Source organism: Cellulomonas sp. P1_C4 (assembly GCF_056406355.1).
Genome location: NZ_JBFUAI010000005.1, coordinates 1 through 213,168 on the forward strand (window position 1 = coordinate 1; position 213,168 = coordinate 213,168).

A 213,168-nucleotide genomic window follows, 5' to 3' on the forward strand; every position below is an offset into this window, starting at 1 on the left:
TTCACCACTTCATTCATTGCTTTGCTACGCGTCCACTGTGCGGTTCCCGAGAGACGAACGGGAACCCGTTTGACAACTCGACAACGTTACGGCGGTCATAGCGAAGGGGAAACGCCCGGTCCCATTCCGAACCCGGAAGCTAAGCCCTTCAGCGCCGATGGTACTGCACTCGCCAGGGTGTGGGAGAGTAGGACGCCGCCGGACATCATTCAGGAGAAGCCACCCCTACGGGGGTGGCTTCTTCTGTTTCTGCCGCAAGAACGCGTGCGTATTCTGTTTCTCTAAAAGGAACAGGTGTGGACTATCGGGCCATTCCTTCGGGATGGCCCGTTTGCGTTTCCAGGCGGCGGATGGGCCGCTCCTGCCGGCGCAGGGCGGGAGTCAAGGACGCTGCGCCCGGGACATGCGTCGATGAGCCCGACATGCCGTCAACGAGGAGTGACGAAAAGGGGAGCCCGAGGGCTTCCCTTGTCGTCGTGCGATCCGGTTGGCCAGCCGGCCCCTAAGCGGCGCTCAGCGGACGGCCTCGAAGACGACCACGCCCAGCGGGGGGACGCGGATCGAGGCGGAGTACGGGCGGCCGTAGTGGGGCTCGGGCAGGGCCTCGATCTCGCCGAGGTTGCCGACGCCGGATCCGCCGTAGGACTCGGAGTCCGAGTTGTAGATCTCGCGCCAGCGTCCGCCGCGGGGGAGCGCCAGGCGGTAACCCTCGTGTGGGACGCCGGCGAAGTTGATGACGACGGCGACCGGCGGGGAGTCGGAGCCCTTGCGCAGGTACGCGAGCGTGTTGCGGAACGCGTCGTCGGAGTCGATCCACTCGAAGCCGTCCGGCGTGTGGTCGAGCTGCCAGAGGGCCGGCGTCTCCTTGTAGACCCGGTTGAGGTCGGCGACAGAGCGTAGGACGCCCTGGTGGGCGGGGTCGTCGAGCGCGTGCCAGTCCAGGGAGTGGGCCTCGGTCCACTCGGTCTGCTGCGCGAACTCGCTGCCCATGAAGATCAGCTGCTTGCCGGGGTGCGTCCATTGGTAGCCGAGCAGGAGTCGCACGCCGGCGAGCTTCTGCCAGTGGTCCCCGGGCATGCGCTCATACAGGGAGCCCTTCCCGTGCACGACCTCGTCGTGACTGATGGGGAGCACGAACCGCTCGGAGTAGGCGTAGACCATCGAGAAGGTGATCTCGTTGTGGTGGTAGCGCCGGTGGATGGGTTGCTCGGCCATGTAGCGGAGGGTGTCGTTCATCCAGCCCATGTTCCACTTCAGGCCGAACCCGAGGCCGTTGCCGTCGGTGGGGGCGGTGACGCCGGGCCAGGCCGTCGACTCCTCGGCGATCATCATGATGCCGGGGGTTCGCCGGTAGGCCGTGGCGTTGGCCTCCTGCAGGAACGAGATGGCGTCCAGGTTCTCGCGGCCGCCGTACTGGTTGGGCCGCCACTGACCGGGCTTGCGGCTGTAGTCGAGGTACAGCATCGAGGCGACGGCGTCGACGCGCAGGCCGTCGACGTGGAACTCCTCGAGCCAGTAGGTGGCGTTGGCGACGAGGAAGTTGCGGACCTCGGAGCGGCCGAAGTTGAAGATGTACGTGCCCCAGTCGGGGTGCTCGCCGAGCAGCGGGTCCGGGTGCTCGTACAGCGGGGTGCCGTCGAACTGCGCCAGCGACCACTCGTCCTTGGGGAAGTGAGCGGGCACCCAGTCGACGATGACGCCGATGCCCGCACGGTGGAGGGTGTCGACGAGGTAGCGGAAGTCGTCCGGGTGGCCGAACCGGGAGGTCGGCGCGAAGTAGGACGACACCTGGTAGCCCCACGAGCCGCCGAACGGGTGCTCCGCCACCGGCATCATCTCGACGTGCGTGAAGCCGAGCGACGCGACGTGCTCGGTCAGCTGGTGCGCCAGGTCCCGGTAGGACAGGCCGACGCGCCAGGAGCCCAGGTGGACCTCGTAGACGCTCATCGGGGCCGTGTGCGGGTCGTGCGTGCCGCGGGCGGTGAGCCATGCGTCGTCGGACCACTGGTACGTCGACTCGACGACGACCGACGCCGTCGCGGKCGGCACCTCGGTGCCCTGCGCGAGGGGGTCCGCCTTCTGCCTCCACGAGCCGTCGTGGCCGAGGATCTCGAACTTGTACCGTGCGCCGGCCCTGACGTCGGGGGCGAAGACTTCCCAGACGCCGCTGTCGCCCAGCGAGCGCATGCTGTGCGAGGCGCCCTGCCAGTAGTTGAAGTCGCCGACCACGCGGACGGCGCGGGCATTGGGGGCCCAGACAGCGAACGACGTGCCGATGACCTCGCCGAGCTCGCCGGGGTAGCGGCGCACGTTGGCGCCGAGGACGGTCCACAGCTGCTCGTGGCGACCCTCGCGGACGAGGTGGCGATCGAGCTCCTGCACGGTGGGCAGGAACCGGTACGGGTCGTCGACCACGGAGGCGTGGCCGTCGTACGTCACCTCGAGCCGGTAGTCGGGCACGTCGGTGCCGGGCAGGACCGCGACCCAGATGCCGTCCTGCTCGTGCCGGGCGGCCACGCGCGAGGTCGATGTCACGACCACGACGGATTCGGCCAGCGGCCGGAGCGTGCGGACGGTGACCCCGCCGCCCCCGACGTGCGGGCCGAGGACGTCGTGCGGTGCGTAGGACGCCCCGTGGGCGACGGTGCGAAGGGTGTCGACGTCGACGGGGACCGGGGACGGTGCGGCCGGGCTCATCCCCCTACCCAACCACCCGCAGGGGGCGAGCGCAGGATGGTCGGCCGGGTGACCTGCGTCTCAGGGCATATCCGGGCATTCTTCACGCGTCGTCGGCGGGTGCTGTGGTCGTGGTGCCGCGGGTGACGAGGCGGGGCAGGGGGGCCGTGTACGAACGGACCGTGCCCGAGGCGAGCAGGTTGAGCACGCAGTCGGCGACCTGCACCCCCATGGCGTGGACGTCGAGGCTCATGGCCGATAGCGCCGGGTGGGAGAGACGGCAGAGGGCCGAGTCGTCCCAGGCGAGCAGGGAGAGGCGCTCGGGGACCGCGACGTCCATCTCGTGCGCGACGCCGAGGCCGGCGACGGCCATGACGTCGTTGTCGTAGATGATCGCGGACGGCGGTGAGCCGCGGCCGAGCAGCGCGCGGGTGGCGCGGGTGCCGGACTCCTCGCCGTAGTCGCCCTCGACGACCGTGCCATGGGCGCCCAGCCGGTCGCACTCGCCCGTGAACGCCTCGGTGCGGGCCTGGGTGTGCGCGAGCCCGCGCGGGCCGCTGACCCGCGCCAGCCGGCGGTGGCCCAGGCCGACCAGGTGCTGGACGGCGGTGCGCATGGCCTCGGCGTTGTCGATCCAGACGTTGGCGAACGGCAGGTCGGGACGCGGTCCGCCCACGACGACCGTGGGGATGCCGAGCTCGCTCAGCACGTCGAGGCGGGAGTCCTCGAGCGCCACGTTGACGACGACGACGGCGTCGACGAGGTTGCCCTCGCCCCATCGGCGGTAGGTGCGGATCTCGGCGTCGTGGTCCGGGACGACGTGCAGGAGCAGCGAGCGGCTCTCGCCTGCCAGGGACTCCTCGATGCCGCCGACGAGCTCCATGAAGAAGGGCTCGAAGCCGAGCATCCGTGCAGGTCGGGCGAGAACCAGGCCGACCGCGTCGAGACCTTGCGTCATGCTCGCGAGCGTACCTGCGCCACGCAGGGCATCGCGGCGGCGGTGGGGTGACGTCACGCGCGCGGCCTCCTCGGCGGCGAGGGACTCAGGCGCGTGACTGGATAAGCTCGCGCGCGCCGACCCCTCGGCGGCGACGGAATCAGGCGGGCGACCGGGCGAGGTCACGCGGACCGACCCCTCGCCTGCGAGGGAGTCAGGCGGGCGACTGGGTGAGGCCACGCGCCTCCACCTCTGAGGCGCGACGGACGACGACGTCGTTGGCGGACCGGAGCACGGGTGCGCGCGTGAGCTCGGCGGGGTCGAACGTGCCGCGGGTCCGCACGTGGAAGGACGCCGTGGCGCCCGCGGGGATGTCGACAAGAGCGGTGTCGACGCGGGCCTCGGGGTCCAGCCGGTCGACCAGCAGGGTCACGTCGCGGGCGAGGGACGACGCCGTGACGTCCACGCGGTAGCCGTCCTGGACGGGCGTCACCGAGGCGCGCAGGGGCGCGGGGTCGAGGGCGAGGTCGATGTCCTCCGCCCATGGGTGCACCGTCTGGAGAGCGCCCAGGCGCACCACGAGGACCTCCTGCGCGGGGTCGACGGGCGTCGCCACCGTGGTCGGCAGGGCGAACTGGCCGACGGACCAGGCGCCCACCGCGAGGGCGAGGTCCTCCTCGGCGAGCACCGTGCCGTCGAGCCGCTGGCGTGACAGCCGCACGATGCCCTGCCAGATGGCGGCGGTGTCGTTGACGACCGCGAGCACCTCGCGACCGTCACGCGGCTGCACGGTGAGCAGGCGGGCGGCGTAGGCGGCCTTGAGGGCGTACCAGAGGGGCTTCGGGCGCTCGTCGCCGTCGATGGCGGCCCACGACGTGACCGGCCAGCAGTCGTTGAGCTGCCAGACGATCGCGCCGGCGGTCCGCGGCCACCACGAGCGGTAGTGCTCGATCGCGAACCGCACCGCGCGCGCCTGGTTGAGCTGGGTCGCCCAGTGCCAGTCGGCGAAGTCGTCGGGGACGCCCAGGTGGGGAGCGAGGCCGCGGTCGAGCTTGCCGTTGCCGTCGTCGGCCTTCTGGTGGAGCAGGAACGCCGGATCGTCCTTGGTCAGCGGCCCGCCGTCGACGGCGTGCACCGCCCGGGTGAGCGTCGCCCACGTCGGCGGGCCCTGGAACCCGAACTCGGAGCAGAAGCGGGGGACCTCGTCGCCGTAGACGGTGTAGTCGACGCGGTTCCAGACCTCCCACTGGTGGTGGGTGCCGTGGTCGGGGTCGTTCGGGTGGATCGCGGTGAGGGCGGCGCCGGGGGAGTACGGGCTGCCGTCGGAGTAGGGGCGGGTGGGGTCGAGCTCGGCGACGATGCCCGCGAGCAGCTCCGTGGCGTACCGGTAGCCCCAGGTCCGGCCCTGGAGCTCCTCCTGCCAGCCCCAGTCGAGGAAGCCCCAGAGGTTCTCGTTGCCGCCGTTCCACAGCACGAGCGACGGGTGGGGGGTCAGGCGCGCGACGTGCTCGCGGGCCTCGGCCTCCAGCTCGTCCCAGAGCGGCTGCTCCTCGGGGTAGGCCGCGCAGGCGAGGAGGAAGTCCTGCCAGACGAGCAGGCCGCGTTCGTCGCAGAGCTCGTAGAAGTCCTCGGACTCGTAGATGCCCCCGCCCCAGATGCGCACGAGGTTGAGGTTGGCGTCGACGGCTTGGTCCAGTCGGTGCGCGAGGCGCTCCCGGGTGATCCGGGTGAGCAGGTGGTCGTCGGGGATCCAGTTGGCGCCCTTGACGAAGATCGGTCGCCCGTTGATGCGGAACGTGAACGCGGTGCCGTCCTCGTCCGTGCTGGTGTCGAGCTCGACCGTGCGGAAGCCGATGCGCCGGGTCCACGTGTCCAGCGGCTGCTCGGTATCCGGGCCGACGAGCGCGACGACCAGCTCGCTGAGCGGCTGCGCGCCGTGGCCGACCGGCCACCACAGGGGAGCGTGCGGGACCTCGAGGTCGACTACGGCCGAGTTCGCGCCGCCCGGCACGGTGACGGAGACGTCGGCGCCGGCCACGCGGGCACGCACCTCGACGGCCACGTCACCGCCCGGCAGCCCCGAGCGCTCGATCTCGACGTGCACCGCGACGTGCCCGGTGCCCGTCGCGTCGACGGTGACCAGCGGGCGGACCGCGGCGAGGCGCGCGACCGACCAGCGCTCGACGCGGACCGGTCGCCACAGGCCCGCGGTCTGCAGGTCCGGTCCCCAGTCCCAGCCGAACGAGCAGGCCATCTTGCGGACCATGTTGAACGGCTGGTCGTAGGCGAGCGGGCGCGGACCGAGCCGGGCGGCCTCAGCCTCGGCGTGCACGAGGGCGGACGTGAGCAGGACGCGCAATTGCTGGGTGGTGGGCCGCAGCAGGTCGCGGACGTCGAAGCGGTAGGAGCGGTGCTGGTTGGCGGTGCGGCCGATCTCGTGACCGTCGAACGTGAGCGTGGCCACCGTGTCGATGCCGTCGAACACCAGGTCGACGCGCTCGTCGGTGGCTGCGGGGGCGAGGTCGAGGTCGCGCTCGTACGCCCAGTCGGTGCGGCGCATCCACGCGAGGTCCTCCTCGTGGCGGTCGAGGTAGGGGTCGGGGATCAGGCCGGCCTCGAGCAGCGCCGTGTGGCTGGTGCCGGGCACGCGGGCGCGGACACGGCGGCCGACGATATCGGCCGGGACGGGGCCGGCGACAGCGGTCAGGGACCAGCCGTCGTACAGGTCCTGGGTGTTCATCCTCGAGCTCCTGGGTCCGGGGGTCCGGCGTGTGCCCGCCGCATCCTTGCGACGGGCAGCGTCGGCACCTCGGGGAGGGGCCGAACTTCTGGCAAGTACCCGATGACCATTCTTAGACAACTGAATAAAGTAAGTCAATGACGCCGAGACCAAGCCTCGGCCCGTAGCGTTCAGGGGCGCGTCCAGCGCATCCGACCCGCCAGCCCGTTCCGGACCAGGAGACACCCGCCGTGACCGACAGCGCCACCCTCGACACCCTCGTCCACCTGCGCGCCGCGGGAGTCAGCGTCGTCGTCGACCTGACCGGCGGCGCGCTGCCGCGAGTCCTGCACTGGGGGCGCGACGTCGGTGACGTCGACCTGTCCGTGGCTCGGCGCGCATGGCGGCCCGTGCCACACGGCTTCCCGGTGGACGGGGAGGTCGAGATCGCCGTGCTGCCCCAGGAGTCGGCCGGTTTCCTGGGGACGCCGGGCCTCGTCGGCAGCCGCGCCGGGCAGGACTTCTCGACGCGGTTCGTCGTGCGCGCGCACTCCGTCGTCACGGCCGACGACGGGACGCAGCGGCTCACCGTCGACGCGGGCGACGACGCGGCGCGTCTGGGGCTCACGCTCGTGCTCGAGCTCACCGCGCAGGGGCTCGTCCGTCAGCAGGCGGTGCTGACCAACGAGGCCGACGAGGTCTACGGGCTGGACGGGCTGCTGCTCACCCTGCCGGTGCCGTCCGCGGCCACTGAGCTGCTCGACTTCACGGGCCGGTGGGCGCGCGAGCGCAGCCCGCAGCGGACGGCGTTCAACCACGGCACGCGGCTGCGCGAGAACCGGCGGGGGCGGACCGGCTACGACTCGGCGTTCGTGCTCGTCGCCGGCACCGCGGGCTTCGCGAACCGCACCGGCGAGGTGTGGGGCCTGCACACGGCGTGGTCGGGCAACCACCGTTCGCTGGCCGAGCGCAGCCACTACCACCACGGCCTGCTGGGTGGCGGCGAGCTGCTCGGGTCCGGCGAGGTGCGGCTGGCCCGTGGCGAGTCGTACACGAGCCCGTGGGTGTACGGGTCCTGGGGCGTCGGGCTGGACGCGCTCGCGGACCGGTTCCACGCGTGGATGCGTGCGCGCCCGCAGCACCCGCGCTCGCCGCGGCCCGTCACGCTCAACACGTGGGAGGCCGTCTACTTCCAGCACGACCTCGGGCGGCTCACCGCCCTGGCCGACGCCGCGGCCGGCGTCGGCGCCGAGCGCTTCGTGCTCGACGACGGCTGGTTCGGCGACCGCCGTGACGACACCCGGGCGCTGGGCGACTGGTACGTGTCGGCGGACGTCTGGCCCGACGGGCTGCACCCGCTGGTCGAGCACGTGACGGGGCTCGGGCTGCAGTTCGGGCTCTGGGTGGAGCCGGAGATGGTGAACGCCGACTCCGACCTGGCCCGCGCGCACCCCGACTGGATCCTGCGCGTGCCGTCGCGGCTGCCCCGGGAGGCACGGCACCAGCAGGTGCTCGACCTCGCGGTGCCGGAGGCCTTCGCGTACATCCTCGAGCGGCTCGACGCGCTGCTCACCGAGTACGCCATCGGCTACCTCAAGTGGGACCACAACCGGGACCTGGTCGACGCGGGGCACGGGGGAGCGCCCGGGGTGCACGGGCAGACGCTCGCCGTGTACCGGCTGCTCGACGAGCTGCGCGCGCTGCACCCGGGCGTCGAGATCGAGTCGTGCTCGTCGGGCGGTGCGCGCGTGGACCTCGAGATCCTGCAGCGGACCGACCGGGTGTGGGCCAGCGACTGCATCGACGCCCTCGAGCGGCAGCAGATCCAGCGGTGGACCAACCTGCTGATCCCGCTCGAGCTGGTCGGCGCGCACATCGGCTCCGGCACCGCGCACAGCACCGGACGTCGGCACGAGCTGTCCTTCCGGGCGGCGACCGCATTGTTCGGGCACCTCGGGATCGAGTGGGACCTGCAGGAGGCCGACGAGCAGCAGCGCGCCGAGCTGGCCGCGTGGATCGCGCTCTACAAGGAGGTGCGCCCGCTGCTGCACACAGGCGCCTCCGTGCACGAAGACGTCGTCGACCCGACCGCCGCCGTCCACGGCGTGGTTGCGCAGGATCGCGGGGACGCGCTGTTCGCGATCGCGACGACGGGTCGGTCGATCGAGACCCCGCTGCCGCGCGTCGCGCTGCCGGGGCTCGACCCCGACGCGCTCTACGACGTGCGCCCGCAGGCGCCGGGCGACGCGGTCGCGCTCGCGCCGGCGTGGTGGACGCCCGAGGGCGTCCGGCTCCCCGGTCGACTGCTTTCCGAGGTGGGCCTCGAGGCCCCGCTGCAGGCGCCCGAGCGCGTCGCGCTGATCCGGGCGACGCGGGTCTGACACGACGACGGGGCGGCCGGTCGGCCGCCCCGTCGTCGTCATCGGGCTACTTCGTCGCGCCCGACGTGAACCCGTTGTAGATGTACCGCTGCAGGAACAGGAAGAGCACCAGGATCGGCACGATCGTGATGACCACGCACGCGCAGATGGCTTCCCACTGCGAGCCGTACGGCCCCTTGAACGCGAAGAGCGCCGTGGAGATCGGGAGCTTGTCGGGATCGTTGAGGTAGAGGTACGGCAGGTAGAACTCGTTGTAGATGCCGATGCCCTTGATGATGACGACCGTCGCGATCGCGGGCTTGAGGTTGGGCAGGATGATCTGGAAGAAGATCCGCAGGTGCCCGGCACCCTCGATCATCGCGGCCTCATCCAGTGAGCGCGGGATGCTCCGCATGAACTGCACGAAGATGTAGATCGAGACGATGTCCGTGCCCATGAAGAGCAGGATCAGCGCCCAGCGCGAGCCGTAGAGCCCCAGGCCGTTGATGATCTGGAACGTCGCGACCTGCGTGGTGACACCCGGCACGAGCGTCGCCAGCAGGAACATGAGGAGCACGAGGCTGCGTCCCCGGAACCGGAAGCGGTCCAGCGCGTACGCGGTGCCGGCGCCGATGAGGATGGTGCCCGCGATGGCTGCGCCGAAGATGAGCGCGGTGTTGAAGAACGCCAGCGCCATGCCGCCCTTGGTGAACGCCAGCACGTAATTGTCGAAGTTGAACCAGCTGTCGGGCGGCTGGAACGGGTTCGTCGACAGGAACTCCTGGTTGGTCTTGAAGGACCCGAACAGGATGAGCCCGAGCGGCAGCAGCGTGACGATCGAGGCGACGACGAGGGAGACGTACTTGGCGGTGCTGGTGGCTGCGACCTTCACGTGAGGTCCACCTCCTCCTCCGGGACGAGCCGGCGCTGGAGCCAGGTGACCAGCAGAACGAACACCAGGAGCACGACGGCCATCGAGGACGCGAGCCCGACCATGTTGCGCTGGAAGGCCATCCACAGGGTCCGTAGGACGAACGTCTCCGTGCCGTTGGCGCCATTGGTCATGACGAACGGGATCTCGAAGACGGACAGCGAGCCGGAGATGCCGAGGATGAAGGCCAGGCCCACGATGGGTCGGATCGACGGCAGGATGATCGACCAGAACTCGTGCCAGCGGTTGGCGCCGTCGAGCGCGGCCGCCTCGTAGATCTCCGAGTTGATGGACTGGATCGCGCCCAGGAACATCACGAAGGTCAGGCCGGTGTACCGCCAGACGGAGACGGCCGCGAGCGAGAAGTTGGCGATGTCCGGGTCGCCGGTCCACTGGTGGATGAGGCTCTCGAGCCCGGTCTTCATGAGAACCGTGTCGAGGCCGCCGCCCGGCTTGAGGAAGTTGAGGAAGATCAGCCCGATCGCGACGCCGTTGATGAGGTACGGGAAGAACAGGATGCCCTTCCACATGTTCTTGAAGCGCACCTTGAACGACAGGATCGTCGCGAAGTAGAGCGCGAGCGCCATCTGCACGAGCGAGCCCACGATGTAGAACAGCGAGACGTAGAACACCCGCAGGTTGTCGGGGTCMGTGAACACGTTGATGTAGTTCTCGAGCCCGATGAAGTTCTTGGTCTTGTCCAGGCCGTCCCAGTCGGTCACCGAGTACCAGAACATGTTGACGACGGGCGTGTACGTCAGAAGCAGCAGCAGCCCGACGGGGACGAGCAGGAACAGGTAGGGCGTGAGTCGGCGGTACCACGCGGAGCGGCGGCCCGCCCCACCCGGAACGTTCCGGGTGGGGCGGGCCAGCTCGGGCTCGGTCGCTACGGCCGTGGCCCGGCTGGCGTAGCTGGAGGATGAGGTCGTCATGGTGCGTTGAACTCAGGCGCCGGCGTCGGCGCGACCCTTGGCCCACTTGGAGTTCAGGTCGTCGAAGATCTGCTCCTTGGTGCGGTCACCGGAGCGGGCGTCGTCGATGATCTGCAGGCGGTACTTGGGGTCCGTGGTCACGATGCCCGACGCGGTGTCGATGTCCGCGAACAGCGACTCCTTGCCCTCGGGGGCCGGGTTCATGGTGATGAGCTCGACGCTGTCCATGAAGCTCTTGAGGGCATCGGGGACCGGGCCGTCGGCGAGGGGCGAGAGGCCGACCTGGGACTCCGAGTAGCCCGAGTCGTGGTTGAACCAGTCGATCCACGCGCGAGCGGTCGCCTTGTTCTTCGAGTGCACGTTGATGCCGAGGTTGTAGTCGCCGCCGGCCACCGTGTGGAACTTGCCGTCCACCTGCACCGGGGTCGGCATGTAGGCGATGTCCGCGGGATCGGCACCTGCGGCCTCCGCAGCCGCGGCCATCTGCGGGATCGCCCACGAGCCGAGGACCATCGTGGCGATGTCGCCGACGCCGATCTGGCGCTTGGAGCCCTCCCAGTCCGTCGTGGTCGGGTCCGCCTCGGTGAGGCCCTCGGCGACGGCGTCGAAGATGGTGCCGTCGATGACTCCGTAGTCGGAGTCGTCGGTCCACGGGGTGTCCGTCTGCGCCATCTTGTTCAGGGCGTCCGGGTCCGCGGTCACCGCCCCGCGCCAGCCGTCCCACTGCGAGAGCGTCCAGCCGTCCTTGTAGTTGGTGTAGAGCGGGGCGACCTTGGCGACGCCCTTGTCCTTGATGGCCTGCAGGTCGTCGAGGAACTCCTGCGGGGTGGTCGGGAACTCGGTGATCCCCGCCTCCTCCCACACACGCTTGTTGTAGAGGATGCCCTGCACGTTGCCGACGACGGGGATGCCGTACGACTTGCCCTCGAAGGACTTGTCGTTGAGCCAGTTGTACTCCTTCTGCATCTCGGCGAGGTCGCCGAGCGGCTCGAAGAAGTCGCCGAACTGGTCGGGAGTCACGGAACCCGGGATGGCGAGGACGTCGCCGTAATCGTCGGTGTTCATCCGCGTCTTGACGGTGCCCTCGTAGTCCTTGACCCCCTCGACCTTGACGTCGGTGACGTCGGGGTACTTCTTCTTGAACTCCTCGACGTACTTGTCGAACGTGCCGTCCTCCACGAGGTCGGTGCGCCAGGTCAGGACGTTGAGCTCCCCCGAGGGGGTGCCGTCGTCGTTGCCCCCGCCGCTGTCGCCGCCGCCAGAGCAGGCGGCCGTGAGGGCCAGGATCGAGCTGGCAGCCGCGACCGCGATGAGGCGGGTGCGTCGCTTCTGAGGGAACATCGTTGATCCTCTCGTCGTGCCGGCACCTCCGCGTGCCGACCGGGGTCTGATGAGGCAGGGCCACTCGGGACCGAGGGGTCTTGCTCCCGTGTGGCATTCTTAGGCAAGTGAACAAAGTAAGTCAACGGGCGTGTCTTGGGAGTCTGCTCCCGTTCCCGGATCGTTATGGTGTGCGACGAGGGGGACACCCCACGGAGGAGGATCAGTGAGCGGCTCGCAGCCGGGCCTCGGCGCCGCGCACGCCAGCAGCAGGTCGGCGATCCTCGACCTCATCCGGGCGGCGGGCACGATCAGCCGCGTCGAGCTCACCCGGGCGACCGGTCTGACCGCCGCCACGATCTCCACGGTCGTGCGCCGGCTCATCGACGACGGCCTCGTGCTCGAGGTCGGACGGGCCGAGTCCACGGGCGGCAAGCCCCGCATGCTCCTGCAGCTCGACCCGTCGGCCCGCTACGCCGTCGGCGTGCACCTGGACCACGCCGGCATCACCTACGTCATCGCCAACCTGGGCGGTGCGATCGTCGCCCGGTGGCGGCGGCCCGGCGCGGGGTCCGACGACCCGCGCGAGGTGGTCGCCCGCATCGCCGCGGAGATCCGCACCACCGTCACGCGCGTCGGCGTCGACCCCACCCGCATCCTCGGGCTCGGCGTGGTCTCGCCCGGGCCGATCTCGTCGTCGACCGGCATGACCCTGACCCCGCCCGTGATGCAGGCATGGGCAGAGTTCCCGCTCGCCGACGCCCTCGAGGACGCCGTCGGGCTGCCCGTGCTGCTGGACAACGACGCGACCGCCGCCGCCATCGGGGAGTACTGGTCCGGCGGGATCGCCACGGGGTCCGCGTTCGCGGCGCTCTACATGGGTACCGGCATCGGCTCCGGGATCATCGTCGACGGCACGGTCTACCGAGGATCCAGCTCCAACGCCGGCGAGGTCGGGCACATCTGCGTCGACCTCGACGGGCCGCAGTGCTGGTGCGGCAGCATCGGGTGCGTCGAGGCGCTGGCCGGCCCCGCGGCCGTCGTCGACGCGGCCCGCGACGCGGGCGTCGAGCTGGCCGGACGCAACGTCGCCGAGAACTTCGGGTCTCTCGCCCGCGCAGCCAGCCGCGGCGAGGCGCTGCCGATGGAGCTGTTGCAGCGGTCGGCCCGGTACCTCGCGGTCGCCGCGCAGACGCTGGCCAACGTGCTCGACCTCGAGCTGGTGATCCTCACCGGTCCGGCGTTCGCGCTCGCGGGCTCGCTGTACCTGCCGGAGATCGAGCGCCGGCTCGGGCAGTCCTTCTTCGCGCGCGGCAGCCATCCCGTGCGCGTCACCATCTCCTCCAACGCGCCCGAGGCCGCCGCCGTCGGCGCCGCCGCGCTGGTGCTGCAGAGCGAGCTCGCGCCGCGACAGGCGGGCGTGCGGATGCCGCTGGAGCTGCCGCTCGAGGTCACCGCCGGCGCCTGATCAGCCGGCCAGGCGCTCCAGCCCGGCGATCGGGATAGGCAGCCACGACGGGCGGTTGCGCGACTCGTAGACCGCCTCGTAGAGCGTCTTGTCCAGCTCGAGGGCGCGCAGCAGGGTCTGGTCCCCGCCGCCGTACCCGCGGAGCAGGCCCGCGCGGGCGGCGGCCGCCCAGGCGGCGGCGTCGGCCCCTGTCAGCCCCCCGACGGCCGCGGCGTAGTCGATCGAGCGCAGCAGCCCCGCCACGTCGCGCAGCGCCAGGTCGGGCCGGGTCCGCTGCGCGAGGGGTGCCAGGGGCTCGCCCTCGAAGTCCATGATGAACCAGGTGTCGTGCGAGCGGAGCACCTGGCCGAGGTGCAGGTCGCCGTGCACGCGCTGGCGCGGGGGCGCCGACGACAGGGCGCGCACCTCGGCGACGACCCGGGCGACGCCGTCGGCGAAGCGCGTGAGCGACGGCACCGCCGAGAGTGCCCACGAGAAGCGAGCCGCGACCGCGCGGGCGACCTCCTCGGGGCCCTGGTCGCCGACCTCGACGCCGTACGCCCGGACGAGCGCCTCGTGCATGGTCGCCGTGACGGCCCCGAGGGCGGCGGCGGGGTCCTCGAAAGGCTCCCCCCGACCCGCGTACGCGCACGCGAGCTCGAACCCGTCCTCGGCGGCGTCGACGAATGCGGCGAGCACGCCGAGGTAGCCCGTCACCGGCTCTCCGTCGTGGCCGGGCCACTCGCCCTGCAGCCATGCCAGCGGCGCCGGGACGTTCTGCCAGCCGACGTCCACGAGGTGGCGCGGGACGTCGACGTCGGGGTTCTCGCCCGCGGCGACGGCGCGCAGCACCTTGAGGATGCCGGGCCGCGCACCCGGCAGGATCACGGAAGTGTTGGACTGCTCGCCGGAGACCGCGCGGGCCCGGGAGACGTCGACGTCCGCGCCGGGCCCGTCGGCGGCGGCGAGCCAGGCGGTCAGGAACGCCGGATGGTCGGCGCCGTCGAGGACGCTGCGGCCGTCGAGGACGCCGAGCCCGCCGTCCGCCGCGCCGTCGGCCAGGACCAGCGGCACCTGCAGGACGGCGTCGATGGATCCCGCCCGCGCCCGGACGAGCAGGACGGTCACGTCGGGGGCGAGCGCGAACGACGCGACCGCCGACAGCTCCGCCGACTGGCCCTTGGCGGGGAACCAGCGCTTCGTCGGCAGCCACTCGCGCACGACGTCGAGCAGGCGGGCGTCGTCGGGGGTCTTGCGGGCGACCAGGCTCACGGGGCGGTCAGCTCCAGCCAGTAGAAGTCGCGCGACCCCAGCGTGAAGGACGCGGACCCGTCGGCGGCGATGGGGGTGAACGGCGCCCCGCCGAACACGTCGCGCGTCGTCCAGCGCGCCCGGTCCGGGAGCTTCACCGTCGCGGCGCGCGCGGTCGACGCCATGTTGGCGACGACCAGGATCGTCTCGTCGGCCGTATGCCGGCAGAACGCGAGGACCGACTCGTTGTCGCACTCCAGGACCTCGAACTCGCCCGCTCCCAGCGCGGGGTGCTGCCGCCGGACGGCAAGCATGCCGTGGACCCAGTGCAGCAGCGACGTCGGCTGCGCGAGCTGGGTCTCGACGTTGGTGTGGCTGTAGTGGTGCACCAGGGACTGGACCAGCGGGAGGTACAGCTTGCCGGGGTCCGCCGTGGAGAATCCCGAGTTGCGGTCCGGGGTCCACTGCATCGGCGTGCGCACGGCGTCGCGGTCGGGAAGCCAGATGTTGTCGCCCATGCCGATCTCGTCGCCGTAGTACAGGCACGGGCTGCCGGGCAGGGACAGCAGGAGCGCGTGCGCGAGCTCGATCTCCTTGCGGGAGTTGTCCAGCAGCGGGGCCAGGCGGCGTCGGATGCCGACGTTCGCGCGCATGCGGGAGTCGGGCGCGTACCACCCGTACATGGACGCGCGCTCCTCGGTGGAGACCATCTCGAGCGTGAGCTCGTCGTGGTTGCGCAGGAAGGTGCTCCACTGGGCGCCGTTGTTGGGGATCGGCGGCGTGTCGGCCAGGATGTCGATGATCTGCGTCGCCCGCTGGTCGCGGATCGAGTAGTAGATGCGCGGCATCACCGGGAAGTGGAAGCACATGTGGCACTCCGGCTCCTCCTCGGTGCCGAAGTAGTGCACGACGTCCTCGGGCCACTGGTTGGCCTCGGCCAGCATGATGCGGCCGGGGAACTCGTCGTCGATCATCTTGCGGACCTTGCGCAGGAACGCGTGCGTCTCCGGCAGGTTCTCGCAGTTGGTGCCCTCGGCCTCGAACAGGTACGGCACGGCGTCGAGCCGGAAGCCGTCCACGCCGATGCCCAGCCAGTAGCGGCCCACGTCGAGCATGGCCTCGACCACGCGCGGGTTCTCGAAGTTGAGGTCGGGCTGGTGCCCGAAGAAGCGGTGCCAGAAGAACTGGCGCCGGACGGGGTCGAAGGTCCAGTTGGACGTCTCCGTGTCGACGAAGATGATGCGCGCGTCCTGGTACTTCGTGTTGTCGTCGCTCCACACGTAGAAGTCCCCGTACGGGCCCTCGGGGTCGGAGCGGGACGCCTGGAACCACGGGTGCTGGTCGCTGGTGTGGTTCATCACCAGGTCGACGACGATCCGCATGCCGCGGGCGTGCACCTGCTCGATGAGCTCGGTGAAGTCGGCCATGGTGCCGTACTGGCCCGCGATCGCGGTGTAGTCGGCGACGTCGTAGCCACCGTCGCGCAGGGGGCTGGGATAGAACGGCGGCAACCACAGGCAGTCGATGCCGAGCCACTGCAGGTAGTCGAGCCGGTCGATCAGGCCGCGCAGGTCACCGCTGCCCTGGCCCGAGCTGTCGGAGAACGTGCGGAGCATGACCTCGTAGAACACCGCGGTGCGGTACCACTCCGGGTCGTCGGACAGCCCGGTCGTGTCGGGGGCGGGGTGCGGGAGCACCGGGGTGCGCCGTCCCGGCAGCACGATCTGGGAGGTCGTCGGCGCGGGCTCCCGGGCGTGACGCCCGATGGGCGGCGTCAGCGGTGTCTCGGTCACGGCGCCACCAGGTGGACCACGTGCGCGGCGCGGATCATCGGGTTGAGCTTGACGTAGACCGAGGACCCCCACTCGTACGTCTCCTCCGACAGGACGTCGTGCGCGACGACCGGGCGGCCGGTGTCCAGCCCGTACGCGTGCAGGTCCAGCTGGACCGAGCCCTCGCGGGTGTTCCACGGGTCGAGGTTGACGATGACGACGATCGTGTCGGCCCGCCCCGTGGGCGAGTGCTCGGCGTCCAGGTGCTTGGAGAACGCGACGAGCGCGTCGTCCGACGTCGGGAGCACGCGCAGGTTGCGCAGCTGCTGCAGGGCCGGGTGCGCGTGCCGGAGCTCGTTGAGCCGGCCGAGGAGCAGGTTGATGCCGATGGCGTCGGCCTTGGCCCAGTCGCGGGGCTTGAACTCGTACTTCTCGTTGTCGATCTGCTCGTCGACGCCCGGCCGCGGCACGTCCTCGACCAGCTCGTAGCCCGAGTAGATGCCCCACGTCGGGGCGCCCAGCGCGGCGAGGACGGCCCGGACCGCGAAGCCCCGCACGCCCGTGGCCTGCAGGTACGGCGGCAGGATGTCGTGCGTCGTCGGCCAGAAGGCCGGCCGCATCCAGGCTCCCTGGTCACCGGAGACCTCGGCCAGGTACTCGGTGATCTCGTCCTTGGTGTTCCGCCAGGTGAAGTACGTGTACGACTGGTGGAACCCGATCTTGGCGAGCGTCTGCATCATCGCCGGCCGCGTGAACGCCTCGGACAGGAAGATCACGTCGGGGTGGTCGGCGCGCACCGACTGCAGGATGCGCGCCCAGAAGTCCAGCGGCTTGGTGTGCGGGTTGTCCACCCGGAACAGCGTCACCCCGTGGTCGATCCACACCTGCAGGACCCGGCGGATCTCGGTGTAGATCCCCTCGGGGTCGTTGTCGAAGTTCAGCGGGTAGATGTCCTGGTACTTCTTCGGCGGGTTCTCGGCGTACGCGATGGTGCCGTCCGCGCGCGTGGTGAACCACTCCGGGTGCGCCGTGACCCAGGGGTGGTCGGGCGAGCACTGCAGCGCGATGTCGATCGCGACCTCCATGCCGAGTGCGCGGGAGGCCGCGACGAAGCGGTCGAAGTCGTCGAACGTGCCGAGCGTCGGCTCGATCGCGTCGTGGCCGCCGGCGGGCGAGCCGATCGCGTACGGGGAGCCGGGGTCGCCCTGGTCGGAGTAGAGCGAGTTGTTGCGGCCCTTGCGGTGCGTCGCGCCGATCGGGTGCACCGGGGTCAGGTACACGACGTCGAACCCCATGCCGGCGATGCGCGGCAGGTCCTCGGCGGCGGTGCGCAGCGTCCCGGAGACCCACGCGCCGATCTCGGGGTCGTACCGGGCGCCCTGCGAGCGCGGGAAGATCTCGTACCAGGCGCCGGCCAGGGCGAGCGGCCGCTCGACGACCAGCGGGTACGACGGGGACCGGGTCACGGAGTCGCGCAGCGGGGTCTGGGCGAGAGCGGCGTGCACCGCGGCGGACAGGCCGGCCGAGAGCCGCTGGTGGGGCGTGTCGCGGACGTCGCGCAGCGCGTCGACCGCGTCGCGGAGCACCCGCACGGCCTCGTCGGGCATCGCCTGCTCGCCCGTGCGCCCGGCGGCCCGCTCGAGCAGGAGCGCGCCCTCGGTGAGCATGAGCTCGACGTCGACGCCCGCCTCGACCTTGATCTCGGCATCGTGCGCCCACGTGCCGTACGGGTCCGACCAGCCCTCGACCCGGAACGTCCAGTCGCCCTCGCTGGTCGGCACCAGCCGGGCCTCGAAGCGGTCGAGACCGGGCGCGATGTCGACCATCCGGGCGCTCGCCACGTCGACGCCCGAGGGGTCCGTGAGCACCGCGGTGGCCCCGACGGCGTCGTGCCCCTCGCGGAACACGGTCGCCCTGACGGGCACCGCCTCGCCGACCACCGCCTTCGCCGGGAACCGCCCGGCCTCCGCGACGGGAGAGACGTCCACGATCGGGATGCGGCCGACGGACGTGCCGAGGGGCGCAGGGGGAATCGTCACGGTCCCGAACCTATCCGTAGGTCCAGGTCGGGGCATCCGAAGCGCGCCGACTCACGCTCCCAGTGCGCGCCCGACGGTCCGACCCGTGAACAGGCAGCCGCCGAGGAACGTGCCCTCGAGCGCGCGGTGCCCGTGCACCCCGCCGCCGCCGAACCCGGACGCCTCACCGACCGCCCACAGGCCGGGCAGCACCTGGCCGTCGGGGCGCAGGACGCGCCCCTCGAGGTCGGTGTGCAGGCCACCGAGGGTCTTGCGCGTGAGAACCGAGAGGCGGACCGCCAGCAGCGGGCCGTGCTCGGGGTCGAGCAGGCGGTGCGGCTTGGCCACGCGGATGAGCTTGTCGACGATGTACCGCCTGGCCATCGCGGTCGCGATCACCTGCAGGTCCTTGCCCAGGCCGGTCTCCACCTGCCGGTCGCGGGCGACGATCGTGCGCTCGAGCGCCTCGGCGTCGATGCGGTTCGTGCCGGACAACGCGTTCATCTTCGCGGCCAGCTCGGCCGGGGTGTCGGCCCAGAGGAACTCGTCCGACTTCTGCGCGAACGTCTCGACTGGCCCCACCGCGCCGGGCTTGACCCGCTCGAGCAGCAGCTTCATGTCCTTGCCCGTCAGGTCCGGGTTCTGCTCGGAGCCGGACAGCGCGAACTCCGACCCGAGGATCGTCTTGTCCAGCACGAACCACGAGTGGTCGTCGCCACGGGACGTGATGTGCGTCAGCGCGCCGAGGGAGTCGAAGCCCGGGAACAGCGGGACCGGCAGGCGGTGGCCGTCGGCATCGAGCCACAGACTGCTGGGGCCGGGCAGGATGCGGATGCCGTGCTGGGACCACACCGGCGAGTGGTTGGTGATGCCCTCGGGGTAGTGCCACATGCGGTCCTCGTGCACCACGGCGGCGCCGGACGCCTTCGCCGCGGCGATGCCGGAGCCGTCGACGTGGTCCGGCACGCCGGAGAGCATGCGCGCGGGGAGCCGGCCCGCCGACGCCGGCCACGTGGCGCGGACCAGCTCGTGGTTGGCGCCGATGCCGCCGGTGGCGACGACGACCGCGCTCGCGGAGATCTCGAAGGGCTGGGCGACCTCGCGCGAGCTGGGCACGGCGCGCTCCACCGGGTCGGCGACGAGCACGTCGCCCCGGACGCCCGTGACGCGGCCGTCCGTCGTCACCAGGTCGGTCACGCGGTGCCGGAACCGCACGTCGACCAAGCCGTCGCGGCGCGCGTCGAGGAGCGCGCGGACGAACGGCTCGAGGATGCCGGGACCGGTGCCCCAGGTGACGTGGAACCGCGGGACCGAGTTGCCGTGGCCCTCGGCGAGGTACCCGCCGCGCTCGGGCCACTGCACGAGCGGGAACCAGCGCACGCCCTTGTCGTGGAGCCAGGGCCGCATGTCGCCGGCGGCGAAGTCGACGAACCCCTCGGCCCAGGCGCGGCCCCAGCGGTCGGAGCCGTCGGTCGAGAAGTCGGCGGAGCCGAGCCAGTCCGCGAGCGCGAGCTCGGCGGAGTCCTTGACGCCGAGGCGGCGCTGCTCGGGGGAGTCGACGAGGAACAGGCCGCCGAACGACCAGAAGGCCTGGCCGCCCAGGCTCGCGGCGGGCTCGGCGTCGAGCAGCGTGACCCGGCGGCCGGCAGCGACCAGCTCGGCGGTGGCGACGAGACCGGCGAGGCCTGCGCCGACGACCACGACATCGGAGTGCGTCATGGCTCGTACGGTACGCGGTTGGACGCGCGTCCAGAACTCTACGATCCGTGTCGTGACCTATGTGCTGAGCGACGAGCCCGGCCGCCTCGACCGCGACGCGGTCTGGCGCTTCCTGTCGACCGAGGCCTACTGGGCCCGCTGGCGCAGCCGCGCGGACGTCGACCAGCAGATCGACGCCGCGTGGCGCGTCGTGGGCGCCTACGTCGAGGAGACGGGCGAGCAGGTCGGGTTTGCCCGGGCAGTCTCGGACGGCGTCGCCTTCGCCTACCTCGCCGATGTCTACGTCGACGCCGCGCACCGCGGGTCGGGGCTCGGTCGCCGCCTGGTGGCCGCCATGATCGACGACGGCCCCGGCGCGGACTTCCGCTGGACCCTGTTCACGGGTGACGCGCACGGGCTCTACCGCGAGTTCGGGTTCGAGGAGCCCGACGCGACCGCGATGGTCCGCCCGAGCCGGCAGGGCTAGACCAGGACGTACACCCGCATGCTCAGGGCCTCGACCACGGTCGCCTCGCCCGGCTCCGCGTGCAGGCCGCCCTCGATCGCGGCGGCGCGCTCCTCCGCGGGGTTCTCCCAGACCGAGTCCCACGCCAGGCGCCAGCGACCGCCGTGGTCGTCGGCCAGGATCAGGTGCACGGCGTCGAGCGAGCCGTTGATCACCAGCAGCACGGTGTCCTGCTCGGGCGGCGGCGCGGTGCGGACCATCTGCAGGGTGCGGATCGACGGGTCGTGCCAGCGGTCGTGGTCGAACGGCAGGCCCAGCGCGTCGAACCAGGCGAGGTCCGGGCGCCGGCCGGGCACGTACGGCCGGCCCGAGTAGAAGCGCTCGGTGCGCAGGGCGGGGTGCTCGCGGCGCAGCAGCAGCAGCCAGCGGGCGGTCGACAGCATGTCCTTGCGCCACGCCGACAGGTCCCAGCGCAGCCAGGAGATCTCGTTGTCCTGGCAGTAGGCGTTGTTGTTGCCCCGCTGGGTCCGACCCATCTCGTCGCCCGCCGTGATCATCGGCGTGCCGGCCGCGAGCACGAGCGTGGCGAACAGGTTGCGGATCGAGCGGCGGCGCAGGGGCACCAGGTCGACGGCCGGGGAGTCCTGCTCCACCGGACCCTCGACGCCGTGGTTCCACGAGCGGTTGTCGTCGCTGCCGTCGCGGTTCTGCTCACCGTTGGCCGCGTTGTGCTTGTGGTCGTACGCGACCAGGTCGGCCAGCGTGAACCCGTCGTGCGCGGTGATGTAGTTGACGGACGTGGCCGGCCCGCGGACCAGCGGGGGATCGCTGTGCCCGAACAGGTCGACGGACCCGGACAGCCGCGTCGCCAGGTCGCGCACCCGGTGACCGGGCAGGCCGTGGGCCGCGCGGCCCGGGTCGGCCAGCCAGAACGACCGGGCGGCGTTGCGGAACCGGTCGTTCCACTCGGCGAACGGGATGGGGAACTGGCCGGTGCGCCAGCCGCCGGGACCGACGTCCCAGGGCTCGGCGACGAGCTTGAGGCCGTGCAGCGCGGGCTCCGTGGCCATCGCGACGAGCGCGGGGTGGTCGGGCGAGAAGCCGCCCGGGTCCCGCCCGAGCGTGACCGCGAGGTCGAACCGGAAGCCGTCGACGCCGACCACGTCCGCCCAGTAGCGCAGCGAGTCGAGCGTCATGCGGACCACCTCGGACCGGCGGAAGTCCAGCGTGTTGCCGGTGCCGGTGACGTCCGCGAGCGCGGCCGGGGCGCCGCCGTCGTGCGCGTAGTAGACCGAGCTGTCGAGCCCCCGCCACGACAGGTGCTGCCCCGGCAGTCCGCCCTCGCACGTGTGGTTGTAGACGACGTCGAGCAGCACCTCGAGGCCCGCCTCGTGCAGCGCGTGCACCGCCGTGCGGAGCTCCTCCAGCACCGCGGCCGGACCCTGCGCCCGCGCGGAGGCGGTGGCGTACGCCGCGTGCGGGGCGAAGAAGCCGAGCGTGCTGTAGCCCCAGTAGTTGGTCAGGCCCTTCTCGACGAGGTGCGGCTCGTCGGCGAACGCGTGCACGGGCAGCAGCTCGACCGCGGTCACGCCCAGCCCGAGCAGGTGGTCGATCACGACGGGGTGCGCCAGGCCGGCGTACGTGCCGCGCAGCTCCTCGGGCAGCCCGTCGGCCAGCAGCGTGAGCCCGCGGACGTGCGCCTCGTAGACCACCGTCTGGGACCAGGGGGTCCACGGGCGGTTGGTCGTGGGGTCGGGACCCGGCAGCTCGCGAGTGTCCACGACGACGGAGAACGGGACGTGACCCGCCGAGTCCCGCGGGTCCGCGGGGCCGTACGGGTCGCCGACCAGGTCGGGCCCGACGCGGTGGCCGTAGGTCTGCGGGGTGTGCGCGACCTCGCCGTCGAGCCCGCGGGCGTACGGGTCCACGAGCAGCTTGGCGGGGTTGTAGCGGTGGCCCGCCGCCGGGTCCCAGGGGCCGTGCGCGCGGAAGCCGTACCGCTGGCCCGCGGCCACGTCGGGGACGGACGCGCTGAACACGCCGTGCACCGGGCCGTCGAGCGGGACCCGGCGCTCCTGGCGTCCGTCGGCACCGTCGAACAGGCACAGGTCGACACCCGTGGCGTGCGCCGCGAAGACGGCGACGTCGATGCCCTCATCGGTCACGTGCACACCGAGGCGGGGCGCGCGTCGGTGAGGGGAGGGCTGGGTCACCGGGACATTGTGCGGGACGGAAGYCCACACATGTCGGGCGGAAGTGCCCTGGGGAGATGTTGAAGTTCTCACACAGCGTCGTCGGACCGTCCGTGGGACGGCGGTCCGCCGCGTCCGGGCCGGGCGGTAACGTTCCGCGGGTGAGGATCGTCGTCTGCGTGAAGCATGTCCCTGACATCCAGTCCGAGCGGGCCCTGGGCCCCGACGGTCGCGTGGTCCGCGACGGCGGGGACGGCACCATCAACGAGCTGGACGAGAACGCCGTCGAGGCCGCGCTTGCGCTGGTCGAGGCGCACGAGGGGTCCGTGGTCGCCCTGACCGTGGGTCCCGACGACGCCGCTGACGCCGTCCGCCGCGGCCTGCAGCTCGGAGCGGACGAAGCCGTGCACGTGGTCGACGACGCGATCGCCGGCTCGGACGTGATCGGCACGGCTCGGGTGCTCGCCGCGGCGATCCGTCACCTCGACGCGCAGGAGCCGGTCGACCTGGTCATCACCGGCATGGCCGGCCTGGACGGGCTCACGTCCCTGCTGCCGACTGCGCTCGCGGAGCTGCTCGACCTGCCCGCGCTGCCGCTCGCCGCCAGCCTCACCGTCGACGGGGGCACCGTGCGGGTGGAGCGCAACCTCGACCACGCCGCCGAGGTGCTCGAGGCGTCGCTGCCCGCGCTCGTGTCCGTCACGGACCAGGCCAACGAGCCGCGCTACCCCAACTTCAAGGGCATCATGGCGGCCCGCAAGAAGCCGATCACCACCCTGACGCTGGCCGACCTCGAGATCGACGGTGCGCACGTCGGCGCCGCAGGCGCCCGCACCGAGGTGCTCGAGGCCGCCGCCCGCCCGCCCCGCGACAACCGCGTGCTGGTGCAGGACACGGGGGACGCCGGCATCCGGCTCGCCGCGTACCTCGTCGACAACCAGCTCGTCTGACCTCCTGACCGAAGGATTCGCTGCCGTGACTGCTCCCGTGCTCGTGCTCGTCGATCACACCGAGGCCGGTGCCGTCCGCGCGCCGGTGCGCGAGCTGCTCACGCTCGCGCGCGACCTGGCCGGGTCGGCCGGCGTGCACGCCGCGTGGGCCGTCGACGGCGTCGAGCCGTCCGCCGAGGTCGTCGCCGAGCTCGCCGCCCTGGGCGCCACGCACGTGCACCGCGTGGTCGCCGACGCCGACCTGCACCTGTCGGCCGTGCTCGCGGAGGCGCTCGCGTCGCTGCTCGACGCCACGGGCGCCGATCTGGTGCTGGCCGTCTCGTCGTTCGAGAACAAGGAGGCCGCCGCGCGCCTCGCCGTGAGCACCGGCGCGGGGGTCGTCACGGACGCGGACGGGCTCGCGCTCGTCGACGGCCGGTACGTCGCGTCGAAGACGGTCTTCGCGGGCACCTGGACCACCGCGTGCGCCGTCACCACCCCGCTCGCGATCGTCACGGTCAAGCCGAACTCGGTGCAGCCGTCGACCGTGGACGGCGTCACCCCACAGGTCGGCGAGCACGTGGTCGCCGTCAGCGACAAGGCCCGGAGGGTCACGCTGGTCGAGCGCACGGAGCGGCCCGCGAGCGGGCGGCCCGACCTCGGCAGCGCGAGCGTCGTCGTCGCCGGCGGCCGCGGCACCGAGGGCGACTTCTCCGTAGTCGAGGAGCTTGCCGACGTGCTCGGCGGCGCGGTGGGTGCCACGCGCGTGGCCACCGACGAGGGCTGGATCGGCCACGACGCGCAGATCGGCCAGACCGGCGTCACCATCGCCCCGCGGCTCTACGTCGGCGTCGGCGTCTCCGGCGCGGTCCACCACCGCGGCGGCATGCAGGCGTCCGGCACGATCGTCGCCGTGAACTCCGACCCCGACGCCCCGATCTTCGAGATCGCGGACTTCGGCGTCGTCGGCGACCTGTTCACCGTCCTGCCGCAGGCCGTCGCGGAGATCCGCCGCCTCAAGGGCTGACGGCGAGTGGCGGGCGGCGCGCGCTGGTTCGGCCGATCGGGCCTGATGACTCGGCGCGGCCGCGTGCCCGGATAGTCTCCGGCCATGTCTCGGCGCGAGGTCATGCAGGCGGTCGAGCTCGTCGAGCACGACGTCGCGGCCGACGAGCCTCCCGCCGACGAGGGCCCGTCCCGCCGCCGGCCGTCCCGCCGTTGGCTGCTGGTACCTGCGGCCGTCGTGGTCGCGCTCGTCGGGTCGCAGCTCGTCGTCGCGGCGCGCGAGCGCGCGGCCGTCGCGGCCCTGGCCGAGGTTCCCGGCGTCGTCCGGCCCGTCGACGCCGATCTCCGGGTGCTGTGGACGCCGGAGCTGGGCAGCCAGCGGTCGGTGCTCGGGTCGGGCATCGCCGTCGACGGGACGCTCCTCGGCCTGGACACCGCGGCCGACGGCGCGCAGTCCCTCGTCGCCGTCGATGAGCAGACGGGCGCGCGCACGTGGGCGACACCGCTGAGCGACGCCCACACGATCGACCGCGGGACCGACGGGTTCTCCCCGGTCGGCGGGTGCCTCGCCGAGCCGGGAACCGGCCGGGCAGCCTGTCTCGTCACCGACGGGTACCTGACCTACCGGGACACGGCGATCGTCTACGTCCCGGACACGTCGAGCCGCCTCGTCGTGGTCGACCTCGCCGACGGCTCGATCCTCGCCGACCGGCCGGCGCCGTCCGCGGTGGCGGTCGCTCTGCTGCCCGGAGCGGCGGTGACGGCCGTCCCGCAGAAGGACGGCGCGGTCGTGGTCACCGCCGCGGACCTGGTCAGCGGGAGCCCGGCCTGGCAGACCGTCGTCCCGCCGTCGCCCAGCGTGCCGGACGACAGCGGCTTCTCCGACGGGACCACCTCGATGTTCGCGACCGCCGACGGGGTCGGTGTGGTCATGGCGGGCCGCCGCCTGACCCTGCTGGACGCGCAGGGTCGCGTCGTGCGGTCGGACCTCGACGCGGACATGGGCTACTCGGCCGACCCGGACCGCGCGACCGTGGCCGTGTACTCGATCGACGAGGTGGGTCGGCAGCGCACCACGTTCGTGGGCGACGGGCCGGATCTCGAGCTCGCGGGCGGGATGGTCCAGCGGTCCGCGGACGACGGGAGCGTGCCCGACCTCGTGCTCGTCGCGGACACCACGGTCCGTGCCTACGACCGGTCGACAGGACGCCCGCGCTGGAGCATCCGGCACGTCATCGCCGGGGACGCCCTCGTGCTGCGCGGGCGCGTGTACGTGAGCACCGGCGGCGGGGTGGTCGCGGTCGACGGCCGCACGGGCGAGGAGCTCTGGCGCGCGCCGGTCGGTCCGGGGCTGACCCTGGGCGGGCTGGTCACGGACGGGCGTCACCTGCTCAGCTCGCAGCAGCGACCCGAGGAGCCGGGGGACGTGACGTCGTCGGACGACTGGCCGGGGGTCGGGGTGCTCGTCGCGTACCGGTTGGACGACGGCGGCGAGGACTGGCGGATCGACCTGCCCGACGGCCTGCTCGGGGTCAGGGCGGTCCGCCACACGCTCGTCGGGTGGGGATCCACGGCTGCCGTGCTCGGGTGAGTGCTCGGCCGCTCTATCAGGAACGCTGCTGGTGTCCTGTCTGAGATCGCGGACCTGGGCGTCGTCGCCGACCGGCCGTCGCCGAGGTCCGCCGCGTCAGGGGCCGACCCGCCGGGGCGAGCGCGGGCGGATAATCGCGCCATGCGGCGCGTGGGCATGGACGCGGTCGAGCTCGTCGAGCACGACGACGTCCCGGCGCGCTCTGACGAGGCGGCGCTGCCGCGCCGGTCGAGGCGTTGGCTGCTGGTCCCCGCTGTCGCTCTGGTCGCGCTCCTCGCCGTGCAGGTCGTCGTGCAGGTGCGCGAGCGTTCCGCCGTCTCCGAGCTGGCGCGCGTGCCAGGGGTCGTCCGGCCGGTCGACCAGCATCTGCAGCTGCAGTGGCGGCCGGAGGCGGGTGCCGAGTCGGTGCTCTGGTCCGGCATCAACCACAAGGGCGCGCTGGTGGGACTGCGCCGGGCGAGCGACGAGTCGCAGGCAGTGGTCGCCGTCGACGAGCGGACGGGCGAGCAGATCTGGAGCACGCCGCTCGCCGACGCGCACGAGGTGGCACGCGACGACGAGGCTTTCGGCTCGATCGGTGGGTGCGTGAGCGACCCCGGGGACGCCGCCCACGCGGTCTGCCTGGTCACCGACGCCGTCATGGCCTACCGCGAGGCCGAGAACGTACTGGTCCCGTCGGAGCTGAGCCGGCTGGTGGTCGTGGACCTCGCCGACGGCTCGGTCGTCGCCGACCGGCAGGCGCCGGGAGCGGCGGCGTTCGCGGCCCTCCCGGGTGGCGTGGTCGTCGTCGGGACGCCGGGTGCAGACGGTGCGCTCGTCGTCAGTGCCATGGACCCGCTGACCGGGCGCGAGCGGTGGCAGACCGTCGTGCCGTCCCCCACGGCCGAGCCGGACGAGGGCGGCTTCGTCGACCGGTCGACGGTCGTCCTGCCCACAGCCGACGGGCTCGCCGTGGTGACGGCGGGCCGCCGGATCACGCTTCTCGACGGCGAAGGCCATCCGTCGGGCGCGGGCGTCGACGCGAGCAACGGCTTCGAGCCCGACCCGCTGCGGGGGACCGTGACGGCGTTCACGCAGGATGACCGGGGCCGCGAGACGACGACGATCATGGGTGACGGGCCGGACGTCGTCCTGGACGGCCGGCTGGCGGGGGTCTCGGCGGACGACGGCAGCCTTCCCGGGCTGGTGCTCGCGGCGGACTCGAGGATCCGCGCGTACGACCGGTCGACGGGACGCGAGCGGTGGAGCGTGGGGCATGGCCTGTCGGGCTCCGCGGTCGTGGTGCGCGGGCACGTGTACCTCAGCACCCCGGACGGGGTCGTGGCCGTGGACGGCCGCACAGGCGAGGAGCTCTGGCGGGCACCGGTCATGAAGGGCCGGACGATGGGCGACCTGGTCACCGACGGTCGCCACCTGCTCAGCGGCCAGGTGCGGCCGGACGAGCCGGGCGACGTGGCCGCGCTGAACGACTGGCCGGGGGTCGGCGAGCTCGTCGCGTACCGGTTCGCCGACGGCGGCGAGCTGTGGCGCGTCGACCTGCCCGGGACCTTGCTCGGCATCGGCTCGGTGGGGCACAACCTGCTCGGCTGGGGCTCCACGTCCGCCGTGCTCGGGTGAGTGCTCCGTCCGGGTGATCGGTTCTGCCGGGCGACGGATCGCCGGACAGCGGTGACCCCGGTTCGCTAGCGTGCGCGTCGGTCCCGGCTGCCCGTGCGCCGGGCGGGCGCCCGAGGAGTGACCGTGATCCGCTACCTGCCGTTCCTGATCGAGCTGGCGCTGCTGGTGTACTGCCTCATCGACTGCATCCAGACCGACGTCCCACGGAACCTCTCGAAGACCACCTGGGTGTTCGTCATCATCATCCTTCCGCTGGTCGGCGGGATCGCGTGGCTGGTCGCGGGCCGGCCCGAGCACCGCCCCGCGCGGAACGTGGCCTGGCCGTCGACGCAGACCGCGGGCTTCCCGGAGTACGAGCGGCCTCGCCGGTCGAGCCCGGACGACGACGCCGAGTTCCTGGCGGGCATGCGCACGTCCGACCAGACGCACGAGCAGATGCTCAAGGACTGGGAGGCGCAGCTGCGCGAGCGGGAGCAGAAGCTCGAGCGCGACGACACGTCGTCCTGAGGGTCAGGACAGCTCGCGCAGCCAGCGCACCGTCGCGAGGCCCTGCGCCGCCTGGAACCGGCGCAGGTTGGGGATGCCGAGCGGCGCCGGCTGCCGCGAGCTCCACGCGAAGTAGCCGGCCAGGCCGGCCAGCCCCGCCCGCAGGTGGTCGTCGTGCACGCCGTCCGACACCGCGTGCGTGCGGAAGTTCGTCGCCGGGTCGCCGCCGCCCTGCAGCGTGACGCTGGGCAGCATGAAGGCCAGGTCGAGCCAGGGGGCGCCGACGCTCGCGTGCGGCCAGTCGATGAGCCAGACGCGGTGCTGGTGGTCGGGGTCGATCATGACGTTGTCGGCGCGCAGGTCGCCGTGCACGAGCGCGTCGCCGGCGCACACGCGCAGCGCCTCCTGCTCCCAGCGGACCAGCTGCTCGATGTTGTCCAGCGCCCACCGCCCGGCGTCGCCGGCCATCTCGGCGTAGCGGACCTGCGTCTCCTCGTCGAGCGCGCGCAGCTTGCGCCAACCGGTGAAGTCGTCGGCCAGCTGGTCGTCGGTGCGCGGCAGCTCGTGGCCGGGCAGCGGCTCGGCGTCTGCGAGCGCTCCCAGCGCGTCGGCGACGGCCCGCAGGTCGGCCGGCTTCCACGGCAGCTCGGGGGAGCGCCCGTGGACCACCTCGAAGCCGAGGATGACCCAGTCGTCGTCGTCGGAGAACCACAGCAGCCGCGGCGCGGGGACCTGCGGCGGCAGGGCCCGCGAGACGCGGATCTCGGCGCGCGCGAGGTCCGGCGAGACGGGGTTCTGCTCGGCGGAGACGGCCTTGACGAAGACGCCGCGCCCGTCGGCGAGCTCGAGGACGGCGGCGAAGCCAGGGCTGAAGCCGCTGGTCGCGCTGATCTCGGCGGTGACCTGGGAGCCGGCGAGCTCGGCGATCCGGGCGCGGACGGGGCGCGGGAGGTCGCGCCAGTCCAGCCGCTGGCCGCTGAAGGCGAGCGGGAGGGCGATGACGTCGTCGGCACTCACGCCGGACATCCTGCCAGGAGATTCGCGGCGGTCGGAGGGTGATCCCACAGGGTGTGCGGTCGGGATGATCTCGCGCGGTTCGTAGGATGGACCCGATGAGCGTGTATCTCGATCATGCGGCGACCACGCCCATGATCCCGGAGGCCGCGCGGGTGCTCGCCGAGCAGCTCGCGCGCCCCGGCAACCCCTCCTCGCTGCACGCATCGGGCCGGGCCGCCCGGCGGGTGGTGGAGGAGTCCCGCGAGCGTCTCGCCGCGGCGCTGGGCGCGCGCCMGAGCGAGGTCGTCTGGACCTCGGGCGGCACGGAGGCCGACAACCTCGCCGTGAAGGGCCTGTTCTGGGCCCGCCGCACGCAGCACCCGGACCGCCGACGGCTGCTGGTGTCCGCCGTCGAGCACCACGCCGTGCTCGACCCCGCGTTCTGGATGGCCGAGCACGCGGGCGCCGAGCTGGTGCTGCTGCCGGTCGACTCCGACGGCGTGCTCGAGGTGGACGCCCTGCGCGAGGAGCTCGAGCGGAACGGCGAGCAGGCCGCGCTGATCTCGGTGATGTGGGCGAACAACGAGGTCGGGGCGCTGCAGCCCCTCGACGAGGTGGTCGCGCTGGGCCGCCGGTTCGGGGTGCCCGTGCACGCCGACGCCGTGCAGGCCGTGGGTCAGGTGCCCGTCGACTTCGGTGCGTCCGGGCTCGACGCGATGACCGTCACGGGCCACAAGGTGGGTGGGCCTGGCGGAGCCGGTGCGCTCCTGGCCCGCCGCGGCCTCGACCTCACGCCCGTGCTGCACGGCGGCGGACAGGAGCGCGGGGTGCGGTCCGGCACCCTCGACGCGGCGCTGCTCGCGTCGTTCGGGCTCGCGGTCGACGTGGCGGTCGCCGGCCGCGAGGCGTTCGCCGACCGGGTGGGAGCGCTCCGCGACGCGCTGGTCGCCGGCGTGGAGTCCCTGGTGCCCGACGCGGTGCTGCGGGGGCCGCGAGACGCGGAAAGGCGACTGCCCGCGAACGCGCACTTCACGTTCCCCGGCTGCGAGGGCGACTCGCTGCTCTACCTGCTCGACTCGGCCGGGATCGAGGCCTCGACGGGGTCGGCGTGCCAGGCGGGCGTCCCGCGCCCCAGCCATGTGCTCCTGGCGATGGGGGTCGACGAGGTCGCCGCGCGCGGCGCGCTGCGGTTCAGCCTCGGGCACACCTCGACCGCCGACGACGTCGAGGCGCTGCTGTCCGCGCTGCCCGGCGTCGTCGACCGCGCCCGGGCGGCCGGACTGGCGACCGTCGGGGCGGTGTCCTGATGCGCGTGCTGGCGGCCCTGTCCGGCGGCGTCGACTCCGCCGTCGCCGCGGCCCGTGCCGTGGACGCCGGGCACGACGTGGTCGGCGTGCACATGGCCCTGTCGCGCACCCGCGACCAGTTCCGCACCGGCTCGCGCGGCTGCTGCTCGATCGAGGACGCCGGCGACGCCCGCCGGGCCGCGGACGTGCTCGGCATCCCGTACTACGTCTGGGACCTCTCCGAGCGGTTCGAGGAGACGGTGGTCGCCGACTTCGTCGCCGAGTACGAGGCGGGCCGCACGCCCAACCCGTGCGTGCGCTGCAACGAGCACATCAAGTTCGCGACCCTGCTGGACAAGGCCGTGGCCCTCGGGTTCGACGCCGTCTGCACGGGCCACTACGCCCGCATCGAGACCCGCGCCGACGGCACCCGGGAGCTGCACCGCGCCCACGACCTGGCCAAGGACCAGTCTTACGTGCTCGCCGTGATGGGCCCGGAGCGGCTCGCGCGGTCGATGTTCCCGCTGGGGGACGTCGCGTCGAAGGAGCAGACGCGCGCCGAGGCAGCCGCGCGAGGGCTGTCGGTCTCGGCGAAGCCGGACTCGTTCGACATCTGCTTCGTCGCTGACGGTGACACCCAGGGGTTCCTGCGCTCGCGGCTCGGGTCGCAGCCGGGCGAGATCGTCGACGCGACCGGGGCGGTGCTGGGGGCGCACGACGGCGCCTACGCCTACACGGTGGGGCAGCGGCGTGGCCTGTCCATCGGGACGCCCGCAGCCGACGGGAAACCCCGGTACGTGCTGTCGATCGAGCCCGTGAACAACCGCGTGGTCGTCGGGTCCGCCGACGACCTCGTCGTGGGGACCGTGGAGGCCGACCGAGCGGTGTGGTTCGAGGACACGGCCGAGTCGTTCGCCTGCTCGCTGCAGGTCCGTGCGCACGGCGCCGCCGTGCCCGCCCGGGCCACCCTGCGCGACGGGCAGGTCGACGTCGCGCTCGAGGACGGCTCGCTGCGCGGCGTTGCGCCGGGCCAGTCGGCGGTCCTCTACGACGGCACGCGCGTGCTCGGGCAGGCCACGGTGACGGCCGCCCGTCGCGCCACCGCCGGCGCGGCCCGGTGAGCGGCCGACCGGGAGTCACCGGCACCGGACCGTGGCCCGGCCTCGACGTGCTCGAGGCGCAGACCGTCGTCGTCGGCGACCTCGTCGACACGCCGTCCGAGGTGGCCGGCCTGCCGTTCACCGTCCAGCTGGCCGAGCGCGGACCGTGGGGCGACCGGAGCGGGCGCGCGGCCTCGCTGCTGGCGGAGCTGCCCACCGAGCTGGGTCCGCACGGCTGGAAGCTGGCCGACCGGCCGGGCCGCGACCTTGCCCGCGCGCAGGCCTACGGGCGCGAGGACGTCGACGCGCTGGCCGTCGCCGGGCACGGGTTCACGGGTCGGCTCGTCGTGCCGATCCTCGGGCCGATGACGCTCGCCGCCTCGCTGTACCTGTCCCGTGGGGACCGGGTCCTGTCCGATGCGGGTGCGGTGCGCGAGCTCGCCGCGTCGTTGGCCGCAGGCCTCGCCGAGCACCTCGCGACCATCCGCCGGTCCGTGCCCGGCGGCGAGCCGATCGTGCTGCTGCACGAGCCGCTGCTGGCGCAGGTCATGGCGGGCGTGCTGCCGTCGTTCTCGGGCTACTCCGCGCTGCGCTCGGTACCGGGTCCCGTCGCGGCCGAGCGGATCAGGGAGGTGGCCAYGGGCGCGGGCGTCCCGGTCGTCGTGCACGGCGGCACCGCCTGGACGTCCCTCGGGGCGATCCGGGCGGCGGGCGTGGACGGCTTCGGGCTGGCCGTGGACGCGCTCGACGAGCGGAGCTGGGAGAAGGTCGCCGAGGTGGTCGAGGGCGGCCTGGCCTTCTGGCCCGAGCTGCCGCCGCAGGCCTCCTCGCAGTGCGCCGGTCCCGACGTGACGGGCCAGGCCGAGGCGCTCACCCGGCCGTGGCGATCGGTCGGGCTGCCCATGGCGCGCCTGCGGGACGTCGTCCTGCTCGCCGGCGACATCACCGGGAAGGGCAGCCCGGACGACGCCCGCGCCGTGCTGGCCGGGCTGGTGCGGGCCGCGCGGATCGTGGCCGAACGAGCGGAGGACTGAGAGTGGCTGCACAACCGAGCGTGGGGCGCGCCCTCGCGCTGCTGGTCGCCTCCGGCGCGGCGATCGTCGGGATGGTGCTGCTCGTCATCTGCTACACCGGCATCGGCGTGAGCACGCTGAGCTCCTCGAAGGACGACCCCCACCCGTGCGTGCAGGCCTATGCGGCCGGGACCGACGACGCGAGCGTGCGGTACACCGCCGTCCCGCCGAAGGCCATCTGCACCTGGGACGTCGCGGGGGAGTCGACGGAGGTCGTCGTGGCGTCCGCGTCGCCCGCCCTGTTCGCGGCCGGCGCCGTCCTGGCCGTCGGCGGGGTCGTCGTGTGCGCCGTGCTGCTGATCACGGGGCGCCGTCGCAGGTAGGTGTGGGTGCTCCGCGCCATGATGGGGGCGTGAGCAACGAGATCGACGACGACGCCGCCGCCCGCGAGATCCCCGCCGAGGCCCGCCACCGCTGGACCGAGCTCGCGGGCCTGATCGAGGCGGACCAGTTCGCGTACTACATCCGCGACGCCCCGGTGTCGTCGGACAAGCAGTACGACGAGCGCCTGCGCGAGCTCATGGCCCTCGAGGACGAGCACCCCGGCCTGCGCACGCCGGACTCGCCGACGCAGCGGGTGGGCGGCACGTTCTCCACGGAGTTCGCCTCGGTCGAGCACGTCGAGCGGATGCTGTCGCTGGACAACGCGTTCTCCGACGAGGACATCGCGACCTGGGCGGGCCGCCTGCACCGCGACCTCGAGTCCGATGCCGCCTTGCACTACCTGTGCGAGCTGAAGATCGACGGGCTGGCCATCGCCCTGCTGTACGAGAAGGGCCGGCTGGTGCGTGCCGCCACCCGGGGCGACGGGCGGACGGGCGAGGACGTCACGCTCAACGTGCGCACCATCTCGACCATCCCCGACGTCCTCGGCGGCGACCCGGCCACCCACCCGGAGCGGATCGAGATCCGCGGCGAGGTCTTCCTGCCGGTCGCGGCGTTCGCCGAGCTCAATGCGTCGCAGGTGGAGGCGGGCAAGAGCCCGTTCGCCAACCCGCGCAACGCGGCGGCGGGCTCGCTGCGGCAGAAGGACCCGCGGGTCACCGCGTCGCGCGACCTGCGGATGTACGCGCACGGGATCGGTGCGCTGGTCTGGGGAGCTGGCCGCGGAACCGGGATCGAGCGGCAGTCGCAGGTGTACGACCTGCTTGCATCGTGGGGCGTGCCCGTGTCCGGGCACACGCGGATCGTCGAGGGGCTGGACGGCGTGCGGGAGATGATCGCCTACTAYGGCGAGCACCGGCACGACGTCGAGCACGAGATCGACGGCATCGTGATGAAGGTCGACGAGATCGCGTTGCAGCGCCGGCTCGGCTCGACCAGCCGGGCGCCGCGGTGGGCGATCGCGTACAAGTACCCGCCCGAGGAGGTGAACACCAAGCTCCTCGACATCCGCGTGAACGTGGGGCGCACCGGGCGCGTGACGCCGTTCGGGGTGATGGAGCCGGTGTTCGTGTCCGGGTCGACGGTCGAGATGGCGACGCTGCACAACGCGAGCGAGGTGGCGCGCAAGGGCGTGCTCATCGGCGACACCGTGGTGCTGCGCAAGGCGGGCGACGTGATCCCCGAGATCGTCGGACCGGTGGTGGACCTGCGCGACGGCACCGAGCGCGCGTTCGTTATGCCGACGGAGTGCCCCTCGTGCGGCACGCCGCTGGCGCCCGCCAAGGAGGGCGACGTCGACATCCGCTGCCCCAACCAGCGGTCCTGCCCCTCGCAGCTGCGCGAGCGGCTGTTCCACGTCGCGTCGCGCGGGGCGTTCGACATCGAGGCGCTCGGCTGGGAGGCGGCGAACGCGCTACTCACCGCGGGGGTCGTGGCCGACGAGGGCGACCTGTTCGCGCTCGACGCCGACGCCCTGCGCCGGGTCCCGCTGTTCACGCTCTCGACCAGCTCGAAGGTGGGCGGCGTCGTTCGCGGGGCCGGCGACCTCAACGCCACGGGCACGGCGCTGCTGGGCAACCTCGAGAAGGCCAAGCAGGCGGCGCTGTGGCGGGTGATCGTCGCGCTCTCCATCCGGCACGTCGGCCCGACCGCCGCGCGGGCGCTCGCGCAGCACTTCGCGTCGGTGCCGGCGATCGCGACGGCGTCGGAGGAGGAGATCGGCGCGGCCGAAGGGGTCGGACCGACCATCGCGGCCGCCGTGGTGGCGTGGTTCGAGCAACCCGGTGAGGACGACAAGTGGCACGCGGCGATCGTCGAGAAGTGGGCGGCGGCCGGGGTGCGGATGACCGAGGAGCGCGACGAGTCCGCGCCGCGCACGCTGGAAGGGCTAACGGTCGTGGTCACCGGCGGCCTCGAGCGGTTCAGCCGCGACGGCGCGAAGGAGGCGATCCTGGCGCGCGGCGGCAAGTCGGCGGGCAGCGTGTCGAAGAAGACGGACTACGTCGTCGTGGGGGAGAACGCGGGCTCCAAGGAGGCCAAGGCGCGCGAGCTCGGGCTGCGGATCCTGGACGAGGCAGGGTTCGAGGCGCTGCTGGCGCAGGGGCCTGCGGGCGTCGGGGACAGCTCGTCCGACGACCACGCGGGCGCCCCTGCCGACGACGGGACCGACGGCTCGTCCGTCGCCGAGGAGGACTGACATGAGCAGCGTGGTCGTCCGGGTGGCCAGCGGGGGTCAGGTGGCCGACGCCGGTGCGCTGACCGCCGAGGCGTACCTGGCCGACCGGCTGGTCGACGCGACCGACTCGTACGCGGACGAGTTGCGCGACGCCGAGCGGCGGGCGCGCGAGGCGACGCTGCTGGTCGCGCTGCTGCCGCCCGGCGAGGGCGACGGCGGGGAGGCCGAGCGCGACGACCTGGTGGTCGTGGGGACCGTGACGCTCGCGCCCTACGGCACGTCGTACGCGGAGATCGCCGAGCCGGGGGAGCTGGAGATCCGCATGCTCGCGGTGGCGCCCGAGGCGCGGCGCCGCGGGATCGCCGAGCTTCTGGTGTCGGCTGCGCTGCGCGAGGCCGTCGCCAGCGGCGCGCGGCGCGTCGTCCTGTCGACACTGGACTCGATGCAGGCCGCGCAGCGGCTCTACAAGCGGCTCGGGTTCGTCGCCGTCCCCGAGCGGGACTGGGGCCACGTCGAGGTGCACCTGCGCGTCCACACGTGGACCCCGCCGGACGCGCCCGGCGCGCTGGTGGAGTCCGCGACCTGGCCGCCGGCCCGGGTGGTCGACGTGGACGGCTGGCGTGTCGGGCTCTCCGGCGGCCTGACCCGGCGGGCCAACAGCGTGCTGCCGCTGGGGTCGCCGAGGGACGTGGGCGCGGCGCTCGACCGGGTCGAGCAGCTGTACGCCGAGGCGGGGCAGCCGTCGATCGTGCGGGTGTCCCGGGCGGCGACGCCGGCGCTGGACGACCTGCTCGCGGAGCGCGGCTACCGGGCGGTCTCCCACACGGACGTGCTCGTGCGTGAGGTCGACGACGGCTCCGCCGAGGCGGTGCGGCCGCCCGCGGGTCCCGTCCGCGTGACGATCGCGGACCGACCGGACGACGCGTGGCTCGCGGCCTGGGCGGGCTCCAAGGCCCGGCTGCACGCCACCGGCGCGGCGCACGACGACGACGGCGCGAGCCTCCGGCTGGCGCGCGCGGTGCTCGGCGGTGCACCCGCGATCTACCTCACCGCGACCGACGCCTCGGGCCCCGTCGGCGTGATCCGGGCGGCGTTCGCGGAGGACTGGGTCGCGCTGTCGAGCCTGGTGGTCGTGCCGTCGGCCCGCCGTCGTGGGTTGGGCCGGTCGCTCACGCTCCGCGCCCTGCACGAGGCGGCCGACCGCGGCGCTCGCCGCGCGTTCCTGCAGGTCGAAGCCGCGAACACCGCGGCGGCCGCGCTCTACACCGGGCTGGGGTTCCAGCCCGCGGAGCGGTACGTGTACCGGGAGCGGTCCTCCTAGCGGCTCGCCCAGAGCAGGCCGCGCTCGATGATCGTGCGCACCGCGGGGACCTCCAGGTCGGCCAGCTGGTGGCCCGGCGCGCAGACGAACACGCGACCGGCGCCCCAGCGGCGCGTCCAGACGGCCGGCGACGTGACGGGTGCGTGCCAGGGGTCGTCGGGACCCGGGGCGATCGTGGTCGTCGCCAGCACGTCGTTCAGCGGGTCGGTGAGCAGCCAGTACTGCTCGGAGCGCAGCGTGAAGTCGTGGACGCCCTCGACGATCGGGTGGTCGCCGGTGACGTTGATGGTGTGCTCGACCAGGGTGCCGCCGGGGTGCGCCGCGAACTGGGCGCCGACCAGCTGGAGGTAGTCGGTGGCGATCCGGAAGGAGTCGACGATCCCGCCGTGCCAGCCGGCGAACCCGGTGCCGGCAGCGACGGCGGACCGTAGGCCGCGCAGCTCGTCGGCAAGGATGTCGCCCATGGTCCAGCACTGCACGACGAGGTCGGTGGCGGCCATGAGGTCGGCATCGGCGTAGGCCTCGAGCGACCCCTCGACGACGACGTCGAAGTCGTGCTCGCGCAGGAACGGCACGAAGAGCTCGGCGGCCTCCTCGGGGGCGTGCCCGTCCCACCCGCCGCGGACGACGAGGGCTCGGCGTTGCTCGGTCACGGCTGCGTCTCCTAGCTGATCAGGGCGTCGATGGCGGCGGCGGACAGGACGTGCTCGGAGGCCATGGCGGACGCGCCGAGCACACCGGCGCGGCCCTTGGTGCGGGACGCGACGATACGCAGGTGCTGCGTGGCCAGCGGGAGGGAACGCCGGTAGACCACCTCACGGATGCCGGCCAGCAGGTGCTCACCCGCCTCGGCCACCTCGCCGCCGATCACGATGACCGACGGGTTGAGCATGCTCACGCAGGCGGCGAGGACCTCACCGATGTGCCGACCCGCCTCGCGGACCTCGCGGCTCGCGTCGAGGTCGCCCGCGCGGACGAGCGCGACGACGTCCGCGCTGGTCGCGGCGTTGCTCAGCGCGCTCGCGATGGCCGGGCCGCTGGCGACGGCCTCGAGGCACCCGGTGTTGCCGCAGCGGCACGGCAGGTCCAGGCCGCCCGGGACGGCGATGTGCCCGAGGTCGCCGGCGGCTCCCTGGGCGCCGCGGCGGATGTGGCCGTCGGAGATGATGCCGGCGCCGATGCCGGTGGCGACCTTGACGAAGAGCAGGTGGTCGACCTCGGGCCACTGCGAGGTGTGCTCGCCGAGGGCCATGACGTTGACGTCGTTGTCCACGAGCACCGGGACGCGGAGCTTGCGGGACAGCAGCGCGGGCACGTCGGCGTCGTCCCAGCCCGGCATGATCGGCGGGTTGATGGGTCGGCCGGTGGAGTGCTCGACCGGTCCGGGCAGGCCGACGCCGACGCTCACCAGGTCGCTCATCGGACGGCCGGCGGTGCCGAGCAGGTCGAGCGCGACCTCGACCACGCGGTCGAGCACCGGGACAGGGCCCTCGGAGATCGCGACGGGCTCATGGTGCTCGGCGAGCACGGTGCCCACGAGGTCGGTGAGCGCCAGACGTGAGTGCGTGGCGCCGAGGTCGACCGCGAGGACGACGCGCGCGGCCGGGTTGAACGCGAAGGTGGCGGGCGGGCGGCCGCCCGTCGAGCTGGCCTCGCCGGCCGGCGTGACCAGCCCGGACGACAGCAGGAGATCGACCCGAGCGGCGATCGTGGAGCGGGCTTGCCCCGTGAGGGTGGCCAGGTCGGACCGGGTCCGGGGCTGCCGGTCCCGGAGGAGCTGGAACATCTCCCCGGCGCCCGTCGGCTTGGGGGCGAACTTGAGGAGCTCGTCCATGCGCACAGTGAACCATTCCGTCTTGTGTAGGTCACGTTCTCGTAACCATGACACATCAATAGCGACTTTTGCTTGACCAACGACAGAAGTGGGTTCTACGTTCCTGCCCATGGTCAACGAGGACCCACCACTTCTGCAGATGCGCGGCATCGTCAAGCAGTTCCCGGGAGCCCGGGCGCTGGACGGCGTCGACCTCGAGATCCGGGCCGGCGAGGTCCACTGCCTGCTGGGCCAGAACGGCGCGGGCAAGTCGACCCTGATCAAGGTGCTGGCCGGTGCCCACCAGCCCGACGAGGGCGAGATCCTCATCGACGGCCAGGCGGTCACGATCGCGCACCCCGTCGCGGGCCTGCGGCTCGGCGTCGCCACGATGTACCAGGAGCTCGACGTGGTGGACGGGCTGACCGTCGCGGAGAACATCTACCTGGGCCACGAGCTCGCCACGGCCGGCTTTTCGCAGCGGCGTGCGGCCACCGCCCGGACACGTGCGCTGCTCAAGCGCCTCGGCCACCCCGACATCTCCCCACGCCGCGAGGTCGGCCGGCTGTCCGCCGCCGGCAAGCAGATCGTGAGCATGGCCCGCGCGCTGTCCCACGACGCCCGCGTGATCGTGATGGATGAGCCGTCGGCGGTGCTCGACGCCGAGGAGGTCACCAACCTCTTCCGCGTGGTCCGCGAGCTCACGGCGTCGGGTGTCGCGGTCGTCTACATCTCGCACCGGCTGGACGAGATCCGCCAGATAGGCGACCGGATCACCGTACTCAAAGACGGCCGCACGGTCGCGGCCGGCCTCCCGGCCGCGCAGACGCCGACCGCGGAGCTCATCAAGCTGATGACGGGCCGCACCGTCGAGTACGCCATCGCGCCGCGCCCGCCGGTGGCCGAGGACGCCGCCACGGTGCTCCGCGTCGACGGGCTCGCACTGCGTGGCGCCTTCTCCGGCGTCTCGTTCGAGGTCCGCGCCGGCGAGGTCGTCGGCCTCGCAGGGCTCGTCGGCTCTGGTCGCACCGAGATCCTCGAGACCGTGTTCGGCGCGCGGAAGGCCACCTCCGGCACGGTCGAGGTCGGCGGGCGCCAGCTCCGCGCGGGCGCCGTCAGCGACGCGGTCAAGGCGGGCATCGGGCTGTGCCCCGAGGAGCGCAAGAGCCAGGGCCTCATCCTCGACGAGCCCGTGTACCGCAACATCACGCTCTCCACGTTCACGCGCAACGCGACGGCCTCGTTCCTCGACGAGGGCGCCGAGCGGCGCGTCGCGGACGAGCAGATCCACGCGCTCGACGTGCGGCCGTCCGACCCCGACCGCAGCGCGCGCACCCTCTCGGGCGGCAACCAGCAGAAGGTGCTGCTCGCCCGGTGGCTCGTGCACGGCTGCCGGGTGCTGCTGCTCGACGAGCCCACGCGCGGCGTCGACGTGGGCGCCCGCGCCGAGATCTACGCCCTGATCGCCGACCTGGCCGCCCAGGGGGCCGCGGTGGTCGTCGTCTCCAGCGAGATCCCGGAGGTGCTCGGCCTCGCCGACCGCGTCCTCGTGATCTCCGAAGGACGGGTGGTCCACGAGGGACCCGCGTCCGGCATCGACGAGCACCGCGTGCTCGACCTCGTCATGGAAGGAAGTGCCGCGTGAGCGAGCAAGACATCACGGCAGCCGTGCCGGCCGCCGACGAGAGCTCTCGGATCGAAAAGGCCTCCTCGAGCACGAAGCGTGCCGGCCTCCTCTCGGGCGCCGCGGGTCGCAACCTCGGTCTGGTGATCGCCTTGGTCGCCATCTGCGCGGTCGGGGTGATCACCGCGGGGGAGCGGTTCGCGAGCATCGACAACCTGCTGACGATCCTGCGGCTCGCGGCGGTGCTCGGCGTGATCAGCATCGGCATGACCTTCGTCATCACGGGCGGTGGCATCGACCTGTCCGTCGGGTCGGTGATCGGCCTCGCCTCGGTCTGGGCGTCCACCCTGGCCACGCAGACCATGGCGCAGAACTCGCACTGGATCGTCATGGTCGGGTGCGCGCTCCTGGTCGGCTTGGGCGCGGGGCTCGTCAACGGCGTGCTCATCGCCTACGGCAAGGTCGTCGCGTTCATCGCGACGCTCGCCATGCTCGTCGGCGCGCGGGGGTTGGCGGAGATCATCGCGAACCGCCAGACGCAGGTGGTCAAGGTCCAGGGATTCCTCGACTTCTTCCGCGACGACTTCCTCGGCATCCCGATGCTGGTCTGGATCTTCGTGGTCGTCGCGGTCGCCGGCTGGATCCTGCTCAACCGGACCACCTTCGGGCGCCGCACCATCGCCGTCGGCGGCAACCCCGAGGCTGCCCGGCTCGCGGGCATCAAGGTGAAGCGCCACACGATGTACCTGTACGCCCTGTGCGGTCTGACCGCGGGCATCGGCGGCCTGATGATGCTCGGCCGCACGACGGCCGGCAGCTCGACCAACGGCCAGTTCTACGAGCTCGACGCCATCGCCGCCGTGGTCGTCGGCGGCACCCTGCTCATCGGCGGCCGCGGCACCATCGTCGGCACCGTCCTGGGCGTGCTGATCTTCACCACGCTCACCAACGTGTTCACGCAGAACAACCTGTCCATCTCGGCGCAGAACATCGCCAAGGGCGTGATCATCGTCGTCGCCGTGCTGCTCCAGCAGCGCATCGCCGAGCGCAGCCGCGCCGGAACCTGACCTCACCACCCGCTGTGCCCGTCCCCGTCATGCCCGTTCGATCAAGGAGGATCGTCATGTCCGCAGCACCCCTGCGCCGGCAGCGTTCACGCTGGACCGCGCTCGCCGCCACCACTGCACTCCTGGCGCTCGTCGTCACCGGCTGCACGTCCAACACCCCGGAGGACACCACCACCGACGAGCCGGCAGCGCCCGCCGCCGCCGCCACCGGCAACGACGAGCCGGGCGACGAGGTCACGATCGGCTTCTCGGCCCCGGCGGCCGACCACGGCTGGATGGGCTCGATCACCAAGTCGGCCGTCGACGAGGCCGCCAAGTACTCGGACGTGAAGCTGGTCCAGGCCGAGGGCACCAACGACGTGAACGTGCAGATCAGCCAGATCGAGCAGTTCATCAACGACAAGGTCGACGCCATCGTGCTGCTGCCGTTCGACGGTGCCGCGCTCACCGAGGTCGCGACCAAGGCCATGGACGCCGGGATCGTCGTCATCAACGTGGACCGCGAGTTCGACAACCCCAACGCCGCGCGCACGACGGTGCTCGGCGACAACTACGGCATGGGCGTCAGCGCCGGCGCCTACATCTGCGGCGAGCTGGGCGGCAAGCCCGACGCGAAGGTCGCCGAGATCGCCGGCATCGACTCCCTGCCCCTGACGCAGGACCGCAGCCGCGGCTTCAAGGACGCCCTCGCGGCGTGTGGCCTCAAGGTGAGCAACCGCGTCGCGGCCGACTTCACGGTCCAGGGCGGTGAGGCTGCAGCGGCCAACCTGCTGCAGGCCGCGCCGCAGCTCGACGCCATCTGGAACCACGACGACGACCAGGGCGTCGGCGTCATGGCGGCCATCGAGAACGCCGGCCGCGACGAGTTCTTCATGGTCGGCGGCGCGGGCTCCAAGAACGTCATGGAGTCCATCAAGGCCGACAACACGGTGCTCAAGGCGACGGTCATCTACCCGTCGACCCAGGCCGCTGACGGCATCAAGCTCGCCCGCCTGCTGGTGCAGGGCAAGTCGATGAGCGACCTGGTCGAGGTCGAGGTGCCCCGCAAGGTGCAGCTGTACGCACCCGTGGTCACCAAGGACAACGTCGACCAGTACCTGCCCAGCGCCTTCGAGTCCTGAGCCAGCCTGACCGAGCCGGGCGGGTCCCCCTCCGCAGGGGACCCGCCCGGGGCCAGAAGGAGGAGCCGTGACAGCAGCACCCCCGCGCCTGGGCGTGGGCATGATCGGGTACGCGTTCATGGGGATCGCGCACTCTCAGGCCTGGCGAAACGCACCCCGGTTCTTCGACCTGCCGATGCACCCCGACATGGCCGTGGTGGCCGGTCGTTCTCCGGAGGCCGTCGAGGCGGCCGCCGCGAAGCTCGGGTGGGCGAGTACCGAGACCGACTGGAAGGCGCTCGTCGCCCGTGACGACGTCGACCTGGTCGACATCTGCACCCCGGGCGACACCCACGCCGAGATCGCGATCGCCGCGCTCGAGGCCGGCAAGCACGTGCTGTGCGAGAAGCCGCTGGCCAACTCCGTCGAGGAGGCCGAGGCGATGGTCCGTGCGGCCGAGGCCAGCGACGGCCTCGCGATGGTCGGCTTCACCTACCGCCGCGTGCCCGCGATCCAGCTGGCCCGCACGCTCGTCGCGGACGGCCGCATCGGCACCGTCCGGCACGTGCGCGCGCAGTACCTGCAGGACTGGATCGCGGACCCGCAGGCGCCGCTGTCGTGGCGGCTGGACAAGCAGAAGGCAGGCTCGGGGGCCCTCGGGGACATCGGCGCGCACATCGTCGACCTCGCCCAGTTCGTCACCGGGGAGTCGGTCACGGGCGTGTCCGCGGTGCTCGAGACGTTCGTCAAGGAGCGGCCCGTCGCCGACTCGTTCGGCGGCTTGCACGGGACCGCGTCGAGCACCCAGACCGGTCCGGTCACCGTGGACGACGCCGCGATCTTCCTCGGCCGGATGTCCGGCGGGGGCCTGGCGACGTTCGAGGCAACGAGGTTCGCGTGGGGCCGCAAGAACGCCATCCGGCTCGAGATCAACGGGTCGGCCGGCTCGCTCGCGTTCGACTTCGAGGACATGAACGTCCTGCACTACTTCGACGCGTCGCAGCCGGCCGCCGAGGCCGGCTTCCGGCGGATCGTCGTCACCGAGCCCGAGCACGCCTACGTAGCAGCCTGGTGGCCGGCGGGCCACGGCCTCGGGTACGAGCACGCGTTCACCCACCAGGCGGTGGACCTCATCACTGCGATCGCCGAGCACCGGCAGCCGGTGCCCAGCTTCGCCGACGGACTCGTCGTCCAACGCGTGCTCGACGCGGTGGAGCGGTCCGCCGCGAACGACAGCACCTGGACACCCGTGAACAAGGAGAGCTGACGATGACCCGACCGATCACCCTGTTCACCGGCCAGTGGGCCGACCTGCCCTTCGAGGAGGTCGCGCGCCTCGCGTCGGGGTGGGGCTACGACGGCCTCGAGATCGCGTGCTGGGGCGACCACCTGGACCCCTGGCGCTGGGACGACGAGGAGTACGTGGCCGGCAAGCTCGCGCTGCTGGAGAAGTACGGGCTGAAGGTCTACGCCATCTCGAACCACCTCAAGGGTCAGGCCGTCTGCGACGACCCGATCGACCAGCGGCACCGCGACATCCTCCCCGACGTCGTGTGGGGCGACGGCGACCCCGAGGGCGTCCGGCAGCGGGCGGCCGAGGAGATGAAGCACACCGCGCGGCTCGCCGCGAAGCTCGGCGTCAAGACGGTCGTGGGCTTCACCGGGTCGAGCATCTGGAAGTACGTGGCGATGTTCCCGCCGGTCTCGCAGGAGGCCGTCGACGCCGGGTACCAGGACTTCGCCGACCGCTGGAACCCGATCCTCGACGTCTTCGACGAGGTCGGCGTGCGGTTCGCGCACGAGGTGCACCCCAGCGAGATCGCCTACGACTACTGGACCTGCGTGCGCACGCTCGAGGCCATCGGCCACCGCGAGGCGTTCGGGCTCAACTGGGACCCGAGCCACTTCATCTGGCAGCAGCTGGACCCCGTCGACTTCATCCTCGAGTTCCGTGACCGGATCTACCACGTCGACTGCAAGGACGTGAAGCTTCGGCTGGGCAACGGCCGCAACGGCCGGCTCGGCTCGCACCTCGCGTGGGCGGACCTGCGTCGCGGATGGGACTTCGTCTCCACCGGGCGCGGTGACGTGCCGTGGGAGGCGTCGTTCCGGGCGCTCAACTCCATCGGCTACGACGGCCCGATCTCGGTCGAGTGGGAGGACGCGGGGATGGACCGGCTGCTCGGCGCGCCCGAGGCGCTCGAGTTCGTGCGGCGCAACGCGTTCGACCCGCCCGAGGCCGCGTTCGACGCGGCGTTCAGCGCGCGCTGACAGACCATCAGGACACGCGGGCGCAGGCGGCGGATACTGGTGGGATGATCTCGGGCGCGCTCGCGCAGCAGCTGCACGAGGCCGGGCTGCGCTGGCACCCGCGCCCCGGCGACAGGTTCGCCGTGCGCACGCTCGAGGACCAGGTGTTCACCATCTCCGACATGGTGGTCGAGCCGCACGACTACCCGACGGGCACGGTGCTGGGGTTCAACGGCACGACCGAGTGGGCGCTCGACTCGGTGGCGCAGGAGGACGCGCTGTGGCTGCCGCGCGAGGACCAGCTGCGTGACCTGCTGGGCGGCACGTTCCGCAGCCTCGCCCGCTCCACCTACGGCGGGTACCAGGTGCTGATCGAGGTCGCAGGGCGGCCGGAGCAGGTGTTCAGCGCCGACGAGGCGGCCGACGCGTACGCCCAGGCGCTGCTGGCCCTCGTCCTCGCGGCGGCCGACCGGGTCTAGCTGTCACCGGCACTCACGCGGGCGGCGAGACGAGGCGCGCATCCCGCGACAGCGTGCCGAGAGGCAACCGCGTGATCGACATGTACAACCTCACGGCAGCGATGCCGTCAGGCGTGAGGTCGTAGACCACGACGTACGGGAGCCGGTCTGCTGGTGTGGCCCCAGCGACGACCGGCAGGCAGTCGCCTTCGATCATCGCGGCGTTGTCGTCCACGATGTACGTGCGCGTCGTGAGCTCGCCCATCTGCACGTGCAGCGTGCGGACGAAGGCGGTGACCGCGGTCCGGCCCTGGAGTAGCTGGCCCGTCTCCTCGTTGGTCCAGGTGACGTCCTCGGTCAGGTCGCGACCGAGGTCACCGTCCTTCAGGTCCCCGAAGTAACGCGCCATGAGCGCCCGAGATGCTTCCGTGGTGTTCATCCCGTCCACCCGCTCACCGCAGCTCCGACGTGCACCGGTGTGACTGTGCTCCGCGTCGTCGAGGCGATGTTCCTCTGCGGTCGACGGGCAGCACAAGGTGGGCAGCTCGTGCGCAGGTCCAGATCTCAGCTCGCGCCGGGCCGGAGGCCCGGCCCGACTAGACTCCGAGCCATGTCCACCCTCTCTCGCGACGAGGTCGCGCGCGTGGCGGGCCTGGCACGGATCGACCTCACACCGGCGGAGCTCGACCGCCTCGCGGGCGAGCTCGACGTCATCGTCGAGTCGGTCGCCCGCGTGAGCGAGATCGCCACGCCCGACGTGCCGGCCACCAGCCACCCCCTGCCGCTGACCAACGTGTTCCGTCCTGACGTGCCGGTCACGCCGGTCGACCGGGACCTGGTGCTGGCGTCCGCGCCCGCCCAGATCGACGGCAAGTTCGCTGTGCCGCAGATCCTGGGGGAGGACTCATGAGTGCTGACCTCACCCGCCTCTCCGCCGCCGCGCTCGCGGACAAGCTGACCGCGAAGGAGGTGTCCAGCGTCGAGGCGACGCAGGCCCACCTCGACCGGATCGCCGACGTCGACGGCGCCATCCACGCGTTCCTGCAGGTCAGCAGCGAGGCGGCCCTCGCCACGGCCGCCGACGTCGACGCGCGCCGCGCCGCCGGGGAGTCGCTGCACGCGCTCGCCGGCGTGCCGATCGCCGTCAAGGACGTCGTCGTCACCAAGGGCCTGGAGACCACCGCGGGATCGAAGATCCTCGAGGGCTGGATCCCGCCGTACGACGCGACGCTCGTCGAGAAGATCAAGGCCGCGGGGCTGCCCATCCTGGGCAAGACCAACATGGACGAGTTCGCCATGGGGTCGTCCACCGAGCACTCCGCCTACGGCAACACCCACAACCCGTGGGACCTCGACCGGATCCCCGGCGGGTCCGGGGGCGGGTCCGCCGCGGCGGTCGCCGCGTACGAGGCCCCGCTGGCCATCGGCACGGACACGGGTGGCTCGATCCGTCAGCCCGCGGCCGTCACCGGCACGGTCGGCGTGAAGCCGACCTACGGCGGGGTCTCCCGGTACGGGCTCATCGCGCTGGCGTCCTCGCTGGACCAGGCCGGTCCCGTGACCCGCACGGTCCTCGACTCGGCGCTGCTGCACGAGCTCATCGGCGGGCACGACCCGCGCGACTCCACGTCGATCGACGAGCCCCTGCCGGCGTTGGTMGCGGCCGCTCAGCAGGGCGCGAAGGCCGACCTGTCGGGCGTGCGCGTCGGCGTCATCCGCGAGCTGCAGGGCGAGGGCTACCAGCCCGGCGTGCTCGCGCGGTTCGAGGAGTCGCTCGAGCTGCTGCGCGGCGCGGGCGCCGAGATCGTCGAGGTCTCCTGCCCGCACTTCACGTACGCGCTCGCGGCGTACTACCTGATCCTGCCGGCCGAGGCGTCCAGCAACCTCGCCAAGTTCGACGGCATGCGGTTCGGGCTGCGTGTCATCCCCGAGGACAACCCGACCGCCGAGCGCGTCATGGCCGCCACCCGCGGCCAGGGCTTCGGCGACGAGGTCAAGCGCCGGATCATCCTGGGCACCTATGCCCTGTCGGCCGGCTACTACGACGCGTACTACGGCTCGGCGCAGAAGGTCCGCACGCTCATCCAGCGTGACTTCACGGCCGCGTTCGAGACGGCCGACGTGCTGGTCTCCCCGACGGCGCCGACCACGGCGTTCAAGCTGGGCGAGAAGCTGGACGACCCGCTGGCCATGTACCTCAACGACGTCGCGACCATCCCGGCCAACCTCGCGGGCGTGCCGGGCCTGTCGCTGCCGAGCGGGCTGTCCGACGACGGCCTGCCGGTCGGGTTCCAGGTGCTGGCACCCGCCAAGGCCGACGACCGGCTGTACCGCGTCGGTGCCGCGCTCGAGGCGCTGCTGGAGAACGAGTGGGGCGGGCCCTTGCTGCTCAAGGCTCCTGAGCTGGAGGTCGCCCGATGAGCACGCTGGTGGACTACGACGACGCCGTCGCGCGCTACGACACGGTCATCGGCATCGAGGTGCACGTCGAGCTGGGCACGCGCACCAAGATGTTCGACGGCGCCGAGGTGACGTTCGGCGCCGAGCCGAACACGCAGGTCACGCCGGTGAGCCTCGGCCTGCCCGGCGCGCTGCCGGCCGTCAACGGCGTCGCCGTCGAGTACGCGATCCGCATCGGGCTCGCGCTGAACTGCTCGATCGCCGAGACCTGCCGGTTCGCGCGGAAGAACTACTTCTACCCGGACGTCCCGAAGAACTTCCAGACGTCCCAGTACGACGAGCCCATCGCCTACGAGGGCTGGGTCGACGTCGAGCTCGACGACGGCAGCATCTTCCGCGTCGAGATCGAGCGCGCGCACATGGAGGAGGACGCCGGCAAGAACACGCACATCGGCGGCTCCGACGGGCGCATCCACGGCGCCGAGTACTCGCTGGTCGACTACAACCGCGCGGGCATCCCGCTGGTGGAGATCGTCACCAAGCCGATCACCGGCGCGGGGGAGCGGGCGCCCGAGGTCGCGCGCGCCTACGTGCAGACGCTGCGCGACATCTTCCGGGCGCTCGACGTCTCCGAGGCGCGGATGGAGCGCGGCAACGTGCGCGCCGACGTCAACGTCTCGATCCGACCGACGCCGAACTCGCCGCTGGGCACCCGCACGGAGACCAAGAACGTCAACTCCTTCCGGTCGGTCGAGCGGGCCGTGCGCTACGAGGTCAGCCGCCAGGCGGGCGTGCTCGACGACGGCGTCGCGATCATCCAGGAGACGCGGCACTGGCACGAGGACACCGGCACCACGGCGTCGGGCCGCGTGAAGTCGGACGCGGAGGACTACCGGTACTTCCCCGAGCCGGACCTGGTCCCGATCGCCCCGGACCGCGCGTGGGTCGAGGAGATCCGCGCCGGCCTGCCCGAGCTGCCGGCCGCCCGACGCCGACGGCTGCAGGGCGAGTGGGAGTACGCCGACGCGGAGATGCGCGACGTCGTGAACGCAGGGGCCGTGGAGCTCATCGAGACCACGATCGCCGCGGGGGCCAGCCCGGCCGCCGCGCGCAAGTGGTGGATGGGCGAGCTGGCCCGCACGGCCAAGCAGCAGGAGGTCGAGCTGGCGGACCTGCCCGTGACGCCGACCCAGGTCGGGCAGCTGCAGAAGCTGGTCGACGACGGCCGGATCAACGACAAGCTGGCCCGCCAGGTGCTCGAGGGCGTGCTGGCCGGCGAGGGCGACCCGGAGACGGTGCTCGTCGCGCGCGGGCTCGAGGTCGTGTCCGACGACGGCCCGCTGCTCGAGGCCATCGACGCCGCCCTCGCCGCGCAGCCCGACATCGCCGAGAAGATCCGGTCGGGCAACCTCGGTCCGGTCGGCGCGATCATCGGCGCGGTCATGAAGGCGACCCGCGGGCAGGCCGACGCCGGCCGCGTCCGCGAGCTGCTGCTGGAGCGCATCAAGGCGTGACGGCACCGGTCAGCGCCCCGTCGACGGCGGGGCGCTGACCGCCGCTCGTGATCGGCCGGTAACGTCCCCGCCATACCCGGGCCGTAGCGTTCGCCACTGTTACGGAGGGACGAGGAGGCAGCGATGGAGAAGCCCACGCTCCAGGGCGAGATGATCGTGCTCCGACCCATCCGGGCGAGCGACGCGGACGGGATGTGGGAGTCGGTCAACGACGCCGACGGCAACCGGCTCACGGGCACGACGCGGGTGTTCACGCGCCAGGAGATCGACCACTGGTGCCGGACGATCTCGTCGGCCGACGGCCGGATCGACCTCGCCGTGACCGCGAACGCGTCCGACGAGTACCTCGGCGAGATCGTGCTCAACGAGATCGACGAGGTCGTGCGCTCCGCCAACCTGCGGCTCGCGATGCGCCCGGGCTACCGCGGTCGCGGGTACGGCACCGAGGCGATCCAGCTGATCCTCGGGCTGGCCTTCGACGGGCTCGCCCTGCACCGCGTGGAGCTCGACGTGCTGAGCATCAACGCGCGGGCCAAGTCGCTCTACGAGAACCTCGGGTTCCGGGTCGAGGGCCGCAAGCGCGACGCCTACCGCGACGGACCCGGGTACTGCGACGCCATCATCATGTCGCTGCTCGAGGACGAGTTCCGCGCGAGCCAGATCCCCTAGCCGCGGTCAGCGCGGCAGGTACTTCTCCACGCTGGCCAGGTACGCCTCCCCGTCGAAGTCGCGCACGATCGACGCCTGGACCACGTAGCCCTGCACGGCGGAGATGAGCAGCGGCACCTGCTCGTCGGCGAGCACCGCGGCCTCGTCGGCGGGTGTGCCGTGCGTCCGCTGGTGCCAGAGCGACACGTACGCGGTCAGCGTCGCGCGCAGCCGCACGATCACGTCGTACGCGAGCGCGTGAACGTCGGGGTCGGACATGCCCTCGCCCCACAGCTGCAGCATGATCCCCGGGCTGCCGAGTGAGCGGAGCATGCCGTCGATCAGGACCCGGGGGAGGGTCGGTGGCGGCGCCATGGGGTCCACCTGCGCGAGCCGCTCGACATCCTGGATCCGGGTGCCGACGACGCGGGAGGCGACGTCGACGACGATCGCGCTCTTGCTCGGGTAGTGGCCGTAGATGGCCCCGGCGGACAGCCCGGACTCCCCGATGATGTCGGCCATCGACGTGGCTTGGAAGCCCTTGCGACGGAACGCCCGCAGCGCAGCGTCGGCGATCTCGTCGCGGCGGGCGGTGCGGTACTCCTGGGTGACCTTAGGCACATCCCACTATAAAAACGAATGATCGTTCTTGACAAACGGCGGTCGGCGGGGCGACGGTTGTCCAGAAGAAGGAACGTTCGCTTTTAGTGGAAGGACCCCTCATGCACACGCAGCCGCACACCCCGTGGCGTCGACTGCTCGGCCTCGGTGCCGGGCTCGCCGCCGTCCTCACCGTCCTGGCACTCGCCTTCCTGTGGCCGGCCGTGACGTCCGAGCCGCGCGACCTGCCGGTCGCCGTCGCCGGCCCGGCCGCCGCGGTCGCGCCCGTCGCGCAGGGGCTCGACGAGCGCGCGCCCGGCGCCTTCGACGTCGTCTCCGCCACGGACCGCGCGGCGGCCGTCGACCTCATCGAGACCCGGGAGGTCTACGGCGCCGTCGTCCTCGGTGCGCAGCCGGAGATCCTCGTCGCGTCGGCAGGCAGCCCGATCGTCGCGCAGCAGCTCACCGCGCTGGCGCCGTCCCTGCAGGCACAGACCGGGACCGCCGTCCCGGTCACGGACGTCGTGCCGCTCACGGATGGCGACCCGCGCGGCGCGATCCTCGGTGCGCTCACGTTCCCCCTGGTCATCGGCGGGATGATCGGCGGCATCGCGATCTCGCTCCTGGTCGTCGGCGTGTGGCGCCGGGTCGCCGCGGTCGCTGCCTACTCGGCGCTCGGCGGCCTCGCGGTCGCGGGCGTCCTGCAGGGCTGGTTCGGTGCGCTGGCCGGCTCGTACCTGGTCAACGCCGGCATCATCGGGCTCGCGATCCTGGCCATCGGCGGGGTCATCGTCGGGTTCGTGTCGATCGTGGGCCGCCCCGGCATCGCGATCGGACCGGTGCTCTTCCTGCTCGTCGCCAACCCGATCGCGTCTGCGGCGCAGCCGTGGCAGATGCTCCCCGCGCCCTGGGGTGCCATCGGCCAGTGGATGCCCCCGGGTGCCGCCGCGGCGCTGCTGCGTGACGAGTCGTACTTCCCGGCCGCGGGCACGACGAACCTCTGGATCGCGCTGGCGTCCTGGGCCCTGCTCGGGCTGCTGCTCGCGACGCTCGGCCACTTCCGCAACACGGGCGCGGCGACGCATGCGGCGCTGGAGGAGGCGGTCACGCCGGAGCTGGTCGACGCCTGAGAGCGTCGAAGGCTGCCGCACCTGTGACCAGCGGTGCCGGTGGGGCGCCCGACGCGCCCCATCCGCACCACTGGCACCACGTCGGGCTGGTTCGCGCGGCGGCCGGTGGGGAGCGACCGGTGCGCCCTGCGGCAGGGCTCGTCGAGGGTCAGCCGCGGCCGCGGTGGAAGTCGTCGAGGGYGACCTTGCGCTCCTCCGCGTGGTCGACGATCGGGTCCGGGTAGTCGGCGGGCGCCTCGAGCCCCAGCCGCCACGGCTGGTGCACGGCGCGTCCGGGGATGCCGCGCAGCTCCGGCACCCACCGGCGGACGTAGGCGCCGTCGGGGTCGAACTTCTCGCCCTGCGTCACCGGGTTGAACACCCGGAAGTAGGGTGCGGCGTCGCGACCGGTGCCGGCCACCCACTGCCAGTTGAGCTGGTTCTGGGGCACGTCGCCGTCCACCAGCCACTGCATGAAGTGGGCGGCACCGCGCTGCCAGCGCACGTGCAGGTCCTTGACCAGGAACGACGCGACGACCATGCGCACCCGGTTGTGCATCCAGCCCAGCGCGCGCAGCTGGCGCATGCCGGCGTCGACGAACGGGTAGCCGGTCCGCCCGGCCGCCCAGGCCGTGAAGGATGCGTCGCCGTCGTCCCACGAGTCGTCGGGCACGACGGCCCGCAGCGACCGGTGCGCCGCGCCGGGGTGGTGCCAGAGCACGTCGGCGTGGAACTCGCGCCACGCGAGCTCGGACCGGAACGTCGCCACGTCGAACGGTGCGGCGGCGAGGTCGGCCAGGAGCGTGCGCGGGTGCAGCTCGCCGTACTTCAGCGGGATCGAGAGCATCGACGTGCCGTCGAGGTCGGGCCGGTCGCGCAGCGTCGCGTACTGCGCCAGGTCGCCGTGCAGGTAGGACGTCCAGCGGTCGCGCGAGGCAGCCTCGCCGGCGTGCGGTAGACGCACGTCGGTCGCGGGGGCGTCCGGGACGCCGTCGGATCGGACGTCGGCCCACCGCGCCTCCGGGGCCGGAGCCGGGGATGCCCAGCCGTGGTCGAGCCACGCGCCGCGGAACGGGGTGAACACCTGGAACGGCGTGCCGACCTGCGTGGTGAGGCGGCCCGGGGCGACGGCGTACGGGGAGCCGGTCCGGACCAGCGGCACCGTGAGCGCCCGCTCGACCGCGTCGTCGCGACGGCGGCCGTTCGGCTCGGTCGCCGCGGTCACGTGCACCGCGGGCGCCCCGACCTCCCGGACCACCTCGGCAACGATGTCGACCGGAGACCCGTGGCGGACGACCAGCCGCCCGCCGCTGGCCTCGTCCAGCGCCCGCAGGCTGTGCGCGAGGTACGCCAGGCGCGGCGCGCCGGACGAGCGCCACAGGGCGGGGTCGACGACGAACAACGGCACGACCTCGTCGTCGTCGGCCCGGGCCTGCGCCACCGCCGCGAGCAGCGCGGGGTTGTCCGCGAGCCTCAGGTCGCGGCGGAACCAGTGGATCGTGGGCACCCGGCGACGGTAGCCGCGGTGGGGTCGGACCGCCCGGGGTGGTGCCGTCTCGCGGCTGAGGCCACGAGGGCCATGAGCGACGCGCAAGCGGGGGGCTCGTCAGGGGGAGCGCCGTCCGGCCGCAAGGCCGACACGTTGCCGAGCGACCGGGCGTTCTTCGGTCAGCCGCTCGGCCTGTTCACGAACGCCGGACGCGACCCCTGCCGCGTACTTCGGCACGATCGGGCTCATCGCGCTGGCCCTTCGCCGGCGGGATGTTCGCCCTGGCTCCGTGGGTGACCCGGCACATCAGGGCGGGCGCCGACTCGGAGTCCGAGGCAGCTCTGCAGCGCTGAGCGACCGTGGGTGGGCGGTGGCAGGGTGGACGCCATGGCTGACACCACGCTCCTGCGCCACTCCGTCGTCACCGAGGCCGTCGACCCGCGGCACTGGCGGGTGCTCCTGCGGACCCTGCGGGCCACGTTCTCGGCACCCGACTTCACCACGGCGGCCGCGTTCGTCGCGCGGATCGCGTCCGCCGCCGACGAGGCGAACCACCACCCGGACGTCGTCCTGCGCTGGGGCCAGGTCACCGTCACGACGTCGAGCCACGACGCCGGCGGCCTCACGCAGCGCGACGTCGATCTCGCGGCCACGGTGAGCGCGGCGGCCGACGAGCTGGGCCTGACGGGCGACGTGGCCCGCAGCGAGATCCTCGAGCTGGCCATCGACGCCCTCGACATCCCCGCCGTGCTGCCGTTCTGGGCGGCCGTCATGGGATACGACGCGACGTCCGACGACGAGGTCACCGACCCCGCGGGGATCGGCCCGGCCATCTGGTTCCAGCAGATGGACGCGCCGCGGCCGCAGCGCAACCGGATCCACTTCGACATCACCGTCCCGCACGACCAGGCGCAGGAGCGCATCGCCGCGGCGATCGCCGCGGGAGGTCACCTGGTCAGCGACACGCGGGCGCCGGCGTTCACGGTCCTGGCCGACGCCGAGGGCAACGAGGTGTGCGTCTGCACGTGGCAGGACCGGGCGCAGGCCTAAGCAGGCCGAAGGCCCCGGGTCGGAGTGGAGGATGATCCGCGGCCCTCGGGTTCGTCGTGCCGCCTCGTCAGCGGCCGGTCACGTCCAGCTCGACCGTGCGCGAGGTTGCCGACCCCGCGGTGTTCGTCGCCACCGCCCGGTACCGCGCGCCGTCCGCCAGGGAGCTGACATCGTTATTGATAACGTTATCGAATCGTGAGGCGCGAGTCGGCGGTCGACCCGAGCCGGCGCGACGGTGCGGCCCGCCCATGAACCCCGGACTGCGATGCGAGCGTTAGTAAAACGTTATCGATAACGTTTGACGATGCGCCAGGGTGGGTGCCAGAGTGGCGACTGCGCCCACCGTCAGCGGAGACCGGGCGTGTGTGAATGAAGAGACTGCACCACTCGCAACGGTGGTGCCGCCCTTGCCAGGCGGGCGCAGAACCGGCGGCGATGCCGGCCTGTGGCGGTGACGAGCAGTGCGGGCAGCACGGCTGACCCGGGTCCGCCCGGGCGCAGCGGCGGTTCGCCCAGCAAGGGGCCAGCTTTCCACTCTGTGCAACTCGACGAAGAGGACAGATCTCATGATTGCTCGCAAGCTCCTGGCGGTCTCAGCCGCCATGGTGATGGGTGCCGCTGGGCTCACCGCCTGTAGCGGTGGCGACGACGGCGGCGACGGCGGGTCGTCCGGCAGCGGCGACACCCAGATGACCTTCTGGCACAACTCCACCACCGGTGAGGGCAAGGCCTACTGGGAGTCGACCGTCAAGGACTTCGAGGCCGCGAACCCCGGCGTCACCATCAAGATCCAGGCCATCCAGAACGAGGACATGGACGGCAAGCTCCAGACCGCCCTCAACTCCGGTGACGCCCCCGACATCTTCATGGCGCGCGGCGGCGGCAAGCTGGCCGACGTCGTGGAGGCCGGGCAGGCGCAGGAGGTCCAGGTCGACGACGCGACGAAGACCGCGGTCGGCGACGCGGCGTTCAAGGCCTTCACCATCGACGACAAGGTCTACGGCATGCCGATGTCGATCCTCCCGGGCGGCATCTACTACTCGAAGGACCTGTTCACCCAGGCGGGCATCACCGACACGCCGAAGTCGATCGAGGACCTCGAGGCGGCGGTCGACAAGCTCAAGGCCGCCGGCATCCAGCCGATCGCCCTCGGCGCCAAGGACGCGTGGCCCGCGGCCCACTGGTATTACTTCTTCGCGCTGCGCGCGTGCACCAAGGACACCCTGGACAAGGCCGCCGCGGACATGACGTTCGACGACCCGTGCTGGAAGAAGGCGGGCGACGACCTCGAGGCGTTCTCGAAGACCTCGCCGTTCAACGAGGGCTTCCTGACCACCTCCGCCCAGCAGGGTGCGGGCTCGTCGGCCGGCCTGGTGGCCAACCACCAGGCCGCGATGGAGCTCATGGGCGCCTGGGACCCGGGCGTGATCGCGTCCCTGACCCCGGACAAGAAGCCCCTGGGCGATCTGGCCTGGTTCCCGTTCCCGACGACGAGCGGCGGCAAGGGTGAGGCCGGCGCCATGATGGGTGGCCTCGACGGGTTCTCCTGCTCCAAGGACGCCCCGCCGGAGTGCTCGAAGTTCCTCAACTTCGCGATGCAGAAGAAGTACCAGGAGGGCTACGCCAACGCGTTCCACACGCTGCCCGCCAGCCAGGAGGCCCAGGGCGTCGTCACCGAGCCGGCCCTGAAGGACGTCCTCGCGGCGTACAACGAGGCGCCTTACGTCTCGCTGTGGCTGGACACGCTGTACGGCCAGAACGTGGGCAACGCGCTCAACACCGGCGTGGTGAACCTGCTCGCCGGCCAGGGTGACTCGGCCGCGATCGTCAAGGGCGTCGAGGACGCCGCAGCGAAGGAGTAACACCCACCATGAGCAACTCCTCGGGCGAGGGCAATCTCGCCGTGACATCCTCGCCCGAGGGTTCCTCGGCGATCGGGGACGGCGCCGACACGGCGTCGTCCCCGGTCTACCGGGTCGGGACCTCGCCGTGGCGGCAGCGCCTCGAGATCTCCCTGCTCGCGGGCCCCGCCGTGCTGATGTTCCTGACGTTCGTCATCTTCCCGGTGCTCCTGGGCGGGTACTACGGGTTCTTCAAGTGGAAGGGCTTCGGCCCGCCGACCAACTTCGTCGGGCTGCAGAACTACGTCGCGATCCTGCAGGACACGACGTTCCACGACGCCGTGCGGCACAACTTCGTCATCGTGATCCTGTCCCTGGTGCTCCAGGGCCCCGCCGCAGTGCTGCTCGCGCTCCTGCTCAACCAGAAGATGCGCGGTCGCTCGCTCGTGCGGGTGCTGATCTTCGTGCCCTACGTCATCTCCGAGGTGATCGTCGGCACCGGCTGGAGCCTCATGCTCCAGACCAACGGCGCGGTCAACGACCTGCTCACGAAGATCGGGTTCCCGAACTGGACGGTGGACTGGCTCTCCGACCCGAAGGTCGCGATGGCCTCGCTGATGGTCATCATCACGTGGAAGTACATCGGCTTCGCCGTCATCCTGTTCCTGGCCGGGCTCCAGAGCATCCCGGAGGAGCTGTTCGAGGCGGCGGCGATAGACGGGGCGAGCTACTGGCAGACCCAGCGGCGGATCACCCTGCCGCTGCTCGGCCCCACCATCCGGATCTGGGCGTTCCTCTCGATCATCGGAGCCCTGCAGCTCTTCGACCTCGTGTACATCATCTGGGGCCAGTACGTGGCCGCGACGGCCGGGACCTCGACCATGGCCACCTACATGGTGGTCAACGGCCGCAACGCCGCGAACTACGGCTACGGCAGCGCGGTCGCGGTGGTCCTCTTCATCATCTCGCTCATCGTCGCGCTGACCTACCAGCGGTTCGTGCTGCGGCGCGACACCGAGGGTGCCCTGACGGAAGGAAAGAAGTGATGACCGCGACGACGGCGCCCCCGCTGAGCCCGACGGCCCCGCGCCCGTTGGCCGGCCGCAAGCGGCCGAGCCTGTCCCGTGCCGGCTGGGCCACCTACGTCGTGGCGTGGGCGCTGGTCGGCCTGTGCATCGCTCCGGTGCTCTACATCATCATCGGCGGCTTCCGGACGAACGCCGAGATCACGGTCGACCCGTCGGGCTTCCCGTCGAAGTGGCAGCTCGTCAACTACACCGAGGTGCTGAGCAGCCCGATCTTCTGGCGCCAGCTGAGCAATTCGGTGATCTGCGCCGTCGGCACCACGATCGGCGTGGTCGTCCTCGGCGTGGCGGCCAGCTTCGTGCTCGCGCGCTACAACTTCTCGGGTCGGGCCGCCCTGTACGCGCTCTTCGCCGCCGGGCTGATGTTCCCGATCACCGTGGCCATCACACCGCTCTACATCATGATCCGTGGCCTGGGCCTGAGCGACAGCCTGGCGGGCATCATCCTCCCGCAGATCGCGTTCGCCCTGCCGGCGACCGTCATCATCCTCGTGCCGTTCCTCCGGGCGATCCCCAAGGAGCTCGAGGAGGCGGCGTCGATCGACGGCGCGAGCCGGCTCGGATTCTTCTTCCGCATGGTGATCCCGCTGTCCGTCCCGGGCGTGGTGACCGTCGGGATCCTCGCGTTCATCGCCAGCTGGAACAGCTACATCCTGCCGCTGTTCATCCTCAACAACGAGAACAGCTACACGCTCCCGCTGGGGGTCCAGGCCTTCGCGTCGCAGTACTCCGTGGACACTGCGAGGGTGCTCGCGTTCACGTCCCTGTCGATGATCCCGGCCCTGTTGTTCTTCACGCTCTTCGAGCGCCGCATCGTCGGCGGCCTCACCGGCGCGGTCAAGGGCTGACCGGGCAGGACCGGCGTCCGACGACGGACGCGGCCGGCGCCGCGTCCGTGGTCGCGCGGCTCGTGCCGTCCGCCGACCAACGCACCACCACGTCATGACGAAGGAGAAGGACCCCGTGGCCGACGCCGTACCCGCCATCCCTCACGTGTCCGAGCGCGTGCGCGCCCTGCACGCGCAGATGACTCTCGAGGAGAAGCTGGCCCAGCTCGTGGGCTACTGGCTCGACCAGAACGGCACCGTCGCGCCCATGCAGTCCGAGATGGCGGCGGGCCAGCAGGCCTCCAGCGCCCTCGGGGACGTGACGCGCGACGGCATCGGCCACTACACGAGGGTGTACGGCACCCGCCCCGTGGACCCGGCCGAGCGCGCAGCCTGGCTGTGGGCCGAGCAGCGCCGGCTCAAGCGCGAGACGCGTCTGGGCATCCCCGCGCTGGTCCACGAGGAGTGCCTCACGGGCCTGGCCGCGTGGCAGGCCGCGACGTATCCGACCCCGCTGGCCTGGGGTGCGTCGTTCGACCCGGAGCTCGTGCACGAGGCCGCGCGCGAGATCGGCGCCTCGATGCGGGAGCTGGGCATCCACCAGGGCCTCGCGCCGGTGCTCGACGTGGTGCGCGACCCGCGGTGGGGCCGCGTCGACGAGTGCATCGGCGAGGACCCGTACCTCGTCGGCACCATCGGCACCGCGTACGTGCAGGGCCTCCAGGAGGCCGGAGTGCACGCCACGCTCAAGCACTTCGTCGGCTACTCGGGTTCGCGGTCCGGCCGCAACCATGCGCCGGTCAGCGCGGGCCCGCGCGAGATCGCCGACACGTACCTGCCGCCGTTCGAGATGGCCGTCCTCGACGGCGGTGCCCGCTCGGTGATGAACGCCTACGTCGACGTCGACGGCGTGCCCCTGGCGTCGAGCACGCAGTACCTGACCGACGTCCTGCGGGAGCGGTGGGGCTTCGACGGCGTCGTGGTCGCCGACTACTTCGCGGTCGCGTTCCTGCAGGTCATGCACGCCATCGCCGCCGACCGGGGCGAGGCGGCCGCCCTCGCGCTCGAGGCCGGCATCGACATCGAGCTGCCCACCGGCGACGCCTACCTGCAGCCGCTGGCCGACCGGGTCCGCGCGGGTGCGCTCGACGAGGCGTTCGTCGACCGGGCCGTCCTGCGCGCCCTCGCTCAGAAGGAGGAGCTCGGCCTGCTCGACCCCGACGCCTTCGAGGACGAGCCGCCGACGGACGTCGACCTCAACTCGGCCCGGCACCAGGAGCTGGCCCGGCGCCTCGCCGAGGAGTCGGTCGTCCTGCTGTCGAACGACGACCACGTGCTCCCGCTCGACGGGTGGGCCTCCCCGCCGGCGCGCGTCGCCGTCGTCGGCCCGAACGCGCACCGCGCGGAAGCCCTCATGGGCTGCTACTCGTTCGCCAACCACGTGCTGGCGCACCACCCCGAGCTCCCGATGGGCTTCGAGATCCCGACGGTCCTGGAGGGGTTCGACACCGCGTTCGACCGCGCCGGCCTGGCGCGTCCCGAGCTCGTGTTCGCGGAGGGCTGCACCGTCGAGGGCGACGACACCTCCGGGTTCGCCGACGCCGTCGCCGCCGCTCAGGATGCTGAGGTCGCGGTCGTCGTCGTCGGCGACCAGGCCGGCCTGTTCGGCCGAGGGACCGTGGGCGAGGGCAACGACTCGGAGTCGCTCGACCTCCCGGGCGTCCAGCGGCAGCTGGTCGAGGCACTCGTCGCCACGGGAACGCCGATCGTCATGGTGCTGCTGACCGGCCGGCCCTACGCCGTCGGTTGGGCGCTCGACGGCGTCGGCGCGCGCCCGGCCGCCGTGCTCCAGGCGTTCTTCCCCGGCGAGGGCGGCGGGCTCGCCATCGCCGAGGTCGTCACGGGCGCGGTCAACCCGTCCGGTCGGCTCCCGGTGTCGATGCCGCGCTCGACCGGCGCGCAGCCGTACTCCTACCTGCAGCCGATCCTCGGGGGGCCGTCCGACGTCACCTCGACCGACTCCACGCCGCTGCGACCGTTCGGGTTCGGCCTGTCCTACACGGACTTCGCCTACTCCGACCTGGTCGTCGACGCGTCGGTCGCGTCGAGCGGCACGTTCACGGCTGCCGTGACCGTGACCAACACGGGCTCCGTCGCGGGCGCCGACGCGGTCCAGCTCTACGGCCACGACGTGCAGGGCACGATCACCCGGCCGGTCGCCGCGCTGCTGGGCTACTCCCGCGTGGAGCTCGAGCCCGGCGCGTCCAGCCGCGTGACGTTCTCCGTGCCCACCACCCGGTTCGCGTTCTCCGACCGGCGCATGGTCCGCGTGGTCGAGCCCGGCGACGTCGAGGTGTGGGTGGGCTCGCACGCGGCGTCGTCGCTCGCGGGGACGAACGTCAGGGAGTCCACCGGCGGGGTCATCTCCAACGGCAGGGCCACCGAGACGCGCGAGATCCCGGGAACGGCGACGGCCCGCGCCGTCGTGGCGATCACCGGTGACGTCCACGAGGTCTCGACCGCCGACTCGCGGACGGTGGAAGTCAAGATCGTCGCGGCATGACGCTCGTCGGCAACCCCCTGCTGCCGGGGTGCTACCCCGACCCGACGATCTGTCGGGTGGGGGAGGACTTCTACCTCGTCACGTCGACGTTCGAGTACTTCCCCGGGCTGCCGGTCTTCCGCAGCACCGACCTGGCGAGCTGGCAGCAGATCGGCCACGTGGTCGACAGGGCCGGCCAGCTCGACTACGACGGGATCGCCTCGTCGGGCGGCCTGTACGCGCCCACGCTCCGGCACCACGACGGCACGTTCTGGCTGGTCTGCACGCTGGTCGACCAACGGGACGCGACCAGGGGAGGCAACTTCCTGATGACCGCGACCGGCCCGGCCGGGCCGTGGTCCGACCCGGTGTGGCTCGACGCCGACGGCATCGACCCGTCGATCTTCTTCGACGACGACGGCCGGGTCTGGGTGCACGGGGCCCGGTTGGCCCGCGCGCCCGAGTGGCACGACCAGACCGAGATCTGGGTGCGGGAGCTCGACCCGCAGACCATGGCGCTCGTCGGGCCCGAGCACATCATCTGGAACGGGGCACTGCGGAACGTCGTCTGGGCGGAGGGGCCGCACCTGTACAAGGTCGACGGCACGTACTACCTCCTCGCCGCGGAGGGTGGCACCGAGTTCCACCACGCGGTCTCCGTCGCGCGAGCAGACACGGTGACCGGGCCGTACGTGGGCAGCAAGGGCAACCCGGTCCTCACCCACCGGCACCTCGGGATCGGGTCGGACGTCGTCGGCGTCGGGCACGCCGACCTCGTCCAGGCGGCGGACGGCAGCTGGTGGGCCGTCCTGCTGGGCATGCGGCCGTACGGCGGCTACCACTACAACCTCGGCCGTGAGACGTTCCTCGTGCCTGTCGTCTGGGAGGACGGGTGGCCGGTGTTCGCTCCCGGTGCCGGGCAGGTCACGCCCGAGGTCGAGGTGCCGTTCGCCGGGCACCCGGCTCCCGGTGTCGCACAGGGTCGCGCCTCCGGGACGGTGCGACCCGACGACCCGCGGTGGACGTCGGTGCGCGGGCCGGCGTCCGCGTTCGCGTCGGCGCGGGGCGACGGATGGGACCTCAGGGCGCTGCCGAGCACCCTGAGCGATCCGGTCACGCCAGCGTTCCTCGGAGTTCGACAGCAGCATGTCGACGTCGACGTTCGGGCGATCGTCCGTGCCTCGGTCGGGCCGGGGGAGGAGGTCGGCCTCGCGGTGCGGCAGTCGGAGAGCGACCACGTGCGGCTGTTCGTCACCGGGCCCGAGCGCCGGGTGGTTGCCGTGCACCGACAGGGTGACGTCGAGTCGACCCTCGGAGAGCTGTCGCTCGCGGCGGGCGACGGGCCCGTCACGCTGACCGTGCGCGCCAGAGGGCAGGACTACTCCCTGCTGGCTGAAGCGGAGGGTGCCGAGCCGGTGACCGTCGCCGTGGCCGACGGGCGAGCGCTCGACTCCGTCGCGACGGGCGGGTTCCTCGGGTTGTGGATCGGCGCGTATGCCACCAGCAACGGGCGCGCGACGGCGACGGTCGCGCACGTGGAGCGGTTCGAGTACGTGCCCGCGAGATGACGGCGCTGTACACGGTCGCGCGCCTGGTGGGCGCGCCCCGGGTGGGTCGCTAGCATCGATTCGTCCCCATGATCCGGATGACACGTAAACCGCAATACTAAACGTTATCGATAACGATTTAGTTGCAGTACGCTCCATTCATGGGTCAACGGGTGACGATCACGGATGTCGCACGGCGGGCGGGAGTCTCCACCGCGACGGTCTCGAAGGTGATCAACGAGCGCTACGGCGTCGCCAGCCGGACGACCTCGCACGTGCAGGCGGTGATCGAGGAGCTCGGGTACGAGTCGAGCCTCGTGGCGCGAAGCCTGCGGTCCCACAAGACGAACGTGATCGGCATCCTCGTCGCCGAGTTCGAACCGTTCAGCGCCGAGATCCTCAAGGGTGCCTCGATCGGGCTCGGTGACTCCGGCTACGCGCTCCTCGCCTACACCGGTGGCCAGCTGACCGGCGGGGTCGGCTGGGAGCGGCGCTACCTCTCCCGGCTCAGCGGCACCCTGATCGACGGTGCGGTCCTGGTCACCCCGACGGTCCTGGAGGCCGACGCCGGCATCCCCGTCGTCGCGATCGACCCGCACGCCGGGCCGTCGGGCCTGCCGACCGTGGACTCGGACAACTTCACCGGCGCCGTCCAGGCCGTCGAGCATCTCCTCAGCCTCGGCCACCGGCGGATCGGCTTCATCGGCGGTCGCTCCGACCTCGAGTCCTCACGGCTGCGCGAGGCCGGCTACTGCCAGGCCCTCGCCGACGCCGGGATCGCGGTCGACCCCGGTTTCATGCGGGCAGGCGACTACCGCAAGGACTCGACCCACGAGCCCGCCCGCGAGCTGCTGACGCTGCCGGAGCGACCGACCGCCGTCTTCGCCGCCAACGACCTGTCCGCGATCGGCACGCTCGAGATCGCGCAGGAGCTCGGGCTGGACGTCCCCGGCGAGCTCTCGATCATCGGGTTCGACGACATCCCCGAGTCCGCCCTGACCACCCCGGCGCTCAGCACCGTCCACCAGCCGATCCAGCAGATGGGTGCGGCGGCCATCGCGCTGCTCATCACGCTCATGGCCGGGGAGCCGGTCGACAAGACCCACATCCAGCTCGTGACGTCCCTCGTCGAGCGAGGATCGACGGCCCCGCCTCGCTGAGCCCGGCCGACGTCGTCCGCAGGGTGACCCTCCCGTGGCCGCGCGGGAGCGCAGTCATACACTCGCGAGCATGACCGTGACGTCGGACAACGCCCCCACCTCCGCTGCACCTTCCGTCGACATCAAGCCCCGCTCGCGCACCGTCACGGACGGTCTGGAGGCCACCGCCTCGCGCGGCATGCTCCGCGCGGTGGGCCTCGGTGACGACGACTTCGCGAAGCCCCAGATCGGCGTCGCCAGCTCCTGGAACGAGATCACGCCCTGCAACCTGTCGCTCCAGCGGCTGGCCCAGGCGGCCAAGGCGGGTGTGCACGCCGCGGGCGGGTACCCCCTGGAGTTCGGCACGATCTCGGTGTCCGACGGCATCTCCATGGGCCACGAGGGCATGCACTTCTCGCTGGTGAGCCGCGACATCATCGCGGACTCGGTGGAGACCGTCATGCAGGCCGAGCGCCTCGACGGGTCCGTCCTGCTGGCCGGCTGCGACAAGTCCCTGCCGGGAATGCTCATGGCGGCGGCCCGCCTCGACCTGGCGAGCGTCTTCCTCTACGCCGGGTCGATCGCGCCCGGCTGGGTCAAGCTCGAGGACGGCACCGAGAAGGACGTCACGATCATCGACGCGTTCGAGGCCGTCGGCGCCTGCGCGCGCGGGCTCATGAGCCGCGAGGACGTCGACCGCATCGAGCGCGCGATCTGTCCGGGCGAGGGCGCCTGCGGCGGCATGTACACCGCCAACACCATGGCGTCGGTGGCCGAGGCGATCGGCATGTCGATCCCCGGCTCCGCCGCCCCGCCGTCGGCCGACCGCCGCCGCGACGCGTTCGCCAAGAAGTCGGGCGAGGCCGTCGTCGAGCTGCTCCGCCAGGGGATCACCGCGCGCCAGATCATGACCAAGGAGGCGTTCGAGAACGCCATCGCCGTGGTCATGGCCTTCGGCGGCTCGACCAACGCGGTCCTGCACCTGCTGGCCATCGCGCACGAGGCCGAGGTCGACCTCACGCTCGCCGACTTCTCCCGCGTCGCCGCCAAGGTGCCGCACCTGGGCGACCTCAAGCCCTTCGGCCGCTACGTCATGAACGACATCGACCGCATCGGCGGCGTGCCCGTCGTGATGAAGGCGCTGCTCGACGCGGGCCTGCTGCACGGCGACTGCCTCACGGTCACCGGCAAGACCGTCGCGGAGAACCTGGCGGACGTGAACCCGCCGGACCCGGACGGCAAGATCCTGCGCGCGCTGGACAACCCGATCCACAAGACCGGCGGCATCACGATCCTGCACGGCTCGCTGGCGCCCGACGGTGCCGTGGTGAAGTCGGCCGGCTTCGACTCCGACGTGTTCGAGGGCACGGCCCGCGTGTTCGAGCGCGAGCGCCACGCGATGGACGCGCTCGAGGACGGCACGATCGTCGCCGGCGACGTCGTCGTCATCCGCTACGAGGGCCCCAAGGGCGGCCCGGGCATGCGCGAGATGCTCGCCATCACGGGTGCGATCAAGGGCGCCGGCCTGGGCAAGGACGTCCTCCTGCTCACCGACGGCCGCTTCTCGGGCGGCACCACCGGCCTGTGCGTGGGCCACGTCGCCCCGGAGGCCGTCGACGGCGGCCCGATCGCGTTCATCAAGGACGGCGACCGGATCCGGCTCGACGTGGCCAACGAGACGCTCGACGTGCTGGTCTCGGAGGAGGAGCTCGAGGCCCGCAAGGTCGGCTGGGCGCCGCTGCCCCCCACCTACACGCGCGGGGTGCTGGCCAAGTACGCGAAGCTCGTGCAGTCGGCGTCGAAGGGCGCCGTGCTGATCTGACCCGTACGAACGACGGGCCCGCTCCTTGAGGGAGCGGGCCCGTCGGTCGTCGCGGCTACTTGATCGACCCCCGCGTGACGCCGGAGATGACCCAGCGCTGGCTGAAGACGTAGACGACCAGCAGGGGCGCCATGGCCATGAGGTAGGACGCGAACGCCACCGTGTAGTCGGTGTTGAACTGGCCCTGGAAGACGTACTGGGCGAGGGGCAGGGTCCGCGCCCCGGGATCGGTGAGCACGACGAGCGGCATGATGAAGTCGTTCCACGCCCACACGCAGGTGAGGATGCCGACCGTCGCGTTCATCGGGGTCAGCAACGGGAAGATGATCTGCCGGAACACCCGCCACGTCGATGCGCCGTCGACCCGTGCCGCCTCCTCGAGCTCGATCGGGATCGAGCGGATGTAGGCGGTGTAGATGAAGATGTTCAGCGACAACCCGTAGATCGTGTAGAGCAGGATCATGCCGGCCTGGTTGTCCAGGCCCAGGAGTGCGGTCTGCTTCACCAGGGGCAGCATGATGATCGGGAACGGGATGAACAGGGCCGCGAGCAGGTAGAAGAACACGCCCTTGAAGAACGGCCGGTGGATGTTCCGCGCGATGGCGTAGGCGACGACCGAGCTGGTCAGCAGCGTGAGGATCACCGACCCGACCGTGATCATCGCCGTGTTCAGGAGCGCTTGTGGGAACTCGGTGCGCGTCCACGCCTCGGAGAAGTTCGCCCACCGGATCGGGCTCGGCAGCTCGAAGCCGGTGCCGGCGGCGAGCTGGTCAGGAGTCTTGAGCGCGACGACGACGGCGAGGTAGAGCGGGACGAGGACCGTCAGCGAGCACACCGCGATCAGTGCGGTCACCCACCAGTTGATCCTGCGGGAGTCGTCGTCGGCGACGGCCTTCGTGCGCCGACGCCGGGGCTCGGGAAGGACGGCCTCGGCCTGGCCGAGCGCGGTTCCTGCGGTGGTCATCAGAAGTCCGCCTCTCTGCGCTGAAGGACCTTGAACTGGAACAGCGAGACCACGGTGATGACGATGAAGAAGATCACCGCGTTCGCGGACTGGTAGGCGAACTCCCCGCCGGAGAACCCGCCGCGGAAGATGAGCAGGGTGACGGACTCGGTCGCCGTGCCCGGTCCGCCGTTGGTCAGAGCGACGATCTGGTCGAAGACCTGGAGGAAGCCCTTGAGGCTCAGCACGATGTTGATGGTGAAGAACGCGCTGATCAGCGGGAAGGTGATCGACTTGAACTGCCGCCACGCCTTCGCGCCGTCCAGGGACGCGGCCTCGTACAGCTCGCGCGGGATCGTCTGCAGCCCGGACAGGTAGATGATGATCGTGAAGGCGCAGGCCTGCCAGACGGCCAGGGCGACGATCGCGGTCCATGCCCAGGTCTCGTTGGTGAGGATGTTGTCGGCGAACAGCGGGATGCTCGCCAGGATCTTGGGCAGCGAGCTCGAGAAGAAGAACTGGAAGACATAGCCGATGACCAGGGCCGCCAGGACGTAGGGCACGAAGTACACGCCGCGCCAGAAGTTGCGCGCCATGATCTTGGTGTTGAGGCCCATCGCGATGGCCAGCGAGATCGCGTTGGTCAGCACGGTCGCGGCGATGGCGAACAGGAACGAGAACCCGTAGGCGGCCAGCACGCGGTCGTCCTTGAACAGGTTGACGTAGTTGGATAGGCCGACGAAGTTCCAGGCGCCGTAGCCGGCGTAGTTCGTCAGGCTGTAGAAGACGCCCACCAGCACGGGGATGGTGTGGAACAGGGCGAAGGCGATGACCGCGGGCCAGACCATCCAGTAGAAGGTGGACTGTGCCCGGCCGACCTTGACGCGCCGCATGGTGGGTGCGCTCGAGCGGTCGGCTCCGGGTTCCGCGGGCAGGACTTGCGTGGAGGACGTCATCGTCATTCTCCCGTCACGGGGATGGTGCGAGCGGCGACCTTGCTCCACTCGCTGTCGAGGGTGGCGAGCGCGGCGTCCGCGTCGCCGCTGAACAGGAACTGCTGGTCGATGGCCGCGAGCGGGATGCTCGGCGGGATCTGGTGGTCGATGAAGCCCGCGATGCGGCCGTCGTCGAAGTACGGCTTGACCGACTGGATTGCGGGTTCGTCGCTGAGCTCGGCGCCCTTGACCGATGGGATCATGTTCTGCGAGGCGGCGAACTGCTCGATGACGTCCTTCTGGAACAGGTAGTCGATGAACCGCAGCGCCTCCTTGGGGTGCTTCGAGTCCTTCGGCATGGTGACCGCGACGTCGACGCCGGAGACGAGCATGCGGTCGGCGGGGTCCTCGGCCGCCGGGTAGGGGAAGATGCCGGTCTGGATGTCGGGGTTGATCCCCTTGATCGGGCTCAGCGCCCAGATGCCCTGCAGGAGCATCGCGACGTCGCCGTTGGCGAACGCGGCGTTGCCGTCGTCGTAGGTCGCCCCTCGGTAGCCGTCCTGCATGTAGCCGAACAGCTGGGCCTGCTGGTCCATCGCCTCGGCGAAGTTCTTCTGGAACGAGACCTCGGAGTCGGGTCCGGTGTCCTCGCCCTGTGCGCGCATCGTGTCGAAGAAGCCGTCCTGCGCGGGGTACGCCCCGAGTCCGTTGAACGAGGGCAACCCGGTCCACGAGTCGGCGAGGGTGCCGTAGAACGGGGTGATGCCCGCGGCCTTGAGCTTTTCGCACACGGCGATGAGCTCGTCCCAGGTCTCGGGGACCTCGAGGCCCTGCTGGGCGAAGATCTCCTGGTTGTAGAGGATCCCGTTGGCGTTGTTGACGTAGCCGAGGCCGTTGACCTCGTCGCCGTACGTGCCGAGGTCCTTGAGGATCTCCTGCACCGCCGGGTTGATGGTGTCGAGCACGGGCTCGTCGGCGAAGTCGTAGAACACCCCCGCCTGCGCGAGGCGGCCGAAGTTGCCGCTGGCGTTCAGCGTGATGACGTCCGGTGCCTTGTTCTTGACCAGGAGTGTCCGGATGACCGTGTCGGCATCGGCGACCTGGTTCTGCACGACGCGGATGTCGGGGTTCTCCGCCTCGAAGTCGGCGATGATCTTGTCGAAGTCTTCGAGCGCCTCGCCCTTGAACTGGAAGAAGTTCAGGGTGGTCACGCCGTCGGACGGTTCGTTCGCGCAGCCGCCGACGGCGGCGAGCAGAGCGATCGCTGCGGCCGCTGCCGCCATGCGAACGCGTCGTGGGTCTCGGTGTCTCATCGTGCGCCTCCTTGCGCCGGGATCTGGCTGCTCAGTCCTGAGCGACCAGCTCGATGACGGTGGATCTCTGGGGGTACTGGACCGGGGGTCGCAGGCCGACGGCGTCGAGCTCACGACCCGTCAACGTGGTGTCGTAGGCCAGCCACTGGAGCTCCGACTGGGCGGCGGCGTTCGTCGCGCCCCCGACGAKCCGGAGCCGGTAGATCCGGCCGGGGTCGAGCCCGGGGATCCGGACCCGTCCCGGCGGGTAGGCGGCGGTCGTGTCGGTCTGCGTGATCGTGAACACGGCCGACGTGCCGTCCGGGGCGACGACGCCGCGGACATCGATCCCGGGCTCGCTGTCGTCGACGTTGACGGTCAGGCCCGTGGCGACCAGCGGGCGGATGCGCTTGGCGTACTTCACCCACGCCGCGATCCGGCCTCGGGTGTCGTCGTCGGTCGCGGTGAGGTCCCACTCGATCCCGAAGTGGCCGAACAGCGCGACCGCCGCACTGAAGTCGAGGTCCACGGTCCGGCCGGTGGAGTGCACGACGGGACTGGTCAGGTGCATGCCCATCATCTCGGGGGGCACCACGAGCGCCGTGTACCGCTGGTTGACCAGGCGCTCGAGCGGGTCGAGGGTGTCGCTGGTCCAGATCCGGTCGGTGCGCGCCAGGATCCCGAGGTCGACGCGGGCGCCACCGGAGGCGCAGCTCTCGATCTCCAGCGCGGGGTTGGCCGCCTTCAGCTCGTCGAGCAGCCGGTAGAGGGCCAGGGTGTGCTCGCGGACCCGGGCGGCCCCCTCGGGGCCATTGCCGGCGTCGAGCAGGTCGCGGTTGTGGTCCCACTTCAGGTACGCGATCGGGTACTCGTCGAGCAGCGCGTGCAGGCGGGCCGCGACGTGCGCGTAGGCGTCCTCGTGCGCGAGGTTGAGGACTTGCTGCTGGCGGGCGGCGGGCGGCAGCGTCGTCCGCGCCCGCAGGATCCAGTCGGGGTGCCGCCGGGCGACGTCGCTGTCCGGGTTCACCATCTCGGGCTCGACCCACAGCCCGAACTCCATGCCGCGGGCGAGGACGTGGTCCACGAGCGGGTGCAGCCCGTCCGGCCACACCGTCGCGTCGACGTACCAGTCGCCCAGGCCCGCCGTGTCGTCGCGGCGCCCGTCGAACCACCCGTCGTCGAGGACGAACCGCTCGACGCCGACCGTCGCGGCGGCGTCCGCGAGTGCGGTCAGCCTCTCGAGGGAGTGGTCGAAGTAGACCGCTTCCCACGTGTTGAGGGTGATCGGCCGCGGCCGGCGAGGGTGGGCCGGGCGGCGGCGCCACTCCTCGTGGAAGCGGTGCGCGAGCTCGCTCAGCCCGTCGCCCCACGACCCGACGACCTCCGGCGACGTGAGCGACTCGCCCGGCGCGAGGACGACCTCTCCGGGTGCGAAGAGCTCACCGCCGGCAAGGACCGCGTCGCCGGTCGCGGAGCGCTCCGCGAGAAGGCGGTGGTTCCCGCTCCACGCGACGTGGACGGCGTGGACCCGACCGCGTTCGAAGCCGAACCCCGGTCGGCCGGCGGCCAGCACGAGGGTGGCGTCCGCACCCGGCCGGCCGCGACGGCTCTCGCGCAGGTACGTCCCGTACGTGAACGGGTGCCGCTGCGGCGTGCGTTCGCGCAGGTGTCGACCGGTGGTGTCGAGGATCTCGGTGGMGTCCCACGGCACCGGGAACGCGAGGTGCACGGCCTGGACGACGTACGGGGAGTCCCCGTCGTTGCGCAGCGTGATCCGCTGGTGGAACAGCCCGGCGGTGCCGACCCGCAGCTCCAGCTCCGCGCTCAATCGGGCTTGGGTGTCCACGAGCGACAGCCGTGCCTGGTGGGCGTCGGCCTCGATGTCGACGAGCTCCATGCGGACGCTGAACGACACTCCGTCGCGGTGCCCCTCGAGGCCCGGGGTGCCGAGCCACCCGCCGGCCTGCGAGGCGACGAGCGTGGCGCGGGCCGGCTCGTCCAGACCGCCCGAGACGCGCTGGGGCCGCGCCGCGACCGCCAGGCTGTGCAGCGTCTGTTCGCTCGAGTCGGTGAGCTCCTCACCCCAGTGCACGATCGCCGGGTGCGGGACCGCGTCGACGTCGATCACCACGCTGGTGCCACCGCGCCGCAGGTGCAGAACCCGTCCCGGGAGGCCGGGCGGGTGGGCGGCCGGGCGGTCGGCGGCGGTCACCACGTCGTGGAAGAGCATGGGGTTAGTTCTAACACGGAAGAAACAAGATCCACAAGACGCACAGAATGCTGATTCGCACGGCAAGGACGCCTCGTTCATGCCATGATGGAACCAATGAACGGGTCGAGTGCATGTTGAGCGACAGCGAGGGCGCCCTCGCGCGCGCGGTGCTGATCCACGGGCCGATCTCGCGCAGCGAGCTGACCAGCCGGCTCGGGCTGTCACCGCCGAGCCTGACGCGCCTCGCCAAGCCGTTCCTGGACCGCGGTCTGCTGGTCGAGCTCGACGACCGGTCCGACGGCTCGGTCGGTCGTCCCGTCCGCCCGCTCGACGTCAGGCCGGGCCTGGCCCACTTCGCAGGCGTCAAGGTGACGGGGGAGTCCCTGCACGTCGTCGCGACCGATGTGCGCGCCGCGCTCCTCGGCTACGAGGAGCGCCCGCTCAGCACCCGCGACCCGGACGGCGTCGCGGCCGAGATCGCCCGTGCGGTCCGTGAGCTCGGCGTCGACCGCATCGCCGGGGTGGGGGTGTCACTTGGCGGTGCTGTGCGGGAGGGCCGGGTGGAGTTCGCGCCTTTCCTCGGCTGGACAGATGTGCCGTTCGCCACCCTCGTCGAGGCAGAGCTAGGGGTCCCGGCGTCGCTCGAGAACGACCTCGTCGCGCTCGCTGAGGCGGAGCTCTGGTTCGGGCTGGGTCGCGACATCCCAGGGTTCGTCGTCATCACGATCGGTGCCGGCGTCGGGTACGCGCTCGTGGTGAACGGACACGTCGTGCACTCGCGCGAGGCGGGAGTCGGCCTCGGAGGGCACATCCCGCTCAGCACGACCGGCCCGGTGTGCCACCTGGGCCACCGCGGGTGCGCGGAGGCGATGCTGGCATCCGGGTCTATCGCGGCTCAGGTGTCGGCGGCGCACCAGAGGCCCCTCGACTACGCCGAGGTCCTGCGGCTCGCGCGCGACGGCGACCCCGCGGCGACGACCGTGGTCGACGAGGCTGCGACGGCCCTGGGGCGTCTCGTCGCCCTGTCGGTCAACCTCACGCTGCAGCCCGCGGCCGTGCTCGCCGGCGAGGGCATCGGGCTCTTCGCCGTCGCAGAGGAGCGAGTGCGCGCGGCGATCGCCGCCGACCGTGACCCGCGCGCCGAACCCGTCCGGCTCTACGTCGATGAGTCCGGCTTCTCCGCGTGGGCCCGAGGGGCCGCGACGATCGCGATCCAGGACGCCGTCGAGCGCATCCGGCTCGACCAGCCCGAGCAGGACCTGCTGCCGGCGAGAGGAGGCATCGCATGACCTTCACCCCAGAGAATGCCCCGTGGTGGACCCGAGCCGTGGTGTACCAGGTGTACCCGCGCTCGTTCGCGGACTCCGACGGCGACGGCATCGGCGACCTCCCCGGCATCCTCGGGCGGCTGGACCACCTGTCCGCCCTCGGTGTCGACGTCGTGTGGCTGTCGCCCATCTACGCGTCCCCGCAGGACGACAACGGGTACGACATCAGCGACTACCAGGCGGTCGACCCCGTGTTCGGCACGCTCGAGGACCTCGACGCGCTGATCCACGAGCTGCACGCGCGCGACATGAAGCTGGTCATGGACCTCGTCGTCAACCACACCTCCGACGAGCACCCGTGGTTCGTCGAGTCGCGGGACCCGGCCAGCCCGAAGCGCGACTGGTACTGGTGGCGACCGCCCCGCGCGGGCATGGCCGCCGGGGCACCGGGCGCGGAGCCGACCAACTGGCGGTCCTTCTTCGAGGGCTCCGCCTGGCAGCTCGACCAGGCGAGCGGCGAGTACTTCCTGCACCTGTTCAGCCGCAAGCAGCCGGACCTGAACTGGGAGAACCCGCAGGTCAGGGATGCTGTCTACGCCATGATGCGCTGGTGGCTCGACCGCGGGGTGGACGGCTTCCGGATGGACGTCATCAACCTCATCTCCAAGGACACGACGCTGCCCGACGGGGTGGTCACCGACGGCCTGCTCGCCGACGGATCGGCGTCGTACGTGTGCGGCCCGCGCATCCACGAGTTCCTGGCCGAGATGCACAAGGCGGTCTTCGCCGACCGGCCCGAGAAGCTGCTCACCGTGGGGGAGATGCCCGGCGTCACGGTCGACCAGGCGCGCGACTTCACCGACCCGTCGCGGGAGGAGGTCGACATGGTCTTCCAGTTCGAGCACGTCGGCCTCGACCACGGCCCGGGCGGCAAGTTCGACGTCCGCCCGCTGCGGCTGCTCGACCTCAAGGCCTCGTTCGGGCGCTGGCAGGCGGGGCTGGCCGACGTCGGCTGGAACAGCCTCTACTGGGACAACCACGACCAGCCGCGGGTGGTCTCCCGCTTCGGGGACGACGGCGCTTTCCGACGAGAGTCCGCGACCATGCTCGCCACGGTCCTGCACCTGCACCGCGGGACGCCGTACGTCTACCAGGGCGAGGAGCTCGGGATGACGAACGCGCACTTCACCCGGTTCGACCAGTACCGGGACATCGAGACGCTCAACCACGTGGCCGTCGCGAAGACGGTCGGCACCGGCAGCGACGAGGACCTGCTCGCCGGCATCGCCGCGATGGGCCGAGACAACGCGCGCACCCCGATGCAGTGGGACGGCTCGGCGCACGCGGGGTTCACCACCGGCACGCCGTGGATCGAGGTCAACGAGAACTATCCGTCGCTGAACGCCGCCGCCGAGCGCGCCGACCCGGAGTCGGTCTTTCACTACTACCGCGCGCTCATCGCCCTGCGGCACGACGACCCGGTGGTGGCCCTGGGCGACTTCACCATGCTGCTGCCCGAGCACGAGCACGTGTACGCGTTCACCCGTCGGCTCGGCGACGTGACGCTCACGGTGCTGGGCAACTTCTCGGGCGACGTGCAGGACGTCGCGCTGGGCGACGACCTGGGCGAGCTCGTGCTCGGCAACTACGCCCATCCCGCAGGCCCGCAGCTGCGCCCGTGGGAGGCGCGGGTCCACCGGGTGGGGCCAACCCCCCGGTGAGCCGGTGGGCTGACGCGACAGACCGGGGCACCGCCGCTCCCTAGCGTCGAGTCATGACCCTCGCCCCGGCGCGACCCCGCCCCCGGACCCGCACCCGGCTCCGCGTTGGCTGGACGTGGATCGCGCTCTCGTCGCTGGCCGTCGCGGTCTACGCCGTGACCCCCTACCTCACCGCGCCGCTGCACGAGCTGGCCGGCGACGCCGTCGGGCTCGCGGGAGCGTACGAGGGCAAGCCGGCCTGGGTGCACGCCGCGTTCTACGCCCACATCGTCGGCGGCGGGGTCGCGCTCCTGATCGGGCCGCTGCAGTTCTGGCGGTCGCTGCGCGAACGCGTGCCCTCCGTGCACCGGGCCCTCGGCCGGACGTACCTCGTCGCCGTGCTGGTCGGCGCGGTCGCGGCGCTCGCGCTCGCGCCGGTGAACTCGGCGGGCATGGTCGGGTTCTTCGGCTTCGGCTCGCTCGGCGTTCTCTGGATCTGGACCGGGTGGCGGGGGTACCGGGCCATCCGCGCCGGCGACGTCCGCCGCCACCAGGCGTGGATGATCCGGAACTTCGCGCTGACGTATGCGGCCGTGACGCTCCGGCTCTGGATCGGCGTGCTCGTGGCCGTGCAGAMCCCGTGGATCGCGACGGGTGCCGACGCCGAGACCGCCTTCACCAACGCCTACGCCGCGGTCCCGTTCCTGGCCTGGATCCCCAACCTGGTCGTCGCCGAGCTGCTCGTCCGCCGCCGCGGGCTGCCCGCCCTGCGGATCGTGGACGACCGCCCGACGGCTCATGGCTACGCTCGGACGGAGGTCGGCGAGAGGTAGGAGCGGGCGTGGGCAAGGTTCACGAGCGGATCGACGGTCGGTTGCGCGCGTTCGTCGAGGCGCAGCCGATGTTCTTCGTCGCGACGGCCCCCAGCGGCCCCGACGGGCACGTCAACCTCTCGCCCAAGGGCATCGCCGGCTCGTTCGTGGTCCTCGACGAGCACACCGTCGCGTACATCGACCTCACGGCGAGCGGCTCGGAGACGATCGCCCACCTGCGGGACAACGGGCGGATCACGCTCATGTTCTGCGCGTTCGAGGGTCCGCCCAACATCGTCCGGCTGTACGGCCGGGGCCGCTTCGTCACGCTGTACGACGAGGGTTTCGACGAGCTCGCGGTGCTGTTCCCGGAGACGCGCGGCGCCCGCGCCGTGATCGTCGTCGACGTGGACCGTGTCTCGGACTCGTGCGGCTACGGCGTCCCGCGGATGGCGCTGGAGGGGGAGCGGGACCTGCTGCCGCAGCACATGGAGCGCAAGGGCGTCGAGGGGCAGGCGGACTACCGGCGCCTGAAGAACCGGGTGAGCATCGACGGGCTGCCCGGGTTCGACATGGACCCGGACACGGGATCGACGCCGTCCAACAGTTGATCCCGTGAACCACGATGTGAGACGAGGGGGAGGCGGCGTGACACATCGGAAACCTGGGCGTAGTGTCCAACGCGTGCAGACGACCCTTCTCGTAGTACTTCCTGAGCGCGCCGGCTAGAGGCCTCCCGCACAGGCCTCGTCAGCGCGCTCGCCCCTCGTCCAGCCCGTACGTGGCTCGAGGGGTTTTTTCATGCTCAGGCAGTACCCCGGCAGCACCCACGGCATCACCCAGGGAGACATCGATGGTCCAGGGCCCTCACCCGGCACCGCCGCGAACACCCGCGCCCACCGCCTCGCGCGTCACGGTCCCGGCCGCGACGACGAGCGCGATCGGCCCCGAGCAGGTCACCGGTGCGCAGTCGATCGTCCGCTCGCTCGAGGAGGCCGGTGTCGACGTCGTCTTCGGCATCCCCGGCGGCGCGATCCTCCCGACGTACGACCCGCTGATGGACTCCACCAAGGTCCGCCACATCCTGGTCCGGCACGAGCAGGGCGGCGGCCACGCGGCCGCCGGCTACGCCGCCGCGACGGGGAGGGTCGGCGTCTGCATGGCGACGTCGGGCCCGGGCGCCACGAACCTCGTGACCCCCATCGCCGACGCCCACATGGACTCCGTGCCGCTGGTCGCGATCACCGGGCAGGTGGGCGCGTCGCTCATCGGCACGGACGCGTTCCAGGAGGCCGACATCGTCGGCATCACCCTGCCGGTGACCAAGCACAACTACCTGGTGACCGACCCCGATGACATCCCGCGCGTCATCGCCGAGGCGTTCCACATCGCCTCGACGGGCCGCCCCGGTCCGGTCCTCGTGGACATCGCCAAGTCCGCGATGCAGTCCCGCACCACGTTCTCGTGGCCGCAGGAGCTGAACCTGCCCGGGTACCACCCGGTCACCAAGCCGCACGCCAAGCAGATCCGCGAGGCCGCCCGGCTCATCGCGACGTCGCGCCGACCGGTCTTCTACGTGGGCGGCGGCGTCATCCGCGCCCGCGCGGCGGCCGAGCTGCGCGCGCTGACCGAGGCGTCCGGCGCCCCCGTCGTGACCACCTTGATGGCCCGCGGCGCGCTGCCCGACTCCCACCCGCAGCACCTGGGCATGCCCGGCATGCACGGCACGGTCGCCGCCGTCGCCGCGCTGCAGAAGGCGGACCTCGTCGTCGCCCTCGGCGCCCGCTTCGACGACCGCGTCACCGGCCTGCTGTCCAGCTTCGCGCCGAACGCGACGATCGTGCACGCGGACATCGACCCGGCCGAGATCGGCAAGAACCGCCACGTCGACGTGCCGATCGTCGGCGACCTCAAGGAGGTCATGGCGGACCTGCTGCCCGAGCTCGCCCGCGAGCACACGCAGCACGGCAAGCCGGACCTCGAGGGGTGGTGGCGCCAGCTGGACGAGTGGCGCTCGACCTTCCCGCTGGGGTTCGACGAGCCCGCCGACGGGCACCTGGCGCCGCAGTACGTCATCCAGCGGATCGGCGAGCTGTCCGGGCCGGAGTCGATCTTCGCCGCGGGCGTGGGGCAGCACCAGATGTGGGCCGCGCAGTTCATCAAGTACCAGCGGCCCAACTCGTGGCTGAACTCGGGCGGCCTGGGCACCATGGGCTACGCCGTGCCGGCGGCGATGGGCGCGAAGGTCGGCGACCCGTCGCGGACCGTGTGGGCCATCGACGGCGACGGCTGCTTCCAGATGACCAACCAGGAGCTGGCCACCTGCACGATCAACGAGATCCCGATCAAGGTCGCGATCATCAACAACTCGTCGCTCGGCATGGTGCGGCAGTGGCAGACCCTGTTCTACGAGTCCCGCTACTCCAACACCGACCTCAACACCGGGCACGGCACCGTGCGCATCCCCGACTTCGTGAAGATGGCGGACGCGTACGGCTGCGCCGGGCTGCGCTGCGAGACGGTCGGTGACGTCGACGCGACCATCAAGCGGGCCCTCGAGATCAACGACCAGCCGGTGGTCATCGACTTCACCGTGTCGCGCGACGCGATGGTGTGGCCGATGGTCGCCGCGGGAGTCTCCAACGACGACATCCAGTACGCACGGGGCATCTCCCCGGCGTGGGACCGGGAGGACTGAGCCATGTCCCGTCATACCTTGTCGGTCCTCGTCGAGAACAAGCCCGGCGTGCTCACGCGCGTCGCCGGCCTGTTCGCGCGGCGGTCGTTCAACATCCACTCGCTCGCGGTCGGTCCCACTGAGCACGACGAGATCTCGCGCATCACGGTCGTCGTGGACGTCGACGCCCTGCCGCTCGAGCAGGTGACCAAGCAGCTCAACAAGCTGATCAACGTCATCAAGATCGTCGAGCTCGAGGACGCCGCGTCCGTCCAGCGCGAGCTGCTGCTGGTGAAGGTCAAGGCCGACACCACGCAGCGGACCAGCGTCCTCGAGGTCGTCCAGCTGTTCCGGGCGCACGTCGTCGACGTCGTGCCCGACACGGTCGTCATCGAGGCGACCGGCGGACCGGGCAAGCTCGACGCCCTGCTCGCCGCCCTGGAGCCGTTCGGCATCCGGGAGATCGTGCAGTCCGGCACCGTGGCCATCGGCCGCGGGTCGCGCTCGATCACCGACCGCGCCCTCGAGCGCGTCAACCGCTCCGCCTGACCATCCGCTCTTTCAGTACGACGACACACACACCAAGGAGACCCATCGTGGCCGAGCTGTTCTACGACGACGACGCCGACCTGTCGATCATCCAGTCCAAGAAGGTCGCCGTCATCGGCTACGGCAGCCAGGGGCACGCGCACAGCCTCAACCTGCGCGACTCCGGCGTCGACGTGACCGTCGGCCTGCGCGAGGGCTCGGCGTCCCGCGCCAAGGCCGAGAACCAGGGCCTCAAGGTCGCCTCGGTCGCCGACGCCGTCCGCCAGGCCGACGTCGTCGTCATCCTGGCGCCCGACCAGGTCCAGCGGATCGTCTACCGCGAGGAGATCGAGCCCAACCTGCAGGACGGCGCCGCGCTCGTCTTCGGCCACGGCTTCAACATCCGCTTCGGCTACATCAAGCCGGCCGCCGGCCACGACGTCCTCATGGTCGCCCCCAAGGGCCCGGGTCACCTGGTCCGTCGCGAGTACGTCGACGGGCGCGGCGTGCCGGTCATCGTCGCCGTCGAGCAGGACGCGTCGGGTGCCGCCTGGGACCTCGCGCTCTCCTACGCCAAGGCGATCGGTGGCCTGCGCGCCGCCGGCATCAAGACCACGTTCACCGAGGAGACCGAGACCGACCTGTTCGGTGAGCAGGCCGTCCTGTGCGGTGGCGTCTCGCAGCTCATCCAGTACGGCTTCGAGACCCTGACCGAGGCCGGCTACCAGCCCGAGGTCGCGTACTTCGAGGTCCTGCACGAGCTCAAGCTCATCGTCGACCTCATCTTCGAGGGCGGCATCACCAAGCAGCGCTGGTCCGTGTCCGACACCGCCGAGTACGGCGACTACGTGTCCGGCCCGCGCGTCATCACGCCCGACGTGAAGACCAACATGCAGGCCGTCCTCGCGGACATCCAGAACGGTGCCTTCGCCGAGCGGTTCATCAACGACCAGGACGCCGGCGCGCCGGAGTTCAAGGCCCTGCGCGAGAAGGGCCAGAACCACCCGATCGAGCCCGTCGGCCGTGAGCTCCGCAAGCTGTTCGCCTGGGTGAAGCCGTCGGAGACCGACTACATCGAGGGCAGCGCGGCGCGCTGACCGGAGGTAGGGGCCGCCGGAAGGGTGGCACCTGCCGGAGGCAGCGCCGAGCCGAGCCCGACCATGGGTACAGAGGGCAGCGCGGCGCGCTGCCCCCTCCCGCCCCGCCCGAACGGCACCTCATCGCGAGGTGCCGTTCGGCGTTTCCGGCGTCGAACCCGACCTGAGTGCCGTCCCGGCGGCTCGCGACGGCACCCATGTCGGGTTCGCCGTGGGAGGCCGGCGTCTGTGCGCCTACGCGGCCGTGGGACCCTGCCGCACTTGGTGCTGGAGCGACTCGTGTGGCGCTCGTACTGCCGCACCGGTCCCGTGGGCACCAAGCGCGGCAGGTTCGGACGGCCGCCGCTTCCGGACGAGCGGCGCCGGTTGTGCCGGTGGCCAGCGGGTACGCAAGGATGGGCGGACCACGACGAAGGGACGACGATGACCGACGAGCAGGTTGAGGGCGTCGAGGGCGCAGTCGAGGACGTGCGCATCGCGGCGTTCTGGCAGGCGGCCCGAGGGCATGTCGGGTTCGGCAAGCTGGACAGCGTGCTCGGTGAGTCGCCCGAGGACGTCGTGCCGCCGCCGTCGTGGTCCTACGGCGACGACGCGGAGGCGGCCGAGCTCCTGGCCCGCGTGCTGGACGGCCGCAAGACGGCCACGGCGCTCGCCGTGGCGGAGCTGGAGCAGGTGGGTCTCGAGATCCCGCGCGTCGGCGACCTGTCGATCGTCGTCGACGGCGTCGGGACCCCGCGTGCGCTCCTGCGCACGACCGACGTCGAGGTCGTCCCGTTCGACCAGGTTGGCGCCGAGCACGCGGCCGCCGAGGCCGAGGACGACGGCTCGCTGGAGTCGTGGCGCACCCACCACGAGGCGTCGTGGCGGCGGGTGCTGGGTCAGGGCTTCTCCCCGACGATCCCCGTGATGCTCGAGCGCTTCGAGTTGATCTACCCGACGTCCGGCCCGACGCCCGCGGTGGACTGATCGCAGGATGAGACACCCGTCCCGAGCCGTGGGACGGGGTCTAGGCTCGCTGCATGGTCGACACCTCTGCTGCCCGGGACATCCGCCTCGCCGTCGTCGCTGGTGACGGCATCGGCACGGAGGTCGTCGAGCAGGGCCTGCTGGCTCTCGACACGGCGCTGCACGGTGGCGCCGTCACGGTGTCGACGACGGACTTCGACCTGGGCGCGCGCCGCTGGCACGCGACGGGCGAGACGCTCACGGACACCGACCTCGAGGCGATCCGCGCGCACGACGCGATCCTGCTCGGCGCCATCGGCGACCCGAGCGTCCCGTCGGGCGTGCTCGAGCGGGGGCTGCTGCTCAAGCTGCGCTTCGCGCTGGACCACTACGTCAACCTGCGCCCGAGCCGGCTCTACCCGGGCGTGGCCTCGCCGCTGGCGAACCCCGGCGACATCGACTTCGTCGTGGTCCGGGAGGGCACCGAGGGCCCGTACGTCGGCAACGGTGGCGCGATCCGCGTCGGCACGCCGCACGAGGTGGCCAACGAGGTCAGCGTGAACACGGCGTTCGGCGTCGAGCGCGTGGTCCGCGACGCGTTCGCCCGGGCCGCCGCGCGCCCGCGCAAGAAGCTCACGCTGGTGCACAAGCACAACGTGCTGGTGCACGCGGGCCACCTGTGGCGCCGCACGGTCGAGGCCGTGAACGCCGAGTTCCCGGACGTGACGGTCGACTACCTGCACGTGGACGCGGCGACGATCTTCCTGGTCACCAACCCCGCGCGGTTCGACGTGATCGTCACCGACAACCTCTTCGGCGACATCCTCACCGACCTCGCCGCCGCGATCACCGGCGGCATCGGCCTGGCGGCGTCGGCCAACATCAACCCGGACCGCACGGCGCCGAGCATGTTCGAGCCGGTGCACGGCTCCGCGCCCGACATCGCGGGCCAGGGCAAGGCGGACCCGACCGCCACCGTGCTGTCGGTCGCCCTCCTGCTCGAGCACCTGGGCCTCGCCGATGAGGCCGCGCGGGTGGAGAAGGCCGTCGCCGACGACATCGCGGACCGCAAGGGCGCCGAGCGAGTACGGTCGACGGCCGAGGTGGGCAAGGACCTCGCCGCGCGCATCGCCGGCTGATCCGCATCCTCGGGGCCCCGCCCCGGATATCCACCCGGCCGTCTCACCGGTACCGTCAAACCTGACTCTGGTGAAAGGCCCTCCGCGCATGAGCACCCTCGCAAACCCCACGTCCGCTGACCTGTTCGAGGTGACGCGGACCGACACCCCCGTCCCCGACGAGCAGCGCGAAGCAGCGCTGGCGTCGCCGAAGTTCGGCACCGTGTTCACCGAGCACATGGCCCGCATCTCGTACTCCCAGGAGAGCGGCTGGACCGGCCGCCGCGTCGAGAAGTACGGCCCCCTGCAGCTCGACCCGGCGACCGCCGTCCTGCACTATGCGCAGGAGATCTTCGAGGGTCTCAAGGCGTACCGGCACCCCGACGGCTCGGTCTGGACGTTCCGCCCGCAGGCCAACGCCGCGCGGTTCGCACGGTCCGCCCGACGCCTGGCCCTGCCGGAGCTGACCGAGGCGGACTTCCTCGGCGCCATCCGGGCCCTCGTCGCGACGGACCGGGCCTGGGTGCCGTCCGGCGAGGAGACGAGCCTCTACCTGCGCCCGTTCATGTACGCGTCCGAGAGCTTCCTCGGGGTGCGCCCGTCGCTCGAGGCCGAGTTCCTCGTCATCGCGTCGCCCGTGGGCCCGTACTTCGCGGGCGGCGTCCGGCCCGTGGCCATCTGGGTGGACCAGGAGTTCCACCGTGCCGGCGCCGGCGGCACCGGCGCGGCCAAGTGCGGCGGCAACTACGCCGCCAGCCTGCTGCCGCAGCAGGAGGCCTACGCCAAGGGCTTCGAGCAGGTGTGCTTCCTCGACGCGTCGACGAACACGCAGCTCGAGGAGCTCGGCGGGATGAACGTGTTCATCGTCTACGCGGACGGGTCGGTGGCCACGCCGCCCGTCTCGGGGTCGATCCTCGAGGGCGTGACGCGCATGTCGATCCTGCGCCTGCTGACCGACGCCGGGCACGAGGTCTCGGAGCGCCCGATCCCGCTGGCCGAGCTCCAGGCGGGACTGGCAGACGGCTCGGTGCGCGAGGTGTTCGCGTGCGGGACGGCTGCCGTCATGACGCCGATCGGGCGCATGGCCAGCGACGACTTCGACCTCACGGTCGGGGACGGCGAGGCCGGTCCGGTCACCACCCGCATCCGCGCGGAGCTGACCGACATCCAGTACGGGCGCGCGACCGACCGGCACGGCTGGCTGCACCGCCTGGTCTGATGGACGTCCGAGGGCTCGTCGACCGGACCGCCGCCGAGAGCGGCTTCTCGGGGGTGGTCCGGGTCGACCGGGCGGACCGCACGGAGCTGAGCGCGGCGTACGGCCTGGCCGACCGGCGGCACGGCATCGCGATGGCGCCCGACAGCCAGGTGGCGATGGCGAGCGGGTCGAAGGGGCTGACCGCGCTCGCCGTGATGAGCCTGGTCGAGGACGGCGCGCTCTCGCTGGCGACGACGGCGCGCTCGCTGCTGGGCACGGACCTGCCGCTGATCGCCGACGACGTCACGGTCGAGCAGCTGCTGGCGCACAGGTCGGGCATCGGCGACTACCTCGACGAGGACACCGACGTGCCGATCAGCGCGTACGCCTTGCGGGTGCCGATGCAGGATCTGGCGACCGTCGAGCAGTTCCTGGCGGTGCTGGACGGCTTTCCGACGAAGTTCCCGGCGGGGGAGCGGTTCTCCTACTGCAACGGCGGTTTCGTCGTGCTCGCGCTGCTGGCCGAACGGGCCTCCGGGGTGCCGTTCCACGACCTCGTCCGGCAGCGGGTCTGCACGCCCGCGGGGCTGGTCGACACGGACTTCCTGCGGTCGGACGCACTGCCCGGCCGCGCCGCCCTGGGGTACGTCGAGATGGACGGTGCGTGGCGGACCAACGTGTTCCACCTGCCGGTGCTCGGGACCGGCGACGGCGGCATGTACACGACCGGCGCCGACATGCACCGGTTCTGGACCGCCCTGTTCGAGGGCGCGATCATCGGCCCCCAGACCGTCGCGCGGATGATCGAGCCGCGCAGCGACGTCCCCGAGGAGGGCAGACGCTACGGGCTCGGGTTCTGGCTGCACCCCACCCGCGAGGTCGTGCAGCTGGAGGGCTACGACGCCGGCGTGTCGTTCCGCAGCCTGCACGACCCCGCCGACGGCCTGACGGTGACGGTCGTCGGCACGACCTCCGAGGCCGCGTGGCCGGTGGTCAGGGCGCTCGAGAAGGAGCTGATCGGCTAGTCGACCTTCGTCCCCGGCCGCAGCGTGCGTCCCAGGACGCCGACGAGCAGCGACCAGATCGCGATGCCGATCAACGCGTTCACGAGGCCCGCGGAGATCGACGCCTCGAGTTCGTCGGTCCAGGTGAGCGGCAGGAGCGCGGCCGTCAGCGTGGCGAGGAACATGATCCAGCCGAAGAACGCCTTGGGCTTCGGGGTGGTGAGCACGAGCAGCTGCAGCAGCCCGCCGGCGAGCACCGCGAAGAGCGCGGCACCGACCACGTAGGTCGCACCGGTCGAGTCCGTGCCGAAGATGTACTTGACGGCGGTCTCGAACGTCTCGATGTTGAGGATCTGGTCGACGACCATGACGCCGACCAGGCCGATGAGCGCCGCCACCAGAGCGGTCGCGACGACCCCGGCCCAGTAGCGCCCGCCGTCGACCGACGGACCCGCCGGTGGGGCGGGGACAGGGACCGGAGCGGGAACAGGGGCGGGCGCCGGGGGGACCTGGGCTGCGGGCTGCACCGACACCGGGTAGACCATCGTGGGGTCCGCCACCGGGGGCGGCGGCGGGACCGGCGCCGGGGCGGGCGTCGAGTGCGGGTAGGCGGACTGGCGCTCCGGAGGGGGAGTGGGGGTGGACATGCTGCCTCCTGGTAGGTCGACCGACCTGCGTACCGCCGGTGACGGTATCCGCCCACGGTAGCGAATCGGACAGCCCGGGCAGGGGCGAGCGGGCATCCGCGCCGGTGAGCGGCGTGTCCAAGGCGTGGAACGCGTGACCACGGATGGTGACGTGTGCCACGATGCAGTGGTGACCCGCTCCTCCCTCATTATCGAGTAGCGCGTCGGCCCACCAGCTGACGCGCAGACCTCCCGTACCCCGGGGGGTCTTTTTGTTGGTCGGAGCACCACCCCCGTCCCGACTACCGTCGACTGCACCGGCACACCCCCGCCGGCGGAGCACCACGCAGCACCGACGACGCCCGTCCCAGAGCACCGAAGAGAGCCCATCGTGTCCGTCCCCGCCAGTACCGCGTTCCAGGTCTACGACACGACCCTGCGCGACGGTGCCCAGCAGGAGGGGATCAACCTCTCCGTCTCCGACAAGCTGGCCATCGCGCCCCTGCTCGACGAGCTCGGCGTGGGCTTCATCGAGGGCGGCTGGCCGGGCGCGGTGCCCAAGGACACCGAGTTCTTCAAGCGGGCGGCCAAGGAGCTGGACTTCCGCAACGCCGAGCTCGCCGCGTTCGGCAGCACCCGCAAGGCCGGCACCCGCGCGGTCGACGACCCCCAGGTGCGGGCGCTCGTCGACTCGGAGGCGCCGGTCGTCGCGCTCGTCGCCAAGCACGACCTGCGGCACGCGGAGCGGGCGCTGCGGACCACGGGCGACGAGAACATCGCGATGATCGCCGACACCGTCGCGTTCCTGGTGCGCGAGGGGCGCCGGGTGGTGGTCGACGCCGAGCACTTCTTCGACGGCTACCGCTTCGACCCGGCGTACTCCCGCGCTGCCGTGCTGGCCGGTTTCGAGGCGGGCGCCGAGGTCGTCGCCCTGTGCGACACCAACGGCGGCATGGTCCCCACGTGGGTGGCCGACATCGTGCACGACATCCGCGGTGCCGTCGGGCCCGACGCCATCCTGGGCATCCACGCGCACAACGACTCCGGCTGCGCGGTCGCCAACACCCTCGCGGCCGTCGAGGCCGGGTGCACCCATGTGCAGGGCACGGTCAACGGGTACGGGGAGCGCACGGGCAACGCCGACCTCCTGGCCGTCGTCGCCAACCTGCAGCTGAAGTACGGGCTGCCCGTGCTCAAGGTGACCGACGGGCTTCCCGGCGGTCTGCCCGAGCTGACGCGCATCGCGCACGCCATCAGCGAGATCACCAACATCTCGCCGTTCGCCCGCTCGCCCTACGTCGGGGCCAGCGCGTTCGCGCACAAGGCCGGCATCCACGCCTCGGCCATCAAGGTGGACCCGGACCTCTACCAGCACACGGACCCCGCCGACGTGGGCAACGACATGCGGATGCTCATCTCCGACATGGCCGGACGCGCGTCCATCGAGCTCAAGGGCCGCGAGCTCGGGTTCGACCTGTCGGGACGCCCGGAGCTGCTCGGCCGGGTCACGGACCGGGTGAAGGACGCCGAGTCGCGCGGCTACACCTACGAGGCCGCGGACGCGTCCTTCGAGCTGCTGCTGCTCGAGGAGATCGACGGGCAGCGTCCGCTGTACTTCCGCGTCGAGTCGTGGCGGACCATCGTCGAGCGCTCGGGCGGGCGCGGGACCCCGGCGACGGCGGAGGCGACGGTCAAGCTGCACGCGGGCGGCGAGCGGATCGTCAGCACGGGCGAGGGCAACGGCCCCGTCAACGCGCTGGACCACGCGCTGCGGCTCGCCCTCCTGCGCGTGTACCCGGAGCTCGAGGACTTCGAGCTCATCGACTTCAAGGTGCGCATCCTCGACTCGATGCACGGCACGGACGCCGTCACGCGCGTGCTCATCGAGATGACCGACGGCCAGCGCTCGTGGAGCACCGTCGGCGTCGGCCCCAACCTGCTCGAGGCGTCGTGGGAGGCGCTCACGGACTCGGCCATCTGGGGGCTGCGGAACCGCGGCGTGCTGCCCCGCTGAAGTTCATCCCTGCACACTCGACCGCGGCGGCTTAGCCTCGGAGCAACGGCCGCTGCAGCGCGGCCGCCGACGTGCGGAGGGAGCGGTCGTGTCCGGCAGTGCGCCGCAGCCCGTCGACCCGGCGCCCGGGGACGGGCCGCAGGTGGGGGCACGGTCCCGGTCACGGCGCGGCTGGTGGTGGCTGGTGCTCGCCGTCCTCGCGCTGGCCCTCGTCACCGCGCTCGTGGCCCAGCCGTGGGAGCCGGTGGAGACGGAGCCGACGCCCACCGCGACGGTCTCGGTGTCGACGCCCGCGAGCACGCCGTCACCCTCGGTCTCCATCGGTCCGCCCGGGGCGGACGCCGTCTTCGACCCCACGACGGCCACCGCGCTGTTCGTCACGCCGGAGGACCTGGTCGCCGACATCCCGGCCGCCGAGCCCGGCGTGCAGCCCCTGATCACCTCGGGTCAGATGACGTGGGGGCTCCCCGCCGGATCCACGGTCGACCCGCCGGAGTGCCTCACCGCGGTCACGGTCGTCGCCGCGCCGCCGCCCTGGTACGACACCCGCATGTGGGGGAACAGCGCCCTGAGCTTCGAGCAGGAGGTCGTGCTGATGCCCGACCCCGCCGCGGCGCGTGAGGCCTTCCGGTCGCTCGTCACCACCGTCGACGCGTGCCCGAAGTACAGCCAGGTCAACGAGGGGATCGACGGCGCGACCTGGACCGCCGAGCCGGCGATCGAGGGCCAGGGCGTCTTCCCGTCGATCGTGCAGGAGATCACCCACTCCGCCGAGGCCGCGACGCTGCCCGCGTACCGGGGCCACATGCTCGTCGGCAACGCCATCGTCACCTGGACCGCCGAGTCGCTGGCGAGCATGGACCCGGACGCGGCGCTCGCCACCCTCGGCGACCCGGAGACCCTCTCGGCGATGGTGCAGGGCCGGGCGCAGTCGGCCGTGCAGGCGCTCGGCTGACGCGCCCCTACGCTGGGCTCCGTGCACGGTGAGTACAAGGTCCCCGGCGGCAAGCTCGTCGCGGTCGACCTCGACGTGGTGGACGGGCTGCTGAGCGGCGTCAGCGTGAGCGGCGACTTCTTCCTAGAGCCCGACGAGGCGTTGCCGGTGCTGTCGTCGGCGCTCGACGGCCTGCCCCGGGACGCGCCGGTGAGCCGGCTGGCGGACGCGGTGACGTCGGCCCTCGCCCGCGAGGAGCAGCCGGTCACCATGGTCGGGTTCGACGCGCACGCGGTCGCTGTGGCGGTCCGCCGGGCGCTCGGTCTCTCGACGGCCTGGAGCGACCACACGTTCGAGCTGATCCACCCGGGTCCGCTGCCTCCCGCCCTGCACACCGCGCTGGACCAGGTGCTCACCGAGGAGCTCGCCGCCGGCCGGCGCGGTCCCACCCTGCGGTTCTGGGAGTGGGTGGAGCCGGCGGTGATCATCGGCTCGTTCCAGTCGCTGCGCAACGAGGTCGACCTCGAGGCCACGCAGCGCTATGGCATCACCGTGGTGCGGCGGATCTCGGGCGGCGGCGCGATGTTCATGGAGGCCGGCAACTGCATCACGTTCTCGCTGGTGGTGCCCGCGTCGCTGGTCGACGGCATGACCTTCGAGGAGTCCTACGCGTTCCTCAACCAGTGGGTGCTGGGCGCGCTCGCGGACGTCGGGGTGCAGGCGTTCACCAGCGGGCTCAACGACATCGCGTCGCCGGCCGGCAAGCTCGCGGGCTCGGCGCAGAAGCGCATGGTGGGCGGTGCGGTGCTGCACCACGTGACCATGTCGTACGACATCGACGCCGACAAGATGCTCGAGGTGCTGCGGATCGGGCGCGAGAAGCTCTCGGACAAGGGGACGACGAGCGCGAACAAGCGCGTCGACCCCGTCCGCTCGCAGACCCAGCTGCCGCGCGAGGCCGTCATCGCGGCGTTCGCGGCGCACTTCCGGAGCCGGTACCCGACGGTCGACGGCGCGCTGCGGCCCGAGGAGCTGGAGCGGGCGACCGAGCTCATGCGGACCAAGTTCACCGATCCGGGGTGGACCGCCCGCGTGCCGTGACTCAGGCGCCGTGCAGCAGCACGAAGGCCACGGCGGCGACGCCCATCACGACCAGCGAGAGCGCGCAGACGGTCACCAGGCGCCCGCCGGGAGGCAGCGAGCGGCCCACGAGATGGCGTCGGTGGGACGAGACAGTGAGGGCGGCGGCGGCGACCAGGCCCAGGCCGGCGATGCTCCACGCGGAGAGCCCGACGTACTCCTGGAGCAGGTGGGCGGCGGCGATCCCCCCGCCGAACAGCCCCAGCGCCGTCCGACGCCACGCGAGGTGCGTGCGCTCGACCGCGAGGGTCGTCGGGGCCGCGTCGGTCACGCCAGCGCCAGCCCCACGAGCACGAGGCCGCCGGCGAGGCACACGCCGACGACGAGGAGCCCGAACGCCGAGGGTGCCGGCAGAGGTGTGCTGGTCCGCACCGAGCGCTCGGCGCGGGCCCAGCCGAGCCAGGCGAGCACCGGCGCGACCGCGCCGAGGGCGACGAGCACCATCGCCGCCGCGAACCGCAGGTCGGTCTGCACGGGCAGGTTCAGGGCCTCCAGCGCCACGCCGCCGGCCAGCAGGGCCAGCGACGTGCGGATCCAGGCCAGGAACGTCCGCTCGTTGGCGAGCGAGAACCGCGCGTCGGGGTCGGTGCCGGTGCCGTAGACCCACCGGGGGAACCGGCGCTCGTCGCTCATGGGCCCATCCTGCCGTCAGAGCCGCCGGGAAAGTACGACGTGCGCCACGACGAGCACCACGAGCAGCGTCGCCTCGATGGCGCCGATCACGGTGGAACCGTCGGCGCCGAGCGCCACGGCAGCGAGCCCGATCGCGTTGGCCAGGAACGCGGCGAGTCCCACCCACGCCAGGGAGGCGGTCTGGATCGTCTTGTCGCGCTCGTCGGCTGTGCCCAGCAGGGCGCGGCCGACGCCACCCTCGGGCGACGCCCCCCGGCGCCGGGCACGCCAGCGGATGGCGAGCGCAACGGCGACGACGAGTCCGCCGCCCACGAGCGCACCCGCGGCGGTGTCTGGCTGGCCGGCCAGGGTGAACGCCAGCCAGAGGAGGCCGACGGCGACCAGGGCGGCTCCGCAGCTGGCCAGGAAGCGGCGGTCCGAGAGCGCTCGGGTCTGCCGTGTCGGGCGGCTGGGCTCAGACGTCGTCATGGAAGATCTCCTCGATCGTGGTGCGGAAGTAGCGGGCCACGGCGAACGCCAGCGGCAGCGAGGGGTCGTAGCGGCCGGTCTCCAGGGAGTTGACGGTCTGCCGAGACACGGCCAGGGCCTCGGCGAGTGCCGCCTGGGAGAGGCCGGCCTCCTCGCGCAGCCGTCGGATGTCGTTCCTCATGCGTCGGCGGGCACGGGGGCCTCGGGCCGCGTGCGGATCAGCAGCGGTCGGAGGTCGACCAGCAGGTGCAGGACCATCGGGAGCAGCAGGCTGCCCGTCAGCAGGTACAGCTGGGCGAAGACCGCGCCCAGGGCCGCCGTCCCCAGCATCCCGAGCCGCCCCTGGTACCAGTGCGCCAGGCCGAAGAGCACCGCGGCGGCGGCGATCACCCCGGCGTGGCCCAGCGAGGGCAGCCCCAGCGCGAGGGCGAGCACGACCAGTCCGCGGTAGGTGATCTCCTCGGTCACGCCGGCGCTCACGGCGAGCCCCGCCCAGCCGCGGCGAGCCGCCGGGGTGGTCGGCAGCATGACGTCGACCGCGGCGACCACCGGGCGGCCCCGGGCCGAGGACCGGCGCAGGACCACGGTCAGAGCAGCGGCGGACAGGGCGAGGCCTATCGCCGCGCCGAGGACCATGGCGAGGGCCTCGTCCCCGCCCTGGACGAGGCCGCCGAGGTCGGGGAGGCGCAGCCCCAGGTCCGCGACGCCGACGCCGGGGAGCGCGAGCACCAGGGCGATTGCGACCGCTCCGGTCAGCCAGCCCAGCCACGTCCAGCTCCGGTAGAAGCGGCAACGCACGGCATCCCGGGTCACCTCGTCGTCGGCGGCGGCGAGGTCGTGGACGAGCTTCCGGTGCTGGCGACGGCCGAGCACGGGGTCGAGGGCGACCAGCGCGGTGGCGGCGAGCACCAGGACGAGCGTGGTCGCCGCGGGGACGTCCAGGGTGTGCAGGGTGTCGAGCGTGTCCGGCACGAGAGGCCTCCGATGCGTCGGTCCGATGTCAAGCGTGCTTGACGTGACAAGCGTGCTTGACATCGGACCGGCTGTCAAGCGACCTTGTCATCGGGCGACGTATCAGGCGTCTCGGACCGCACTCCTGACCGTCGACGAAGGAGTGACATGGACCTCGACCTGGACCGCCAGATGCGCCGCCTGACCGTGCTCCGTGCCCGCGAGCTCGCTGCCCACCAGCGCGCCTCTGTCCGGACCGCGCAGGTGCTGCTGCTGCGCAGGGGTCACCCGCGGGCGCCGAAGACCGCGCTGCCGACGCGCACCAGGGTCGCGCCCTCCGCGATGGCGAGCTCGAGGTCCCCGCTCATGCCCATCGACAGCTCCGTGGCGGTCTGAGTCCCCGACGCCACGATCTCGTCTCGCAGGGAGCGCAGCAGGGCGTACCCGGCCCGCACCACGCGGGAGTCGTCGGACCGCGCGCCGACCGTCATCAGCCCGGTGACGCGCAGGCCCGGCAGGTCGGTGACGGACCTCGCCAGCCCAGCTGCGTCGGACGGCGCCACGCCGTGCTTCGTCTCCTCGCCCGACACGTTCACCTGCAGGTAGACGTCGACGGTGTCCGCCGCCCGGGCCGAGAGCCGCTCCGCGAGGTCCAGGGACGCGATGGACTCGATGCAGGAGGCCCACCGCAGCGCCGCGTTGACCTTGTTGGACTGCAGCGGACCGATGAGGTGGACGCTCGCCAGGCCCGCGAGCTCCGGCGCCTTGGCGACGAGCTCCTGCACGCGGTTCTCGCCGACGAGCACGCCCGTGAGCGTCGGGTCGGCGGCGCGGGCCTCGCGATCGACCTCGAGCGCGGCGCGCACGAGCGAGACGGGCTGGGTCTTCGTCGCCAGCAGCAGCCGCACCTCGCCGGGGTCGCGGCCCGCGGCGCGAGCGGCCACGGCCACGCGCCGCCGGACGACCGCCAGCCGGCCGGCGAGGGTCAGCCGGTCCGCCGCGTCGTCGCCCATGGCTGCAGAACCTACCGGCGGTCAGCCCCGGGCGATGTCCGCGACCACGGCCGACGTGAGCCGGACCAAGTCGTCGGGGGCGAGCTCGACGTCGAGGCCGCGCCGGCCCCCGGACACGAGGACGGTGTCGAACAGCCACGCGGTCTCGTCGACGACCGTCGGGTGGGCGGTGCGCTGGCCCAGCGGGGAGATGCCGCCGACGACGTACCCGGTGGCCCGCTCGGCGTCCGGCTTGGCAGCCATGGCCGCCTTCTTGCCGCCGACGGCGTGCGCGAGCGCCTTGAGGTCCAGCTGCCCGGTCACGGGGACGACGGCGACCGTGAGCGTGCCGTCCACGGTCGTCATGAGGGTCTTGAATACCTGCTCGGCCGGCACGCCCAGCGCCGCGGCGGCCTCCAGGCCATAGCCGAGGGTGCTCGCCGGGTCGTGCTCGTAGGCGTGCGCCGTGTGCGGGACGCCGGCCTCGGTCAGCGCGACGAGGGCGGGGGTGCCCGAGGGGGCGTGCTGTTTCTTAGCCACGGAGCCACGATAGGGGCCGATCAGGGTGGTCCCGGATACCGCCCGCCGGAGCGCAGGGTGCAGGCTGGCCCCGTGAAGACGCTGCTCAACATCATCTGGCTCGTGCTCGCCGGCCTGTGGCTGGCGCTGGGCTACGTGCTCGCCGGGATCGTGTGCTGCATCCTCATCATCACGATCCCGTTCGGGATCGCGTCGTTCCGCATGGCCAGCTACGCGCTGTGGCCGTTCGGCCGGACCGTCGTCGACAAGCCGACGGCAGGCGCGTTCGCGGTGATCGGCAACATCATCTGGCTCGTCGTCGCCGGCTGGTGGCTGGCCCTCGGGCACATCATCACGGGCATCGTCCAGGCGATCACGATCATCGGCATCCCGCTGGCGCTGGCCAACTGGAAGATGGTGCCGATCTCGCTGTTCCCGCTGGGCAAGCAGATCGTGCCGTCCGACCGAATCATGGCGGCCTACGGGCAGTGATCGCCTACTGGCCGACGATCAGGACGACGACCAGGTAGAGCAGCGTCCCCGCGGCGACGCCGGTGCTCGCCGCGAACCAGAGCGCCGGGTTCTTGCCGCGAGCCTGGAGCACCATCGCCGTGACCACGAGCACGACGGCCGCCACGAGCGTGAGCAGACCGAGGACGAGGAACGCGGACAGGAACGCCGCGACCAGGCAGATCACGAACACGAAGCGCGGCGACCTCGTGACGCGCACGGGCGGCTCGGTCGGCTGGGGCTGCGGGTCTCTCGCCATGGGCGAACGGTAACGCGCGCACCGAGCTCGCCGGTCGGCGTCTCAGGCCGGGCCGTCGGGATGCGCGTCGAGCCACTGGGCGGCCAGACGCTTGGGTGCCTGCGCCAGCCACGCCTCCGTGAGCAGGTCGCGCAGCTCGGGCACGTCGATGACGTCGAGACGCACGAGGATCGCCGGGTAGCCGTGGAAGTGGGGCGTCGTGAAGTAGATGTCGGGTGCGCGGGCGACCAGCTCGTCCTTGGCCTCCAGGCCCGGCACCCGGGCGCAGAGGATCGGTCCCTCGGGCGCCGACGCGCCGAGCGCTTCGCGGTCCTTCGGGCGCAGTGGGCGGTCCCACGCGAGCGGCTTCGACCCGACGCTCCAGTCCAGCCCCGACCCCTGGGACGTCTCCGGCAGCGCGGCGACCTCGCGACGGACGTCGTCCCAGGTGGCCATGGCTCAGCCTGACAGGTCGCCGAGCGGCCCGACGGCCGTGATCCGGAGCTGGACCTCGCCCGTCTCGTCGGATCCCGCCAGGTCGACGACAGCGTCGATGCGCCAGTCGTGGTCGTCCTCGGGGTCGTCCAGCAGCTGGCGGACCTGCCACGTGCCTCGTCCCGGGGTGACCTGGAACAGGGCAGGGCCGCGCGCCGGGGCGCCGGTGAGGATCTCGTCGTGGTCGTCGTAGAACGGGTCGAGTGCGGCCCGCCACCGGTCGGCGTCCCACGGGACGTCGTCGGTGTCGACGTCGCCCAGCTGCGCGAGACCGCCGTAGTACTCGCGGGCCGCGAGCTCGACCCGTCGGAACAGCGCGCCGCGGACGAGCGCCCGGAACACGCGCGGGTTGGCGGTGATCGGCTCGGGGATGTCCTCGTCGATCCCGCCGGGGGCGTCGGCGCCGTGCTCGTCCAGCGGGTTGCTGAGCCGCTCCCACTCGTCGAGCAGGCTGGAGTCGGTGCGCCGGACCAGGTCGCCCAGCCACTCGATGATCTCCCACAGCTCCTCGGTGCGGGCCTCCTCGGGCACCGTCTGGCGCAGGGCGCGGTAGGCGTCCGCGAGGTAGCGCAGCAGCACGCCCTCGGTCCGGTCCAGCTGGTAGTAGGCGACGTACTCGGCGAAGCTCATCGCGCGCTCGTGCATGTCGCGCACCACGGACTTGGGGGACAGGGCGAGGTCCGCCACCCACGGGTTGGTCTGCCGGTACGTGACGAACATGGCCTCGAGCAGCTCCGCGAGCGGCTTGGGGTAGCCGACGTCCTCGAGCAGGGCCATGCGCTGGTCGTACTCGAGCCCGTCGGACTTCATCTGCGCGACGGCCTCGCCGCGGGCGCGGTTCTCCTGCGCGGAGAGCACCTGGCGGGGGTCGTCGAGGGTGGCCTCGATGACCGAGACGACGTCGTGCGCGTAGGCGGGGTCGTCGCGGTCGAGCAGGTCGAGCGCCGCGTACGCGAACGGGGACAGCGCCTGGTTGAGCGCGAAGTTGGGGGCCAGCTCCGCCGTCAGCTGCACGGCCCGACGACGCCCGTGCGGAGCCGTCGGGTCCTCGACCCACGGGCGCTCGATCACGCCGGCCGCCCGCAGCGAGCGGTAGACGGCGATGGCCTGGCGCACGTGCCTGCCCTGCGCGCCCGGCGGCTCGTGGTTGTCGGTCAGCAGCTTGGTCATGGCCGCAACCGGGTCGCCCTCGCGGGCCAGCACGTGCAGCACCATGGCGTGGGACACAGCGAAGCTGCTGGTCAGGGGCTCGGGCGGGGCGTCGCGCAGGCGCTCGAACGTGCTGTCGGTCCAGTTGACCTGCCCCTCGGGGGCCTTCTTGCGGACGATCTTCTTGAGCTTGCGGGGGTCGTCGCCCGCCTTCTCCAGCAGCTTGCGGTTCTCGATCACGTGCTCCGGAGCCAGGACGACGACCTCGCCGACGGTGTCGAAGCCGGCCCGGCCCGCCCGGCCGGCGATCTGGTGGAACTCGCGCGCGGACAGGTGCCGCATCCGCACCCCGTCGTACTTGACCAGGCTGGTCAGCAGCACCGTCCGGATGGGCACGTTGATGCCCACGCCGAGCGTGTCGGTGCCGCAGACGACCGGCAGCAGACCCTTCTGCGTCAGCCGCTCGACCACCCGGCGGTACTTGGGCAGCATGCCCGCGTGGTGCACGCCGACCCCGTGCCGCAGCAGCCGGTTGAGCGTGCGACCGAAGCCCGGCCCGAACCGGAAGCCCGCGATCTCGTCGGCGATCCGGTCCCGCTGCTCGCGGCTGGCCAGGGGCGTCGACATGAGCGACTGCGCCCGCTCGACGGCCTCCTTCTGCGTGAAGTGCACGACGTAGACGGGGGCGCGACGGGTCTTCACCAGCTCGTCCAGCAGCTCGTGCAGCGGCTCGATCGCGTAGGTGAAGGTCAGCGGCACCGGCCGTTCGGCGTTCGCGATGACCGCGACCGGCTGGTGCGTGCGGCGCGTGATGTCCTCGGCGAAGAACCCGACGTCGCCGAGCGTCGCGGACATGAGCACGAACTGGACCTTGGTGAGCTCGAGCAGCGGCACCTGCCACGCCCAGCCGCGCTGCGGGTCGGCGTAGAAGTGGAACTCGTCCATGACGACCTGGCCGACGTCGGCGTCGTCGCCGTCCCGCAGGGACACGTTGGCCAGGATCTCCGCGGTGCAGCAGATGATCGGCGCGCCGGGGTTCACCGCGGAGTCGCCGGTCATCATGCCGACGTTGGCGGAGCCGAACGCCTCGACGAGCGCGAAGAACTTCTCGCTGACCAGCGCCTTGAGCGGGGCGGTGTAGTACGTCCGGCGGCCCTGGGCCAGGGCGACGAAGTGCGCGGCGACCGCCACCAGCGACTTCCCCGATCCCGTCGGCGTCGACAGGATCACGTGCGCGCCGGTGACCAGCTCGAGCAGGGCCTCGTCCTGGTGCGGGTACAGGCTCAGGCCCTGGTCGTCCGCCCAGCCGACGAAGGCCTCGTACAGGGCGTCGGGATCGGTGGGATCGGTGGGGATGCGGTCGGCCAGCGTGGGGGTGCTCATCGTGCGTCGATGGTCCCATGCAGCCGTCTAGGGTGTGGCCCGTGAGCGAGCGACCGACGGTGGAGATGTGGACCGACGGCGCCTGCAAGGGCAACCCGGGTGTCGGCGGCTGGGGCGCGTGGATGCGCTACGGCGAGCACGAGCGCGAGCTGTTCGGCGGCGAGCCGCTGACCACCAACAACCGCATGGAGCTCACCGCGGTCATCGAGGGCCTGCGGGCGCTGACCAAGCCGTGCGCCGTGACCCTGCACGTCGACTCCCAGTACGTGATGAACGGCGTCACCAAGTGGATCGCCGGCTGGAAGCGCAACGGGTGGCGGACCGGGGACAAGAAGCCCGTGAAGAACCAGGAGCTCTGGGAGGCCCTCGACGCGGAGGTCGCCCGCCACACGGTCACCTGGGTCTGGGTCAAGGGGCACGCAGGGGACCCGGGCAACGAGCGGGCCGACCAGTTGGCCAACCGCGGCGTCGACAAGGTCCGCGCCGAAGCCTGAGGTCAGCTCCAGCGCCAGGACGCGATCATGGCCTCCACCGTGGGTCGCCACGTGTCGTCGTCCGGGCTGTGCATCCACTCGACCAGGTACAGGTGGTCGTCGTGCTCCACGGCCCACTGCGTGATCGTCAGGCCGGCGTTCATGACCAGGTCCTTGCGGATCGCCGCGCCGAGGGCGCTGTGCTCCACGACGGGGTCGTCGACGACGTGCGAGTCCTCGGGGTGCCGGCGCTGCCAGTCGGTGAAGTCGTCGAGCGAGTCGAACCCGCCACTGCGGGGGACGGTCACGACGCCGACCGACGACGCCGCCGGCGGCCCGGCCAGCGGCACGGTGAGCAGGTCCCCGCCCTGCTGCCCGTCGGCGGGGGAGTCGAAGGCGAACGCCGACCCGTCCACGTGCGCGGGCAGCGCGATCCCGGTCGGTGGCGCCATCGTCTCGACGGCCAGCGCCGGCAGGGGATCGGGCCCGCGGCTCACCCAGACCGCGGCCACCGCCCCGACGGTCCCGGCCAGCACGAGGCAGCCGACGAGGGACCCGGCGACCCGGTGGTTGACGCGCACCCGCTCATGGTGGCGGCGTCCGGCGCGCTGGACGTGTCGCTCGAGCGGCAGTCACCTGATCAGCCGACCTCCGCGGGCCGCCCGATCTCCGGCCAGCCGTCGCCGCGGCTCGAGGACGTCGAGCCCTCGCCCGGGGGCCCCAGCCCGAACGCGTCCCCGCGCCCGGGCGCCTCGAACGTGGGGTCGGCGAGCAGCCGCCAGCCGTCGATCTGGATGAGGACGGTCGGCCCGCCGATGCGGGTCAGCCTGGTCATGGCGTGCCGGGGTGCGGACTGACCAGGGCGACCTACCATCGAACACGCAGGGAGCGCCGATCGGGAGGACCCATGGTGCAGAGCCTCACCGCGGTGCGAGACCGGGCCGGCACGAACCTGTTCCTGCGCGTCGCCGGGCCGGACGGGTTGGCCAGCCGCGAGCGCATCCACGGCACGCCCGGCCCCCGCTGGTTCCCGCCCGGCTCGGCCATCCGGACGGTGCACGGCGACGCGTCGATGTTCGTCGGCGGCATGCGGGCGCTGCTCCTGCAGTCGCTGCACCCGGCCGCGATGGCCGCGGTCGCGGCGCACTCCGGCTACCGCGGCGACCCGTGGGGCCGCCTCGCGCGGACCAGCACGTTCCTGGCCGTCACCACGTTCGGCACGATCGACCACGCGACGGAGGCGATCGATCGCGTCCGGTGGGTGCACGAGCGCCTCCGCGGCGTGACGGCCGACGGGCTCGAGTACTTCGCCGGCGACCCCACGCTGCTGCGCTGGGTGCACGTCGCCGAGGTGGACAGCTTCCTGCGGGCGCACCGCGCGTACGGGCAGCGCCGTCTCGACGACGCGGGTGCCGACGAGTACGTCGCGCAGGCGTCGCGGGTCGCGATCGCGCTCGGGGCGGAGCGGGTGCCGGAGTCGGTGGCCGAGCTGGCCAAGGCGCTCGACGAGTTCCGTCCCGCGCTCGCGGCGTCGACGGCCGCGCGCGAGGCGGCCGACTTCCTGCTGCACGAGCCGCCCGTCCCTCGCGCGCTGCGGCCGGGCTACACGTTGCTCGCCCGGGCCGCGGTCGCCTCCATGCCGCCGTGGTCGTTCGAGCTGCTCGGCCTCGACCGGCCGGGCCGCGTCGGGCTGGCGGCGGCCCGCGCCGGCGGCTCCGTGGCCACCCGGTCGATCCGMTGGATGCTCGGTCCCGACGACGCCAGCCGGGTGTCGGTCGTGCGATGACCCGCTTCCTGCTCCTGAGCTCGCGCGCCGAGGACGTCGCCGCGACCGGGGAGCACGCGGCCTTCCTGCGGTTCGGCGGTCTGCGCGCCGACGAGCTCGAGCAGGTCCGGATGGAGGCGGCGCCGTTCCTGCCCGTCCCCCTCGACCGGTACGACGGCGTCATCGTGGGCGGCAGCCCGTACGACGCGAGCAAGCCGGAGGACGAGAAGTCGCCGGTCCAGCGGCGCGTCGAGGCCGAGGTGTCGACGCTGCTGGACGACATCGTCGACCGGGACCTGCCGTTCCTCGGCGCCTGCTACGGGGTCGGCACGCTCGGGGTGCACCAGGGCGCCGTCATCGACGGCACGTTCGCCGAGCCCATCGGTGCGGTGACGGTGACGCTCACCGACGCCGGCCGGGGGGACCCACTGCTCGCGGCGCTGCCGGCCGCGTTCGAGGCCTTCGTCGGCCACAAGGAGGCTTGCCGCGTGCTCCCGGCCGACGCGGTGCTGCTCKCCTCGTCGGACACCTGCCCGGTCCAGATGTTCCGGGTGCGCGAGAACCTCTACGCCACGCAGTTCCACCCCGAGCTGGACCTGGCCGGGATCGTCACGCGCATCGGGGTGTACCGCGACTACGGCTACTACCGTCCGGGGGAATACGACGAGGTCGTCGCCCGGGTCCGCGCCGCCGACGTCTGGGCGCCGCCGCTGATCCTCGAGGCCTTCGTGCGGCGGTACGCGCACCGCTGAGCAGGTGAGCCGCCTGCACAGCGTGCTGACAGGAATCTCGGAGAAACCTCTGAGATCGCGACGACAAACTCAGTGACATGGCCACGACCACCTGGGAAGCACCGACGATCGCACCGATCGCCGCGCCGACGCCCGTCCGCGCACGCGGCGGGGTCCTCCCGGTGCTCTGGCTCGGCGTCGTCACTGTGCTCGTCTTCTGGTGGACCGGGACGGACGCGACGGCCGGGGCGACGCCCGGAGGAGCGCTCATGGCGCTGGGGGAGCTGGCGGGCCTGCTCGCCTCCTACCTCGTCTGCGCGCAGCTGCTCCTGGTCGGCCGCGTCCCGTGGTTCGAGCGGGCGGTCGGCTTCGACCGGCTGGTCGCCTGGCACCGCTCGCTCGGCACGTCGGTGGTGCTGCTGGTGATGACGCACGTGGGCCTCATGATCGTCGGCGGCGCGCTGCTCGACGGCGTGACCGTGTGGTCCGAGGTCCCGGGCGTGCTCGCTCGTCAGCCGTACCTGTGGCCGGCGCTGATCGGGACGGTGCTGTTCCTGGCCGTCGGGCTGTCGAGCGCCCGGCTGGCCCGCCAGAAGCTCTCCTACGAGGTCTGGTTCGCGGTGCACCTCACGATCTACGTCGGGGTGTTCCTCGCCTTCGCGCACCAGGTCGCCGGTGGTACCCACTTCGTCGGCTCACCCGTCGCGCAGGGCCTCTGGATCCTCCTGTACGCGGGGACCGCGGCGGCGCTGCTGACCTGGCGCGTGGCGCTGCCGCTCCTGGCGCACCGTCGGCTGGCGCTGCGGGTCTCGGCCGTGGTGCCCGAGGGACGCGGGCTGGCCAGCCTGTGGCTGGAGGGGAGAGGGCTCGCGTCGCTCGGCGCTCGCGGCGGCCAGTTCTTCCTCCTCCGGTTCCTCACCCCGGGACACCGGGGGACCGCCCACCCGTACTCGCTCTCGATGGTGCCCACCGGGGATCACCTGCGGTTCACGATCGGCGCGCTGGGGGACCACTCGTCCGCCGTCGCCGACCTTCGGACCGGTACCCGCGTGCAGGTCGAGGGCCCGTTCGGCCGCTTCACGGCGGACCGCGCCACCACCCGCAAGGCTCTCCTGGTCGCCGGGGGCGCCGGCGTCGGACCGGTGCGGGCGCTCGCGGAGGACCTGCTCGTCCGGGGCCACCAGCTCGTCGTCGTCCACCGGGCTCACGACGCCGCCGGGCTGGCCCTCGCCGCCGAGTTCACGCCGTCGCCGGGCCTCCACTACGTGCCGGTGCCCGGCCGGCGCGCGCAGCTGGGCTACGACCCGCTCGACGCGCCGTACCTGCGCTCGCTCGTGCCCGACATCGCCTCGCGGGACGTGTTCGTCTGCGGCCCGCCGGCCATGACCGACGCCGTCGAGCGCTCGGCCCGTGCGCTGGGCGTGCCGCGCACGGCCATCCACCGAGAGGAGATCGAGTCATGACGACGCGCTGGCGGGGAACGCTGATCTACACGGGGGCCGTCGCGGCGATGGGGGCGGCGGGGTTCGCCAAGTTCGCGGTGCTCGCGCCGGCGGACACCGCGTCGAGCGCCGACGCGTCGACCTCGTCCTCCGCCGACGCCGGCTCGTCCTTCGGCTCGTCGGACTCGTCGGACTCGTCGGGTTCGAGCGCCAGCAGCACCGACTCCGGCGCCTCGACGACGACCAACGACACCGTCACCGTCGTCGGCTCGTCGGTGCAGACCCGCTACGGCCCCGTGCAGGTGTCGGTGACGTTCACCCAGGGCCAGATCACCGACGTGCAGACGCTGCAGGCGCCGGGTGGGCACCGCGAGAGCGTCCAGATCAACGCGCGTGCCACGCCGATCCTCGCCCAGGAGGTGATCGCGGCCCAGTCGGCGCAGATCGACACGGTCTCGGGCGCTACCTACACGTCGGAGGCCTATGCGGAGTCCGTGCAGGCCGCCATCGACCAGCAGGGCTGACGCGTGCGCCACCTGGAGCTGGTGATGGGCGTGCCGATGTCGGTGGACGTGCGGGACGGTGGAGACGACGCCGAGGTGCACCGAGTGGTCCGCACGGCGTTCGCCCGGATGCACGACGCCGACCGTCGGTTCAGCCGGTTCCGCCCGGACAGCGAGGTGAGCCGGTACGACCGCGGGGAGCACGACGAGCCGAGCGACGACCTGCGCGAGGTGCTCGCCATCGCCGCCCGCTTCGGCGCGGCGTCCGGCGGCGCGTTCAGCGTGCGTCGCCCCGACGGCTCGCTCGACACGGACGGCGTGGTCAAGGGCTGGGCGGCGCAGCGTGCGGCGGACACCCTGATGGCCGCCGGGCTGACCACGTTCTGCCTCAACGCCGGGGGCGATGTCGTCGTGCGCGGGGAGCCAGAGCCCGGGAGGGGCTGGAACGTCGGCGTGCGCGACCCCGCCGATCCGCAGGCCTTCCTCACGGTGCTCGAGGTGCGGGACGGGGCCGTCGCGACGTCCGGCACCTACGAGCGGGGTGAGCACGTCTGGGACGGCCGCACGGGCGAGGCGGCCACCGGGCTGCTGTCGGCGACCGTGGTGGCGGCTGACCTCACCACGGCCGACGTGCTGGCGACCTGCGTCCTCGCCCTGGGCACCGACGGCGTGGCCTGGGCGTACGAGCACGGGGCCGCCGCGGTCGTCGCCGTGCGTGCCGACGCTGAGATCCTCACGGGGCTGCAGGCAGCTCCAGCGTGATGACCGCGCCCGGGCGTCCGTCGTCGCGCGACGCGGCCGACACGGTGCCGCCGTGCTGCGCCGCGACCTCGGCGACGAGCGCGAGCCCGATGCCGTAGTGCCGGCGGTCGCCCTCGGCGTCCCTGTGCGAGGCGAAACGCTCGAAAAGCCGGTCGCTGTCGGGCAGGCCGGGACCGTCGTCCCGCACCTGCACCACCACGCGCCCGTCGCGGGTCAGCACGACGACCTCGACGGAGGTGGTGGCGTGGTCGATGGCGTTGTCGACCAACGCCGTGACCGCGCGGCGCAGCGCGACCGGTGAGGCGAGCGCGAGCGCGGTCGCGTCACCCTCCCGGGCGATCTGCACGCCTCGCTGCAGCGCGGTAGCCCGGGCGGCATCGACGACCTCCTGAGCGAGGGTGACGGTCTCGACGGGCACCGCGTCGACCGATCGCGCGTCGGCGGCCAACAGCATGTCGTCCAGAACCGCCGTGAGCGCCGCCGCGTCGGCGAGCAGGCCGTCGACGTCGTGCTGGACCCGCTCCGGCGAGGCGACCCCCCAGTCCGCGCTCATGTGCCGGTCCATCAGCTGGGCGCGGGTCGCCAGCAGGGTGAGCGGCGTGCGGAGCTCGTGGCTGGCGTCGGCGACGAACCGCCGCTGCAGGCTGAGCGCGGCGACCATCGGCTGCACGGCCCGACGGGTCAGCCACACGGCGCCGAGGCCCGCGAGGAGCACACCGACGGCGCCCGCGACCAGGAGCGCCAGGACGAGCCGTGCCAGCTCCTCGCGGGACTCGGCGGGGTCGAGCGCCGCCTGCACGACGGTCGCGTCGTGGCGGCCCGTGAGCACGCGGACCGTGCCCGAGGGCGTCGAGGCCGTCGTCCACACGTCGTCGCCGGACCGGGCGACCTGCCGCATCGCGTCGAGGTCCGGGAGGCTGTCCGGCAGGTCGTCCGAGGTCGAGAGGCCGCGCTGCGAGGCCACGGCGACCCACATGCCGGGCGGGGCGTCGTGGGCGTCGTCGATCGAGTGGACCGCACCCTCGAGCCGGGAGGTCGCCGACTCGGCCTGGGCACGGACGACGACGAGGAGCACGGCGGCGCCGACGACGACCAGGCACCCGAGGACCAGGAGCGCGGTCTGCACGCCGAGCCGACGGGCCGTCCGTCGCAGCGCGTCGCGCTCGGCTCCCGTGGTGGGTTCGGTGGTCACCCCGCCCCCAGCCGGTACCCGGCGCCCCGGACCGTGGCGATGCTCGCGCGGCCGAGCTTGCGGCGCAGGTAGTAGACGTAGGTGTCGACGACTCCCTCGTCCTCGGCCTCGGTGAACACCCGGTCCAGGATCTCCGACCGGGTGAACACCTGCCGTGGGTGCCGGGCGAGCAGCTCGAGCAGCGAGGACTCGCGCTCGGAGAGGTCGACCAGCTCGCCGGACGAGCGCGTGACCTGTCGCGTACCGAGGTCGAGGGTTCCCGCGGGCAGGGGGAGCGACGCCGCGTGCTCGTACCGTCGTCGCCGCAGCGCCCGGAGCCGGGCCGCGAGCTCGTCGACGTCGAACGGCTTGCTCATGTAGTCCTCGGCGCCGGCGTCCAGCCCGGCGACCCGGTCCGCGGGGTTGCCCAGCGCCGACAGCACGAGCGCGGGCGTGCTCACGCCCTTCGACCGGAGCCGGCCCAGCAGGTCGAGGCCCTCGATGGCCGGGAGCCCTCGGTCGAGCACGATGACGTCGTACGTGCGGGTCAGGCCGAGGTGCAGCCCGCGCTGGCCGTCCCGCGCGACGTCGACCTGGTACCCCTCGCCGACGAGGATCTGCTCGAGCATCGAGGCGAGCTGCCGGTCGTCCTCGACCAGGAGCAGCTGCGCGGGTTCCGGCATCGCATCCTCCCTGCTCAGCACGTCCTCGCATCGTACGGTGGCACTGTCGGCGCCGACGGGCGGGGCCGACGACACGAGGGGACGCCATGAACGCACGGCGGCGCTGCATCGCGGGGCTGGGCCTCGGCGCGATGATGCTGCTCGCGTCCTGTGCGGGCGGTGGGTCGGCCACTCCGTCGCAGGCCTCGACGCAGACCTCGACGACGACCTCGACGACGACCGCGCCGCCCACGACACCCCCGGCCGCTGCTGAGTCGGACGCGCCCGTCCCGTTCCCTGCGGACGTCGAGCCCGACGAGCAGGCGTCCTCCGACGACGCGGCGATGACCCTGACCGACGTGTCCACCGGTCAGCACGAGGGCTACGACCGCGTGGTCTTCCGGCTCGAGGGGACCGGGACGCCGGGCTGGATGGTGCGCTACGTGGACACCGCGACCGACGACCCCGCCGACACGGTCCTCGACATCGCCGGGGACGGCACCCTGCAGGTGGTCCTGCTCGGCGTGCAGCTGCCCGACACCACGGGCGTCCCGGAGTGGAGCGGCCCCAACCCGGTCCTCACGCCGGGGTACGCCGTCCTGCGGGAGGTGAACGTGCGAGGACAGTTCGAGGGGCAGGAGCTCGCGTTCGTCGGCGTCGACACCGCCGACCACCCGTTCCGCGTCTTTGCGCTCGCCGACCCAGCCCGGGTCGTCGTCGACGTCCGGCACGACTGACCCGTCAGGCGGAGAGCGCCTCGCACACCTCGATCAGCCGCCCGCGCAGCACGTTGCCGCGCTCGGCGAACCCGCGCTGCCGCGCGACGTATTCGGCCTTGCCCTCGGGCGTCTCGATCGCGACGGGGTCCAGGCCGTACGTCGTCACGTCGTACGGCGACGCCTGCATGTCGAGCGTCCGGATGTCCCGGGCCAGCGCGAAGCAGTCGAGCAGCAGGTCCCCGGGCACGGCTGGCCCGAGCTTGGTGGCCCACTTGTAGACGTCCATCCCGGCGTGCAGGCAGCCCGGTTGCTCCATGCCGATCATCGACTCGCGGGTCGGCCGCAGGGTGTTGCGCTCGACGGCCTGGGGTGTGAAGAACCGGTACGCGTCGAAGTGCGTGCAGCGGATCTTGTGGGTCTCGACCACGGCGTCGGTGCCGGCCGACCCGAGGCGCAGGGGGAGCGGGTGCCGGTGCTCGTCGGCCTCCCGGTAGACCATCGCCCACTCGTGCAGGCCGAAGCAGCCGGTGAGGGCCGGGCGGCCGAGCGTCGCGGTGAGCAGACCGTGGATGAACCGGACGGCGTCGCCGCGGTCGGCGACGAACGCGTCGACATCGAGCGCGACCACGCCGTCCGTCTCCCGGTACCAGCGCCAGCCGGCGTGCGGTGCGGGTGCCTCCAGCGCGACGCCGACGCCGGGGTGCCAGCGGCGTAGCGCGGCCGGCGTCACCGGGTAGTACTCGAACAGGAAGTCCTCGATGGCGTGCTTCTGCTGACGCGACCGGCGCTCGCGGCGACCGGCCGTGAAGGCGTCCGCCCGGTCCGCGTGGGCCTCGGCGAGGGACTGCCACGTGGTGGCGTCGAGCGCGGAGGCGGCGGTCACGGGCATGCCCCCAGGGTAGGCGAGGCTGACACACTGCCTCCGTGACCATCCTCGCGGCCGTCTTCGCCATCCTCGCTGCCCTGCTGCACGTGCTCTTCTTCGCGTACGAGTCGGTGCTCTTCGAGCGCCCCGACGTGCACGCACGGTTCCAGACGCGGACGGAGGACGTCCCCGCGGTGAAGCCGTGGGCGTACAACCAGGGCTTCTACAACCTGTTCCTCGCCATCGGCGCCCTGGTGGGTGCAGTGCTGGCGCTCGCGGGTCAGGAGACCGTCGGCCTGGCGCTGATCCTGTTCGCCTGCGGCTCGATGGTGTCCGCCGCGCTCGTGCTCGTCGTCACCAACCGCAGCATGGCCCGCGCCGCGGCCACCCAGGGCGCCTTCCCGCTGCTCGCCGTGATCTTCGCCGTGGTGGCGCTGGTCAACGGCTGATCGGTTGGTCCGGCCCGGTCAGGGCCGGCTCCGGCAGCTCGTCCGGCGCCACGTCCGCCGCCCTCGTCGACACCCGGTGCAGCACCCACTCGAGGGGCCCGCGCCCGATCGTGGTGGCCCACAGCCAGCACAGCGCGATCGTCGTGAGCACGAACGCCAGCCAGACCGCGACCGTCGGGTGGTAGACGACCGTCCGCCCGAGGGTGGCGATGACCACGACGTGCACCGTGTAGGCCGTGAGGGCGAGCGACCCGACGGCGGCCAGCGGCGAGAGGGCGCCGGGCCAGCGGTCGGCGAGGGCGAGCGACGCGGTGATGACCAGCAGGGCGACGCCGACGTTGCCGACGACCTCGAACGTGGTCGACGAGTGCGGCTCGCTCGTGGCCAGCCCGGTCGGCCAGTGCAGGGCGTGGAGCGCGACCCAGGACCCGCCGTGGCCGAGGATCACCAGGCCGATGCCGACGAGGGCCGCCACGGCTCGCCGCGAGCGGTCGCGCAGGTCGCTGCGGCCCAGCGCCAGGCCGACCAGCAGGTACGCGAGCCAGACGATGGCGGGGTAGTAGTGCCCGGTCGCGAGCGTGACGAGCGTTGTGGTGGGCCGGCCTTCGAGCTCGGCGGCGATGGTCCCGCCGAGCGGCGGCCCGAGGACGGCGACGACGCCGGCGGCCGCGAGCAGCGCGGCCCGGGACCAGCGCAGCGCGAGGGAGCCGAGCGCGAAGAGCAGGCCGTACGTCGGCAGGATCACGGCGACGGGCGTCGCGAGCAGGACGAGCAGCTCCCCGATCGCGAACAGCAGCAGCGCTCGCACGAGGATCCGGACGCGCGCCTGTACCAGCCGCGTCCCGACCACCGGCGAGGCGCCTCCCGAGAGCAGCCCGAGCGAGAGCCCGGCGAGCACGACGAACAGCGAAGCGGGCCGGCCGTCGGCCAGCTCGGAGAAGCCGTACGGGTCGTCGGGACCCACGTGCGCGGTCATCATCCCGAGCACGGCGAGCCCCCGGGCGACGTCGATCCCCACGATGCGGCGCATGCTCGGATGCTAGCGAGCCGCGAACCCGCGTGAATCTCGCATGTCGAAACGGTTCGTCCCGTTTCTTGAAATCGGACCCCGTCGGATGATTACAGTGCGATGTGAACTCCCCGACGCACCCCGACGTGTACACCCACGGACACCACGAGTCCGTGCTGCGGTCGCACCGCTGGCGCACCGCCGAGAACTCCGCCGGGTACCTGCTGCCGGCGCTCGTCCCGGGGACCCGGCTGCTCGACGTGGGCTGCGGCCCGGGCTCCGTCACCATCGACCTGGCCGCCCGCCTCGAGCCGGGCGAGGTCGTCGGCGTCGACACGTCGGCGGCCGTCGTCGAGATCGCGCAGAAGGCCGCCGCGGACGCCGGCGCGGACAACGTCTCGTTCCAGGTGGCCGACGCCTACGAGCTCCCGTTCCCCGACGATGCGTTCGACGTGGTCCACGCGCACCAGGTGCTCCAGCACCTCACCGATCCCATCGCCGCGCTGCGCGAGATGCGCCGCGTCACGCGCCCGGGCGGCATCGTCGCGGTGCGCGACGCCGACTACTCCGGCATGACCTKGTTCCCGCAGTCGAACGGCCTGGACGAGTGGCGCGAGCTCTACCACGAGGTCACCCAGGCCAACGAGGCCGACGCCAACGCGGGCCGCAAGCTGCTGTCGTGGGTCCGCGAGGCCGGCTTCGACCCGGCCGGCATCGTGCCCAGCGCCGGCGTCTGGTGCTACGCCACCCCCGAGGACCGCACCTGGTGGGCGGAGCTGTGGGCGGACCGGTCGGTCGCGTCGAACTTCGCCAAGCAGGCCATCGCCCACGGCCTTGCCGACGAGGTCGGGCTCGAGCTGCTGGCGGACGCCTGGCGCGAGTGGGGCACGCAGCCCGACGGCTGGTTCGCGGTGCTCCACGGCGAGGTGCTGGCGCGCGCCTGACCTAGGCTTCCGACATGCGCATCGCGAGGTTCACCACCGGGGGAGACCCCCGCTACGCCCTGGTCGACGGAGCCCCCGGTTCCGAGGAGCTCGTGGTCATCACGGGTGATCCGCTCTACACGCCGGTCCAGCCGACCGGCGAGCAGATCCGGCTCGACGACGACAGCGTCCGCCTGCTGGCCCCCGTGATCCCGCGCTCCAAGATCATCGGTGTCGGCCGCAACTACGCCGCGCACGCCGCCGAGCTCGGCAACGAGGTCCCCGCGGCGCCGCTGCTGTTCCTCAAGCCCAACACGTCGATCATCGGCCCCGACGACCCGATAGTCCTGCCCGACTGGACCGAGCACGTCGACCACGAGGCCGAGCTGGCCATCGTCATCGGCAAGGTCACCAAGGACGTCACCCCCGACCGCGCCCTGGACCACGTCTTCGGGTACACGGTGGCCAACGACGTCACCGCGCGCGACGTCCAGCGCGCCGACTCGCAGTGGACCCGTGCCAAGGGCTTCGACGGGTCCTGCCCGATCGGCCCGTGGATCGTGCCGGGCCTCGACGTCGACGACCTGTTCGTCCGCGCCCGCGTCAACGGCACGACGACGCAGGACGGCCGCACGTCGCAGATGATCTTCGACTCGGCGTACCTCGTGTCGTACATCTCCGAGGTGTTCACGCTCCTGCCGGGCGACGTCATCCTCACCGGCACCCCTGCGGGCGTGGGCCCGATCGTGGACCGGGACATCGTGGAGATCGAGGTCGAGGAGATCGGGGTCCTGCGCAACCCGGTCCTGCGCCGCCACTAATCTGGAGCCCGTGACTTCTCCCACCGGCTCTGCTGTGCGCGTCCGCTTCTGCCCGTCCCCCACCGGTCTGCCGCACGTCGGCATGGTGCGCACGGCTCTGTTCAACTGGGCGTACGCACGCCACACGGGCGGCACCTTCGTCTTCCGCGTCGAGGACACGGACGCCGCGCGGGACTCGCAGGAGTCCTACCTGCAGCTGCTGGACGCGCTGCGCTGGCTCGGCCTGGACTGGGACGAGGGCGTCGAGGTGGGCGGCCCGCACGAGCCGTACCGGCAGTCGCAGCGCATGGACCTGTACGCCGACGTGGTGCGCCGCCTGGTCGAGGGCGGCCACGTGTACGAGTCGTTCTCGACGCCGGAGGAGATCGAGGCGCGTCACCGGGCGGCGGGGCGGGACCCGAAGCTCGGCTACGACGGCGCCGACCGCGACCTCTCCGACGAGGACAGGGCGGTGTTCCGCGCCGAGGGCCGCGAGCCCGTCCTGCGTCTGCGGATGCCGGACGAGGACATCACGTTCACCGACCTGGTGCGCGGCGAGATCACGTTCAAGGCTGGGTCGGTGCCGGACTTCGTGATCGTCCGCGCCAACGGCCAGCCGCTGTACACCCTGGTCAACCCGGTGGACGACGCCCTCATGGGCATCACGCACGTGCTGCGGGGCGAGGACCTCCTCTCGTCGACGCCCCGGCAGATCGCGCTGTACCGGGCCCTGCTCGACATTGACGTGGCGACCGTCATGCCGGTGTTCGGCCACCTGCCGTCGGTGCTCGGCGAGGGCACCAAGAAGCTCTCGAAGCGGGACCCGGAGTCCAACCTGTTCCTGCACCGGGACAACGGCTTCACGCCCGAGGGGCTGCTCAACTACCTGGCACTGCTGGGCTGGTCGATCGGGCCGGACCGGGACATCTTCACGATGGCGGAGATGACGGCGGCCTTCGACGTCGCCGACGTCAACCCCAACCCCGCGCGCTTCGACCTCAAGAAGGCTGAGGCCATCAACTCGGCGCACATCCGGATGCTCGCGACCGACGACTTCCGCGACCGCCTGGTCCCCTACCTGCACCGCGCGCACCTGGTGCCCACCGACGCGTACGCCGACCTCGAGCCGGCCCACCGCGCGCTGCTCGACGCGGGCGCCCCCCTGATCCAGGAGCGCATCACGCTGCTGGGCGAGGTCGTGGGGATGCTCGGCTTCCTGTTCGTCGGCGACGACGCCCTCGAGATCGCCGACGACGCCCGCGGCGCGCTGCGCGAGGAGTCCCCGGCCGTCCTCGACGCGGCCGCCGCCGCGCTGGCGGGGCTCACGGACTTCACGACGACGACGACCCAGGAGGCCCTGCAGGCCGCGCTGGTCGACGGGCTCGGCATCAAGCCGCGGTTCGCCTTCACGCCGCTGCGCGTCGCGCTGAGCGGCCGCCGCGTCTCGCCACCGCTGTTCGAGTCGATGGAGATCCTGGGCAAGGAGTCCACGCTCGCGCGGATCGCCGCCCTGCGCGCGACGCTGTGAGCGGGCTCGAGGGCGTTCTCTTCGACATCGACGACACGCTCGTCGACACCCGCGGGGCGTTCGTCCACGCGCTGTCCGGCGTCGCCCGCCGCTACCTGCCCGGGCTCCCGGATGACCGGCACGGCGAGCTGGTGACGGTGTGGCGCGCGGACGTCGGCGGCCACTACGCGGCGTACACGCGCGGCGAGGTGGGCTACGCCGAGCAGCGGATGGCGCGCGCCAACGAGCTGCACGAGAGGTTCGGCGGTCCCGCGCTGGACGACGCCGGGTTCGCGCGCTGGGACGAGACGTTCGAGGCGGAGTTCTCCGGGGCCTGGTCCGCGCACGAGGACGTCGACGCGGTCGTCGACCGGCTGCTCGCGGCGGGCCTGGCGGTCGGTGCCCTGTCCAACGCGGCCGTGGCGTACCAGACCCGCAAGCTCGACCGGGCGGCGCTGCTGGAGCGGGTTCCCATGCTCGTCGGCGTCGACACCCTCGGCTTCGGCAAGCCCGACCCGCGCGTGTTCGCCGAGGCGTGCCGCCGACTGGGTACCGCTCCGGAGCGGACCGCGTACGTCGGCGACGAGCTCGACGTCGACGCCGCGGCGGCCCGAGCCGCCGGGCTGGTCGGCGTGTGGCTCGACCGTCCCGGCAGCCGGCGGGTCCCGATCAGCGACGGCGAGATCGCCGACGCCGGCGTGCTCGTCGTGACGTCGCTCGACGAGCTCCCGGCCGCGCTCGGGCTCTAGCGAAGCCGCGCCCGGTAGCACTCGGTGCGGTAGGGCACGTCGATGACGTCGCGTCCGCGCAGGTCAGGGTGGGTGGCGACGAGCTCGTCGACCTCGTCGAGCAGCGCGTCGCGCTCGTCGGGCGGCAGCAGGATGAGGTGGCTGCGGCTGGCGGCCAGGGCGCGCAGGTCGGTGGCGCGCAGCCGGTCGGTCCAGTGGAACGTCGCCGTCTCCGGTTCCGTGAAGCGCTGGCCGAGCTTCGGGGTGCTGTAGTCGAGGGACGGCCCGAGGCTGTCCCCGCGGTGCACGATGTCCGTCCAGCGGACCACCCAGTCGACGGTGAAGTCGCGGATGTTCCACAGGACAGCCAGCTGCCCGTCGGGGCGGAGCACGCGGGCGATCTCCGCCGACGCAGCGGGCGGGTCCACCCAGTGCCAGGCCTGCGCGATCGTCACGGCATCCACGCAGGCGTCGGGCAGGTCCATCCGCTCGGCGGTGCCCGGACGGGCGTCGACGGTCGGCAGGGTCCGGGTCAGCTCCGCACGCATGGCGTCCGACGGCTCGACGGCGACCACGTGCAGCCCGCGGGCGACCAGCCGCTCGGTCAGCTTGCCCGTGCCGGCGGCGAGGTCGAGCACGTCGTGCGCGTCGGCCGGGACCGACCAGCGCACGGCGTCGTCGGGATAGCTCGGGCGGGTGGCCTGGTACACGGACGCACCACCCTCGAAGGAGGCAGCGCGCGCGGCGCGGTCGTCGGTGCTCATGCCGCGATCGTCTCGCAGGCGAGCCCCGGACGCGGGCTCAGAGGTCGGGCAGGGGGTCGAGCAGCTCGAGCGCAGCCTTGTGCAGCAGGCCGTTGGACACCAGCGCGGACCCGCCGAACGGCCCGGGCACCCCGCGGATCGACGTGAACATGCCCCCGGCCTCGGTCACGATGGGGACCAGCGCGGCCATGTCGTGCAGCGCCAGCTCGGGCTCGGCGGACAGGTCCACGGCGCCCTCCGCGACGAGCACGTGCGACCAGAAGTCGCCGTACGCGCGGGTCCGCCAGGTGCGACGGGTCAGCCCGAGGAACGCGTCGAGCTGCCCGCGCTCCTCCCAGCCGCTCAGCGACGAGTACGACAACGAGGCGTTCTCGAGCCGGTCGACGCCCGACACGCGCAGCTGGCTCGCGGCCGCCAGGGACTTGCCGGTCCACGCGCCCGATCCCTGGGCCGCCCACCACCGGCGCCCCAGCGCGGGTGCGCTCACCAGGCCGACCACCACCTGGTCGCCGTCCAGCAGGCCGATGAGCGTGGCCCACACGGGGACGCCGCGGACGAAGTTCTTGGTCCCGTCGATCGGGTCGATGACCCAGCGCCGCGGTCCGTGCCCGGTGTCGCCCATCTCCTCGCCGTGCACCGCGTCGCGGGGCCGCGCCCGGGACAGCTGCCCCCGGACGATCTCCTCGGCGGTCTTGTCGGCGTCGGACACGGGCGTCAGGTCGGGCTTCGTCTCCACCCGCAGGTCCTGCGACTTGAACCGGGACATGGTCAGCGAGTCGACCTGATCCGCGATCACGTGGGCGAGGCGCAGGTCGTCGTCGTACCCGGGGCGCAGGCTCATGCCCGACACGGTAGTGGCTCGTCGGTGCACGTCAGGGACGTGCGGGTTCCCGGTTGTCCGGTTCGCCGGTGCCCAGCCTGCTGGCCAGCAGGCGCCGGAACGACTCGACGCGCGCCGAGCGGGCCTCGCGCGTCACGTCGTCGGGGGAGCCGGCCACCCACTCGTCGAGCGCGCAGTCCGGGGCGTCGTCGGCATGCGTGCACCCGCGCGGGCACTCCTCCGCCACCGCGGCCAGGTCCGCGAACGCGCCCAGCAGGTGCTGGGGGTCCACGTGGGCGAGCCCGAACGACCGCACGCCGGGGGTGTCGATGACCCACGTCGGCTTGGACGTGCCGGGCACCCGCAGCGCCACGGCGGAGCTCGACGTGTGCCGGCCCCGGCCGGTCACGTCGTTGACCACGCCCACGGCCCGGTACGTGCCCGGCACCAGCGCGTTCACCAGCGTCGACTTGCCGACGCCCGAGTGCCCGACCAGCACGGACGTCTTGCCCTCGAGCGCGGCGCGCACGTCGTCGAGCCCGTGGATGATCCGGCCACCGACGGACTTCTCCGCGCTGGTGACCACGACCTCGACCCCGATGGGCGCGTACATGCCGACCAGCTCCGCCGGGTCCGCCAGGTCCGCCTTGGTCAGCGCGAGCAGGGCGTCCATGCGGGCGTCGTAGGCGGCCGCGACGCAGCGGTCGATCATGCGCGTGCGGGGCTCGGGGTCGGCCAGCGCGGTGACGATCACCAGCTGGTCGGCGTTGGCGACGATGATCCGCTCGATCGGGTCCGTGTCGTCGGCGGTGCGGCGCAGGACCGTGCGACGCTCGCCGATCCGCACGATCCGGGACAGCGACCCCTCGTCGCCCGAGGTGTCGCCGACGATGTCCACCCGGTCGCCCGGAACGACGCGGTCGCGGCCCAGCTCGCGCGCCTTCATCGCGATCGCGACGCGCTCGTCCGGACCGTCGGGGTCGACGAGGATKGCGTACCGGCCGCGATCGACCGCCGTCACCAGCGCCACCTCGGCGTCGGCGTGCTCGGGGCGCTGCTTGGTGCGCGGGCGCGAGCCGCGACCGGGACGGATCCGGACGTCCCGCTCGTCGTAGCGCCGGGTTCCCATCAGGCGAGCACKGCCGACCCGGCCAGCATGCCGCCCCAGAGGCCGACGAAGTCCGGCAGGGTCTTCGCGGTGGTCGCCACGTTCTCGACCTCGACGCCCGGCACGCGCAGGCCGATCAGCGCACCCGCGGTGGCCATGCGGTGGTCCTCGTACGTGTGCCAGGGACCGCCGGTCAGCGGGCGCGGCGTGATGACGAGCCCGTCGGACGTCTGCTCCGCCTGCCCGCCCAGCCGCGTGATCTCCGCGGCCAGCGCGGCAAGCCGGTCCGTCTCGTGCCCGCGCAGATGCGCGATGCCGCGCAGCCGGGTGGGGGAGTCGGCCAGGGCCGCGAGCCCGGCGATGGTCGGGGCGACCTCGCCCGCGGCGTGCAGGTCGAGGTCGACGCCGCGCACGGCGCCCGTCCCCGTCACGCTCAGCACGTCGCCGTCCAGCCGGGTCGTCGCGCCCATGCGCTCAAGGATCCCGGGCAGCAGGCCGCCGGGCTGCGTCGTGTGCGCGGGCCAGCCCGGCACGCGCACCGTGCCCCCGGCGACCAGGGCGGCGCAGAGGAACGGCGCCGCGTTGGACAGGTCGGGCTCGACGCGCACGTCCCGGCCCGCGATCGGGCCGGGCTCCACTCGCCAGATCGCCGGACGAGAGTCGTCGACCTGGACGCCGGCCTCGCGCAGCACGGCGACCGTCATCTCGATGTGCGGCAGGCTCGGCAGCGTCCGACCCGTGTGTCGCAACGTCAGCCCGCGCTCGAACCGCGCGGCCGCGAGCAGCAGCCCGGACACGAACTGGCTGGACGCGGAGGCGTCCACGTCGACCTGACCGCCGACGAGCGACCCGTRGCCGTGCACCGTGAACGGCAGGTGCCCGGGCTCGCCGTGCTCCTCGACGCGGACACCGAGCGTGCGCAGCGCTGTCAGCACCGGGCCCATGGGCCGGGCGAGCGCCGACTCGTCACCGTCGAACCGCACCGGCCCGTCGGCCAGCGCCGCCACCGCCGGCAGGAACCGCATGACGGTCCCGGCGAGCCCGCAGTGGATCTGCGTCGAGCCCTGCACGGGACCGGGCGTGACCACCCAGTCGCTGCCGTCCTCGTCGATCCCGGCGCCCAGGCTCGTCAGCGCCGCGGCCATGAGTCGGGTGTCGCGCGAGCGGAGCGCACCGCGCAGCCGACCGGGGGAGGCGGCCAGCGCGGCCAGCACCAGGTACCGGTTGGTCAGCGACTTCGAGCCCGGGACGTCCACCAGGGCGTCGAGGGGGCCGTCGGCCAGCGGCGCGGTCCAGAGATCCATGGCACCCAGGTTAGTGGCGGTGCCGAGAGGCGCTGTCGGCGTCTCAGGCTCCGTCAGTCAGCCGACTTCGCAGCCGCGTGGTCCGCGCGGGCCTTCTGCACGCGCCAGCTGATCCCCGGCTTGCCCTCGAGGTCGATGCCGGCGAGGAGTGCACCGCCGGTGAATGCGAGCGCCCGCACGAACCGGTCCTTGCGCGCCTTCCGGACAGCCGGGTCCTCACCCTTGACCCGCTTGAGCGGGAGGTTCACCAGGACGAGCGGAGCCGTCAGGGCGGCCAGCGCGAGGGCCGCGGTGCGGGGCGCCTTGCCGACGGCGAGCAGCACGCCCGCCCCGGCGAGCGCGAAGCCGTGCACCTGCACGATGGTGGTCAGCTGGCGGTCGCTGACCTCGTAGCCGAGCGCCTCACCGGCGGGCCCCTGGCGCACGTTCGCCGGCAGCCGAGACCGCAGCGTGGTCAGGGCGCCGCGAGCGTCGGCGGTGTGGGCGGCGGGATGGCGGACGACGTCGAGCCCCTCGCTGACGAACCACGAGGCGAACAGGGGACGTGCGAGACGGCGCAGCAGCACAGCAGCTCCTCCTACAGGGCTCCGCCGGCGGCGGACGGTGCGTCGGCGGACTCGCCGGCGTCACCGATCTGCTCCCGGGCGACGTAGTTCTCGAGATCGAACAGGTTGTCGCCGGCACGCGTGGCGACGGTGAGCAGGGTGGTGGCGGAGGCCACCTCTTCCACCTGCTCTTTCAGGAACCAGAGCAGGAACTGCTCGCCCAGCGCGTCGCCCTCCGCCCGCGCCGCCGCGAAGATCGCCTCGATCTGCGACGTCACCTGCTTCTCCTGCTTGAGGGCGAGGCCGATGGGGTCGGTGACCTGCGTGAAGTCGTTGCGCACCGGGCTGCCGGCCGGGATCTCGACGGCGAGGTCCCGGTCGAGCAGGTACTGCACGATCATCAGCGCGTGGTTCCGCTCCTCGATCGCCTGCCGGTAGTAGTGCCGGGCCAGCTGGGGGAGGTCCTGCCCGTCGAACCACACGGCGATCGCGACGTACTGCTGGTGGGCGTCGAACTCGTGGCCGATCTGCTCGCGCAGCAGGCGCAGGAAGGTGGACTCGTCGGTGCTGACAGTCATGCGGCCAACCTAGTGCGCGACCACAGGGTTGGCACGAGCGGGAATGGCCCGCAGCCCGGCACCGTTGTGCCCACCATGAGCTTCGCCACCGAGACGCGTCCCGTGCCGTCGACGTCGACCGGCTGGGCGATCGGTGTCCCCGTAGACACCATTCCGACCCAGCGGCCCGCGCAGATGCAGGACTTCCGGGTGAATGTGGCGTGGCCCACCCCGGTCGGTGGCTCTCAGCCCGCGGGACTAGGCTTCACCGCGATGAGCGAGGACACCCACCGCGCACCCGAGTCCGAGGACGACGCGGCACGCACCGAGCGGTTCGAGGCCGAGGCGCTGGTCTACCTGGACCAGCTGTACGGCGCTGCCCTGCGGATGACGCGCAACCCGGCCGACGCCGAGGACCTGGTGCAGGAGACGTTCGCCAAGGCGTTCGCCGCCTTCCACCAGTACCGCCCGGGCACCAATCTCAAGGCCTGGCTGTACCGCATCCTCACCAACACGTACATCAACTCGTACCGCAAGAAGCAGCGCGAGCCCCAGCAGTCCCGCTCCGAGGAGATCGAGGACTGGCAGCTGGCCCGCGCCGAGTCGCACACGTCGAGGGGCCTGCGGTCCGCCGAGGCCGAGGCGCTCGACCACCTCCCGGACTCCGACATCAAGGACGCGCTCCAGCGCCTGCCGGAGGAGTTCCGGATCGCGGTGTACCTCGCCGACGTCGAGGGCTTCGCGTACAAGGAGATCGCCGAGATCATGGGGACGCCGATCGGGACGGTGATGTCCCGGTTGCACCGCGGGCGCGCGCAGCTGCGCGAGATGCTGTCGGACTACGCACGGGGGCGTGGTCTGGTCGCGGTGGCCCCGACCGCACCGGAGGGCGAACGATGAGTGAGAGCGACCTGTCCCAGGATCTGCCGCTGGCGTCCGGCACCTGCGGCAACAACTGCGCGGACGCGCTGGATCGGCTCTGGGAGTACCTGGACGCCGAGCTCGGGGCGCTCGACGCCGAGACGGTCCGCGCCCACCTGGCCGAGTGCCAGGGCTGCCTGCAGGAGTACGACGTCGACGTCGTCGTGAAGACGCTGGTGCGCCGCGGCTGCCAGGAGTCAGCGCCGGACGGGCTCCGGCTGCGCATCCACGAGCAGCTGACCGTCATGCGGGTCACGCTCGACTGAGTACCGCTCCACACGTGGTCGCGGACAGACGAAGGCCCGGTGCAGCGGTTGCTGCCCGGGCCTCCTGACTACCTGTCTCCGAACGCTCAGGCGTTGGGACGGTTGCCGTGGTTCGCTGCGCTGCCCTTGCGGGAACGGCGCTTGCGGCCTCGCTTGCTCATGGGATCTTCCTTCGTCGATACGGGGGTCGGCGCCCGTGCTGCGCGCCGGACTCCCTCCATGGTCCCACATCTCGCGGGCACTCAAGTCACCGGCCTGCTCGTCCGATGACTACGGGGTGAGCCAGCAGACACAGTCCGTGATCCCGTTCCTGCACGCCCTTGCGAGCACGGGCGGCTCCGACCTGCACTGCAAGGTCGGGTCCGCACCGCGTGTGCGCGTCGACGGCCGGCTGCGCAAGCTGCAGGTGCCCGACCTCACCCCGGCGGACACGGAGCGGATGCTCGAGGAGGTCCTGCCCAACGACCTCGTCGACACGTTCCGCGACAACCACGAGGCCGACTTCGCCTACTCGGTGTCGGGCGTCGGCCGGTTCCGCGTCAACGCCTACCAGGCGCGCGGCACCTACGGGATGGTCTTCCGACGGGTCGCCGTCGGCGCGCAGTCGCTGGCCGAGCTGGCGCTGCCCGAGGTCGTCGGCGAGCTGGCGCTCGAGCCTCGCGGCCTCGTGCTGGTGACGGGCCCGACCGGCTCGGGCAAGACGACGACGCTGGCGTCGATGGTCGACCTCATCAACACGCTGCGCGAGGTCAACATCGTCACCATCGAGGACCCGATCGAGATCCTGCACCACGACAAGAAGTCGATCGTCTCCCAGCGCGAGGTCCGCCAGGACACGGCCGACTTCACGGTCGCGCTGCGCGCCGCGATGCGGCAGGACCCCGACGTGATCCTCGTCGGCGAGATGCGTGACGTCGAGACGGTCCGCGCGGCGCTGTCCGCGGCCGAGACGGGCCACCTCGTCCTGTCCACGCTGCACACGATCGACGCGGCCGAGACGATCAACCGCATCATCGACTTCTTCCCGCCGCACGAGCAGAAGCAGGTCCGCATCGCGCTGGCCCAGGCGCTGCGGGGCATCGTGTCCCAGCGCCTCGTGCGCCTGTCCAACGGCACCGGCCGTCGCCCGGCGATCGAGGTCATGGTCAACACCGGCCGCACGCGCGACGCGATCCTGGAGCCGCAGGACGCCCCGCCCCTGATCGACCTGATCAAGGAGGGCGACTTCTACAAGATGCAGACGTTCGACCAGCACCTCTTCCAGCTGGTCCGCGACGACGTCATCACCTACGACGAGGCGCTGTCCGCCTCGACCAGCCCGCACGACCTCACGGTCGAGCTGCGGCAGGCCGGCCTCGTCTCCTAGAGCCCCGCCAGCGAGAGCCCGTGACCACCTCGGTCACGGGCTCTTCGCTTTCGTGGACGCGATATGACGCGTATGGGTTGCCTCCGCGCGAGACGCGATATAACGTGTCTGCCGAACGAGATATATCGCGAATGGAGAGCATCATGGCTTCCGAGTCCTGGGTCGTTGCCGGCCCGCAGATCATCGAGATCGAGAAGATCACCAGCCTGCGGGTGCAGCTCGTCGCGGGCCGGGTCGACGTCGTCGCGCACGACGGGCCGGGCGCCCGCATCGAGGTGCACGACGTCGACGGGCGACCGCTCGAGGTCAGCCTGTCCGACGGCGAGCTCCGCGTGGGCTACCAGTTCACGCTCGGCGGCTGGGACGGCTTCCTCGAGAAGTTCCGCAACTTCCGCGGCAAGGACCGCGCCGACGTGCACATCGCGGTGCCGCGCGATGTCCACGCGAAGGTGGGCACCGTGACGGCCGAGGGTCTGCTGGCCGGGATCCAGGAGGACGCGTCGGTGTCCACGGTCTCGGGCACGCTGATCACCGACGGCACGCGTGGCCGCCTCGGGGCCAAGACGGTCTCCGGCGAGATCGTCGTGCGCGACCACCACGGCGACCTCCAGCTCCACTCGGTCTCGGGCGAGCTGGCCGCCTCCGGCGAGCTGAGCCTGGTGCAGGCGAACTCCGTCTCGGGCTCGGTGACGCTCGATGTCACCTCCGGGACGTCGAGCGTCACGGCGACCACGGTGTCGGGCGACGTCACCGTGCGCCTGCCCGCCGGCAAGGGCGTGCAGGTCAAGGGCCAGTCGGTCTCCGGGCGCCTGGTCGTCGACGGCGAGGAGTACAAGGGGTCGTCGCCGGGCCATCGCAAGGTCGACCTGCGCACGGGGGACGGCGCCTGCTTCGTCTCCGCCACCACCGTGTCGGGGCACCTCACCGTGCTGCGCGGCGCGGGGACGGGGGTCGCGTGATGATGGCGCCCGTCTTCGCGCACGGTCAGCTGCGCCTGTACCTGCTCTCGCTGCTCGAGAGCGGCCCGAAGCACGGCTACGAGCTGATCACCGCCCTGTCCGACCGGTTCGGCGGCACGTACCGCCCGAGCCCCGGGACCGTGTACCCGCGCCTGGCCCGCCTCGAGGAGGAGGGTCTGGTGATGCGGGTCGACGAGGAGCGGAAAAGCACGTACGCGCTCACCGAGGCGGGCTTCGCCGAGCTGGACGCCCGCCGGGGCGACCTGGCCAACCTCGAGGAGGGCATCGCCGAGTCGGTGCGCGAGCGCGCAGCGCAGGTGCGCGACGACGTGCAGGGGTCGATGCGCGGGCTGCGCGCCGATCTCGCCGCCGCGGCCCAGCAGGCCCGCGCCGCCGCGGTGCCGCACACGGCGGGGATCCCCGACGACCCGCGGCTCGCGTCGCACGTGCGGTACCAGGATGCCGAGGCGATGATCAGCCGGTTCCGCGACGAGCTCCGCGCCGACCTGCGCAAGGTCGACGCCCGCGGCAGCGTCGAGCAGCTCACGCTCGACACGCTGCGGACCGTGCTGGACTCAGCCCTGACGGCCGTGCGGGGGACGTTGCGATGACCCTCTGGATCCGGCGGCTGTCAGGCGGCGTCGTCGGGCAGCCCGAGCCAGGCGTGCCAGCCGGTGTGCAGCACCAGCCAGGCCATCAGGCCGTAGCCGGCCTGCCCTGGCAGGATCCCGTCGCCCGCGGCGAGGTCGCCGAGCCACTGGTCGTGGGCGGCCAGTGGCGTGTAGGTGTCGACGAACGGTACGCGGCGCCGGGTCGCCACATCCGCGTACGCGGCTGACAAGTCGGCCAGCTTGTCCGCGTCGGCGGTGCCCCCGGGAGGGGGGCCGACGACGAAGGCGGGAATCTTGCGCTGCTCGGCGACGTCGAGGATGTTCGCGAGGTTCAGCCGGCTGCGGGCGAGCGAGAGGCCCGCGGCGGCGTCCGCGCGGCCGAGCGCGACCACCAGGCGGTTGTCGGCCTCGGGGGAGAACCGGCGCGTGACCTCGTCGTCCCAGCGGGCGCCGAGGGCCGTGCTCGTCTCACCCGGAACGGCCAGCGTCATGACGGTCAGCGGCTCAGGGGTGGGCGTCCGGGCCGTCACGCGGCCCACCCAGCCGAGCCCCTTGGGGTCACCCGCGCCGGCCACCAGCTCGTCGCCGACCACCGCCAGCCTCAGCGGCAGCTCACCCACGTTGCTTCACCCTTCGCCGTCGGACCACGCTGCGACGGCCGTCGGCCGCCGTCGGCACAGTCTCTCAGGGTGGGGCGAGCAGGGCCCGTTCATCGCCGGGCCAGTCGCGTGGCTCACCCGGCCGCGCCGGGTTCTGGCGCGGGTTCAGCCGGCGGTGCGGAACGGGTGGCTCGGGAGATCAGACGAAGAGTCCGACCAGTCGGCGTGGGAGGCGGGCGGCCGGCTGCTCCCGAGGCCGTCGCGGTGCAGCGTGACGACCAGGCGGGCGACCAGCCAGGCCGCGACGGCGAGTGTCAGGACGATCCAGAAGGTGGTCATGGCAGAAAGTCTCCGCTCATGGAGAATGTGCCACGAGTGGCAGAACTGACGCCCACCGTTGACATTCCGCCACGCAGTGCGGATGCTGTCGAGATGCTCCGTTCCGTCGCCGCCATCGCCCTGCCGAACGTCGCACCCTTCGAGCTCGGGGTCGCCTGCGAGGTGTTCGGCATCGACCGCCGGGACACCGGCGGACCGTCGTTCGACTTCACGCTGTGCGGCATCGAGCCGGGAGTGGTCCCGACGAAGGGGGCCGGGTACTCGATCGTCGTCGAGCACGGGCTGGAGGCCACCCAGGGCGTCGACCTCGTCATCGTGCCGGCGTACGGCGACACCGGTGACGTGCCCGAGGTCGTGCTCGACGCGCTGCGCGACGCCCACGCGCGGGGTGCGTGGGTGCTCAGCATCTGCAGCGGCTCGTTCGCCCTCGGCCAGGCCGGCCTGCTCGACGGGCGGCAGTGCACCACGCACTGGATGTACACCGACGAGATGGCGCGGCAGTTCCCGGACGCGCGCATCAACCCCGCGGTCCTCTACGTCGACGACGACCACGTGATCACGAGCGCGGGCACGGCCGCGGGCATCGACGCCTGCCTCCACCTGGTCCGCCGCGAGCTCGGCGCGGCCGCGGCGTCGGCGGTCGCCCGGCGGATGGTCGTGCCGCCCCACCGTGACGGGGGCCAGGCGCAGTACGTCGACACCCCGCTGCCGTGCGACGCCGACACGCTGGCGCCGCTGCTCGCGTGGATGGTGGAGAACCTCGAGGAGGAGATGAGCGTGCCGGACCTCGCGGCGCGGGCCTTCGTCTCCGAGCGGACCTTCGCGCGCCGGTTCCGCGCCGAGACGGGCACCACGCCGGCCGCCTGGGTCACGCGGCAGCGCGTGGTCCGGGCGCAGGAGATGCTCGAGCGGTCCGACGCGAGCATCGAGGAGATCGCGCGGCTCTGCGGGTTCGGGACGGCGGCCGTCCTGCGGCACCACTTCGCGCGGACGCTGGGCACGAGCCCGCAGGCCTACCGCCGGACGTTCGCGCCGGTCGCGGTCGGCTGACACGACGGAGGCCCGCACCCCTCGCGGGATGCGGGCCTCGCGGTCGTGCTCAGCGCTGGAAGGCGGTCTCGACGAGCGTCGCCTGCTGCGCCTGGTGCTTCTTGGCCGACCCGGCGGCCGGCGATGCCGACTCCTTGCGCGAGACCACCCGGAGCGTGCGGCCGAGCAGCTGCGGCAGGTGCATGGACAGGAACGTCCACGGCCCCTGGTTGCGCGGCTCGTCCTGCACCCACACCAGCTCGGCACCGTCGAACGGCGCCAGCGCCGCGCGGGCGCCGTCGCCGTCGAGCGGGTAGAGCTGCTCGATCCGGACGATCGCCGTCTGCTCGTCGCCCGTCTTCACGCGGTGGGCCAGCAGGTCCCAGTAGACCTTGCCCGAGCAGAGCAGCACGCGGGTGACCTGACCGGCCTTGGCGGCGGCGAGGTCGTCGCCGATCACCGGGCGGAACGTGCCCGAGGTGAAGTCCGCGACGTCCGACGACGCCGACTTGAGGCGCAGCATCGACTTCGGGGTGAACACCACGAGCGGGCGGCGCGGGCGGTCGTACGCCTGGCGGCGCAGCAGGTGGAAGTGCGACGCGGGCGTCGACGGCTGCGCGATCGTCATGTTGTCCTCGGCCGCGAGCTGCAGGAACCGCTCGATGCGGGCCGACGAGTGGTCGGGCCCCTGGCCCTCGTACCCGTGCGGCAGGAGGAGCACGACGGAGGACCGCTGGGCCCACTTCTGCTCGGCGGACGAGATGAACTCGTCGATGATCGTCTGCGCGCCGTTGACGAAGTCGCCGAACTGCGCCTCCCAGAGCACCAGGGCGTCCGGGCGCTCGACGGAGTAGCCGTACTCGAACCCGAGGGCCGCGTACTCCGAGAGGGACGAGTCGTAGACCCAGAACTTCGCCTGGTCCTGCGACAGGTACAGCAGCGGCGTCCACTCGGCACCGGTCTCGCGGTCGTGCATGACCGCGTGGCGCTGCACGAACGTGCCGCGGCGCGAGTCCTGCCCGGCGAGCCGGACCGGGGTGCCCTCGACCAGCAGAGACCCGAACGCGAGCAGCTCGCCGTAGCCCCAGTCGATGCCACCCTCGCGGGTCATCGCCTCGCGCTTGGCCAGCAGCTGCGCCAGCTTCGGGTGCACGGTGAAGCCCTCGGGCGGCCGCACGTGGGCGCGGCCGATGCGCTCGAGCGTGCCGGCGTCGACGGCGGTCTTCCAGCCGACCATGACGCCCGCGTCCTCGAGCTGCGACTCCGGGCGCTCCAGGCCCTTGACCGCCTCGGCCTCCGGGGGCGCCGGCGCGTAGCCGTCCTCGCGGGTCTCCGCGAACACCCGCTCGAGCTGGGACTGGTAGTCCTGCAGCGCCTGCTCGGCGTCGGCGATCGTCAGGTCCCCGCGCGCCACCAGGGTCTCGGTGTAGAGCTTGCGGACCGAGCGCTTGGCCTCGATGAGGTTGTACATCAGCGGCTGCGTCATCGAGGGGTCGTCGCCCTCGTTGTGACCGCGGCGGCGGTAGCAGACCATGTCGATGATGACGTCGCGGTCGAACTGCTCGCGGTACTCGAACGCCAGCTCGGCCACCCGCACGCACGCCTCGGGGTCGTCCCCGTTGACGTGGAAGATCGGCACCTGCAGGCCCTTGGCCACGTCGGTCGCGTACTGCGACGACCGCGACGAAGAGGGGCCGGTGGTGAAGCCGACCTGGTTGTTGATGATCACGTGGATGGTGCCGCCGGTGCGGTACCCGCGCAGCTGCGCCAGGTTGAGCGTCTCGAACACGACGCCCTGCCCGGCGAAGGCCGCGTCGCCGTGGATGAGGATCGGCAGCACGGAGAAGCCGTCGCCGCCCAGGTCGATGCGGTCCTGCTTGGCGCGGACGATGCCCTCGAGCACGGGGTCCACGGCCTCGAGGTGCGACGGGTTGGCCGCCAGGTACACCGCGGTGGTCGCGCCGGACTCGGCGGTGAACGTGCCCTCGGTCCCGAGGTGGTACTTCACGTCGCCCGAGCCCTGGACCGACTTGGGGTCCTGGTTGCCCTCGAACTCGCGGAAGATCTGCCCGTAGGACTTCCCGGCGATGTTGGCCAGGATGTTCAGCCGGCCGCGGTGTGCCATGCCGATGCCGACCTCGTCCAGACCGTTGTTCGCGGCCTTGGACAGGATGGCGTCGAGCAGCGGGATGACGGACTCGCCGCCCTCGAGCGAGAACCGCTTCTGGCCGACGTACTTGGTCTGCAGGAAGGTCTCGAAGGCCTCGGCCGCGTTGAGGCGGCGCAGGATCCGCAGCTGGTCCTCGCGGGGCGTGCGTGCGTAGCCGGACTCGAGACGCTCCTGGAGCCAGCGGCGCTGCCGCGGGTCCTGCAGGTGCATGTACTCGCTGCCGACCGTGCGGCAGTACGAGTCGCGCAGCAGCCCGAGCACCTCGCGCAGCTTGGCGCGGGGCTTGCCGCCGAAGCCGCCCGTCGGGAACGTGCGGTCGAGGTCCCAGAGGGTCAGGCCGTGCGTCTGGACGTCGAGGTCCGGGTGCTTGCGCTGGCGGTAGGCCAGCGGGTCCGTGTCGGCCATGAGGTGGCCGCGCGACCGGTAGGAGTGGATGAGCTCGGCGATGCGGGCCGGCTTGATCGCCTCGGCGTCGGGGTCGTTCGACTCGCGCACCCAGCGCACCGGCTCGTACGGCACGCGCAGCGACGCGAAGACGCGGTCGTAGAAGCCGTCCTCGCCCAGCAGCTTGCGCCCGATGATCCGCAGGAAGTCGCCGGACTGCGCGCCCTGGATGATCCGGTGGTCGTAGGTCGAGGTGAGCGTGAGGACCTTCGAGACGCCGATCTTGTTGAGCGCCTCCTCGGAGGTCCCCGCGAACTCGGCGGGGTAGTCCATGGCGCCGACGCCGATGATCGTGCCCTGGCCCTGCATCAGGCGCGGCACCGAGTGGACCGTGCCGATGGTGCCCGGGTTGGTCAGCGAGATCGTCGTGCCCGCGAAGTCCTCGACCGTGAGCTTGTTGCCCCGCGCGCGGCGGACGACGTCCTCGTAGGCCGACCAGAAGCCGGCGAAGTCGAGCGTGTCCGACTTCTTGATCGACGGGACCAGCAGCTGACGGGTGCCGTCGGGCTTGGCCAGGTCGATCGCGATGCCCACGTTGACGTGCGCGGGCGTCAGGACGCTCGGCTTGCCGTCGGCGACCGTGTACGAGGTGTTCATCGCGGGCATCTCAGCCAGCGCCTCGACCAGCGCGAAGCCGATGAGGTGCGTGAAGGAGATCTTGCCGCCGCGACCACGGGCGAGGTGGTTGTTGACGACGATGCGGTTGTCGACCATCAGCTTGGCCGGGACGGCGCGCACCGAGGTGGCCGTCGGGACCTCGAGCGAGGCCTCCATGTTGGTCACCACGCGCGCGGCCGGGCCGCGCAGCTTCTGGATGTCGTCGGCGGCCTGGACCTCGTCGGCCTGCGTGGCGCGCTGGGCGACCTGGGCGTACGGCGCGGTGGCGGGCTGGGCCGTCGCGATCGGCGACGTCACGGCCGGCGGCTCGGCGAACGGTGCGGCCTGCGCCGGGGGGAGCGCGGCCGGGGCTGCGGGAGGGGCAGGAGGCGGAGCGGCGGCCACCGGGGCCGCGACGACCGGCGTCGGCTTCGTCGCCGGGGTGCCGTTGGTCCGCGCGGGGGCCGGCCTCGTCGCCGGGGTCGACCCGTTGGTCGAGGCCTCGTCGGGCTTGTAGCCCTCGAAGAAGTCCCACCACGCGGGGTCGACCGCGTTCTTGTCCTGGAGGTACTGCTCGTACAGCTCGTCCACGAGCCACTCGTTGGCGCCGAAAACGGCACGGGTCGAGTCAGGATCCGCCTTCTGGGTCACGCTGGGATCGCCCACTTCCGCTGCGGTTCGTGACCGCGTCTCTGCTGGTGCACTTTGCTCGATCTGTTGATGACAACACTACGGCCTTCGCGCCTGTCGGCCCGCCTCAGGAGGCCCCGGCGGGGCCGATCCGCAGGCGTCTTCACCTCCCCGCCACACCCGGGTCAACGGGGGGCAACGGGGCAGTTCCGCGCGCCTCAAGGCGGGGTTGTCGGGACCCCTGGCAGGTCATGGTTCTGCACACCCGTCCAGCGGGGGTGAACGCGCTCAGGTGATGTCCCGCCGGAAGGTGGTCACACGCCCGACGGCGGCCAGCCCGACCCCGTACGCCAGCAGGACGAGCGCGCCCTGCCACCACTCGAGCAGGGTCCCCACGCCGGACTCGGAGTAGAAGCTCCCGCCGGAGATCGCCTCGCCCGCGGCGCCCGGCAGGTACGCCGCGACGCCGTGACCCCAGCTGGTCAGGGACAGGACGAACCGCAGGACCGGCTCCACGAACTGCGTGAAGGCGAGGACGACGACGATGACCGCCACCTGGTTGGTGAGCACGGTGCCCAGCCCGACGCCCAGCACGGCCCACAGGGCGAGAGCCAGGGCGGAGAGCGCGATCGTGCGCCACGTGGCCGCCGAGTCGAGGAACGTCGGCTTGCCCAGCGCCGTCAGCACGGCCGCCCCGGCGCCGACGGCCGCGAGCGTGCCCACGACGCCGTAGACGAGACCGAGGACGGCGGCGGCGACGACCTTCGCGGACACCAGCACTGTGCGCCGAGGCTCGGCGAGCAGGGTCGGCGTGATCGTCTGGTGCCGGAACTCCGCGGCGACGGCCAGCGCGCCGACGATCAGCGGGAACACGTACCCGAACGTCACGGCGATCGTGTAGACGGCCCGCACGACGGCGTCGGGCGCGCTGTCGACCGAGCCGGACGTGTCGCTCGTCGTGCCCGACAGGCCGCCGGCCTGGGAGATGCCCCAGCCGAGCACGGCGGACAGGAAGGCCATGTACACGACCATGGCGAGCAGCAGGATCCACCACAGGCGGGTGCTGACGAGCTTGCGGTACTCGGTGACCAGGGCCGCGCGCATCAGGACGCCACCGCCTCGACGGCACCGACCAGCTGGAGGAACAGGCCTTCGAGGCCCGGGTCCTGGCCGGCCAGCTCGTGCAGCTCGAGCCCGGCGGCGAAGGCGGCGGCGCCCACGGTGGCCGCGTCGACGTCCAGCAGGTCGGCCACGCGCGGGTCGGTCGGCGCGGACCGGGTCCAGCCCGACGACTCGACGAGCGCGGCGAGCCCGACCGCATCGGGGGACACCACCCGGACCCGGGTCCGCGCCATGGCGGCGAGGTCGGTGAGCGACGACGCGTGGGCCAACCGCCCACGGGCGATGATCACGACGTCGTCGACGGTCTGCTCGACCTCCGACAGGACGTGGCTGGACACCAGGACGGTCCGGCCTTCGGCGGCCAGGGCGCGCAGGAACCCGCGCAGCCAGCGGATGCCCTCGGGGTCGAGGCCGTTGGCGGGCTCGTCGAGCAGCAGCACGCGCGGGTCGCCCAGGAGGGTCGTGGCCAGGGCGAGCCGCTGCCGCATGCCGAGCGAGAACCCGCCGACGCGTCGGTCGGCCGCCGCGGAGAGGCCGACGAGTTCGAGCACCTGCGCGGCACGGGCGTCGGGGACGCCGGCCTGCGGTGCGTAGAGGCGCAGGTGGTCCAGCGCCGTGCGGCCGGGATGGAAGCTCGCCGCCTCGAGCGCGGCGCCGACCGTGCGCAGCGGGCGGGGGATCTGCCCGTAGGGCAGGCCGCCGATCGTGGCGGCGCCCGACGTGGGTCGGACCAGACCGAGCAGCATCCGCAGCGTGGTGGTCTTGCCGGCCCCATTCGGTCCGAGGAACCCGGTGACCCGCCCCGGGGCGACCTGGAAGGACAGGTCGTCGACCGCGCGGACCGGCCCGAACGACTTGGAGAGGTGGTCGACGAGGATCGTGCCGTCGGTCGTCATGCGTTCGACCGTAGTGTTCTAGTCGAGATAGAACAAGTCGCCTAGACGGCGGCGGGCAGGGTCACCCGCATGGTGCAGCCGACGTCGGTGTCGGCGACCTCGATCCGACCGCCGTGGAGCTCGACCGCCCAGCGCACGATCGCCAGCCCCAGACCGGTGCCACCCGTCGAGACCTGGCCCGTGAGCGCCGGGGTGTTGCCCCGCACGAACCGCTCGAACACGTGCGCCCGGTCGTCGCGCGCGATCCCCGGGCCGTGGTCGACCACGTCGATCCGCACCTCCGACCCCACGCGTGACGCCTCGAGCCGGACCTCGTCGTCGTCGGGGGAGTGCCGGACTGCGTTGTGCAAAAGGTTCGCCACCACCTGGTGCAGGCGGTCCGGGTCGGCCGGGACGGTGAGGTCGGGGGGGTCCACGACGACCGGGAATCGCAGGTGCTTCGTGGAGCCGACGAGCATCGCGCCGTCGGCGGCCTCCTCCAGGAAGCCGCGCAGGTGGACGTCGGCGATCTCCAGCGGGACGTCGCCCGCCTCGAGGCGGGACAGGTCCAGCAGGTAGGTGACCAGCCGGCCCAGCCGCTCGGTCTGCGCGAGCGCGGCCTGCATGGTCGCCGGGTCGGGCTCCGTGACGCCGTCGACGATGTTCTCCAGCTGGGCCTGCAGGGCGGTGACGGGGGTGCGCAGCTCGTGCGAGACGTTGGCGACGAGCTCGCGCCGGAACGTGTCGGCCTGCTCGAGGTCGTCGGCCATCGTGTTGAACGCGTCCGCGAGCTGGCCCACCTCGTCCAGGCTGGTCGCGCGGACCCGCCGGCTGTAGTCGCCGCCGGCCATGCGCCGGGCCGCGTAGGTCATCTCCCGCAGGGGCGAGGTCATGCCACGGGCCAGCAGCTGCGTGACGATGAGCGAGGCGACGATCGCGATCGGCAGCGTCCGCGTGGGGCCCAGGTGGTTGTACAGGCCGAACCAGGTGATGAAGGCGGCGAGGGTGACCGTCGCGGCGACGAGCACGCCGAGCTTGACCTTGATCGAGCGGAAGCGGTCGAGCGGCCGGACGTCGGGGATCCGCGAGCGGGCGAACTCGCCGCGGACGTGCCGGGGTGCGTTCACGCGCCCTCGGACACGTCGCCCGCGCTGTCGCTCGGCTCGAACGCGTAGCCGACGCCGTGCACGGTGCGGATGAGGTCGGGACCGAGCTTGCGGCGCAACGCCTTGATGTGGGAGTCGACCGTGCGCGTGCCGCTGGCGTCGACCCAGTCCCACACCTCCGCGAGCAGGCGCTCGCGCGTCAGCACGGTGCGGGGCGTCGCCGCGAGCGCGAGCAGGAGGTCGAACTCGGTGGGCGTCAGGTGGACCTCGACGTCGCCGCGCAGGACGCGCCGCTGGGCCCGGTCGACCGTGACGTCACCCAGCACGAGCGGCGGGTCGGGCTGGTCGGCTGCCGCCATCTCGGCCGCCCGCGTCGCGCGCTCCGTGCGGCGCAGCAGCGCCTTCGTGCGCGCGACGAGCTCGCGCATCGAGAACGGCTTGGTCATGTAGTCGTCGGCACCCACGCCGAGGCCGATGAGCATGTCCGTCTCGTCGTCGCGCGCCGTGAGCATGAGGACGGGCACCGGCCGCTCGGCCTGGATCCGTCGGCACACCTCGAGCCCGTCGATGCCCGGGAGCATCACATCGAGGACCACCACGTCGGGCCGCAGGCGCGACGCGGCGCTGACGCCGGCCAGCCCGTCGGCCGCCGACTCGACCGTCCACCCCTCCGCCGAGAGCCGGTGCACGATCGCCTGCGCGATCGCCGGCTCGTCCTCCACCACCAGGACCGTCGTGCCGGCCGCGCCGCCGGGTGACGTGTTCACGTTCGCCATGCCGCCAGCGTGGCACAGCGCAGCGCCGATGACGCCGCGACGGGTCCGTCAAGCCTGCGCCGGTGAGGGGACCACCCGTATGATGGCGCCCACCATGAGCAGCTCAAGAAGCTGCCGGCGTCGTTCCCGGGCCGACGAGCCCGAGGGAGACCATGCCGGCCACCTCCCCCTCTTTGTCATGACCTCCACGACGAGCGCCGGCCCCCGGGTCGGCGTTCGTCGTGCGCCCGGCGGTGACGCGTGCTGACCGAGTGGCTGCTGGTCGGCCTTGGCGTCGTGCTCACGCTCGGTACCGCGGTGTTCGTGGCGAGCGAGTTCTCGCTGGTCACGCTGGACCCGGGCCTGGTCGAAGGCCAGACGGCGGCCGACGACCGCCGCGGCCAGTCCGTGCTCAAGGCCCTGCGGCGGCTGTCGACCGAGCTGTCCGGCGCCCAGCTCGGCATCACCCTGACCACCGTCCTGCTCGGCTACACCACCCAGCCGGCCGTCGCGCGGCTGCTGAGCCTGCCGCTGCAGGACTCGGTGCTCGGGCAGGCGGTCGGCGGCGTCGTCGCGGCCGTTCTGGCGCTCATCGTCGTCAACGGGTTCTCGATGGTCGTCGGCGAGCTGATCCCCAAGAACCTGGCGATCAGCCGACCGATGCCCACCGCGCGCATGGTCGCGCCGCTCCAGCGCGGCTTCACCAGCGCGCTGCGACCGCTCATCACCCTGTTCAACGGCAGCGCCAACGCCCTGCTGCGGAGCGTCGGTGTGGAGCCGCGCGAGGAGCTCTCGGGCGCGCGGTCTCCGCAGGAGCTCGCGGCGCTCGTGCGTCGCTCCGCGCAGGTGGGCACGCTCGACGAGTCGACGGCCACCCTGCTCACCAACTCCATCGAGTTCACCGAGCTCACCGCCGTCGACGTGATGACCGACCGGCTGCGGCTCGTCGTCGTGCGGCGTGAGGAGTCCGCGGCCGACGTCATCGACGTGTCGCGCCGGACGGGCCACTCCCGCTTCCCCGTGATCGGCGACTCCAGCGACGACATCGTCGGCCTGGTGCACCTGCGCCGGGCGATCGCGGTGCCCTACGAGCGGCGCGCCGAGGTGCCCGCCGCCGCCCTCATGGTCGACGCGCCCCGCGTCCCGGAGACCGTGCACCTCGGACCGTTGCTGGTCGAGCTACGCGAGCAGGGCCTGCAGATGGCGGTCGTCGTCGACGAGTACGGCGGCACCTCGGGCGTCGTGACGCTCGAGGACGTCGTCGAGGAGCTCGTGGGCGACGTGGCCGACGAGCACGACCGCCGGCGCGCGTCGACCGCCCGGTCGGCGGACGGCTCGTGGCTGCTGCCCGGCGTGCTGCGGCCCGACGAGCTCGTCGAGGTCACCGGCCTCCACGTCCCGGCCGACGGCCCCTACGAGACGCTGGGCGGGTTGCTGATGTTCGTGCTCGGCCGCATCCCGGTCGACGGCGACGAGATCGTCGTCGATGGTGTCCGCCTTCAGGTCGAGGCGATGGCGGGCCGGCGGGTGGAACGGGTGCGCGTCTGTGCGGTCGATGCCGACGACGAGGGGGACGAGTCATGAGCTCGACCCTCGCCCTGGTGCTCGCGGCCGTGCTGCTCGCCGCCAACGCGTTCTTCGTCGGCGCGGAGTTCGCCATCATCTCGGCCCGGCGCAGCTCCATCGAGCCGCTCGCCGCCGCCGGCGATCGCCGCGCCAAGACGGTGCTGTGGGCCATGGAGCACGTCTCCCTGATGCTCGCGTGCGCCCAGCTGGGCATCACCGTGTGCTCCACGAGCCTCGGTGTGGTGGCCGAGCCGGCGATCGCGCACCTCATCGCCGACCCGCTCGCCGCGCTGGGCGTCAGCGAGGACCTCACGCACCCGATCTCCTTCGTCCTGGCGCTCGCGATCGTCGTCTACCTGCACGTGGTGCTCGGCGAGATGGTGCCCAAGAACCTCGCCGTCGCGGGGCCCGACCGGGCGGTGCTGATGTTCGGCCCGCCGCTCGTCTGGGTCGCCCGCGTGGTCGGGCCCGTCATCACGGTGCTGAACTGGATGGCCAACCACGCGCTGCGGCTGTTCGGCGTCGAGCCCAAGGACGAGGTGTCGTCGGCGTTCACCGCCCAGGAGGTCCAGTCGATCGTCGAGCGCTCGCAGGCGGAGGGGCTCCTCGAGGACGAGCAGGGGCTGCTCACCGGCGCGATCGAGTTCTCCGACCTCACCGCGCACGACGTCATGATCGGGACGGGTGAGCTGGTGGCCGTCGGACCGGGCAGCACGCCGGAGGACGTCGAACGGCTCGTGGCGCGGACGGGGTTCTCCCGCTTCCCGGTCGTCGACGAGTCCGGCGTCCTCACCGGGTACCTGCACCTCAAGGACGTCCTGTACGCCGACCAGACCAACCGGGCCGTGCCCGTGCCCGCCTGGCGCGTGCGCGCGCTGGCGGTCGTCGGGCCGCAGGACGAGATCGAGGACGCGCTCGCAGCCATGCAGCGGTCGGGCTCGCACCTGGCGCGGGTCGACGAGGGCACCCAGACCGTCGGCGTGGTGTTCCTCGAGGACATCCTCGAGGAGCTGGTCGGCGAGGTCCGGGACGCCATGCAGCGAGGGCAGATGTCCTGACCACGGTCGGCTGGGGGGGGGGGGGGGCATCGCGTGCGCCTCTCGGCGTGTCGCCCCGCGTGTCGCCCGGTATGTCCGCTCGACGGACTGGACATTCGTCCAGGGGGGTTGGAAGCGCGCCCGCGAGCCGTTATGGTTTCGTGACCGCAGTCGCCAGGACGTGTCCGAAGCGTGCTCGACGACGACGTCGCGGCAGATCAGACGCGTGAACGAGACTGGAGGTGTCGTGGGGTCGCACAGCGAGGAGCCCGTGACAGGCCTCCCGACACGCCGCAGCCTCCGCGAGGCAGAGCGGCGTTCCGCTGCCGAACCCGTCTCGACGCCGGTCCCCGTGACCGCCCCGCGCATCGATCCTGACTCCCCGACGGCTGTCCACCACGTGCCGGCCTGGGCGGCGCACCGCACGCCGGTCGCGCCCGCCACCGAGCAGCTCGCGCAGGTCGCGCAGCGGCCGGTCGCACCGTCGGCCCGCCCTGCCGGTTTCTCCCCGCAGTGGGCTGCCGCTCCGACGCTGTCCGCCGAGCCGGCTACTCCTCCGGCCGAGCGCCGCTGGTCGGCGGCCCCGCAGGACCGTGCCGTCGCGCCGGTGGCTCTGCCGACGCTCCCCGCGGTCCTGCCTGCGATCTCGCCGGCCCTGGAGCAGACGGTGGTCGCGCAACCGGTTGTCCCCGAGCTCGCGGCCGTCGAGCACGGCACGGCGCGTCGCCGCACCGGCCGACCCACGCGCATGGCGGCACGCCTCGGCGTCCTCGGCGTCCTCGCCGGCATCACGGTCGTGATCCCCGTCAGCCAGGGCGTCGTGCCCAGCCCGGTGGCCTTCGGCTCGGACGCCCTGGCGGACACGACGCTGCCGACGACGGTCTCCGCCCTGGCCGGTTCGTCGCTCTCGGCGCTGCCGCCGTCCTCGCTCGTGTCCGCCGACGGCGCCCTGCAGGCGAGGAGCCTGTCGGCGGCGTCCAGCCGCACCGAGGAGCGGTCCCTGCTGGCCGGCTGCGACGGCTCGGTGCGCCCCGCCGGTCAGAACGGCCTGCTCAAGGTCTCCGACCTGTGCACCCTGTGGGACAACCACACGCAGCTGCGCGCGGACGCGGCCGTCTCCCTGGCGGAGTTCAACCAGGCCTTCGCCGCGCGGTTCGGCGGCGACCTGTGCCTCGCCTCCGGCTACCGGACCCTCGCGCAGCAGCGCGCGGTCAAGGCGCAGAAGGGCGGCCTCGCCGCCGCACCCGGCAAGAGCAACCACGGCTGGGGCCTCGCCGTCGACCTCTGCCAGGACCAGACCTCCGGCGTGAAGTGGCGCTGGATCACGGAGAACGGGCCCACCTACGGCTGGCAGAACCCCGCGTGGGCCCAGCCCGGCGGCAGCGGCCCCCACGAGAAGTGGCACTGGGAGTACGAGAAGGGCGTCGAGGCCGACGGCGAGTACTACGACGGCTGACGCCGCCGCGTGAACCTCACAGCAGCCTGAGGCCCCACGTCATCGTGTGGCTCTCGCCCGGCGCCAGGTGCACCAGGTCGTTCCCGGTGCGGAAGGCGTCCGCGATGCACGTCATCGGCTCGGCGGCCACCCCGCGGCGCGAGATGTGCTCGACCGTGTCCCCGGTGCAGACCTGCCACGCCTTCGTCGCGTCGTCGGCCCACATGGCGACCGTGCGCCCGTCGGGGCAGCCCAGCCGGATCCACGAGATGCCCTCGGCGTCCCGGATCAGGTCGATCCAGGCGTCGTCGAGGTCGAGGCCGTGCAGCAGGCGGGCCTCGCGCAGGTCGAAGCCGTCGGACACGCGCTCCGACCCCGTGGGCAGCAGCCGCTCGTCGATCGTCACGTGCCGGGCGGCGTCGACCTGCAGCGTGCAGTCGTCGACGTCCGCGTCGCCCGGCGACAGCCACGGGTGGAAGCCGATGCCGTACGGCGCCGTCGTCGTGCCGAGGTTCGTCGCCTCCGCGCGGACGTGCAGCCCGGCCCCGGTGAGCGTGTAGACCAGCTGCACCCGCACGGGCCACGGGTAGCCGTGCGTGGGGACGATGACGTGCTCGAGCGTCACCGAGGTGGCGTCGGCGTCGACCGTCGTGAACGTCGTGTGCGAGACCAGCCCGTGCAGCGCCGTCTGGCGGTGGTGCTCGGTGAGCGGCACCTCGTACGTCTCGCCGCGGTAGCCGTAGGCGCCGTCGCGCAGGCGGTTGGGCCAGGGCGCCAGCGTGGCGCCGGAGAAGGCCGGGGGGATCTGCGTCTCGTCGAACGGGAGCACCAGATCCCGGCCGTCGACCGTGTACTCCCGGAGGCTGGCGCCGACCGCCGTGATGACGGCACGTTGACCCCCGAGCTCGAGGACGTGCTGGCGGCCGGTGGGCAGGGGGGTGGTGATCGTCGTGGACACGCTCACACGCTAGCGGGCCGGACCCACGACCCGCGGCAGTGGGTCATGTGTCCGGCCCGCGGGCTCAGCGCGTGTGGTCGGCGGTCGTCCGCCGGCGGGCCAGCACCACGAGGGCTGCGCCGGTCGCGACTGCCAGCGCGCCGAGCGCCCCGACCGTGGTGGCGGCGGAGCCGGTCGCGGCGAGCGTGGCGGTCACGTCGGTCGCATCCGACKGCTCCGCCGCGAGGACCTCGCTGATGAACTCCGGCTCCGTCGTCGTCGKCAGCGCCGGGTCGGCGGTCGGCGCGAGGTCGCCCGCAGCGTCCGTGGCGTCCGAGCCTGTCGCGTCGCCCGAGCCGCTGTTGTCGGTGTCGCCGTTGTCGGTCGAGCCGGTGCCGCTGTCGCCGGTGCCGCTGTTGTCGGTGTCGCCGTTGTCGGTCGAGCCGGTGCCGCCGCCGTCGCCGGAACCGCCGCCGGTCTCGTTAGCCGGGTCGGTGCAGACGGGCGCCTGATGGCCCTCGCCGAAGTGCTGGTTGTACAGGCTGACCTGCACCCACGTCACGCAGTACCCACCGGGGAAGGATGCGGCGAACTTCGGGTGGTCCGTCCATGGGTAGTAGCTCTTCCCGACGTACCGGGCCTGCGGCCAGATGCCGTTGTCCGGCACGGACTGCTGCACGTTGAACGACTTCTCGCCGGTCCCGTCCAGTTTGGTGACCTTGTAGTTGATGTGCCCGTTCGCCTCAAATGTCGTCCCCTTGGGCAGTGTCAGGCCGGCGGCGGTGACCGTGTACGGGGTCGCGGAATCCGAGCCGCCGTCGGCGTGCGCGGCGGTGGGCAGGAGCACGAGCGCTGCGGCGAGCAGGGCAGCGCCGAGGGCGCGAAAACGCATGGGGATGTCCTTCGATGGAGTCAGGGTGCACCGGCCTCGGTGCGGAGCGACGTCGCTTGGGCTCAGGCCCGGAGCTGGGCCCGACCCTAAAAGGGGGCTGCGGAATCGCGCGCTCGATCGTCGTCGCGCTGCTCGCCACCTGTTCGTCGTCAACCAATTGTCTGGGGCAAGCAACCCCAATTCCTAGGACCGAAGTCCCAGACGACTCCCTCCGACGGGTGAACGGGCGTCCCCCCTGTGGACAGCGGGGTGTGCTCACCGCCGCGTGTCCCCTAAGGTTCCGGCCAGCGTGCATTCGGACATGACGGATGAACCGGGCGCTGTGACCGAGAGCGAGGGGGCAGCCGTGGACGGTGTGGCGATCCTCGAGACCGAGGTCCGCGAGCTGATCCGGCGTCGGGGAATCGACCCGGTCCGGGACCGGCCCGGCGTGGTGTCGCTGGTCTCGGACGTGATCGCCGACTACGACGAGCGGTCGGTCGTCGGTGCGGTCCCGCCGCTGGTGGATGCGGTCGCCGCGCACAAGGCGGTCGTCGACGCCGTCGCCGGGCTGGGGCCGTTGCAGAAGTACCTCGACGACCCTGAGGTCGAAGAGATATGGATCAACGCGCCGACGCAGGTGTTCGTCGCGCGACGCGGGGAGTCCGAGCTCACGACGACGATCCTCACCGACGGACAGGTGCGAGACCTCGTCGAGAAGATGCTCAAGGTCTCKGGCCGTCGGCTCGATCTGTCCAGCCCGTTCGTCGACGCCAGCCTCCCGGGCGGGGAGCGGCTCCACGCGGTCATCCCCGACGTCACGCGGCAGCACTGGTCGGTGAACATCCGCAAGTACGTGGTCCGGGCGACCACGCTCGACGAGCTGGTGGGCCTCGGCACGCTCACCCCGCACGCGGCAGCGTTCCTGCATGCCGCCGTCCGTGCCGGGCTCAACATCCTGGTCTCCGGCGGCACCCAGGCGGGCAAGACCACGATGCTCAACGCGTTGGCCGGCGCGATCCCCGCGCGCGAGCGTGTGATCACGTGCGAGGAAGTCTTCGAGCTGCGGCTGGTCGCGCGCGACTGGGTGGCGATGCAGTGCCGGCAGCCGAGCCTCGAGGGCACGGGGGAGATCCCGCTGCGGCGGCTGGTCAAGGAGGCGCTGCGCATGCGTCCGAGCCGGCTGCTGGTCGGCGAGGTTCGCGAGGCCGAGGCGCTCGACCTGCTCATCGCGCTCAACGCCGGGGTGCCGGCCATGTGCACGATCCACGCGAACTCGGCCCGGGAGGCGCTGACCAAGCTGTGCACCCTCCCGCTGCTAGCCGGCGAGAACGTGTCCGACCGGTTCGTCATCCCCACGGTGGCCTCGGCGGTGGACCTCGTGGTGCACCTCGACCTCGACGGCACCGGCCGACGGCTGGTCCGAGAGATCGTCGCCGTGCCCGGCCGGGTGGAGCAGGGGATCGTCGAGACCGCCGACGTCTTCCACGCGCGTGACGGGCACCTGGTCCGCGCGGACGGCTACCCGCCGCACGCGGAGCGGTTCGCGCGCTCGGGCACCGACCTGGCCGCTCTCCTGCGCGGGCGCGGCTGATGGCGGTCGTGGTCGGGCTCCTGCTCGGAGCCGGCGTGGCGTGCATCTGGTGGTCGTTCTGGGCCGAGCCGAGGCAGGCCAGGGGCTCGCGGATGGCCGGCTGGCACGCCCGGACCCAGGACACCCTCGTGCAGGCCGGGGCGAGCGGGGTGACGCCGGGCGCGCTCGTGCTGACCAGCGTCGTCGTCGGGCTCGTGGTCCTCCTGGTGGGCGTGGTGCTGACCCGGATCCCGTCGATCGCGCTGTGCTTCGCGGTCTTCGCGGCGCTGGCGCCGTGGGCGGTCGTGCGAGGGCGGGCGCGGCGTCGGCGCGCGCGCCTTCGGCAGCTCTGGCCCGAGGTGGTGGACCACCTCGGCTCCGGGATCCGGGCGGGGCTGGCGCTGCCCGAGGCGGTCGCGCAGATCGGGGAGCGCGGCCCGGTCGAGCTGCGGCCGGCGTTCACGGCCTTCGCGGAGGACTACCGGGCGACCGGACGTTTCGGCGAGTGCCTCGACGCCCTGAAGGCGCGCCTGGCCGACCCCGTCGCGGACCGGATCGTCGAGGCCCTGCGCTTGACCCGGGACGTGGGCGGCACCGACCTCGGCCGGCTGCTGCGCACGCTGGCCACGTTCCTGCGCGAGGACGTCCGGACCCGCGGCGAGCTCGAGGCGCGGCAGAGCTGGACCGTCTACGCGGCGAGGCTGGCGGTCGCGGCCCCGTGGGTCGTGCTCGCCCTGCTGTCGACGCGTCCGGAGGCGGCGAGCGCGTACGACACCCCGGCCGGGTTCGCGGTGCTCGTCGTCGGAGGCGCGTGCACGGCGGTCGCCTACCTCGTCATGCTCCGCATCGCGCGGCTGCCCGACGACCCGCGGGTGCTCCGGTGAGCCCGGGCGTGGTGGGCGCGCTCGTCGGGCTCCTCGGGGGGCTCGGGTTGGCGCTCGTGGTGCTGCGGCTGCGGTCCCGCCGGATCGACTTCGACCAGCGCCTCGCGCCCTACCTCCGGCCGCAGCCCACGGGCTCTGGCCTGCTGCGGTCCGCACCCAGCGTGCGCGGGCCGTTCGCCACCGTGGAGCGGCTCGTCGCACCGGTGATGAGCGACGCCGTCCGGCTGGTCACGCGGCTCGGCTCCCCGACGTCGGAGCTGCGCCGTCGCCTGGAGCGGGCCGGCCGCAGCGAGACCGTCGAGCAGTTCCGGGCCGGGCAGGTCGTGTGGGGTGTGCTCGGGCTGGCGGCCGGCCTCGCGCTCGCGCTGCTGCTCGCGGCGACGCGGGGTTCCGGCGTCGGCGCCCTGGTCGTGCTCGTCGCCGTCTGCGGGCTCCTCGGCGTTCTCGCGCGTGACTGGGCCCTCAGCCGCGAGCTCCGGGAGCGGGAGTCCCGGATGCTGCAGGAGCTCCCGACGATCGCGGAGCTGCTCGCCCTGGCGGTCGGGGCGGGCGAGGGGGCGGTCGGTGCGCTCGAACGCGTCGTGCGGACGACCCACGGTGAGCTCACCGGGGAGCTGGCCCGGACGCTCGCCGACGCCCGCTCCGGCGCGCCGCTGACGGTCGCACTCGACAACCTGGCCGACCGGACGGGCCTGCCGGCGCTCGCGCGCTTCGCGGAGGGCGTCGCCGTCGCGGTCGAGCGGGGCACGCCGCTCGCCGACGTCCTGCGGGCGCAGGCGCAGGACGTCCGCGAGGAAGGGCGCCGCGCGCTCATGGAGACGGGCGGACGGAAAGAAGTGCTGATGATGGTGCCGGTCGTTTTTTTGATTCTTCCGGTCACCGTCGTCTTCGCGGTCTTCCCGAGCATGGTCGTCCTGCGGGTCGGCCTGTGACGGGCAGCGGTATCTGGTACGGCGCCCGGTGGGCGCCCGACGAAGGGACGACGACCGATGACGACGGGCAGCGAGACTCAGACGAAGGACGGCGGCGGCGGTCCGTCGCGCACCGCGACGTTGCTGTGGGGGTCGCTGGTGTGGGGCTCGACCGCGTGGAGCGCCGTGCGGCACCGGGTCGCGGGGCGCGGGTCCGACCGAGGCGACGTGCCGGGGTGGGTGCTGGTCACGTTGATGACCGCTGGCTTGGTCACCGCGCTGTGGATCATCGCGGGCGACGCGCTCGCTCGGGTGTTCGAGGATGCCATCGACAGCGTCAAGGCGCCCTGACAGGCGACGCTGGGTCGGCGATCGTCGACTTCGCGCTGGTCGGCGGGCTGGTGACCGTGCTGTTCGTGGCGGTGCTGCAGCTCACGGTCGTCCTGCATGTGCGCAACACGTTGGTCGACTCGGCGTCCGAGGGTGCGCGGTACGGCGCGCTTGTGGGGCACGATCCCGCGGACGGCGCCGCCCGGTCGCGTGACCTCATCGCCCAGTCGCTCTCCGCGGCGTACGCGCAGGACGTGAGTGCCGGTCTCGCCACGATCGACGGCCTGGACGTCGTCGAGGTCGAGGTGCAGGCGCCGCTGCCGCTCGTGGGGCTGGTCGGCCCCGCCGGCACGCTCACGGTTCGCGGACACGCCCTGCTCGAGGTCCCGTGACCGCGCGGTTCGGAGGCGACGAGGGCAGCTCGGTGATCGAGTTCCTCGGGCTCTCGCTCGTGCTGCTGGTGCCCCTCGTCTATCTCGTCCTCGTCCTCGGTCGCATCGAGGCGGCGACGTTCGCCGGCGAGGGGGCGGCGCGCGAGGCTGCCCGCACGTTCGTCGTCGCCGACGGTGCCGACGAGGGCGCGGCGCGTGCGATCGCCGCGGCCGGGATCGCGCTACGAGACCAGGGCTTCGACGACGACCCGGCCGAGGCGCTGACGATCACGTGCTCGGTCTCGCCGTGCCTGGCGCCGGGCAGCGACGTGTCCGCCCGGATCGACGTGAGGGTGCCGCTGCCCTTCGTGCCGGGGTTCGTGCGCGACGTCGTCCCGCTCGAGATCCCGGTCAGCGCCGAGCGCGTGGCGCCGGTGGACGCCTACCGGGCGGCCGGATGAGGCGCGGCCGGATGAGGCGCGGCCGGATGAGGCACGACCGAATGACGCGCGACCGGATGACGCACGGCCGGACGAAAAGCCGGGACGACGGCCAGATCATGATCCTCACGATCGGGTTCGTCGTCGTGGCGCTCCTGCTGGTGACGGTCGTGGCCTCGGCCGCGGGCGTGCACCTTGAGCGCAAGCGGCTGCTGGCGCTCGCGGACGTGCTCGCGCTCGAGGGCGCCGACGCCGTGGGCGACGACCGCTACTACGCGCCCGGTGCAGACCGGGATCCCGGACTCCCGCTGACCGATGCGGCGGTGCGGTCGGCGGTCGAGGAGTACCTGCGCGACAACCCAGACGCCGCGGCGCAGTGGGACCAGCTCGTGGTGCTCTCTGCCAGCACGCCCGACGGCACCTCGGCCCGCGTGCACCTCGGCGCCGTGACGCACCCCGTCCTGCTCAGCTGGGTACTCGCGGCGTGGCAGGACGGCATCGCGCTCGAGGCCGAGTCGACGGCCCGCGCGTCCTGACCGCGATATCGCTCCGGCTCGGTGCGCAGGCAGGCTCCGGTAGCCTGAGCGGTTGTGGCCACCACCGACTTCCCCTCCGCGATCCGTGATCTGCGCACCACCCTGGGCACCATCCAGGCGGTGAGCGACCCGACCGCGCTCCAGGCGAAGGTTGCCCAGCTCTCGGAGCAGGCCTCGGCCCCCGACCTGTGGGACGACCCGGACGCGGCGCAGAAGATCACCAGCGCCCTGTCGTCGACGCAGGCCGAGCTCGACCGCATGAGCAAGCTCGACGGGCGCATCGACGACCTCGAGACGCTGGTCGAGATGGCAGCCGAGGAGGAGGACGAGGAGACCCTCGCCGAGGCCGAGGCCGACCTGCTGAAGATCAAGAAGGACCTGGGCGAGCTCGAGGTCCGCACGTTGCTGGCGGGGGAGTACGACCAGCGCGAGGCCGTCGTGACCATCCGCGCCGGAGCCGGCGGCGTCGACGCCGCGGACTTCGCCGAGATGCTCCTGCGCATGTACCTGCGCTGGGCCGAGCGCCACAACTACCCGACCACCGTGCTCGACACCTCCTACGCGGAGGAGGCCGGCCTGAAGTCGGCGACGTTCGAGGTCAAGGTGCCCTACGCCTTCGGCAACCTGTCCGTCGAGGCGGGCACGCACCGCCTGGTCCGCATCTCCCCCTTCGACAACCAGGGCCGACGCCAGACCAGCTTCGCAGCCGTCGAGGTCATCCCGCTCATCGAGTCGAACGACTCTGTGGACATCCCCGAGTCGGAGATCAAGGTCGACGTCTTCCGCTCGTCGGGCCCCGGCGGCCAGTCGGTCAACACCACCGACTCCGCCGTCCGCATGACCCACATCCCGACCGGCATCGTTGTGTCGATGCAGAACGAGAAGTCCCAGATCCAGAACCGTGCAGCCGCGCTGCGCGTGCTGCAGTCCCGCCTGCTTCTCGTCCGCAAGGCCGAGGAGGACGCGAAGAAGAAGGCGCTTGCCGGCGACGTCAAGGCCAGCTGGGGCGACCAGATGCGCTCCTACGTGCTGCAGCCGTACCAGATGGTCAAGGACCTGCGCACCGAGCACGAGGTGGGTAACCCCGCCGCGGTCTTCGACGGCGACATCGACGACTTCATCGAGGCGGGGATCCGCTGGCGCCGCTCGGCGGAGTCCGCCGACGCCTGACCGCTAGTCGCACCCTCCCGCCTGACGCACCGGACCGCTCGCTGACGTCCGAACACCTGCGGGCTATAGCCCTCCGTTGTTCGGACGTCCTGGGAGGAATTGGCTGACGTCCGAACACCTGCGGGCTATAGCCCTCCGTTGTTCGGACGTCCTGCGAGGAGCTTGCTGACGTCCGCACGATCGGTCGCCCTGACGCTCGAATGTGCGGACGTCCCGCGACGAACCCGGAACGTCAGCACGATCGGTCGCCGCCCGAGGCTCGAATGCTCGGACGTCCCGCGACGAGCCCCCGGACGTCCGCAGGATCGGTCGCCCTGACGCTCGAATGCGCGGACGTCCCGGGAGGCCCCGCCCTCAGTGCCCGCACAGGGATTGTTGTGGCCCCGAACATGATTCGCCCAGGTGAGCGAACCGGGCACCAAAGAAAGCGCTTGCTCAGCCTGCAAGGTCACAGTTTGACCACGGAAAATGCGTCTGACCTTGTGAGGGACCCCGCCCGGCCATATGTTGTGGCCCGCAACATAGTCCGAGCGCCCGAAAGCGCCGGGTGGAGACGAGCGCAACGGGGCGTCGTCACGAGAGGGAGCACGATGCGACGAAGCATGGTTCTGGCAATGGCGGCCGTCACGGCCTCCGGCTTGCTGCTGGCCGGTTGTAGCAGCAACGACACGCCCAGCGGCAGCGACACGGCAAGTGGCGGAAGCAGCGAAGGGGCGGCGCCGAAGGTCGGCGTGATCCTTCCTGACACCAAGTCCTCGGCCCGGTGGGAGACCGCCGACGCCAAGTACCTGAAGGAGGCGTTCGATGCCGCGGGTGTCGACGCCGACATCCAGAACGCCCAGGGTGACAAGACCCAGTTCCAGACGATCGCGGACCAGATGATCACGAGCGGCGTCAACGTCCTCATGATCGTCAACCTGGACTCCGGGTCGGGCAAGGCGGTGCTGCAGAAGGCTCAGGCGCAGGGCATCGCGACGATCGACTACGACCGACTCACGCTGGGCGGCGGCGCGGACTTCTACGTGTCGTTCGACAACACGAAGGTCGGCCAGCTCCAGGGCGAGGGCCTGCAGAAGTGCCTCGATGACGCCGGCAAGACGAAGGCGAACATCGCGTTCCTCAACGGCTCGCCGACGGACAACAACGCCACGCTCTTCAAGGCGGGTGCGGTTGCCGCCCTGCAGCCGAAGACCACGAGCGGTGACTACACGGTGGTCGCCGACCAGGCCGTGCCCGACTGGGACAACCAGCAGGCCGGCACGATCTTCGAGCAGATGTACACCGAGACCGCCGGCAAGATCGACGGCGTCCTCGCGGCCAACGACGGTCTCGGCAACGCCGCGATCGCCATCCTCAAGAAGAACGGCGTGAACGGCACCGTCCCGGTGACCGGTCAGGACGCGACGGACCAGGGCCTGCAGAACATCCTTGCCGGCGACCAGTGCATGACCGTCTACAAGGCCGTCAAGAAGGAGGCCGACGCCGCTGCGGCGCTGGCCATCGCGGCCGCCAAGGGCGACAGCACCTCTGACCTGGCCACGGGTTCGGTCGACGACTCCGAGTCCGGCAAGAAGGTTGCGGCTGTCCTGCTCGACCCCGAGGCGATCTACTTCGACAACGTCAAGGACGTCATCGCCGACGGCTACACCACGAAGGACAAGGTCTGCACGGCCGACTACACGGCCAAGTGCGCTGAGGCCGGCATCTCCTGACGCACGACACCGGGGTGGTCGACCGACCACCCCGGTGACCAGGCGGGGCCGGTTCGCGCGAGCGGCCGGCCCCGGCCTGGCGCCCGGGTAACCCGGGAGAACGACAACGACCGACCGACGAAGACGTCGCCGCAACACCCGCACAGACCCGCGACGACGCGGGGTGAACCGACGGACCCCACGAGGTGGACGATGACACAAGCAGCGCATGCCGCACCCGACCTGGCCCCTCCACCGACGCTCGAGGTCCGGGGAGGGCGGAAGAACTTCGGCGCGGTGCACGCGCTGCGCGGCGTCGACCTCGTCGCCCGGGCCGGTGAGGTCACGGCGCTGGTCGGCGACAACGGCGCCGGCAAGTCGACGATGATCAAGTGCGTCGCGGGCATCTTCCCGTTCGACGCGGGCGAGGTGCTCTTCGAGGGCGAGGCGACGCACATCAGCTCGCCGGCCGACGCCAACGACCTCGGCATCGAGGTCGTCTACCAGGACCTCGCGCTGTGCGACAACCTCGACATCGTCCACAACATGTTCCTCGGGCGGGAGATCAAGAGGGGCATCCGGCTCGACGAGTCCGCGATGGAGACCCGCGCCGCCGAGGTGCTCGCCAGCCTGTCGGTGCGGACCGTCCGGTCCATCCGGCAGCACGTGGCCAGCCTCTCCGGCGGCCAGCGCCAGACGGTCGCGATCGCGCGTGCCGTGCTGTGGAACTCCAAGCTCGTCATCCTCGACGAGCCGACGGCCGCGCTGGGCGTTGCGCAGACCGAGCAGGTGCTGCAGCTCGTCCGACGGCTGGCCGACGCCGGCCTGGCGGTCGTGCTGGTCTCGCACAACATGAACGACGTCTTCGAGGTCGCCGACAGCATCAACGTCCTCTACCTGGGCCAGACGGCCGCGCAGGTGCGCACCAAGGACACGTCGCGCACCGAGGTCATCGAACTCATCACGAGCGGCTCCGCCGGGTTGGCACCCGGCCAGGTGGCACCGCGGATCTCGCCGGACGCGCCCGAGCGCGCCGGGAGCGCCACGGCCACCACGAGCGACGCGCCGACCACCACGAACGGGAGCACCTCCGCATGAGCACGTCCACGGTTCCCCCGGCGCAGACGTCGCCTTCCCTCCTGGCCGGCTCGGTCGAGCAGCCCACGTTCGGCGAGGCGGTCGGTAGCTACGTGAGCAAGGTGCGCGGCGGCGACATGGGCTCGCTGCCGGCCATCCTCGCGCTCGTCGTGCTCCTCGCGGTCTTCGTGATCCTCAAGCCGGCGACCTTCCCGTCCATCGGGAACATCGCCAACCTGTTCCAGCAGGGCGCGGTCGTCGTGACGATCGCGATGGGCCTCGTGTTCGTCCTGCTGCTGGGCGAGATCGACCTGTCGGCGGGCTTCACGTCCGGGACCTGCGGTGCCGTGCTGGCCACCTGTCTCGTCGTCTACCACTGGCCGTGGTGGGCGGCGCTGCTCGCGGCGCTGGTGACCGGCCTGATCGTCGGCACGTTCCTGGGAACGATGGTCGCGCGCGTCGGCATCCCGTCGTTCATCATCACGCTGGCGATGTTCCTGGCGCTCCAAGGCGTCGTGCTCCTGATCATCGGCTCGGGCGGCAACATCTCGATCACGGACCCGGTGATCATCGCGCTGCAGAACAAGAACGTCCCACCGCTGTTGGGCTGGGCGATCGCGATCATTGCCGTGCTCGCCTACGCCGGTTCGAGCCTGCGCACCTGGCAGCTGCGCCGCAAGCGCGGGCTGCTCGCCGCGCCGCTCGGCATGGTCGTGCTGAAGATCGTCGCGCTCGGTGGCGTCGTCATCGCGATGGTCGCCATCCTCAACCAGGAGCGCAGCCTCAACCCGCTGCGGACCTCGATCATCGGCGTGCCCATCGTGGTGCCGCTCATCGTCGTGCTGGCGCTCGGTCTGGGCTTCGTGCTGACGCGGACGGCGTTCGGCCGGCACATCTACGCGGTCGGTGGCAACGCGGAGGCCACGCGCCGGGCGGGCATCAACGTCAAGGCCGTCCGGACGGCGTGCTTCATGATCTGCTCCACCATGGCGGCGGTCGCCGGTGTCCTGGCGGCGTCGCGCGCGACGTCGGTGGACCCGAACGCGGGCGGCTCGAACGTCCTGCTCTACGCCGTGGGCGCGGCCGTCATCGGTGGTACGTCGCTCTTCGGTGGCAAGGGCCGGATCATCGACGCGCTCATCGGTGGTGCCGTGATCGCCGTCATCGACAACGGCATGGCTCTGCTCGGGTACTCGCCGGGCGTCAAGTACGTTGTCACCGGTGCAGTGCTCGCCGCTGCCGCGGCCGTCGACGCGATCTCTCGTCGTCGAGCAACGGTCACGGGCCGCGGCTAGAGGAACTTGAGGGAGGCTGCTGGTGCGGCTCGGCGCTGGTCCGCCGGTCCGGCGCGCCGACGCGGCTGCGCAGGACGACGTCAGAAGGGCCAACCTCTCGGCCGTCCTCCGGCTGCTGCACTTCCACGGTCCGGCAACGCGGTCGGACCTGGTGGCCAGCACCGGGTTCAACAGGTCGACCGTCGGGTCGCTCACGTCCGAGCTGGTCAAGCTCGGGCTGGTGCGTGAGCGACCCGGCGTCGTCTCCGGCAAGGGCCGGCCGTCCAACGTGGTGGAGCCCGTCAGCACGAGCGCGCACGTGCTCGCCTTCGACGTGACGCCCTCGAGCGTCGGCGCCGCGCGGGTCGGGCTGGGCGGCTACATGCTGCAGGTCCGGCGGCGGCTGCACACCACGTCGCCGCACGACGTCCCGGCGGTGGTCCGGCTCATCGCGACGCTGGCCAAGGAGATGCAGGCGAAGGCCGCGCCCGGGTCGGTGTGCCTGGGCCTCGTCGTCTCGGTGCCGGGCAGCGTGCGGCAGCCGGACGGGCTGGTCCGCCGCTCGCCTCCGCTGGGCTGGTACGAGGTGCCGTTCGCGGATCTCCTGCGCGAGGCCACGGACCACGAGTACCCGGTCGCCGTCGGCAACGACGGGGACCTCGGTGTCGTCGGGGAGTACCTGCGGGGGGCCGCGCGGGGCCAGCAGGACGTGCTCTACGTCCGCGGCGAGGTCGGCGTCGGTGGCGGGGTGGTCGTCGACGGCGAGCTGCTCAAGGGTGCGGGCGGCTACGCGGGCGAGGTCGGCCACCTCGTCGTGAAGCCGGGCGGGCGCGTGTGCTCGTGCGGCGCGCGCGGGTGCTGGGAGGCGGAGATCGGCGACGCCGCGATCATCAAGGCCGTCGGCCGCGACCCCCGGGAGTCGGACATCGAGGACGTGCTCAGCGACGTCGCCATCGGCAACCGGCGCGCCATCGGCGGCGTGCGCAAGACGGGGGAGTGGGTGGGCCTCGGGCTGGCCAGCCTGGTGAACATCTTCAACCCGCGCGTGGTCGTGCTCGGCGGGACGCTCGGCGCGCTCTACCCGACGATGGAGCCGACGCTGGCGGCGGCGTACTCGCGGGCATTGGGGCCGATGCGGGAGCAGGCGCTGCTGGTGCGGTCGGACCTGGGGTCGGACGCGCAGCTGGTGGGGGCCGCCGAGGTGGCGTTCGCCGACGTGCTGGAGGACCCGGCGGGCACGCTCGAGGCGCGGACGGAAGACGTGGTCGAGGCGCTGTCGGGAACGTAGCGGGGCCGACATTCTGCACCAATCGCCCGCGCGTCCCGTTCTCACAGGCAACGGTCGGCGTGTCACCACCGGGAGGGGTGCGGTCCGCTGCCTACTCTCGACGAGGCCAGTGCTGTACCCCGTCCGTCCCCGAACCTGGCCCGCGAGCATCGTGATCAGATTCGAGAACGTCACCAAGGTCTACGCGCGCGGCGCCCGACCGGCGCTGGACCGTGTGTCCCTGGATGTCGAACGGGGCGAGTTCGTCTTCCTCGTCGGGGCCTCCGGCTCCGGCAAGTCGACCTTCCTGCGCCTGGTGCTGCGGGAGGAGCGGGCCTCGGCCGGCCGCGTGTTCGTGGCCGGCAAGGAGCTCGGCACGCTGTCGTCGTGGAAGGTGCCGACGCTGCGCCGCCACATCGGCGCCGTGTTCCAGGACTTCCGGCTGCTGCCCAACAAGACCGTGTTCGAGAACGTCGCGTTCGCGCTGCAGGTCATCGGCAAGCCGCGCCACCACATCCTCACGACCGTGCCGGACACGCTGGAGATGGTCGGCCTGGCCGGCAAGGAGAAGCGCCGCCCGCACGAGCTGTCCGGCGGCGAGCAGCAGCGCGTGGCCATCGCGCGCGCGTTCGTCAACCGCCCGAACATCCTGCTGTGCGACGAGCCGACGGGAAACCTCGACCCGACCACGTCCCTGGGGATCATGCGCCTGCTCGACCGGATCAACCGCACGGGCACCACGGTGGTCATGGCCACGCACGACGACGAGATCGTCGACCAGATGCGCAAGCGCGTCATCGAGCTGTCCACCGGCGAGCTGGTCCGTGACCAGTCGCGCGGCGTCTACGGGTCGGACCGCTGATGCGCCTCCAGTTCATCCTGTCCGAGATCGGCCTCGGCCTTCGTCGCAACCTGTCGATGACGATCTCCGTCATCCTCGTGACCTTCGTGTCGCTCATGTTCGTCGGCTCGGCCGCGCTGCTGCAGACGCAGATCGGCAAGATGAAGGACGACTGGTACGACAAGGTCGAGGTCTCCGTCTTCCTGTGCCCGCAGAACTCCACGGAGCCGACGTGCGCGAGCGGTGAGGTCACGGACGACCAGAAGGCCGACATCCAGGCCGCGCTCGACTCGCCGGAGATCAAGCCGTACGTCGAGCACGTCTACACGGAGTCCAAGGAACAGGCGTACGACGCCTTCCAGAAGCAGTTCAAGGACCAGTTCTGGGCGACGGCGGCGACCGTCGACGACATGAACTCCTCCTACCGCATCAAGCTGACCGACCCGAAGCAGTACCAGGTGGTCGCGGACGTGGTCTCCGGCCGGCCCGGCGTCGAGGACGTCAAGGACCAGCAGCGGCTGTTCGACAAGCTGTTTACCGTGCTGAACAGCGCGACGCTCCTGGYCGGTGGGCTCGCGCTCGTCATGCTCCTGGCCGCGGTCCTGCTCATCACGACGACCATCCGGCTGTCCGCGCTGAGCCGCCGCCGCGAGACCGGCATCATGCGCCTGGTCGGGGCCTCGACCATGTTCATCCAGCTGCCGTTCATGCTCGAGGGCGCGATCGCCGCCACCATCGGCGCGCTGCTGGCGGTCGGTGGTCTGTGGCTGGGCGTCGGCTACCTGGTCGACGACTGGCTGGGCGAGTCGGTGACCTGGATCCCGTACGTCAGCACCGCGGACGTGCTCGCCATCGCGCCGATCCTCATCGTGGTCGCCATCGCGCTTGCCGCGATCTCGTCCTTGGTCACCCTCAGCCGCTACACGAGGGTGTGACGATGCGCCGCCTCCGGATGCCCGCGTTCCTCGTCGTCCTCACGCTCCTGGTGACGGCGTTCTTCGCCGCACCGGCGAGCGCGGACAGCATCGACGACCGGCGCAAGGCGGCCGAGGCGCACAAGGCGGCCGTCGCCAAGGCTCGCGACGACACCGAGGCCGCGATGGAGGGCGTCGACGCGAGCATCCAGGCGCTCGCGATGCAGCTGGCGGACACCCAGGCGCAGATCCCCACCGCGCAGGCGACGCTCGACGCGGCGAACGCGGCGCTGGAGAAGGCGCAGCGCGAGGCCGCGATCATCGCGGCGCGGCTGGTCGACGCGCAGGACCAGCAGGCGACGATCTCGACGACGATCACGCAGGACGCCGAGCACGCGACCGCGATGCGCGCGGCCATCGGGCAGATGGCCCGGCAGGCCTACCAGGGCGGCGGCAGTGTCTCGGGCGTCGACGTCATCCTCGACTCGCAGAGCACGGCCGACTTCGTGCAGCGCTACGGGCTCATGGCCACGGCGCTGCGCACGCAGGCCCAGATCCTCGACGACCTCAAGGCGACCGAGTCCGCGAACAAGAACGCGGAGGCACGCCTCGGCGCGGTGAAGGACAAGATCACCGAGCTCAAGGCCGCGGCCGACCAGAAGGTGGTCGAGGCCGACGCGGCGAAGACGGCCGCGGCCGCCGCGAAGGCCGCGCTGGACGCGTTGCTCGCCCAGCAGATCAGCCAGCAGCAGGCGCTGGACGCCCAGAGGGCCGCCCTCGAGGCGCAGCTGGCCCAGGCCGACGCGGAGGCAGCGGCCGTGCAGGCCGAGCTCCAGGCGGCGATCGCGGAGCAGAAGGCGCGCGACGCCGCGGCGGGCAAGCCGCACGGCGCGGCCGGGCCCATCGGCACCGCGCTGTTCTCCAACCCGTCGAGCATCAACCCGATCTACGTGACGTCCGAGTACGGCATGCGCATGCACCCGACGCTGCACTACGTCCGCCTGCACGCCGGCATCGACCTGCGCACCTACTGCAACACCCCGGTGTACGCGGGCCGCGCCGGCACGGTGACGTGGGCCAAGACGCGGTTCGGCTTCGGCAACCAGGTGATGATCGACAGCGGGTTCGTCAACGGCAACGCCCTGTCGGCCAGCTACAACCACCTGACCAGCTTCGCGGTGAGCGCCGGGCAGCACGTGGAGCAGGGGCAGCTCATCGGGCGGTCGGGCAACACCGGCACGTCGGCGGCCTGCCACCTGCACTTCGAGGTCTACGTCAACGGTGCGACGACGAACCCGCGGCCCCTGCTCGGTCTCTGATTCCGCTGGCCTGCGCCAGGTAGTCTCGACCCGGTTTCATTCGCGCAGCAGGAACGAGGTTCGACCACCGTGGCCAAGGAGAGCGGGCGCAAGCTCGTCGCCTCAAATCGCAAGGCTCGGCACGACTACGTCATCGAGGACGTGTTCGAGGCCGGACTGGTGCTCAGCGGCACCGAGGTGAAGGCGCTGCGCCTGGGCCGCGCGTCGCTGGTGGACGGCTGGTGCGAGGTGACCAACCACGAGCTGTGGCTCGAGGGCGTGCACATCCCCGAGTACTCGCAGGGCACCTGGACCAACCACGCGCCCCGCCGCAAGCGCAAGCTGCTGCTGCACCGCACCGAGATCGACCGCCTGGAGTCCCGCACCCGCGAGAAGGGGCAGACGATCATCCCGCTGTCCCTGTACTTCCTCGACGGGCGCGCCAAGGTCGAGATCGCGCTGGCCCGCGGCAAGCGCGAGTGGGACAAGCGGCAGGCGCTGCGCGAGCGCCAGGACAACCTGGAGGCGAACCGCGCGATCCGCGAGAAGCGCGACCTGTGAGGACCCTGCGGGCGTCGGTCGTCGCCCTCTTTCTCGTCCTGTTCACCGCAGTCCCTGCTCTCGCCGCCCCCGACCAGTCGAGCGGCCGGGAGATCACGCGGTACGACGTCACCGCCGCGCTGACGGCGGACGGCGTCATGAAGGTCGCGCTCGACTTCGACTTCGACTTCGGCGACGAGCCGGGTCACGGACCTTTCCTGACCTTGCCGACGAGGGTCTACTACGACGACTCGTCGGACCGCGCGTTCCGCTACACCGACATCTCGGCGTCGTCGTCGACCGGAGCTCCCGCGCAGGTGAACCGCGAGGAGTCGGACACGGCCCTGATCCTGCGCATCGGCGACCCGAACGTGGACAACGTCTCCGGCGTGCAGACGTACCACGTCGAGTACACGGTCGACGGGCTGGTCAACCCCGCTAACGCGCAGCACTCCGGCGACGAGCTGTACTGGAACGTCATCGGCGCCGGCTGGGAGATCCCGCTGGGCGACCTGTCGGTCGAGGTCACCGGCCCCGCCGCCGTCGAGGGCGCCGTCTGCTTCGCCGGTCCCGAAGGCTCCACCTCGTCGTGCACCTCGGTCGCGTTCGACGGTTCGTCGTCGACCTTCACGCAGGACCTCGTGCCCGTCGGCTCTCAGTTCTCGACGGTCACCGGGTGGCCGGCCGGGACGTTCCCGGGGGTCGAGCCGATCCTCGTCGACAAGCCCGACCCGCTCGGTCCCGTGCAGCCGGTGTCGCCGCTCGGCGTCCTGGCGCTGCTCGTGCTCATCGGCGGCGCCCTCCTGGCGATCGTGCGGGTGCGACGGACGGGCCGCGACCGCGCCTACCTCGGCCTGACGCCCGGCCTGCGACCCGCGGACAACCAGCCGGGTGCCGCGTCGGGCTTCCGCGACCGTCGCGAAGTCGTCTCCGTGCAGTTCCAGCCGCCGGAGGGCGTGCGGCCGGGGGAGGTGGGCACGCTCGTCGACGAGAAGGCCGACCCGGTCGATGTGACCGCGACGCTGGTCGACCTCGCGGTGCGCGGCTGGCTGCGGATCGAGGAGGTCCCGCGGTCCAACCCGAAGAAGAAGGCCAACGACTGGACCCTCGTGCAGACGAGGAACCGCGACGGCTCGCTGCTGCCGTTCGAGGACACCCTGCTGCGGGAGATCTTCACGTCGGCCACGGCGGTCAAGCTGTCGGACCTCAAGACCACGTTCGCGTCGTCGATGGCGCAGGTGCAGGACGGTCTCTACACGCACGTCACCGAGAAGGGCTGGTTCCGGTCGAACCCGAAGTCGGTGCGCGCCGCGTGGCGCGCGGCCGGCATCGTGCTCGTCGTGATCGGCGTCGGCCTGGCGCTGTTCGCCTTCGCGTCCGGCGTCTCCGTCACGGGGATCGCGCTGGTGCCGATCGCGATCGCGGTCGTCGGCGCCCTGGTCGCGCTGCTCGGCAACGCCGCCCCCGCCCGCACCGAGGACGGCACCGCGGTGCTCGCGCAGTCGCTGGGCTTCCGGCGGTACCTCGCGACGGCCGAGGCGAACCAGCTTCGCTTTGAGGAGGGCGAGGACATCTTCAGCCGGTACCTGCCCTACGCGATCGTATTCGGGCTGGCCGACCGGTGGGCGCGCGTGTTCTCCGAGCTCGCCGCGCAGGGCCGCGCGGTCGCGCAGCCCGGCTGGTACGTAGGCGGCTACTACCCGGGCCAGAACATCTTCTGGGCGACCGCGTTCGCGTCGTCGCTGGATCGCTTCTCTTCTATAGCCACGGAGGCCATCTCCGCCCCGACGCCCGGCTCGTCCGGCGGATCCGGCTTCTCCGGCGGGTTCTCTGGCGGGGGAGCCGGCGGCGGTGGTGGCGGGGGCTGGTAAGACTTCTCGTATGACGCTGCCGGTGATGCCGCCCGTGGACCCCATGCTCGCCAAGTCGGTGCCTTCCATACCCGCGGGCAAGCTGTACGAACCGAAGTGGGACGGCTTCCGGGCCATCGTCTTCCGCGACGGGGACTCCGTGGAGATCGGCTCCCGGAACACCAAGCCGATGCAGCGGTACTTCCCGGAGATCGTCTCCGCCGTCCTGTCGTTTCTCCCGGAGCGGTGCGTCGTCGACGGCGAGATCATCGTGCCGTCGTCGTCGCACAGCGGCCTCGACTTCGAAGCGCTGCTGCAGCGGGTGCACCCCGCGGAATCGCGGGTCCGGCTGCTGTCGGTCGAGACGCCCGCGCGGCTGGTGCTCTTCGACGTGCTGGCTCTGGGGGACGACGACCTCACGGGGTTGCCGTTCTCCTCGCGGCGTGAGGTGCTCTCGTCGTTGGTGAAGCCCGGCGGCCCGATCTCGGTCACCGCGCAGACGGACTCGTTGGACCTCGCCACGCAGTGGTTCTCGCAGTTCGAGGGCGCGGGTCTCGACGGCATCGTCGCGAAGGACCCCGCGGGCCTCTATGAGCCCGGCAAGCGGACCATGCAGAAGATCAAGCACGAGCGCACCGCCGACTGCGTGGTCGCCGGCTACCGCCCGCACAAGTCCGGGGACGACGCCGTCGGGTCGTTGCTGCTGGGGCTGTACAACGACGACGGCGTGCTGGCCTCCGTGGGCGTCGCGGCGTCGTTCCCGATGGCGCGGCGGCGCGAGCTGGTGACGGAGCTGGCGCCCCTGGTGGTGCCGCTGGAGGGGCACCCGTGGGACTACTCGGCCGCCGCCCGCACGCCTCGCGAGGCGGCGGGGAGCCGGTGGTCCGCGGGGAAGGACCTCTCGTTCGTGCCGCTGCAGCCGTCGCTGGTGGTCGAGGTCGCGTACGACCACATGGAGGGCGATCGCTTCCGGCACACCGCGCAGTTCCGTCGCTGGCGCCCGGACCGCTCTGCTGACTCGTGCACCTACGCGCAGCTCGAGGAGCCGGTCTCGTACTCGTTGTCGGACGTCCTCGCCGCCGGCTGACGTTCCACAGGTCGCGCACGGGTCGATACCAGCGATCTCCCGGTTCGCCCGAGTTACCTGATCCTTGTCGGCACCACCCCGGGTGCCGCCGAGGAGGGCAGGACCATGGACGAGCAGCAGCGCAACGAGACCGCCGCGGGTGGCGACGAGTTCCCATCGACGAGCGCGCACCCGGCCCTGCCGGCGGCCAACCCGACGGACCCGCATCCCGCCTCCGTCGCAACCGCCGCCAAGCCGACCGTGCGGCGCGGCCTGGCGATCGGCGCGGCAGGCGGCGCGCTCGCCCTCGGTCTCCTGGCCGGCGGGGTCACGGCCGGGGCAGTCGTGGCGGCCCACGCGTCGACCACAGACGACAGCACCACGACGAGCGCCCAGGGCGCCTCGTTCGTCCCGCCGACGATCGACCCGCCCTCGTCGTCCTTCGGCACCGACCCGGGCACGCAGACCGTCCCCGACACCACCCAGGCCGCCGCCACCGCGGCGAGCGCAGACCAGCAGGTCGGCGTCGTCACCATCAACACGACGCTCGGCTACCAGCACGCGGCGGCCGCCGGCACGGGCATGGTGCTCACGTCGGACGGCCTGGTGCTCACCAACAACCACGTGATCGACGGCTCGACGGCGATCCAGGTGACGATCGAGTCGACGGGGGAGATCTACACGGCAACCGTGCTGGGCACCGACGCCACCCACGACGTCGCACTCCTGCAGCTCCAGGGCGCGTCCGGGCTGGACACGGTCGCCCTCGACAACGACAACGGCGTGGTCACCGGCGACGCGGTCACTGCGGTCGGCAACGCGGAGGGCGGCGGCGACCTGCTGGCCGCCGTCGGATCGGTCGTGGCGACGGACCAGTCGATGACGGCGTCGTCGGACGGCTCCTCGTCCGAGACCCTGAGCGGTCTCATCGAGTTCTCCGCCGCCGTCGTCCCCGGCGACTCGGGCGGCCCGCTGCTCGACTCGGAAGGCGAGGTCGTCGGCATGACGACCGCCGCCTCCTCGAACAGCCAGGTGACGACGGTCGCGTACGCCATCACCATCGAGGACGCGCTGGTCATCGCCCACCAGATCGACTCGGGTGCCGCGTCCGACACGGTCACCATCGGCTACCCGGCGTTCCTCGGGGTCTCCCTGGCCGACGGCTACCAGGGCGCGGTCGTGGCGGGCGTGCTCGACGGCACCCCGGCTGCGTCCGCAGGCCTCGCGGCCGGCGACACGATCACGTCGGTGAACGGCGCTGCAGTCTCCTCCGCCGCCTCGTTGTCCGCCGCACTCGCCCAGTTCGCTCCCGGCGACTCGGTGGCGCTGACCTGGACTTCTTCGGACGGCTCCGCCGGCTCGGCCACGGTCACCCTCATCGCCGGACCCGCCGACTGACCGGGAATGAGGCCGACCAGCCTGCCGTTGCGAGGTAGGCTGGTGGGACCGGCAGTGCTTCGGTTCGGCCGGTGCTTGAAAACTGAACATGGGGGTGATCGGTTTCGACGGTGATCGTCGAACCAGGAGAAGCGGGTCGAGGACGCACGGTTATCTCGTCAACGCTCCGTGCAAAACCATAGGTGCCAATACAAACCGCACCGACTTCGCCCTCGCCGCCTGAGCGAGTCCCGAAGTCCGTTGGCCTGAGTACGCTCTCGACTCAGTAACCAGCGTCATCTAGAGAGCCACTGCTGGTAATCCTCGTCAGTGGGGTTGCCGGGACTTTTAGCTGACTGAGCCCGTCCACAACTTGCCTGTGGGATTGTGGGGGCCGAGAAAATCACAGCAGGCTGCACCCGGAGAATCCCTGGTACTGCGTCACCGGACGCGGGTTCGATTCCCGCCACCTCCACAACACTGACCTGCGGAAACGCTGGTCTTGTTGACCAGAAGTAGCCATTCGTTGACACGGATGGCTATTTTCGTGTCTGTGGCGAGCATCCGTGAGCGCCGACGCAGCGATGGCACGAGGGCCTTCGCCGTATTGTGGCGCGACCCGGATACCGGACGCCAGACCTCGCTCACTTATGACGATCTCCGCGACGCAACGGTTGCCCGTCAGCTGATCGAGGCGGCCGGCGGTCACGCGCTCGAGGCGGCCCGGATCGCTGAGGGAATTCGCAAGACCGGGCCTTGCGTCGATGACGTGATCTCCGAGCACATCGATCTGCTGACGTCGGTCGGGCCAGATACCCGCAAGCACTATCGGGGGCAGCTCGAGGCGCACATCAGTCCTTCGCTTGGGCCGTATCCGGTCGCTGCACTCACGTACCGGCACATCGCCGGGTGGGTGCGGGAGATGGACGAGAAGGGACTGGCGCCCAAGACGATCTCGAACGTGCACGGCCTGTTCTCGGCTGCGATGACGACGGCTGTGCGGCTCGGGTACCGCGAGGACAACCCGTGCGCCGGCGTCGAGCTGCCGAAGTCTCGGGCGACTCACGACGAGATGACGGTGCTGACGCGTAACGAGTTCGCGCTGCTGCTGTCGAAGGTGTCGCCGTTCTACCAGCCGCTCGTTGTGACGTTGGTGGCGACGGGGTTGCGATGGGGCGAGGCGACCGCGCTCACTGTGAGCGATCTCGACCTGATCGCGACCCCGCCGACGCTGCGCGTGACGAAGGCGTGGAAGCGGGACGCGCAGGGGCGCTGGTACGTCGGGCCACCGAAGACGCGGCGCGCGCGACGGACGGTCGCATTGCCTGACGAACTGGTCGACGTGCTCCGTCCGCTAGTTGCGGACAAGGCGCCGGGGGACTTGGTCTTCACCAACACGGTTGGGTCGCAGTTGTCATCGTCGCGCTTCTGGACCCAGACCTGGACGCCGGCCCTCGACGCCGCGACCGCGCCTGTGCTCGCCGACGGGACGCCGGACCCCACTGCCCCGCGGCTCACGAAGCGACCTCGTGTGCACGACCTCCGACACACGCACGCGTCGTGGATGATCGCGGCCGGCATCGACCTGTTCGTGCTTCAGCGTCGGCTTGGGCACGAGTCGATCACCACGACCACCGAGACGTACTCCCACTTGCTGCCCGATCAGCAAGCGGCAGCCGCTGCCGCTGCGGGGCGGACGCTCTCAGGACTCACGCTCGGGGTCGCGAAGGGCGATGAGTATGACGAGGATCGATAGACAGATTGATCACAGCGAGCTGATTCGCGCTGTCCCGGCTACCGACGAATGCGGGCAGCGCTACGTTGAATCCGTCGGCGCGATCCGGCCCAGTTCCTGGGTGTGGCGAGTTCGGGGAGTCGTGGGCAGTGCCACAGATGAGCAATCGTGAGGCAGTCATCGACGTGCTCAGGCACGCTGCCCAGCCGCTGAATGACGATGAGATTGCACGCCGGGCACGCATTCAGCCCCGCCAGACGGTGAACCAGGTCTGCAGGGTGCTCGCCGCCGAAGGGGTGATCACGCGAACGGTGGGTTCTGACGGCCGGATCGAAAACGCACTGCGAGATGGCGTGGCGCACCGGTCGACTGATGGCTCAATGCAGGTTTTGGCGCCCGCTGAGATCGCGCCGCTGCCAGGCGATTCGCGGGAGCAGCGAGACGCGGAGCTCTTCATGCTCGCCGCCCTTGGTGCGGAGCTGGGCGCCGAGCTCAATCCCGGGCGCATTGCGCATCCGAGCGGCGCGTTCGTCCAGATCGATGGGGTCTCTGCCGACCTCACCATCCTGGTCGAGTGCTGGGCCCACCAAGGCCCCGCGAAGGTCGCGCAGAAGTACAAGCTCATGAACGATGCCGTCAAGCTGCACTGGATTGCACAGAGCCTCCCAATCGCGCCTCGGCTGATCCTCTGCCTCACAGATCCCAGAGCTCATTCGCACCTCGACGGCCGCTCGTGGCAGGGGTATGCCATCCGTGACCTCGGCGTAGAGCTGCGAGTGGTGCCGCTTCCCGACGCGGTCAGGGATGCAGTCGAGAAGGCGCAGATCCGGCAGTTCCGATGAAAGCCGTGCACGCCGAGCCGTCGTTCTCGCCAGCGGAGAACGATCATCGAGTCGCGTGACAATCCGGGTGCCTCGGAGCCTGCCTGGAAGCTCAGGTCGGCGATGACTGGCGCCGATGAACTTGCGTGCTCACCTTCATCGCGCGCCAGAACGAGATTCGTCGGAGCCGCCGGCGGGCCGGTTCTCGTGCGCGACGAAAGTACACCGCGCTGAGGCGCGCGTGGCTGCGCCGTCACCGCAAGGTCTGGATCATCGCGACGGTCGTAGCCCTCGCGTTGTGGATCGTCTTCACCCTGGTCATGGATCTGTTCCCCGGCGACCAGACCTGGATCTCCGGCGCATTTGCCGGAGCGCTCGTCGCCACCTTGATCGCGCTTCGTCAGTCGCCGCCCATCTCTATCGCGAGCTGGGAGGAAGGAGCGTGGGGCGAGGAGCAGACCGCGAAACGCCTCCAGACCCTAGAGCGTGAAGGCTGGGTGGTCCTCCACGACCTCGCCAACGGCTCCGCCAACTTCGACCATGTCGTGCTCGGCCCGGCCGGCGTCTTCTGCTTGAACTCCAAGTCGTCGGGCTACCGGCTGGAGCAGCTCGACGACGGACGACTGGTTGGTCGGCACAAGTACGACGACGACATCACGATGTCAATCGACTCCAAGGTCCGCCGCGCGCGGGCTGAGGCCGCCGCCTTGAGCCAGCAGATCGAGCGACGCTGCGGGCACAGGGTGTGGGTGCAACCGGTGATCGTCTGGTGGGGTGACGTGAGCAACGGCGGCAAGACGGTCGATGGCGTCGGGATCGTGCAGGGCGAGAATCTGGTCGACCGGCTTCGAGCACTGCCCGGTCGGCGCATCACGGATTTCGCCCGCGTTGAGGCGGTTCTGCGCCCCGGCCGGCACACGCGGCAGTCCGCGCATGCGAATGTGCCGACTGGAGCATGACGGCCAACGACGGCGACTGTCGGTTCGTCCGGACCTCAGTAGAGCTGGGCGTCGCCCTGAACGTGCGGCCGACGCTGGTGCGCCCGAATCGACTTCACGGTCGCGCCGAGCGCTCCTAGGTCGACTGACGCAGCTTCTGGAGCCTCCTCGTCAGGTGAGCGACCCTCCACCGTCACCAGCTTCACGAGCGCGTCGACGTGCTCGGGAAGGAACCGGATCCTGCCCCTTCCGAAGCGCAGGTGCGGCACGCGGCCGCGTCGGGCCTGCTCGCGGACCCAGTACGGCGACGCCCCGAGCATCTCGGCGATCTCCTCGGGCGTCACGGTCTTGTACTCGAAGCTCTGCGACTGCCTCCCTCCTCGGATCACTCAAGGCATGCCCCAATCAGCGGCCGAATGGCGGGCTGCGGCCCAATCTGTGGAAATCGCTCTTGTTCCGTCATCGCTGTGGACGACGCGAGCTCCGTACCGCTGGCGCGCTCCCTGCCGGGTGATCCCCAACAGCTCGCCGATCTCGTCCCAGCTCATGCCCGATGTCCGAGCTCGATCCACCTCGAAACCGATCGCGGAGTCGATCCGTTGGAGGGCTCGGCGCGCTCGACGTCGCCGCGCGACGAGGCCGATGAGTTCCGCTCGGCCGTAGGGCAACCGCGGTGAGTACGCGCGTGCGCGTCCGTTTTGGAGTCCGAATCCGGACGCGCGTCGCCTTGGGAGCTCAGTAATCGGGCTAGCTTCTGCTGCAGCTCCTGCGGTCCGCTCGTCGGGAACGTGGGCCGCGCCGTAGGTCTCGGCCGTCAGATCGTTGAGCCAATCGTTGTTGCGAATGCTCTGGAGTCGGTCGACGGCCACGAGACCGAACGCAGCTCCGCGCTGCTCGGGCGAGCCCGTCGTGCTCGCGCGAGCCAGCGCCCGTTCCCGCCGCGCGCGGCTCTGGCTGCCCACGGCGCCTCCCCTCTTCGCGTCGTCGAACCCGGCGATCGGCTCAGCCGATCGATCGCTCTGGGAGTAAGTGCGCCAGAAGGTGCGTAACACGCACGGTCACTCAAGCGGGGCTCAGACCCCCGCCCCCCCGAAGGCAGCGAGCCCCGGGCTCACCGTTTGCCAGGGCGCCTGCCCGACGGCCTGCTGCGCGACTTGGCGGCCCTACTCGTCTTGCATTACGTGACAAGCGCGGTTGTCAGCTCGTTGTGTGCTAGGCCTGGCGTCGAGCGCGTGCTCGAAACCCGCACTCGACCTCACCGGCCGTCGACCTGGCGAGCGAGTTGCCGCCGGCTTCGCAGGGCGATCCACGCGGCGACGTCGTGGCGTCGGGTCCAGCGGGTCGCCACACCCGAGTGATGAGTCGGCGATCGGGAGAGATATCGCCCGCAGAGGTCGCCAGACGATCGATCACAGGGGCGAACCCGCAGTCACACGAGGTCAGCGTCCTGACCGGAACGTGCGCTCGACGAGGGCAAGAAGAGGCCATGACACCTCTGGCACCAAAGGCAACAGCCGTTGTCGCTGGTACCAGACGAGGCACGGCACCTTCTCGTGCTTCGCCGGACGCCGACTGACGGGCAGCAACCGGCCTGGGGCGCCCCCCGCCGGAGCGGTCGCCTATGACGGATTGACTCCGAACTGGTCACGCAGCAGCCCATAGTCGAGCCTTACGGTCGTGAGGTCCGGGTCGAGTGTGAGTACCTCATAGCCGTCGATGTTCAGCGAGCGCCGAAGCGAGGCAAACGTCGGATCGAACGCTCGCCCTTCGAGACCCGGTACTAGCGACAGGTCCGCTGGGTTGGCGCGTCCACCGCCCGCGAGCAGCTGGGCGAGCACGGCATGGACGATGTCAGGCCGCATTGCCGCCCGGCCAGCTCGTGCGTTCTGACGCCGGAATGGCTCGCTTTCAAGGATGGCCGACGCGCGCCGCCATTCCGGACCGTCGTGGTCGAGCGGCCGGGGTATCGACCTTTCGTTTGTACGTCTGGGACCCGCCGCCGTGGCAATGGGCTCGACCAACCGGCGCTGATCGACTTGATTGCGACCGTCGGATGCGCGGGCTCGGGCTGACGCGGGCGCTCGTCCCGTGGCCGGGTCGGGATACACAAGGACGAGGATCCCGGTGAGATCGAGCGATACTCCCGAGCTCCCAATGAGTGCTTGAACGTCGCGTTCGACTGCTGGCGCGGTGCTGGAGCCCTTGTAGCGTTCCGGCAAAATCAGCGCGACCCATCGGACACCCGGGTGGGAGGCGCCGGCGAGAACCGCGAGGATCGCCTCGTTGTTGGTCTTGGCTCGACCGGTCTGCACGCTGATCGCCATGCCCGACGGCGAGACAAGGTCGAGCACACCGGCGAAAGCATGGTTGCCCGGAGCGGACATCGGTTCACCGAGCGTTTCCGGTGCGAGTGCGGCTAGGAGGTCGCCCTTGCGTAGCCCGCCGTCAGGCGGGATCACCGCAGAGAGGTCGCTCATGCGCCCTTCGAGGCGGCGGGCCATCGAACCAATCGAGGCGCTCGCTTCGCCGGCGTTGGTCGTTGCGGAGATCCACTTCACGCCGTCAGCTTCGCAGCTGCGTGTGCAAGTCCGAGTCGACCTGCCGCGCCCGGAGAGGCCTAAGGGCTGACAGGCATGAGTTCGCAGGGGACTATTCCGACGTTTGACCCGGAGCGGACGGACCGGCCTGGGTCTATTGCGTGCGCACTGGCAGGATGCCCAGGAGAACTACTTGAACCACGGGCAGGGGACACGCGCGCAATGACGCAGTGGGAGTCGCTGGGGGATCCGGCGAGCCCGGCCGAAGCCGAGGCGCTGGAACGGCTTCGGGCGGTAGTGTGCGCGGGGCCGGTTGCGCGCGGCTGGACGAACGTGACGTTCGTCGATCTCAACGGTCGGACGGCTGAGCTCGACGCGGTGATCGTGACGCGGGTGGGTGTCTTCGTCGTCGAGCTCAAGGGCTGGTCGGGCAAGATCGGCGGCACCCAGCAGTCGTGGCGGATCACGTCCGGCGCGGGGACGGTGCGGACCGAGAGCAACCCTTTGTGGCTCACGGAGCTCAAGGCGAAGCGGCTGAAGAGCTTGCTGATGGCGAAGGCGCGGAACAGCCAGGAGCGCGCGGCGGTGCCCTTCATCGGCGCGCTCGTCGTCCTGCACGGGAAGGGCAGCGTCGTCGAGTTGGACGACCATGCGGGTCAGCGGATCCTCGCGCTCGACGGTGCGGGTGTGAGCTGGGCGGGGGATCACACCCTCGGCATGTTCCTGAGCACGCCGGCGGATGACTCGAGTCGGATGCTCGATGGCACGCGCGCCCGCAAGGTCGAGACGCTGATGCTGCACGCGGGTTTCACGCCGACGCCCAAGACGCGGATGATCGGCGACTACTCGCTGGAGAAGGCCGACCCGCTGGGCGAGGGCCCGACGTGGCAGGACCTGCTCGCGCTCCACCCGCACCTGCCGGGTGCCAAGCGGCGGCTGCGACTCTTCGACGTCCCGCCCGGTGCAGGAGAGCAACAGCGAGCAGAGATCGTCATCGGCGCCGAGCGCGAGTTCACGCTCACTGATGGTCTGAATCACGACGGCATCGTCAGCCCGCGCGAGTTCTACCTCACGGACAGCGGCCCGGCGCTGCTCTTCGACTACCGCCCGAACGCTCGCTTCTTGGACGACTGGATGGCAGAGCGGGGAGCCGATCTGGACCTGGACAGCCGACTGGCGATCATCCGCGACATCGGCGAGACGCTCCGATGGGCGCACGAGCGGCGACTGATGCACCGGGCGCTCACACCTCGGCAGATCGAGGTGACGGAAGGTGCAAGTGGGAAGCCTCGTGTCGCCATCCGGGACTGGATGACCGGTCAGCGGGTCGCGGGCTCGCGCACGACGCAGCTGACCGTGCACTCGCAGGGCGCTGCGGACGTGCTCAACCTCGTTGAGACGACCTCACGGCTCTACCTGGCCCCGGAGCAGCTCAGCGGACGGGCCGACCTTCCACCCGTTCCGCTCGACGTGTACGGCTTCGGCGCGCTCGCGTACCTCGTGCTCACCGGCCGCGCGCCGGCGACGACGTTCGCTGAGCTCGAGCAGAAGCTGGAGTCGGCGGGAGGCCTCGATCCGTCTGCCGCCGCTCCTGACATCCCCGAACCGTTCGCGCAGGTGGTGCTGGAGGCGACGCGGGCCGTCGAGACGGACCGCACCGCGAGCATCGACGAGGTCCTCGACGCCCTCACGGCCGCCTACGAGCTCGTCACTGATCCGACCACGCAGCCAAGGCCCGAGATGGACCCGGTCGACGCGCTGAAGGGTGCGATTCTCGGCGACCGGTTCGAGGTGACCGGAAGGCGCGGATCAGGTAGTACGGGCATCGCCCTCGAGGTCGTCGACTACGAGTCGGGCCAGGAAGGGCTCATTCTCAAGGTCGCACGCGACGAGCGGTCGATCGGCCGCCTCGCCGACGAGGCGACAGTCCTTGCACAACTTGATCACCCTCGCGTGGTCAAGCTGTTGGGCGGGCCGATCCTCGTCCAGGGCCGCAGCGCGCTCCTGCTGAGCGACGCCGGCCCGGAGACGCTCGCTGCGCGCCTGGAGGCCGAGGGTCGGTCCACGATCGAGCAGCTCGAGAACTACGGGCGGGACCTCTTCGAGGCAGTTGCGCACCTTGACGAGCGAGGGGTGTTCCACCGGGACATCAAGCCCGCCAACCTCGCCATCGGTCCGGACAGGTCGACGCGCAGGCCGCGCCTCAACCTCTTCGACCTCTCGCTTGCCGTCGAACCGCTGACCAACCTGTCGTCGGGGACCGCGGACTACCTTGACCCCGGACTCGGGAAGGGGCGCCGCAGGCAGTTCGACCGGGCCGCCGAGCTCTATGCCGTGGCGGTGACGCTCTTCCAGATGGCTGCCGGCGCAATGCCGTGGTGGGTGAGCGGAGGAGCGCGACCCCAGGGACCATCGGACCTGCCCGGCTTCACTGAGTCAACGTTCGAAACGACGGTGGCGGCCGGGCTGCTCGCGTTCTTCCGTTCCGCTCTTTCCCTCGACCCAGATGCCCGCTTTGCGTCCGCTGACGAGATGGCTCGAGCCTGGCAATCGGTCTTCACCGGTATCGACGAGAGTGCCGACGACGAGCTCGACGCGCAGGCTCGGGAGGCGGTCGCGGGTGCGGCCTCGCTCGACACTCCTCTCGAGGACGCCGGCCTGTCGGCACGAGCTCTGTCGGGCGTACGGCGACTTGGTGTGTCGACGGTCCGTGACCTTCTCGGACGCAGCCCGGTCGAGGTCAACTCGATCGCTGGTCTGGGCGAGCGCTTCCGCAAGGAGGTTCAGGCGCGGGTTCGTCATTGGCGCGGTCGCTTGCTGGACGAGGATGCGACGTCGCTGAGCCGGAGCTCGGTGCACGAGGTCGATGCCTCGGCCGTCGAGGTCATCATCCAACGCCTGCTCGCGGGGCGATCGGTGCCGATGACCGCGGCAGTCAGTCTGATCGTCGGCGCACCAGACTCGGCAAACGAAGCAGCCGCGGAGACACTGGGTACGTGGCCGGCGCTCGCGGACGTGGCGAAAATCGTCGGACTGTCGCGATCGGAGGTTGCGGAGCAGGTCGCGACGGCTGCGACCGCGTGGGCCGCCCGCAAGACAGCGCGGCCCGACCTCGACGTCGTCGAGCTGCTGGAGCTGGCGGGTGGCATCGCGACGCTCGACGAGCTGACCCATGCAGTGCTTCGAACGCACGGTTCCGCCGTCTCGGCGCGCGATCGAGTTCGGCGCGCGGCCGGCTACGTGCGGGCAGCGGTGGAGATCGACGCCGTCAGCGCAGCTCCACGCATGGCCGTGCGACGAGTGGGTGACCGCGTGCTCCTGGCCACGGACGTCGAGGAGGGGGAGCGTCCGGGCGTGAGCGCCGAGACGCTGCTCGATCTGGCAGAGCGGCTCGCGGCCGCCGCGGACGACCTGGTTGCGTCTGGCGAACCCGTCCCGCACGTCCGCGCCCGCACGACCCTGCGCGGGATCGCGACCTCTGGCGCACTCAACGACGAACGGCTGGTGCGCCTCGCCGCCTCCGCATCGGCGGAAGCGGTCCTCTCGAGCTCGGGGGAGCTCTACTCGCGCTTGCTCGACTGGCGTGTCGCGGTCCGCGCGGTGCTCGCAGGTCAGGGGTTGCGGACGATCGATGTCGCAGGTATCCGGAGGCGTGTGACCGCGAGATTCCCCAGCGTGATCGACGTCCCAGGACGGCCCCAGCTGGACCCTGTCGTGGAATCCGCTGTCCCGGGGATGCGAGCTACGGGTGATGTCTTCACTCGGGTGGAGTCCAGCACGGGGAGGACCGGGACATCGACGGGGTCGTCGGTCCACCGCGGCAAGGTGCCAGCCAGCCAGGTCGCGGCGCAACTCGCGTCGTCGCTCCGCTCGAGGTCCGCGCTCACCCTGTGCGCGCACCCTGATGCCTACCTCAGCACGGCCGAGATGATCGCGCGGATCTTCCCGGAGATCCGAACGGTCGACATCGGCGCCGAAATCGTGCGCGCAGCACGCGCAGACGCTCAGACCGTCGGCGCGTCGTGGGACTTCGTTCTCGGTGCGGACGTCGAGCCGCCAACATCGCCCCTGGGCTCAGATCTGCGCGTGTTTCTCGAGCCGACGATCACGGCCGTGTGGGAGCGCTTGATGGCTGACGCTTCACCGCTCCTCCTGACGAACGCCGGCCCGCTGCTGAGGTACGGGTTCACCTCGGCGTTGGCGGAGATGCTCGATCTGTCTACAGAACGGCCCGCGGCCCGCTGGCTGCTGGTCCCCCGCCCGAGAGCCGTCGCGGTCCCCATGCTCGATGGCCATGCCATCCCCCTCGKCGCCGACCGCCCGGTCGACGTCCCTGTTGATCTGGAGTCTGTGGTGTCTGGAGCTCACGCGTGATCGTCTCGAGTGCTCTGCTGAAGGATCTGCGTGGCCAGCTCAAGCTGGTGGAGGCCGACCTGCGCCGCCAGGCGGAGGACCCGGACGTCGCGTGGTCGATCGAGCTTCGGGAGCAGTTCGACCACGCGACGCGGGCCGGTCGGACTGGTTTGACGTGGTCGGCCTGGCGCGACGGCGAGATCTCCCAGGCGGCCGTCGCGTGGCTGATTGCCGCGACGTTCATCCGGTTCTGCGAGGACAACGACCTTCTCGAAGGCGCCGTGGCCGACGGGCAGATCCCCGCGCCGTGGATCGCCGGGCAGACGGACACGCCGACCGGATCGCGGGTCGCTCGAGCGGTCGAGCATCAGACCGGGTACTTCATCGACCACCCGGCGCGCAACGATCGTCACTGGTGGCGCGAGGCGTTCTCCGTTCTGGCGAAATTGCCGGCGGGTAAGTCGCTGGTCGATCCCGCGCACAACCCCGTCTGGCGCGCGGACATCTCGCCTGATGCCGCGCGTTCCTTGCTGGAGTTCTTCCGTCGCACCGACGCGTCCGGAGGGCTCGTGCACGATTTCACCGATTCCGAGTTGGACACGCGGTTCCTCGGTGACCTCTACCAGGACCTGTCCGAGTACGCGAAGAAGACGTTTGCGCTGCTGCAGACGCCGGTATTCGTCGAGGAGTTCATCCTCGACCGCACCCTGGAACCCGCCATCGCCGAGTTCGGGCTGAAAGACTTCAAGATGATCGACCCGACCTGCGGTTCAGGGCACTTCCTGCTAGGCGCTTTCGACCGTCTCCTTGCCCACTGGAAAGACGAGGCCCCTGCCCTCGACCTGCGTGAGCAAGTGCAGCTCGCACTCGATGCGATCCACGGTGTCGATCTCAATCCATTTGCAGTCGCCATTGCCCGATTTCGCTTGACGGTTGCCGCGCTCAAGGCGTCCAGCGAGCGAACGTTGGTCAGCGCGCCGACCTATCGGTACCACCTCGCGATTGGAGATTCACTCCTTGGCGAACAAGGAATGCAGGGCGATCTCCTTTCGACGCGCGAATCGTTCATCTACGAGACTGAGGATCTCGGTGACTTTAACGACATTCTCTCGCCGGGGCAATTCCACGTCGTCGTGGGTAACCCCCCGTACATCACGGTCAAAGATAGGATTCTGTCGGACGCGTATCGGAGGGCTTACGCGACGTGCCACCGCCAGTACGCACTATCGGTCCCGTTCATGGAGCTCTTCTTTCGCTTAGCGAGACGCCAGGGGCCCGATGGTGGCGCAGGTTATGTCGGTCAGATCACCTCGAATTCGTTCATGAAACGTGAGTTCGGCACCAAGCTCATTGAAAATCTTCTCTCAGGCGCCGACCTCTCAAACCCCGTCGACCTAACCGCTGTCATTGACACTTCGGGTGCCTATATCCCGGGTCATGGCACGCCGACCGTTATCATCACCGGCCGCCGCCGGCGCCCCAGCACCCCCACCGTCAAAGCCGCCCTCGGCATCCGCGGCGAACCGGGTCAACCCGCCGACCCGGCGAACGGCCTGGTTTGGTCCGAGATCACCAATCACATCGAGGACCAGTCCTACAATGGCATCTTCACCACAATCATTGATGTACCTCGCGAGAGCTTCGCCCATCACCCGTGGTCCCTTTCGGGGGGTGGCGCGTCGGAACTGCTGAAGGTCGTCACCGCTGGCCCCCGGACACTGGCTGATCTGGAAGTAGAAATCGGACGGTCGACGCACACCGGACTCGATGAGGCGTTCTATCGCGATAAAGGATTCGGTAGGCGCAAAAGAATCGCCGAGATTGTCCCGGTGGTGCTCGGCGACGAGGTTCGCGACTTTCTCGTTTCGAACGAGACGACCACACTCTTCCCCTACGACTCGCTAGGCAATCCGACGGACCCTGCTCGGCCCTTCCTCGACGATCTTTGGCCACTTCGTACCTCGCTACGAAAGCGGGTCGATTTCGGGAACACGCCCGAACAGCGAGGCCTCCGGTGGTTCGACCACAGCATGTTCTTCCCCGTGCGCTTCCGAGCACCATTGTCAATCACGTTCGCGTTTGTGGCTACGCATAATCACTTCGTGTTGGATCGGGGTGGGAAGGTTTTCAAGCAGTCGGCTCCGGTGATCAAGCTGCCTGCGTCGGCGAGTGAGGAGGATCACCTCAACCTCCTCGCGATCCTCAACACCAGTACAGCGTGTTTCTGGCTAAAGCAAGTGTCATACCCCAAGGGCGGCGACCCTGTCGGCGGGGACGGCGCACGGGTTAGTGCCGAGATGTGGGACGATCGTTACGAGTTTACCGGCACCAATCTGCAGGAGTTCCCGCTCGTCTCTGCCGACTTTGTTGACTGGGGTCGCCGCCTAGATCGCCTGGGTCAACGCATGAGCGCTAGCTCGGCAAGCGAGGCGCTCAAACGAGGCGTCGCGCTGGACGGCGCGAGGAACTCGTGGCACGACGTTCGCTCGCAGATGATCTACGCGCAGGAGGAGGTCGATTGGGCTGCGTATCGTGCGTACGGGCTCATCGACGAGGACCTCACCCATTCGGGAGACGCCCCGATATCCCTCGTGCTCGGGGAGCGGGCGTTTGAGATTCATCTGGCCCGACAGATCGAGGCTGGGAGCGAGGCGTCGGCGTGGTTCGAGCGGCATGGCAGCGTGCCGATCACAGAGTTGCCTTCCACCTGGCCGGCCGAATATCGCGAACTAGTCGAGCGCCGTTTGGCGCTTATCGCATCTGACCCGTTCGTCCGCCTGCTGGAGAGGCCGGAGTACAAGCGGCGTTGGGCGACGCGTGGATGGGATGCGTTGGAGAAGGACGCTGTAACCGCCGCCATTCTCGACCGGCTTGAGCGTGCCGATCTTTGGCGCGATGCTTCCGGACCCGTTACGAGATCGGTTGCAGAGTTGGGTGACCTTCTGCGCGAGGACCAGATGCTTCTCGACCTGCTGCGGCGACTGACGGAGGATGCCGACGTGGACGTCGTTCGGGCGCTGGAGCGGCTCGTTGCCGAGGAGTCCGTCCCGTACCTGGCGGCGTTGCGGTACAAGCCGTCCGGCGCCGAGAAGTTTCGCGAGTGGCAGCGCGTCTGGGACATGCAGCGAGAAGAAGACCGCATCGACGAGGGCGGGCCTGGAAACAGGCCAACGATTCCGGTGCCGCCGAAGTATGGGCCGGTCGACTTCCTCAAGGTCGCCTACTGGAAGGCGCGCGGCAAGCTCGACGTGCCGAAGGAGCGGTTCATCGTCTACCCCGGGGTGACGCGCACGGGCGAGGGCTCGACGGTCCTTGGTTGGGCCGGCTGGAACCACGCCGAGCAGGGCCTTGCCCTCGCCCGGCTCGTCGGAGACGTGAAGGCTGCAGGCGCGACCGACGAAACGGTGATCCCGCTGCTCGCAGGTCTGGCCGAGGTCGAGCCTTGGGTCGCCCAGTGGCACCACGAGATCGACCCTGCGTTCGGCACAAGCCCTGCTGCTGCGGTCTCAGGCTTCCTTGATGGGGAACTGCACGAGTACGGAGTCACGCGTCAGGGCGTGACGGCGTGGACACCGCCGGCGGCGACTCGCGGCCGCCCCCGAAAGGATGCTTCATGAGCCAGACCACCCCGCTCCGGGACGTTATCGACATCCCCGAACACGTCGCTGCGGCCGACTTCGTGCTCCAGCTGCATGCGGGCGTTGAAGCCGCCGAGCGGACGCTGGACGAGTACATCGTCACGGATGCGATCGCCAAGTCGTTCGACTCCGCGCTCGGGCTGGTGGGGAGCGCCCTCTCGTCTGGTGCGCCAAAGGGTGCGTTCGTGCACGGCTCGTTCGGCTCCGGCAAGTCGCACTTCATGGCGGTCCTGCACCTGCTTCTCACCGGAAATGCGAAAGCACGTGCGCTTCCGCGGCTGCAGGAAGTCGTGGCCAAGCACGAGGGCACGCTCGCGAAGCGCTACTTCGCGGTCGACTACCACCTGCTCGGCAAGAAGTCCCTCGAAGAGGCTGTGTTCGGCGGCTACCTCGCCGAGGTCAAGCGTCGGCACCCGGACGAGGCGCTGCCGGTTCTGCATAAGTCGGACTCGCTCCTGGCAGACGCACGCGGTCTGAGGGCGGACTTCGGGGACGACGCCTTCTTCGCGCGCCTGAACCAGGGGACTGGTGCGCCGGCGGGGGGAGGGTTTGGATCGAGGGTGGCCGCCGGAGGTGCATGGACTCCCGAGGCCTTCGAGGTCGCTGCTGCGTCCAAGCCCACAGACAAGCAGCGACTCGCGCTCGTGTCTCGGCTGCGGGAGACCTTCTTCACCGCATCGATTGACAGCGGTGAGTGGCTCGAGATCTCTGAGGGTCTTCAGGCGATGACGAACCACACACGCGCCCTCGGCTACGACGGACTCGTGCTGTTTCTCGACGAGCTGGTGCTCTGGCTGGCACAGCGACTCGCCGACCCGACTTTCATCGCGACGGAGGTCGGCAAGGTTTCGAAGCTCATCGAGACGGAGTCCTCGTCCCTCGCCGTGCCGATCATCTCGTTCGTAGCGCGCCAGCGTGACCTCAAGGACTTCATCGGCGATGCCGGAGTGGGCGCCGAGAAGCAGGGCATCGCACAGAACTTCGGATTCTTCGAGGGCCGCTTCGACACCATCACGCTCGCAGCGGCAGACCTGCCGAAGATCGTGCACCAGCGCATCCTGCAGCCGAAGAGTGAGCATGCGGGGTCGGAGCTTCGCTCGGCGCTCGCGCAGATCAAGGCCAATCGCGCCGCATGGTCCGCGTTGCTCACGGACGAGGCCAACGCCGACGAGAACGCTTTCGCTCTCGTCTACCCCTTCTCGCCGGCTCTCGTTGATGCCCTCGTGGCCCTGTCCTCGCTGCTGCAGCGCGAGCGCACTGCACTCAAGGTTCTCTCCGAGCTGCTCTCGAGGGGACGCGACGAGCTCGTCGTCACCGACGTCATTCCCGTCGGGGACCTCTTCGACATCGTCGTACTCGAGCACAAGGCGCTGGCCGCCGAGATGGAGCAGCGGTTCGAGGTCGCACGCCGGTTCTATCGGGACCGTTTGCGCCCCCACCTGCTCTCCGAGCATGGACTGACCGACGAAGCCGCCGCGGACTTGCCCCGAACCCATCCGTTCCGCAACCACGATCGGCTCGCCAAGACGCTGCTCGTTGCCGAGATCGCGCCGGAAGCAGCCTCGCTCAAGAACCTGACCGCCGGGCGCCTGGCCGCGCTGAACTTCGGATCCGTGCGCGCGATGCTCCCGGGCCAGGAGGCGGCGCAGGTGCTGCAGATGGTCAAGGGTTGGTCGAGCCACTTCGGCGAGATCCGTGTCGGCATCGGTCAGGACCCGATCATCACGCTCACCCTTTCGGGCGTCGACTACGAGTCGGTCGTCGAGCGCGTCGCAGCCGAGGACAAGGCGGAGACCCGGCGACGCCTGATCCGCGACATCCTCGGAACGGCTCTCGACCTGCCCGCGCAGGACGGGCTCCTCACCGATCGGCTCTACCAGCACGTCTGGCGGGGCTCCCGGCGTGATGTGGAGGTCATGTTCGCCAACGTCCGCGACTCGAACGTCCGAGACGACCAGCTGCGCGCCAGCGCGGGCCGCTGGAAGCTCGTCATCGATTACCCGTTCGACGAGGCGGACTTCTTCCCGTCCGACGACTTCGCACGCCTGGACCGACTCAAGTCCGACGGCCTCGAGTCGGACACGATCGCGTGGATCCCGTACTTCTTCACCGCGGAGCGGATGAACGCGGTCGGCAGGCTCGTCCTTCTCGAGTACCTGCTCACGGGCGACCGGTTCGACCAGAACGCGGATCACCTCGCGGTCCTCGAACGTCCGCAGGCTCGACGCACACTCGAGACACAGCGAGAGTCGCTGCGCGCTGACCTGCAGGAAGCGCTCCTTCAGGCGTATGGGATCCACGCACCGCGGGATGCGGACGTCGACGCGGGGAAGTCGGATCACCGCATCTTCGCGACGTTGCGCGCGGGCCTGCAGATCAGCAAGCCGAACGCGGCAACTCTTCGAGAGGGCGTCGCCAAGGTTCTCGATGAGGCCTACGCCGACCAGTTCCCGTCGCACCCGCAGTTCGAGCCAAGCACCTCCGAGGTGAAGCGAAGCGAGGTCGGCACCGTCCTCGCGGCGGTCCGGCAAGCGATCTCGACGCCGGCCGGCCGACTCGATGGCCTCGACAAGCCGCGCGCACAGGTCCTCCGGCGCGTGACCGGGCCCCTCGGACTGGGAGAGGCAAAGGAGAACGTCTTCGCCATCTCCCAGGCGATGTTCCGGTGGTGGGGCGACATCACGCAGTGGGTGGCGAGCGCGGCGGCCGCGAACGGCGCGGTACGGGTGGGTGACATCCGCTCGAGGTTGGCGGGCCACGGGATGTCGCGCGACATCGAGGACCTCTTGATCCTGACGTGGGCGGCCCTCGACGACCGAGAGTTCCGGCGGCACGGAGGTCGGCTGCCCGAGCCAGCCATCGGGGCACTGCCCGACGACGTCGAGATGTCCGCACCTACGCTTCCGGACGAGGGGGAGTGGGCGGCGGCCGTCGCGCGCGCCGCCTACCTGTTTGGGATCTCTGGCGAGCATCGACGCTCGGCGCCGGCGGTCCAGCGGCTTGCTGGCAAGGTGCGCGAGCTTGCACGGAGTGCTTCGTCGCCGAATCAGCAGCTTGTCGACTCCCTGCTCCGGCACGGCTCCCAGCTGGGCATCGACGCCGCCGGAACTAACGCTCGTTTGATGACGGCAGAACGCGGTCGCGATCTTCTCGTCGCCTTGAGCTCGCGGGGCGACGACACCGACCTGCTCGTCGAGCTGGCCCGTGCGGACTTACCAACGGAGGTCCATCCGCTGGCCAAGTCCATGGCGTCGGCGGCGGACGTGGCCGCGGCTGTGTCGCGCATTCGGTGGGACCAGGTGGGCGAGGCCACCAAGCTCGACGGCGGCGCCGAGATCCGAACGCGGATTCATGCCGCTGCGCGCGCGGAGGAACTGCATGCACCGCTCGCCCAAGCGCTGGCGGCGGCCGCGGCCGACGCGGACCGGCTGGTTCTCGCGGAGCTCGAGCATTTGCGTCGCGAGCGGGAGGAACGAGAGCGGGTCGAGCGCGAGGAGCGGGATCGCCTCGAGCGAGAGCGCCTCGAGCTGGAGCGGCTCCAGCGGGAGGACGAGGAGCGGCGTCGACAGCTAGGGCTCGGGGGGTCGACTCCGTTGCCTCCGATCATCGACGATCCCGATCACGTCGACCTGGTCATCGACGACTCAGCGCGTGTGGACCTCGAGGGAGTAAAGCGAGGCGTCGCAGCCCTCGCGCGGAGCCACCCGGGGAAGCAGATTCGGGTCACGTGGAGCGTCGTGGAATGAGCGTCGCGGCGGGTCATCGAGTGCGCCCCGCAGAGGCGGGGTATGTCCGGCAACGCGCAGCGGCACTTGTTGAGCGTGCTGCAGAGCGCGTGGAGATCCTGCGGGCCGCGCCGGTGTGGGATGGGCCCGACGCCTTCGTCGAAGGGGGCGCCACGGTCCGCGTCCGGCCGTGCGTGTCGGCGCTGGCCGTGCTCGATGCTTACGAGCAGCTGTCTCCCGATGACTACCTGGTCGTCCTGACCGACCGCGACGCGCACGACCTCGGCGACACGATCCTGCTGCGCGCGCGTGGCCACCGGCCGCACGTCATCGATCCGTGGTCGGCAGTTCCGGAGCTGTTCGGTGCACGGACGGCCGACCGAGACCTGCGCGCCCGCGGTTCGTGGGTGCCGGCGGCGCTGCTAGCCCAGCGTCCGGCTGGAGGTTGGCCTGCCGCGCCGGCGGGCACGGTCACCGAGTCGCACGCCCTGAGCAACCTGCTCTCCCAGGTCCTGGGAATGCGGGTGCCGTCGAGTCTCGACGAAGTGAGCCTGCTCCTGCGGCTCGATACGCCCGAGGGCCGACTGGCCTGGCAATCGACGCCTGCGTCCCTTCGCGATGGGCTCACGGCGTGGGCGGGTGACGGCCTAGGCGCTGCGGCGGAGCTCGCCATGCGCATCGCCTCGACCAAGCAGGTGTCGGTGTGCGGCGTCGGGCTCGCCCTGGACGTGGTCTGGCCGCGGTCCGAGGACCACGCCACCGTCACCGAGGAGCAGAAGGCGGCGCGGATCCGCGCGGAGTCGAAGGTGCACCCTGCCGCAAGCGCCACCCGCTCGCGAGCGCTCGCTGATGCGTCGCGGCTGATCGCGGCCAGGCATGAAGACTCTGGCGATGCGGCGCTCGGTGTCGCGCTCGACGCCGCAGAGGCTGTCCTCGACGACCTGCAGTGGGCCGTCGGTGCGGAGCGAAGTGACTGGCTCGCGACGGGACTCCGCGCCCGTCTCGGCCACCTGACCGAGCATGTCCGCGCCTCGCTCGCGAAGCCGGTGGGGTCAGGCCCCGAGAGCCAGCTGGCCGAGCTGCTCGAGCACCGACTGGCGCGCCGGAATGCGCGCGAGATCGTCGCGGCGCGGATGGCCGTCAGGCTTGTGCGCTGGCTCGGTGCACCGGACGGCGCTGGCCGCGCGGAGGCCTCTTCGCTGACGGAGGCTCTCCACACCCAGGTCGACGACGGAGCGTGGGTGGATCGCGCGCTGGCCGCGGTGCACACCGGGTCGGCGTTCCCCGAGGTCGCGCTCGTGTACGGCGAGCTGGTCGCGGCAGTACGGGTGTGCCGTCGCGAGCGAGACCGGGCGGCAGCGGCGCTTCTCGCAGGTGCAACGGCTGACGACCATCCCTTCGGCGACATCATCGCCCTGGAAGAGCTGCGTCAGCGCGTAATCGTTCCAATGGCGAAGGCCACCCGCACGCTCGTTGTCGTCGTCGATGGGATGAGCGCGGCGGTCTCGTACGAGATCGTCGACTCCGGACTTGCCCGAACGTGGACGGAGCTGCTCCCTGCGGACTCCGTTCGTCGCGCCGTCGGTCTCGCTGTGCTGCCGAGCATGACCACGTACTCGCGGACGTCGCTCTTCGCCGGGTCGCTCCAGGCAGGGACTCAGGACGCCGAGAAAAAGCGGTGGCGCGACGACCTCGGCGCCGCGATCTACCACAAGGAGCAACTGCAGACCGGGGCCGGCGCCATGCTCCCGGCCACCTTGGTCGACGCGCTCGAAGGACCGGATGCGGTGATCGGTGTCGTCCTCAACACCGTGGACGACGCGCTCAAGAGCGCGGACCCCGGTGGGACGGCCTGGACCGACGAGACGGTCCGCTACCTGGCGCCACTCCTGAATGCGGGTTACATGGCGGGCCGCACCGTCATCCTGACCTCCGACCACGGGCACGTGATCGAGCGAGGCGGACAGCTGCGCAGCTACCCAGGCTCCGATGCGCGCTGGCGCGGTGCGGAGCCGACCGCAGCAGAGGGCGAGGTGCTGGTGACGGGCCGACGCGTCCTGGCACCCGAGGGCCGCGCAGTCTTGGCGTGGGACGAAGACATCCGCTTCGGAAAGCGGTCCGCCGGGTACCACGGCGGGGCGAGCCTCGCCGAGATCACCGTGCCCATCATCGTCCTGGCGCCGCAGCCGGACGCCGAGATCGCAGGGTGGCGCGCGGGCCCGCCGCAGATGCCGAGCTGGTGGAACGACCCTGTCGTCGCAAGGCCGGATCCCTCCGGGGGCGGCCGACGAGCGCTCCGAACGGCTCCAGCCAGCGGCGAGACCGCCGCCCGCGAGACCCAGGCGCCGCGGTCGAGCAAGTCGCGCCAGCGGGCCCAGGACGCCGGGCAGGGGATGCTCGGCTTCGACCTGGCGGAGGAGTCGCCGATCGAGTCGCTGGATCCCGATGCGGCACTGGTCGACGCTCTACTCGGATCGGCGACCTACCGTGAGCAGCGCCTCCACAGCGGCCGTCACCCACTCGACGATGCCGTTGTCCGCGCCTTCGTGCTCGGTGCGTTGCGTCGGGGCGGGCGCGCGCACCGCGACACGCTGGCAGCCGAGGCGGGCGTCGCCACTCCACTCGTTGCGGGGACCGTCGTCATCCTGCGCCGTCTCCTGAACGTGGACATGTACCCCGTCATTCGCGACGACGAAGACGGAGTCACTCTTGTGCTCGACGTGGCACTCCTGCGTCAGCAGTTCGGCCTGGGATCCTGACGCCGTGGTAGTCATCAGCCCTCGTCGCCGTTCCGAAGTCATCGACGCACTCCGTCGAGGCACCGTCCCTCAGCAAGGTCTGGACGTGCTGGCCGTCGGTCTCGAGAAGTTCGAGACGGCGATCGACGGTGAGCTCACGACCGTGGCGAACGGCGGCGGGCAGTTCAAGGCTGTCCGCGGCGAGTACGGCTCCGGCAAGACCTTCTTCACGCGATGGCTCGTCGAACGGGCGAAGCGCGAGCGCTTTGCGGCGGCCGAGATCCAGATCTCTGAGACGGAGACGCCCCTCCACAAGCTCGAGACSGTCTAYCGCMGSCTCGTCGAGAGCCTGTCGACCGCGGAAGCGCCCCCCAGCGCGCTCCGCGACGTGGTCGACGGCTGGTTCCACGTGCTGACCGAGGACGTCATCGCCGCGGGCAGGCCGACCCGATGGACGCACAAGCGCTGGAGCGTGCCACGAACGACCTGATGGAGCTGCGCCTCGCGGAGGTGAGCCGTACCGCACCCGCGTTCGCCACCGTYCTGCGGGGATACCGCCGCGCCCGTGCCCAGGGCGACGCGGTGCAGGCAGAGGGTCTGCTCGCGTGGCTGGCAGGGCAGCCTCATGTCGCGGCGTCCGTGCGACGGGCCGCTGGAGTGCGAGGGGAGCTCGACCACTTCGGCGCGCTCGGCTTTCTGCAGGGTCTGCTCACCGTCCTGCGGGACTCCGACTACCGAGGCCTGGTTGTCGTGCTGGACGAGGTGGAGACGCTGCAGCGCGTCCGGTCCGACGTCCGCGAGAAGTCGCTCAATGCCCTCCGACAGCTCATCGACGAGGTCGACGGAGGGCGATTCCCTGGCCTCTATCTCGTGATGACCGGAACGCCCGCGTTCTTCGACGGCCAGCAGGGCGTGCAACGGCTCGCTCCGCTTGCGCAACGGCTCGCCGTGGACTTCGACACCGACGCGCGCTTCGATAACCCTCGCGCGGTGCAGATTCGACTGCCCGGCTTCACCCCGGACTCGCTGAGATCGCTCGGCATGCGGGTGCGCGACATCTACGCCGCCGGTGCGGTCTCACCGGAGCGTGTCCAGTCGGTGGTCGACGACCGCTACATCGAGCTTCTCGCGGGAGCGGTCGCAGGCGAGCTCGGCGGTCGCGTCGGCGTTGCGCCCAGGCTCTTCCTGAAGAAGCTCGTGGGCGACGTGCTCGACCGCGTGGATCAGTTCGCCGATTTTGACCCGCGCCAGCATTACAAGCTCACTATCTCCGGCTCCGAGCTGACCGAGACGGAGCTCGAGGCCAGCCATCTCGGCGACGCTCGCGCGGCCGCTCGCGTCGCGCCATCCAGCGTCGACGACATCGACCTCGATCTGTGAGTTCCGCATGAGCGAGACGGGCCTCGACTCGGCGCTCGAGTATCACGTCGTCAACACCCTGGGGTGGCCTGCGCTGCGCCCGTTGCAGCGCGCCGCTGTCGGGTCAGTGCGGTCCGGCGCGGACGCGCTTCTCGTGGCTCCGACAGCGGGTGGCAAGACTGAGGCAGCGATCTTTCCGCTGCTCAGCCGCATGGTGGCGGAGGAGTGGACCGGCACGTCGGTGATCTACGTGACGCCCCTGCGAGCGCTCCTGAACAACCTGCACCCACGCCTAGAGGCGTACGCCGGGTGGCTTGGACGGACGGTCGGACTGTGGCACGGTGACATCGGAGACGCCGCTCGACGAAAGATCCGCTCGGAACGCCCCGACATCCTCCTGACCACGCCGGAGTCGCTCGAGGCGATGCTCGTCTCCCGCCGCACCGACCATCGCGTGATGTTCGCGAGCGTCCGCGCGGTGGTGGTCGACGAGCTCCACGCGTTCGCGGGCGCAGACCGAGGGTGGCATCTGTTGGCGGTGCTGGAGAGGATCCAGCGCATCGCCGATGCCCCGCTGCAGCGAGTGGGACTCTCCGCCACAGTCGGCAACCCGAACGAGATGATCACCTGGCTCCGGGGGAGCACCGAGTCGTCCGCGTCTCGACCACCGGGGGTCGTCGTCGACATCCCACCAGCCGCCGACGCGCCGGCCGCCGCGATGACGCTCGACTACGTCGGCTCGTTGACCAACGCTGCGGTGCTGCTCTCGCAGATGTACCGGGGCGAGAAGCGACTCGTCTTCTGCGAGGCCCGCGCACAAGCGGAAGAGCTCGCCTTCGACCTGCGCGCGCGCGGAGTGACCACATACGTCTCGCACTCGTCGCTCTCGGTCGACGAGCGCCGGCAGAGCGAGCGGGCCTTCGCCGAGGCGCAGGACTGCGTGATCGTCGCGACCTCCACGCTGGAGCTCGGCATCGACATCGGCGACCTCGATCGAGTCATCCAGATCGACGCGCCGCGGACCGTGGCGTCGCTCCTGCAGCGGCTGGGACGTACGGGGCGCCGGCCCGGGTCGGTGCGCAACATGCTGGTGGTGGCGACCAGCAGTGACGCCCTCCTGCGCGCGGCGGGGCTCCTCCTTCTGTGGGGCCGCGGGTACGTCGAGCCAGTCGAGCCACCTCCTTCTCCTAGGCATCTGGCAGCGCAGCAGTTCCTGGCGCTCGCGCTGCAGGAGGGAAGGTTCGGGCCCAGTACCTGGCGCCGGTGGTGGGGAGACAGCGACGTCATGGCCGACGGCGACGTCGTGCTCGACTACCTGCGCGCCGAAGAGTTCCTCGTCGAGGACGAAGGCATCTGCTTCATCGGGCCACGCGCCGAGAAGGAGTTCGGCCGGCGACACTTCATGGACTTGCTCGCGACATTCACCGCCGACCTGGAGCTCCGGGTTCTCGCCGGCACGAAAGAGATCGGTTTCGTCTCGCCGCTCTCTGTCGGCAGCCACAACCCGGGCGGCGAATCCCGGTTGCTGCTGGCGGGGTACGCATGGTTCATCGAGCACGTCGACTGGGAGAAGCGCACGGTCTTCGTGCGGCCCGAGCCCGAGAAGGGTGTCTCGCTGTGGTCGAGCGGGGCGATCTCCGAGTCGTTCGCACTGAGCAGGGCACAGCGCGACGTTCTTCTTGGATCGGATCCCAGCGTCACACTCTCGAAGAGAGCAGTGGAGCGGCTGGCTCGGCTCCGAGACGAGGAGAGCCGCACAGTTGACCGTGGCGGGCTCGTGCTGGAGCCGCGTGGAGCGCGTTCGAGGCTGTGGACGTGGGCGGGTCGGCGGGCCAACGAAACGATCGTCGGTGCTCTGGGCATTGCGGCCGACGCAGCGTCGAACAACCCGTACATCGACCTGCCGGCGGGGATCGGCCCAGCGGAGATTCGATCGGCGGATATCTCGACGGCATTGCCGGTGATCAGCCCCGAAGCTGTCGAGGGCTTGAAATTCTCAGCTGCGCTGCCTGTTGAGCTCGCGCGTGCGACGCTCGCCGAACGATTCGTCGATCGGCGGGGCGCGCTCGATGTCGTCCGGTCGTCGATTGTCCTGCCTTGATGGCTTAGGTAGCGCCGACTTCGAACTGGTCGCGCAAGAGCGACACGTCGAGGCGCACCGTGGAGTGGTCAGCGTCCCGGGTCAAGACGTTGTAGCCCTCGACGTTCAGGAGTCGCCGCATCGCGGCGAAGGTCGGATCGAATGAGCGGCCCTCGAGTCCTGCGGCAGCAGCGAGTTCACGCGCAGACGCTCGTCCTTGGCCGGCCGCCAGCTGGGCAACGACCGCGTGGACGAGGTCGATTCGTAGTGCGTGACGACCGGATCGAGCGTGCTGCTCACGGAACGCCTCGCTCGCCAGTAGGGCAGAGGCCAGTGCCGCCTCCGGCCCGCTGGGATCAACCACACGAAGCTGGATAGGGGGCGTCGCGCGGGGTGCAGCACTGGGCGTCGGCAGATGGATAGGGCGGCTCGGCGTGCGGTTAGGGGCGCGCGGTGTGCGCTGTGCGCTCGAAGGCGTAGCGTCCGGCATCGGGCCCCACTCGCCGCTGTCGATCCTGCTGATCAGTGCAGCCGCCGTGTCTGCCATGGCGACGGGGTCTGCCAGGAACTCCTCCAGGACAACGAGATCGAGGCGACCACCCTTGGTCGGCTTGCCTTGATAGTGAGGGAGCTGCGTCATGATGTCCGACGTCTTGCGCGAGACGCTATTGAGACTCCGGAAGCTGGCTGGCCGCCCCAAGAGTGGGTGAGCGAAAGGAACCTGCAGCCTGCGCGACAGCTGGGCCACCCGTGGGTCCGCTGCGCGCAGCTCCCACCAGTCGTTTTGACGGACGAGATCGCAAGCAAGGATCAGCTCCTCACGGGACCAGTTGATCTGCACGTGCGTAGTCTGCGTGACGGTCAGGCGGAAGCGATGGACCGATGCAGGTACGCGCGCAATGCCGGGTCGCACGCGTACACGTAGGTGCCTTGCATGCCCCTCGTGAGTAGCACTCGATAGATGTTTCCGATGAACTCGAGCAGGTCGTCGTCGGAGTAGACCCGACCGAGCCGTGGGTTGTTCTCCTTCCCCTTCCGATCGCGGTAGTGGTCGCGACATATCACGAGCCGCTCGCTCGTCGTGTCGTACGTGAGCTCCGGACCGATGATGACGCCGGCATAGTTCAGGTCGTAGCCCTGGACGGTATGGATCGATCCGACCTCGTCGAGCGAGCCCGGCGAGTTGATCCAGTCTCGATCGGTGCTGTTCCAGCGCAACCGACATCCGTCGAGCTCGATGTCGAACGCCGCGCCGTCGTTCTTGCTCTTCCACTCCCACGCGTATCCCGCGACGAGTCGTGACAAGCCGACCTCGCGGTCTCTCGCGACGATCGCGCGCTGCATCTCGCCGAGGTCGTCGAAGACGCGCAGGTCGTAACCCGCGTGGGCGAGGCGGTCCAGCGACTCCCGCCCAGGCGCTGGATGAAGGAGCTGGCGAACAAAGTCGACGTAATCGGCACCTGCCTGCACCCGCATCTGCGTAGTCAGCGGATAGAGGCGGCTCGTGCGTCGCGCCTCTGCGGTGAGGCCGCCGAGGAGCTCATTTGGCAGGTCCGCCGGGCGAACGCGCTGCTCGGCATCGACAAGGAAGATTTGATGGTCGCTCCGAGCCCGGATCCAGTCCAACTGCGTCCGCGCATGATCATCCACACCAAACAATTGCTCGTTGATAGCGGCAAATTTCTTGTTCTGCACGGCTGATGCCTGGTTCGCCCGTTGATTCAGCCGGTGCGTTTCGTCGACGATCAACAGGTCGAACTTATCTCCATCTCCGACCTGAAAGGGTGACAGCACCATGCTCCTGTCAAGTCCTGGAGTCCGCTGGAACACTCGTTGAATAGACGTGCGAAGCGATTGTTGCGGAACGACGAGGCCGATGCGAAAGTCGGTGAGCAGCTCCCGATATCCGTCGGTGAAGAAATCCGAGAACATCCAGTCGCGGTCGAGTACATCGTCGGGCGCCGTCTTGGAGATATCGGTGAGCAGCTTCATGAGGTAGATGGCCACGATCGTTTTGCCGGTACCTGGTTGGCCTTGGATCACCATCGTGCTGGGTATGTTGGCCCCGAGGTCTGCAAAGAGGCCCTCGAGGATATCGTCGACTGCGACCGCCTGGTCCTCCGTCAGTGCCTTGAACGGAGAGAGCTTGAAGAGGTCGCTGTTCTCGATCTCGCCGATCGTGCTCGAGAAGAGGCCGTCGGCTCGCAGCCGCTCGAAGATGTCCTTGAAGCGCGCTCGGTACGACTCGCGACGGAAGTAGTCCGCGTCGGTGATTCCGCCGTTGAGGTTGAGGACCGCGAACTTGCCGTCACCGGAGAACCAGCGGATCAGATGAGACTCCAGGTCTAGGCACACCGACTTGTTGAACTCGTCGTCCACCACGACCCGGACGTTGCTCATCCCTGACTTCGCCCCGGAGTCGATGTGCTGCCGGATTCGAGAGCGCACATTCAGCGTCTCGCCGACGTACACGGACGAGGTTGATCGGTCGAACGTTGGACGACCATCGATGACGTAGACCACGGGCCAGTTGACGCGTCGCGGATCGGCGGCGGCCCAGGTCTCGACGGCGTGCGTCGTGAATTCGATGCGCTCGAGGTCAGAGCTCGTCATACCTTGCGCTTCGTCCTCTAGCTTTGTCGGCGGGGTACTTCTTCCGGGTCTCGACGAGCTTGTCGAGAACAATGCGATCGGGGTCGACGCCCAACTGCTGGGCCAGTAGTAGGCAGTAGGTAAACACGTCCGCAAGTTCGGAACGGACTCTCTCGGGGCTTGCGCCAGCGCTCCACTGGAAACATTCCAGTAGCTCTCCCGCTTCGATGGCGATGCTCTTCGCCAAGTTTTCCTGGCTGTGGAATTGCGCCCAGTCGCGCTCTGCGACAAACTCGGCAAGTTCCGCGCGGACCGTCGAGTCGACCATTCGAGCACGGTAGCAGAGAAGGCGCATAGCCCTGCGAGCCGCCTCGCGCGGGCGCGGAGGGTTGGGCCGCGGAGCCGTTGCTAACGATGCTCGGTTTGGTCCGGCCATCATGCGCGGGGTATCCGGTGGGTTCGCCGGTTCCGGTTCTGGGACGTTCGGCCCGGGGACGATCGTCCCTGGATCGGTCCTTGCGGTTCGCGGAGAATGTTTCCAAGACCTTTCCTTCTGATGGAAGAGCGAAGCCAGTGAACGAGATCAAGTGCCCGCACTGCGGGAGCGTGTTTAGCGTCGACGAGACGGAGTACGCCAACCTGGTGCAGCAGGTGCGCACGTCGGAGTTCGAGACCGAGCTCCACGCACGCCTCGCCGACGCCGAAAAGGCCAAGCACACCGAGATCGAGCTCGCGGAGGCAAAGGTCGCCCAGCAGGCGCAAGAGGCTGCCGCGCAAAAGGACGCTGAAATTCAGCGCCTGAAGGCCGAGCTCGAGGGCGCCGACACCGCCCAGGCGCTCGCCATCGCCAAGGCAGCCGAGGAGTCGCAGAAGGCCGGCGCCCAGAAGGACTCGGAGATCCAGCGACTCGAGGCCGACCTCAAGAACGCCGCGACTGCGCAGGAGCTCGCAATCGCCAGGGCTGAATCCCTCGCGCAGCAGAGGCTCGCCGAGGTGAGCAACAAGCTGGCGTTGCAGGAGGCCGAGGAGAAGGTCAAGGAGGCCACGCTCAAGGAGTCCCACTCCAAGGAGCTCGCCCTCAAGGACGACCTCATCGAGCGCTACAAGGACATGAAAGCCAAGCTCTCGGTCAAGCTGCTCGGCGAGACGCTGGAGCAGCACTGCGAGACGGAGTTCAACCGCGTGCGCTCGCTCGCCTTCCCCTACGCCGAGTTTGGCAAGGACAACGACGCCTCGGGCGGCACCAAGGGCGACTACGTCTTCCGCGACTTCAGCGACGACGACGTGGAGTACATCTCGATCATGTTCGAGATGAAGAATGAAGCGGACGCTTCCGCGACCAGGAAGAAGAACAGCGACTTCTTCGCCAAACTGGACAAGGACCGGCGGGACAAGGGCTGCGAGTACGCCGTGCTCGTCTCGATGCTCGAGGAAGACTCTGAGCTGTACACGGGCATCACGGACGTCTCGCACGAGTTCCCAAAGATGTTTGTCGTCCGGCCGCAGTTCTTCCTCGCCATCATCTCGCTGCTGCGTAACGGCGCCCAAGGGACCATCCTGGTCAAGGCTGAGTTGGAGCAGGCGAAGAGGCAGAACGTCGACGTTACGAACTTCGAGTCCGAGCTCGACGAATTCAAGACCGCGTTCGGCCGGAACTATGACCTCGCGAGTCGGAAGTTCGACACCGCGATCGAGGACATCGACCGGGCGATCGACCGCCTCCAGAAGGTCAAAGAGGGTCTGCTCGGCTCCGGGAATAACCTCCGCCTGGCCAACGACAAGGCGTCGGGCCTCACCATCAAGAAGCTCACCAAGAGCAACCCGACGATGCAGGCCAAATTCGCAGAGCTTGAGGGGTCGATCGAGCCGGACGCGGCCTGACGCACTCATATCGCAAGGAGCCCTCCGTCCGTTCCGGATGGAGGGCTCCTGTCGTGAGGACCAGTTGAACGAGCTCCTGGGCGACGCCACGCTCGAGGCGAGGCGTCCAGGCTCGTTGACCCTCAACGGAGTGGCTTAACGACCGGCAGATTCGATGGATGCCGGATCGCGGACGTGCAGATCTGGCGTTCGGGCCGTTCGGGCCGTTCGGGCCGTTCGGCCGTGCTCGCCGTATCGCCTTTGATTCCCGGCACATCAGCACGGTCTTTCGACTTCGCTACGGTGCTTGCGCGGTTGCTCAGGCAGTGTGACGCGGAGTCTGGAACGTCCTGACACCTGGGGGCCGGGCGGACGAGCGCGGTCTCGCTTGCCGCTCATTTCGGGGCCAACGGGCGCGCATATCGCAGGCGCGTCTGCGAGGCGCCCGCCCTCGGTGGGTGCCAGCATGGCGGCATGACGAGGGCGGAGCGTTGGGAACACGCCGTCGAATGGCCGCTGGTCGTTGCGGGGCTGGCATTCCTCATCGCGTATGCGATCCCCATCGTGGACCCCACGATCTCGCCAGCAGCACGGGAGGCCTGCTCCATCGTTCTCACCGTGACGTGGATCGCCTTCGGCGTCGACTACATCGTCAGACTCGCGTTGGCGGACGATCGCCGGCGGTTCGTACGACGCAACCTGCTGGACCTCGCGGTGCTCGCGCTGCCGGTCCTGCGGCCGCTGCGCTTGCTGCGGCTTGTCGCGCTGCTCGGGATCCTGCATCGGGCCGGGTCGGGCGGTCTGCGCGGTCGGGTCGTCGTGTACGTCACCGTGAGTACCGTGCTGCTCATCGTGTGCGGTGCCTTGGCGATCACTGACGCTGAGCGCGGCCACCCCGACGCGAACATCACGGAGTTCGGCGACGGGCTGTGGTGGGCGGCATCGACGGTGACGACCGTCGGGTACGGCGACCGGTTCCCGGTCTCCACGACGGGCCGCTTCGTCGCCGTCGCGCTGATGATCGGCGGTATTGCCTTGCTGGGTGTCGTCACGGCAACCCTTGCTTCGTGGCTGGTCGAACGCGTAGCGGGGGCCAAGGAAGAGGAGCAGGCCGCGACACGGGCACACGTTGACGCACTGACGTCAGAGGTCCGAGCGTTGCGGGCCGAGCTGAGCACACGCTGGAACGACCCGGACCAGCGGACGTAACGGTGGCCGGTCACTGTCTACAGGACTGCCAGCTTGCGTCCGCGAGACCGCGACGAGCTCGGTCAGGTCATAGGCGTCGCGCCCAGCGGATGCGGGGTGAGGTCGATCCGAAGCCACGAGATGTCGTCACCCAGATACCGGATGAGGTCGTCCTGGCGTGGCTGGCCGATGACGAGGCGGTACGCCCCCACTGTGCGCAGAAGTCGCCGGTATTGCTGGACCTCTCGGCTCAGCGGCAGCGCCGGGACGTAGCGCTCGATGGCCGCACCGCCGGAACGGGTGAAGATCCAGAACGGCGTGATGTCGGATGCGTCGTCGGCCCGCTCCTTGACGGCGGCCGAGAACATCGCCGCCCACGGGTCGTCCGTGGCCGTGTCGAGCGCCGCGGCCCCGTGCTGGTCGGCGATGTTCTTGCGGACGGCGTGGCCCTTGTACCGGTGCACCCGACCCTCGCGCTGCTCCAGATCAACCGGGTTGCCGGGCAGGTTCCAGTGCACGATCGCGTGGCTGTAGGTGTGGAAGTCGAGCCCCTCCTGACCCACCGACGTCGACGCGAGGACGAACGGGCGGAACGGGGAGTTGTACGCCGTTCGTACCGTCGTCTCGCGCATCGCGGCCTTGTCGTCGGACTGGGCGCGGCCGAAACGGGCGGCGAAGTGGCTGCTCATCCGGCGCTCCTCGAGCCGGATCTCGCCATCGACCATGCGCACGTCCTCGACGGCGTTCGTCGCCGTGCGCGTAGCCAGGGCCTCGACCATCGTTGCCGTGATCGTCGTCGCCCGCTCGTGCGGCTTGGCGTCCTGCAGGCCCTCGGACTCGACGAGGACATGGACGTATTCGTCGAGGACCGCCTGCAGGCCACCATCAAGCGAGTGGTCGAGGACGGCCCGCCAGTACGACTCGTCGTCGTCGCCGGTCCTGAGCAGCGCGACGATCTCGGGCTTGTTGAACAGCGAGCGCAGACCCTGCGCGACCCGGAAGGCGCACTCGCGGATCGTCGGGTCGGCCATTGCCGTCGGCCCACCCGTGACACGAGACAGGGCACGGAGCGCGCACACCCCCGGTCCAGCGACGGCGAGCGTCGTGAGCACTTCGACGAGGTCGTCGGGCTGCTGGCCCAAGGCAAGCTCGTCGACCGCGCCGGCCAGCCGCAGGTGCGCCGCGAGCCCGGACTCCTGGCCGTCGGTCTCGTCGTCGGTGCCCCACCCGAGCATCCGTGAGCGGAGCGGCGCATCCTCGTCATCCAGTGCTCGGTCGAGGAGGAACGGCGCGGCCCAGTACCACCGCTGGTCCGCAGCGCCACCGTCCGGCGGGCCCGTCGGCAAGGCCGCGAGCAGGGTGCTCACGCGGCTCCGGACGAGACCGAGCAACGCGTCCCGACTCACGGGGAGGGTGCCGATCGTGCGCGCGACCTCGAGAGAGTCTCCGGCGCGCGCAAGCGCGAGCGAGGGAAAGAGCAGTGCGAGCGCCGGCATTCCCGCCGGTCGGTCGCCGGCGAGCCGGAACTGCAGCGGTTGGGTGATCGCTCGCTCGTCGTAAGCGCGTCCGCGATATCGCCCTGACTCGACCGAGAGCCTCTCCGCCTCGTAGCTGAGCATCACCGCGACCGCCTTGGGGACGACGGCCCACGCCGAGAAGATCAGACGTTTGGTGAAGGTCCGAAGCTCGGGCTCGGCGTAGGCGCCGGCTAGCTCGTAGTACGGCAGCCCGGGCGGGAGCCACGCCAAGCGCCACGCGCCACGGTCGAGCACGTCACGGCTCAGGCCCCGCATCTTCGCGTTGCCCGCGTCGATCTGGGTGTACGTGCGGATCTCGTCCCAGTTGAGGAGTCCGTGGGGGGCCGCGAGCGCCGCTGCGACGCCGGGGTCCTGGCGCTCCGCCGCCGCCTGGAACTTCGTGCGGATCTGGTAGCTGTTTCGTTCCATAAGGTTGAGCGGATAGGGGGTCGAGCGCCAGTACTCGAAGACGTCGTGACGGTCGATCGTGCGCGCCACGTCGTCGAACGTCCGCCATGCCCGGAGGTCCGACGCCGCCAGTTCGACACCCGGAAAGGCGCGCTCCACGAGCATGCCGTCGCGATCCGGTGTCGACGCGAGCCGCTCGGTCCGGCTCATGACACGCCGCAGCTCGTGCTCGGCACGGTCTCGCGCCTGCCGAGCCCGGGTCAGGTCACCGCCGCCGACGAGTGCCTCTCGCATGGTCCGCAGCTCGCGTTCGACGACGAGTGCTCGCTCGTCGCCGGCGAGGAAGCGGACGGTTCGCGTGAAGTCGCGGTAGTGGTCGTCGCCCTCCGGCTCGTCGGGGAGCGTGTACATCTTGTACGGCGTCGCGGAGAGCAGGAGCACCTTCGCGTCGGGATGATCGAAGATCGCGTTCGCGAGCCGCGCACCCTCGTCGTCGGCGTCGAGCAGGTCCTTGAAGCGCTGGAACTCGTCCAGGATCACGAGGTCGGGCTCGAGGTGCTCGACCGCCGCGCGGGCGACCAGGTGACGCAGGGCGCCGATGAGCCGGAAGCGCCGGTCGCTCAAGGCGTCGCTGGGCTTCCCGCGCAGGTAGTTGAAGTCCTGCACGCACGCCTCGAGCTCCGCGCGCAGCGGTCCGCCGCCGGGGCCGGTGGCGGTGTCGACCGCTTCACCGAACGAGCGGCAGAGCTCGTCGTCGAGCATGGATCTGTCGAACCACGCGAGCTGGTTGACGAACGTGTCGCGACGGACGCGACCCTCGAAGAAGCGTTGCCACCGCGTCGGCCTGACCGCCTGGTGTCCCCAGCAGGCGGCCAGCATCCAGTACAGGAGCACCCTTTCAGCCGCGGCGCCGCCCGACTGGCCCACCTGGAACGAGGTCCCGGGGGTGAACGAGACGAAGTTGATGCGCTGGTCGCGCAAGTTCCGGATGACCTTGGGCAGCAGTGTGAGCCGGTCGGCGTGCTTGACCTCCGCGCCACCGACGACGTTGAGGCGGCTGAGGTTTTGCCGAGCGATCTGCGCGTTCGAGCAGATGTAGACGACGTCGATGCGCTTGTCCGTGTCCCACAGGTGCTCGACGGTCTTGGCGATCACTCCCTTGGCGACCATGGTCTTGCCCAGGCCGACTTCGTCCGCGACGAGGAACCGCTTCTCCTGGTCGTCGTCGAGCCACAGCCGACGAAACGCGTGGTCGACGGTCGCCCGCTGGAAGTCTTTGAGGCCGGCGAGCGCCGCCGTCGCATCCGGCCTCACCGGAGCTCCGCCGAGTGAACCTGCCACACGACATCCCAGAGGGTGTCGAAGCCGTCGGGGACGAGGTCGGCGCCGTTCGGCAGGGCCCGCAGCTCCTCGACCAGGCTGGCGACCCTCGCGAGTGCGTCCTCGTCCCGGCCCGTCGCACGCACCAGGGGTTCTAGAAGCGCGACGTCTAGGCTGCTCMCGCCCGTAGCCTCAGGTGAGAAGCGATCGCCGTCAACGCCGGCGAGCTGGGCGAACAGCGCGTCGTAAGAGGGGTCGCCCAGGAGGAAGACGAGATAGCGCAGGACGTCGTCCTTGCTCCGCAGGATCGAGAAGACAGCCTCGTGCCGACGGGCGTCGATCGCGCCGGACAGCGTCGCCTTGAGGACGCATCTGCGCGTGACCCTGGCGTCCCCATCCCCGGCGACGGTCTCGACCGCGATGAACGGCGTGACATTGACGGGCGCGAGTGTCCATGCGAGCGACTCAGCGAGCGCGAGCTCGTGCACATCCTTCGGCAGGGACACGGGCCAGACCGAGGTTCGGCCCGGTGCGTCGCCAGTGACGACGAGCGTCAGGCGCGCTTCGACCCGGTCGTCGTCGAGCGCCGTCACGTGGAGCTGGGGGAGGCTCGACGCGAGCTGCTGGTGGAACCACTCGATCGCGTACGACGTCGCGATGGCAGGGTCGGTCAGGCCGCCGGCGCCGACGGGGGCGTACTCCTCGAGGATCTGGCCGAGGCCGGGCACGTCCGTCGATCCGTCGAGAACGGCGCGGACCCCGCACGCCGACGTCGGGCCGATGAGCATCGCGTCGAACTCCACGTTGCCTCCCCAGACGTCGGTCGTGAGGTTGGCGCTCCCGGTCACGGTCATCGACTGTGCGCCGCGGTCAACGAGGTCGACGACGAAGGTCTTGGCGTGCAGTCCCTCGTTGCCCGCCTGGAACTCGGTCAGAGCGTGGGACGCCACGCTGACGTCGTCGGCCGGATCGACCTCGGCGAGTCGCTGCAGGGCATTGACCTTCCACCCGGCGAGCGCGTCGGCGCCGAGCAGGTCCAGCGACTCGGGTCGGGAGACGATCGTCCGGTCGGACGTCAGGCGGGCGAGAGCGGCTACGCCCGCGTTGGTCAGGAATGGGCTGATCGCCAGGACGCGCCGGGCCTCCTTCGGGAATGGCCAGACGTGGTCGTCTCCCAGCCCGATCGGAAGGAGTGCGCCCTCGGTGAAGGGCGCGGGCGCAGCGAGCGTGGCTGCGGCGAGCGTCCGTACGAGGTCGTCGATCTGGAGCGACCGCTTGGGGGTGACGCCGGCCGTGGCGAGGCCTGGCAGCCGACTGAGAAATTCCGCGGCGGGTGCCGCGGCAATCGTCCCCTCCGGATCCTCGTCGAGCACGAGCGCCGTGTCCCACGACCGGTCGAGTGTCATGTTGCGGCTGAGGACGACGACGCGGTGCCGGTGCAGACCGTCTTGGTCGACAAACCGCAGCGCCCACAGCTTGGGGTGGAAGATAGCGCGCTCTCGAGGCGGCATCACCTCGAGCACGCTGTCCTCGACGAACGTGAGGATGCTGCGGTAGTTCGTCGGGACGTGGATACCGCCCGCCTGACAGAACACCGTCGTGTGCTCGGCGTGGCGTCGCACGGCTTCGAGCAGGCGGATCGGGTCCACCGCGGCAACGTTGTCGGGCGTGGTCTCGTCGAACAGAGCGAACGACATGGGCGCCAAGAGCAGCGCCGTGAGGTTGAGGGAGTACGTCGTGCCGACGGCGATCTCGACCCGGTGCCCTGCCGGCGGGCGGAGCGCGTCCGTGAGCAGCACCCGCGTCTCGGGCGTGAGCGTCATGCCGGCTCCCGGGCCGCGTAGAGGTCGGCGAGGTGGGCACGTGCGGTCCGCCAGCGGAAGTCATGCCGTCCGACACCGCTGGAGCCGGACCACCGGTCGAGCGCGGACTGGTTGACGAGGCGCGCCCGCCCGCCCTTGATCTGTCGCTCTCGTGTGGAGACCAGACGTTCCGCGGCCGCGCTGTGCGCGACGTCGTCGTCGGCGGCTGCGAGGTCGACCCACGAGTCGACGAACTGTCGTGTGACCGGCCGGAGACGCGGGTTCTGGCGTCGGATCGTCGCCCACCAGTCAGCGCGGCTCCAGCCGACGAGCGCCTCGGTGCTGACGAGCTCATCCCGCCACTCGTCGATCTGCGCCTCGAAGTCGGCGACGGCGTCGTCGCGCCGGCTCTTGCGGGCGAGCAGGAGGTTGTAGACGAGGGCCGCGCCGTGGATTGCCGTGTGGAACCTGCGCGCGTGGTCGGCGGTCTCGGCGAGCTGTGCGGGCGCATCCCCGAGGTTGGGGACCTCCCACACATAGCCGGGGAGATCAGTGGGGACGTGGTAGACGAGCCACGACAGCATCGAACCCGCCGTGGAGCCGGCGATGACGTCGGAGAGGTACTGCTCCTCCTCCGTAGTCAGGCCGAAGTCGATCGACTTGAGCAGGCTGTCGGGTGCCGAAGGGAGGTGCGGGTCGAGGCCGCTGCGGGGCATGGCTTCGCGGGCCTCGGGGTCGTCCGTCGCGGCGGTGCGTCGGGCGAGCATGCCGACGTCGTACTGCCGTCGGAAGAACCCTTCGCTCGAGAAGTCGTCGAGGCGTATGCCCCACGCCCCGAGCGCTGACCAGTACATGCCGCTCGGAAGTCGCTTGAGATTGTTCTTCGCGTGGTTCCCGATGACGCCCTGCAGTTCGCCGCCGTCGAGCAGGCTCGAGATCAATCGGTACTCCAGGGCGCGGAACTCTGCAGCCATCTCGGATGGCGTGGCCTTGCGTGCAGCCCGTTCGAGGAGCCACGGGACGAAGAGGACGTAGCGGAGGCGGGTGTGAAGCACCGAAGTCCCGGGGAACATCGAGTTGGCGAGGGCATCGCGAATGGAGCCGATCCCGAGCTCGTCGACGGTCCCTTCCTCCTTGAAGAGGTCGACGACTTCCAGCATCTTGCGGCGTTGCTCGGCGTCGGTGTCGAGCCAGCCGAAGGCGGAGGGCATGGGGTGATTGTGCACCTCAGGGGCGCGTTGGGCTGTCCGATCCGGCGTGCACCCCGCATGAGGTTGGCACGTCAGCGGCGCGCCGCGGGGAAGAGGGGTGTGTGATCGACGCGGCCGTCAGGTCACGACCCGAACTCCTAGGAACAGGGGACCGAGGCTATTCACGCGAAATAGCGCTCCATCGCCCGATCACAGACGAGGCAGAAGATGCGTACGTCGGGCACGCCGCGGAAGAACGTGTCGACGAGTGCGCGGGTTCGGCCGCACTGACGGCATTCGTCCGACTGCCTGCCAGGCCCCACAGCGCTCGGCGGTTTGGTTCGCAAGAGCGAGACCGACTCTGAAGCGAGCAACCGCAAAGCCGTCCGAATCCCGCGGCCCGCGCGAGCAAGAGGAACACGGTCCAGCGTCCAGAGCACCGTTTCGTCCACGACGACAGCATCGAGCTCCATGGGGAGCCGTAGGTCGACTTCGTAACCGACGAGCCGCAGCTCCTCGGCTTGCAGCGACCAGTCGCGCCACGACTGATTCCGCGAGATGCCTGCCGTAACCCGCCGAAGAACCCCATCGCCGATGTCGTGCCGTAGTGCGCGCACTTCATTGACGACCTCGTCGTCGAGATGACTGAGGTAGAACGCAACCGACGTCGAAGACTGTGCGAGATCGGCCAGGACGCGGTCGGCGATCCCTGACGAGAGGAGATGGAACCGGGGGTCATCGACCTTCCCGACGTAGTCGACGAAGTTGTCCGAGGAGGTGCCTGCCACTCTCGCGAGTGCTTCCTTCGGGGTTCCGGCCGGCATCTTTCTGATGAAGTCGCGAACGGCGCCGGCGACAACGAGCTGGTCTTTGGCCCGGCTGAACGCCACATTCATGAGCCGGCTGGTGTCACCGTCGACCTCCGTCCCACGAAACCACCGTCCGACTTGCTGCTCGGGCCGTGCCTCCGTGATGTCGAAGTAGACAGAGCTGGCTTCGTCCCCCTGCGCGCGATGCACGGTCGAGCCGATCGGCTCCCGTGCCGTCGACCCTGCCAGATCTTGTGCGACCTTCTGCAGCAATGCGGATTGCGCCCGATACGGGCTGACCGCCAGGAGCGACTTGCGTGTGACTGCGGTGGCGTCACCGCAGGCCAGCACGAGCCCCGCGAAGAGCTGCGCGCTGACCGGGTTGAACTGGCTTCCCTGCTTGGCTCGGAAGGACCGGGCGAAGGAGATGTTCAGGGCCGCGACGACGGGAACCTCCGAAAAGAATGGCTCGCGCACGCGAGCCAACACTCCGGGGGCTGTCTGCAGCTGAATCTCGGGATAGAAAGAGGCGTCGACGAGTTTCGCCACGTCCTGGGTCATGCGGTGTTGCACCGTCAGAGCGATCAACCCTGGGGCGGACTTTGAGGCTGCGACCCTCGCCGTGCCGGCGTGTTCGAACAGGCTCCGACCTAGGTACCTCCGAGCGCGGGCAGTCTCAGAGACGACGATTGGCGGAAGTTGCCGAAAGTCGCCGGCGATGAGTGCGTGCGTGCGTGCGAGCCCCAAGCAGAGCCACGCCGACGGGACGGACACCATGGAGGCTTCGTCGATCACGACGGCGTCGAATTGTCGTTCGAGACGCCCGCACGCCGCACGATGGGCGGTCGTTCCGACGACGGCTGCTTCCCGAATGACGGCGGCCTCGAGGTGACGGATGGACTCTTGAAGCGACTGCGCGACGTCCTCGAGCTCGACGAGTCGTTGGTCCCATAACTTCACGTCGTCTCGTTGGCGATGAGCGTCAAGCAGGGCCCGCTTCTCGCGGCACTGTTCGATCGCCTGGCGAATGCGGACGAGATCGCTCGTATGGTTCGCTCCCTGCGCGGTAAGCGTGCCGGACACCGTGAGAAGGCCGGCGTGGGCGTCTGTGATGGCGGACGAGTACGCGCCCGACCGAACGATGACGCCCGGGGTCATGAGCCCTTCCGAGCTCATTGCGTCAGCCGCCCGAACCAGGGCGAGGTCAACGGCCGCGTTGGTGTGGCTGACAACGAGAACGTTCAATCCGGCCTTCACGAGTTCCGCAACTGCGCGAGCGACGGTCGTCGTCTTGCCGGTACCTGGCGGACCCCACAAGTAGGTGCTGCCCGGGGTGAGCGCTGTCGCGACAGCCTGGGCTTGTCGCTCGTTGAGCCCGTCAATCGAACGCGGATCCTGAGTCCTGGACGGGTTACGGAGAAGGCCGTCGGCTCGGTCGGCATCGAACCACTTGTCGTCGTCGACGGCGTCCAAGCGTCGCCGGAGCTGGCGGACGAGCGCCGCGTTGTCAACGGCGAGCCGGCACGATTCTCCAACGACAGAGATCGACGCGCGCACGAGGAGGACGATCGACGTCCGCCGGAGTTCGAGTATCTCTGCCTGGTGGGCCTTGGAGCCCACGGTGAGTTCGGCTTCTTGCCCTTCCTCGACACCTTCGACGTCGGCCGACGGGAATTCGACGACGGAATGCGCGGCGCTCCGATTGCGATCAACGCCGCCGACCAGGGTGAAGCGGCGCCGCTGGGTCGCGACCGCGGCGACCTCATCGTCGAGTGCTTGACGCATATCGGCAAGGTCACCGCGGAGGCTCAGGTCCCGCATAGGCACCTGCCCTGGCGATACCGACCGTCGCACCGCCCACAGAGCAGGCCGTCGAGCGCCTCAAGCGCGAGCAGTGCTGCAACACGCGAGGTGATCGAGCGGTCGGACAGCTGCTCGGCGAGCGACCGCTCGTCGACGCGACGGGGCTCTCGGGCCGGTGGTGGTGAAGCAGTGACCAGTGGCGGTTTCTCTGACGGCCTTTGAAGCTGAATCCGTGCCGCTGGAGTCGCGCGTGGTGCCTTCTGGTCGGTGCGCGCGGAGATTCGAGGGGACACGGCTGTCGGCACCGCAGTTCGACTAGCGCCTCGCTCGGGTCGCTCCTTGAGAACGATGAATCCTGTCGGGGCCCGAGAGACGTCAGGCATGCCGGCGATGACTTGCGCGTACTCGTCCTCTGGGTGGTCGCCCCAACCCCGTGCGGCCATCGCCTGTCGCAGCTGAGTGAGGTCATGGGCACGCTCGCGCAGGAGGATCCGAATCGCCATCGCGGCGGTTCTCGGTAGTGGCATGCCTCAGGCGCCGGCATCAGATTCGCACGCTGGTCCCGTTCGGGACACCGCGACCGCGCCTACCTCCTTCATACTCATCGTCGTCCAACGGAGAGCAATTCTTGAGTAGGTGCGGGGTTTCGGAAGCTGCACGGGCTCGACACCACGCCACCGGCATGCGCGTCGGCGATCCGTTCGGCCCGATGCAGTGCCGGCCCCGAAACAAGGAGCCAGGAGATCACGCGTGGCGGACTGTGAGAACGCCCTGGTCCTGCGGCGTTACGGCTCAGGGCTCCCGCCCCAACGTTTCGGGGTCATCAGCACGAGCATCGCCATGCTCGCTCTTGCGCTTGAACCGCGCGCCGAGCACGTCAGCCGCAGCACCGCGAACGGCTCGTGCCGCATCCTCGGCGGCGGCCCTCGCCCGGGGGGTGCGGGACCCCGTCACCGTCGGCGTCCGCCGCGCGGAAGACGTCGGTGGCCCGGCCGACGGTCTTGGCTCCCAAGCGGAGGCGCATCGGGCCTACTCGGCGCCGTTCCTTCCGCCGAGTGTGTACAGCGCGAGGTCCAGGTCGCGGGGTACCCAGTTGGCGAACTCAGGTGGCGCGGTGCCGAGCAGATGGCTCAGATGCGCTATGTAGGTTCGGTATTGCTTGCGGTCAGGGAGTGCCACCCCCAGCTGCAGCAACCCGAGCTTCGCACGACGGTCGTACACGGCCATCCGGGTTGGAGCGGCCGCGGTAAGCAACGCGGAGGCTAGCGCGTTGCCAGTCCGGAATCCGGGGAGTACATCAAGGTGGCCGCGGCCTCGTGCTGCCGCCTCAGCGAGCGACAGACTCAAGTCATTAACCGCTTCGACGGCGCGAGCGGTAATCGCGCGCACTTCGGCGTCGGGGATGGCGTGGAGCTTCCCGACCCACGGCGTATTGGCGCGGAGTCGCTTCCAGAAAAGGAGTGCGCCGATCTCCGTCTTGCCGATGTCGCCACGGTCGTTGATCGTGCTCGCGACGTCCCGAAGGACGTCGTCGTAGTACGGGGAGACTGTGGCGAGATAGCGCGCATGCGCGACTCCGAGCGTGGGCCATGGATCGTCCGTGAATGGCTCGGCCATTTGATCTCCATGTGAACGACCGGCGCGGGCGGGATTGGCCGCGGTACTTGGCACGATAGCGAAAGCGGCCAGGCACCTGTCGAGGAAGCACGCGGCGCAAGTCGACCGCATCCGGCCCTCGGCACGACGAACTGTGCTGGGATGGCAAGGCGCGGTGCCGCGTAAGGCTCTGGCGGAAGGTGGCCATGTTCGACGTGACGACGACGCCGTATGGGGCGCCTGCGCTGGCGGCGCTGCAGACCGTTGTCTCCCGTTTGAAGCGCGACGACCCGATGGCTTCGGTCATTGTCGTCGCTCCGAGCCAGCTGGCGGGGACCGTTGCTCGACGCCATCTCGCGCGGCACGGAGTAAATCCGGGGGGTGCAGCCGCCCCCGGGATCGCGGGGATCGAAGTGACGACCCTCGACCGGCTTGCAGAGCGGCTCGTGGTGCAAAGCCTCGCGCCCCGACGGCCCGCCACGAGGCCCGTCGTCGCAGCGGCTTGGCGCCGGGCGTTGCGCGCGGACCCCGGCGTCTTCGACGCGGTCGCTGACCATCCCGCAACGGTGCGGGCGCTAGCGCGAGCGCACCGCGAGCTGCGAGACCTGTCGGAGCAGGAGCTGGACGCGGTGGCGGCGGCGTCGAGCACGGCGCGGGACACCGTGCGGTTGCACCGGGACGTCGCGCGGACCCTGGCGCGTGACTGGTACGACGTCCGCGATCTGCTCGACGGGGCGGCCGAACGCGCAACAGGGACGGCGCCCGTCGTCGTCCACCTGCCCCAGGACCTGAGCGCCGCGCACAAACGATTCGTCCGGGCGCTCGCTAGGGTCGGCGACGTCCACGTGCTGGTGGGAGTCACGCACGTCGAGCGAGCCGACGAAACGGTCCGGTGGCTGCTGGGCGACGGCATCGCGAAGGCCGAGGTCGCGACCGCCACGCGAGTGCTCAACACCTCCGACTCCGACGACGAGGTCCGGGCGGTCGTCCGAGAGGTCGTCGAGGCCTTGAAGTCGACGCGCGCGGAGCGGATCGCGGTCCTCTACGCCAAGGCCGATCCGTACGGACGGCTGCTGCACGAGCAGTTGGGCGCGGCGCAGATCCGTGTGCAGGGCCCAGGAACTCGACCCGTCGTGGAACGGGCTGTCGCCCGGGCGGTGCTCGGCATCCTGCGGCTCAGCGAGGACGACGTGCCGCGCGCGGACCTGTTCCGGGCGCTCGCGGACGCGCCCGTGCGCGACTTCGCCGGCCGCCGGGTCCCCGTGTCGCGCTGGGAGCGGACCTCACGCGAGGCGGGCATCGTGGGCGGCGACGACTGGGACGGGCGACTGTCGGCCTTTGTGGCCAGGGAGGTCGCAAAGGCGGAGGCCGGACCTGACGACGCACGCCCGGGGGCGGACGTACGGGCACGGCGACGGGCCGAGACGGCCGCCGAGCTCGGGGCGTTCGTGGGCCGCCTGCGCAACGAGCTCGCCGGCGCGGAGCAGATGACATCGTGGGCCGAGCTGTCGACGTGGTGCCTGGAGCTGGTCGGCACCCTGATCGGCGAGGGCGACGACCTGACCGGACTGCCGCCGGAGGAGCGCAACGCACTCGCGGTCCTCACATCGGTCCTGTGCGGGCTGGACGTTCTGGATGGCATCGACGACGCCGCCTCGCTGACGGCCCTGCGCGAGACCCTCGAGCTGGAGCTGGACGATGCGCTGCCTAGGGTGGGCCGCGTCGGCGATGGGGTGCTGGTGGCCCCGTTGTCCGAGGCGGTGGGCCTGGACCTGGACGTCGTGCACGTCGTCGGGCTCAGCGAGGACCAGTACCCAGGGCGACTCCGGGTCGACGCGCTCCTGCCCGACCCGGTGCGCGCAGCCGCGCACGGAAGCCTACGGACATCCCGCGACCTGCGGAACCGCGCGCACCGACACCTGCTGGCCGCGTTCTCGTCGGCTCCCGAGGTCGTGGCGTCCTTCCCGCGCGGGGACCTGCGCCGCTCCAGTCGACGGCTCCCGAGCCGCTGGCTACTGGGCTCACTGCGGGCACTCAGCGACAACAAGCGACTCGAGGCAACGAAGTGGGAGGAGGCGACGTACGCCGACGGGTCGTTGGTCGCCATCAGCTCGTACGCGAGCGCGCTCCTGACGACACCGCACGTCGCGACCGAGCAGGAGTGGCGGACTCGCCGAGCCCGCGAGGGCGGACTCACGGATGCTGTCGTCGCGGTCGCGGAGGAAATGCTGCACGCCCGGGCTGCCGCCTCGTTCTCACGGTTCGACGGCAACCTCGGCGACCTGCCGGGCCTCCCGAACTACGCGGACGGGGCACTGACCGTGTCCCCGACCGCCCTCGAGAGCTACGTCTCCTGCCCGCACGGCTTCTTCGTGAACCGGCTTCTGGGGGTCGCACCGCTCGAGGCGCCGGAGGACCTGGTGACCATCAGCTCGGCGGACGTCGGGACACTGATGCACGAGGGCCTCGACCGACTGGTGCGCGAGTTCGCGGACGACTTGCCGGGGCCGGGCGCGCCGTGGTCGGGGGAGCAGCGGGCGCGCCTGGTCGAGATAGCGCGGGAGCTGTCCGCCGATGTCGAGGCCAAGGGTCTGACCGGGCACCCGCGGCTCTGGAACCTGGAGCGGGACCGGATCGAGGCCGACCTGCAGAAGATGCTCGACCACGACGACGAGTGGCGCGCATCCGTCGGGGCGAGCGTCGTCGCGAGCGAGATGCGGTTCGGTACGGATGGCCTGCCTGCCGTCGGGGTCGCTGTCGACGGCGGAACCGTGCACCTGCGGGGGAGCGCGGACAAGGTCGACGTCGGGTCGAGCGGGACCATCTTCGTCACCGACCTCAAGACCGGCAGCCGGCGGTCGTTCAAGGAGATCACGCAGGACGACCCGCTCGCCGGCGCCGCGAAGTTCCAGCTGCCCGTCTACGCCCTGGCGGCACGCGAGCGGTACGGCACGGCATCCTCCGCCGTCCGGGCAGGCTATTGGTTCGTGCGCAAGGAGCCCGGCCGGCTGGACATCGACCTCACGCCTGCGGTCGAGGGGGAGCTTGCGCACGCACTCGGTGTGGTCGTGCGGTCGATCGCGGCGGGACGGTTCCCGCTGCGGGCACCGGAGGGGGCGGACTTCGCCTGGGTGCAGTGCTGGTACTGCAACCCCGACGGGATCGGGCACGGCACCAACCGGGAACGGTGGGAGCGCAAGAGGCACGACGACGGCTTGCGCGAGCTGGTCGAGCTGATCGAACCGGAGGCCCTGGGATGACCGCCCCGGTCGATCAGGGCGCACGCGACCGGATCAGGACGGACACGGCGTCGACCCTGTTCGTGAACGCCGGCGCCGGTTCGGGTAAGACAACGGCACTCGTCGGGCGGATCCTCACACTGGTTCTGGTCGACGACATCCGGCTCGACTCGATCGCCGCGGTCACGTTCACCGAGAAGGCCGGCGCCGAGCTGCGCGACCGCCTGCGGGCTGAGCTCGAGACGGTGTGGCGCGCCGACGACGAGCGCAAGGAACAGGCTGCGCAGGCGCTCGACGATCTCGACGGTGCGGCCATCGGCACGTTGCACGCCTTCGCCCAGCGGATCCTCGCCCAGCACGCGATCGCCGCCCGGCTCCCCCCGGTGCTGGAGGTGCTCGACGAGGTCGGGTCCTCCGTAGCGTTCGCGGAACGGTGGGCGGTCCTGCAGACCGCGTTACTGGACGACGACGCGATGGAGGAGCCGCTGCTGCTCGGCCTCGCCGCGGGCCTGAAGCTGGAGCACGTGCGCTCGCTGGCGAGGGCGCTCGGCGCCAACTGGGACCTGATCGCCGACCGGGTGCTCGTCGGCGAGTCCGTGCCGGTCCGGCTACCCGACTTGACGTCGCTCCGGCGTCTAGGTCGTGACGTCGTCGCCAGCGCCGCGACATGCACAGACCCTGACGACAAGCTCCTGCCGAAGATCCTCGCGGTGGCAGGGCCTCTCGACGCACTGGAGAACGCGGTCGACGATGCCGCGCGCGTTGCTGCGCTGACCGCGATGAGCGCACTCAAGTTCTCCTACGGCAAGAAGACCGCGTGGCGCGAGCCCATCGACGTCGTCAAGGCGCGGGCTCAGCAGCTCGCCGACGAGGCTGGCGCGGTCGTCGCGTCGTTGCTCGACGCGTGCCTGCGACGCATGACGCGGTGGACCGCGGAGCGGGTGCTCGAGTCGGCCGAGGCCCGCCGCCGAGACGGCCGGCTCGAGTTCCACGACCTGCTCGTTCTCGCCCGCGAACTGCTCGTGCGGGACGCCGACGCGAGAGCCGACCTGCACCTCACGTACCAGCGGCTGCTGCTGGACGAGTTCCAGGACACGGACCCGCTTCAGATCGAGATCGCCATCCGGATCGCGGGCGGCGCCGGAGCCGTCCAGGACGAGTGGATCGACGTCGTCGTGCCCCCGGGGCGCTTGTTCGTCGTCGGTGACGCCAAACAGTCGATCTACAAGTTCCGCCGGGCCAGCATCGCCACCTACCTCGACGCCCAGCACCACGTCGGTGAGCCTGTGAGCCTCACGACGAACTTCCGGACGGTGGCACCCGTGCTCGACTGGGTCAACACCGTCTTCTCACAGCTCATCACGCCGGTGCCGGGCGCGCAGCCCGACTACGAGCCGCTGGACCACTTCCGCGACGAGGTCGGGCACGGACCGGCGGTGGTCGTGCTCGGCTCGGACGCGCACGCCGACCTGCCCAGCGCCTCAGCGGCGATCCTGCGGGAGCGCGAGGCTGCGGACGTCGCGGCCGTCGTCCGCCAGGCGCTCGCCGACGGGTGGCAGGTCTACGACGAATCGTCGAAGGCCTGGCGACCCGCCCGGTTGGGCGACATCGCGGTCCTCGTGCCCGCGCGGACGTCGTTGCCGTTCCTCGAGGACGCGTTCGAGGCCGCGGAGGTGCCGTACCGGGCCGAGGCGAGCTCGTTGGTGTACGAGGCCGCGGAGGTCCGTGACCTGCTCGCGTGCGCGCGTGCCATCGCGGACCCGACCGACGAACTCTCGCTCGTCACCGCGTTGCGCTCGCCACTGTTCGGGTGCGGCGACGACGACCTGTGGCGCTGGCGGCACGAGGGCGGCCGCTTCGTTCCGTGGTCGCGTCAGGAGGAGAACCTCACAGGCCCAGTCGCGGACGCCCTCAGGGCCATCCGACGGCTCTCCGCGGCGGCACGGTGGGACGCGCCGAGCGAGCTGCTCAGCGCGATCATCGACGACCGTCGCATGCTCGAGGTCGCCGCCACGGGACCGCGCGCCCGGGACGGCTGGCGCCGCCTGCGCTTCGTCGTCGACCAGGCTCGGGCCTGGTCCGAGGTGTCGCACGGCGGCCTGCGGGCGTACCTCGCGTGGGCCGCGTTCCAGGGGCAGGAGGCGTCTCGCGTCGCCGAGTCGGTGCTGCCCGAGACGGACGTCGACGCCGTGCGCGTGATGACCATCCACGCGGCGAAGGGACTCGAGTTCCCGATCGTCATTTTGTCGGGCATGACCGCCCGCCCCCGGAACGCCTCCGGCGTCCGGCTGCTCTGGCCGGCGAGCGGCGGCTACTCAGTGAGGGTTGCGCAGGGTGTGCAGACCGGCGACTTCGACGACGCGGCACCCGTCGACGAGCAGATGGACGACATGGAACGGCTCCGACTGCTCTACGTCGCCGCTACCCGAGCGCGTGATCACCTCGCCGTCTCGCTGCACCGTGCCGCAGGCTCCAAGGCGACCACCTCGGCCGCGACGCTGGCAGGTGCGGGGGCCGCAGCTGCCGGGACCCCCTTCGTTCCACCCGCGGTCGACCCGGTACACCGGGTCGCCCCGCCGAGGCCTGCGCCGCCGGTTCCCGAGCTCGAGGACTGGCAGCGCGGGATCGTCGCGGCTCGATCCGCCGCAGCGAAGGACTCCTCGATCGTCGCTTCCGGCCTGGAGGGAACCGAACCGGAGGTCGTCCTGGCGGTCCCCAAGGACGGCGATCCGGGGCTGTACAAGGGTCCGCGCGATCTCGAGCTGCCGCCGTGGTCGAAGGGTCGCTACGGCTCGGCCGTCGGTCGGGCGGTGCACGCGGTCCTGCAGACGGTCGACCTGGCGACCGGCGACGGGTTGTCCGAGGCCGCCTCGGCGCAGGCGGTGGCTGAAGGTGTGACGGGACAGGTGCAGCTCGTCGAGGACCTGGCGCGGTCGGCGATCGCCAGCGACCTGGTGCGCCGAGCAGCCAGCCGGGAGAGCTGGCGGGAAACCTACGTGGGCACGCTGCTCGACGACGGGATGGTCCTGGAGGGCTACGTCGATCTCATCTTCCGGGACGACGACGGGACGCTAGTCATCGTTGATTACAAGACGGACGCGATACCGACAGGGGCGGTCGACAGCCGCGTCGCCTACTACCGGCCGCAGCTCGAGGCCTACGCGCGGTGTGTTCATGACGCCACGGGCACACCCGTGAAAGCTGTGCTGCTCTTCCTCCACCCCGAAGGATCCATGGAACGGGACGTGGGCCTGAGTTCATCGATGGCTGCTACCTCTTCACCTGCGAATCCGTAGCGCCACGCCACCCCCAGGATCTGCGATGAGACTGGTGGCCGGATCCCATTACGTGGTTACTCGGCTCTCGTCGGTACCCGATGGACGATCGGAACGCGGGTATGCCATCAAGTCCCGGAACGAGCAGCCCGGTCAGTCGAGCGGGGGCACTATTCGGAAGGCCACGGCACCGCGCATCTGCTCGGTCGCCGCCGGATCGCCCCCGATGTCGAGCGTCGCGGTCGTTCCGTCGGCGTACCGGACCTCGACGAGCTCGACCTCAGTCCAGTCGATCGCGAGTGACATGGCGAGGTCGCGTGCGATGTCCTGGTACTGGCACTGCAGGTCCGGGTCGTCCGTCTCGGCGCTCGCTTGCGTCAGGAGCTGGTAGCCCCGCTGCACGCCCCGCCGGTACTCGGGGGAGGACATCGGGTAGAGGTCGGCTAAGTGCAGGGCCTCGGCGGCAGCGTCGAACGCCGGCGGGCGCGTGCCGTGCGGGCGGAACGGGGCGTGGGCGTCCAGGCGCGGCAGCGGCACCAGCTCTCCGTCGAGCCAGCCGTAGCCAGCGGCGAGCCGCCTCGCGAAGGTCGAACCGAAGGCCTCCAGGCACGCGAAGTCCGTGCGCCCCGACGCCAGCACGTCGGCCCGCGCCGCCACCTCGATGGCGTCGACGACGGGAAGGTCCGCTCCGTCGTGAGCCGCGAGGAAGTCACCGACCGTCGTGCGCGCACCGCCGACGACTATCTCGGTGGTCAGTCGCAGGGCGCCGCTCCATTCGTAAGTCACGCCTTCGTGGGTCGCGGCGTGCCGAGTCATCGGCGCTCCGGCCCGGGGTGCTGGCGGAATCCCAACGGCCGGCCCCTTCGAAGGCCCGGACCAGTCCCCGCCCCGAATCCAGCTGTCGGTCACTCGCTCGCCGGCATCATCGCTCCAGTCGATCCACCGCCCCCGCGACCGCGCGTAGCCCTGCACCCCGTCGGGACCGATATAGACGCAGACCGCTCCGTCATCGTCGACCCAGTAGTACCGTTCGCCAAGTTCTGTCATGCCGTCCTTCCCTGGTCAGCGCCGCGCGCCGTCCTGCCCACGAACCCCATGATCTCGCGAGGGTCTGACATCGCGTCGGCGTCGGCAGCGAGCTGACGAGCCGGTGGTCCTTCCACACGCCCACGGCGCACTCGGGGCGCGTCCGAACCGGCCGGGCTTGTGCTCAGCGGCCGAGCTGAAGGCCGGAGTCGCCTTACGGAGGGACGCCGAATTCGCAGCGGTGTCGTTCGCGACAACTGTGAGCGGCCCTGTTCGCTGGCGCCGCGGTCAATCCAGGAGGGTTGGGGCACCCTCTGGTGCTCAGGTGCGCCGCGCACACCTGAGCGCCAAAGCGGCGTCCGATTCGTCGACCGCCTCCGCGATTGGGACAGCCCGATCGGGCTCTCGTCAGCGCTGCTCGTGAGACGACGGATCGATCTCGCCGCCCTGCTTCCGCCCTGCGTACCGAGACTTGTGGGCGTGGTCGGCGTTGAGTCGCTTCCCGGTGTACTGGGCGCCCCGGCCGTCGAGCATGTCGCGGGTGTTGCCGAGCCAGGTCAGCTCGTCCGCCTCGCGGCTCGACAGGGACTCGGGCGGCGCCGCGGAGAGTGCACCCATCGCGTCGTCGAGATAGGCCCGCGCGCCAGCCACGTCACCACGGTGAAGGGCTCCCTCAGCGTCCTTCTTGGCGCGCTGCGTAGCCAGGAACAGCTTCTCGCGCTCGACGACCGGGGCGGGCACGCGTCCCTTGGCAACATCCCCAGGAACGACGTTCACCGAGATCGGGATGGTGACCGTGTGCTCCTCGAGCGTCGGGATCTCCACCCACGTCAGCGTCACGGTGGCGACCTGCGCGAGGCCGAGCGCCGCCATAGCTGGAACTGCGAAGGTCAGGACGATTCGGCGGGTCTCGGAGGCGTAGAAGTCGCCGAGCTCGACCAGGACGCCGTCCTCGACCGCGGTCGAGGGCAGGTCGTTGAGCACGGTGACGGACCGGACGTCGGCGGTGGGCGCGACGTGCAGGCTCGCCGCCTGGGCGGTCTTGGACAGCAGGCCGTCGATCTCGGCTGCGACGGCGGCGGCCGCGGAGTCGGCGTGCTCGGCGAAGGCGTGGTTGCCCGATCCGCCGCGGGCGACGGCGGCGAGCAGGGTCTGGTCGTAGCCCAGGCCGATGCCGATGGTCGAGGTGGTGATGGCCTGCTGGGCCGCCTTGCGGGCGACCCCGCCGAGCGCGTCAGGGTCGGTCACGCCGGCGTTGGCGTGGCCGTCGGAGAGCAGCACGATCGTGGCGCCCGTCTCCGTGCAGACGCGGCGCGCTTCCTGCAGGCCGCGCAGGTATCCGGACGACAGGTCGGTGGAGCCGCCGGTGTCGACGGCGGCGATGCGGTGGCGGATCTCGTCGCGCCCGGCGGCGCTGACGGTCCCCGCCGGCAGAACGACCTGCGCCTGGTCGTCGAACGCGACCAGGCCGAACCGGTCGGTGTCGGCGAGCCGGTCGACCAGGCGCAGGAGCGCGCCCTGGGCGTGCTCGAGGCGGCCGCCGCCCATGGAGCCGGAGCGGTCGAGGACGACGACGACGGTGTGGTCGGCGCGCGCGGCGTCGGTCGTGGGGGTCGGCGCGACGAGCTCGAGCAGGACTGTGACGGTGTCGTCGGCCTCGAGGGCGACGACATCCACATCGAGATGGGCGGACAGATGCATGGGTGCTCCTGAGGAGTGCGATGTGACGGGGGATGACCTGCGTGGCGCGGGGCGTGCGGGGCGGGTCCCGTCACCCGGGGACCACGTCCGACGCGAGCGCGGCCGGCGCACGGTCGATCAGCCAGTCGACGAAGTCAGGGTTGAACAGCGCGTACACCGAGCGGTGCTCGCGGACCAGGCGGATCGCGTCTTGCGCAGTGCGGCCGGAGAGCATCAGGACGAGGACCGTGACCAGCCCGGAGCGGTTGAGGCCGGCCTGGCACCGAATCAGGACGCGGTCGCCCGACGACCAGCGCTCGTGTGCCCATCGGGCCGCGGCGACGACCCGGGTCATGTCGGCCAGGTCCGGGTGGGCGTCGGGGAAGCCGTACCGCAGCTCCTCGACTCCCCAGCTGCACGGCAGAGCCCAAGCGAACAGCGTGACTACGGCGTCGAAACCGCTCGTGTCGGCGCGGCTGCGCAGCTCCGTCGCCGTGTCGATCCAGGCGTCGTCGGCGGTGCCGCCCTGGTAGAGACCCGGGGCGATCATCGTCACGAGCTCGGTCGGCAGCAGGCTCTTGTCCACCCAAGACGGGGCGTACAGCGCGGTGTCGGTCATGTCGTTCTCCTCTCGTAGGCGACCGTTCGGTCGCTCACAATGAGTTCGACGTGGCCGGAGGCCGAACCATGAACACCGTTGCGAAAGTGCTGTGATGGTCGGGCCGATAACAGTTCTACCGGCTACCACTGACACGACCAGGGGAGGGGAGTCTGCCGCCATGACCAGCCCCGACGACGCAATGCTGCGCGAGGCCGCGACGATCGCCGCCGGGGTCGCTCGGCGCTACCTGATGACCGATCGGCGCGGGGAGGCAGTCACGCCGGACGACGTCGCGCAGGACGTGATGATCGCCTTCTTGCGCCAGGACGTCGACTCCCTGGAGAACTGGCGAGCCTGGGTGAACCGCGCGGCACGCAACCGGTCGATCGACGTCGTCCGGGCGGGCTGGGACGCGAGGGGGCTGGCCGACGACGGGACGTCCGCGCCACCGGTGGGGATGCGCGACGTCGGCCCCAGTGCCGTCGGCATCTGGGACTCGGTCGAGCGGAAGCTCGTGGCGACGCTCTCCGTCCGCGATCGGGAGTTGCTGCTCGCCCATGTCGACGGGGCCTCGCACGCGGACCTCGCGCGCGACTTCGGGCTCGCGGACGCCGCGTCGGTCGCGACGACACTCACCCGGGTCCGACGCAAGGTGCGAGACGCGTTCCCTCACCGGGCGGACGTCCTCGAGCTTCTCGGGCCTCCACCGCGGGTCTACGACGTCGACAACCGTGGGCGCCGCGCCTAACACGATCGCAGCGCCGGAGATCGTGTCGGTGGTCGGCCCTACCGTCGCCTCAGTGATCCGCGACGGACGGAGCAGGCCGCAGTGACGCAGTGCGCGCACATCGACATCGCCTACGAGAAGGCTGAGCGAATCTTCCGGCCGTACCGATGGAGCATTCACAGGTTTCGCTGCAAGGTCTGTGACGTCGAGGCGGTCGTCGTGGATCGAGAGCGGATTCCGGCCCGGACCCGTCGACAGGCGCCCGAGAGCTGAGACGCCTACGTGCGACTCGACAGCAGCTCGTCGACCGCAGCGCGAAGAAACGGCTGGGGGTCGAACCCGGGCACGGTCGCCTCGATGTCAGCCCACGCGCGCCCAAGGGGCACGCCGCGGTGGGCGGCGCCGTACAGCGCCGCAACCGCCGCCGTTCGGGAACGCGCCTCGGCGCAGTGCACGAAGACCGTCCGGCCCGACGCGCGCAGGTCCGCGATCGTGCGCGCAGCACCGCCGACCGTTCCCTGGACATCGAGGTTCTTGCCGGGCTGGTCGATCAGCCACACCTGAACGCTGAGCATCTCGTCGGGGACCTGCTCGGCTCCGACGCGGCACAGCGACACGACGGCATCGACGTCGGGAGCGTCGGTCCGCAACCGGTCGAGGGCGGCAATCGAACCGATCCACACACCGTCGTCGTGCGGGTGGCGTTCAAGGACATCGCTGTGCGGGAAGACCGGCTCACGCGGCGACAGCGGCCAGCCATGACTGTCGACCGCTCCGCCGCGAGCGGCCAGCACGGCGAGCCGCGTCAGATCGTCGGCACGCAGGCCGGGCCACCCGTGCAGCACCAGATGCCACGGCAGGGGCACGCTGGTCCCGCCGTGGACCGCACCGGCGAGTGAGCCGGCGATCGCGGCGACGGTGTCCGTGTCCCCTCCGGCGCGGATCGCCAGCTGTAGCGCACCGGTGACGGACGAGTTGCCGGCGACAGCCGAGAGCGCGGCCTGGAACGCCTTGACGACCCAGCCGTTCTTGGCGGCGAAGTCGTGGGGCCGGACGTCACGTGCGAGCGCCTCGTCGATCAGGGCCGCCCACCGTGCCCGTCGTGCCGCGGGGATGAATTGAACCTGTCCGCGGACGTCGAGCTCGCCGGTCAGGATCGCGTGCCGAATGGCGAGGCACCAGATCGCGCACGCATCGGCGTTGTCGTCGTCCCAGTGCGTCAGCTGCGCGACCCGGGCCGCGGCCTCGACAAGGGCCGGCTCCTGTCCGTCGCCCAGGAAGCCGAGCGCGACCGGTCCGGTGCGCATCAGCGAGCCGTTCCCGGAGGTGCGACCAGTGCGCTCGTGCTCCGAGCGCGCCGCGGTGCGCGCGGCATCTTCCGAGATCACGCCCTGCAGATCGTGCAGGACGCGTGACGTCTGCACGCCGACGTCGCGGGACGTCCTCGACCAGTTGAGCCACTCGTCGACGACCCGGCCGAGCACAGCGGCGTCCTCCAGCGACTCACCCCGGGCCAGCGCCTGCAGCAGCGGGATCGCCATCGACGTGTCGTCCGTCCACTCACCAACGGCGTGCCCGAAGACGCCGACACCGAACTCCACCGGCCGCTGGTCGTCCAGCGCAGGGCCGAACTCGTACTGGGACCCGAGCGCGTCGCCGGCCGCGGAAGCCAGGACAGCGCCGACAGCACGATCGAGCTGCCCGGTCGAAAGGTTCATAGGTGTCTCCTCAGATCGGTGGTCAGGTGTCGTTGCGCAGGTCAGCGGATCGGTCGAGGTCTCACGACAGGTGCCAGACCGCGATCGAGTGTCCGGCCGCCCTTATGCGTCCGGAGAGCCCGTGGATCGCGGCTCGCCCAGCAGGTCGAGCGCATGCCCGTACTTCACCGCCAGCCGCTCCCGCGACTCGACGCTGAGCTGCCTGGTCCGGTCGGGGTCAGTGTTGTGGCGGATGTCGGAGATCTTCACCGCCTTTGCCGCGGGGTGCGCTGCGATGCGGTGGTAGTAGTCGTCGCCGTCGCCCGCTCGACGGGTCAGGAGCGCCACGACCTCGATCACCTCCGCGTGGACTCCCGCACGCGCGAGCAGGCCGGCGTCGATGGCGCTGTCTTCGATCACGTCGTGGAGCCACGCAGCGCAGCACTCCAACGTCTGCTCCATCGGATCGAACCGCGCTGCGACAGCCGCGGGGTGACCGATGTACGCGACGCCGAGCTTGTCGACCTGGCCGTGGTGCGCGATCACGGCGATCGCTTGCGCCCGGGCGACCTGGTCGACCCGTCCCTCGGTCGACAGCTCGGCGATCGGACCGTCGCTCCAGCGGGTGAGGTTGATCTCGGTCACGCGCGCTCCTTCAGGTAGGCGACCACATCGGGCCACGTCGGGTAAGCGTCAGAGCCGAAGTGGAGGACCTCACCCTCGAATCGATCAGCACCGCGCTTGTACGGACGGTCGTCCACCAGGAAGTCCCCACGGTTCAGGTCCTTGTGGTGGGACAAAATCACCCGTTTGTACAAGGGGCTGTCCTGCCCGGCCCCGAACTGGTCCCGGATCCACGCCACCTTGTCGTGCCATGCCGACGGGTTGTCCCACGGCGCCGTCGACAGCACGTACACGTCGAACAGCACCGCCAGCTGGTGAACCGCCTCGATCGCGCCCGGCATCGGGTCCATCAGCGCGAAGATCCCCGGGATGTCGTCCTTGTCGGTGAACGCCTCGTACACACCCGGGTCGAGTCGGGGAAAGGCGCTCCCGAAGTCGACGAGCGTGCCGTCCATGTCGAGGTAGACGATCTTCTTCACGCGAGGGCTCCTGCCGTCGGGGCGGAGAGTGCGGACGCCGACGCACCCGAACCAGGCTGGACGGCCGCGACGAGCTGCTCGCCGTTCGGACCCTCCAGGCCGACGTAGCCGAACTCCCAGAAGCCGTTCACCTGGGCGTCGCCCGTGCAGACGTACACGGCGTACAGGCTGAACTGGGCAGGCTGGCTCAGCGGGACCCTCGATACCGCGCCGGTCAGCTTCTTGCCGGACATGAGCGCCGGCAGGTCGCCCGTCTTGAGACCGTCCCGGGGGCCGCCGACGTATACGCAGTACAGGGTCGGGTCCTGGTTCTTGGCTGAGTCGTGGTGGGTCATGCGTCCCTACCTCCATCTGGTCTGTACGGCTCCTGTCTTTTGCGCAAGAGTCGCCTTTATCGTCCTGAGCCCAGTATGGACCCTGCCACCGACATTGACGCAAGTTCCGTCTAAAGTGGCGTCATGTCGATCCGACCGGGCCCCTACCGCGACAGTCAGGGCCTGACCCTCGAGGACTACCCGCGGCCGTCGCTCGCGGTGGACACGGCGGTGATCACCGTCGCTAACGACGGGCGACTCTGCGTCCTCCTGACTCGGACGATCGACCCACGCGGCGATGCCGATGCGTGGCGCCTGCCGGGAACGTTCGTCCACCCCGGCGAGACGCTCGCTCTGGCCGTGCTGCGCTCGCTCGAGTTCAAGGTCGGCGTGGTCGGGCTGAACCCGCGGCAGCTGCGCGTCTTCGACGCACCTGACCGGGACGACCGTGGCTGGGTGGTCTCCGTCGCCCACCTCGACGCCGTGCGGGCAGACCGGATCCCCCTGCGAGACCAGGCCGCGCTCGTCCCCGTCGACGAGCTCCCGCCACTCAAGTACGACCACGACGAGATCATCCGATCAGCCGTGGCAGCGCTGAGGTTCGACTACCGACGATGGCCGGACCCCGCCCGCTTGCTCCCGGACGGCCCCTTCACTGTCCGCGATCTGCGGTTGATGCACGAGCAGGTCCTGGGGGAGCGGCTCGTCGCCGACACGTTCCGCAGGACGATGCTCCCGCACCTACGGGCGGTGGGGGAGTTCCGGCGCGGCGCCCGAGGCAAGCCTGCCGAGCTGTTCCTGCGCGCGAAGTCCTGAGTCCGGGCGGCCGAGCGAGGCCGGACTGCCGAGTCATGACCTCCCGGCAGGTCTGCCGAGAGGTCAGCACTGGGACTGCCGAGTCATGACCTCCCCGTAGGTGTGCCGAGAGGTCAGCACCGCTCACCGCTCGTGCCACCGGATTCGGTCGGATGTTCAATTCATACATCTCCGGCGCAATCCGCTTCGAGTGGTTGGCCACCTGGGCCACGAGCCGCATCGGCTCGTCGAGCTGCGGCGTCGAGAGCCCGGCCACTGCCTCATAGGCGTGTCGGTCCCACCGGCCGAGCATGCGCAGGACCGGAGCAGCGCCCGAATCGACGAGAGTCGACCGACGCGGTCAAGGGCAAACCCGCAGGTGGCAGCGCCGGCCCAACGGTCTCCGATGGCTCGTAACGCTTTCCGATCCCCGTCCCGGCGCGCTTCGCTCTGCGCTAGGGCGCTCGCTTCGGTGACAACGCTGACATTCGCGACAGCGCCGTCAGGGCGGCGTTCAACAGCCCCTTCGCTCCGTTCGTCCTGGTCTCGACGAGCGTCGGCCGAGAGGGCATCGACTTCCGCTGGTGGTGCCACGCGGTCGTCCATTGGAATCTTCCCTTCCCCGGAGCTCGGTCGACTTCGAGCAGCGCGAGGGCCGCGCGAACCGCTTCGCCGGACACGCAATCCGTCGAAACGTCGCCGCAGCGCACTGGCGCGACGTGCAAGCCTCGGTCGACCCCGACCAATGGGTCGGTGCCATCGGCCCCGTTCGACCTGAAGGGAGTAGTTTCAAGTCTCAAGTCTGGAAGCAAGCGACCGATTGTAGACAGGTGGGGGTTTGATGACGGAGTCAGCGTTCGAGCCATTGAGGCTCGTGTACGGGACGGTGCAAGAGGGCGACATATTCGGTGTGGTGCTAGATGCCGAATTGGCCGCGAAGTACGGTGCGATCGTGAACGCGACCACCCTGGGCGAATATGTTGCGGCGGGAGAATGGAATGGCGATTGGGAGGGCTACGTCGAAGACTGCGTCTCGGGCGACAATCCGGTGCCGTCCCGTGACGACCCGTTCGACGCTGGGGAGTGGCGTGAGGGCTATGGGGGGCAGTTCCCCGAGGAAGTGGGGTGGGAACGGGGATCCAAGGTCGTTGAGCGACTGGTCAGCGAGGACCCCAATGGGCTGAACAAAATCAGCAGCGGCGGCGCGTCCCCCAGCGGCAACATTAGTAGCATCGACGGGCCACTTGACCAACTCGCACTCATCGCGGAACGCATCGACCCCAAAGTCGACGGGGTCATCCTTGAGCGTGACGACGCCCTCGTCAGGTTCGCGTTACCGGATGCTTTCTACGTATAGCCGATTGGGTGCCCAACCGCTGGGTTGGGTGTCTACGGGGCCAGCCGAGTCCCCGAAAATGCGCTCCTGCATATGTGTGATTGGTGCCGGGCGTCGGTCCCAACGGCGCCCACTCGTCGTGCGCTGGCGTCGAACAAGGGGATCGAGCCGAGGTGCTTTGTGCGGCTGGCGGAGGCTGCCTCGCCTTTTCGTTGGGCGCGCTCGGTGGCGTAGGACGCCCGCGGCCCGAACGGCAGGATCATCGGCGCCGGTAAGGAGTTCGCGGCTTCGATTGGGGTCCGCCGGTGCAGAGCCAACTCGCGAGGGTCGACGATTCACACCTGGTCCAGATGTGTCACGTCGTGCCGGACACCGAGATCGCCTGCGAGCCCGACGTAGACGCCCGTGCGTACGGCGTTAGCTCGTCCCGGTCCGGCCGGGAGGTTTCGCGGCTGGCTAGTGTGCGTATGGGTCGTACCCCTCCTCCTCCTGGAAGGTCATCCCGGTCTTGCCCCAGCCGGCTTTGTCGGTCGGGTCTGTCGCCCATGTAGGCATGGCGGCCCACGCTTCGGCTTCGGTGTCGAACGGGCCGGCGTAATACGCATCGATGTCGAGCGGGTTGGGCCATCTGGCCCACCAGTTGCCGGTCACGTTGCCTCCTCGAAGTGAAGCGCCCCAGGTTCTCGGCCGCTCCATTTGCTCTGCAGCGCTTTCGGCCCGCAGCACCGGAATGACCCCCGATGGTGCGTCAGGGCTGTTCAGGTCGGTCTCCACCTCGTCGGGGTTCTCCGGCCACGGCTGGGACAAGAACAGGTCGATGTCGGCTGCGTACTTCTCCGCCAGTGCGGCTTTCTGCGGGTTAGTTGCTTCCAGTGCCCGGTGTGCTTTCACGAGCAGCTCTCGGGCGTCGCCGCCGAGTCTCATGTACTCCGGGGACAGGAAGGGGTGGGTGTCGGACTCCGCCAATGTCGCCAGAGCCAGATCCCACAGTGCGTCGCCAGACGGTCGCGGGGATGGTGCATCCGCGGACGGAGTGTCTTCCGGCGGTGGCGTGGCCGGCACAGCCGGCTCGAGCAACCCGTTCAACTCGGTAGCTGCGGTCCGCGGTTCGCCGGTCACGGGCGGGACGCCGTCTTGCGGGTGGGGCTCGGGCTGCTGAGGTTGACGTTTCCTCCGATGATCATGTCCATCAGGTACCAGCCGTCGGTCAGCGGCTCCCATGCTCCGTTGACAAGGAGGTACTGGTCCTTCGGTGGATCGGTGCCCATGTAGTAGTAGCTCTCGTCTCCGGCCTCATGCTCGTACACGTAGTACCCGTGTGCTCTGCCGTAAGCGGTCATCGGTGGACCCTTCGCCTGTGCATCTCGTGCACATCTTTGCTGCTTCGGTGTGGACTTGCCCAGTGCTGTACCGGGAGCCTGACCCGGTTTCCCGGCCAGTTGCGGTGTGGTGATCATGCCGCCGCGGTCGCGGCGGTGTGTAGGTCCTCGAACTCGTTCGGGGACCGGTAGCCGAGGCCGGAGTGGCGTCGGAGCGGGTTGTAGAAGCCTTCGATCCATTCGAAGATCGCCGAGGCGAGCTCCTCGCGGTTGGCCCAGGAGCGCCGGTCCAGGAGCTCGCGCTGCATGGTGGACTAGAGCGACTGTGATGCCGACGTCGCGGACGGCCAGGCGATACGAACTCCAAGGGCTGGACTATGCCGACGTAACGCCCAAGTGCGACTCGGTTGGCGAGCTGGTGTTCTCCAGACGTCGGGGAACAGTCGCTCGACGGGCTTGCACCCCCTGCGCCCTGCGCGGCGCGCCAGCAGGCCCGCGGCTGCCACCGGCGTCGGGCGAGCGCTGGGCGGGTCTCTCCTGGCGTTCGTGAGCGGTGTCCGGCAGAGTCGGCCGCGGCAGCAGAGCGTGCATCCGCACCGTTCGCAGGCCCGACGCCGGAGGAGGAGCGCGATGACCGTGATGGACCGCTTCAGCCTGGAGGGCCGGACGGCGGTGGTGACAGGCTCCACTCGCGGCCTGGGGAGGGCGTTCGCCCGGGCGCTGGCCGAGGCGGGCGCGAACGTCGCGATCGTCGGGCGCGACGGTGCCGCGGCAGCCGAGGTGGAGCGGGAGCTGGCGGCCGTCGGCGGCCGCTCCGTCACCGTCCTCGGCGACGTCACGGTCCGGACGGACGTGGAGCGGGTGCTCGACCGCACCGTCGAGGCCTTCGGGCGGGTCGACGTGCTCATCAACAACGCTGGGACGTGCATCCACAAGCCCGCCCTCGACGTCTCCGACGAGGAGTGGCGCGAGGTGATGAGCGTCAACCTCGACGGGCTGTGGATCGCTAGCCAGGTCTTCGGGCGCCACATGATCGAGTCCGGCGGCGGTTCGATCGTCAACGTGGGCTCGATGTCGGCGTCGATCGTCAACCGGCCCCAATGGCAGCCCGCCTACAACGCGTCGAAGGCGGCGGTGCACCACCTCACGCGCAGCCTGGCAGCCGAGTGGGCGCCGGCGAACGTGCGCGTCAACGCGATCGCCCCGGGCTACATGCACACCGACATGGCGCCGGTGGACCAGCCGCAGTTCCGGCGGTACTGGATCGAGGACGCGCCTCAGCAGCGCGCCGGCGAGCCGGACGAGCTCGGGCCGGCCATCGTCTTCCTGGCGAGCGACGCGTCGAGCTTCATGACAGGCTCTGTGCTCACCATCGACGGCGGATACAGCGTGTTCTGAAGGTCGTGACGGCCAAGACCACCCCCAGCCGTCGGGTTCGCGGCAACGAAGAGCCGCGGACTGTATGGTCAATTTCGTTCAGAGTGTATTGACGCGGGCTACACTTTGAGCATGGTTCAGGTGGATAGGCGGGAGGACGKCCGACACGACAAGACCCGCCTCGCTGTGCGCCCGATGCGGACTGTCAGACCGGCCGATCTCGAGCAGCACTACGTCAATCCACGGGCCGTCCTGCGCGACCGTGCCGCGAAGGGTGAGGTCCACAAGATTGCCTACGGCACGTACGTCGCTGTGCCAGACGATGCGCACGACCAAACGAGGTGGCGGCCAGGGCTGGAGGCTGCGGCTGCCGCGGTGGCCACGGCAATCTTCGGCGACCGCGTCGCGGTTCTGATGGGAATGACCGCTGCCCGACTTCTCGGGGCCGCACCCCGTGCGCGTGGCCATGCCACGGTTGCCGCGCCACGGCGCCACCGCGATGTGCCGCTTACCGACCGGCGCGACGCGGTCATCCATTTTGTCCGCCGTGACATGGACGCCGTCGACACCCAGCCTGTCGCGACGGAGCTCGGGGTCGCGCTGATCACGACGCCGGAGCAGACCCTCGTCGATCTCGCGCGCGACCGCACGCTCAACAAGGCCGACCAGCACGCAGCGATGCTGGCGCTCGCGCGGAACGTCGACTGGGACCGGGTCGCGGCGCTGGCAGCGAAGCAGCGGGGACGAACCGTGGCGGAGCCGGTGCTCGCGCGCGTTCGGCGTGAGGTCCAGCAATGACCGAGTCGGCGATCTACGACGTCGCCGACCGTTTCGGCGTCGACTTGGAACAGGTACGGCGTGACCACGTGATCTCGCACGTTCTTGGGTCGATATCGCGACGAGCCCAGGACCGCTTCATCTTCTACGGCGGCACCGCTCTGTCGCGTACATGGCTGCCCGATGCTCGACTGAGCGAAGATGTCGACCTGATGGTGATCGGCCGCCGCCGCGAGCGTGCCGACGCTCTGGTCCGCCGCCGTCGACGCGGACGTTGCCAAGCCGTTCCTGGGCGTGCAGTGGTCGAAGGACCCGCGAGACGCACGCGATGCCGAGGCCGTCATGCTCACGACCGGAACCGGCGCCGTCATCAAGTTCCAGCTCGTCGACACGAACGGCCGTCCGGGCCCGAACCGACGAGATGCGCTCTACTCGCTCGCGAGCAAACCCGCAGGTAGCGGCCCCAGCGCTACCGTTTCAGACGGCTCTCAACGCTTTCGATTCCCGCCCCCTCCATAATCCCTGCGCCTCTGACCTGCACAGACCGTGATCTTCACGGCCGACACTCCGTGTGGGCCGAGGATCATCAGTCGTTCGTCTCCGTTGAGGATGCGATCCTCGGCCCAGGCGCCGTCGTGAAGGCGAAGCTCCCCCACGCTGTCGATCTCGAGCAAGGATTCCTCCCGACTGAAGTCGATCATCGCCTGGCGTCCCAGGGCGATGTATTCGTGGTCTCCGGTGTGCAGGACGATTCCGAACGGACGCGAGTCTGCGGGGGAGGGTGCGTGGGCGGTCGGCAGAGTCTCGTCGGGAAGCGGGGCTGGCTCGGGCAGTCGGACACCCGCATCGAGC

General features: G+C 70.9%; 183 protein-coding genes, 1 rRNA gene and 1 other RNA gene. 110 read left to right on the forward strand and 75 right to left on the reverse strand.

Annotated features, from left to right (window positions below):
- Positions 1-87 precede the first annotated feature (87 nt).
- Positions 88-204 (forward strand): 5S ribosomal RNA (gene rrf, locus AC1DYZ_RS04725).
- Positions 205-513: 309 nt separating this feature from the next.
- Here the strand turns inward: rrf and glgB are convergent.
- The 3 genes from glgB to AC1DYZ_RS04740 form a co-directional block, all read right to left on the reverse strand.
- The gene (gene glgB / locus AC1DYZ_RS04730) at positions 514-2,697 is read right to left on the reverse strand and encodes a 1,4-alpha-glucan branching protein GlgB (protein ID WP_477064053.1); all 2,184 of its coding nucleotides are present in this window, start codon (positions 2,695-2,697) and stop codon (positions 514-516) included.
- Positions 2,698-2,779: 82 nt separating this feature from the next.
- A complete protein-coding gene (locus AC1DYZ_RS04735) occupies positions 2,780-3,634 on the reverse strand; it encodes a LacI family DNA-binding transcriptional regulator (RefSeq protein ID WP_477064054.1) in 855 nt (284 codons plus the stop codon).
- 193 nt (positions 3,635-3,827) lie between these two features.
- Positions 3,828-6,353 carry a glycoside hydrolase family 2 protein gene (locus tag AC1DYZ_RS04740; protein ID WP_477064055.1) on the reverse strand — a complete coding sequence of 842 codons (2,526 nt, stop codon included), beginning with the start codon at positions 6,351-6,353 and terminating at the stop codon, positions 3,828-3,830.
- Positions 6,354-6,583: 230 nt separating this feature from the next.
- Between AC1DYZ_RS04740 and AC1DYZ_RS04745 the strand changes: the two genes are divergently transcribed.
- Positions 6,584-8,713: an alpha-galactosidase gene (locus tag AC1DYZ_RS04745; protein ID WP_477064056.1), complete on the forward strand. Its 2,130-nt coding sequence runs from the start codon at positions 6,584-6,586 to the stop codon at positions 8,711-8,713.
- A 46-nt stretch (positions 8,714-8,759) separates the two neighbouring features.
- Here AC1DYZ_RS04745 and AC1DYZ_RS04750 read toward each other — a convergent pair whose 3' ends face one another.
- Genes AC1DYZ_RS04750 through AC1DYZ_RS04760 form a run of 3 tightly spaced genes read right to left on the reverse strand, consistent with a single transcriptional unit; the run spans position 8,760 to position 11,896 of the window.
- Positions 8,760-9,584: a carbohydrate ABC transporter permease gene (locus tag AC1DYZ_RS04750; protein WP_477064057.1), complete on the reverse strand. Its 825-nt coding sequence runs from the start codon at positions 9,582-9,584 to the stop codon at positions 8,760-8,762.
- Entirely contained in the window at positions 9,581-10,555 is a 975-nt protein-coding gene (locus AC1DYZ_RS04755; RefSeq protein WP_456823912.1) for a carbohydrate ABC transporter permease, read from the reverse strand. The genes AC1DYZ_RS04750 and AC1DYZ_RS04755 overlap by 4 nt, the downstream gene beginning before the upstream one ends.
- A gap of 12 nt (positions 10,556-10,567) precedes the next feature.
- The gene (locus AC1DYZ_RS04760; RefSeq protein WP_477064058.1) at positions 10,568-11,896 is read right to left on the reverse strand and encodes an ABC transporter substrate-binding protein; all 1,329 of its coding nucleotides are present in this window, start codon (positions 11,894-11,896) and stop codon (positions 10,568-10,570) included.
- Positions 11,897-12,101: 205 nt separating this feature from the next.
- Here AC1DYZ_RS04760 and AC1DYZ_RS04765 point away from each other — a divergent pair, with 205 nt between their 5' ends.
- Positions 12,102-13,343: an ROK family transcriptional regulator gene (locus AC1DYZ_RS04765; RefSeq protein WP_477064059.1), complete on the forward strand. Its 1,242-nt coding sequence runs from the start codon at positions 12,102-12,104 to the stop codon at positions 13,341-13,343.
- Here the strand turns inward: AC1DYZ_RS04765 and AC1DYZ_RS04770 are convergent, their stop codons facing one another.
- The 4 genes from AC1DYZ_RS04770 to AC1DYZ_RS04785 are packed head-to-tail and all read right to left on the reverse strand — an operon-like array spanning position 13,344 to position 20,082.
- Positions 13,344-14,594 carry a maltokinase N-terminal cap-like domain-containing protein gene (locus AC1DYZ_RS04770; RefSeq protein WP_477064060.1) on the reverse strand — a complete coding sequence of 417 codons (1,251 nt, stop codon included), beginning with the start codon at positions 14,592-14,594 and terminating at the stop codon, positions 13,344-13,346.
- Positions 14,591-16,366: a maltose alpha-D-glucosyltransferase gene (gene treS, locus AC1DYZ_RS04775; protein ID WP_477064061.1), complete on the reverse strand. Its 1,776-nt coding sequence runs from the start codon at positions 16,364-16,366 to the stop codon at positions 14,591-14,593. The genes AC1DYZ_RS04770 and treS overlap by 4 nt, the downstream gene beginning before the upstream one ends.
- Positions 16,363-18,420: an alpha-1,4-glucan--maltose-1-phosphate maltosyltransferase gene (locus AC1DYZ_RS04780; protein WP_477064062.1), complete on the reverse strand. Its 2,058-nt coding sequence runs from the start codon at positions 18,418-18,420 to the stop codon at positions 16,363-16,365. Before AC1DYZ_RS04780 ends, treS begins: the two co-directional genes overlap by 4 nt.
- Positions 18,421-18,435: 15 nt before the next feature.
- A complete protein-coding gene (locus AC1DYZ_RS04785) occupies positions 18,436-20,082 on the reverse strand; it encodes an FAD-binding dehydrogenase (protein WP_477064063.1) in 1,647 nt (548 codons plus the stop codon).
- A gap of 52 nt (positions 20,083-20,134) precedes the next feature.
- On the opposite strand from AC1DYZ_RS04785, the gene AC1DYZ_RS04790 reads away from it, so the two are divergent.
- Entirely contained in the window at positions 20,135-20,548 is a 414-nt protein-coding gene (locus tag AC1DYZ_RS04790; protein WP_477064064.1) for a GNAT family N-acetyltransferase, read from the forward strand.
- On the opposite strand, the gene glgX is transcribed toward AC1DYZ_RS04790, so the two are convergent.
- Entirely contained in the window at positions 20,545-22,740 is a 2,196-nt protein-coding gene (gene glgX, locus AC1DYZ_RS04795; RefSeq protein ID WP_477064065.1) for a glycogen debranching protein GlgX, read from the reverse strand. The genes AC1DYZ_RS04790 and glgX overlap by 4 nt on opposite strands.
- 140 nt (positions 22,741-22,880) lie before the next feature.
- Here glgX and AC1DYZ_RS04800 point away from each other — a divergent pair, with 140 nt between their 5' ends.
- The 5 genes from AC1DYZ_RS04800 to AC1DYZ_RS04820 all read left to right on the forward strand — a co-directional run bounded on the left by AC1DYZ_RS04800 (position 22,881) and on the right by AC1DYZ_RS04820 (position 28,368).
- Entirely contained in the window at positions 22,881-23,669 is a 789-nt protein-coding gene (locus AC1DYZ_RS04800) for an electron transfer flavoprotein subunit beta/FixA family protein (RefSeq protein WP_477064066.1), read from the forward strand.
- Between the two features lie 25 nt (positions 23,670-23,694).
- A complete protein-coding gene (locus AC1DYZ_RS04805; protein ID WP_477064067.1) occupies positions 23,695-24,675 on the forward strand; it encodes an electron transfer flavoprotein subunit alpha/FixB family protein in 981 nt (326 codons plus the stop codon).
- A gap of 84 nt (positions 24,676-24,759) precedes the next feature.
- Entirely contained in the window at positions 24,760-26,244 is a 1,485-nt protein-coding gene (locus AC1DYZ_RS04810) for an outer membrane protein assembly factor BamB family protein (protein ID WP_477064068.1), read from the forward strand.
- A gap of 141 nt (positions 26,245-26,385) precedes the next feature.
- Positions 26,386-27,861: an outer membrane protein assembly factor BamB family protein gene (locus AC1DYZ_RS04815; RefSeq protein WP_477064069.1), complete on the forward strand. Its 1,476-nt coding sequence runs from the start codon at positions 26,386-26,388 to the stop codon at positions 27,859-27,861.
- Between the two features lie 123 nt (positions 27,862-27,984).
- On the forward strand, positions 27,985-28,368 hold the full coding sequence (locus AC1DYZ_RS04820; RefSeq protein WP_477064070.1) for a PLD nuclease N-terminal domain-containing protein: 384 nt from the start codon (positions 27,985-27,987) through the stop codon (positions 28,366-28,368).
- 3 nt (positions 28,369-28,371) lie between these two features.
- Here AC1DYZ_RS04820 and AC1DYZ_RS04825 read toward each other — a convergent pair whose 3' ends face one another.
- Positions 28,372-29,364: a phosphotransferase family protein gene (locus AC1DYZ_RS04825; protein WP_477064071.1), complete on the reverse strand. Its 993-nt coding sequence runs from the start codon at positions 29,362-29,364 to the stop codon at positions 28,372-28,374.
- A gap of 95 nt (positions 29,365-29,459) precedes the next feature.
- Here AC1DYZ_RS04825 and AC1DYZ_RS04830 point away from each other — a divergent pair, with 95 nt between their 5' ends.
- Genes AC1DYZ_RS04830 through AC1DYZ_RS04855 form a run of 6 tightly spaced genes read left to right on the forward strand, consistent with a single transcriptional unit; the run spans position 29,460 to position 36,683 of the window.
- Positions 29,460-30,650 (forward strand): cysteine desulfurase family protein, encoded by a 1,191-nt coding sequence (locus AC1DYZ_RS04830; protein ID WP_477064072.1) that lies wholly within the window; start codon positions 29,460-29,462, stop codon positions 30,648-30,650.
- Positions 30,650-31,750 (forward strand): tRNA 2-thiouridine(34) synthase MnmA, encoded by a 1,101-nt coding sequence (gene mnmA, locus AC1DYZ_RS04835; RefSeq protein WP_477064073.1) that lies wholly within the window; start codon positions 30,650-30,652, stop codon positions 31,748-31,750. Before AC1DYZ_RS04830 ends, mnmA begins: the two co-directional genes overlap by 1 nt.
- Entirely contained in the window at positions 31,747-32,763 is a 1,017-nt protein-coding gene (locus tag AC1DYZ_RS04840) for a uroporphyrinogen decarboxylase/cobalamine-independent methonine synthase family protein (RefSeq protein ID WP_477064074.1), read from the forward strand. Before mnmA ends, AC1DYZ_RS04840 begins: the two co-directional genes overlap by 4 nt.
- A gap of 2 nt (positions 32,764-32,765) precedes the next feature.
- On the forward strand, positions 32,766-33,125 hold the full coding sequence (locus AC1DYZ_RS04845) for a hypothetical protein (RefSeq protein WP_477064075.1): 360 nt from the start codon (positions 32,766-32,768) through the stop codon (positions 33,123-33,125).
- Positions 33,126-33,154: 29 nt separating this feature from the next.
- A complete protein-coding gene (ligA, locus tag AC1DYZ_RS04850; protein ID WP_477064076.1) occupies positions 33,155-35,383 on the forward strand; it encodes an NAD-dependent DNA ligase LigA in 2,229 nt (742 codons plus the stop codon).
- A 1-nt stretch (position 35,384) separates the two neighbouring features.
- Positions 35,385-36,683 carry a GNAT family N-acetyltransferase gene (locus tag AC1DYZ_RS04855; protein ID WP_477064077.1) on the forward strand — a complete coding sequence of 433 codons (1,299 nt, stop codon included), beginning with the start codon at positions 35,385-35,387 and terminating at the stop codon, positions 36,681-36,683.
- Here the strand turns inward: AC1DYZ_RS04855 and AC1DYZ_RS04860 are convergent.
- A complete protein-coding gene (locus tag AC1DYZ_RS04860; protein WP_477064078.1) occupies positions 36,680-37,336 on the reverse strand; it encodes a ThuA domain-containing protein in 657 nt (218 codons plus the stop codon). The two genes, AC1DYZ_RS04855 and AC1DYZ_RS04860, sit on opposite strands and share 4 nt — an antisense overlap.
- 11 nt (positions 37,337-37,347) lie before the next feature.
- Complete coding sequence (locus AC1DYZ_RS04865) at positions 37,348-38,517, reverse strand: ROK family protein (RefSeq protein WP_477064079.1); 1,170 nt, start codon at positions 38,515-38,517, stop codon at positions 37,348-37,350.
- A 109-nt stretch (positions 38,518-38,626) separates the two neighbouring features.
- Between AC1DYZ_RS04865 and AC1DYZ_RS04870 the strand changes: the two genes are divergently transcribed.
- The 6 genes from AC1DYZ_RS04870 to AC1DYZ_RS04895 all read left to right on the forward strand — a co-directional run bounded on the left by AC1DYZ_RS04870 (position 38,627) and on the right by AC1DYZ_RS04895 (position 45,016).
- Positions 38,627-40,141, forward strand: a complete 1,515-nt coding sequence (locus AC1DYZ_RS04870; protein ID WP_477064080.1) for a sugar ABC transporter ATP-binding protein — start codon at positions 38,627-38,629, stop codon at positions 40,139-40,141.
- Positions 40,138-41,187 carry an ABC transporter permease gene (locus tag AC1DYZ_RS04875; protein WP_477064081.1) on the forward strand — a complete coding sequence of 350 codons (1,050 nt, stop codon included), beginning with the start codon at positions 40,138-40,140 and terminating at the stop codon, positions 41,185-41,187. The genes AC1DYZ_RS04870 and AC1DYZ_RS04875 overlap by 4 nt, the downstream gene beginning before the upstream one ends.
- 56 nt (positions 41,188-41,243) lie before the next feature.
- Positions 41,244-42,308, forward strand: a complete 1,065-nt coding sequence (locus tag AC1DYZ_RS04880; RefSeq protein WP_477064082.1) for a substrate-binding domain-containing protein — start codon at positions 41,244-41,246, stop codon at positions 42,306-42,308.
- Between the two features lie 100 nt (positions 42,309-42,408).
- Entirely contained in the window at positions 42,409-43,554 is a 1,146-nt protein-coding gene (locus AC1DYZ_RS04885; RefSeq protein ID WP_477064222.1) for a Gfo/Idh/MocA family protein, read from the forward strand.
- Between the two features lie 2 nt (positions 43,555-43,556).
- Positions 43,557-44,558 carry a sugar phosphate isomerase/epimerase family protein gene (locus AC1DYZ_RS04890; protein ID WP_477064083.1) on the forward strand — a complete coding sequence of 334 codons (1,002 nt, stop codon included), beginning with the start codon at positions 43,557-43,559 and terminating at the stop codon, positions 44,556-44,558.
- Positions 44,559-44,602: 44 nt separating this feature from the next.
- Entirely contained in the window at positions 44,603-45,016 is a 414-nt protein-coding gene (locus AC1DYZ_RS04895; RefSeq protein WP_477064084.1) for a pilus assembly protein CpaE, read from the forward strand.
- A 13-nt stretch (positions 45,017-45,029) separates the two neighbouring features.
- Here AC1DYZ_RS04895 and AC1DYZ_RS04900 read toward each other — a convergent pair whose 3' ends face one another.
- Complete coding sequence (locus tag AC1DYZ_RS04900; protein WP_477064085.1) at positions 45,030-45,434, reverse strand: hypothetical protein; 405 nt, start codon at positions 45,432-45,434, stop codon at positions 45,030-45,032.
- A gap of 171 nt (positions 45,435-45,605) precedes the next feature.
- Between AC1DYZ_RS04900 and gatC the strand changes: the two genes are divergently transcribed.
- From gatC to AC1DYZ_RS04920, 4 genes are all read left to right on the forward strand, one after another.
- On the forward strand, positions 45,606-45,905 hold the full coding sequence (gene gatC / locus AC1DYZ_RS04905) for an Asp-tRNA(Asn)/Glu-tRNA(Gln) amidotransferase subunit GatC (protein ID WP_456846127.1): 300 nt from the start codon (positions 45,606-45,608) through the stop codon (positions 45,903-45,905).
- On the forward strand, positions 45,902-47,416 hold the full coding sequence (gene gatA / locus AC1DYZ_RS04910) for an Asp-tRNA(Asn)/Glu-tRNA(Gln) amidotransferase subunit GatA (protein WP_477064086.1): 1,515 nt from the start codon (positions 45,902-45,904) through the stop codon (positions 47,414-47,416). Before gatC ends, gatA begins: the two co-directional genes overlap by 4 nt.
- The gene (gatB, locus tag AC1DYZ_RS04915) at positions 47,413-48,909 is read left to right on the forward strand and encodes an Asp-tRNA(Asn)/Glu-tRNA(Gln) amidotransferase subunit GatB (RefSeq protein ID WP_477064087.1); all 1,497 of its coding nucleotides are present in this window, start codon (positions 47,413-47,415) and stop codon (positions 48,907-48,909) included. The genes gatA and gatB overlap by 4 nt, the downstream gene beginning before the upstream one ends.
- A 123-nt stretch (positions 48,910-49,032) precedes the next feature.
- The gene (locus AC1DYZ_RS04920) at positions 49,033-49,578 is read left to right on the forward strand and encodes a GNAT family N-acetyltransferase (protein WP_477064088.1); all 546 of its coding nucleotides are present in this window, start codon (positions 49,033-49,035) and stop codon (positions 49,576-49,578) included.
- Between the two features lie 6 nt (positions 49,579-49,584).
- Here the strand turns inward: AC1DYZ_RS04920 and AC1DYZ_RS04925 are convergent, their stop codons facing one another.
- Entirely contained in the window at positions 49,585-50,178 is a 594-nt protein-coding gene (locus tag AC1DYZ_RS04925; RefSeq protein WP_477064089.1) for a TetR/AcrR family transcriptional regulator, read from the reverse strand.
- Positions 50,179-50,279: 101 nt separating this feature from the next.
- Here AC1DYZ_RS04925 and AC1DYZ_RS04930 point away from each other — a divergent pair, with 101 nt between their 5' ends.
- Positions 50,280-51,287, forward strand: coding sequence for a hypothetical protein (locus tag AC1DYZ_RS04930; RefSeq protein WP_477064090.1), 1,008 nt, complete (start codon positions 50,280-50,282; stop codon positions 51,285-51,287).
- A gap of 148 nt (positions 51,288-51,435) precedes the next feature.
- On the opposite strand, the gene AC1DYZ_RS04935 is transcribed toward AC1DYZ_RS04930, so the two are convergent.
- Complete coding sequence (locus AC1DYZ_RS04935; protein WP_477064091.1) at positions 51,436-52,773, reverse strand: cryptochrome/photolyase family protein; 1,338 nt, start codon at positions 52,771-52,773, stop codon at positions 51,436-51,438.
- Between the two features lie 369 nt (positions 52,774-53,142).
- On the opposite strand from AC1DYZ_RS04935, the gene AC1DYZ_RS04940 reads away from it, so the two are divergent.
- The 8 genes from AC1DYZ_RS04940 (at position 53,143) to ilvD (ending at position 64,608) form a co-directional block, all read left to right on the forward strand.
- Entirely contained in the window at positions 53,143-53,805 is a 663-nt protein-coding gene (locus AC1DYZ_RS04940) for a VOC family protein (protein ID WP_477064092.1), read from the forward strand.
- Positions 53,806-54,371: 566 nt separating this feature from the next.
- The gene (locus AC1DYZ_RS04945) at positions 54,372-55,667 is read left to right on the forward strand and encodes an extracellular solute-binding protein (protein ID WP_477064093.1); all 1,296 of its coding nucleotides are present in this window, start codon (positions 54,372-54,374) and stop codon (positions 55,665-55,667) included.
- Positions 55,668-55,675: 8 nt separating this feature from the next.
- Positions 55,676-56,692 (forward strand): carbohydrate ABC transporter permease, encoded by a 1,017-nt coding sequence (locus AC1DYZ_RS04950; protein ID WP_477064094.1) that lies wholly within the window; start codon positions 55,676-55,678, stop codon positions 56,690-56,692.
- Complete coding sequence (locus tag AC1DYZ_RS04955) at positions 56,692-57,579, forward strand: carbohydrate ABC transporter permease (protein ID WP_477064095.1); 888 nt, start codon at positions 56,692-56,694, stop codon at positions 57,577-57,579. The genes AC1DYZ_RS04950 and AC1DYZ_RS04955 overlap by 1 nt, the downstream gene beginning before the upstream one ends.
- A gap of 94 nt (positions 57,580-57,673) precedes the next feature.
- On the forward strand, positions 57,674-60,121 hold the full coding sequence (locus AC1DYZ_RS04960; RefSeq protein WP_477064096.1) for a beta-xylosidase/alpha-l-arabinosidase: 2,448 nt from the start codon (positions 57,674-57,676) through the stop codon (positions 60,119-60,121).
- Positions 60,118-61,668 carry a glycoside hydrolase family 43 protein gene (locus AC1DYZ_RS04965; protein ID WP_477064097.1) on the forward strand — a complete coding sequence of 517 codons (1,551 nt, stop codon included), beginning with the start codon at positions 60,118-60,120 and terminating at the stop codon, positions 61,666-61,668. Before AC1DYZ_RS04960 ends, AC1DYZ_RS04965 begins: the two co-directional genes overlap by 4 nt.
- A gap of 140 nt (positions 61,669-61,808) precedes the next feature.
- Entirely contained in the window at positions 61,809-62,807 is a 999-nt protein-coding gene (locus tag AC1DYZ_RS04970) for a LacI family DNA-binding transcriptional regulator (RefSeq protein WP_477064098.1), read from the forward strand.
- A 70-nt stretch (positions 62,808-62,877) separates the two neighbouring features.
- Positions 62,878-64,608, forward strand: coding sequence for a dihydroxy-acid dehydratase (gene ilvD, locus AC1DYZ_RS04975; RefSeq protein WP_477064099.1), 1,731 nt, complete (start codon positions 62,878-62,880; stop codon positions 64,606-64,608).
- Between the two features lie 55 nt (positions 64,609-64,663).
- Here ilvD and AC1DYZ_RS04980 read toward each other — a convergent pair whose 3' ends face one another.
- From AC1DYZ_RS04980 to AC1DYZ_RS04995, 4 genes are all read right to left on the reverse strand, one after another.
- Positions 64,664-65,572 carry a carbohydrate ABC transporter permease gene (locus AC1DYZ_RS04980; RefSeq protein WP_477064100.1) on the reverse strand — a complete coding sequence of 303 codons (909 nt, stop codon included), beginning with the start codon at positions 65,570-65,572 and terminating at the stop codon, positions 64,664-64,666.
- Entirely contained in the window at positions 65,572-66,507 is a 936-nt protein-coding gene (locus tag AC1DYZ_RS04985; RefSeq protein ID WP_477064101.1) for a carbohydrate ABC transporter permease, read from the reverse strand. The genes AC1DYZ_RS04980 and AC1DYZ_RS04985 overlap by 1 nt, the downstream gene beginning before the upstream one ends.
- Positions 66,508-66,509: 2 nt before the next feature.
- Positions 66,510-67,769 carry an ABC transporter substrate-binding protein gene (locus AC1DYZ_RS04990; protein ID WP_477064102.1) on the reverse strand — a complete coding sequence of 420 codons (1,260 nt, stop codon included), beginning with the start codon at positions 67,767-67,769 and terminating at the stop codon, positions 66,510-66,512.
- Between the two features lie 61 nt (positions 67,770-67,830).
- On the reverse strand, positions 67,831-70,008 hold the full coding sequence (locus AC1DYZ_RS04995) for an alpha-galactosidase (protein WP_477064103.1): 2,178 nt from the start codon (positions 70,006-70,008) through the stop codon (positions 67,831-67,833).
- 113 nt (positions 70,009-70,121) lie between these two features.
- Between AC1DYZ_RS04995 and AC1DYZ_RS05000 the strand changes: the two genes are divergently transcribed.
- The 11 genes from AC1DYZ_RS05000 to AC1DYZ_RS05050 all read left to right on the forward strand — a co-directional run bounded on the left by AC1DYZ_RS05000 (position 70,122) and on the right by AC1DYZ_RS05050 (position 82,358).
- A complete protein-coding gene (locus AC1DYZ_RS05000) occupies positions 70,122-71,279 on the forward strand; it encodes an ROK family protein (protein ID WP_477064104.1) in 1,158 nt (385 codons plus the stop codon).
- Complete coding sequence (locus AC1DYZ_RS05005) at positions 71,276-72,979, forward strand: glycoside hydrolase family 13 protein (protein ID WP_477064105.1); 1,704 nt, start codon at positions 71,276-71,278, stop codon at positions 72,977-72,979. The genes AC1DYZ_RS05000 and AC1DYZ_RS05005 overlap by 4 nt, the downstream gene beginning before the upstream one ends.
- A gap of 53 nt (positions 72,980-73,032) precedes the next feature.
- Positions 73,033-73,791, forward strand: coding sequence for a DUF2306 domain-containing protein (locus AC1DYZ_RS05010; protein ID WP_477064106.1), 759 nt, complete (start codon positions 73,033-73,035; stop codon positions 73,789-73,791).
- Positions 73,792-73,799: 8 nt separating this feature from the next.
- Positions 73,800-74,381, forward strand: a complete 582-nt coding sequence (locus AC1DYZ_RS05015) for a pyridoxamine 5'-phosphate oxidase family protein (RefSeq protein ID WP_477064107.1) — start codon at positions 73,800-73,802, stop codon at positions 74,379-74,381.
- Positions 74,382-74,623: 242 nt separating this feature from the next.
- Positions 74,624-76,468, forward strand: a complete 1,845-nt coding sequence (locus tag AC1DYZ_RS05020; protein WP_477064108.1) for an acetolactate synthase large subunit — start codon at positions 74,624-74,626, stop codon at positions 76,466-76,468.
- Between the two features lie 3 nt (positions 76,469-76,471).
- Positions 76,472-76,996 (forward strand): acetolactate synthase small subunit, encoded by a 525-nt coding sequence (gene ilvN, locus AC1DYZ_RS05025; protein WP_370502885.1) that lies wholly within the window; start codon positions 76,472-76,474, stop codon positions 76,994-76,996.
- A 47-nt stretch (positions 76,997-77,043) separates the two neighbouring features.
- Complete coding sequence (gene ilvC / locus AC1DYZ_RS05030) at positions 77,044-78,072, forward strand: ketol-acid reductoisomerase (protein ID WP_477064109.1); 1,029 nt, start codon at positions 77,044-77,046, stop codon at positions 78,070-78,072.
- Positions 78,073-78,495: 423 nt separating this feature from the next.
- Positions 78,496-79,038, forward strand: coding sequence for an ASCH domain-containing protein (locus AC1DYZ_RS05035; protein WP_477064110.1), 543 nt, complete (start codon positions 78,496-78,498; stop codon positions 79,036-79,038).
- A 53-nt stretch (positions 79,039-79,091) separates the two neighbouring features.
- Positions 79,092-80,156 carry a 3-isopropylmalate dehydrogenase gene (locus tag AC1DYZ_RS05040; RefSeq protein ID WP_477064111.1) on the forward strand — a complete coding sequence of 355 codons (1,065 nt, stop codon included), beginning with the start codon at positions 79,092-79,094 and terminating at the stop codon, positions 80,154-80,156.
- Positions 80,157-80,244: 88 nt separating this feature from the next.
- The gene (locus tag AC1DYZ_RS05045) at positions 80,245-81,354 is read left to right on the forward strand and encodes a branched-chain amino acid aminotransferase (RefSeq protein ID WP_477064112.1); all 1,110 of its coding nucleotides are present in this window, start codon (positions 80,245-80,247) and stop codon (positions 81,352-81,354) included.
- Positions 81,354-82,358, forward strand: a complete 1,005-nt coding sequence (locus tag AC1DYZ_RS05050; RefSeq protein ID WP_477064113.1) for a serine hydrolase domain-containing protein — start codon at positions 81,354-81,356, stop codon at positions 82,356-82,358. Before AC1DYZ_RS05045 ends, AC1DYZ_RS05050 begins: the two co-directional genes overlap by 1 nt.
- Here the strand turns inward: AC1DYZ_RS05050 and AC1DYZ_RS05055 are convergent.
- Positions 82,355-82,984 carry a hypothetical protein gene (locus AC1DYZ_RS05055; protein WP_477064114.1) on the reverse strand — a complete coding sequence of 210 codons (630 nt, stop codon included), beginning with the start codon at positions 82,982-82,984 and terminating at the stop codon, positions 82,355-82,357. The two genes, AC1DYZ_RS05050 and AC1DYZ_RS05055, sit on opposite strands and share 4 nt — an antisense overlap.
- A 370-nt stretch (positions 82,985-83,354) precedes the next feature.
- On the opposite strand from AC1DYZ_RS05055, the gene cimA reads away from it, so the two are divergent.
- The 3 genes from cimA to AC1DYZ_RS05070 all read left to right on the forward strand — a co-directional run bounded on the left by cimA (position 83,355) and on the right by AC1DYZ_RS05070 (position 87,012).
- Entirely contained in the window at positions 83,355-84,977 is a 1,623-nt protein-coding gene (gene cimA, locus AC1DYZ_RS05060) for a citramalate synthase (RefSeq protein ID WP_477064115.1), read from the forward strand.
- A gap of 88 nt (positions 84,978-85,065) precedes the next feature.
- Positions 85,066-85,932, forward strand: a complete 867-nt coding sequence (locus AC1DYZ_RS05065; protein WP_477064116.1) for a hypothetical protein — start codon at positions 85,066-85,068, stop codon at positions 85,930-85,932.
- A 21-nt stretch (positions 85,933-85,953) separates the two neighbouring features.
- On the forward strand, positions 85,954-87,012 hold the full coding sequence (locus tag AC1DYZ_RS05070) for a lipoate--protein ligase family protein (RefSeq protein ID WP_477064117.1): 1,059 nt from the start codon (positions 85,954-85,956) through the stop codon (positions 87,010-87,012).
- 1 nt (position 87,013) lies between these two features.
- On the opposite strand, the gene AC1DYZ_RS05075 is transcribed toward AC1DYZ_RS05070, so the two are convergent.
- The 7 genes from AC1DYZ_RS05075 to ybaK form a co-directional block, all read right to left on the reverse strand.
- Positions 87,014-87,322: a DUF202 domain-containing protein gene (locus AC1DYZ_RS05075; RefSeq protein ID WP_477064118.1), complete on the reverse strand. Its 309-nt coding sequence runs from the start codon at positions 87,320-87,322 to the stop codon at positions 87,014-87,016.
- A complete protein-coding gene (locus tag AC1DYZ_RS05080) occupies positions 87,319-87,684 on the reverse strand; it encodes a YidH family protein (protein ID WP_477064119.1) in 366 nt (121 codons plus the stop codon). Before AC1DYZ_RS05080 ends, AC1DYZ_RS05075 begins: the two co-directional genes overlap by 4 nt.
- A 15-nt stretch (positions 87,685-87,699) precedes the next feature.
- Complete coding sequence (locus AC1DYZ_RS05085) at positions 87,700-88,152, reverse strand: hypothetical protein (RefSeq protein WP_477064120.1); 453 nt, start codon at positions 88,150-88,152, stop codon at positions 87,700-87,702.
- Positions 88,139-88,333, reverse strand: coding sequence for a helix-turn-helix transcriptional regulator (locus tag AC1DYZ_RS05090; protein WP_370503027.1), 195 nt, complete (start codon positions 88,331-88,333; stop codon positions 88,139-88,141). Before AC1DYZ_RS05090 ends, AC1DYZ_RS05085 begins: the two co-directional genes overlap by 14 nt.
- Positions 88,330-89,124: a CPBP family intramembrane glutamic endopeptidase gene (locus AC1DYZ_RS05095; protein ID WP_477064121.1), complete on the reverse strand. Its 795-nt coding sequence runs from the start codon at positions 89,122-89,124 to the stop codon at positions 88,330-88,332. The genes AC1DYZ_RS05090 and AC1DYZ_RS05095 overlap by 4 nt, the downstream gene beginning before the upstream one ends.
- A gap of 263 nt (positions 89,125-89,387) precedes the next feature.
- On the reverse strand, positions 89,388-90,116 hold the full coding sequence (locus tag AC1DYZ_RS05100) for a YggS family pyridoxal phosphate-dependent enzyme (RefSeq protein ID WP_477064122.1): 729 nt from the start codon (positions 90,114-90,116) through the stop codon (positions 89,388-89,390).
- A 21-nt stretch (positions 90,117-90,137) separates the two neighbouring features.
- On the reverse strand, positions 90,138-90,635 hold the full coding sequence (gene ybaK / locus AC1DYZ_RS05105) for a Cys-tRNA(Pro) deacylase (RefSeq protein ID WP_477064123.1): 498 nt from the start codon (positions 90,633-90,635) through the stop codon (positions 90,138-90,140).
- Positions 90,636-90,707: 72 nt separating this feature from the next.
- On the opposite strand from ybaK, the gene AC1DYZ_RS05110 reads away from it, so the two are divergent.
- Positions 90,708-91,106, forward strand: coding sequence for a YccF domain-containing protein (locus AC1DYZ_RS05110; protein WP_477064124.1), 399 nt, complete (start codon positions 90,708-90,710; stop codon positions 91,104-91,106).
- A gap of 4 nt (positions 91,107-91,110) precedes the next feature.
- Here AC1DYZ_RS05110 and AC1DYZ_RS05115 read toward each other — a convergent pair whose 3' ends face one another.
- Genes AC1DYZ_RS05115 through AC1DYZ_RS05125 form a run of 3 tightly spaced genes read right to left on the reverse strand, consistent with a single transcriptional unit; the run spans position 91,111 to position 94,389 of the window.
- On the reverse strand, positions 91,111-91,383 hold the full coding sequence (locus tag AC1DYZ_RS05115; protein WP_477064125.1) for a hypothetical protein: 273 nt from the start codon (positions 91,381-91,383) through the stop codon (positions 91,111-91,113).
- 42 nt (positions 91,384-91,425) lie between these two features.
- Positions 91,426-91,818: an MmcQ/YjbR family DNA-binding protein gene (locus AC1DYZ_RS05120; protein ID WP_477064126.1), complete on the reverse strand. Its 393-nt coding sequence runs from the start codon at positions 91,816-91,818 to the stop codon at positions 91,426-91,428.
- 3 nt (positions 91,819-91,821) lie between these two features.
- Entirely contained in the window at positions 91,822-94,389 is a 2,568-nt protein-coding gene (locus tag AC1DYZ_RS05125; RefSeq protein WP_477064127.1) for a DEAD/DEAH box helicase, read from the reverse strand.
- 65 nt (positions 94,390-94,454) lie between these two features.
- Here AC1DYZ_RS05125 and rnhA point away from each other — a divergent pair, with 65 nt between their 5' ends.
- On the forward strand, positions 94,455-94,883 hold the full coding sequence (rnhA, locus tag AC1DYZ_RS05130; RefSeq protein WP_477064223.1) for a ribonuclease HI: 429 nt from the start codon (positions 94,455-94,457) through the stop codon (positions 94,881-94,883).
- Between the two features lie 2 nt (positions 94,884-94,885).
- Here rnhA and AC1DYZ_RS05135 read toward each other — a convergent pair whose 3' ends face one another.
- On the reverse strand, positions 94,886-95,443 hold the full coding sequence (locus tag AC1DYZ_RS05135; RefSeq protein ID WP_477064128.1) for a hypothetical protein: 558 nt from the start codon (positions 95,441-95,443) through the stop codon (positions 94,886-94,888).
- Positions 95,444-95,502: 59 nt separating this feature from the next.
- A complete protein-coding gene (locus tag AC1DYZ_RS05140) occupies positions 95,503-95,697 on the reverse strand; it encodes a hypothetical protein (RefSeq protein WP_477064129.1) in 195 nt (64 codons plus the stop codon).
- Between the two features lie 72 nt (positions 95,698-95,769).
- Between AC1DYZ_RS05140 and AC1DYZ_RS05145 the strand changes: the two genes are divergently transcribed.
- The 5 genes from AC1DYZ_RS05145 to AC1DYZ_RS05165 all read left to right on the forward strand — a co-directional run bounded on the left by AC1DYZ_RS05145 (position 95,770) and on the right by AC1DYZ_RS05165 (position 100,065).
- Entirely contained in the window at positions 95,770-96,648 is an 879-nt protein-coding gene (locus AC1DYZ_RS05145; protein ID WP_477064130.1) for an oxygenase MpaB family protein, read from the forward strand.
- Positions 96,645-97,379: a glutamine amidotransferase gene (locus AC1DYZ_RS05150; protein WP_477064131.1), complete on the forward strand. Its 735-nt coding sequence runs from the start codon at positions 96,645-96,647 to the stop codon at positions 97,377-97,379. The genes AC1DYZ_RS05145 and AC1DYZ_RS05150 overlap by 4 nt, the downstream gene beginning before the upstream one ends.
- A 77-nt stretch (positions 97,380-97,456) precedes the next feature.
- Entirely contained in the window at positions 97,457-98,821 is a 1,365-nt protein-coding gene (locus AC1DYZ_RS05155; protein WP_477064132.1) for a ferredoxin reductase family protein, read from the forward strand.
- Complete coding sequence (locus AC1DYZ_RS05160) at positions 98,818-99,324, forward strand: FMN-binding protein (RefSeq protein ID WP_477064133.1); 507 nt, start codon at positions 98,818-98,820, stop codon at positions 99,322-99,324. The genes AC1DYZ_RS05155 and AC1DYZ_RS05160 overlap by 4 nt, the downstream gene beginning before the upstream one ends.
- Positions 99,325-99,327: 3 nt before the next feature.
- Entirely contained in the window at positions 99,328-100,065 is a 738-nt protein-coding gene (locus AC1DYZ_RS05165) for an FAD:protein FMN transferase (protein ID WP_477064134.1), read from the forward strand.
- On the opposite strand, the gene AC1DYZ_RS05170 is transcribed toward AC1DYZ_RS05165, so the two are convergent.
- Together AC1DYZ_RS05170 and AC1DYZ_RS05175 are read right to left on the reverse strand one after the other, a co-directional pair.
- Positions 100,037-101,257 (reverse strand): sensor histidine kinase, encoded by a 1,221-nt coding sequence (locus tag AC1DYZ_RS05170; protein WP_477064135.1) that lies wholly within the window; start codon positions 101,255-101,257, stop codon positions 100,037-100,039. The two genes, AC1DYZ_RS05165 and AC1DYZ_RS05170, sit on opposite strands and share 29 nt — an antisense overlap.
- A complete protein-coding gene (locus tag AC1DYZ_RS05175) occupies positions 101,254-101,919 on the reverse strand; it encodes a response regulator transcription factor (RefSeq protein WP_477064136.1) in 666 nt (221 codons plus the stop codon). Before AC1DYZ_RS05175 ends, AC1DYZ_RS05170 begins: the two co-directional genes overlap by 4 nt.
- A gap of 86 nt (positions 101,920-102,005) precedes the next feature.
- On the opposite strand from AC1DYZ_RS05175, the gene AC1DYZ_RS05180 reads away from it, so the two are divergent.
- The gene (locus AC1DYZ_RS05180; RefSeq protein ID WP_477064137.1) at positions 102,006-102,635 is read left to right on the forward strand and encodes an AMIN-like domain-containing (lipo)protein; all 630 of its coding nucleotides are present in this window, start codon (positions 102,006-102,008) and stop codon (positions 102,633-102,635) included.
- A gap of 4 nt (positions 102,636-102,639) precedes the next feature.
- On the opposite strand, the gene AC1DYZ_RS05185 is transcribed toward AC1DYZ_RS05180, so the two are convergent.
- Positions 102,640-103,506 (reverse strand): 3-methyladenine DNA glycosylase, encoded by an 867-nt coding sequence (locus AC1DYZ_RS05185; RefSeq protein WP_477064138.1) that lies wholly within the window; start codon positions 103,504-103,506, stop codon positions 102,640-102,642.
- A gap of 35 nt (positions 103,507-103,541) precedes the next feature.
- Here AC1DYZ_RS05185 and AC1DYZ_RS05190 point away from each other — a divergent pair, with 35 nt between their 5' ends.
- A complete protein-coding gene (locus tag AC1DYZ_RS05190; protein ID WP_477064139.1) occupies positions 103,542-103,931 on the forward strand; it encodes a DUF1304 domain-containing protein in 390 nt (129 codons plus the stop codon).
- On the opposite strand, the gene AC1DYZ_RS05195 is transcribed toward AC1DYZ_RS05190, so the two are convergent.
- The gene (locus AC1DYZ_RS05195) at positions 103,921-104,961 is read right to left on the reverse strand and encodes a DUF418 domain-containing protein (RefSeq protein ID WP_477064140.1); all 1,041 of its coding nucleotides are present in this window, start codon (positions 104,959-104,961) and stop codon (positions 103,921-103,923) included. The two genes, AC1DYZ_RS05190 and AC1DYZ_RS05195, sit on opposite strands and share 11 nt — an antisense overlap.
- A gap of 101 nt (positions 104,962-105,062) precedes the next feature.
- On the opposite strand from AC1DYZ_RS05195, the gene AC1DYZ_RS05200 reads away from it, so the two are divergent.
- The 4 genes from AC1DYZ_RS05200 to AC1DYZ_RS05215 are packed head-to-tail and all read left to right on the forward strand — an operon-like array spanning position 105,063 to position 108,919.
- Complete coding sequence (locus tag AC1DYZ_RS05200) at positions 105,063-105,884, forward strand: methyltransferase domain-containing protein (protein WP_477064141.1); 822 nt, start codon at positions 105,063-105,065, stop codon at positions 105,882-105,884.
- A 14-nt stretch (positions 105,885-105,898) separates the two neighbouring features.
- Positions 105,899-106,684 carry a fumarylacetoacetate hydrolase family protein gene (locus tag AC1DYZ_RS05205; RefSeq protein ID WP_477064142.1) on the forward strand — a complete coding sequence of 262 codons (786 nt, stop codon included), beginning with the start codon at positions 105,899-105,901 and terminating at the stop codon, positions 106,682-106,684.
- Between the two features lie 10 nt (positions 106,685-106,694).
- Complete coding sequence (gltX, locus tag AC1DYZ_RS05210) at positions 106,695-108,191, forward strand: glutamate--tRNA ligase (RefSeq protein ID WP_477064143.1); 1,497 nt, start codon at positions 106,695-106,697, stop codon at positions 108,189-108,191.
- Positions 108,188-108,919, forward strand: coding sequence for an HAD family hydrolase (locus AC1DYZ_RS05215; RefSeq protein WP_477064144.1), 732 nt, complete (start codon positions 108,188-108,190; stop codon positions 108,917-108,919). Before gltX ends, AC1DYZ_RS05215 begins: the two co-directional genes overlap by 4 nt.
- Here AC1DYZ_RS05215 and AC1DYZ_RS05220 read toward each other — a convergent pair.
- From AC1DYZ_RS05220 to AC1DYZ_RS05245, 6 genes are read right to left on the reverse strand one after another with little or no spacing between them, the layout of a single operon-like run.
- Entirely contained in the window at positions 108,916-109,662 is a 747-nt protein-coding gene (locus AC1DYZ_RS05220) for a class I SAM-dependent methyltransferase (protein WP_477064145.1), read from the reverse strand. The genes AC1DYZ_RS05215 and AC1DYZ_RS05220 overlap by 4 nt on opposite strands.
- A 37-nt stretch (positions 109,663-109,699) precedes the next feature.
- Complete coding sequence (gene hisN, locus AC1DYZ_RS05225; RefSeq protein WP_477064146.1) at positions 109,700-110,503, reverse strand: histidinol-phosphatase; 804 nt, start codon at positions 110,501-110,503, stop codon at positions 109,700-109,702.
- 31 nt (positions 110,504-110,534) lie between these two features.
- On the reverse strand, positions 110,535-111,611 hold the full coding sequence (rsgA, locus tag AC1DYZ_RS05230; RefSeq protein ID WP_456823817.1) for a ribosome small subunit-dependent GTPase A: 1,077 nt from the start codon (positions 111,609-111,611) through the stop codon (positions 110,535-110,537).
- Positions 111,611-112,894 carry a 3-phosphoshikimate 1-carboxyvinyltransferase gene (aroA, locus tag AC1DYZ_RS05235; protein WP_477064147.1) on the reverse strand — a complete coding sequence of 428 codons (1,284 nt, stop codon included), beginning with the start codon at positions 112,892-112,894 and terminating at the stop codon, positions 111,611-111,613. Before aroA ends, rsgA begins: the two co-directional genes overlap by 1 nt.
- Before the next feature lie 53 nt (positions 112,895-112,947).
- Entirely contained in the window at positions 112,948-113,460 is a 513-nt protein-coding gene (locus AC1DYZ_RS05240; protein ID WP_477064148.1) for a DoxX family protein, read from the reverse strand.
- An 11-nt stretch (positions 113,461-113,471) separates the two neighbouring features.
- Positions 113,472-114,017: a ferritin gene (locus AC1DYZ_RS05245; RefSeq protein ID WP_477064149.1), complete on the reverse strand. Its 546-nt coding sequence runs from the start codon at positions 114,015-114,017 to the stop codon at positions 113,472-113,474.
- Positions 114,018-114,191: 174 nt separating this feature from the next.
- Here AC1DYZ_RS05245 and AC1DYZ_RS05250 point away from each other — a divergent pair, with 174 nt between their 5' ends.
- On the forward strand, positions 114,192-114,896 hold the full coding sequence (locus AC1DYZ_RS05250) for a sigma-70 family RNA polymerase sigma factor (protein ID WP_477064224.1): 705 nt from the start codon (positions 114,192-114,194) through the stop codon (positions 114,894-114,896).
- Positions 114,893-115,183: a mycothiol system anti-sigma-R factor gene (gene rsrA, locus AC1DYZ_RS05255; RefSeq protein WP_477064150.1), complete on the forward strand. Its 291-nt coding sequence runs from the start codon at positions 114,893-114,895 to the stop codon at positions 115,181-115,183. Before AC1DYZ_RS05250 ends, rsrA begins: the two co-directional genes overlap by 4 nt.
- An 86-nt stretch (positions 115,184-115,269) precedes the next feature.
- Here rsrA and AC1DYZ_RS05260 read toward each other — a convergent pair whose 3' ends face one another.
- Positions 115,270-115,344 carry a 50S ribosomal protein bL37 gene (locus AC1DYZ_RS05260; RefSeq protein ID WP_155859599.1) on the reverse strand — a complete coding sequence of 25 codons (75 nt, stop codon included), beginning with the start codon at positions 115,342-115,344 and terminating at the stop codon, positions 115,270-115,272.
- Between the two features lie 116 nt (positions 115,345-115,460).
- Here AC1DYZ_RS05260 and AC1DYZ_RS05265 point away from each other — a divergent pair, with 116 nt between their 5' ends.
- The 3 genes from AC1DYZ_RS05265 to AC1DYZ_RS05275 all read left to right on the forward strand — a co-directional run bounded on the left by AC1DYZ_RS05265 (position 115,461) and on the right by AC1DYZ_RS05275 (position 118,119).
- Complete coding sequence (locus AC1DYZ_RS05265) at positions 115,461-116,549, forward strand: type IV pilus twitching motility protein PilT (RefSeq protein WP_477064151.1); 1,089 nt, start codon at positions 115,461-115,463, stop codon at positions 116,547-116,549.
- 143 nt (positions 116,550-116,692) lie between these two features.
- Complete coding sequence (locus AC1DYZ_RS05270; RefSeq protein WP_456823810.1) at positions 116,693-117,508, forward strand: DUF4097 family beta strand repeat-containing protein; 816 nt, start codon at positions 116,693-116,695, stop codon at positions 117,506-117,508.
- Entirely contained in the window at positions 117,508-118,119 is a 612-nt protein-coding gene (locus AC1DYZ_RS05275; RefSeq protein WP_477064152.1) for a PadR family transcriptional regulator, read from the forward strand. The genes AC1DYZ_RS05270 and AC1DYZ_RS05275 overlap by 1 nt, the downstream gene beginning before the upstream one ends.
- Before the next feature lie 20 nt (positions 118,120-118,139).
- Here AC1DYZ_RS05275 and AC1DYZ_RS05280 read toward each other — a convergent pair whose 3' ends face one another.
- Together AC1DYZ_RS05280 and AC1DYZ_RS05285 are read right to left on the reverse strand one after the other, a co-directional pair.
- Positions 118,140-118,739 carry a GDSL-type esterase/lipase family protein gene (locus AC1DYZ_RS05280; RefSeq protein ID WP_456823809.1) on the reverse strand — a complete coding sequence of 200 codons (600 nt, stop codon included), beginning with the start codon at positions 118,737-118,739 and terminating at the stop codon, positions 118,140-118,142.
- A gap of 144 nt (positions 118,740-118,883) precedes the next feature.
- Entirely contained in the window at positions 118,884-119,057 is a 174-nt protein-coding gene (locus AC1DYZ_RS05285) for a hypothetical protein (protein WP_477064153.1), read from the reverse strand.
- A 93-nt stretch (positions 119,058-119,150) separates the two neighbouring features.
- Here AC1DYZ_RS05285 and AC1DYZ_RS05290 point away from each other — a divergent pair, with 93 nt between their 5' ends.
- Positions 119,151-120,107 carry a GlxA family transcriptional regulator gene (locus AC1DYZ_RS05290; protein WP_477064154.1) on the forward strand — a complete coding sequence of 319 codons (957 nt, stop codon included), beginning with the start codon at positions 119,151-119,153 and terminating at the stop codon, positions 120,105-120,107.
- 49 nt (positions 120,108-120,156) lie between these two features.
- Here the strand turns inward: AC1DYZ_RS05290 and AC1DYZ_RS05295 are convergent, their stop codons facing one another.
- The 5 genes from AC1DYZ_RS05295 to AC1DYZ_RS05315 all read right to left on the reverse strand — a co-directional run bounded on the left by AC1DYZ_RS05295 (position 120,157) and on the right by AC1DYZ_RS05315 (position 127,806).
- Positions 120,157-123,948, reverse strand: coding sequence for a multifunctional oxoglutarate decarboxylase/oxoglutarate dehydrogenase thiamine pyrophosphate-binding subunit/dihydrolipoyllysine-residue succinyltransferase subunit (locus tag AC1DYZ_RS05295; RefSeq protein ID WP_477064155.1), 3,792 nt, complete (start codon positions 123,946-123,948; stop codon positions 120,157-120,159).
- 267 nt (positions 123,949-124,215) lie between these two features.
- Positions 124,216-125,031 (reverse strand): ABC transporter permease, encoded by an 816-nt coding sequence (locus AC1DYZ_RS05300; protein WP_477064156.1) that lies wholly within the window; start codon positions 125,029-125,031, stop codon positions 124,216-124,218.
- The gene (locus tag AC1DYZ_RS05305) at positions 125,031-125,945 is read right to left on the reverse strand and encodes an ABC transporter ATP-binding protein (protein WP_477064157.1); all 915 of its coding nucleotides are present in this window, start codon (positions 125,943-125,945) and stop codon (positions 125,031-125,033) included. Before AC1DYZ_RS05305 ends, AC1DYZ_RS05300 begins: the two co-directional genes overlap by 1 nt.
- A gap of 41 nt (positions 125,946-125,986) precedes the next feature.
- Complete coding sequence (locus AC1DYZ_RS05310) at positions 125,987-127,051, reverse strand: sensor histidine kinase (RefSeq protein WP_477064158.1); 1,065 nt, start codon at positions 127,049-127,051, stop codon at positions 125,987-125,989.
- Entirely contained in the window at positions 127,048-127,806 is a 759-nt protein-coding gene (locus tag AC1DYZ_RS05315; protein WP_477064159.1) for a response regulator transcription factor, read from the reverse strand. The genes AC1DYZ_RS05310 and AC1DYZ_RS05315 overlap by 4 nt, the downstream gene beginning before the upstream one ends.
- Before the next feature lie 240 nt (positions 127,807-128,046).
- Between AC1DYZ_RS05315 and AC1DYZ_RS05320 the strand changes: the two genes are divergently transcribed.
- The 3 genes from AC1DYZ_RS05320 (at position 128,047) to AC1DYZ_RS05330 (ending at position 131,844) form a co-directional block, all read left to right on the forward strand.
- Positions 128,047-129,369, forward strand: a complete 1,323-nt coding sequence (locus tag AC1DYZ_RS05320; RefSeq protein WP_477064160.1) for a hemolysin family protein — start codon at positions 128,047-128,049, stop codon at positions 129,367-129,369.
- A complete protein-coding gene (locus AC1DYZ_RS05325) occupies positions 129,366-130,409 on the forward strand; it encodes a hemolysin family protein (RefSeq protein WP_477064161.1) in 1,044 nt (347 codons plus the stop codon). Before AC1DYZ_RS05320 ends, AC1DYZ_RS05325 begins: the two co-directional genes overlap by 4 nt.
- A 331-nt stretch (positions 130,410-130,740) precedes the next feature.
- Positions 130,741-131,844, forward strand: coding sequence for a M15 family metallopeptidase (locus AC1DYZ_RS05330; RefSeq protein WP_477064162.1), 1,104 nt, complete (start codon positions 130,741-130,743; stop codon positions 131,842-131,844).
- A gap of 16 nt (positions 131,845-131,860) precedes the next feature.
- Here AC1DYZ_RS05330 and AC1DYZ_RS05335 read toward each other — a convergent pair whose 3' ends face one another.
- Positions 131,861-132,781 (reverse strand): aldose 1-epimerase family protein, encoded by a 921-nt coding sequence (locus AC1DYZ_RS05335; protein ID WP_477064163.1) that lies wholly within the window; start codon positions 132,779-132,781, stop codon positions 131,861-131,863.
- Between the two features lie 64 nt (positions 132,782-132,845).
- Entirely contained in the window at positions 132,846-133,652 is an 807-nt protein-coding gene (locus tag AC1DYZ_RS05340) for an LPXTG cell wall anchor domain-containing protein (RefSeq protein WP_477064164.1), read from the reverse strand.
- Positions 133,653-133,998: 346 nt separating this feature from the next.
- Here AC1DYZ_RS05340 and AC1DYZ_RS05345 point away from each other — a divergent pair, with 346 nt between their 5' ends.
- The 23 genes from AC1DYZ_RS05345 (at position 133,999) to AC1DYZ_RS05455 (ending at position 156,556) form a co-directional block, all read left to right on the forward strand.
- Positions 133,999-135,225 (forward strand): CpaF family protein, encoded by a 1,227-nt coding sequence (locus tag AC1DYZ_RS05345; RefSeq protein ID WP_477064225.1) that lies wholly within the window; start codon positions 133,999-134,001, stop codon positions 135,223-135,225.
- The gene (locus tag AC1DYZ_RS05350) at positions 135,225-136,088 is read left to right on the forward strand and encodes a type II secretion system F family protein (protein ID WP_477064165.1); all 864 of its coding nucleotides are present in this window, start codon (positions 135,225-135,227) and stop codon (positions 136,086-136,088) included. The genes AC1DYZ_RS05345 and AC1DYZ_RS05350 overlap by 1 nt, the downstream gene beginning before the upstream one ends.
- Positions 136,085-137,020: a type II secretion system F family protein gene (locus tag AC1DYZ_RS05355; protein ID WP_477064166.1), complete on the forward strand. Its 936-nt coding sequence runs from the start codon at positions 136,085-136,087 to the stop codon at positions 137,018-137,020. The genes AC1DYZ_RS05350 and AC1DYZ_RS05355 overlap by 4 nt, the downstream gene beginning before the upstream one ends.
- Before the next feature lie 138 nt (positions 137,021-137,158).
- A complete protein-coding gene (locus AC1DYZ_RS05360) occupies positions 137,159-137,350 on the forward strand; it encodes a hypothetical protein (RefSeq protein ID WP_477064226.1) in 192 nt (63 codons plus the stop codon).
- Positions 137,281-137,721, forward strand: a complete 441-nt coding sequence (locus tag AC1DYZ_RS05365) for a TadE family protein (RefSeq protein WP_477064167.1) — start codon at positions 137,281-137,283, stop codon at positions 137,719-137,721. Before AC1DYZ_RS05360 ends, AC1DYZ_RS05365 begins: the two co-directional genes overlap by 70 nt.
- On the forward strand, positions 137,718-138,161 hold the full coding sequence (locus tag AC1DYZ_RS05370) for a pilus assembly protein (RefSeq protein ID WP_477064168.1): 444 nt from the start codon (positions 137,718-137,720) through the stop codon (positions 138,159-138,161). The genes AC1DYZ_RS05365 and AC1DYZ_RS05370 overlap by 4 nt, the downstream gene beginning before the upstream one ends.
- 26 nt (positions 138,162-138,187) lie before the next feature.
- On the forward strand, positions 138,188-138,676 hold the full coding sequence (locus tag AC1DYZ_RS05375; RefSeq protein WP_477064169.1) for a pilus assembly protein TadG-related protein: 489 nt from the start codon (positions 138,188-138,190) through the stop codon (positions 138,674-138,676).
- A 54-nt stretch (positions 138,677-138,730) separates the two neighbouring features.
- On the forward strand, positions 138,731-139,846 hold the full coding sequence (gene prfB / locus AC1DYZ_RS05380) for a peptide chain release factor 2 (RefSeq protein WP_477064170.1): 1,116 nt from the start codon (positions 138,731-138,733) through the stop codon (positions 139,844-139,846).
- Between the two features lie 731 nt (positions 139,847-140,577).
- On the forward strand, positions 140,578-141,558 hold the full coding sequence (locus tag AC1DYZ_RS05385; protein WP_477064171.1) for a sugar ABC transporter substrate-binding protein: 981 nt from the start codon (positions 140,578-140,580) through the stop codon (positions 141,556-141,558).
- A gap of 192 nt (positions 141,559-141,750) precedes the next feature.
- Entirely contained in the window at positions 141,751-142,635 is an 885-nt protein-coding gene (locus tag AC1DYZ_RS05390; RefSeq protein WP_477064172.1) for an ATP-binding cassette domain-containing protein, read from the forward strand.
- Positions 142,632-143,909 (forward strand): sugar ABC transporter permease, encoded by a 1,278-nt coding sequence (locus tag AC1DYZ_RS05395; RefSeq protein WP_477064173.1) that lies wholly within the window; start codon positions 142,632-142,634, stop codon positions 143,907-143,909. Before AC1DYZ_RS05390 ends, AC1DYZ_RS05395 begins: the two co-directional genes overlap by 4 nt.
- Before the next feature lie 22 nt (positions 143,910-143,931).
- Complete coding sequence (locus AC1DYZ_RS05400; RefSeq protein WP_477064174.1) at positions 143,932-145,176, forward strand: ROK family protein; 1,245 nt, start codon at positions 143,932-143,934, stop codon at positions 145,174-145,176.
- Between the two features lie 151 nt (positions 145,177-145,327).
- A complete protein-coding gene (gene ftsE / locus AC1DYZ_RS05405) occupies positions 145,328-146,017 on the forward strand; it encodes a cell division ATP-binding protein FtsE (RefSeq protein ID WP_456823785.1) in 690 nt (229 codons plus the stop codon).
- Positions 146,017-146,931 (forward strand): permease-like cell division protein FtsX, encoded by a 915-nt coding sequence (gene ftsX, locus AC1DYZ_RS05410; protein WP_477064175.1) that lies wholly within the window; start codon positions 146,017-146,019, stop codon positions 146,929-146,931. The genes ftsE and ftsX overlap by 1 nt, the downstream gene beginning before the upstream one ends.
- Positions 146,932-146,933: 2 nt before the next feature.
- Complete coding sequence (locus AC1DYZ_RS05415; protein WP_477064176.1) at positions 146,934-148,229, forward strand: peptidoglycan DD-metalloendopeptidase family protein; 1,296 nt, start codon at positions 146,934-146,936, stop codon at positions 148,227-148,229.
- Positions 148,230-148,298: 69 nt separating this feature from the next.
- The gene (smpB, locus tag AC1DYZ_RS05420; RefSeq protein ID WP_477064177.1) at positions 148,299-148,769 is read left to right on the forward strand and encodes an SsrA-binding protein SmpB; all 471 of its coding nucleotides are present in this window, start codon (positions 148,299-148,301) and stop codon (positions 148,767-148,769) included.
- Positions 148,766-150,619, forward strand: a complete 1,854-nt coding sequence (locus AC1DYZ_RS05425) for a DUF2207 domain-containing protein (RefSeq protein ID WP_477064178.1) — start codon at positions 148,766-148,768, stop codon at positions 150,617-150,619. Before smpB ends, AC1DYZ_RS05425 begins: the two co-directional genes overlap by 4 nt.
- 10 nt (positions 150,620-150,629) lie before the next feature.
- Positions 150,630-151,685, forward strand: coding sequence for an ATP-dependent DNA ligase (locus tag AC1DYZ_RS05430; protein WP_477064179.1), 1,056 nt, complete (start codon positions 150,630-150,632; stop codon positions 151,683-151,685).
- A gap of 105 nt (positions 151,686-151,790) precedes the next feature.
- Complete coding sequence (locus AC1DYZ_RS05435) at positions 151,791-153,062, forward strand: S1C family serine protease (protein WP_477064180.1); 1,272 nt, start codon at positions 151,791-151,793, stop codon at positions 153,060-153,062.
- 90 nt (positions 153,063-153,152) lie between these two features.
- Positions 153,153-153,519: a transfer-messenger RNA gene (gene ssrA, locus AC1DYZ_RS05440) on the forward strand.
- Positions 153,520-153,576: 57 nt separating this feature from the next.
- On the forward strand, positions 153,577-154,797 hold the full coding sequence (locus AC1DYZ_RS05445) for a tyrosine-type recombinase/integrase (RefSeq protein ID WP_477064181.1): 1,221 nt from the start codon (positions 153,577-153,579) through the stop codon (positions 154,795-154,797).
- Between the two features lie 137 nt (positions 154,798-154,934).
- Positions 154,935-155,618, forward strand: a complete 684-nt coding sequence (locus AC1DYZ_RS05450; protein ID WP_477064182.1) for a hypothetical protein — start codon at positions 154,935-154,937, stop codon at positions 155,616-155,618.
- 125 nt (positions 155,619-155,743) lie between these two features.
- Positions 155,744-156,556, forward strand: a complete 813-nt coding sequence (locus AC1DYZ_RS05455; protein WP_477064183.1) for a nuclease-related domain-containing protein — start codon at positions 155,744-155,746, stop codon at positions 156,554-156,556.
- Between the two features lie 35 nt (positions 156,557-156,591).
- Here the strand turns inward: AC1DYZ_RS05455 and AC1DYZ_RS05460 are convergent, their stop codons facing one another.
- Together AC1DYZ_RS05460 and AC1DYZ_RS05465 are read right to left on the reverse strand one after the other, a co-directional pair.
- Positions 156,592-156,924, reverse strand: coding sequence for a helix-turn-helix domain-containing protein (locus AC1DYZ_RS05460; RefSeq protein WP_477064184.1), 333 nt, complete (start codon positions 156,922-156,924; stop codon positions 156,592-156,594).
- A gap of 1,230 nt (positions 156,925-158,154) precedes the next feature.
- Entirely contained in the window at positions 158,155-159,093 is a 939-nt protein-coding gene (locus AC1DYZ_RS05465; protein WP_477064185.1) for a hypothetical protein, read from the reverse strand.
- A gap of 75 nt (positions 159,094-159,168) precedes the next feature.
- Here AC1DYZ_RS05465 and pglW point away from each other — a divergent pair, with 75 nt between their 5' ends.
- The 7 genes from pglW to AC1DYZ_RS05500 are packed head-to-tail and all read left to right on the forward strand — an operon-like array spanning position 159,169 to position 176,986.
- Complete coding sequence (gene pglW, locus AC1DYZ_RS05470; RefSeq protein ID WP_477064186.1) at positions 159,169-163,446, forward strand: BREX system serine/threonine kinase PglW; 4,278 nt, start codon at positions 159,169-159,171, stop codon at positions 163,444-163,446.
- Positions 163,443-167,042, forward strand: a complete 3,600-nt coding sequence (gene pglX / locus AC1DYZ_RS05475; RefSeq protein ID WP_477064187.1) for a BREX-2 system adenine-specific DNA-methyltransferase PglX — start codon at positions 163,443-163,445, stop codon at positions 167,040-167,042. Before pglW ends, pglX begins: the two co-directional genes overlap by 4 nt.
- Complete coding sequence (locus AC1DYZ_RS05480) at positions 166,991-170,809, forward strand: BREX-2 system ATPase PglY family protein (RefSeq protein WP_477064188.1); 3,819 nt, start codon at positions 166,991-166,993, stop codon at positions 170,807-170,809. The genes pglX and AC1DYZ_RS05480 overlap by 52 nt, the downstream gene beginning before the upstream one ends.
- Positions 170,806-173,547, forward strand: a complete 2,742-nt coding sequence (gene pglZ, locus AC1DYZ_RS05485; protein ID WP_477064189.1) for a BREX-2 system phosphatase PglZ — start codon at positions 170,806-170,808, stop codon at positions 173,545-173,547. Before AC1DYZ_RS05480 ends, pglZ begins: the two co-directional genes overlap by 4 nt.
- Before the next feature lie 4 nt (positions 173,548-173,551).
- Positions 173,552-174,016, forward strand: coding sequence for a BREX system ATP-binding domain-containing protein (locus tag AC1DYZ_RS05490; RefSeq protein WP_477064190.1), 465 nt, complete (start codon positions 173,552-173,554; stop codon positions 174,014-174,016).
- Positions 173,977-174,906, forward strand: coding sequence for a BREX system ATP-binding protein BrxD (brxD, locus tag AC1DYZ_RS05495; protein ID WP_477064191.1), 930 nt, complete (start codon positions 173,977-173,979; stop codon positions 174,904-174,906). Before AC1DYZ_RS05490 ends, brxD begins: the two co-directional genes overlap by 40 nt.
- Positions 174,907-174,913: 7 nt before the next feature.
- Entirely contained in the window at positions 174,914-176,986 is a 2,073-nt protein-coding gene (locus AC1DYZ_RS05500; RefSeq protein WP_477064192.1) for a DEAD/DEAH box helicase, read from the forward strand.
- A gap of 4 nt (positions 176,987-176,990) precedes the next feature.
- On the opposite strand, the gene AC1DYZ_RS05505 is transcribed toward AC1DYZ_RS05500, so the two are convergent.
- Genes AC1DYZ_RS05505 through AC1DYZ_RS05515 form a run of 3 tightly spaced genes read right to left on the reverse strand, consistent with a single transcriptional unit; the run spans position 176,991 to position 179,885 of the window.
- The gene (locus AC1DYZ_RS05505) at positions 176,991-177,806 is read right to left on the reverse strand and encodes a hypothetical protein (protein ID WP_477064193.1); all 816 of its coding nucleotides are present in this window, start codon (positions 177,804-177,806) and stop codon (positions 176,991-176,993) included.
- Between the two features lie 20 nt (positions 177,807-177,826).
- Positions 177,827-179,578: a DNA/RNA helicase domain-containing protein gene (locus tag AC1DYZ_RS05510; protein WP_477064194.1), complete on the reverse strand. Its 1,752-nt coding sequence runs from the start codon at positions 179,576-179,578 to the stop codon at positions 177,827-177,829.
- On the reverse strand, positions 179,565-179,885 hold the full coding sequence (locus tag AC1DYZ_RS05515; RefSeq protein ID WP_477064195.1) for a nucleotide pyrophosphohydrolase: 321 nt from the start codon (positions 179,883-179,885) through the stop codon (positions 179,565-179,567). Before AC1DYZ_RS05515 ends, AC1DYZ_RS05510 begins: the two co-directional genes overlap by 14 nt.
- 245 nt (positions 179,886-180,130) lie before the next feature.
- Between AC1DYZ_RS05515 and AC1DYZ_RS05520 the strand changes: the two genes are divergently transcribed.
- Together AC1DYZ_RS05520 and AC1DYZ_RS05525 are read left to right on the forward strand one after the other, a co-directional pair.
- Positions 180,131-181,438, forward strand: coding sequence for a DUF2130 domain-containing protein (locus AC1DYZ_RS05520; protein ID WP_477064196.1), 1,308 nt, complete (start codon positions 180,131-180,133; stop codon positions 181,436-181,438).
- 453 nt (positions 181,439-181,891) lie between these two features.
- Positions 181,892-182,626: a potassium channel family protein gene (locus AC1DYZ_RS05525; protein ID WP_477064197.1), complete on the forward strand. Its 735-nt coding sequence runs from the start codon at positions 181,892-181,894 to the stop codon at positions 182,624-182,626.
- A 62-nt stretch (positions 182,627-182,688) separates the two neighbouring features.
- Here the strand turns inward: AC1DYZ_RS05525 and AC1DYZ_RS05530 are convergent, their stop codons facing one another.
- From AC1DYZ_RS05530 to AC1DYZ_RS05550, 5 genes are all read right to left on the reverse strand, one after another.
- Positions 182,689-185,844, reverse strand: a complete 3,156-nt coding sequence (locus AC1DYZ_RS05530; RefSeq protein WP_477064198.1) for a helicase-related protein — start codon at positions 185,842-185,844, stop codon at positions 182,689-182,691.
- A complete protein-coding gene (locus AC1DYZ_RS05535; protein ID WP_477064199.1) occupies positions 185,841-187,673 on the reverse strand; it encodes a phospholipase D family protein in 1,833 nt (610 codons plus the stop codon). The genes AC1DYZ_RS05530 and AC1DYZ_RS05535 overlap by 4 nt, the downstream gene beginning before the upstream one ends.
- The gene (locus AC1DYZ_RS05540) at positions 187,670-188,863 is read right to left on the reverse strand and encodes a DUF6361 family protein (RefSeq protein WP_477064200.1); all 1,194 of its coding nucleotides are present in this window, start codon (positions 188,861-188,863) and stop codon (positions 187,670-187,672) included. The genes AC1DYZ_RS05535 and AC1DYZ_RS05540 overlap by 4 nt, the downstream gene beginning before the upstream one ends.
- Before the next feature lie 161 nt (positions 188,864-189,024).
- A complete protein-coding gene (locus AC1DYZ_RS05545) occupies positions 189,025-191,472 on the reverse strand; it encodes a DEAD/DEAH box helicase (RefSeq protein ID WP_477064201.1) in 2,448 nt (815 codons plus the stop codon).
- Positions 191,473-192,483: 1,011 nt separating this feature from the next.
- The gene (locus AC1DYZ_RS05550; protein ID WP_477064202.1) at positions 192,484-193,071 is read right to left on the reverse strand and encodes a hypothetical protein; all 588 of its coding nucleotides are present in this window, start codon (positions 193,069-193,071) and stop codon (positions 192,484-192,486) included.
- A gap of 545 nt (positions 193,072-193,616) precedes the next feature.
- On the opposite strand from AC1DYZ_RS05550, the gene AC1DYZ_RS05555 reads away from it, so the two are divergent.
- Both AC1DYZ_RS05555 and AC1DYZ_RS05560 read left to right on the forward strand, forming a co-directional pair.
- Entirely contained in the window at positions 193,617-196,310 is a 2,694-nt protein-coding gene (locus AC1DYZ_RS05555) for a PD-(D/E)XK nuclease family protein (protein WP_477064203.1), read from the forward strand.
- On the forward strand, positions 196,307-199,585 hold the full coding sequence (locus AC1DYZ_RS05560; protein WP_477064204.1) for a UvrD-helicase domain-containing protein: 3,279 nt from the start codon (positions 196,307-196,309) through the stop codon (positions 199,583-199,585). Before AC1DYZ_RS05555 ends, AC1DYZ_RS05560 begins: the two co-directional genes overlap by 4 nt.
- A gap of 132 nt (positions 199,586-199,717) precedes the next feature.
- Here the strand turns inward: AC1DYZ_RS05560 and AC1DYZ_RS05565 are convergent, their stop codons facing one another.
- From AC1DYZ_RS05565 to AC1DYZ_RS05575, 3 genes are all read right to left on the reverse strand, one after another.
- On the reverse strand, positions 199,718-200,350 hold the full coding sequence (locus tag AC1DYZ_RS05565) for a hypothetical protein (RefSeq protein ID WP_477064205.1): 633 nt from the start codon (positions 200,348-200,350) through the stop codon (positions 199,718-199,720).
- Positions 200,351-200,998: 648 nt separating this feature from the next.
- Positions 200,999-202,291, reverse strand: a complete 1,293-nt coding sequence (locus AC1DYZ_RS05570) for a vWA domain-containing protein (RefSeq protein ID WP_477064206.1) — start codon at positions 202,289-202,291, stop codon at positions 200,999-201,001.
- Between the two features lie 70 nt (positions 202,292-202,361).
- Positions 202,362-202,889, reverse strand: a complete 528-nt coding sequence (locus tag AC1DYZ_RS05575) for a protein-tyrosine phosphatase family protein (RefSeq protein ID WP_477064207.1) — start codon at positions 202,887-202,889, stop codon at positions 202,362-202,364.
- A gap of 160 nt (positions 202,890-203,049) precedes the next feature.
- Here AC1DYZ_RS05575 and AC1DYZ_RS05580 point away from each other — a divergent pair, with 160 nt between their 5' ends.
- Positions 203,050-203,619, forward strand: coding sequence for an RNA polymerase sigma factor (locus tag AC1DYZ_RS05580; RefSeq protein WP_477064208.1), 570 nt, complete (start codon positions 203,050-203,052; stop codon positions 203,617-203,619).
- Between the two features lie 257 nt (positions 203,620-203,876).
- On the opposite strand, the gene AC1DYZ_RS05585 is transcribed toward AC1DYZ_RS05580, so the two are convergent.
- The 4 genes from AC1DYZ_RS05585 to AC1DYZ_RS05600 all read right to left on the reverse strand — a co-directional run bounded on the left by AC1DYZ_RS05585 (position 203,877) and on the right by AC1DYZ_RS05600 (position 206,733).
- Complete coding sequence (locus AC1DYZ_RS05585) at positions 203,877-205,316, reverse strand: ADP-ribosylglycohydrolase family protein (RefSeq protein WP_477064209.1); 1,440 nt, start codon at positions 205,314-205,316, stop codon at positions 203,877-203,879.
- 102 nt (positions 205,317-205,418) lie between these two features.
- Positions 205,419-205,940 (reverse strand): HD domain-containing protein, encoded by a 522-nt coding sequence (locus AC1DYZ_RS05590; RefSeq protein WP_477064210.1) that lies wholly within the window; start codon positions 205,938-205,940, stop codon positions 205,419-205,421.
- Complete coding sequence (locus tag AC1DYZ_RS05595; protein ID WP_477064211.1) at positions 205,937-206,398, reverse strand: 5' nucleotidase, NT5C type; 462 nt, start codon at positions 206,396-206,398, stop codon at positions 205,937-205,939. The genes AC1DYZ_RS05590 and AC1DYZ_RS05595 overlap by 4 nt, the downstream gene beginning before the upstream one ends.
- Positions 206,395-206,733, reverse strand: coding sequence for a hypothetical protein (locus AC1DYZ_RS05600; RefSeq protein WP_477064212.1), 339 nt, complete (start codon positions 206,731-206,733; stop codon positions 206,395-206,397). The genes AC1DYZ_RS05595 and AC1DYZ_RS05600 overlap by 4 nt, the downstream gene beginning before the upstream one ends.
- Before the next feature lie 123 nt (positions 206,734-206,856).
- Between AC1DYZ_RS05600 and AC1DYZ_RS05605 the strand changes: the two genes are divergently transcribed.
- Positions 206,857-207,528 (forward strand): NUDIX hydrolase, encoded by a 672-nt coding sequence (locus tag AC1DYZ_RS05605; RefSeq protein WP_477064213.1) that lies wholly within the window; start codon positions 206,857-206,859, stop codon positions 207,526-207,528.
- Positions 207,529-208,348: 820 nt separating this feature from the next.
- Positions 208,349-208,864: a hypothetical protein gene (locus tag AC1DYZ_RS05610; RefSeq protein ID WP_477064214.1), complete on the forward strand. Its 516-nt coding sequence runs from the start codon at positions 208,349-208,351 to the stop codon at positions 208,862-208,864.
- A 435-nt stretch (positions 208,865-209,299) separates the two neighbouring features.
- Here the strand turns inward: AC1DYZ_RS05610 and AC1DYZ_RS05615 are convergent, their stop codons facing one another.
- Genes AC1DYZ_RS05615 through AC1DYZ_RS05625 form a run of 3 tightly spaced genes read right to left on the reverse strand, consistent with a single transcriptional unit; the run spans position 209,300 to position 210,470 of the window.
- Positions 209,300-209,962: a hypothetical protein gene (locus AC1DYZ_RS05615; RefSeq protein WP_477064215.1), complete on the reverse strand. Its 663-nt coding sequence runs from the start codon at positions 209,960-209,962 to the stop codon at positions 209,300-209,302.
- Positions 209,959-210,300 carry a hypothetical protein gene (locus AC1DYZ_RS05620; RefSeq protein ID WP_477064216.1) on the reverse strand — a complete coding sequence of 114 codons (342 nt, stop codon included), beginning with the start codon at positions 210,298-210,300 and terminating at the stop codon, positions 209,959-209,961. Before AC1DYZ_RS05620 ends, AC1DYZ_RS05615 begins: the two co-directional genes overlap by 4 nt.
- A complete protein-coding gene (locus AC1DYZ_RS05625; protein WP_477064217.1) occupies positions 210,297-210,470 on the reverse strand; it encodes an IS3 family transposase in 174 nt (57 codons plus the stop codon). Before AC1DYZ_RS05625 ends, AC1DYZ_RS05620 begins: the two co-directional genes overlap by 4 nt.
- 322 nt (positions 210,471-210,792) lie before the next feature.
- On the opposite strand from AC1DYZ_RS05625, the gene AC1DYZ_RS05630 reads away from it, so the two are divergent.
- From AC1DYZ_RS05630 to AC1DYZ_RS05640, 3 genes are all read left to right on the forward strand, one after another.
- Positions 210,793-211,560, forward strand: coding sequence for an SDR family NAD(P)-dependent oxidoreductase (locus AC1DYZ_RS05630; protein ID WP_477064218.1), 768 nt, complete (start codon positions 210,793-210,795; stop codon positions 211,558-211,560).
- Positions 211,561-211,671: 111 nt separating this feature from the next.
- Complete coding sequence (locus tag AC1DYZ_RS05635) at positions 211,672-212,337, forward strand: type IV toxin-antitoxin system AbiEi family antitoxin (protein WP_477064219.1); 666 nt, start codon at positions 211,672-211,674, stop codon at positions 212,335-212,337.
- The gene (locus AC1DYZ_RS05640) at positions 212,334-212,774 is read left to right on the forward strand and encodes a nucleotidyl transferase AbiEii/AbiGii toxin family protein (protein WP_477064220.1); all 441 of its coding nucleotides are present in this window, start codon (positions 212,334-212,336) and stop codon (positions 212,772-212,774) included. The genes AC1DYZ_RS05635 and AC1DYZ_RS05640 overlap by 4 nt, the downstream gene beginning before the upstream one ends.
- Before the next feature lie 30 nt (positions 212,775-212,804).
- Here AC1DYZ_RS05640 and AC1DYZ_RS05645 read toward each other — a convergent pair.
- The coding region (locus tag AC1DYZ_RS05645) for a DUF5597 domain-containing protein (protein ID WP_477064221.1) at positions 212,805-213,168 on the reverse strand (364 nt) is incomplete at its 5' end.

Bases quoted from the DNA above. Each gene is read 5' to 3' on its own strand.
- AC1DYZ_RS04735 (WP_477064054.1), bottom strand. From the start codon at position 3,634: ATGACGCAAGGTCTCGACGCGGTCGGCCTGGTTCTCGCCCGACCTGCA.
- AC1DYZ_RS04740 (WP_477064055.1), bottom strand. From the start codon at position 6,353: ATGAACACCCAGGACCTGTACGACGGCTGGTCCCTGACCGCTGTCGCC.
- AC1DYZ_RS04760 (WP_477064058.1), bottom strand. From the start codon at position 11,896: ATGTTCCCTCAGAAGCGACGCACCCGCCTCATCGCGGTCGCGGCTGCC.
- AC1DYZ_RS04780 (WP_477064062.1), bottom strand. From the start codon at position 18,420: ATGCCCCGACCTGGACCTACGGATAGGTTCGGGACCGTGACGATTCCC.
- AC1DYZ_RS04785 (WP_477064063.1), bottom strand. From the start codon at position 20,082: ATGACGCACTCCGATGTCGTGGTCGTCGGCGCAGGCCTCGCCGGTCTC.
- AC1DYZ_RS04810 (WP_477064068.1), top strand. From the start codon at position 24,760: ATGTCTCGGCGCGAGGTCATGCAGGCGGTCGAGCTCGTCGAGCACGAC.
- AC1DYZ_RS04815 (WP_477064069.1), top strand. From the start codon at position 26,386: ATGCGGCGCGTGGGCATGGACGCGGTCGAGCTCGTCGAGCACGACGAC.
- mnmA (WP_477064073.1), top strand. From the start codon at position 30,650: ATGCGCGTGCTGGCGGCCCTGTCCGGCGGCGTCGACTCCGCCGTCGCC.
- AC1DYZ_RS04855 (WP_477064077.1), top strand. From the start codon at position 35,385: ATGAGCAGCGTGGTCGTCCGGGTGGCCAGCGGGGGTCAGGTGGCCGAC.
- AC1DYZ_RS04865 (WP_477064079.1), bottom strand. From the start codon at position 38,517: ATGGACGAGCTCCTCAAGTTCGCCCCCAAGCCGACGGGCGCCGGGGAG.
- AC1DYZ_RS04870 (WP_477064080.1), top strand. From the start codon at position 38,627: ATGGTCAACGAGGACCCACCACTTCTGCAGATGCGCGGCATCGTCAAG.
- AC1DYZ_RS04880 (WP_477064082.1), top strand. From the start codon at position 41,244: ATGTCCGCAGCACCCCTGCGCCGGCAGCGTTCACGCTGGACCGCGCTC.
- AC1DYZ_RS04885 (WP_477064222.1), top strand. From the start codon at position 42,409: ATGATCGGGTACGCGTTCATGGGGATCGCGCACTCTCAGGCCTGGCGA.
- AC1DYZ_RS04890 (WP_477064083.1), top strand. From the start codon at position 43,557: ATGACCCGACCGATCACCCTGTTCACCGGCCAGTGGGCCGACCTGCCC.
- AC1DYZ_RS04895 (WP_477064084.1), top strand. From the start codon at position 44,603: ATGATCTCGGGCGCGCTCGCGCAGCAGCTGCACGAGGCCGGGCTGCGC.
- AC1DYZ_RS04900 (WP_477064085.1), bottom strand. From the start codon at position 45,434: ATGAACACCACGGAAGCATCTCGGGCGCTCATGGCGCGTTACTTCGGG.
- gatC (WP_456846127.1), top strand. From the start codon at position 45,606: ATGTCCACCCTCTCTCGCGACGAGGTCGCGCGCGTGGCGGGCCTGGCA.
- gatB (WP_477064087.1), top strand. From the start codon at position 47,413: ATGAGCACGCTGGTGGACTACGACGACGCCGTCGCGCGCTACGACACG.
- AC1DYZ_RS04920 (WP_477064088.1), top strand. From the start codon at position 49,033: ATGGAGAAGCCCACGCTCCAGGGCGAGATGATCGTGCTCCGACCCATC.
- AC1DYZ_RS04930 (WP_477064090.1), top strand. From the start codon at position 50,280: ATGCACACGCAGCCGCACACCCCGTGGCGTCGACTGCTCGGCCTCGGT.
- AC1DYZ_RS04940 (WP_477064092.1), top strand. From the start codon at position 53,143: ATGGCTGACACCACGCTCCTGCGCCACTCCGTCGTCACCGAGGCCGTC.
- AC1DYZ_RS04945 (WP_477064093.1), top strand. From the start codon at position 54,372: ATGATTGCTCGCAAGCTCCTGGCGGTCTCAGCCGCCATGGTGATGGGT.
- AC1DYZ_RS04950 (WP_477064094.1), top strand. From the start codon at position 55,676: ATGAGCAACTCCTCGGGCGAGGGCAATCTCGCCGTGACATCCTCGCCC.
- AC1DYZ_RS04955 (WP_477064095.1), top strand. From the start codon at position 56,692: ATGACCGCGACGACGGCGCCCCCGCTGAGCCCGACGGCCCCGCGCCCG.
- AC1DYZ_RS04960 (WP_477064096.1), top strand. From the start codon at position 57,674: ATGACGAAGGAGAAGGACCCCGTGGCCGACGCCGTACCCGCCATCCCT.
- AC1DYZ_RS04965 (WP_477064097.1), top strand. From the start codon at position 60,118: ATGACGCTCGTCGGCAACCCCCTGCTGCCGGGGTGCTACCCCGACCCG.
- AC1DYZ_RS04970 (WP_477064098.1), top strand. From the start codon at position 61,809: ATGGGTCAACGGGTGACGATCACGGATGTCGCACGGCGGGCGGGAGTC.
- ilvD (WP_477064099.1), top strand. From the start codon at position 62,878: ATGACCGTGACGTCGGACAACGCCCCCACCTCCGCTGCACCTTCCGTC.
- AC1DYZ_RS04980 (WP_477064100.1), bottom strand. From the start codon at position 65,572: ATGACCACCGCAGGAACCGCGCTCGGCCAGGCCGAGGCCGTCCTTCCC.
- AC1DYZ_RS04985 (WP_477064101.1), bottom strand. From the start codon at position 66,507: ATGACGTCCTCCACGCAAGTCCTGCCCGCGGAACCCGGAGCCGACCGC.
- AC1DYZ_RS04990 (WP_477064102.1), bottom strand. From the start codon at position 67,769: ATGGCGGCAGCGGCCGCAGCGATCGCTCTGCTCGCCGCCGTCGGCGGC.
- AC1DYZ_RS05000 (WP_477064104.1), top strand. From the start codon at position 70,122: ATGTTGAGCGACAGCGAGGGCGCCCTCGCGCGCGCGGTGCTGATCCAC.
- AC1DYZ_RS05005 (WP_477064105.1), top strand. From the start codon at position 71,276: ATGACCTTCACCCCAGAGAATGCCCCGTGGTGGACCCGAGCCGTGGTG.
- AC1DYZ_RS05020 (WP_477064108.1), top strand. From the start codon at position 74,624: ATGGTCCAGGGCCCTCACCCGGCACCGCCGCGAACACCCGCGCCCACC.
- ilvN (WP_370502885.1), top strand. From the start codon at position 76,472: ATGTCCCGTCATACCTTGTCGGTCCTCGTCGAGAACAAGCCCGGCGTG.
- AC1DYZ_RS05035 (WP_477064110.1), top strand. From the start codon at position 78,496: ATGACCGACGAGCAGGTTGAGGGCGTCGAGGGCGCAGTCGAGGACGTG.
- AC1DYZ_RS05040 (WP_477064111.1), top strand. From the start codon at position 79,092: ATGGTCGACACCTCTGCTGCCCGGGACATCCGCCTCGCCGTCGTCGCT.
- AC1DYZ_RS05045 (WP_477064112.1), top strand. From the start codon at position 80,245: ATGAGCACCCTCGCAAACCCCACGTCCGCTGACCTGTTCGAGGTGACG.
- AC1DYZ_RS05050 (WP_477064113.1), top strand. From the start codon at position 81,354: ATGGACGTCCGAGGGCTCGTCGACCGGACCGCCGCCGAGAGCGGCTTC.
- AC1DYZ_RS05055 (WP_477064114.1), bottom strand. From the start codon at position 82,984: ATGTCCACCCCCACTCCCCCTCCGGAGCGCCAGTCCGCCTACCCGCAC.
- AC1DYZ_RS05080 (WP_477064119.1), bottom strand. From the start codon at position 87,684: ATGAGCGACGAGCGCCGGTTCCCCCGGTGGGTCTACGGCACCGGCACC.
- AC1DYZ_RS05085 (WP_477064120.1), bottom strand. From the start codon at position 88,152: ATGACGACGTCTGAGCCCAGCCGCCCGACACGGCAGACCCGAGCGCTC.
- AC1DYZ_RS05090 (WP_370503027.1), bottom strand. From the start codon at position 88,333: ATGAGGAACGACATCCGACGGCTGCGCGAGGAGGCCGGCCTCTCCCAG.
- AC1DYZ_RS05100 (WP_477064122.1), bottom strand. From the start codon at position 90,116: ATGGGCGACGACGCGGCGGACCGGCTGACCCTCGCCGGCCGGCTGGCG.
- AC1DYZ_RS05115 (WP_477064125.1), bottom strand. From the start codon at position 91,383: ATGGCGAGAGACCCGCAGCCCCAGCCGACCGAGCCGCCCGTGCGCGTC.
- AC1DYZ_RS05120 (WP_477064126.1), bottom strand. From the start codon at position 91,818: ATGGCCACCTGGGACGACGTCCGTCGCGAGGTCGCCGCGCTGCCGGAG.
- AC1DYZ_RS05125 (WP_477064127.1), bottom strand. From the start codon at position 94,389: ATGAGCACCCCCACGCTGGCCGACCGCATCCCCACCGATCCCACCGAT.
- rnhA (WP_477064223.1), top strand. From the start codon at position 94,455: ATGTGGACCGACGGCGCCTGCAAGGGCAACCCGGGTGTCGGCGGCTGG.
- AC1DYZ_RS05140 (WP_477064129.1), bottom strand. From the start codon at position 95,697: ATGACCAGGCTGACCCGCATCGGCGGGCCGACCGTCCTCATCCAGATC.
- AC1DYZ_RS05155 (WP_477064132.1), top strand. From the start codon at position 97,457: ATGGCCACGACCACCTGGGAAGCACCGACGATCGCACCGATCGCCGCG.
- AC1DYZ_RS05160 (WP_477064133.1), top strand. From the start codon at position 98,818: ATGACGACGCGCTGGCGGGGAACGCTGATCTACACGGGGGCCGTCGCG.
- AC1DYZ_RS05175 (WP_477064136.1), bottom strand. From the start codon at position 101,919: ATGCCGGAACCCGCGCAGCTGCTCCTGGTCGAGGACGACCGGCAGCTC.
- AC1DYZ_RS05180 (WP_477064137.1), top strand. From the start codon at position 102,006: ATGAACGCACGGCGGCGCTGCATCGCGGGGCTGGGCCTCGGCGCGATG.
- AC1DYZ_RS05185 (WP_477064138.1), bottom strand. From the start codon at position 103,506: ATGCCCGTGACCGCCGCCTCCGCGCTCGACGCCACCACGTGGCAGTCC.
- AC1DYZ_RS05195 (WP_477064140.1), bottom strand. From the start codon at position 104,961: ATGCGCCGCATCGTGGGGATCGACGTCGCCCGGGGGCTCGCCGTGCTC.
- AC1DYZ_RS05205 (WP_477064142.1), top strand. From the start codon at position 105,899: ATGCGCATCGCGAGGTTCACCACCGGGGGAGACCCCCGCTACGCCCTG.
- AC1DYZ_RS05220 (WP_477064145.1), bottom strand. From the start codon at position 109,662: ATGAGCACCGACGACCGCGCCGCGCGCGCTGCCTCCTTCGAGGGTGGT.
- hisN (WP_477064146.1), bottom strand. From the start codon at position 110,503: ATGAGCCTGCGCCCCGGGTACGACGACGACCTGCGCCTCGCCCACGTG.
- AC1DYZ_RS05245 (WP_477064149.1), bottom strand. From the start codon at position 114,017: ATGACTGTCAGCACCGACGAGTCCACCTTCCTGCGCCTGCTGCGCGAG.
- AC1DYZ_RS05250 (WP_477064224.1), top strand. From the start codon at position 114,192: ATGCAGGACTTCCGGGTGAATGTGGCGTGGCCCACCCCGGTCGGTGGC.
- rsrA (WP_477064150.1), top strand. From the start codon at position 114,893: ATGAGTGAGAGCGACCTGTCCCAGGATCTGCCGCTGGCGTCCGGCACC.
- AC1DYZ_RS05270 (WP_456823810.1), top strand. From the start codon at position 116,693: ATGGCTTCCGAGTCCTGGGTCGTTGCCGGCCCGCAGATCATCGAGATC.
- AC1DYZ_RS05275 (WP_477064152.1), top strand. From the start codon at position 117,508: ATGATGGCGCCCGTCTTCGCGCACGGTCAGCTGCGCCTGTACCTGCTC.
- AC1DYZ_RS05285 (WP_477064153.1), bottom strand. From the start codon at position 119,057: ATGACCACCTTCTGGATCGTCCTGACACTCGCCGTCGCGGCCTGGCTG.
- AC1DYZ_RS05290 (WP_477064154.1), top strand. From the start codon at position 119,151: ATGCTCCGTTCCGTCGCCGCCATCGCCCTGCCGAACGTCGCACCCTTC.
- AC1DYZ_RS05300 (WP_477064156.1), bottom strand. From the start codon at position 125,031: ATGCGCGCGGCCCTGGTCACCGAGTACCGCAAGCTCGTCAGCACCCGC.
- AC1DYZ_RS05305 (WP_477064157.1), bottom strand. From the start codon at position 125,945: ATGACGACCGACGGCACGATCCTCGTCGACCACCTCTCCAAGTCGTTC.
- AC1DYZ_RS05315 (WP_477064159.1), bottom strand. From the start codon at position 127,806: ATGGCGAACGTGAACACGTCACCCGGCGGCGCGGCCGGCACGACGGTC.
- AC1DYZ_RS05325 (WP_477064161.1), top strand. From the start codon at position 129,366: ATGAGCTCGACCCTCGCCCTGGTGCTCGCGGCCGTGCTGCTCGCCGCC.
- AC1DYZ_RS05350 (WP_477064165.1), top strand. From the start codon at position 135,225: ATGGCGGTCGTGGTCGGGCTCCTGCTCGGAGCCGGCGTGGCGTGCATC.
- AC1DYZ_RS05375 (WP_477064169.1), top strand. From the start codon at position 138,188: ATGAGGCACGACCGAATGACGCGCGACCGGATGACGCACGGCCGGACG.
- AC1DYZ_RS05390 (WP_477064172.1), top strand. From the start codon at position 141,751: ATGACACAAGCAGCGCATGCCGCACCCGACCTGGCCCCTCCACCGACG.
- AC1DYZ_RS05395 (WP_477064173.1), top strand. From the start codon at position 142,632: ATGAGCACGTCCACGGTTCCCCCGGCGCAGACGTCGCCTTCCCTCCTG.
- AC1DYZ_RS05415 (WP_477064176.1), top strand. From the start codon at position 146,934: ATGCGCCGCCTCCGGATGCCCGCGTTCCTCGTCGTCCTCACGCTCCTG.
- AC1DYZ_RS05430 (WP_477064179.1), top strand. From the start codon at position 150,630: ATGACGCTGCCGGTGATGCCGCCCGTGGACCCCATGCTCGCCAAGTCG.
- AC1DYZ_RS05435 (WP_477064180.1), top strand. From the start codon at position 151,791: ATGGACGAGCAGCAGCGCAACGAGACCGCCGCGGGTGGCGACGAGTTC.
- AC1DYZ_RS05445 (WP_477064181.1), top strand. From the start codon at position 153,577: ATGGCTATTTTCGTGTCTGTGGCGAGCATCCGTGAGCGCCGACGCAGC.
- AC1DYZ_RS05450 (WP_477064182.1), top strand. From the start codon at position 154,935: ATGAGCAATCGTGAGGCAGTCATCGACGTGCTCAGGCACGCTGCCCAG.
- pglZ (WP_477064189.1), top strand. From the start codon at position 170,806: ATGAGCGTCGCGGCGGGTCATCGAGTGCGCCCCGCAGAGGCGGGGTAT.
- AC1DYZ_RS05500 (WP_477064192.1), top strand. From the start codon at position 174,914: ATGAGCGAGACGGGCCTCGACTCGGCGCTCGAGTATCACGTCGTCAAC.
- AC1DYZ_RS05510 (WP_477064194.1), bottom strand. From the start codon at position 179,578: ATGACGAGCTCTGACCTCGAGCGCATCGAATTCACGACGCACGCCGTC.
- AC1DYZ_RS05515 (WP_477064195.1), bottom strand. From the start codon at position 179,885: ATGGTCGACTCGACGGTCCGCGCGGAACTTGCCGAGTTTGTCGCAGAG.
- AC1DYZ_RS05525 (WP_477064197.1), top strand. From the start codon at position 181,892: ATGACGAGGGCGGAGCGTTGGGAACACGCCGTCGAATGGCCGCTGGTC.
- AC1DYZ_RS05540 (WP_477064200.1), bottom strand. From the start codon at position 188,863: ATGCCCTCCGCCTTCGGCTGGCTCGACACCGACGCCGAGCAACGCCGC.
- AC1DYZ_RS05545 (WP_477064201.1), bottom strand. From the start codon at position 191,472: ATGCGGGACCTGAGCCTCCGCGGTGACCTTGCCGATATGCGTCAAGCA.
- AC1DYZ_RS05550 (WP_477064202.1), bottom strand. From the start codon at position 193,071: ATGGCCGAGCCATTCACGGACGATCCATGGCCCACGCTCGGAGTCGCG.
- AC1DYZ_RS05560 (WP_477064204.1), top strand. From the start codon at position 196,307: ATGACCGCCCCGGTCGATCAGGGCGCACGCGACCGGATCAGGACGGAC.
- AC1DYZ_RS05570 (WP_477064206.1), bottom strand. From the start codon at position 202,291: ATGCATCTGTCCGCCCATCTCGATGTGGATGTCGTCGCCCTCGAGGCC.
- AC1DYZ_RS05575 (WP_477064207.1), bottom strand. From the start codon at position 202,889: ATGACCGACACCGCGCTGTACGCCCCGTCTTGGGTGGACAAGAGCCTG.
- AC1DYZ_RS05580 (WP_477064208.1), top strand. From the start codon at position 203,050: ATGACCAGCCCCGACGACGCAATGCTGCGCGAGGCCGCGACGATCGCC.
- AC1DYZ_RS05585 (WP_477064209.1), bottom strand. From the start codon at position 205,316: ATGAACCTTTCGACCGGGCAGCTCGATCGTGCTGTCGGCGCTGTCCTG.
- AC1DYZ_RS05600 (WP_477064212.1), bottom strand. From the start codon at position 206,733: ATGACCCACCACGACTCAGCCAAGAACCAGGACCCGACCCTGTACTGC.
- AC1DYZ_RS05605 (WP_477064213.1), top strand. From the start codon at position 206,857: ATGTCGATCCGACCGGGCCCCTACCGCGACAGTCAGGGCCTGACCCTC.
- AC1DYZ_RS05610 (WP_477064214.1), top strand. From the start codon at position 208,349: ATGACGGAGTCAGCGTTCGAGCCATTGAGGCTCGTGTACGGGACGGTG.
- AC1DYZ_RS05620 (WP_477064216.1), bottom strand. From the start codon at position 210,300: ATGATCACCACACCGCAACTGGCCGGGAAACCGGGTCAGGCTCCCGGT.
- AC1DYZ_RS05625 (WP_477064217.1), bottom strand. From the start codon at position 210,470: ATGCAGCGCGAGCTCCTGGACCGGCGCTCCTGGGCCAACCGCGAGGAG.
- AC1DYZ_RS05630 (WP_477064218.1), top strand. From the start codon at position 210,793: ATGACCGTGATGGACCGCTTCAGCCTGGAGGGCCGGACGGCGGTGGTG.
- AC1DYZ_RS05640 (WP_477064220.1), top strand. From the start codon at position 212,334: ATGACCGAGTCGGCGATCTACGACGTCGCCGACCGTTTCGGCGTCGAC.